Below are 185,383 nucleotides of genomic sequence, written 5' to 3'. Positions count from 1 at the left end.
CTGCCGTCGCATGACTTCACGGGGGGAAAGGGGCTGTTTACCCAAAAGTCGATTTACGCAACAGCGCCGCGCCACACTAATCCCGGTTCTGAAATCTTTTCGTCTAATAATTAGTATTATGTTTATTAAATAAGTATCCCTGACGGACACCCACCAAAGACCTGCACGATTCTACTCCGCTCTGGTCAAAATCCGCTAAAAACGCGATAGACCCCTCATGACGCTCCGACTGCCTGTAGATGACATCCTTTCCGATCTGAAGACCGCGCTCAGGGCTGCAGGTCGTGCTGTGCTGCAGGCGCCGCCCGGGGCTGGTAAGACCACGCGGGTGCCGCTTGCGCTGCTCGATCAGATTGCGGGCCGCATCATCATGCTGGAGCCGCGTCGGATCGCGGCCCGGGCTGCGGCGGAGCGGATGGCGGAAGCGACAGGCTCTGAGATTGGCGGACTGATCGGCTACCGCATTCGCGGCGAAGCGCGCGTCTCTGCGCAGACCCGCGTTGAGGTGGTGACAGAAGGCATCCTCACCCGGATGATCCAGTCCGATCCCGGTCTCAGCGGCATCGGCCTTGTCATCTTTGACGAATTTCACGAACGCTCTCTGACTGCCGATCTGGGCCTTGCTCTGGTGCTTGAGGTCTGTGAGGCGCTGCGCGACGACCTGCAGGTTCTCGTCATGTCGGCGACGCTGGAGGCTGCGCCGGTCGCAGCTTTGATGAATGACGCCCCGGTCATCACATCCGAGGGTCGGGCCTTTCCGGTGGAGACCCGCTGGCTGCCGCGGCCGCTGGCGACGGGCAGCCGCCTTGAGACGGAAACGGCTGCCCTTGTGCGCCAGGCCGCCGACGGGACCGAAGGTGGCATCCTTGTTTTCCTGCCCGGCGAAGGTGAAATTCGTCGCACGGCGGCCCTGCTCGCCGATAAGGTTCCGGGCTGTGTGGTGCAGCCGCTTTATGGCGCGATGGATTTCAAAGCCCAGCGGGAGGTGTTGCAGCCTCTCAGCACGGCACGAAAGCTGGTGCTGGCCACCTCAATCGCAGAGACTTCGCTGACCATTCCGGATATCCGCGTTGTGGTGGATGCCGGCCGGGCGCGGCGGGCGCGCTTTGATCCCGGCTCGGGCATGACGCGGCTGGTGACCACGAAGGTCAGCCGGGCTGAGGCCACGCAGCGACAGGGCCGCGCGGGGCGCGTGGCGCCAGGTGTCTGCTACCGCCTCTGGTCAAAGGCCGAAGAGGGCGCCCTGCCCGCCTTTCCGCCTGCGGAGATCGAAAGCGCGGATCTGTCCGGACTGGCGCTGGAACTGGCGCTCTGGGGCTCGGATGAGGGATTGAAATTTCTCACGCCACCGCCGCCGGCGGCGCTTCTGGCGGCCCGCGAGCTGCTGCGCGATCTTGGGGGTCTGGACGCAGAGTTCCGTATCACCGATCACGGGCGGCGCATGGCAGCCCTGCCGCTGCACCCGCGGCTGGCGCATATGCTGCTGAAGGCGGGTCGTCCGGCGGCGCTGACCGCCGCTCTGATGGCTGAGCGCGATCCGCTTATTGGTGCGCCGCCGGATCTGGCTTTGCGCCTGCTGGCTTTGCGCGATCCCGAGGGCTACCGCAGGCGCCATTCCTTCGCCATACATGGCGATACCGCCGCGCGCATCCGGGCTGAGGCCAAACGCCTCAGCCGCTTTGCTGAAGGCGATCAGGGTCTGACGGAGGCGCAGCAGGTGGCGCTTGCCTATCCTGACCGCATCGGCTTGCGCCGAAAGGGAGAGGCGCCCCGCTGGGTGCTCTCGGGTGGCAAAGGGGCTGCCATGGCGCCGGGCACGCCGCTGGCCGGGGCGCGGCTTCTGGTGGCCAGCGATCTGGACGGCGATGCCCGCGAGGCCATGCTGCGCCAGGCCATCGCGATTTCAGAGGCGGAACTGCGCGAGATCTATGGCGATCGTCTGCAGTGGCAGGACGTCTGCGACTGGTCCCGGCGTGAGGGGCGTATCCTTGCGCGCCGCCGCCAGAGCCTTGGGGCCCTCGTCCTCGAGGACCGCATCTGGGCGGACCCGCCGCCTGAAGCGATCGCCGCCGCAGCCCTTGAAGGGCTGCGCGATGAATTGCGTCAGGGCAACGGGCTGCCCTTCAGCGGGGCGGCACTGCGGCTGCGGCGTCGGGCACAGGCGGCGCTTGAGGCCGGTGAGGACATCCCGCCTGTTGATGACGACAGTCTGATGGCCTCTGCCGAGGAGTGGCTGTCCCCGGCGCTGACGCGCATTCGCACCCGCGAGGATCTGCGCGGGCTGAACCTCTCTGAGCCTTTACAGCTTTATCTGGGCTATCAGGCGGTGCAGCGGCTGGAGGCGCTTTATCCCTCGCATTTCACCACACCGCTCGGGCGCCGCATTGCGATTGATTATGACGGCGATCAGCCCGGCATTGAGCTGCGCATTCAGGAGCTTTTCGGCCAGACCACCCATCCGGTGACCGGACCCGCGCGCACGCCTTTGCGGCTCTCGCTGCTCTCACCGGGCGGCAAGCCGATCGCGGTAACCTCAGACCTGCCGGGGTTCTGGACCGGCAGCTATGCCGACGTGCGCAAGGATATGCGCGGACGCTACCCGCGTCACCCCTGGCCCGAGGATCCGCGGGCGGCGGATCCCACCCTGCGGGCCAAGCCGCGCGGCACCTGACCTGACGTTCTTCTTGTCTCAGCCCCCTGCCCTGATAGCCTTCCGGCTCAGATCAGCGCGGGGGAGCAGATGGCAGATCAGGTCCTAATCAGCATCGAAGAGGGCATTGCTGAGGTGCGGCTCAACCGCCCGGAAAAGCGCAACGCGCTGACGCTTGCGCTTTTTGACGCGCTGACGGCTGCGGCAGAGAGCCTCAAAGCGCGGCGTGACCTGCGCGCGGTGGTGCTCTCAGGCGAGGGCGCGGCCTTTTGTGCCGGGATCGATACATCTGAGTTCACCCGCATGGCCACAGAGGCGGAGGCCACCCGCGCGGAAATGCGCGCCGCAGCCCCCGGACAGCCGAACCGCTTTCAACGGCCCGTGACCGCCTGGGCTGACCTCGATGTGCCGGTGATTGCCGCGCTGCAGGGTGTCGCTTTTGGCGCCGGCTTTCAACTGGCGCTTGGCGCGGATTTCCGCATCGCCGCCCCCGGCACGCAGATGTCAGTGATGGAGGCCCGCTGGGGGCTGATCCCGGATATGGGCATCACCCAGAGCCTGCCGCGGCTGATGCGGGCCGATCTGGCGAAAGAGCTGATCCTGACGGCGCGTATTTTTGACGCCGCTGAGGCGCTGTCCCTGGGCCTCGTGACGCGGCTCTCAGATGATCCGCTGAAGGCTGCGCGTGAGATGGCGGCGCAGTTCCGCAGCATCTCTCCCGATGTGCTGAGGGCCGGAAAACGCCTTGTGGAGGAGGCCTGGACCGCGCCCCGGGGCCAGGGGCTGACCCTGGAGGCGGAGTATCAGGCGCAGATCATTGCAGGCCCCAATCAGATTGAGGCGGTCATGGCGGGCCTGCAAAAACGGAGCCCCCGCTTCCGCGACATCGGGTAACGGCAGGGCTTTCACGAAAGATGCCTCTTTCGCGAAAGCCGCATGGGGTTTATACGCCCCCGTCATGAGCCAGAACCCGCCAAACCTCCGCCCGGATATTGCCCCCAGCCCCCGTTTTCAGGAGCCGGTCCGTCCGGGTCAGCCGAAAATCGGTATGGTCAGCCTTGGCTGCCCCAAGGCGCTGGTGGACAGCGAACGCATTCTGACCCGGCTTCGTGCCGAGGGCTATGCCATCAGCCCCGATTATCGCGGCGCTGAAGCCGTGATCGTCAACACCTGCGGCTTCCTCGACAGCGCCAAGGCCGAAAGCCTGGAAGCCATCGGTGAGGCGCTTCGTGAAAACGGCAAGGTCATCGTGACCGGCTGCCTTGGTGCAGAGCCCGAATATATCACCGGGGTTCACCCCAAGGTCATGGCCGTCACCGGCCCGCAGCAATATGAGCAGGTGCTCGACGCGGTGCATAAAGCCTCGCCGCCCTCGCCCGATCCCTTTGTGGATCTGCTGCCTGCGACCGGCGTGAAGCTGACCCCGCGCCATTTCAGCTATCTGAAAATCTCAGAGGGCTGCAATCATAAGTGCAAATTCTGCATCATCCCGGATATGCGCGGCAAACTGGCCTCGCGTCCGGCCCATGCCGTGATGCGCGAAGCGGAAAAGCTGGTTGAGGCCGGTGTGCGTGAGCTTCTGGTCATCAGCCAGGACACGTCCGCCTATGGCCTTGATATCGGCTATAAGGAAGAGCGCGGCCACCGCGCCCATATCACCGATCTCGCCCGCGATCTCGGCTCGCTTGGGGCCTGGGTGCGACTGCACTACGTCTATCCCTATCCGCATGTGCGCAACCTCATTCCGCTGATGGCGGAAGGCCTGGTCCTGCCCTATCTGGATATTCCCTTCCAGCACGCGCATCCCGATGTCCTGAAGCGCATGGCGCGTCCTGCGGCAGCGGCAAAGACCCTTGATGAGATCGCCGCATGGCGTCGGGACTGCCCCGATATCACTCTGCGCTCGACCTTCATCGTCGGCTACCCCGGCGAGACTGAGGCTGAGTTCCAGACCCTGCTCGACTGGCTTGATGAGGCGCAGCTCGACCGCGTCGGCGCGTTTAAATACGAAAACGTCGCGGGCGCGCGCTCGAACGATCTGCCCGACCACGTGCCCGAAGAGGTCAAGGAAGAGCGTTACCACCGCTTTATGGAAAAGGCGCTGGCGATCTCGGCCGCCAAGCTCGAAGCCAAAGTCGGCACCACCCTTCAGGTGATCGTCGATGAGGTGGATGAAGCCGGGGCGACCTGCCGCACCAAAGGTGATGCACCGGAAATCGACGGCAACCTCTTTATCGACGAAGATTTCGAGGGGCTTTCGGCGGGCGATATCGTCACCGTTGAGGTGGATGAGGCCGGAGATTATGACCTATGGGGCAGCCTGGTGAAATAAGAGACAGAAAACCCCCGCAGATCTTATGACCTGCGGGGGTTTCTCATCTCTCACTCTTCGGCGGCTGGCAGAATAATCTCGAAGGAGCTGCCCTCTCCCTCGCGGCTCTCAACCTTCAGCCGGCCGCGGTGGCGGTTGAGGATATGCTTCACAATCGCCAGTCCGAGCCCCGTCCCCCCCTTTTCGCGTGAGCGGTGGTTGTCCACGCGGTAGAAGCGCTCGGTCAGGCGCGGCAGGTGGATCGCGGGAATCCCCTCGCCGAAATCGCGCACGGCGATGGAGACAGCCGGGCCGCGCAGCTGGGCATCGTGCTGCAGAAACTGCAGCCGCACCCGGATACGCCCGCCCGATCCGCCGTATTTGACGCCGTTTTCAATCAGATTGTGCAGCACCTGGGTCATCTGGTCAAAATCGGCGCGGATCTTCGGGACCGAAGGTGCAAAATCGCTCTCCAGCGTCACACCCGCCGCCTCGGCCATAGGGCGCAGCGTGTTCATGACCGAGACCACCAGGGTCCGGGGCTCAATCATGGCCGTCGGGCGCACGCGCTCCTCCGCCTCAACGCGGCTCAGCGACAGCAACTCCCCGACGAGCCGGTTCATCCGCAGGGCTTCGCGCTCCATGATCCCAAGAAACCGCTCCCGCGCGGCGGGGTCATCTTTCGCAGCGCCTCGCAACGTCTCCACAAAGCCCATCAGAGCGGTGAGCGGCGTGCGCAGTTCATGGCTGACGTTTGCGACGAAGTCGCGCCGCATATCGGCGGCATGTTCCACATCTGAGACATCCTGGAAAGCAAAGCTGACGCTGCCGTCGCTCAGGGCGGCGACGCGGCCCTGATAATGCCGCTCCCGTCCCGCGCCACTGTTGCGCCAGCTGAGCGCGCCGCCCGGCTCACCGCTCAGGGCTTTTTCAATGGCAGCGGCCGGCTCGGGATGACGCAGGACGATCAGATAATGCCGCCCCTCACAATCGCCGAAGACCGCGCGGGCAAGGCTGTTCACACGGGTGATCCGCTCATCCGCGCCGATCAGCAGCATGGGCATCGGCACCGCGTCAATCATCTCACCCGCGGATACGGGGGGCGCTAAAGTCTGAGGCTGCATCCCTGGCTCCTTTTGGGGCCTTATGGCCTGCAAGTATCACAGTTTTATGACAGAGTTGCCCGGCCGTGTCACATAGGGGAATGCGGTGCCGCAAGAGCCTGTTACATCCGCTCCAGGATCGCCGCAGCCGCGCGGACCGGGCTGAGGTGCCCTTTGGTGACCTGAGCCGCCTTTTCCCCCATCAGGGCGCGCAGCTGCGGATCTTCGGTCAGCCTCGCAAGAAGCGCCTGACGCACCTCATCCTCAAACCAGGCACGGGCCTGGGCGGCGCGGCGGGACTGGTGAAAGCCATTGGCCGCGCGCCAGTCCCAAAGGGTTTTCATCTCCTCCCAGGCGCGGGCAATGCCCTCTTCCGCAAGGGCGGAGACGGGCAGCACTTTGGGGAAATCCGCCGGGTCCTGGGCACGCTTGCGCAGGAGCCGCAAAGCGCCTGCGTAATCCGCCACAGTGCGCAGGGCTGCGGGCTTCAGATCGCCGTCGGCTTTGTTCACGAGGATGATATCCGCCATCTCCATGATGCCGCGTTTCACCCCCTGAAGCTCATCGCCCCCCGCAGGCGCCAGGAGCAGGATGAACAGATCGGTCATCCCTTCCACCATGGTCTCGGATTGCCCGACGCCCACGGTCTCCACAAGAACAACGTCATAGCCTGCCGCTTCACACAGCGTCACCGACTCGCGCGAGCGCCGCGCCACGCCGCCCAGATGGGCCTGGCTGGGCGAGGGCCGGATGAAGGCCAGCGGATCCCGGCTCAAAAGCTCCATCCGCGTCTTATCGCCAAGGATTGAGCCGCCCGATCGCGAAGAGCTGGGGTCCACTGCCAGCACGGCGACCCGTTTGCCCTGCCCGGTCAGATATTTTCCAAAGCTCTCAATGAAGGTCGATTTGCCGACCCCCGGCGTCCCGGACAGCCCGATCCGCATGGCTTCCCGCGGGGCGCTGTCGCGCAGAACTTCCAGCAGCTCTGCGGCAAGCGCCCTGTGATCCGAGCGTGAGCTTTCGACCAGAGTGATTGCCCGTGCCAGCGCCCGCCGCTCACCGCTGCGCAGTCTTTGCGCAAGATCCTGAATATCCATCGCCACTTCTTCCCCCCTCTGCCCTTGCACCCCGGCAGCTCTCACCGCATCTAAAGAGCCAGGCATGGCCTTGCGGCTATCTCGCCTGGGGAAGCCTTCTGTGTCCAGAGGGCGCAAGCCTGAAGGAGGCCCCTGATGACAGTGTTTTCACGGCTCAAGGCCCTGACCCTTTTTGCAGGGATCGCCCTGAGCGCGGTTCCGGCCGCCGCCGAAACACGCCAGGAAGCGCGCTTTGACCTTGAGATCCGGGGCATCCGCATGGGGCAACTGGTCTATTCGGCGGTGGAAAAAGACGGAAGTTATGCGATTTCGGGCACGGTTCAGACCACGGGTCTCGCCGGAATGCTGCGGAAAATGCGCTATGACGCCAAGGTGCAGGGCCGCATCACTTCACGCGGCTATGCGCCGGTCCGCTATGACCAGAGCGGCGGTGCGGGCAATCGCTACAGCGAGGAGACCGTCACCTGGAGCGGTGGCGTGCCGCGCATCACCCGCCGTGAGCCGCCGCGCTCTCCGGGCGGGAATGACGCCGATCCGGCCCGCCAGCGCGGGACCGTGGACACGCTGACTACGATCTATGCCACCCTGCGCGACGTTCCGCAGTCAGAGGCCTGCAAAAGCGGCCTCGTGATGTTTGACGGCCGCTACCGGATGGAGCTTCAACTCTCCCGTGCTCAGCCCGCCCGCGATGGCGGTGTGACCTGCAACGGCGCTTATATCCGGCGTGAGGGCTTCAGCGCGGCGGAAATGGCTGAGCGGGTTCAGTTTCCCTTTACCCTGCACTACCGCCCCGATGGCGCAGGCAATCTGCGGGTCGCCCAGGTGACCATGGAAAGCCTTTACGGCAATGCCCGCCTCGTGCGCCGCTGAGCGGCGACGGAACCGGAGCGCGGCACCGGCGTTGGTCCGGCATCATCGGGAAGGCATAAAAGAACGCAGCCCCTGGGGCTGCGTCTGAAGACAGAAAGGGGCCGGTCGCGCCGGCCCGTTCTGAAGAGATGCTTCAGTTGACCAGCGTGTCAGTCGAGGCAAAGAACATCGCCTGCGAGACAGCCGAGCGGACCTGCTCATCCGTATAGGGTTTGTTGATCAGGAAGGCCGGCTCCGGACGCTCACCGGTGAGGAGCCGTTCGGGGAAGGCGGTGATGAAGATCACCGGAAGGTCGGGGAAGTCCTTCAGGATGTCGTTCACGGCATCGACGCCCGAGGAATTGTCGGCCAGCTGGATATCCGCAAGGATCAGATCGGGCTTTTCGCGCTTGGCCAGCGCAACAGCCTCGGTCCGGGTCCGCGCGATACCCGTCACATCATGGCCCATCTCTTCGACGATGGCACTGAGATCCATTGCGATCACAGCTTCGTCCTCGATGATCATCACGTTTCCGGCGACGGAATCTGCCATTTCGGTAATTGCCTTCTCGATCAGTGCCGAAGCTTCGGCCTCATCCGCTCCGATGATGGCGGCCACTTCGGAGGTCGTGAACCCCTCGATGGTGCTGAGCAGCAGCGCCTCGCGGGAGTTGGGGGTGAGGCGCGCCATATGCGCCTGTGCGGCCGCGCCAAGCCGGCTGTCGCTGGCGTCAGAAACCGGTGCGCCGGTTCCGGCCCAGACAGTGTGCAGCACCGAGAAAAGCGCGACCTTATGATTGTCGTGGGAGGAAAGGATACCAGGGTCGGCCAGAATGGCTTCGAGCGTTGCAATGGCGTAATTGTCGCCGGTGGTCTGGTTACCGGTGAGAGCGCGGGCATAGCGCCGAAGGTAGGGCAAATGCCCCGCAATCGAGGCTGTCAGATCGACTTGGCCCTGAGCGGTCATAGAATTTCTCTCCCGTTTTGTTCAATTCTTCGGAACCAAACGCACGCTTAGGGTGTTTGGTTCCCGGAGCCATGGCAGGAAGAAACTTATGAAGTCTAAAAAAGCGGGGAATCCAGCCTCGCGGTCTGCGCTTAAGGCACAGATCGACGACAACCTCAGGAAAGTTTATGAAGCGGCGTTGAATGAAGAGGTGCCTGATCGGTTCAAAGACCTGCTTGAGAAACTGAAAGCGAAGGAAACACCCTGATGGCGGACCGCAAGCCCGCCCCCCCGGTGGACCCGCGTGAGCGGCTCGCTGAAACGCTGCCCAGCCTGCGGGCCTTTGCGATCAGTCTGTGCCGCAACGTTACTCAGGCTGATGACCTTGTCCAAGAAACTCTGCTGAAGGCATGGCGCAATATCGAGAAATTCGACCCCGCGACCAATCTTGAAGCCTGGCTCTTCACCATCCTGCGCAACACGTTTTATTCCTCACTTCGTAAGTCCCGCCGAGAAGTCAGCGATCCTGATGGCGCCCATGCCGGTTCGCTTTACGAAAAGCCTGCCCATGACGGCCGCCTGGCGATGAATGACTTTCAGCGCGCCTTCGATCAGCTTTCGCCCGAGCATCGGGAAGTGTTGATCCTTGTCGGGGCTTCGGGCTATTCCTGTGAAGAAGCCTCTGAGATGATGGGCGTCGCCGTCGGAACCGTCAAAAGCCGCGCCAGCCGCGCACGTAAAAAGCTGGCGGAACTGATGCAACTTGAAAAAGGCGAAGATCTTTTTGCCGGAACCGATGGTGCCATGGCTGCCGTGATCAGTAAATCCGCCGTGCAGGGATGATGCTCAGACGCCTTTTCTGGCCCTTTCGCACCGGGCTCGCCCGGCGATTGACCATTACGAATATTATGGCGCTGTTGCCGCTTCTGATGCTGGCAGCTTTGCTGACGCGGGAATTGTTTAAAGAATATGAGAGCAATCAGGCCCGCGCCGCGCTTGGCCTGACGGTGCGGGCGGCCGAGCCTGAGATCAATCTGATCAGGGCGGCGCGCACACTTTCTGCGACGCTGGCGGCCATCGCGCCGGATGTGCTGCGCAGTGACGAAGACTGCGCAAGGGTCATGGATCTGGCGGCCGCCTCTCACCCTGATTTTTCGCTCGTCGGCTATATTTCAGAAGACGGGATGATGCGCTGCGGCTCGGGCGGGCGGCAGTATGATTTTGCCGGAAGTGATCTTCTTGCGCGTATGACCGAAAGCGGGGGCACCAATATCGCGCTCGCGCGGGTGGGGCCGGTGTCGGGGGTTCCGATTTTGTCGGTGCCCTCTCCGGTCATCGGGACGGATGGCGACCGCGACGGGATGATCGTCGTCTCAATCCCGCAGCATGTGCTGCATATCAAGCGTGAGGACCTGGGCGACGATTCAGCCCCTGTTCCCGAGGCGCTTTTAACCTTCGACAATGAGGGGCAGCTTCTGACCACCTCGGTCGTGGTGTCGCGGGCGCTGGAACTCCTGCCCCAGGGGCGCGAGCTTCTGGATCTGACCCATATGGGCAATACCTCTTTCCTCGATACTGATTACACCGGAACCGACCGCAGCTATGCGGTTGTCCCCCTGACGCGGGAGCTTTTTCTGCTCGGCGTCTGGAACAGCGAAGCGCGCAGCGGCATTGCCGCGCTGCGGATCTCGCCCTTCCTGATCTTCGGCCTTGTTCTGATCTCCTGCTTTACGGCGGCAACGCTGGCAGCGGACCGCCTGGTGACGCGCCATGTCCGCAGTCTGGCCTCCGCGATGGAGGCTTTTGCCTCAGGCTCGCGGCAGTCCTATCGCAGTACGCTGCATGATCCGCCCGCCGAGATCGCGGTCCTTGCCGAAGCCTATGATATGATGACGGAGACCATTCAGCGCGAAGAAGCCGAGCTGGAAGATCTTCTGCGCGAGAAGGAATATCTGCTGCGCGAGGTCCACCACCGGACCGGGAACTCGATGCAGCTGATCGCCTCGATCCTGCGGATGCATATCCGTGAGACCGAAGATCCGGTGCAGAAGGGCGTTCTTGACCACCTTTACGGACGGGTGATGATCCTCTCGACCGTGCACCTTGGCCTTTACCGGACCTCAGGCGTCTCCAGCCTCGATATGCAGCGGCTCTTTAACGATGTGATCTCGCGGGTCGATCTGTTGCACAGCCGGCCCGAGCGCAGCCGCAGCGTTGTGGCAGAGGTTGAAAGCCTGAGCCTGCCGCCGCAGCAGGCGGTGCCCATGGCCCTGATGCTGTCAGAAGTGCTCCCCGCTTTCTACAGCGCCTATTCCGATGAGGATGCCGATCCCGTCGTCGTCCATCTGTCGATGAAATCCGACCATGATGCCATTTTCGCCATCGATGGCCCTGCAGGGGCCCTGCCGCGTCTGAACGGCACCGATGGCACGGTTCCTTCGCAGATTGGCGCGCGGCTTTTGCGCAATTTCGTGCGTCAACTTGATGGGGAAATGGATCTGATCACCCTCTCCCCCGAGCGGCTGCGATTTGAGATGCGCTTTGTCGCCAGGGCCCCGCAATCTCTCTCAGAAGCCGATCCTTCCTCTGGTGAAGCTGCCGTCTGATCGCGGTTCACACCCGCTCACAGAGCGGTGAGCCGGAGGAACGCGCCCTCGTTCTCAGGGGTTAACCTCCCGAAGCAACGGTAAGAAAGGGATGAGAAATGAACTGGGACCAGATTGAAGGTCGTTGGAAAGAGTTCAAAGGCAAAGCTCGGGAAACCTGGGGCGATCTGACCGACGACGAATATGATCGTGTTGCGGGCAAGCGTGACCAGATGGTCGGGCTGATGCAGAAGAAATACGGCGACTCGAAAGAGGCCGCGGAGAAACGTGTGGACGACTGGGCTTCGCGCCTCTGACAGGACGTCCCGTCCCAATGTGCCACCGCCCCGGATTTCCCGGGGCGGTTTTCATTTTATCAGCTGTATTTCCCGGCACGCAGCGCGGTCAGTCCTGAAAGGTTGATCGACGTGATATTCGTGCCCCCCCGCCAGAGACCAGCTGCACGATGGGGTTGGAGCTGCCCGACGAGGCAGTGCCGCTGCCCGCAAGCGCGGTGTAACGGCTGATCAGCTTTGACAATTCTGCGGGATCCTGCAGCTTCTCCAGGTCAAACCGCTTGGCAAGCGTGGCTGCCTGTTTGTCGACATCGCTGGTTTTCAGACTCTGCGGAAGTCCGAGGGCGGTGTAGAAAAAATCCTGTGCCTTGGTGTCGGCCAGAACGTTATACCAACTGGTAATGCCCGGTGCTTTGCGCTGCATATGCAGAACGACGCCCACCGGCTCATTCTGCTCAAGCTGCGATTCCATCAGCTTCTGAGTGACATAAGTATCGACAAGCGCCTTGCGCCAGTCGGGATCTTTGAACTTCGCCGGAGCGCTGCCGTCGCTTCCGAACTCAAGCGTATTGCGGATTTCCCGAAACCGCTTGTCCGTCAGCCGGTTCACCAGAGCGCCCTTCTCAGCAGGATCTGAGACCAGCACCTTTTTCATCATGGCCTTGCCGAACATCTGGTTCTCAAGCCCGTGCGCTTTCATCACAAAAGCATAGACCTGATAATCCTTGACCAGATCATCCACCGAGGTGATCGAGGCGATGCGCTCTTCAAAGGCCTTGATTTCGCGGGCATTCACCACGTCTTTGCGAATGGAGGCCTCAAAGCTTTCCCGCTTTGAGGTGACGAGTTTCAGCGCAAGTGCGGCCGGGAGAGAGCTGGTGTTGATCATAGCGACTGCTCCGGAGAAAACCGCGCGAAGAGGGTGTCTTCATGGCGGATGACAGGGGCCAGCGCCCGAAAGGCGCCATAGAAATTCTGCGACTGAAGGCAGGTTTCTGCCTCGCCGATAGGGGCGGAAAAGCGTGGCAGCGCGCGGGCCAGATCCTCAAGCCCGGCGGTGATCACCGGCAGGAGTTCGGCACGATGGGCCTGGCTGACCAGGGCGATCTGGATCTGATAGGCGACACGCCGCACGGGGGTCCGGGCGGTGGCTTCTTCCAGCATCTCATCGCCGCGCAGCACATCGGCACGGTTTTCAATCTCAAGCGTCTGACGGCGGGGGCCGTTTTTCAGAACGCAGCCATTGATGATGACCCGCTCACCCGGGCGCAGCGAGAGATGAAGCGGCATATCAGCCCTCTGCCCCGCTGATGCCGGCCAACCCGTCAATGAACGGACGGTTAATGCCAACCAGCGCAGCCACAGTGCCTGCCCCGCTCATCAGATCAGCGGTGATGCGATCAACAGTGTAGGAGATCGAAATGATCGCGGCCCTCAACTCGGGCGGCAAGGCATTCTCAGGCTGCGAGAGATCGCGCCGAAGCAGCGACCAGAGGCGGGTGTTATCAACCAACGCAAGTTGCAGACTGCCTTTCAGCGCGGACAGACGATCGGCTTTGCTTTCCGCACGATCGTAAGCCGCACCCCAGGTTTCAAGATCGGCGGTGATGCGGTTAAAGATACGCCGCTCGACCGAGCGCGGGCTTTCAAGATCGCGCTGCACGCGCTTATAGGCTGAGACGCTCACTGGCTCACTCCTTCACAAGTACAATTTATTCTATTCTTGTAATTCATGAAGGTCGAGACAAAAGAAGAAGGGCCCCGAAGGGCCCTTCCCGATAATCTGTCGCGCCGGATTAACGGAACAGCGAGACGAGGTTCTGCGGCGCCTGGTTGGCGATCGACAGAGCTTGGGTTGCCAGCTGCTGCTGAACCTGAAGCGCCTGCAGGCGGGCTGCTTCAGCTTCCATATCCGCATCAACCATGGCGCCAACGCCGGTGTCGATGGTGTCGGTGAGCTTCTTCAGGAACTCCTGCTGTTGCTCAACCGATTTCTCAGAAAGACCGAGCTGCGTCGAAGCATCGGTTGCAGCTTTCAGCTGTTTATTTGCAGTATCAAGAACCGTTCTGCGTGCCTCTTCCGGATCGGCACCGGTTGCCGAGATGTCGAGAGCTTCAAGCGCGGTCGCGATTGCGTCGAGGTTGACGCCGTTGACCCCCATGGTCGTCACATTGAACGTCTGACCAACACGGCTGACACCGGTTACTACGTTCGCGCCGTAGGTCGCCGGAACAGCGGGGGTAGGCGGAACTGTGGTGTTGTCAGCAGGGGTGCCCGGAGTGCCCACGCGACCGCCGTTGACCCAGCTTTCGCCGTTGAACGAAGATTGTTGAGCGACAGTCTTCAGTCGGCCAACCAGTTCGGTGAGCTCTTTCTGGATGTCTTCGTGGTTCATCGCGCCGGCTTGGCCGAATGCGACTTTCTCGGTAAATTCACCGATCAGCTCCACAAAGGTCTCCGCACCAAGACGGCCGGTTTTCAGGGAGTTAGCGGTCAGCGTCAGGCCTTCCTGAATCGCCGAATACATACCGCTGTCGCCTTTCATCGTCTCGGAGATCGAGTAATAGGCAGCGTTGTCTTTAGCCGACGAGATTTTCAGGCCGGTCGAGATGCGCTCCTGCGTGGTCGACAGGTTTTTGTTCACATCGCGCAGGGTCGACAGCGCGTTCATGGCCTGGGTGTTGGTATTGATCGAGGACATCAGATCATTCCTTTTTTGCTTCTGCAGTCATTCCGCCTTCTGGCAAAAGAGAGCCGTTGTGGCTTTCAAAAGGGGTTCATGGTATTCTTGGTTAATACCTGGTTAATACTTGTTGATCATGTGAAATATTCTTAAAAAATTTCTTCCGTACAGAAAAACACCTGCCGAAGGCAGGTGGGGAGGGGCTTTCAGAGGTTGGTGTCAATCTCCCGTTGCGTCGCGGATGCGCCTGGCGCGGTGGTCTGGCCGCTTTTATCGTACATGCCTTTGAGAGAGTGGCGGTCGCGCACGCGGGTGACCTCCAGACGGATAGCGCGGGCGGCGTCGGACATGGCGCTCAGAAGATCGGCGTTGCGGTTGATCTGGGTGGCAAGGGCCTGAATGCGGCTGCGAAGCGCTGCGGCAACCTCAGCGCTTTCATGCAGAAAGGGCTCAACCACCGGCTGGCGGGTTTCCAGCCGGGTCAGAAGCACCTGCTTTTGCGGATAAAGAGCCACCACCGCCGCCACATCGCCCTGCAAAAGCGCCTCATTCTCGCGTTCCAGAAGCGCAGTCAGTTCCGCCACCACCGCGGCGAAGCGGGAGATGTTTTCCTCATCATCACCGGTCAGCGGCGGGCGCTCTCCCAAAGCGGCGCGGGAGCGGCGTTCCTGAAAGCGGGCAGCGATCCGGCTGATCGCAGCCGCAGGCGTCAGTTTCATTTGCCGTAAGCCGCGATGGCGCGCTCAACGCTTTGGGCGATGCCGGTCTGGCCGGTGGCGGCGATCTCTTCTGCCATGGCCGCGGCGAAAAAACTGCGCCACTGATCGCCCGCTTTGCCCCCCATGGCCGTCTCACCGGCCGTGCGCAGCATTTCCGACACCATGGGGGTCAGCATGGCCGCTTCAAACCGGCGGGCGGTCTCGGCGGCAGTCTCATCGCGCTTTGGCGCTGCGGTGGTGAAATCCGGGGTCACGGCTGCCGGCGGGGTCAGACGCATCAGATGATCTCCAGATCAGCATGCAGGGCGCCTGCTTCTTTCAGCGCCTGCAAAATCGCAATGGTGTCGCGGGTGCCAATGCCGATGGCGTTGAGACCATCCACCAGATCCTGCAGCGAGACATCGCCCTGAAGGACCGCAAAGCCGCTGTCGCGGGGCACCAGATCGATTTCCGTGGTGGGCACCACGATGGTACCGCCGACCGAGACCGGCTCCGGCTGGCTGACCTCTGCGCCTTCGCGGACCATTACGGTCAGGCCGCCCTGGCTGATCGCCACTTCATCAATGCGCACATTTGCCCCGATGACGATGGTGCCGGTTTTGGCATCAATTACCACACGGGCCGCGCTGTCAGGGGTGACGGTCAGGTTCTCAATCCCGGCAAGCAGTTGCGGAATGTCAGACTTTCCCGCGCCCTGGATCTCAACGGTGCCCGGATCAAGCACTCTTGCGCGTGTATTGCCGGGGCTTTGGTTGATGGCTTCAGCCATACGGCTGGCCGTGGTGAAATCGGGGTTCCTGAGGGCGAGGCGCACCGAATCCAGTTCATTGAGGGCAAATTCAACCTCGCGCTCCACGATCGCACCATTGGCAATCCGCGCGACGGTCGGCACGCCGTCGGTCACCGAGGCCGCCTGCCCGCGCACGGAGAAGCCACTGACCGAGACCGGGCCCTGGCCCACCGCATAGATATTGCCGTCAGCCCCCGCGAGGGGCGTCACCAGCAGCGTGCCCCCGCGCAGCGAGGTGGCATCGCCCAGCGATGAAACCGTGACATCCAGCGTCGACCCGCGGCGGGCAAAAGCGCCAAGGTTGGCCGTGACCATCACCGCGGCGGTGTTCTTTGACTTGATCTGCTCATCCGAGAGATTGCCCACCCCCAGACGTCCCAGCATGCCTTCCATGGATTTGCGCGTGAAGGGGCTGTTCTTCAGGCTGTCACCGGTGCCGTTCAGGCCGACAACCAGACCGTAACCGATCAGCTGGTTCTCCCTGACCCCTTCAAAATGCGCGATATCTTTGATGCGCACCTGAGACGCGGCGGCCTGAGGCAGCAGCGCAGCGAGGCAGGCCGCAAAGAGCGGAAACGTCAGGCTGTGTCGGGTCAAAACTGGGTCACTCCGGCGCGGCATTAATCGGGATAGGCGGCTCAAGCAGAAACAAGTATAGTTATAATAATACATGTATTGATTGATGTAAATTCTTGTGGTGAAAGCGCAGCGGACGTTGCCCCTGAAAGGGGTTGCGTTGTGATCTAGGGAGCATGAATTGCGAGTCCTGTCTTTGAACCCCGCGGCTCTGCCCCTGACAACGGCACCCTGCCCGGCGGGACTTCTGATCGAGGCCATCAGCGAAAAAGCGCTTTTCGCCGGAGCCGCCGCGCTGCGGGAGAACCGGCTTTTGCCGGTCCTTCTGGTCAGCCGCCCTGCGGCTGGTGAGGAAGAGGCGCTGAAGGCGACGCTGCTGCGTCTGCGCGGGGCCGGATTTCAGGGGCCGGTGCTGGTCATCGGGGCCGCTGCGGACCAGACGGCTGTGCTGTTGAATGCGGGGGCGGATGATGTTCTGCTCTGGCCCGCCTCGGGTGCGGATCTGATGGCGCGTCTCAATGCGGTGCTGCGCCGGATCCATGGCCTCAGCAGTGCCGAAGTGCGGATCGGTGCGATGACCTTTCATCTCGATGGCCGCCATCCGGAGGTCGGCGGACAGCCTGTGCGCATCAGCCGGCGGGAATATGAAATTCTGCAGTTTCTGGTGTTGAATGCAGGCCGGGTCGTCTCAAAGGCGGCGATCTATGTTGCGCTCTACAGCCTAAGCGCTGATCCGCCCTTTGAGAAGATCATTGACGTCTATATCTGCCGCCTGCGGACCAAATTTGCCCGCGATCTGCCCGCCGGTGAGGTGCTGATCGAGACGGTGGCCGGACGTGGCTACCGTGTCCCGGCCCCACAGACGGGGCTGCAGGACGTGACCCTGGCTGAGGCCTGAAGGCCGCAGGACCAGGAGAGGCAAAGGCCCCCGTCAGGGGGGCCTTTTGTGTCAGAGGAAATTCAGCAGGGACAGCGACTGCAGCCGCACCGTCACTTTGTAGCTGGCCTCAAGCTGCGCGCTTAACTGCTCAAAGCGGGTGGCTGCTTCATAGCCGTCCACGCCCTCAATCTCGACCACGCGGTTGTTGTAGATCGTGCTGAGGTTTTTCTGGCGCAGGCTCGCACCTTCCACCAGGCTCTGCTGGTTGCCAAGACCGGCTTCGCGGTTCTGAATGCCGCTGACCCCGGCCGAAAGCGAGGACATTGCCTCCTCAATCCAGGCCGCGCGGTCGTCGGCAGAGGCCGCGCCGTCGTAACTGGCATTGGCGAACATGGTCAGACCTTTGAAGATCTGCCGGATGGCTTCATCATTGGCACTGACGCCATATTCCATGCGGCTGTATTCATCGATCTGGGCACTCTGCAGCCCTTCAGTGCTGCCGCCGTAGATCGTGCCGACATAGTCCGACCGGGTGATATCGCCGCCGCCAAGGGCGAACCACGCGTTCAGCCGGTCCATCTCGGCCTGCATCTGAGCGCCGGTGGCCCCGTCGGGCAGCACCGAAAGCTGCGTAAGCGTGCTGGTGTCTTTGACCGGAGCCGAGGCGGTCGACATGCCCGAGAAGAGGAACTCCCCCGCATAGGCCGTGTTCAGCTGCGTCGAGATGGCCGAGATCAGCGCCCCGGCTTCGCGAGCAACAGCGGCCGCACCCTCACCGCCCCCTGCCAGCGACAGCGCATTGGCGAGAAAGCCCTGGACCGACGTGCGGATCTGGCCAAGCTGTTCGCTCATCACCGAAATTTTGCCGGCGAGCAGCTGGTTGTTCACCGCAAAGCTGTCGATCCGCTCCATCCGGTTGCGCATGTCGAGCGATTGCGCCGCCCGAAAGCCGGTTTCGGCATAGACGTCCTGGCGCAGGCCCGTGGTCAGTTCCTGCTGTGCTTTTTGCAGCGCATGGTCGGTGCGGGTCACCGCGTCGCGCATCGCGAGCGAGCGTTGCAGCGTCGATAAAGTTGACAAAGCGGTCATATCAGGCGGCTCCCTCAGATGGCGTTAAAAAGGTCGTCCATCATGGACTGCAGTGAACTCAGCACCCGGCTGTTGGCCGCAAAGCTCTGCTCGAGCACCAGAAGGCTTTGCAGCTCATCATCAAGGTTCACGCCCTGAAGATTGCGCCGTGAAGCCGAAATGGTTGCCCCCGAAATCGCCGCCTGCCCCGCCACGGCCTCAGCGCTCACGCGGCGCTGCTGCTGGCCTGAGACCATCGAGGTGGCATAATCGCTCAGCGACTGGCGCTCGCCAAAGGCGGTGTTGCCTGCAACGCGTTCGTCAATCGCGGAGATCATCGCAAAAATCAGCGCCGGATCGCCCTGGCTGAGGCCCGGCTCGCTGCCAAGCCCCGAGGTCAGAAGGGCCGGATCGCCGCCCTTTGCGGGGCTGACGCGCGGGTTGATGGTCAGGCGCTGCGCAAGCCCGCCCGCCCCGCGTCCCTCACCGGCGCTGTCGACGAAGAGCCCGGGCTCTCCGGGCGCAAGGCTGTCGTCGATGGCGCGGAAGCGGTCCACCAGAAGCGTGGCAAAACCATCAAGCTCCTGCGAAAGCTGCGGGATGATCTTTCCCTGCAGTTCAAAAAGCCCCGCAAGGCTTCCCGCGCTGAAGCCGCGCACGCCCGGTGCCCCCGGGGTGATCTCGGCATTGCCGGCAAAAAGTTTCCCGGCGGTCGGATCGTAACTGATATGCGTCACACGACGCTGGGTCAGAAGCTCAGTCCCGCCGGTGGTGTAGAGGTTAACAGAGCCATCCGCGAAGCTGGTGACCTGGACATCCATAAAATCGGACAGTCCGTCGATCAGCCGGGCCGCTTCGTCCTTCAGATCCGCACCTTCAAGGCCCTCACCGCCAATCTGGCCCAGCCGGGCGTTGATCTGCCCCAGGCGCGTCAGGTTGTCGTTGACCGAAGCCACATCGTAGCGGATGTTCAGATCGACCTCACGACCAAGCTCGCTCAGCGTGACGGCGAGATCATTGATCTGACCCGAGAGCGCCTGAGCCGCCTCAACGGCGGCAAGCTGCGCGGCGGCTGCACCAGGGCTGGAGGCAAGCGTCAGCATCGAGGTGTAAAGACGGTTCAGCGCATTGACCGGAGAGGTCTGATCCTCCGGCTGGCCGAGATAATCGGTATAGGTCGAGAGCGCGCCCGCGATGGTCGAGGCCCGCGCCTGCTCAGCGCGGTTAGAGCGGTCAAGCCGGTCGAGAAGCGGATCAACCTCGCGGCTGACGCCTGCGACCAGGACGGCCCCGTTGCGCGTGGTCAGCTCGGCCGATTTGCGACTGTACCCTTCGGTCTGCGCGTTCGAGATATTGCGTGCGACCAGATCGCTTTGGATCGAGGTGGCGCGCAGGCCAGAGGCCGCGATGGAAAAGGCGCTGGAAATGCCCATGATATGCCCTCAGATCAGCGCTTCAGATTGGTCACTTCCTGCAGCATTTCATCTGCAGTGGTGATGATCTTGGCGTTGGAGGAATAGGCGCGCTGGACGCGGATCAGATCGGTCAGCTCATTGGTGACCTCAACGGTCGAGGCCTCAAGCGCGCCGGAGACGATCACACCGTTTTTGCCCGAGCCTGCCGCCTGCAGCGACAGATCGCCCGCTGCACGGCTGACGGTCCAGGCGTTGCCGTCGATCAGCGTCAGCCCGTCAGGGTTGGTGACCTGGGCAACCGGGATCTCATAAAGCGTTTTGCGGCGGCCGTCGTCAAAGACCCCGGTCAGATTGCCCTGCCCGTCGATCTCGGTCCGCGCCAGTGCGGTCTGGGCAGAACCGTCGACCTTGAACTTCTGCGGCGTGAAGTCACCCACAAACTGCTGAATGCCGTCATAGCTGCCCGGAACACCAAGGCTGAGCGTGATCGGCAGTTCATCGCCGCGGGCATCGACGCTCAGCGACAGCGTGCCGGTTGCGGCATCGAGGATGATCCCCGAAGCACCCGCAGGCTGCGGCGTCTTCAGCGCGTAAGAGGCCGGGGCGCCGGGGGTGGCCCCTGAGTTATGAAAGACAACCTCCACAGTGCCGTGAAGCCGTCCGGTGCTGTCGGTGAGCGTCAGATCCCAGGTGTTATCCACCGTGGTCGGCTGCCAGGAGAGCGTCATATTTTCGCTGTTGCCCAGCTGGGTGTAGAACTCCATGCTCGACAGGAAGGGTGCGCCGGGGATCGCCACGCCGCTTTCCTGGGCGGGAAGGTTGCCGCTGACGCTGGCCGCGGTGGTGGGCTCTGCAGGCAGCATCATCTCACCCAGACGGACACTCGAAAGGCTGCCAAAGCCGCCGCGATCCACGGCCCCGAGGGTGCCGGTATCAGCATCAATCTCGAAAGCCGCCAGATAATAGCCCGCCGAATTGACCAGATAGCCGTTTTCATCCTGACGGAAAGAGCCTGCGCGGGTCAGAAAATAATTCGACAAAAGCGGGTCATTCGGGGTCTTGGAGACCACGAAAAACCCGGTGCCCGAGACCGCAAGGTCCATTGCATTGGCCGTGCTGTTGATCGCGCCGCCGCCTGAGACTTCTGAGCCCACACGGGCCTGCACGCCCGAGACCGAGCCGATCCCCGGAGAGGTTGAAGTGACCAGATCGGCGAAGCTGCGCTTATAGCCAATGGTATTGGCGTTGGCGATGTTTTCCGAGACGCGGGCAACAGCCGTCGCATTTGCGACCAGGCCGCTGACGGCGGTTTTCATGGCAGCGGAGACGCTCATTGCACTCTTCCCTTCTTTCGCCCCGGCGCACCGGCCTTCGGCGGTCAAACTATGGTTACGGCACGCCCGGCGCATCAGATGCGTCAGGCGCAGGACGCGCCAGCAGCGCGCGGGTGGCGGCAGCAGTGGCTTCGCTGCGCGCCAGGAGTTGGTCTGCAATCCCGCGCGACAGGGGGCGCAGGTTCGGCAAAGGCTCTGTCAGCCCCTCATAGAGAGCGGGCGCAACGGCCGTGGCCTGACCGGCTGCGGTGGCCTGCAGTCCGGCCCAGGTCCTGGCGACGAAATCGCTGTCGGCCTGCTCCTGGGCGAGCAAAATGGCCTCAAGCGCCTCAGACGGCCTGTCCACCAGCGCCCCCGCCGCGCTCAGTGCGCGATGCGCCTCACGGGCCTCCGTATCGGCGCCAAGGGCGCGCGCGGCTGCGGCACGCACCAGCTGTGCCTGCGGATCGGTCTCAGCCACCACAAGCGACAGCGCCTGCGGGGCTGCCGCCTGCAGCGCGGCCCCGGCATAGCGCGGGGTGAGATCTTCAAACCGCGGCAGACCCTGACGCGCCAGCGCCACTTTGGCCCGATCCGCACGCCAGACTGCCAGAAGCGCCTCTGCTTCGGCGACGGGCAGCTCTGCCGCGATGCGGGGCTGCGGCTCAGGCGAGCCGTCGCGGGTCAGATCGGCTTGGAGCGCGGCATATTCCGCCGCCGCCGCCTCATGCAGCCCCGCCCGGCTCCAGGCGCGGGCCAGCGCCATCCGCGCAATCGGCCAGACCGGATCGAGGCGGTAGAAAGCCTCCACATTCCGCAGGCTGTGCAGATAGGTGTAGAGATCGATTTCTTCGGCATCCATCGCCACGGCAAAAGCCGCCAGCGCCAGGGCCCCGCGCTCATGCGCAAGAATGGCCTCCGGCGTGCCGGGATGATCGAGGCGGATCTTGCCCATAATGTCGAGCGCCATGGGGATGTCTCCCAGATCCTCGGCCACCTGCGCCAGCCGCGCGCGAAGCACCAGAGCCTCACGGCCATAGCGCCACTGGTTCACCCCTTCGCGCAGAATGTCGCGCAAAGCGGGAAGCAGCTTCGGATCTTTGCGTGCCAGTGCCAGATCGGCCAGCGCAATCCGCGCCCGCTGTGCGGAAATATCCCTGCCCTCTGCGGCCCGGGCAAAGTGATCAAAAGCCTCCTGGGGCATGTCATAGCCAAGCGCCAGCCGTCCCATCATCATGTGCCAGACGGGGGTGCCCTCAAGTCGGGTGCGCGCCTGAGCCCCGCGCAGGAGCGCTTCGGCCAGACGGTAATCACCGGCCTCAAGGATCGCATCGAAGAGCAGCGGGATCAGTCGGGTAATCACCGCGCGGGATTCGTCATTGAGCCCGGCGACCGCATCCTCAAGCGTGAAATCGCCCCGCGACAGCCCTGCCGTCTGACCGGCCGCTACCTGCCAGACGGCACCGCCAGGCCATTGCGGCAGATCGCGGGTGATGCCGCGCAGCGACAAAACCGAAGTGACCTGCTCAAGAGCGATGAGGCGGGCGTAAAGCTCAGGCTCTGATTTTGCGCCGAGGCTGCGGGCGCGGCCAAGCCAGTCCCGCGCCTCAACCAGCAGCATCACGCCAATGTGAAGCTGCGCCAGATCCAGCGCCGCAGTGATTTTCTGCAAGGGCTCAGTCGCCGCGCCCCAGCGGCGCTCAAGCAGGCGGCGGTCGGTGGCAAAGGTCTTTTCGTCGACGTTCCGGGTCGAAACCTGCGGCAGGCCCCGCGCCATCAGCGCCTCTTCTGCCGGGTCCGACGGCGGCGCTTTGGAGAGCACAAAGGCAGAGGCCGCTGGCACCGGCTCGCCTGCCCCCGTCAGCACCGAATTCTGCGGCATCACGAATGGCTTCGGCCCCTCCGGGGCCGCTGCAGGCGTGGCCGTCGTTGCCGGCAGAACCAGGGCCGAAGGCTCAGCACTCTGCGGCTCCGTCGCGGGAACGATCACCGGCGCAGCCTCTGCGAGGGCAAGGACAACCGGCGCATCGGCTGCAACCTCGGCCTGATCGGCGCTTACATCAGAGAGTTGCGGCTCAGTCGGCACGGCACGGGGCGATACCGGCGGCTCATGCTGCTCTGCGGAGGCGACCTCTGCGAGCGGCTCGTCGGCCACCTCAGCCACCTCTGCGGCAAAACCCTCTGCGCTGTCGGGCCTGCGGGCTGGCGGGGCGATGTCGCGCGTGCGCCAGCCGATGAACTCAGGCCGTGGTTGCGGGCGCGGCATCTCGGTCTGCATCTCGATCACCGCCGCCACATAGCCGTCGCGGGTCTGCGCAAAGGCAAAGGGCGGCAGCACAGCGGCGCTGCCCGCTGCGGCGGCCAGCACTGCAAGGCGCAAAGGTGAAGGCAGCCGGCCGTTCATCAGAATCCCGATCAGGTCTGTGCAGAGTTCAAAATTTATACTTGCAATACTTGTCACAATACTTGAGATCAACCTAAATCGCATGAATTGAGGCAAGAGATGGATACCACTGCATATCTGCCGCTCGCAGCCGCTGCGGGTTTGCAGCAGGCGCTTGATGTGACGTCAAACAATCTTGCGAATGGGGCAACGGCCGGGTTTCGCGCCTCGCGCCTTGTCTTTGAAGACCTTCTGACACCGGCGGATCCCGCACGCGGACCGATCGCCATGCCGCAACCGCGGATGAGCTATACCGACACCCGGGCCGGGACGCTGACCCCGACGGGCAATCCGCTGGATCTCGCGCTCGGCGGCGAGGGGCTTTTTGCCTTTGCCCTGCCCGACGGCGGGATCGGCTATGGCCGCGCGGCGCAGCTGACGCCGGATGCTGAGGGGCAACTCGTCACGGCCGCAGGTCATGCAATCCTCGACGACGGCGGTGCGCCGGTGGTTCTGGCGGAAGGCACTGGCCTGCCGGTGGTGGGACGGGACGGGACGGTTTCTGACGGCACGGGGGCGATGATCGCACGGATCGGCGTCTATGCCGCGCCCGATCTGGCCACCTGGCAGCGCAGCGGCGAGAGCCTCTTTCAGCCCCGCGACGGCGCGCCGGAGCCGGAGCTGATGGAAGCCCCCCAGGTGATCCAGGGCGCGGTTGAAGCCTCAAACGTCAATCCGATCACCGAGATGGTCCGCCTGATCAAAATTCAGCGTGCCTATGACCAGGCGATGTCGGTCGGGCGCAACCATGACGAGCTGCGCCGCACGGCGCTGAGCAAAATCGGCCAGCGGGCCTGAACCACGCAAAGGACACCGCCATGAAAGCGCTTGGAATTGCCGCCTCGGGGATGCTCGCTCAGCAGACCAATGTGGATGTCATCGCCAACAATATCGCGAACGCCAATACCACCGGCTTCAAGGCCGGGCGGGCGGCGTTCCAGGATCTGCTCTATCAGTCCGACAACCGCGCGGGCGCCCTGGTCGCGGATGACGGTGCGATCCGCCCGGTCGGCGTGGACATCGGTCTGGGCGTCGCAACAGCCGGGATCATGCGGCTGAACACGCAGGGCGGGATGACCGAGACCGGCAACCAGCTGGATCTGGCGATTCAGGGCCGGGGGTATTTTCAGATCACTCTGCCCGACGGCACCACCGCTTATACCCGCGCCGGTAATTTCACCCTTTCGCCCGAGGGGGAGATCGTGACCAATGACGGCTATCCGCTTGATCCGGGCTTCGCCGTTCCGGAGGAAGCCACCTCCGTTCAGATCAGCGCCGATGGCGTGGTGAGCGTCCTGGTGCCCGGCGAAATGCTGCCGCAGGAACTGGGCGAAATCACCCTCGCGGGCTTTATCAATGAGGCGGGTCTGCGCCCGATGGGCAACAACCTTCTGGCCGAAACCGCAGCCTCCGGCGCGCCGGTGCTGGCTCAGGCCGGGGATGAAGGCTTCGGCACGCTGCGCCAGTTCTACGTTGAGGCCTCGAACGTTGATGTGATCCGCCAGATCACGGATCTGATCTCGGCGCAGCGCGCCTATGAGATGAACTCGAAAGCCATCACCACGGCTGATCAGATGATGCAGACCGCCGTGCAGGTGCGCTGATCATGCGCCGCTGGCTTCTGGCACTGATCCTTGCGCTGCCGGGCGCTCCGCTTCATGCGGAGCTTTCGCCCGCGCCGCTTGAGATCCTGCTGGAGGCCGCGCTGACCGAGGCGGCGGGGCCTGCCCTGCCCGCCGGTGCCGCCATTGAGCTGATCCTGCCCGAAGGCGTGCCCGATCTGGCGCTGCGGGTCATTTCACTGCGCGAAGACCTCAGCAACGGGCGCTTCGCCGCCGTGGTTGAGCCGCAAAACGGGGCTCCGCTGACGCTGGCGGGACGGTTTCAGGCGATGGTGGATGTGCCCGTCCCCGCTCGCAGCCTTTCCCCGGGTGAGATGGCGCGGGCGGAAGATTTCACCCATCGCCGCCTGCCGCTTCACGCCCTCAGCGCCACGTCGGTTCTGGCCATGGAAGAAATTCGCGGCCGTGAAGTGCGCCGTCTTCTGCCCGAGGGCCGGCCGGTGCCCGCGAGTTCTCTGCGCGCGCCCCGGGTGATCCGGCGCGGCGACCGGCTCGAGCTGATCTATACCGCCCGCGGGCTGCGCGTCACGGCGGCGGCCCGGGCGCTTGAAGATGCGGCACTCGGCGCGACGCTGCGGGTGCAAAACCTCAGTTCTGGAAAAATCGTCACGGGTCAGGCCCTGACCGACGGACGGGTGGAGATTGACCGATGACCCTGACCCGCATTCCCTTCGCAGTCCTGGCAGGACTTTCCCTGCTCAGCGGCTGCGCACAGATTGCCGAGCAGCGCGACCCTAAGCTCAGCGATCTGACGCTGGATGTGCCGGAAACCCGCGCCGTTCGCGTGCCGATGCCGGAACCTGAGCCCTATGTGCCCCCGACCCGCGCGGACCGCGCCTCGCTTTGGGCGAAGGGCTCGAGCGGGTTTTTCGGGGACCACCGCGCAGCGCGTGTGGGTGACATTCTGACCGTGATGATCGAGATCGACGATGAGGCAGAGCTGCGCAATGCCTCGACCCGCTCGCGCTCCAACTCGACCGGGATCGATGCGCCGACCTTCCTTGGCTATGAAAGCAAACTCGACCGCGTGCTGCCCGGCCTGAAGGCTGAGGATCTGCCGAGCGGCGATCTGGTGGATCTGTCAAGCAGCGACAGCTTCCGCGGTCAGGGGTCGATCCGGCGCGGCGAAGAAATCAAACTGAAGGTGGCTGCCATGATCGTACAGCGGCTTTCCAACGGCAATCTGGTCATTGCCGGACGTCAGGAAGTGCGCGTGAATGCGGAACTGCGGGAGTTGCGCGTGGCCGGCATCATCCGTCCCGTCGACATCGAGATGAGCAATACCATTCCCTATGAAAAAATCGCAGAGGCCCGGATCGCCTATGGCGGCAAAGGCCAGCTGAGCCGGGTGCAGCAGCCGCGCTATGGTGCCGATGCGCTTGATGTGATCCTTCCCTACTGATGCCTGAGACGACTGCACCCGCCCCGGCCACCCGCACACGGATAGTGGTTCTGAGACGCCGCCCCGAAGAGGGGCGTCCGGCGCTGCGCACAGCGCTGATCGGCGCAGGCGTGCTGGCCCTTCTGCTGGTGGGCAGCCAGGCGGGTTACAGGGGGGCGGCCCTCTTTGCGCCGGAGCCTGTGGCCGTCAGCGAAAGCGGCACACTGATTGAGCGGGTGAACGGCGGGCTCTACACGCTGGAACTGGCCCGCCCTCAGGGTCAGGCCCGCTGGATGCTGGAATTTGACGCCGATATCGTCACGCGCGAAGGCCCCGGAAATCCCCTGGAAATCCGCGACGCGCTGGAGCGGCTGGTGATCGCCGCCTCCTCCATGCCGCTGGTTCAAAGCGCGCCCGATCCCGATGTGGCGATGCGCGCGGCGATCCTTGCGGTCGCGGCCTCGCATTATCCCTGGCTCGTGGATATTCACATGCGCCGCTCGGACTTCCGCGCGACGGGGAACAGGCTTCGGGAGATGGGTGCTGCCATGCGTGGCGGGTGAGCCGGGCCTTGGATCTCCGAGCCGGAAGCATGAAAAAAGCACCCGCAAAACTCCGGGTGCTCTTCGCATTGTGATTAATGGAAAGACTGTCTGAGGCGGGGACGGTTTTTTGCCCCGCCCTCAGATCAGATCCTTACCTCGCCCCGATGATGTCGCCGCTGCTGACGCGGGTGCCGTCTGCGAGTTGCAGCCAGGTGCTGCCGCCGTTGTAGTCAATCGCCACAACTTTTCCGGCGCTGTAGGTCTGATAGCTGCCCGCCTCGCCTGAGGCGGTAATGGCTGCGACCGAGATGCCATAGCGCCCGTTTTCCGCACGAAGGCCGCCCGAGGTCATCCCGTCCCAGCTCACCTCACGCCGCGCCCCGGCCTCACCGGCGGGCTGGTCAATCACCGCAACCAGAGCGCCCGAGGCATCGCGGATCTGCAGTTGCACGGTTTCGGCCGCGGTGCCGAGTTCATAGGCAAAGCGCGCGCCATTCTCGTCGAGCGAAAAGGTCTCCGAAGGCACCGTCACTTCGCGCCCGATCAGCGCCGTTTCCGAGAGTGCGGCATTGAGAGACAACTGACGGCGCAGAGCCTCCATCTGGGTGTTGACCTGAACCGACTGCTCGACCTGGGTCAGCTGCGCAAGCTGGCTGACGAATTGCGAGGATTCCATCGGCTCCAGTGGGTCCTGGTTGCTGACCTGCGCAACCAGCAGGTTTAGAAAGCTCTGATAATCCGACGCCAGGGTGTTGCGCGAGGCGTCCGAGAGACCGCTGCCGACGGCCGTATGTGCGATGGCTGAGAGGGACATGGGATCTTCCTCAGGTCAGAATGTTCAAACGACCGTCCGCGCTGAGCGGGGCGGCGGCAGAAGGATCGGCGAGCGTTGAGGGCGTCTCGGAGGGGACATCCCCACCCGCTTCGCCTTCGGTCTCCGGCCCCTCCCAGGCGGCAAATTCAGGCGTGCCCCCGCCCAGATCAAAGCCGCGCTCTTCGAGCCAGGCCCCAAGCTGTCCGGCTTCGGCGCGCAGCCCGTCGAGCACCATCGGGTTTTCAAGCCGCAACACCACCTGCATCCGGCCATCGACAAGCCGGGTCAGATCGATCTCGACCACGCCAAGCCCGCGCGGGCGCAGAAGAAACCGGCTGCGTCCCTCTTCCAGCTGCACCTCACTCAGGCGGTCAAGCAGATTGCGCTGCAGCGCCGAGGGCTCAGCACGCGGGGCGGGCGCGGTAACGGTTTTCTCAGGCGTCCGTTCAGGCTCGGGCATCTCGGCCGAGAAGGCCTGCTCCACCCCGGCATCGGGGGCTGGCGCACTGGTCTGCGGGCTGCGCTCCCCCGGCTCCGCCTGCCCGCCGGCGAGTGTGATCTTCGGAGATGAGAGGGGTTTGGCGGGTGCCTCAGGCTTCACCGTCACTTCGGGCATGTCTTCCGTCGCAGGGGCGACTTCAGGTTCGGGACGTCCGGCCGCCATCACGGCATCCGCAGCGGGGGGGCGCTCCAGGGCGTGCTCTTCAGTCATGACACTGTCCGCCGCCCTGTCAGTTGTTATTTCAGCGACCCTGTCCGAAAGCTGGGGCGCAGGCTCAGGGGCGGGGGGCATCAGGTCTGCCACCGCCTCAGCCATCGGCAAAGGCTGCTCAGTCGTGTCGATAACCGGCAGCGCGAGAGGTGTTCGGGGTGTTTCGGCGGCATCCAGGGGCACGACCGCCTCCTCCCCCTCTGTGAGGTCTTCGGCCGGAGCCAGCCCGAGCGCGGCACGAAGCGCCGCGCTGCCGGGCTGAACGGCAAGCGCCGCCTGCTGTAAAAGCGCCGCATCAATGAGCAGGCTGTCGACCGTCTCATCAGCAGGTTGCCGGGCCGAAGTCTCCCCCTCTGTTACCGAAAACAGAGAACGGCCCGGCGCTTTGGGCGTCGTCGCCGCAGCCTCTGCAGCCTTTGGGGCCGGGGTCTGCGGAGCACCTGCCAGCGCAGCAATATCAATCATCAGTTCAAGTCCCCCGGACCAAATCCGGCATGCAACAAAGCGTTGCGCATTTTGTGAAGGGCACGCCCTTCAATCTGACGGGCGCGGGCCGGGGCCATGCCAAGGCCCGTGGCGAGCCGGTCGAAGTCATCCTCACCGCGCAGGAGATGGCGCATCACCAGGTGACGCTCGGTCCGGCCTAAAGGGCGCAAAGCGCCCGCGAGGGCCTGGCGCAGACTGCGCCGCCGCTCCCGCCCGAGGGCGATGTCTTCGGCGGCAGGCGTCGAGAGATCCGGCATATTCTCATCGATCCCTGCCAGATTGAGCGCCGCCTCTGCCTGTGCGGCAACCGCCTCGCCGCGGCGGCCCGAAAGCGCATCGCGCAGCGCACGCTCGGGCTGGCTGACGGGGGTCTGAAGGCGGCAATGGGCCTGCAACATCGCCGCCCGCACGCCAATCGAGGCATAAGAGAAAAACCGCACGCTCCCCTGTGCCTGCCAGCGGCTGGCAGCCTCAATCAGCGCGATCTGGCCTTCGGCGAGAAGATCCTCCGTATGGGTCCGCGAGAGCCGCCGCGCCATGGCCCGCATCTGCGGCTGCGAGGCCGCAATCAGCGCGCCGAGCGCGCGCGTATCACCACAGCCCTGCCAGGCGCGAAGCAGAGCGCGCTCCTGGTCAAGGTCGGGGATGGGTTTTCGGAAACTGCGAGGCATCTGGGCATATCACCGGATCTGTCTGCCCTTCCTGACAGATCGGCATGAATAGTCAAATATAAATTTGACTATTCATCTTAGTGGCAATGATTTTCGTAGCTTCGAAGCTGACGATTGCCCGGAAAGGCTGCGATCAGCGCCTGACCGAAATCCTTCATGTCAGAGCCGGGCGTGAGCTTCTGCGCAAGATCGGGTTCGGCAGGGTATTCCACATAGTCCGGCTCAGCGAGGCGCAGATAATCCTGCAGCGTCGAGGCCCCCGGCTGCCAGCCCGAAATCCGCTCGATCGCTCTGCGGCACAGGCGATCCACACTGCCGCCATCCGTGCAAAGCGAGTCCCGCCACGAAAGCGTGAAGCTGCGCAGCGCCCAGTCAAACAAAGCCAGCTCATTACGGGCTTCGGATTCCACAATGACGGAGTAGAGGATTTCGGCCGCAAATGCGAAACTCTCTGAGACCCCCCCCCGCCACGCGGTGGTTGCAGATCACCACGCAGGCCCCCGGCGGAACGTCGATATCAAGCTCTTCGGCCACGACATCACCGACCGTCAGGTCCGGCGTTACGGCCCGCCGCTCATCACAGATCCGCAGCTTTGGAGCCGTGCTGGTCCGGTCTTCCAGGATGACAATGGCAAAAGGGAAAACGGACAGGAGTTGAGGGCAGCGGCAGGGGACAGACTGCGCCGGCTTGAGAGCGCCGCTCCAGAGTGCTTTGAGGATCATATACCTATGGTACCGGACATATAGTCGCAGCCACAGCTGCCAGTATTGCGATGTCTGCACCGCCTATACGCCATGAACCCGCAGCGCAAGCACATGCAGATGATGATTTAAAGGCAAATACAAATCCGGGCGCGCCCTGCGGAAAGAGAGCGCCGCTGATTCTGTCACTGGTTACCGCTGATCATTTGTCAGATTAGCAACTTTTTGTTAATTATGTGAATTTCCAGAGCCATTCCTCGAAAAGAGCAAGGGCGTAAAGCCGCTGATTGACCCGAAGCATGCGACATTTTAACCTGGGTAGGGATTATCATCTCTTGAATCACATACTATAGTCGGCCCATATAAATTTATTAATGTTACGGTCTGAAAGTGTTAAGACATGGATACGCCTGATAAGACCGCATTGGTGGCGCAAATTGTATCGGCTTTTGCTTCCCGACCAGATGCGACTGTGGAAGCTATTGTTGCTCTGACGACCCGTCTGACTCTGGAGCTTGCGGACGCTCCGCCAGACGCTCCGCCTCCGGCTGCTTTGCATGCCGCGGTGGCCAGCGGTCTGACCCCTGAGTCAGCGTTGCGTCGGGACAAGATCTTCTGCCTCTGCTGCGGTAAAGGATTTCAAATGCTCAAGCGCCACCTTGGCGCCGAGCACGGCATGACCGAAAGCGAATATCGCCAGAAGTTTGGTCTTGCCGATGACTATCCCCTTGTCGCTCCGGGTTATTCGGAGCGCAAAGCGAACTATGCGCGCTCAGTTGGATTCGGCAAATACAGCCGTCAGCCAAGTGACGCGGAATAACCTGAGGTTTATCAAGAATAGTCTTATCTGTTCTTGATAAACTTGCTATCCCTCCCGCAGAGATTACAGCTGCGGGAGAGACAGAGTGGCCAAGAAAGCCGCGCCGGTCATCGTGCGCCGCCAGAAAAGGCCCGGCCATGCGCCGCGCCATGGCGGTCACTGGAAGGTGGCCTATGCCGATTTTATGACGGCGATGATGGCCTTCTTTCTGCTGCTTTGGATCCTTGCGGTCACCGATGAGAATAAACTCAACGGCATCGCAGAATATTTCACGCCCACCGATAATGTTGCCGGTCAGCCAGGCGGTGAAGGGATCCTGCAGGGGTCTGCCGTTGCGAAGGATGAGAACGTCCTGAGCGCACCTGCAGCAGAGACCGATAAGACCCAGGCCGGTGCGCCCAACCCCTGGGCGGATCTGGCAGCCGAAAGCCGCCGCGACAACACCCCGGCGCCTCTGGGCGAAGCACTTGAGAATGCCGGGCGGCAGTTCCTTGAAAACATTCGCAACAGCTCCGCGCTTTCCAATCTGGCGGGCAATCTGCTCGTGCGTCAGATTGAGGGTCAGCTGGTCGTGGACATCCTCGACCTCGGCGATGCGCCGAAGTTCGGCGAGGGCAGCGGCGCGCCGACGGAGCAGATGACTGAGGTTCTGAAGGTCCTGGCCCCGACGGTCATTGCCCTGCCCCATCCGGTGCGTATCACCGGCCACAGCGCGCAAAGCGCTGACGGAGGCGCTGAAAGCACCGACCCCTGGGATCTCTCCGGGGCGCGGGCACAGGCCGTGCGACGGGCGCTGCGCGATCTTGGCATTCCCGAGGCACGGTTCACGCTGATTTCGGGGGCCGGGACTTCGCGCCCGCTCGATCCGCTGCAACCCGCTGATCCGCGCAACCGCCGGGTCACCCTGGAACTGGGATCGGCCCTCGACTGATAAAAAAGCCCCCGCAGAACGCGGGGGCTTTTCTCGTTATTGCGGGGCCGGAGCGAAGAGGTTCGAGCGAAGATCCTCAACCGGTGCCAGAGGCTGCGGCTCGGGGGCAGCAGGCTGCAGCGCCCAGACAACAGCCCCCGCCACCGCGAGGGTGGTCACCAGGGCCAGGAGGCCGCCCAATATCCAGACCCATGGCAGTTTCGACGCTTTTTTCGCTTCGGGCACAGAGGGTTGGGGCGCTGTTGCCACAGCAGAATAATCCGGCGCGACAAAGAGCATGCCTGAGCGGCGCAGCACCATCGCCGGCACCGGACGTCCGCCGGTTTTGCCCAGCATCAGCGCGCCGGAGGGAAGGCGCAGCACCGCAGGCAGCCGCCCGTTCACCAGAATCGGACCAAGCTGGATGGCAACGCGCAGACTGTCTTCGCGCACCAGCACCGAAACCTCGGCGGGAAGTTCGCGGGCATTGGCATTGGGCTGCAACACCAGATCGACCCCGGCAGCGCCCGCCGGGCGCAGAACCGCGCCTGCGATCATTTCACAGTCCGGATCAGCTTTGACGAAGGGCACATAGCCGACGGGCAGCTGATCGGTGATCACCGGCTGCGCTTTCGCCGCCAGTTCCGCCTTGCGGCGGTTTCCGTCGCTGAGCGCATCAAGGCTCAGCCCTTCTTCCGCGGCAAATTCGAAGTTGATCGCGAAATCATTGGCCTCTTCCAGCAGACGCGGAAGCCCCCGCATGGCGCTGTCGAGTTCGCCCAGGATGCGGGCGTCTTCTCCGGGCGGCAGCGTGACCGGCGTGCTGCCCTTCGCGGCCGGATAGAAAACGAAGCCCTGAAGGGCCGGCCCCGCCTCATTCACCAGGCGGCGACGCAGCACCTGCGGCTTCTCTGAGACGTGCCAGGGCACGAAAGCAAGCGTCTTGCCCTCTACGCGGCAAACCGCCAGCCCCACCGCCTCCGGCCAGTCCGGAATACGCACCGGCAACTCTCCAGGTCCGAAAAGTCTGACTATCGGTGCATGATGATCTGCCATGGAACCCACTCCGTCTGGAAAGCATGTATAATGTGCTCATATCCAATGCTTTCCAAAGAATAAATAACGATATACTTGTCATGGTCATGCATCAGCGAAACGGGAGCAGCGCATGACGGTGATAATCGGGACAATGCTGGTAATCGGGCTTGTCTTCGGGGGCTATATGCTGTCGGGCGGCAAGATGGATATCCTGCTGCATGCCCTCCCCTTTGAGGGTATGATGGTTGGCGGTGCGGCGCTTGGCGCCTTTGTGATCTCCAACTCCGTGCCGATGATGTTCGAATGCTGGCACGGCGTGATGCGTGCGCTGCGGGGGCCGCGCTGGACAAAGACGGATTATGCCGATCTTCTGAAGCTGCTCTATGAACTGACGCGGCTTTACCGCAACCGGGGTATCCTTGCGGTCGAACCCCATATTGAGCGCCCTGAGAGCAGCGATATCTTTGCACGCTATCCGCGTATCCTTGCGTTTCGCCCGGCCCGCGATCTGATCATCGACAGCTTCCGCATGATCTCCATGCAGTTCGACGACCCCTACCAGGTTGAAGATGTGCTCAATCGCCGCATCGAGATCTACGAGGCCGAAGTGGCGGCCCCGGCTTCGGCGCTGCTCTCAGGCTCGGACGGGCTTCCGGCAATCGGGATCGTGGCGGCGGTTCTCGGGGTCATTAAGACCATGGCCTCTGTGGATGAGCCGCCGGAGATCCTTGGCGCCATGATCGCCGGTGCGCTGGTCGGCACCTTCCTCGGGGTTTTCATGGCCTATTGCATGGTGCAGCCCGTCGCCTCGCGTCTGAACCAGATCGAAGAGCAGGATGCCCATCTGATGAAGGCGATCCGCGACATGATTGCCTGCACGGTCAAGGGAAATCCGCCCAATATCTGCTCCGAGGTCGCCCGCGGCAACCTTCCGAAATTTATTCAGCCCAGTTTTGAAGAGGTCGAACAGGCCCAGAGGTCGGTGGTATGATGAATCGTCGTCTGCAGGCGCTGCAACTGATGCAGCGGATTGAAAATCAGGACCTTGAGCGGCTGTCGCGCGATCTGAACGATGCGCAGGGCCGCCGCGCCCGGGCGGAGGGCGAGATTGCCGCCCTCGACACCCGCGCGGGCCTTGAGGCGCGCTCCGTCATGACGGAATCGCTGCCCTATATCGGACGCTTTCTGGCAGAGTTGCGCCGCGAGCAGGACCGCCAGCGCCAGGTGACCCGTGAAATGACGGGCCGGATCGACGCGCTGCGCGACACGGTCATGGCCAGTTTCACCCGTGGCAAAACCTATGAACGGCTTGGAGACGACATTCGCAGCGCTCAGCGCTGCGAGCGGCTGGCCCGGGAAGAGGCCGCGCTTTCAGATCTGACGACGGCCCGATTTGCGCGTCAGGCGGTCAGCTGAAGGCTTTGAGATCGATCTGATAGCCCGCCGCAGTCAGCAGCCCGTAAAGGGCTGCAAAGCCTTCGGCGGAGCTCAGCGCCTCATTTCGGCCCTGCATCAGGAAGGCTTCGGCCTCTGAGGCAAAAGCAATGGCGCTGTCGGTCTCGCGGTCGGTCCCGGGCCGGTAGGCCCCGATCCGCGCCAGATCTTCGACATCGGCATAGCGCGCCAGCGCCCGCCGCGCGATCCGCATGATCTCCTGCTCGATGGGCGTATGGCACTGCGGCAGCATCCGCGAGACCGATTTCAGGATATGCACCGCCGGATAGCGACCGCCCTCGGCAATGCGGCGGTCAAGGATAATATGGCCGTCAAGAATACCGCGCACCGCATCCGCGACCGGATCATTCATGTCATCACCATCGACGAGCACGGTATAGATCGCGCTGATGTCACCCTGCCCGGCCTGTCCGGGGCCGGATCGCTCCAGAAGTTTCGGCAGTTCTGCAAAGACCGTCGGCGTATAGCCACGAGAGGCCGGAGGCTCGCCGGCAGAGAGGCCGATTTCACGCTGGGCCATGGCAAAGCGCGTAACGCTGTCGAGCATCAGAAGCACCTGTTTGCCCTGGTCGCGGAAATGCTCAGCCACGGTGGTCGCCGTCCAGGCTGCCTGGCGGCGGGCCAGGGGCGGCAGATCCGAGGTGGCCACAATCAGACAGCTGCGCGCCATCCCCTCAGGGCCAAGGTCGCGTTCAATAAAGTCCTGAACCTCACGGCCACGCTCGCCCACCAGCCCCATGACAATCACTTCGGCATCCGTCTGACGCGCCAGCATGGCCATCAGCGTGGATTTACCCACGCCTGAGCCGGCAAAAATGCCGATCCGTTGCCCGCGGCAAAGTGGCGCAAAAATATCAAGGGCTTTGACGCCGGTTTCAAGTTTCGCCCCGGTGCGGCGTCGGCTGAAAGCCGCGGGCGCCGGGCTTCGGATGTCGCGCGGTGTCGCCCCGCCCGCCAGAGGCTGTCCGTCGAGGGCTGCTCCGAAAGGGTCAATCACCCGGCCCAGCCAGCTGTCGTCGGGATAGATCTGCTGCCCGCCCGCCATCAGTTCAACCCGGTCCCCGGCGGCGATGCCCTCCCAGGAGCCGAAGGGCAGAATCTGCACGCCTTCAGGCCGCAGGCCGACGACTTCACCGCGCACCCGTCCCGCAACCTCGACGTGATCACCGATTCTTGCGGCGTAGCGCAGCCCCTCTGCCCGAAGTTCCATGCCCGAGATCTGCAGCACCCTGCCGCTGATCCTGTCATCGGGACGCTGTCGCAGCAGCGTCTCAAGGCGGCTCAGGGATGTGCGCTCAGCGCGGGCGTCGAACGGCATGGGGTTCTCCGGGGGATCCTGCGCGGAAGATCCGGGGCCGGCAGGGCAGGATTAAACGCAGGGTTAACACTTGTGACTTCATGAATAGTGCGTATATAGATTCAAGGATTGCAAGGATAATCTACATGACCATCCGACCGGATACCGCTGTAAGCCCTTCTTTCTTCCGCCTCGCTTCAGAGCGGATGGACTGGCTTGCCGAGCGCCAGAAGGTGCTTGCAGCCAATATTGCCAATGCTGATACCCCCGGATACCGCGCCCGCGATCTGACCTCTTTTGAGGACTTCCTCGCCACCGGTGTGGCCGAGAGCCGTGAGGCCGCGAGTCCCTGGGATGTCTCGGCTGACGGCAATCGTGTCGTTCTGGAGGAACAATCCCTTCTGGCCTCTGAGACCGAGGAAAGCCACCGCCTTGCCGCGCGGCTTTACCGTCGGGGCCATGATCTGATTTCGCTGGCGGTGGGCAAATGAGCGATCCGCTTCGCGCCATCGGTGCCGCCGCCGCCTCCGGTCTTCGTGCGCAATCCGAGCGGCTGCGCATCACGGCTGAGAACATCGCCAATGCGCAAAGCACCTCAACCATCGCGGGGGGCGATCCCTATCGCCGCCGCGAGGTCAGCTTTGAACGGATGCTCGATCCCGCCACCGGTGCCGAGATGCTTGGACCGGGCCGTATTTCAGAAGATCCCTCGCCGTTCCCGCTGGTGCATGATCCGTCGCATCCGGCGGCGGACGCGGCGGGCATGGTCAAGCGCGCCAATGTCGAGCCGCTGATCGAAATGGCGAATATGCGCGAAGCTTCAAGAAGTTATGAGGCGAACCTTAACATGTATGACAGCGGGCGGCGGATGCGCAGCCAGCTCCTTGATCTGCTGAGCTGAGCCGATGGAGACCACTCTCACGCCGCTTGGGGCCTCGCGTGCCTATCAGTCTGCCCGCCGCCTGACGGTGGCCGAAGCGCCGGCCCTTCAGCTGACGCCCGAGGTCCCGCGCCCGAGTTTTGCCGATCTTCTCGGCGAAACCACCCGCGCCCAGGTTCAGACGATCCGCGCGGGCGAAGCCGCCGCCATCGCAGGCCTGCGCGGTCAGATGCCGGTTCAGAAAGTGGTCGAGGCCACCCTCGCCATGGAATCGGCGGTAAAAACCACCGTCGCACTGCGCGACCGCGTGGTCGAGGCCTATCAGGAAATCATGCGGATGAGCGTGTGATGGAGCAGGCCGATGTTCATCAGATGATCCAGCTGACGCTGCGGGCGATCCTGATCGCCTCCGCGCCTGTGTTGCTGGCCGCTCTGGTCGTCGGTCTTGCGATCGCGCTGTTTCAGGCCCTGACCCAGGTCCAGGAAATGACGCTGACTTTTGTTCCGAAGATCTTTGCGATTTTCATCGTTCTTGGTCTCGCGCTGCCCTTCATCTTTGTGACGCTGAAAACCGTCTCAGACCGGGCCTTTGACCTGATTGTCTCGGGGGCGCTGTGAGGCGTCATCTCCTCTCAGCGTCTGTGGCTTTGCTTTGTTTTTCCGGTCCTGCCCTGTCCTGGGGCTGGCTGAATGCTCCCGCAGAACCGCCGCCTTCCCCGGAAGCGCCGATGGACTACGCACCGCTTTCGGAGGGCGATCCCGGCGGGCTGTGCCTCGCAGCCATTCTTGAGGCGGAACAGACCTATCAGATCCCGAACAACCTCCTGCTGGCCCTTGGGTTGCAGGAGGCGGGCTATAAGGCGCCGGGCGGTCTGACCGTCTGGCCCTGGAGCGTGAATGCCGCAGGCGAGGGCCGCCGGTTTGAGACCCGCGAAGCCGCCATGGCTTTCGTGCGCCAGCGCCAGGACGAGGGGGTCCGCTCGATCGATGTGGGCTGTCTGCAGATCAATCTGCGCTGGCACCCCGAGGCCTTCCTGAGCCTGGCCGAGGGGTTTGATCCTGTTGTGAACGTCAGCTACGCCGCCCGTTTTCTGCGCAGCCTTTACGATGAGGCCGGTGACTGGCAGCTGGCCGCCGGGCGCTATCACTCTCATTCGCCTGCGCCGCAGCAGGTCTATCTGACCTCGCTGGCGCGCAACCAGGCCGTCGCGGGCGCAAGGCTCGCAGAGTTTCGCGCCAGAGCCTTCGCCGCCGCCGGAGAGATGCCTCAGACTTCGCCGCCTGGCCGCGCCCCGGCAAGCTGGCACACCGAAGGCGCCATCTGGGGGGCAGAGATCGCCGGAGAGGAAGGTTCGCGCCGCACGCTTTACTCGGCCCTCGATCTGGAGCCCGTCCTGCCCGCCTTTTTGCCGCCGGAGAGCTGAGCATGAAACGCCCCGCCCCCAAAACGCCCGGGCCCGCCCTGCCCGTCCTGAACTGGTTTAACGGTCTGGGCGACAACCGGGATATCGGTTTTGCCATCGGGGTTATGGCGATTCTCGGCGTGCTCTTTGTTCCGCTGCCACCGCTGCTGCTCGACTTCGGGCTTGCGCTGTCTTTTGCGGTATCGGTTCTGGTGCTGATGGTGGCTCTCTGGGTGCGCAAGCCGCTGGAGTTCAACTCTTTTCCGACCCTGCTGCTGGTTGTGACCATGATGCGGCTGGCGCTCTCAATCGCTTCATCGCGCCTCGTTCTCTCTCAGGGCCACACCGGCACCGATGCGGCAGGCGGCGTGATTGAGGGGATCGCCTATTTTGTCGTCGGCGGTGATTTTATCATCGGCACGGTGATCTTCGTCATTCTGGTGACCGTGAACTTCATCGTCATTACCAAAGGCTCGACCCGGATTGCTGAGGTCTCGGCCCGCTTCTCGCTCGATGCGATGCCGGGAAAGCAGATGGCCATCGACGCCGATCTGGGCGCAGGTGCCATTGATGAAGCCGAGGCCCGCCGCCGCCGCCGTGAGGTTGAGCAGGAGAGCGGTTTCTTCGGCGCCATGGATGGTGCGGCAAAATTCGTGCGCGGCGATGCCGTCGCCTCGATCATCATTACGGTGATCAATATCGTGGGCGGGCTGCTGATCGGCATGCTGCGCCACGATATGCCGGTCATGGCCGCCCTGCAGAACTACACCGTTCTGACCATCGGCGATGGTCTGGTCAGCCAGATCCCGGCGCTGATCGTCTCACTCGCAGCCGGCATGATCGTGACCAAAGGCGGCACCGAGGGCGCGGCCAACGAGGCGGTGATCAGCCAGCTCGGCGGCTCGCCGCGCGCGCTTTATATGGCGGCGGCAATTGTCTTTTGTCTGGGGCTTCTGCCGGGCTTTCCGCTCTTTATCTTCACCCTGCTTGCAGCGGGGCTTGCAGCCCTGGGCTGGGCGGTCAGCCGGGCGGCCGAAAAGGCCCGCGAAGACGCTGCCACCCGCGAGCTGGCTGAGGCCCGGGCTGGCAAAACCCCGCCCGAAGAGCCTGCGGATCTTTTGAAAATTGACACCCTGCGGCTGGAACTGGGCGCGGCCCTGATCCCGCTCATCGGCTCGCCGGATGCGGCATTGCCGGGCAAGGTGAAGTCTTTGCGCAACCTCTTTGCGTCAGACTACGGCTTTCTGCTGCCGCCGGTGCGGATCAAAGACAATGCCGCCCTGTCCGCCATGAGCTATGCCATCATCGTGCAGGGGGTCGAGGCCGCAAGGGGTGAGCTGCGCCCCGCGAGCCGTCTGGTGATCGATCCGGCCAATGAAGCCCAGGACATCGCCGGAGAGCGGGTCAAAGAGCCGACCTTTAATCTGAACGCCTTTTGGATCGACCCCTCACTGGTGCCGCGTGCGGAGGCCCGGGGTCTGACCGTGGTGGACGGCGAATCTGTCGTCATCACCCATATGACGGAAGTGATCCGCGAACATCTGCCCGAGATGCTGACCTATGGCGCCACGCAGGAGCTGATTAAAGGGCTCGATCGTGAATATCAAAAGCTGATCAACGACATCCCCAACCCCTCACCGGTTATTCTGACGCAGAATGTCCTGCAGAATCTGCTGGGTGAGCGGGTCTCGATCCGCAATCTGCCGCTGATCGCCGAGGCCCTGGCCGAAGCGGGCGCCGCCTCGAAAAACCTGACCTTCATTACCGAGCATGTCCGCAAAAGGCTCTCGTCGCAGATCTGCAAAACCCTGGAAGATGAGAACGGCTATGTCCGCATCGTCGCGCTCGGCGGTCAGTGGGAGGGGGAATTTGCCCAGTCGGCCCGTGTTCAGGGCGATGAGGTGAGTTTCCTGATGTCGCCCGCGCGGGTACAGGATTTTGTCACCGCCGCCCGGGCAGAACTGGCGAAATTTGCGCAAAATGACGAATGGCCTGCGCTGCTGGTCTCTCCCGAAGTGCGTCCCATCGTGCGCTCTATGATCGAGCGGGTCTCGCCCATGACCCAGGTGATCTCGCATAATGAGATCCACCGCAAAGCCCGCCTGCGCACTGTGGCCACGATCGGAGCCTGACGCGTGGATCCGATCAGCGCCTGGACGGCCGCACAGATCACCGGGGCGCTAGTGGTTTTTGCCCGTGTGGGCACCGCCCTGATGTTTCTGCCAGGCTTCGGGGATGTCCAGGTCCCTGGCCGTCTGCGACTGGCTTTGGGGGTGATCTTTTCGCTGGTCCTGCTGCCGGTTGTGCCGGTGGTCCTGCCCGATCGCCCGGTGCTTCTGACGGCACTGATCGCGCGGGAGGCGCTGATCGGGCTTTATATCGGCGCAGGCGCGCGGATCCTTTTTGCCGCGCTGCATTCGCTGGGCGCGATCATCTCCTTTGTGACCTCGCTTTCCAGCGCTCTGGCTGCGGGCAATACCCATTATGAGGGCGCCTCTGCGATCTCGCAGTTTCTGATGATCGCGGCGGGCGCGCTGATCTTTCTGACCGACAGCCATCATCTGATGCTGCGCGGGCTGATCTACAGCTATGAGCTGCTCTCGCCGGCCTGGCTGCCGCTCGGCGATCTGACGGGGCAGATTGTGCAGCTGGCCGTAAAAAGCCTGGGCACCGCCGTCCTTCTGGGCGCGCCCTTTTTTGTCTTTGGCGTGATCTACAACCTGGGCCTTGGCGTGGCGAACCGGGTGATGCCTGCGCTGCCCGTGTTTTTCGTCGCCGGACCCGCCACCATTTTCCTCGGCCTCTGGCTCTTGTGGATGAGCGCCGAGGCGATCCTGCGCCATTTTGCCGATCTTTATGCCGCTTTCTTCCTGACCCTTATGCCCTGAGGCCGCCATGAGTACCGAAGACCAGGAGTCCAAAACAGAAGAAGCCTCTGAACGAAAGATCAGTCAGGCGAAGCAAAAGGGCGATACCTGGTCCTCCAAAGAGGCGGGCCATCTGATGGCCTATCTCGGGCTTCTGGTGCTGTGCCTTCTGGTCATCCCGCTTTACGGACCCCCGCTGGTGCTCTCGCTGGCAGATATCTTTGCAGGGGCCCCCCGCGTGCAGCTGGACACGCCTGAGGATCTGCTGGAGGTGATGTCAGATTTTTCAGCCCTGATCGCGGGCTTTGTGCTGCCGGCTCTGGGCGTTCTCTTTGTTTTCGCGCTGGTCTCGATGCTGCTGAGCGGGCCGTTTCTGGTAAGCACCGCGCGTCTGAAACCAAAGCTGTCGAAATTCAATCCGGGCGCCGGGCTGAAGCGGATGTTCTCTGTGGAGAACCTGACCGAGTTCACCAAAAACATTCTGCGGGTGACGCTCCTGGGCGCAGCCTCATTCATGGCGCTGAAGACCGTGATCGACAGTCTTCTTCCGGGGGTCATTCTGTCCCCTCAGGGGGTGATCCCGCTTTTGGGTGAGACATCGGTGAAGCTGTTGATGACGGCAGCGCTGATCCTGATCCCCTTCGTTGCCTTCGATATCTTCTGGAAGCGGTTTCAGTGGATGAAAAAGCAGAAGATGTCCAAACAGGACCAGAAGGATGAGATGAAGGACACCGAAGGCGATCCCCACATCCGCGCCAAACGCCAGGAGCTGCGCCGCCGCGCCCTGCGCCGCCCTCATATGCAGACCGTGCCTGAGGCGACACTGGTCATCACAAACCCGACCCATTTCGCGGTCGCGCTGCGCTATGAACGCGGGGTGGATGCCGCTCCGGTCTGCATCGCGAAAGGCACGGATCTTCAGGCGCTGCGGATCCGGGATATCGCTCTCGATCATGATGTGGCTGTGATCGAAAGCCCGCCACTTGCGCGGGCGCTTTATGCCGGAACGGAGGAGGATGCTCTGATCCCGGAAGAACATTGGGCGGCCGTGGCGGAACTGGTGGGCTATGTGCTGGATCTGCGCCGGCGCATTCACCGGAAACTGCCTGAGGGCAGCCACCACGTCACCAGCTGAGCCAAACGAAAAACCCCCGCAGCCGGAAGCTGCGGGGGTTTCCTCAAAGCTCCCGAAGGAGATCTGATTATTCGTCGTCGCCGGCAGCGCCGCCGAGATCGTCAAACAGGTTCTGGATTTCCAGATCTGCAGCAGCTTCCGCTTCTGCAGCCAGTTCCTGAACCGATTTGCCCGAAGCCTGGAGTTCAGCTTCTTCAGCCGAACGGGCCACGTTCACCGAGATACGTGCCGAGACTTCCGGGTGCAGAACAACGGTCATGCCATGCAGACCGAGGGTCTTGATCGGAGCGTCCAGAACGATCTGGCCGCGTGCAACGGTGAAGCCTTCAGCGGTAGCCGCTTCAGCTGCGTCACGTGCGGTGACCGAACCGTAGAGCGAACCTGCGTCCGAAGCGGTACGTATGACCACGAAGACCTGACCGTCGAGCTTTTCAGCAACAGCGGCTGCTTCTGCTTTGGTCTCGAGGTTCTGGGCTTCGAGCTGCGCTTTGCGGGCTTCGAAGGATTTGATGTTCGCTTCCGACGCACGGAGGGCTTTGCCCTGCGGCAGCAGGAAGTTACGTGCGTAACCCTGCTTTACGTTGACGACATCGCCCATCTGGCCGAGTTTTGCGACGCGCTCAAGAAGGATAACTTGCATCGAAGTGTCTCCTTATTTCACAGCGTAGGGCAGCAGAGCAACGAAACGGGCGCGCTTGATAGCACGTGCCAGTTCGCGTTGTTTCTTTGCCGAAACAGCGGTGATGCGGGCCGGAACGATCTTGCCGCGCTCAGAGATGTAGCGCTGCAGGAGTTTCACGTCTTTGTAGTCGATCGCCGGAGCGTTCTCACCGGAGAACGGGCAGACTTTACGACGGCGGAAGAAGGGTTTGCTAGCCATTGGTCAGTGCTCCCCTATCAACGACGCTCGCGACGGTCGAAACCGCCACGGTCACCACGGTCGCCGCGCGGTGCGCCATCACGGTCGCCACGCTCGTCGCGTTTTTGCATTTGAACGGACGGGCCGTCTTCGTGCTTTTCAACTTTGATCGACAGAACGCGCATCATGTCGTCGTGAAGACGGGCCAGACGCTCCATCTCCTGAACAGCCGCTGCCGGAGCATCGGTGCGCAGGAAGGCGTAGTGGCCTTTGCGGTTTTTGTTGATCTTATAGGCCATCGTTTTGACGCCCCAGTATTCCGAAGCAACGACTTTGCCGCCGTTGTCCGAGATTACTGCGGTGAAATGCTCGATGAGGCCTTCGGCCTGCGCGGTGGAAAGATCCTGACGCGCAATGAGGACATGCTCGTAAAGCGGCATGTAAACTCCGATGTCAGAGCGCATTTCGTAGGACGGAGACTAACCTTCCGCACCCCGTCCATGAGGGTATGCGCCGGTGAAAAACAGACGCGGAAGGATGGGGCTTTATACACGGGCAGATCGCGGATGCAAGGGAAGATACGGGTTTGCCGTTGCGGGAGGCTGAGACACATCAATGTGTTCAACTGCGCACGTTAACTGTTCGTCAGATCGGAATTGGCATTATAAACGAGCCGGTACATGAACGTCCGGTATCGGGTTTGTCCCGACCCTCAGGAGTAAGCTATGATCCGTCTGACCCCTTTCGCACTGGCCGCTTCGCTGATGGCAGCTCCCGCTTTTGCAGCGCCGGTGGACTATGTATTTGATGCAAGCCACACCCAGATTCTCTATTCTTACAACCACATGGGCTTCTCGAACACCTATGGGATGTTCGGTGGCTTTGAAGGCAAAATCAGCTTCGACGCTGAAAACCCGGCCGCTTCGAAAGTTGAGACTGAATTTGCCATCACCTCGCTGGCAACCGGCTGGCCGGAGCGTGACAAGCACTTCCTGACCGCAGATTTCTTCAATGCTGAAGCAAATCCGGTGGCGAAATTTGTCTCCACTTCGATCGAAGTGACCGGCGAGAAGACCGCTAAGATCACCGGTGATCTGACCCTGAACGGCGTAACCAAACCGGTCGTTCTGGACACCGTGATGAACCAGTCGGCCGATCACCCGATGATGAAAAAGCCCGCTCTCGGCTTCTCGGCGACCGCAAGCTTCCTGCGCTCGGACTTCAACCTCGGCGCTTTTGCTCCGGTTGTGGGCGATGAAGTGAAAATCCTGATCGAGATCGAAGCCCTGAAGGCTGAGTGATTTCCCGGCCCTGCCCGGAAAAATCTGTCCAGAGAAAGCCGCCGGTCATCCGGCGGCTTTTTTCATGTCCTGGAGTCAGCCCTGACTGCGGGGATTGCACAAAGGCCCCGCCGCATCTTAGGATTGCATTGCGGGCGCGTCTGCCCGCCTCTTCAGCGGGTTACAGGCGTGGCAAAGCTTCCTTCCGATAAAAAGCCTAAGGGCCGCCGCGCCGGTCTGAAGCAGCTCGAAAAGCTTGAGCCGCATGTTTACGGCACCGACTGGCGCAAAAAGCAGGAATATACCCAATGGCGCTTTCGCTGGAACCTGCCGCTCTTTGGCGGACGGCTGCCGTCGCCGGCCTGGTTTGCAGCGCGGCTCTGTGAAATTTATCGGTTTTTCGTACCGCGGCTTCTTTTCGTCATCGTGGCGGTGATCGGCTGGTTTCTCTGGACCGGGCGGCCGGTGCCTCTCTGGCTCTGGATTTCGCTCGCGCCTGTGATCTTTGAACTGCCAGGGCTGGTCCGCGGTCTCGTTGAGTACTGGAAGGACATCACCAAACCTACGTTGGAACTTATCCTTCAGGTCCTCGCGACTCCGATTTATCTCTTTATCATGCTGATCACCTGGCTGCGGATGAAGTGACGCCCGCCACAGACGGACGCCCTGCCCTTTTTGCTGCGATATGACCCTGAGATGACCCGAAAAAAACACAGCATTTCCCGGGGTAGGGCCATGACGGCGCAGCGTCTGCTGGGGCCGCAGAAAACAGGTCCGTTTCAGGGGTTGCGCAGCCTTGCCGGACAGACGCTGCTGAAACTGCGCCTTGGTGTGCCGATTTTCCCGCGTGAGCTGAGGGAACACCGCGCCGTTCTGGCCGTTGGACGGTTTTCAGACGCTCTCACGGCTTTTTTGCGCGGGGCGGCCATTTTGCTGTTTCTGCCCGGCCTCGTGATCACCAGCTGGATCTTTATGACCCGGCTCTTCGGCGGAGAAGAGGTCTCTCTCCTCCTGTGGATCCTCGGTCTTGGCGCGAGCGGACTGCTGCTGGCGATGCTGTTGGCCATCGCCCTGGCGGGCGCCATTTTCGGGGTCATCATCCTGCTGCACAGGATGGCCTGACGCCGCCCCCGAGGGGACGGCCACTTTGGGTCAGTCTTTCCAGGTGCGGTCGAGCAGCGACACCCAGTTGTCGCAGGTCAGCTTTTTCATCAGCGCTGCGTTATAGCCGTGCTTCTCCATCGCCCCAGTCAGCCGCGGCAGACCCGCCACGTCCTTGATCGGGTCCGGAATCCCCGCACCGTCAAAGTCTGAGCCCAGCCCCACATGATCTTCGCCGAGATGGGTGATCAGATGGTCGAGATGGCGCAGCATGACATCAAGACTGATGTCCCCGCCCTGCAGCCCGTCCTCGCGCAGGAAGACGGTGGCGAAGTTCAGACCGACCATGCCTCTGCTCTCGCGGATCACCGCGAGCTGCCGGTCGGTCAGGTTGCGTGTCGATTGCGTAACGGCCCAGGCGTTGGAATGGGTTGCCACCAGCGGCGCATCCGAGAGCCGGGCCACATCATCAAAGCCCTTCTCGTTAAGATGGCTCAGATCGATCATAATCCCAAGGCTATTGCACTCTTTGACAAGGCGCTTTCCGGCATCGGTCAGGCCCGGCCCGGTGTCAGGATTGCCGGGGTAAGCAAAGGGCACGCCATGGCCAAAGATCGTCGGTCGCGACCAGACCGGACCCAGGCTGCGCAGGCCAAGCGCGTGGAAGCAGTGCAGCGCATCGAGGCTTTCATCAATCGCCTCAGCCCCTTCCATGTGCATGATCCCGGCGATGACACCCGAGGCCAAGCAGTCTTTCAACTCTGTCCGGCTGCGCACCACCTTGAAACGGCCCTCAGAGGCCCGCTCCATCCACAGAAGATGCCCCGCCATGGAAAGCGCCAGCGGCTGCGCCGCCTGGGCGCCGATCAGATCCGGCAGCGGCAGGCTATAGGGCGGGTTGGCCATAACGGCATCAAAATCCGGCGAGTCATGAGGCACCGGCGAGGGGATATAGATCGCAAAGAAACCGGCGACGAAGCCACCTTCAATCATCCGCGGAAGATCCAGATGCCCGCGGCCCTCTCCGGTCAGCCAGATCTCAGCGCGCCGCCCCGGTGCCTGGGCCAGACGCAGCAGCAGATCATTGTGGCCATCAAAAACGTTCCAGACCATTCAAGAAGCTCCCACTCTCAGTCGCGGGCAGTCTGTCGGGATGACGGGCGGGCTTCAAGGGCGAAACGACGGCTTTAATGCGCCTTGCTGCCAAAGAGCGGCTTCAGAAGCTTTTCAACCACAGGTATAAGGAGCAGACCGAGCACCAGACCAATCACCCCGTCCAGCGCTGCCACGATGAGCCAGCGCAGAAAGCTGCCCGGGGCCGAATAGCCGGCGGCAAAGCTCTCGATCGCCTCATAGGGCAGATGCCAGCCGAGTTGGTGCAGGCTGTGCGTAATGATCGAGCCCCCCACCCAGAGCATCGCAAACGTGCCGATGATCGACAGCGCGGTCATCACAACCGGCATCCCCTTCACCAGCATCCGCCCGAAGCTGCGGGTTGCAGCCAGCCGCCCGTGGGCCGCGATATAGACGCCGGCATCATCCATCTTCACGATCAGCGCCACTGCACCGTAAACCACCGCCGTCACCGCTAAGGCCACGACCGCAAGCGCAATGATTTCCATCCAGACCGGGAATTCCGGGATCTGCGCCAGTGAGATGGTCATGATCTCAGCCGAGAGGATGAAATCGGTTTTAATCGCCCCGGCGACACGCTCTTCTTCAAGGCGTTCCGGATCTTTGGCCTCATGGGCGGCGGCGGCATCGGTCTGATGCGGCATCACCCAGTGAACGACCTTCTCTGCCCCTTCAAAGCAGAGATAGGCACCGCCCATCAGCAAAAGCACCGTAATCGCGATGGGAAAAAAGTAATTCAGCAGCATCAGCGCAGGCAGCAGGAAGACCAGCTTATTGCGGATCGATCCCAGAGCGATGCGCCAGATCATCGGCAGTTCCCGCGCCGCCGGAATGCCTGCGACATATTTCGGAGTTACCGCCGCATCGTCGATGATGATCCCCGCAGCCTTGCTGCCCGCCTTACCGGCCGCTGCCGCAATATCGTCCACGGAGGCCGCTGCCACTTTGGCAATCGCCGCCACATCATCAAGAAGCGCCAGTAATCCGCTCATCGCCGCCATCCGCCCTGCTGTGATCCCGAAAGATATAACCCGGCTGAACGGGTCGCGCTCCACCGGGTTGAAAAAGTTTTGCCGCTCCGCCGAAGCCTCAGCCTCAACTGCCGTTTTTACCAAGCGCCTTATCGATCGCAGGACGCACCACGCGCTCATATTCCTGGCGCGTGATGGGTCCGGCGTGACGCAGAAGGATGCGGCCCTCGCCGTCGATCAGATAGGTCTCCGGAACGCCATAGACGCCCCAGTTGATCGCCATACGGCCCGCCGCATCCGCGCCCATGGTGGTATAGGGGCTGCCAAGCTCTTTCAGGAAGCTCTGCGCCTGATGAGGCTGATCTTTGTAATTCACACCGTGAATTTTGATCCCCTCATTCGCCATCTCGATGAGGAAAGGATGCTCCACCCGGCAAGGCGCGCACCAGCTCGCCCAGAAGTTCACGAGCTTCAGCCCCGGCTCACGCAGAGCCTCCGGCGTCAGCAGCGGTGCCCCTTCCATCTGCGCCAGTTCAAACCCCGGCACTTCGCGGCCGATCAGCGCCGAAGGCAGCGCATCCGGGTTCTCGCGGTACATTCCGGCTGCGAAAACCCCCACCAGCACGCCAAAAACAGCGGGCGGCAGAAACATCAGCCACTTCTTAGCCATTGGTTCGTCCCTGTCGTTTCTCAATCGCCTCAAGGCGCTGGCGCACTTTACGGCCACGCAGCACGGTTGCAACCACCAGGGCGATCAGAAGTCCGAGACCCGAGCCATAAGAGGCCAGAACGGCGAAGGCGTATTTGCCAAGATCAGGCATCATACCAGACGCTCCCGTGCTTCGAGGGCGCGGATGCGCCGCATACGGATCTCAGTGCGCGTCCGCGTGAGCACCAGGGCCACAAAGAGCAGCACAAAACCGGCGATGCAGACCAGCAGCGGATACCAGAACACATCCGAGACGTTTTCTTTCTTATCAAGGCTGAGCGACGCGCCCTGGTGCAGACCCTGGTTCCAGAAATTCACCGCATAGCGCGACAGAACCGCAAAGACTGAGCCGACAAGGCACAAAATGCCCGTCAGATCTGCGGCGGTGTCCGGGTCCTCAATGGCCTGCCAGAAGGCGATATAGCCTATGTAGAACAGAAACAGGATCAGAAAAGCCGTCAGCCGCGGGTCCCATTCCCACCAGGTGCCCCACATCGGCTGGCCCCAGAAAGCCCCGGTCGCCAGAGCGATCAGCGTGAAAACCATCCCAGCAGGCGCAGCCGCCCGCGCGGCCAGGGCCGAAACATGGTGCCGCCGGATCAGCCAGATCAGCGAGGCGACCAGCATCATCACCCAGGCATTGATTGCCATCATCGCGGCGGGCACATGCAGATAGATGATCCGGACCGTCGAGCCCTGTTTGTAGTCGTCGGGGGTAAAGAAAAAGCCCCAGATCAGACCCACAGTCAGACTTATGCCCGCGAGCGCCCAGATCAGCGGCAGAACCTTCGCGGAAGTCTCCATAAACTTCCGGGGGTTCGCGTAATCCCAAAGTGACATTCCCCCTCCTTCCCGCCGCAGGCCGCGGCGTCTTATGGGTTGCCCTCCACCCCTCAGCGCAGGTTGATGCGCAAAGCGGCAGCGGCGGCGAAAGGCAAAAGTGCCACCGAACCCAGTGAAATCCCTGCCAGCAGCGCCAGCGGTGTCGAAACATCCATCCCCAGAGCACCGCGGCGGATCACCTCGGCACCGAAGATAAGTGTCGGCATGTAAAGTGGCAGAACCAGCAGCGAGAGCAACAGCCCTCCGCGTCGCAGCCCCACCGTCAGCGAGGCGCCAAAGGCCCCCAGCACCGACAAAGCCGGCGTGCCCAACAGCAAAGACAGCATCAGCCAGCCCTGGGCCGCATCGGGCAGATGCAGCAGAATGCCAAGAAGCGGCGAGATCAGCACCAGCGGCAGCCCCGTGGTGAGCCAGTGCACCAGCGCCTTGATGAAGACCACCGCCTCCAGTGGCAGCGGCGCCGTGGCCAGCAGGTCCAGCGAGCCGTCTTCATAGTCCAGCGCGAAAATACGGTCGAGCGACAGCAGACAGGCGAGCAGAGCGCCAACCCACAGAATTCCCGGAGCGGCCGGACCCAGAACCTCACGGTCCGGACCCACACCCAGCGGCACAAGTACACAGATAATCAGAAAAAAGCCGAGACCGAGGCCAAAGCCACCACCCGCGCGAACCGAGATGCGAAGATCACGGATCAGCAATGCGAGCATGAGCGCTCCCGTAAAGAAAGATCAGGTTTGAACCGGCACAGGATCACAGAAAAGCCTCGTCGAAAGCGCCGCCCATGCCACCCTCAGAGGGTGGACGGGCCCGAAAGGGGCTAAGATCCAGCACTGTCGCTGTCTCAAGCCCCAGGTCGATATGTGTCGCTAACACAGCCGCACCGCCGCTGGCGAGGTGACGCTTTACCATTGCGGCAAAAAGCCCCACTGACGCCGCGTCGAGCGAAACCGTGGGCTCATCCAGCAGCCAGACCGCCCGCCCCGTCACCGCAAGCCGCGCCAGACCCAGGCGGCGCTTTTGCCCCGCAGACAGGTTCTGCGCCGGCCGATCGGTGAGCTTTTCGAGATCCATCGCGCTGAGCGCTGCCGCGATCGCCTCCTCTCCCTGCCCGAAAACAGAGGCCCAGAACCGCAGGTTCTCCAGCACGCTCAGCGTGGGCTTCACCCCGTCTGCATGGCTTGCATAGGCCAGGGTCTCGGGATCGGCGTCGATCTCTCCGGCCATGGCGGGCTGCAATCCGGCGATGGTGCGCAGAAGCGTGGTTTTGCCAAGACCGTTCGGTCCGCGCAGCACAAGCGCCTCTCCGGCGCCCAGCGTCAGGCTGACGCCTTCGAGCACCGCAATGCCGCCGCGGGCCACCGTGAAATTGCGAAGGCTGAGCATCCGCGCCTCAGACCGGCAAAAGCGCAGCCGCGATCCGGCGGCCTTCCGAGAGGCAGACGTTATAAGCCCGCGCCGCCGCAGAGGTGCTCATCGGCTCAAGACCGATACCTGCAGCCTCAAGGGCTTCACGCAGGGCTTTGGGGGGATGGGCCACATCGGCGCCGGCACCGTAGAAAATCACATCGACGCTGCCGTGCAGCGCCAGAAGCTCTGCCGGATCGGCGCTGCCGCTCCAGGGCTTCGTGCCCTCCGGGGTGACGAGAACCGCGCCCTGAAATACCTCACCGCCGACGCGGAAGAAGCCCGGACCATAGCCGTCGATGGGTTTCAGCGCCCCGAACTGCACTTCCGTGAGTTTCATCCGCCCGCCTTTTCAGTAAACCACAGCATCCAATCGGCTCCGGTGACGCCTGCACAGCCGCAGATCGCCTCAGCCCTGCCAGATTGGCAGCCCATAAAGCGCTGACGCTCCGATCACAAGCCACGATCCCACTTTATAGATCTTAACGCGTTCGGGCCGGAACAAAAATGAGCCAATCGCATTCCCAAGCCCGAAGGGGACGAGCAGGATGACTGCAAGGGCCACAAGCCCTGACCCGATCTGCCCCGTGAGGCCAAGCGAAATGCCCAGCAGCAGATCCACGCTGACCATGAAAATCGTCATCGTAGCCCGCATCACCTGAACCGGAAGCTGGCTGGAGAGATAAAACAGGATCACCGGCGGCCCCGGCAGTGCGGTCGCCCCGCCAAAGATACCGGCCAGAAAGCCCACGCCCATGGTCTCGGGAATGCCCCGCCGCCCGCGCCACTGCCAGCCGCAGATGAGGGCCGCAACGGTGCTCAGAGCCAGAAGGCTCACGCCCCAGCGAAAGACCAGCGGCTCGATCCAGAACAACAGCCACAGCCCGGCCAGCACTCCGGGGATCAGCGCGATTCCCAGCCATTTCAGATCCTGCCAGCGTGCAAGCCGCACAGCCCCCGGAATATTGGCGAGCGAGCCGATCAGATCCATGACCACCACCACTGCCACCGCCTGAGCAGGGGGCAGCACGGCTCCCGCGAAAGGCATAAAAACAAGGCCCGAGCCGAAGCCCGCAAAGCCCCGCGTCAGCCCGGCCATAAAGGCCGCCGCAATCAGCCAGGACAGACCCGGCGTCTCAGCGGCAAGCGCCAGATCAGAAAGGAAAATATCAAACATGGACCCGTCCCGTCGCCGCTGTCGCTCAAATCGATGAAGCGGGTGCGGCGGAAATGCAAGAGCGGCCGGACGGGGATATAAAAAAGCGCAGCGGCTGTGACCGCTGCGCCGGAGAGTTCACGCGCCAGGCGGATCAGGCCGCAGCCGCCTCAGTGCGGTTGATCACCTGAGCGATGGTCGCTTTGAGAACGCGGACTTTCACGCCTTCTGCGATTTCGACTTCGATCTCGCCGTCTTCTTTGACGCGGGTCACTTTGCCGATGATGCCGCCCTGGGTCAGAACGCTGTCGCCTTTGCGCAGCGCTTCAACCATAGCGCGGTGCTCTTTCATCTTCTTCTGCTGCGGACGGATCAGCAGGAAATACATGATCCCGAAGATCAGGATCAGCGGCAGGAAGCTGGTCACGGCGCTGGCTGCACCACCACCGGCGGCCTGAGCGAATGCGGGAGTTGCGAACATCTGTTCGGTCCTTTCTGCGGGCTGTGCGGCACCGCCTGAGGCGGGCCGCAGGCCCGATCGTAAATCTTACTCCGCCACAGCAGGACTGCAGCCGGAAAGCGTGCGAAACCCTAGCCGCAGAGCTAGGCGATGACAAGAAGCGCGCGCAGGGACTTAGCCCTTCTTCATCAGCGCGGAGAGGGCCAGACGATGGCTCTCCGGCAGCGGCTCGGGGCGGCGGGAAATCCGCCCTGCGCGGACATTGGTGAAGCTCAGATCCGCAAAGGCACTGTCATCGTCATTGCGGAAAAGTCCGATCTGCCAGCGCACGGAGGAGCCGCCGATGTGATCCACCCGCAGACCTGCCGTAACGCGGTCGGGAAATCCGGCCTCTGCGTGAAAGCGACAGCCGGTCTCGACCACCATATTCAGATGCTCTGAATGGTGCAGATCCAGCAGCCCTGCCCGCAAAAGCCATTGATTGACCGCCGTATCCGTCAGCCGGTAATGCACGGTATTGTTGAGATGGCCGTAGATGTCATTGTCATCCCAGCGAAGCGCCAGCGCCTCAAAAACCGGATAATCGGCCCGGCGTGAGGGGGGCAGACGGCTCATGCGCTGCGGCTCCAGCTTTGCCAGAGGTCTGCGCCGATCTGCTGCGAACGGCTCAGGTGAAAACGCGGCGCATCCGCGAGAGCACTCAGGCCGAGTTCGCCCAGGCCCGCGCGGCCATCCGCGCCCATCAGAAGACCGGCGCTGAATACCTCGAGCCGGTCCACCAGACCGGCCCGTATAAGCCCGGCAGCAAAGGCCCCGCCGCCTTCGCAAAAGACACGCGTCAGGCCCAGATCCCCCAGGGCGCGCATCAGCGCTGCGGGTGAAACGGCGCCATCTGATTGCTCTTTAATCTCAATCAGTTCTGCGCCGGAGTTCATCCAGTGGTCTCGCGCCTCCTGCGGGGCCTGCGGCCCGTGGATCAGCACGAACCGCCCCTGAGGGATCGATGCCTCCATCTGTCCGCCCCGCGGCAGATCGAGACGCCCCGACACCACAATCCGCACCGGCCGGTGGTCATATCCCGCAAGGCGAAGGGTCAGTTCAGGATCATCCGCCCGGGCGGTTCCGGCGCCGATCATCACCGCATCATGTTCCGCCCGCATCAGATGCACCCGCGCCCGCGCCTCAGGCCCGGTGATCCAGCGGCTTTCACCGCTTACGGTGGCAATACGCCCGTCGAGCGTCAGAGCCAGCTTCAGCCGAAGCATGGGCCGCCCAAGGGTGATCCGCGAGAGAAAGCCTTCCTGCAGCGCCGCCGCCTCTGCGGCCAGCACTCCGGTCGTCACAGAAATCCCGGCGCGGCGCAGAATGTCGTGTCCGCGCCCCGCCACCCGAGGATCCGGGTCCTGAAGGGCCGAGACGACCCGCGCCACGCCCGCCCGCACCAGGGCCTCTGCACAGGGGCCGGTTTTGCCGGTATGGGCACAGGGCTCGAGGGTGACATAGGCGGTCGCGCCGCGGGCGGCCTCGCCCGCCTGGGCCAGAGCCTGGGGTTCGGCATGAGGCCGACCGCCCGGCGCCGTGGTGCCGCGCCCCAGAACACGTCCGTCTTTAACGATGACGCAGCCCACGGCGGGGTTCGGCCAGGTCCGCCCCAGCCCCCGCCGCGCCATGGCCAGCGCATGCGCCATATGGCGCAGATCTTCTTCAACGCTCACGGTTCTGCCCGCTCACTCGTCGTCGCGGGGCTTTGGCCGCAGTTCTGCCACGAAGCGATCAAAGTCATCTGCTGCCTGGAAGTTCTTGTAAACGCTGGCGAACCGCACATAAGCCACGGTGTCGATCCGCGCCAGCGTCTCCATGACGATCTCACCGATGATATGCGAGGCAATATCGGTATCGCCAAGGCTTTCGAGCCGCCGCACGATGCCGGAAATCAGCTGATCGATCCGCTCGGGCTCGATCGGACGCTTCTGCATCGCAATGCGGATAGAGCGCTCCAGCTTGGAGCGGTCAAAGTCTTCGCGGCGGCCGGAAGTTTTCACCACCACCAGATCGCGCAGCTGCACCCGCTCATAAGTGGTGAAACGCCCGCCACAGGCCGGACAAAAGCGGCGACGGCGGATCGAGACGTGGTCTTCTGCAGGACGCGAGTCTTTCACCTGCGTATCGATATGGCCGCAGAACGGGCAACGCATGAGGGGTCCTTGCTCTCTTTGTGTCAGATCACAGCACTGACACCCAGCTTAGCGCGGGCGGGCAGAACTGCTACAACCCGCCATACCATCCCCTGGATATTGTTTCCACCTGTTGCGTATCCGTCTCATTCCGCCAGAGATTGCAGAACTTTCAACCGCCCCGGCGCGATCCGCGCAGGCTCAAGCGCGGTGAAGACGTGCAATGTGTTCAGGACCGGATCCGGCACCGCATGATCACTGACCCGCGCCCCGAGCGCGAGATAGCCGCGCAGCAGCGCCGGAAGAACGACCTGCCCTTTCGGGGCGACGTCCGGCAGAGAGACGGCCCCCGCCAGCGTCTGCCCCGGCCGCCACTCTGCCGGGGCAAGCGCGCTTTGCGCCAGATGCGCCAGGGCCGGAAGGTGCGGCGCGGGATCACAGCCCTCAAAGGAGGCGCAGCCGAAGAGAACCGCAGCGCCACTCTCCTGTGCGGCGAGGGTCACACCACCCAGGAGCTGCGGCAGTGCGAAGAGATCGCGGCTCTCAGGGCAAAGGCACAGCCGCCCCACTTCGAGGCTGGCCGGGAAATGGTTAAAAAACCGCGTCAGGTCATAAAATTGCGCGGAATAGCCTGCCTGACCCGCCGCCCCCCGCCAGAGCGAGAGGCGCAGCGTCCCGATCAGCCGCTCCCCGCGCCAGAGCATCAGATGGCGTGCCTGCGCATCCCAGGGGTCCGCCCCCGCAGATCTGCCAAAAGCCCTCTCACGCAGCGCGGAAACCGCCGCCAGATCCTCGCCACTTTCGGCATAGCGCAGAAGAGCCCGCGGTGATGCCATTGATCTTTCCCCGAAAAACAATCAGCCCCCCTTTTCCCGAAGGCGGCGCGGGGCCATCTTAGGGGCCAGACCCCGTCAGGAACAAGAGAGGCCGGACATGGACAAAGTGGAACGAAGCGAAGCCGAATGGCGCGAAATGCTTTCCGATCTCGCCTATCACGTCACCCGCGAGCATGGCACCGAGCGCCCCTTCACCCACGACAACTTCCCGGATGTGCCGGGAACCTATCGCTGCGTGGGCTGCGATGCGCCGCTCTTTGATCATCTGCAGAAGTTTGAAGCCCATTGCGGCTGGCCTGCCTTCTCTGCGCCGATCGAAGAAGAGATGATCGGCCACACCCTGGATGAGCGCTTTAATATGCGCCGCACGGAGGTGCATTGCGCGCGGTGTGACTCGCACCTTGGGCATGTTTTCCCCGACGGCCCGCCGCCCACCGGTCTGCGCTATTGCATCAACGGCGTTGCCTTGCGCTTTGAGCCGGAGGAGGCCTGACAGCCCCCTCCAGTCACTTTAAGATCACCCGGTAACAGGCTGATTACAGAGTGTAACTCAGAGCACCGCCATCGAGCAGGATGTTCTGGCCAATCATGAAGCCCACGTGTTGCGAGCAGAGGAAAGCGCAGGTTGCGCCGAACTCTGCCGCAGTGCCATAGCGGCGTGCCGGGATCCCGGCAGTGCGGCGTTCACGGATCTCTTCGACCGACAGCCCCTCGGCCTTTGAGGCCGCGCCGTCCAGGTGAACGGCCCGGTCGGTGGCATGGATGCCCGGCAGAAGGTTGTTGATGACCACGCCTTTCGGGGCAACCTGACGCGCAGTTCCGGCTACAAATCCGGTCAGCCCGGTGCGTGCAGCATTCGACAGACCCAGGGTTGCGATCGGCGATTTCACCGATTGCGAGGTAATATTCACCACCCGCCCCCAGCCACGCTCCATCATCCCCGGCAGGAGCGCCTGCATGAGTGCAATCGGCGTCAGCATATTGGCGTCAAGTGCGCGGATGAAATCCTCCCGCGACCAGTCGCTCCACATACCGGGGGGCGGACCGCCCGCATTGGTCACAAGAATATCGATCTGCCCGGCCGCCGCCAGAACCGCTGCGCGGCCCTCTTCGGTTGTGATATCGGCGGCAACGGCGGTCACCTCAACGCCAAACCGCGCGCGCAGATCGGCTGCGGTCACCTCAAGCGCCTCAGCGCCGCGTGCGTTCAGAACGATGTCCACGCCCGCTTCCGCAAGGGCTTCGGCGCAGCCGCGCCCCAGACCCTTCGAACCCGCGCAGACCAGTGCCCGCTTCCCCCTGATGCCCAAATCCATATTTGCTCCCTTCAGACTGCAACGCACGGCCCGTCTCATGCGTTTGTCACCACTGTGCCGCATTTCCGCCGCCAGAGTGAACGCATTCTCCACTATCCTGCGGAGATAATTTACCCTCACCGCGCCGTGACGGAGACTGACGTGACGTTGAACGCCGATCTGAACGCCTCTCTGACCGATGCTGCGCATATTGTGCATGTCTTTGCGGCAGATGATCTTTTTGTCTCAGCCGGAGCCAACCACGGCGATGGCCTCGGGGAGCGAGAGACGCTGTGCGCGGGCGATATTTATGAGCTTGATTCGTCCGCCAGGCTGCTGCCCCTTGCACTCGCGCGTCCCGGGGTCAGCCGCACGGCGGCGCGGGGGCAAAAGATCGCGGCAGGCTCTCCCATCGGCGCGCCGGGGGATCCGGTGGTGCTCTCGGGGCGGTTGGTCTTTATGGCGCCCGACGGCCAGAAGGCGGATCTGCTGCTCATACGCTGCCACAGCGGCGGGCTGAGCGGTCCGGCTGCGCTTTATGTGCTGCCGCTCTCCCCCCTTGTGCCGCGCACGGAATATATGCTGCTGACGGCTGAGCCCGCGCCGCAGGATCTGCGGCTGGCTGATCTGTTGTGCCTCTCATTCCACCGCGGCACCCGCGTGATGCGGGCGGACGGAACCTCTGTGCCGGTTGAAACGCTGCGCCCCGGCGAGCGGCTTTTGACCCGGGATCACGGCGCCCAGGTGCTGCGCTGGATCGGCACCACCACGCTGCGGGCGCGGGGCAGTTTTGCGCCGGTGGTTGTGCCTGCAGGCACCCTTGGCAATGAGGGCGAACTGGTCGTCGGTCCGCACCAGCGGCTGTTTCTTTATCAGCGCGACCGGCTGCCCGGACAACGGAAGTCAGAGCTTCTGGTCCAGGCCCGCCATCTGGTTGATGATGAAAAAGTCTATGTGCGCGAAGGGGGTTACGCGGAATACTTCAGCCTGGTTTTTGACCGGCATGAGATCATCTATGCCGAAGGGATCCCGGTTGAAAGCCTGATGGTCAATGACGCGACCCTTGCCGCCATGCCCGCGCCCCTGCGGGCGGAGGTGGAATCCCACCTTCCCGGCCTCGTCCAGGAGCCGCATTTTGGCGAAACGGCGGGCGAAGCGCTGATCCCCGCCCTGCAAAGCCGGTTGCGCCCGGCTCAGAGGCCGAGGCTGCGGGTGATCAGATCAAGGGCGTGATTGCAGGCCGCAGCCCGCACCCTGTCCCGCCCCAAAGCGCCGAACTCGACCGTCTCGGTATGCAGTCCGCGCTGATCGGCCAGGCCGAAGCAGACCCGGCCTTCCGGTTTGAACTCTGATCCGCCCGGCCCGGCAATCCCGGTCACGGAGACCGCGATCCTGGCCCCGGCACGCGCCCTTGCCCCGGCCGCCATCTCCAGCGCGACTTCCTCTGAGACCGCGCCATAGCGTGTCAGGGTCTCAGGACTGACGCCCAGAAGCTCGGTCTTTGCCGCATTGGAATAGGTGACAAAGCCCCGCTCAAAGACATCAGAGGCACCGGGAACCGATGTCAGGGCAGCGGACACCATGCCCCCGGTGCAGCTTTCGGCGGTGGTCAGATGCGCACCCTGATCGCGGGCGGCTTCGATCAAAGCGGCAAGGCGGATGTCATCCATGAAGGACCGGCTCCAGCACAGCGTGATAAAGGCCCGCAAGGATGACCGATGCGATCCCGGCGAACAAGCCCGCCCAGAGATCATCGAGCATGACCCCCGCCGCATCACCGCGCCGGTCGGCCCGCCCCACAAGCCAGGGCTTGGTGATGTCAAAAAGCCGGAAGAGCACGAAGGGCACCACAAAGGCCGGCCAGGCCTCCAGCATTGACACCCCATGACGCCAGAGCGGCAGGGCCGTAAAGCACATCGCCAGCCACTGGCCCGCAACCTCATCGATCACGATCTCAGAAGGATCTTTGTCGGCCTGGCCCGCCACGGCCCGTGGCACGGCCCAGAAGCCCAGCAAAGTCACAAGTCCCACGCCCAGCGGCAGCAGCAGCGGGTGCAGCCCCTCAACGATCAGCACCCCAAGCACCAGGGCTGCAAGCGAGCCCCAGGTGCCAGGTGCCGGGCGGATCAGCCCGGTATAGCCGAAGGTGGTGATAAAGCGGATCATGCCCGCACCAGAAGGGCCGTCGCCTGAGAGGCGATGCCCTCTTCGCGGCCCGTAAAGCCCAGCTTTTCGGTGGTGGTGGCTTTGACGCTGATCTGCGCCACATCCACACCCATGATCTCCGCCAGCGCCTGGCGCATGGCCAGCTGATGCGGGCCGATCTTCGGGCGCTCACACATCAAAGTCACATCGCAGTTCGCCAGCTTATAGCCGCGTGCTGCCACCCGCTCCATGGCGTGGCGCAGGAAGATATGGCTTTCAGCCCCCTTCCACTGCGGATCTGACGGCGGGAAATGGGTGCCGATATCGCCCTCCGCCAGGGCACCATAGATGGCATCGGTCAGCGCATGCATGCCCACATCCGCGTCCGAATGCCCCAGCAGCGCCTTGTCATGCGGCAGTTTCACCCCGCAGAGCCAGACGTGATCCCCTTCGGTGAAGGCATGCACGTCAAAGCCGTTGCCCATGCGGATATCCATATCGCGTCCTTTCAGAATGCGCCCTGCCCGGTCGAAATCTTCGGGCCAGGTCAGCTTCAGATTATCTTCATCCCCATCCACGATCGCAATGGCAAGACCTGCATCCCGGGCCACCTGCACATCATCGGTCGCACCGCCCGGATGGGCGGCATGGGCGGCAGAGATTGCGCGATAGTGAAAGGCCTGGGGGGTCTGCGCGCGGTAAAGGCCCTCGCGGCTCTGCGTTCCGCTGACCAGGCCGCCGTCCCCGCGCCAGAGGCTGTCGGTCACCGCAAGCGCCGGGGCCGCTCCGGCGTGGCTTTGCAAAGCCTGCCGCAGCCTTGCGATCATCCCGGCACCGGGGAAAGGTCGTGCACCGTCATGGATATAGACATGCTCGGGAGCCTCTGCCTCCAGCGCTTTCAGACCGGCCTGAACCGAATCGGCGCGGTCAGGTCCGGTGGTGGCCACCAGGGTGCAGCCGCCGGGAATATCGCTGCGGTTCAGATCTTCGGGGTGCAGCACCAGCACGATCCTGGTCAGACCTGCTGCTCTCAGAGCGTCGACCGCATGGGCCAGGACCGGACGTCCCGCCAGAGCGCGCCATTGCTTTGGCACACCGCCGCCCATGCGGCTGCCCCGTCCGGCTGCGACAATAATGGCGGCCTCACGCATCCTCGCGCTCCTGTCCTGCGGCTTTGCGCCTGTGCTATGCTCTCGCTCGCGCCCTGTCCACCTCAGGCGGCTGGCAGAGCGCAGCCGAATTTTCGCGCGTCGCTCATTTTTCGTGCATTTGCCCGCTTTTTGCGCCAAATCTGCAGGCACTTGCCTGTAAAGCATGAAAAATCCCCCCGCTCCGCATGGACGACCCGGTCGTGCCTGCATACCCACAACCCATTCGCACAAGGATCAGGCAGTTGACCCTTTCTCTGGCAGACCTTCCGCTCGACCCGCCGGTCTTCCTCGCACCGCTTGCGGGGATCACGGATTTGCCGTTCCGGCGGGTGGTTTCGGGTTTTGGGGCGGGTCTGGTCGTCTCGGAAATGATCGCGAGCCAGGACGTGGTCCAGGGCCGTCCCCTGGCCCGCGCCAAGGCGGAACTTGGCTTTGGCGAAGCGGCCACTTCGGTGCAGCTGGCGGGGCGTGAGGCACACTGGCTGGCAGAGGCTGCGAAATACTGCGAAGGCCAGGGCGCGAAGATCATTGATTTCAACATGGGCTGCCCCGCCAAGCGGGTGACGGCGGCGGGCGGCAACGGAGCCTGCGGCTCGGCGCTGATGCGCGAACCCGACCACGCCATTTCGCTGATTGAAGCGGTGATCAAAGCCGTCTCGGTTCCGGTGACGCTGAAAATGCGGCTCGGCTGGGATGACGAGAGCCATAACGCGGCGGAGATTGCCCGTCGTGCCGAAGTCGCCGGTGTACAGATGGTGGTGATCCATGGCCGCACCCGCTGCCAGTTTTACAAAGGTAAGGCCGATTGGGCGGCAATTGCGCGGGTGAAAGAGGCCGTCTCGCTGCCGGTGATTGCCAATGGTGACATCACCTCTCCGGCAAAGGCGGCCGAGGCGCTGCGCCTGTCGCGCGCGGATGGCGTCATGGTCGGGCGCGGCGCTCAGGGACGCCCCTGGGTGCTGGCGGAGATTGCCCATGAGCTTTTTGGCGCACCTGCCCCGCAGATCCCGACCGGCGCGGCGCTCGCGGATCTGGTGGTGACTCATTATGAGGCCATGCTGAGCTTTTATGGCACTGAGCTGGCGCTGAAAGTCGCGCGCAAGCATCTCGGCTGGTATCTCGACGCCGCCGGGGCAGATCCTGTGCTGCGCGCAAAGGCTCTGACGCTCAATGAGCCTTCTGCCGTTATTTCCACCCTGGTGTCGGCCCTGCGCGATGCGCCGCACCCTGCCCCCGAAAGATACGCTGCATGACCCTGCCCGCCCCCGGCATCATCTGGGCTTCGCTCCCGGTTCCGGCTCTGCTGATCGAGCCTGACAATACTATTCGCGAAGTAAATCCGGCGGCGGAACTGTTCATGAATATGTCGCTGCGCGCGCTGAAGGGTCAGCCGCTGCTCGACATCCTGTCAATCGATGCGCCGCTCGATGAGGGGCTGGCGCGGGTGCGCAAAAATCAATCGGCGCTTTTTATCAATGACGTCGATGTCACCTCGGGCGACCGCCCGCCCGTGCAGTGCACGCTGCATGTGGCCCCGGTCCAGGATGCGCCCGAGACCCTTCTGGTGATGATCTCGCCGCGTGAGCTGGCCGATCGCCTCGGGCGCGGCACCGGTTCGCGCTCGGCGGCAAAATCCGCGATCGGCATGGCGGAGATGCTGGCCCATGAGATCAAAAACCCGCTTGCAGGCATCTCGGGCGCGGCACAGCTTTTGTCGATGGGCCTCTCGCCCGAGGATCAGGAACTCACCGAGCTGATTGTCGAAGAGACCCGCCGCATCGTCAAACTGCTCGAGCAGGTGGAGCAGTTCGGCAATACCCGTCCGCCGGAGTTCACCCCGGTCAATCTCCATGATGTGCTCGACCGGGCACGGCGCTCGGCCATGGTGGGCTATGCCTCGCATATGACCTTCGTTGAGGACTTTGACCCTTCGCTTCCTGCGGCTCTGGTCGACCCCGATCAGCTTTTGCAGGTTTTCCTGAACCTTCTGAAAAACGCAACCGAAGCGGCCGGCCCTGGTGGCGGCACGATCCGGCTGCGCAGTTTTTACGATCATGGCCTGCGGCTGCGCCGTCCCGACGGGACATCTCGCGCGCTGCCGCTGAACATCGAGGTGATCGATGACGGCCCCGGCATCGCGCCGGATATGCTGGCCAATGTGTTTGAGCCCTTCATTTCAGGGCGAACCAATGGCACGGGGCTGGGCCTCGCGCTGGTGTCCAAAATTATCTCAGACCACGACGGCTGGATTGCGGTAGATTCGGTGCCTGGCCGCACCGTCTTTCGCATCTCGCTGCCGATGGTGCCCAAAGCTGAAAGGAAAAGCTGATGGATGGCACGGTTCTGGTCGCTGATGACGACCGCACGATCCGCACGGTTCTGACCCAGGCGCTGACGCGCGCGGGCTGCAAGGTGCATGCCACATCCTCGCTGATGACGCTGCAGCGCTGGGTGGAGGAGGGCAAAGGCGATCTGGTGATCACCGATGTCATCATGCCCGACGGCAACGGCATTGAGCAGCTGCCGCGCATCTCACAACTGCGCCCCGAGCTTCCGGTGATCGTGATCTCGGCGCAAAACACCATTATGACGGCGATTCAGGCCACCGAGGCCGATGCCTGGGATTATCTGCCCAAGCCCTTCGATCTGCCGGATCTGATGAAACGCGCCGCCAAAGCGCTGGAGACGCGGCGCAAGCCTGCTTCGCGCCCCGTTGTCACCTCGATCACCCAGCCGCCGCGCGAAGTCGTTGACGATCTGCCGCTGGTGGGCCGCACCACGGCGATGCAAAGCCTTTACCGTCTGGTGGCGCGGGTGATGAACACCGATCTGCCGGTTCTGATCACCGGCGAAAGCGGCACCGGCAAATCGCTGATCGCCAAAGCGATCCATGATTTCTCAGATCGCCGCGAGCAGCCTTTCGTGGTCGCCCAGGCCGCTGATCTGGCCACGCCTGAGGGCATCGCCTCGCTGAAAACCCGGGCGCGTTCGGGCACCCTGGTGCTCGATGAGGTGGCCGATTACGATGAGGAAACTCAGGCCAGCCTCGTGCGGATGATCGACGGCTTTGGCGAAAGCGCGCCGCGCCTGATGGCCACGAGCCAGGTCGATCTGACCCGCCGCATTGAGGATGGCCAGTTCCGCCAGGCGCTTTACTACCGTCTCGGTGGTGTCACCATTCCGGTCCCGCCGCTGCGGGAGCGGGTCGAAGACATCCTGCTGCTGGCCGAGCATTTCCTTGGCCGCGCCAGCCGTGATGGCGCGCCGCCGCGCAATCTTTCTCCGGAAGCCAAAGAGCTGATGCGCGCCTATTCCTGGCCCGGAAACGTCCGCCAGCTGGAAAACACCATCCGGCGTCTGTCGGTCACCGCTTCGGGCGACGATATCAGCCGCGCCGATGTGGAGCTGGTGCTGGGCAATCAGCCTGCCGCCGAGCCGGCCCGGGGTGGTCCGGAGGGCGAAAAGCTCTCTGCCTCAGTTGCACGGCACCTGCAGCGCTATTTTGATCTGCACGGCGGTGCCCTGCCCCCTCCCGGCGTTTATCAGCGTATTCTGCGCGAAATTGAGGCGCCGCTGCTCGAAATCGCGCTGGATGCGACCGGTGGCAACCAGGCGCGCTGCGCGGATCTCCTGGGGATCAACCGCAATACCCTTCGCAAGAAGATCACGGATCTTGATATCCGCGTGACACGCCGGCGGAAGTTGATGTAAAACAGCAACAGGGGCGTTGCGAAGCGGTCTTACCCCGCGCGTCGCCCCGAAGATGTTGAGGTTTGCGCATTAGCGCCCCCCGGATATGCCAGGTCTCGCCCGGCTGTCTGTGGCCGGGAGGAGAGGGGCACAGGTGCAGGTGACGGCACTGCCAGGGTTCTGGGACCGTGTTTACGGCCTTATGCGGTCGCGCTCCGTGCGCACCACCTTCCAGCTCGGACTGGTGGTGCTGGGGCCATTGCTGGCCGTATTGACCTTTCTGGTCCTTGGCCCTTTCGGAGAACGCTCGATCTCGCGCTGGCTCAGGGCGGTGCTGCTGGCGGATATGGTCTATATCCTGCTGCTGGCGGCCCTGGTTCTGAACACGGTTCTGCGGGTTCTGGCGGGGCGGCGGGCGCAGCAGTCCGGCTCGCGGCTGCATCTGCGGCTCTCAGGCATCTTCGCCTTTGTGGCGCTGGTGCCCACCATTCTCATCGCAATTTTTGCGGTTCTGACGATCAATATCGGCCTAGAGGGCTGGTTTTCAGACCGGGTCCGCTCGGTCATCGGGGCCTCACGCTCGGCGGCTGAAGCCTATGAGGCAGAGCAGCGCCGCGCCCTCGTCGATGACACCACATCGCTCTCCTCGCGCCTCGGCCATGCGCGCCAGACCGGGATCGTCACCAATGACGGCGATATGCGGCTCTTTCTGACCCAGGAGCAGGCCCAGCTTCAGCGCGGCCTGCGCGAGGCATTTGTGATTGACGGCACCGGCGAGATCCGCGCCCGGGGCGAGCGTTCCTATCTCTTTGATTTTGAAAAGCCCACGCCTGAGGAACTGGCCCGCGCCATCAACGGCGAGACGGTGCTGATCCAGGACTGGCCGAACAACGAATTTCGCGTGCTCATGCTGCTGCCCGATCTGCTCGACCGGCTGATCTATGTCAGCCGCACGGTTGACGGCACGCTGCTGCGGCTTTTGGACGACACCCAAGAGAGCGTGCGGCTTTACAACCAGCTTGAAGCCGAGCGCGGGCGGCAACTCTTTCAGTTTGGCCTTCTCTACATCGGTTTTGCACTCATCCTGATCCTTGCAGCGGTCTGGATGGGACTTTGGATCGCAGAGCGCCTTGCCCGCCCGGTCGGCGAACTGGCAGGGGCTGTGGCCCGCGTCGGGAAAGGGGACTTTGATGTCCGCGTCGCCCCCACTCATTCCGGCGATGAGATTGCGCTTCTGGGCCACAGCTTCAACCGCATGGCGCGGCAGCTGAAACACCAGCATGAAGCGCTCAACCGCAATCACGCCGTCACCGAGGCGCAGCGGCGGCTCTTTGATTCCGTGCTGGCCTCCGTCACTGCTGGGGTGATCGGGCTTGATGCCGAGGGCCAGGTGGTCTTCCTCAACCGATCGGCCCGCCGTCTGCTGGATCTGCAGCAGGAGGATCAGGGCGGCCCCCTGGCGCTTCTGGTGCCGGAATTTGCCACGCTTTATCAGCATGCCCGCGAGAATGAGACCACGGCTCAGGAAGAGATCCGCCTGACCCGCAAAAACCGGATGGAGAGCCTGCTGGTCCGCATCGCGCCGCGCTTTTCGGATGAGAATATCGCCGAAGGCTATGTGGTGGCCTTTGACGATGTGACCGATCTTGTGACCGCGCAGCGGATGGCGGCCTGGGGGGATGTGGCGCGCCGCATTGCCCATGAGATCAAGAACCCGCTCACCCCCATTCAACTTTCCGCTGAGCGGATCCGCCGTCGCTTTGGCCCGAAGCTGGATGAAGAAAACTACGAGGCGCTGGAAAATCTGGTCGATGTGATCGTGCGCCAGACCGGCGATCTGCGCCGCATCGTCGATGAATTCTCTAAATTCGCCCGGATGCCGGTTCCCGAAACCCGCGACGAGAACCTGGTGAAACTGGTGCGCGATGCGGTGCTTTTGCAGGATGCGGGCCAGCCCGATGTGCACTTTGAAACCCGCCTGCCCGAAGAGCCGCTGACCCTGCCGCTCGACAGCACCATGATCGGCCAGGCCCTGACCAATCTTTTGAAAAACGCAGGTGAGGCCATTGTCGCCTTCCGCGACAAGGATGCGCCGCAGTCACATACGCCGTTGATTTTGATTGAACTGACCACCGAAGGCCCCTCTGCGGTCCTGCGGATTTCCGACAATGGCAGCGGCCTTCCTGAAGACCGCTCCAGCCTTTTTGAACCCTATGTTACCACCCGCGCGAAGGGCACCGGCCTTGGCCTGCCGATCGTGCGCAAAATCATTGAAGAACATGGCGGTACGCTGATGCTGGAGGATGCGCCCCTCATCGGGGGCACCGACCGGCCCGGCGCCATGGCGGTCATCCGCCTGCCGCTCGCGGTGGCTGCGCCCCGGCGCAGCCGTCACACACAATAAGGGAGACCCGTGATGGCCGATATTCTGATCGTTGATGATGAACGCGACATTCGCGAACTGATTTCCGATATTCTGAAGGACGAAGGCTATCAGACCCGTCTTGCCGCCAATTCGGACGAATGTCTGGAGGCGATTAACAGAGCACCTCCGGCGCTGATGATCCTTGATATCTGGCTGAAAGACAGCCGGATGGACGGGATTGATATCCTTAAAACCGTGCGGCGCGACAATCCCGGGGTACCGGTGGTTATCATCTCGGGCCATGGCAATATCGAACTCGCTGTGGCGGCGATCAAACAGGGCGCTTACGACTTCATCGAAAAGCCCTTCAATATCGACCAGCTTCTGGTGGTGGTCGCCCGCGCGATGGAAACCAGCCGCCTGCGCCGCGAAAACGTCGAGCTGAAGCGCAAGGATGTCACCGCTGCGGATCTGGTGGGCCAGTCCGCCGCCTTCCGCAGCCTGAAAAGCCAGCTTGATAAGGTGACCAAATCCAACGGCCGCGTCATGCTGACCGGCCCCTCGGGGGCCGGAAAAGAGGTGGCGGCACGCTACATCCACTCAAACTCCGCCCGGGCTTCGGGGCCTTTCGTCTCGGTCTCGGCCGCGATGATTGAGCCGGAACGGATGGAGGAGGTGCTCTTTGGCCGTGAGACGCCGGGCCGCGGGGTGGAAAAGGGCCTGCTGGAACTCGCGCATGGTGGCGTGGTCTATCTCGATGAGGTGGCCGATATGCCCACCGTCACCCAAAGCAAGATCCTGCGTGTTCTGGTCGATCAGACCTTTACCCGGGTTGGCAGCGCGGACCGTGTGCGGGTCGATCTGCGGGTGATCTCCTCCACTTCGCGCGATCTGCGTCAGGAAATCGCGGCAGGCCGCTTCCGTCAGGAGCTTTATGACCGGTTGAACGTGGTGCCGGTCCATGTCCCCGGGCTGAGCGAGCGACGCGAGGATATCCCGCTTCTGGCGCAGCACTTCATCGAGACCCTGCACAAAACCCAGGGCCTGCCGCTGCGTGAGCTGTCCTCTGAGGCCGAGGCGCTTTTGCAGACCATGCCCTGGCCGGGCAATGTGCGTCAGCTGCGCAATCTGGTCGAGCGGGTGCTGATCCTTGGCGAGAGCAGCGATCCGATCACCCCGCGCGAGCTTCAGGGGGAGAGCGAAACCGGCAGCGAAGAAGGACGGCTGAGCCTTGGCGGCCAGATCGCCACCCTGCCGCTGCGCGAGGCCCGCGAAGTTTTTGAGCGGGAATATCTGCTGACCCAGATCCAGCGCTTTGGCGGAAATATCTCGCGCACCGCAAGTTTTGTGGGGATGGAGCGCTCCGCCCTGCACCGCAAGCTGAAATCGCTTGGGGTCGTCACCGGCAAGGGCGGCAAAGACGAGGAAGAGTGACCTCGCAGGCTCTGAGACATGGAAAAAGGCGGGCTGAAAGGCCCGCCTTTTTCGTAACAAACGCCGCTCCGCGGCTCCGGCGGAGGGAACTTATGTTCTGCTCAGCCCACGGAGAGCAGACCAATGGCGCGGTCCTGACTGAGCAGCCAGAGCAGGAAGCGAACGGCCTTGCCCCGTGGGCTGGACAGATCAGGATCGTCCATCAGCAGTTTGCGGGCATCGCGCTGTGCGGTTTCCATCAATCCCGCCATCCGCTCGGGATCGGCCAGGCGAAAGCGCGGCAGGCCGGATTGCGCGGTGCCGATCAGATCACCCGCCCCGCGCATGGCCAGATCTTCCTCGGAGATCTTAAAGCCATCCTCGGTATCGCGCATGATCGACAGCCGCCGCTTCCCCGTCTCCGACAGCGGCGCCTGATAGAGCAGCAGGCAGCTTGAGGCCTCGGCCCCCCGCCCGACGCGACCACGCAGCTGGTGAAGCTGTGCCAGCCCGAAAGTCTCGGCCCGCTCAATCACCATGATGGACGCGGCCGGCACGTTCACCCCCACCTCGATCACCGTGGTCGCCACCAGCACCCGGGCGCGGCCTTCGACGAAATCCGCCATGGCGGCATCTTTCTGCGCCGTGGGCATCTGGCCATGCACCAGCGTCACAACCCCCTCGCCAAGCGCGGCCCGAAGATGTTGATACCGGTCCTCAGAGGCGGTCAGATCGGTGAACTCAGATTCCTCCACCAGCGGGCAGACCCAATAGGCCTGTTTCCCCTCAGCCACCGCGCGTTTGAGATGCGCGACCACCTCTTCCAGCCGCTCATCGGCCACCAGCGAGGTGCGGATCGGCTTGCGGCCCGGCGGCTTTTCATCCAGCACGCTGACATCCATATCGCCGTATTGCGCCAGCGCCAGCGAGCGCGGGATCGGCGTGGCGGTCATCACCAGCACATCGACCGCACGCCCCTTGGCCCCCAGTTCCATCCTTTGCGCCACGCCAAAGCGGTGCTGCTCATCGATCACGGCCAGACGAAGGTCGTGGAATTCCACGTCTTTCTGAAAGACCGCATGGGTGCCGACAAGAATGCCGATCTCACCTGCAGCAAGGGCCGCAAGCCGCGCCGTGCGCTCGGCGCCCTTGTCACGCCCGGTCAGCACCTCAAGGCGCAGTCCCGCCAGATCCGCGAGCGGCTTTAAGCCCTCATAATGCTGCCGCGCAAGGATCTCGGTCGGGGCCATCAGCACACCCTGTCCGCCCGCCTCAACCGCCGCCAGAAGCGCCAGAAAGGCAACGAGGGTTTTGCCTGAGCCCACATCTCCCTGCAAAAGCCGGTTCATCCGCACCGGGGCTGCAAGATCCGCGCGGATCTCTGCGACAGCGCGGCTCTGCGCCCCCGTTGGCGCATAGGGCAGTCCCCCGAGCACCTTCTCCGCCAGCCGCCCGTGACCTTTCGTCGAAATCCCCGGCTTTTTGCGGGCCTTTTGCCGCGCCAGAGCCAGCGTCAGCTGATGGGCGAACAATTCATCATAGGCCAGCCTGCGCCGCGCGGGCGCATCCGGTGACACATCCTCTGCCCCCTGTGGGTGGTGCTGCGCCTCAAGCGCCGCGCGCCAGGAGGGCCAGCCCTCGCGGGCCATCAGCGGACCATCGGCCCATTCGGCTGCCTCCGGGGCGCGGCTCAGCGCATCAAGCGCCGCCTTGCGGATCTGCTTCTGGCTCAACCCCGCCGTGGCGGGATAGACCGGCTCAAACTCGGGCAGATCATGGGGGGCGGCGGGGTCCAGGACATGGTCAGGATGGACCATCTGGGCCACCCCGTCGAAAAGCTCCACCTTGCCCGACACTAGCCTGCGCTCGCCCGGAGGGAACTGTTTCAGCGCGTAATCCGCACGCGGCCCAAAAAAAACCAGCGGAAACTCCACCGCCGCATCGCGCACCATAACCCGCGCCGGCCCGCCTTTGCGCCGGGCCGGGAAGTGGGCGATGATCTCCACCTCAACCGTGGCCACCGCGGGCGGCACCAGATCGGCAATCGTGGCGCGGCGGCGGCGGTCGATCACCGAATGGGGCAGCAGATACAGAAGATCCCGCGGCAGGGTGACGGAAAGCGCATCGAAAAGCTTTGCCGTCTTCTCTCCCACCCCCGCCAGCGAGGTGAGATCGGCAAAGAGCGGAAAGAGCGCCTCCGGACGGCTCATCCGCCGATCATCTCCAGCCAGCTGTCTTCATCAAGCACGGTGACGCCAAGCTCCGCCGCTTTGGTGGCTTTGGACCCTGCCCCCGGCCCTGCGACCAGATAGTCGGTCTTCGCCGAGACCGAACCCGCCACCTTCGCGCCCAGGCTTTCGGCCCGCGCTTTGGCTTCGGCCCGGGTCATGCGTTCCAGCGTGCCGGTGAAAACCACGGTTTTTCCTGCGACGGGGCTGTGGCTGGCGCGTTCCTCCGGCGGCTCAATCGTCAGATGCGAGAGCAGCCGCTCAATCGAGGCGCGCTCTTCGGGCTGCGAGAGCGTGGTGACCAGCGAGGTGGCGAGCACCGCGCCGATCCCCTCAATGGCCATCAGATGCTCCCAGGCCTGACGGGCCTCCGGCGCGATTGCGGGCTCAGCCGCCCAGACCTTATCACGCACCGCCTTCACCGTGGCGCGGCGGCCTGACCCTTGGGCCTCGGCGCGCTCATGGGCCTCTGCCTCATCGGCCAACAGATGACGCTCGGCTGCCGGGCGGGCGGTGTCGACCGTCTCGGCCAGCGCGTCCCAGGTGCGGAAATGCCGGGCCAGATCGTTTGAGGCCACCTCCCCCAGATGCCGGATGCCAAGCGCAAAGAGGAAGCGCCCGAAGCCGATGGTTTTGCGTGCGCGGATCGCCGCAAAAAGCGCCTCAGAGCTTTTCTCACCAAAGCCGTCGCGGTTCTTCAGCCGCGTCAGCCCCTGGCCGTCCCGCGCCTCCAGCGTGAAAATATCGGCAGGCTCGCGGATTGAGAGTGTGGCATCCCCAAAGAACATCTCGATCTGTCTGGTGCCCAGACCCTCAATGTCAAAGGCCGCGCGGGAGACGAAATGCTTCAGCTTCTCCACCGCCTGGGCCGGACAGATCAGCCCGCCCGAGCAGCGGCGCACCGAATCCCCCGGCTCGCGGATCGCAGGGCTGCCGCATTGCGGGCAGGTCTCGGGGAAGACATAGGGCACGCTCTCCGCCGGGCGCTGCGCCAGATCCACATCGGCGATCTTCGGGATCACATCCCCCGCGCGGTAGATCTGCACGAGATCGCCCGGGCGGATGTCGCGGCCCTCACGGATCGGCGCCCCGCGGCTGTCGATTCCGGCGATGTAATCTTCATTGTGAAGCGTGGCATTGGAAACCACCACACCGCCCACCGTTACCGGCGTCAGCCGCGCCACCGGCGACAGCGCCCCGGTGCGGCCCACCTGAATGTCGATCCCCTCAAGCCGCGTCCAGGCCAATTCGGCGGGAAATTTATGCGCAATCGCCCAGCGGGGCGTTGTGGCGCGAAAGCCCAACCGCGCCTGCAGGCTCAGGTCATTGACCTTATAGACCACCCCGTCGATGTCATAGCCAAGCCCGGCCCGCTCAGTGCCGATGCGGCGGTAGTGATCGAGCATCTCTGCCGCCGAATGGCAAAGCCGCGTCAGCGGATTGGTCTGAAAGCCCAGTTCGGCCAGGCGGGCGATCGCCCCATATTGCGTATCGGAAAGCGGCTGCGACAGCGCCCCCCAGGCATAAGCAAAGAAACGCAAAGGCCGCGCAGCAGTGATCTTTGCATCAAGCTGACGCAGGCTTCCCGCTGCGGCGTTGCGCGGATTTGCAAAGGTTTTATCGCCCTTTGCCGCCTGGGCTTCATTCAGCGCAAGAAAGTCGGCGTGGCTCATATAGACCTCACCGCGCACTTCCAGCACATCGGGTGCGCCGCTCAGGCTCTGCGGAATATCCGCGATCTGACGCGCATTGGCGCTGACATTCTCACCGGTCTCTCCATCGCCCCGGGTTGCCGCATAAACCAGCTGCCCCCCCTCATAGCGCAGCGAGAGGCTGAGCCCGTCAATCTTCGGTTCTGCGGTGAACGACAGCCCGCCCGAGAGGCCAAGGAAGCGCGACACGCGCTCACTGAAGTCCTGAACATCGCCATCCTCAAAGGCGTTCTCCAGGCTCAGCATCGCAACTTCGTGGCGGATCTTGCCAAAGCCCTCTGCCAGCGGTCCGCCCACCTTCGCAGTGGGGCTCTCCGCGGACGCGAGGTCCGGAAAGGCCGCCTCCAGCTCCCGCAGGCGGCGTTTCAGCCCGTCATATTCCGCGTCCGTCATCTCCGGCGCATCATCGCGGTGATAGGCGACATCGGCCGCAGTGAGGCGCGCGGCCAGATCCTGCCACTCCGTCCTTGCGTCATCAGGGCCTTTCGGCAGGGTATCGGACATGTCACGCTCCGCAGTCACTTTGCACCAGTTTTAGGCCCGGCGCGCGTGAAAGAAAAGCACCACAGGCCCCCTCCCCCTGCCACCTCAGGAGACCAGGCTGCAGCGGCAGAGACCTGCGGCATTTTGCCATGGCCGCCCTCTCAGCGATCCGCTAAGACTGCATAAAAATTATGCAACTCAGATCGGGAGGCAGGGCATGCAGGAATGGCTGGTGCTGATTGGCGCAGGATTTGCGGCGGGTGTTCTCAACGCCGTCGCCGGAGGCGGGACCTTCCTCAGCTTTCCCGCCCTCGTCTGGGCCGGGGTCCCGCCGATCACCGCCAATGCCACCGCCACCCTCGCGGCCCTTCCGGGCTATCTGAGCAGCTCCTGGGGATTTCGCCACGACCTGCAATCCGGCGGCGCCCTGCCGCTCCGGCACCTCCTCATTCTCTCAGCCCTCGGCGGCGTGATCGGCGCGATCCTGCTGGTCATTACCCCGGCCAGTGTCTTCACCGGCATCGTTCCCTGGCTCTTGCTGGCAGCGACGCTGCTCTTTGCCTTCGGGCCGCAACTGATGGAGAGGCTGCGCCGGGCCGGTGCCGCTGAGGCGGGCTGGCTCACCTCCGCGCTCCTGCTGCTCGCGGTGGCGATCTACGGCGGCTATTTCAACGGCGGGCTGGGGATTGTGCTGCTCGCGGCCTTCACCCTCTTGGGCTTTCGCAATCTCCATGCCATGAACGGACTGAAAAGCGTGGTCTCCTCGGTGCTCTCCGTGGTCTCAACCGCAACCTTCATCCTGGCGGGGATCATCGACTGGCAGGCCGCGCTGCCCCTGGCTCTGGCCTCCGCGCTCGGCGGCTATCTCGGTGCACGCCTCAGCCGCCGCATCACAAACACCACCCTGCTGCGGGGCTTTGTGACCCTTGTAGGCGCGGTGATGACGGTGATCTTCTTCCTCAGACAGACGAATTTCGGCGCCTGAGCGCGCGCCCGTGCCGTCCCAAAAGTCAGAACCTCCCCGGCCTTCTGTGGCCCATTCGCGACACTTCGGCACGCCGGACAGTTCTGCAGCAGGCGCGGGGTGTCGAAGACTTGAAGAAAATGCAGATCCTTCTTAGATGCCCCGCACGGCCCGTATCAACCGGGTGTTTTGCAGAGATGAACGCATCATGAGCAGCAATCAGAGCCAATCGGGCAGCCGCCAGCCCGCCGCCCCCGCCCCGCAGCAACAGGGCTCGCAGACCGGCTCCGGCCAGCAGCAGCAGGGAAGCACCCGCTTCACCGACTGGGCCTCGATCTGAACGACTGACGCGCGCCGCTTCCGGCGCGCTTCGCATTTCAGGCCAAAGCTGCGCCCTCTTGCATGCCCCCTCAGCCAGCGGCACTCTGCGCCCATGAGCGGCACAGCGATCTCTTCGATTAAAAACCTCGGTCCCGCCTCTGAAGCGGCCTTTCTTCGCGCGGGCGTCCCCGACGCCGAAACTCTGCGGGAGATCGGCGCCGATGAGGGCTACCGGCGCCTGTTACAATCCGGACAGCGTCCGCATTTCATCAGCTATTACGTGCTTCACATGGCTCTCCAGGGCCGCCCCTGGAATGACTGCCGGGGCGCAGAGAAAGCGGCCCTGCGTCGCGCCTTCGACGCCCTCGTCGCCACCACAAAAGATCCCTCCGCCGAAGGCCTGCCCCGCGCGCTGGCCATGGCGCTCGACTTCTACGGCATCCGCGCCTGAGGAGCCGCGACAGCATCCCGCCCGCCCCGGCACAAACGCTTAACCGCCCATCCCCTGCTTTGGCTTTTCCAAATACTCCCGGGGGTGCGGGGGCAGGCAGCCCCCGCGAGGCTGCCCCAAAAAACCACCCCAAAGATCAGTCCATCCCCAAAGCCACACCAGAGCCCGGGCAGAGGCATCCGCCCCACCCGGCGGCCACACATAAGAAAAAGGCCGCCTCTCTAAGGCGGCCTTTCCCGATACTCAGCTCAAAGGCGGCAATCAGCCAACCAGTTCGAGGCCCGAGAAGAAGAAAGCAATTTCGCGCGCTGCAGCAGCTTCGGAATCCGAGCCGTGAACCGAGTTTTCGCCAACCGAGAGCGCGAACTCTTTACGGATGGTGCCCTCATCGGCGTTCGCCGGGTTGGTTGCGCCCATGACTTCACGGTTTTTCAGGATGGCGCCTTCGCCTTCCAGAACCTGAACGACGACCGGCTCAGAGACCATGAATTCGGTCAGTTCGCCGAAGAAGGGACGCTCTTTGTGCTCAGCGTAGAACTGACCGGCTTGTGCCAGGGTCAGCTGGATGCGCTTCTGAGCGACGATGCGCAGACCGGCTTCTTCGAATTTCGCGTTGATCTTGCCGGTCAGGTTGCGCTTGGTTGCGTCCGGCTTGATGATCGACAGGGTGCGTTCGATGGCCATGATGCCCTCTGAAATATCTGGAGAGAACCGCGCCCCATGCGCAGCTCCTTGCGCGGCCCTGCTAGCATGGCAAAGCCCGCTTGGAAAGAGAATGCCGCGCGAAATGCGAAGGCGGCCTCACAGAAACCGGGCCTGCGCACTGCATCAAACCCGAAGGCCCGCAAAGGCCCGGACGAACAAAAGGGCAGACAGATAAAAAAAGACCCGCCAGAGGCGGGTCGCTTAAAAAGTTCAATCTCAAAGTCCCTTACGGGCAGCGGCACTATGGGAAATTCACCGGCAAAAGCGCCCCCACCAGATGGGGGAGGCCCTCAGAAAACATGCTGCTTTGCCCGCGACAGCGAAAATCCGTGGCCTGCACTGTTGCGGCAGGTCATGCCACTGCGCTCAGAGGTGCACCAGACGCCGCCCAGATTGATGCTCTCGCCATAGTTCAGCACCCGCGCCCGGCGGTTGACGATGGTATCGCCGTGACAGGCCACCTCACCGCGCCCGCGGGCATCCACATAGAAGGCCTGCCCGTAATCGAGATCGCAGTCTTTGGGGCGCCTGCGATGGGTGAGAGTGCCCTCAATGATGTCGCAGCGGACATTCTGCGGCTCTTCATATTCCTGCATCACGCAGTGAATATTGCCCGAAGGCGCCTGAAAATTATGCTCACCGCTGCCGGCAAAGAGGGGCCCTGCCAGAAAGCCAAGGGTGATCGGGACCAGAGAAGCCGAAAGAAAACGCATGATCTGTGCCTGTCAAAAGGAATGCCTCAGAGAAGGTCTGCGAGATCCCATTGACAAGCCCCCCTCAGAGGGGCAGGCCATGAGCATGTTGCGCATTGATGACCTCACCTATTCCGTCGAAGGCCGCCCGCTCTTTGAAGGGGCCTCCGCCACCATTCCCACCGGCCATAAGGTCGGCCTTGTCGGCCGCAATGGTGCGGGCAAAACCACGCTCTTCCGGCTGATCCGGGGCGAGCTTGCGCTGGAAAGCGGCGCGATCAGCATCCCGGCCCGCGCCCGCATCGGCGGTGTGGCTCAGGAAGTCCCCTCAAGCTCGACCTCGCTGATCGACACGGTTCTGGCCGCCGATACCGAGCGTGCAGAGCTGATGGCCGAGGCTGAAACGGCGACCGATCCGGCGCGGATCGGTGAAATCCAGACCCGTCTGGCCGATATTGACGCCTGGTCGGCAGAAGGACGGGCCTCGGCCATTCTGCGGGGCCTCGGTTTTGACAATGACGCCCAGAAGCGGCCCTGCTCGGATTTCTCGGGCGGCTGGCGGATGCGGGTGGCGCTGGCGGGTGTGCTTTTTGCCCAGCCCGATTACCTGCTGCTCGACGAGCCGACCAACTACCTCGACCTCGAAGGTGCGCTCTGGCTGGAAAGCTATCTGCAGAAATACCCCCATACCGTGCTGATCATCAGCCACGACCGCGGCCTTCTGAACCGCGCGGTCACCGGGATCCTGCATCTCGACAGCAAAAAGCTGACCTATTGGCAGGGCAACTACGACCAGTTCGCCCGCCAGCGGGCCGAACGCATCGCCGTTCTGACCGCAGAGGCGCGCAAACAGGATGTGCGCCGGGCGCATCTGCAAAGCTTCGTCGACCGCTTCCGCGCCAAGGCCACCAAGGCCGCTCAGGCGCAAAGCCGTCTGAAGATGCTGGAAAAGATGACGCCGATCACGCCTCCTGAAGAGGCGAAAAAGCAGGTCTTCACCTTCCCTGAGCCGGAAGAACTCTCGCCGCCGATCCTCAACCTTGAGGGTGTCTCCGTCGGTTATGACGGCAGGGCGATCCTGAAGGGTCTGAGCCTGCGGATCGATCAGGATGACCGCATCGCGCTGCTGGGACGCAACGGCGAGGGGAAATCCACCCTCTCGAAACTGCTCGCCGGAAAACTTCCCGCGATGTCGGGCAACCTCACCCGCAGTTCAAAACTGCGGATCGGCTATTTTGCCCAGCATCAGGTGGATGAGCTTTATCTTGATGAGACGCCGCTTCAGCATATTCAGCGCCAGCGTCCTGAAGAGCATCAGTCGAAACTCCGTGCCCGTCTTGCAGGTTTCGGCCTGACCGCCGATCAGGCAGACACAGAGGTGAAGCGCCTCTCCGGCGGACAGAAAGCGCGGCTCTCACTGGTGCTGGCAACGCTCGATGCGCCGCATCTGCTGATCCTCGACGAGCCGACCAACCACCTTGATATCGAAAGCCGCGAGGCGCTTGTTGAGGCGCTGACCGCCTATACCGGTGCGGTGATCCTTGTCAGCCACGATATGCACCTGCTGGGTCTGGTCGCAGACCGGCTGTGGCTGGTGAAAGGCGGCAGCGTTACGCCCTATGGCAAAGACCTTGACGCCTACCGCGCCGAGCTTCTGGACCGCGAGAGCAGCCCTGCCCCGGCCCGGCCGGAAAAAGCAGCCCCCGCCCGGGTGAAGCCGTCACGCGAAGTCATTCTCGCCCTGCGTGCGGATCTGCGTAAAGCCGAAGAGCGGGTCGCGAAGCTTGAGGAGATGCGTACAAAAGTGGCTGACAAACTCGCCGATCCAGGCCTTTATGAAGAGGCCGGCATCCATGAGCTGGAAGGCTGGAACCGCAAATTCGCGGAAATCGAAGAAGCCATGATCCGCGCTGAGGGCCTTTGGCTGGAAGCCCAGGAGAAGCTCGACGAGGCCGAGAGCTGAGCGGGCCGCTGTAACAGGAACGACCGTCGGAGGACCCGTGATCGACGCCACCTTTCTTCTGACGGTTTTTACAACGCTGATTGTGATCCTTGATCCGATCGCGCTGGCGCCGCTCTTTATCCCGCTGACGGCGGGAATGAGTTCTGCGCGGCGCCGTCAGGTCGCCATCCGGGCCTGCCTGACGGCGGCAGGGATCCTGACGGTTTTCGCGCTGATCGGCGACGGGCTGTTGCGACTGACCGGCATTTCGCTGCCCGCCTTTCGGGTGGCCGGCGGCGTCCTTTTGTTCCTCACCGCCCTCGACATGCTTTTTGAGCGCCGGACCCAGAGGCGTGAGAACAAGGTCGATGAAAAGACCCATGAGGCCGATCATTCCGATCACGACGACCCTTCGGTCTTTCCCCTGGGGATCCCGCTGATCGCAGGCCCCGGGGCGATTGCCTCGATGATCCTTCTGATCTCGCAGGGCGGCGGCGACTGGGCCGCCTTCCTGGTGGTCGAAGGGGTCATGCTTGGGGTGATGTTTCTGTGCTTCCTCAGCCTCCTCGCTGCCGGTGCGGTTGAGCGGTTGCTGGGCCGCACCGGGACCCTGGTGGTGACCCGGCTTCTGGGGATGCTGCTGGCTGCGCTGGCCATTCAGTTCATCATTGATGGCATCAAAGGCTCGGGCCTTCTGGACTGAACCGGCGCAAGGGGGCCCTGCCCCCTGACCCCCGGAGTATTTTTGAAAACCCAAAGTCAAACACGCCGGGCCGCGCGGCCGCACTTGCCCTGAGAGGCCCGGGCCGCTAAGGGGGCGCTATCTGCAGCTTTACCCCCGAGAGGCCCGCGATGATCCCGCGTTATTCCCGCCCCGATATGGTTGCCATCTGGTCGCCCGAGACCAAATTCCGCATCTGGTACGAAATCGAAGCGCACGCCTGTGACGCCCAGGCCGAGCTGGGGGTGATCCCGAAAGAGAACGCTGAAGCCGTCTGGAAAGCGAAAGACGTCCAGTTTGATGTTGCGCGTATCGATGAAATCGAAGCTGTGACGAAACATGATGTCATCGCCTTTCTGACGCATCTGGCTGAACATGTGGGCTCCGATCAGGCGCGTTTCGTCCACCAGGGCATGACCTCATCGGACGTTCTTGATACCACGCTGAACATCCAGCTGGTGCGGGCTGCAGATCTTCTGCTTGCAGGCATGGACCGCGTTCTGACCGCGCTGAAAACCCGCGCCTTTGAGCATAAAGACACCGTCCGCATCGGTCGCAGCCACGGCATTCATGCCGAGCCGACCACCATGGGGCTGACCTTCGCGCGTTTCTATGCCGAGATGGCCCGCGGCCGCAGCCGCCTTGTTGCAGCACGCGAAGAGATCCGCACCGGCGCGATTTCAGGCGCGGTCGGCACTTTCGCCAATATTGACCCCTATGTTGAAGACTATGTCTGCAAGCAGCTGGGCCTTGAGCCTGAGCCGGTCTCGACCCAGGTGATCCCGCGTGACCGCCACGCGATGTTCTTCGCAACGCTCGGCGTCATCGCCTCGTCGATTGAAAATATCGCCATCGAAATCCGCCACATGCAGCGCACCGAAGTCCTCGAAGCCGAAGAGTTTTTCTCACCCGGCCAGAAAGGCTCTTCGGCCATGCCGCATAAGCGCAACCCGGTACTGACTGAAAACCTGACCGGCCTTGCGCGCCTCGTCCGTATGTCGGTCATTCCGGCGATGGAAAACGTCGCTCTCTGGCATGAGCGTGACATCTCGCACTCCTCGGTAGAGCGCGCAATCGGCCCCGACACCACCATCACCCTCGACTTCGCTCTGCACCGTCTTGCCGGCGTCGTGGAAAAGTTGGTGATCTACCCGGACAACATGCTGAAGAACATGAACAAGTTCAAAGGTCTTGTCATGTCGCAGCGCGTGCTCCTGGCCCTCACTCAGGCGGGCGTATCGCGCGAAGACAGCTACCGTCTGGTGCAGCGCAACGCGATGAAAGTCTGGGAACAGGGCGCTGACTTCAAGACGGAGCTGCTTGCAGACCCGGAGGTCACCGCAGCCCTCAGCCCGGCCGAAATCGAAGAAAAATTCGACCTCGGCTATCACACCAAACATGTCGACACGATCTTCCGCCGCGTCTTTGGCGCCTGATCAAAGAAAGGCCGCGCTCACCGCGCGGCCTTTTTCTCAACTTTGGCTTTTCTTAAATACTCATCTTCCCACCGCGACGGCGTGAAAAAGGTCCGCCGTAAAGGCTTATTCTTCCTCTGCCGCCAGACGCTCTTCCCAGCGTCCGCGATACCCGGTGGCCACCACGAATTTCTCCGAGCTGTCCGACCGGCTTGACGGCGGCTTCATGTGCTGCACCTTCTCGAAGTTGCGCTTCAGCGTCGCCTGAAGATCACCCTCTGCCCCGCCGGCAAGCACTTTGGCCACGAATGTTCCGCCGAGTTCCAGCACATCAAAGGCAAACTCTGCCGCGTGCTCACAAAGCGTGATGATGCGAAGGTGGTCGACCTGACGGTTGCCCGAGGCCGATGCCGCCATGTCCGACATCACCACATCGGCCTTGCCGCCAAGCCAGGTTTTGACCTGCTCATCAGCGCCGTCTTCAAGAAAATCAAGCTGATAGACCTGCGCCCCCGGGATCGGCTTCACTTCCTGAAGGTCCACCCCGAGAATCGTCCCCATCAGCTTGTGTTTCTGCTCGCCCAGCGAATTGACCCGCTGAACGGCGACCTGGCACCAGCCCCCCGGCGCACAGCCAAGGTCCACCACCCGCGCTCCCGGCTTCAGGAAGCCGAATTTATCGTCCAGTTCCATGATCTTATAGGCCGCGCGACCGCGATAGCCGTCACGCTTGGCGCGGATGACATAAGGGTCGTTCAACTGCCGCTCCAGCCAGAGCGTCGAGGAGAGCTTGCGTCCCTTTGCGGTTTTCACCCGAACCCGCAGATCGCGCTGGCCGCGCCCGGAGGATTTCTTCTCAGTCATCTTTACAATCCGTGTTCGAGAACGCCGTCAGCGCTCATCTGAGCAAATAGAAGTCCCTCGCGCAGGCCGCGATCGGCGACAGAGAGCCGGTCGGTCGGCCAGCAGCGCATGAGGGCCTGAAGGATCGCCGCACCCGACATGATCAACGCATGACGGTCGCGTCCGATCCGCGGATCCGTGCGCCGACCTTCCGGTCCCAGCGAGAGATAGTCTTTGATCACCGTGTCGATCTGCGCTGAGGTCATCAAAAGCCCGTCGACTTTGGTGCGGTCATATCGCCGCAGCCCCAGCCAGCTCGCAGCCACAGTGGTGATGGTGCCCGAGGTCCCGATGATCTGAAACCCCTCGCGTTTCTGCTGCGCCGAATAGGGCGAGAAACTCGCAAGCTGCTCTTCAAAAAACCAGCTCATCAGCGCAAACCGCGCAGAGTCGCTTTCCACATCACCAAACTGCTCGCGCAGCGTGGCCACCCCCAGCGGCACCGAAATCCAGTCCACGACCCGCGGCTCGGGCCGGGTGCCGGTGCGCTTGAAATTCATCGAAAAGCGCATCAGCGCCGCCGGACGTTCCGCCGGTTCCAGCTCTGTCAGATCAAGCCAGACCAGTTCGGTCGAGCCGCCGCCGATATCGACGACCAGCAGCTGCTCGGTCCGGGGCTGGACGAGCGGCGCACAGGAGACCACGGCAAGCCGCGCCTCCTCCTCTGCCGGGATCACCTCAAGCGACAGCCCCGTCTCGCGACGGATCGTGCGCATGAATTCACGCGAATTGCTGGCACGGCGACAGGCCTCGGTTGCGACCAGCCGCATGCGGCGCACGCCATGCGCTTCGAGCTTCTTCTGACAGATGCGCAGAGCCTGAACCGTCCGCCCCATCGAGGCACGGCTGAGCCGCCCGGAACTTTCGAGCCCCGCGCCGAGTTGGACCGTCTTGGAAAAACTGTCCACAACGCTGAACTGGTTGCCCTTGGGACGGGCAATCAGCATGCGACAACTGTTTGTGCCAAGATCAAGCGCCGCATAAAGCGGAGCCGGCTCGGCTTTCTTATGGGTGCCGGACGATTCGACCGGCCGGGCCCTGCCTTTCAGCACGACCTCTGCATTCGGGAACGCGTCCGCACCCTGGGGACGCTGGGGCGTCATTTCCGCCCTCCGATATCTGGTTGACACAAAAGTAGTCTCAGCGCCCGTCCTGCGCAAGGGCTGATCCGGGACGCGGTCGCCTGCGTCCGGATGAAACCTGCGGCGATGCGTTGCACCGGGCGTCAATTCGGGCTAATGCGCGGCCAACCCTGACGGAGGCTGCCATGAGCGCGACGAACACTGGTCTGACCTATGCCGATGCCGGCGTGGATATCGATGCAGGAAATGCTTTGGTGGAGCGGATCAAACCCGCCGCAAAGCGCACTTCGCGCTCGGGCGTGATGGGGGGGCTTGGCGGCTTCGGGGCGCTCTTTGACCTCAAGGGCGCGGGCTATAAAGACCCGATCCTGGTCGCTGCGACCGATGGCGTCGGCACCAAACTGCGCATCGCGATCGACACCGGTAATGTTGATACCATCGGCGTCGATCTGGTCGCCATGTGCGTCAACGATCTGGTCTGCCAGGGCGCAGAGCCGCTGTTCTTCCTTGATTACTTCGCCACCGGCAAGCTGGAGCTGGATCAGGCGACCCGCATCATCACCGGCATCGCTGCAGGCTGCGAAGCTTCGGGCTGCGCGCTGATCGGCGGTGAGACGGCGGAAATGCCGGGCATGTATCACAAGGGCGATTTTGACCTTGCAGGCTTTGCGGTCGGCGCGATGGAGCGCGGCTCGGACCTGCCGCGCGATGTCTCGGAAGGCGATGTGATCCTCGGCCTCGGCTCGAACGGCGTGCATTCGAACGGCTATAGCTTCGTGCGCAAAGTGGTTGAGCTTTCGGGTCTTGGCTGGGAGGCGACCTGCCCCTGGGATGAGACCCAGACCCTCGGCGCTGCCCTGCTCGCTCCGACCCGTCTTTACGTCAAACAGGCGCTCGCAGCGGTGCGTGCAGGCGGCGTGAAGGGTCTGGCGCATATCACCGGCGGCGGCATCACCGAAAACCCGCCGCGCGTCCTGCCTGAGGGGCTGGCCTGCGCGATCAATCTTGATGCCTGGACCCTGCCCCCGGTCTTCCGCTGGCTCGCAGAGACCGCGAAGATGACCGAGGCTGAGCTTCTGAAGACCTTTAACTGCGGCATCGGCATGATGCTGGTTGTGGCCCCCGAAAAAGCAGAGGCCATCGCAGCCCTGCTGGCAGAGGCCGGTGAGCAGGTCTTCACCCTTGGCACCATCGTGAAAGCGGACGAAAGCGGTCACGGCGTGGTCTATTCCGGCCGTCTTCTGTGAAAAAGCGCGTCGCTCTTCTGATCTCGGGGGGCGGATCCAATATGGTCCGCCTCATTGAGGATATGCAGGACGAAGACCACCCCTGCACAGCGGTTCTGGTCGCCTCAAATGATCCGAATGCAGCCGGTCTGGCGAAGGCGGCCGCTTTTGGCGTTCCGACCGCTGCGGTCGATCACAAACCCTTTGGCAAAAACCGCGCCGCCTTTGAGGCGGAACTGCTGAAGCATATTGAGGCCGCGAACCCCGATATCGTGGTGCTGGCCGGTTTTATGCGGGTGCTGACGGCGGATTTCGTGCAGCGCTTTGAAGGGCGGATGCTGAATATACACCCGTCTCTTCTGCCGAAATACCCCGGGCTTCACACCCATGCCCGCGCGATTGAGGCCGGTGACACCGAGGCGGGCTGCACCGTTCATGAGGTCACGGCGGTGCTCGATGACGGCCCCCTGCTGGGTCAGGCGCGGGTTCCGGTGGAACCGGGCGACACCGCGGAAACGCTGGCAGCACGCGTGCTCAGGGCCGAGCACAGGCTTTATCCGGCGGTGCTGCGGCGTTATGGCGCGGGCGATAAAAGCCGCATCGATCTGTGAAGAAAAAGGCCGGGCGATTGCCCGGCCTCTTTTATTTTTCCTCTTTGGCGGCACGGGCCTCGGAGGCCGCTTTCATCCGTGCCAGCATCTCATCGCGTGAGCTGCGGCCGCCGGGCGGGTTTTTCTTGCCGCTTGCGGTCTTATCGATAAAGCGGGCCTCTTTGCTGTGTTGAGCCGGGCCGCCCGATTTGCTGTAATCCATCGTCGCACACTCCTGCACAGGACCAAGGCATTCCTTTAGTCCCGCGCAGCCCCTGCCCGCAAGCCCGCTTCGCGGCAAATGCGCCGCATGGCTTTCGGAAATGAACGGATTTGCCGCGCCCGGTCTTTTCATTTTGCAGCCTCAGGCGTAAGGCGGGATCAGTTGTGGCGGGTTCCTGCCGCAGATTCCGGCACTCCTGAGCGGGATATCCCCGCAGCCAAGAGGACAGATGCAGATCATTACCACCACCCAGGCGCTCGCTGCTTTTTGCGAAAAAGCCAAAGCGCAGCCCTATGTGACCATCGACACCGAGTTTTTGCGAGAGCGCACTTATTGGGCAAAGCTCTGCCTGATCCAGGCAGCCCTGCCCGGAGCCGAGGGCGAGGCCGTGCTCATCGACCCCATCGAGGGGCCGGAGATGTCGCTGGAGCCCTTCTATGATCTGCTGCGTCACAAGGAGACGGTGAAGGTCTTTCACGCCGCCCGCCAGGATCTGGAAATCTTCTTCACGGAAGGCAAAGTCTTCCCCGATCCGCTCTTTGACACCCAGGTTGCGGCGATGGTCTGCGGCTTTGGTGAACAGGCGGGCTATGAGACGCTGGTCAAAAAGATCTGCAAGGCCGATCTGGACAAAACCTCACGCTTCACCGACTGGTCGCGCCGTCCGCTGACCCGCGCGCAGCAGGATTATGCTCTGGCGGATGTGACCCATCTGCGCTTCATCTACGAATATCTGGCCGCGCAGCTGGTCAAAACCAACCGCATGGCCTGGGTTCAGGAAGAGCTGTCAATCCTCACCGATCCGGCGACCTATACGGTCACCCCCGAAGATGCCTGGATGCGTGTGAAAACCCGCACCAGCTCGGGCCGATTCCTTGCGGTGGTGAAGGAGCTGGCGCGCTTCCGCGAGGCCTATGCCCAAAGCCGCAATATCCCCCGCTCGCGTATCTATAAAGATGACGCGCTGCTGGAGCTGGCCTCGACCCGTCCGACCACGCTCGAAGACCTGAACAAAGCGCGTCTTTTGCTGCGTGAGGGCCGCAAGGGTGAGATCGCCGACGGTATTCTGGCAGCGGTGAAGGCCGGGCTGGAAATGAAGCCCGAAGATATGCCCAAACCCGACAGCGCGCGGGAGCAGCAGCAGGTCAATCCGGCGCTGGCGGATCTGCTGCGCGTGCTGCTGAAGGCAAAATCTGAAGAAACCGGCGTGGCCCCGAAGCTGATCGCCTCGGCGGCGGATCTTGACGCGCTCGCCGCGGGCGATCGGGATGTCGAGGCCCTGAAGGGCTGGCGCGGAGAGGTCTTCGGCCAGGATGCCCAGCGGCTTTGCCGGGGCGAGATCGCCCTTTCGGCCATTGGTCAGACGGTGAAAGTTATCCGACTGTAATTCCTGCGTTTTACTGTCGCAGTTTCCCGCCGAAAGGGGCCGCTTTGCGGCCCCTTTTTCGTCAGCCGCTCAGGCGCGGCTGCCGTAAAGATCATGGGCGCGTTTTTCAAAGGCGCGCACAATCCGCTGCATGGCCTCATTAAAGACCATGCCGATCACGCCCTGCAGAATGGCGTTCTTAAACTCAAACTCGACAAAGAAATCGACCTCGCAGCCGCCGCCGGCAGCCTCGCGGAATTTCCAGGTCGAACGCATAAATTTAAAAGGTCCGTCAATATATTGCGTGTCAATCTGACGGTTCACAGGGTCCAGAATGACCCGGCTTCCGAATTTTTCGCGAAAAACTTTGAACGAGATGATCAGATCCGCTTCCATCACCTCACGCCCCTGATCGTCAGGGGTGCGCGAGCGGATTCGGGCGGCTGAATTCCAGGGCAGGAACTCAGGATAGCGGCCCACATCGGCGACCAGATCGTACATCTGCTCTGCCGAATAAGGCAGTTGGCGGGTTTCCTGGTGCCTGGTCATAGCTGTGCTGCCCGGTTGCTTAAAAGTCCGACCTGCTCTAGATGCGAACGACCGATGAAATCAAGGGGCGGTCATGTCTCAGAACCCATATGTGATTGATCAGATGATCTCGGCCAAGTCGATTGCGGCCAGGGTCGAGGAACTCGCGAGTGAGATTACCGCCTATTATCACGACACCGATAAGCTGGTGGTCGTTGGTCTGCTGCGCGGCTCGTTCATTTTCATCGCCGATCTGGTGCGTGAAATCAAACTGCCGGTCGAGGTGGATTTCCTTGAAGCCTCGTCTTACGGCGATGGCATGACCTCCTCGAAGGAAGTGCGGATTCTGAAAGACCTGCGCGGCGAGATCGCGGGGCGTGACGTGCTGGTGGTGGAAGACATCGTCGACACCGGCTTTACGCTGCACCACGTGAAGAACCTGCTGTTGTCGCGCCAGCCGCGCCGTCTGCAGATCTGTGCGCTGCTGGACAAGCCCTCGCGCCGTGAAGTGGATATGCGCGCCAACTGGACCGGATTTGAGATCCCCGATGAATTCGTCGTCGGCTACGGCATCGATTACGGTCAGCGCAACCGCAACCTGCCCTATATCGGCAAGGTGCGCTTCACCGAAGAGTGATCAAAGGGGCCTGCGGGCCCCTTTTCGCTTCCCCCTCGACCCGGGCAGTCTGCTTTGGCACAATAGAGTGAAACGGCCCGGAGACGTCATGGCAAAACTGATCCCCTCTCTCCTCGTCACTGCCCTTCTGGGTGGTGCGGTGTTCTGGGTCGTGACGGAGCCCTCTGAAGTTGAAGGATACCGCTTTAAAATCGCCGATGCTGATGCGACCCGGGGCGAGGCGGTCTTCCTGGCCGCCGGCTGCGGCTCGTGCCATGCCGCCCCCGGTGCCACGGGCGAAGACAAACTCGTCCTCTCCGGCGGGCAGCGGTTTGAAACGCCCTATGGCACCTTCATCGCTCCCAATATCTCTCCCCATCCGACTGAGGGGATCGGCTCCTGGGGGGTGACGGATCTGGCGAATGCAGTGATGAAGGGCGTCTCGCCTGAGGGAGAGCATTATTACCCCGCCTTTCCCTGGGACAGCTATGCCGGCATGACCCCGCGCGATCTGGTTGATCTTGACGCCTATCTGCGGACCCTGCCCGTCTCGGACAGGCCATCGCAGAAACATGAGTTGTTTTTGCCGCTGCATTTCCGCCGCGCCATTGGCCTTTGGAAATTCGCCTTCGCCCGCGAGGGTGCGCCGGTGCTGGCCGCTCAGGATTTCAACGTCTCAGAACTGCGCGGAAGATATCTGGTCGAAGTGCTGGGCCATTGCAGCGAGTGCCACACGCCGCGCAACGGGCTGACCGGCGCGCCGGATATGAGCCGTTATCTCCAGGGCGGGCCGGATATCTCCGGCAAAGGGCGCGTCCCCGACATCACCGGCCCCGGCCTTGGGTGGAGCGCGGCGGAGGTCGCAGGCTTCCTGTCCAGCGGCATGACTCCCGATTACGACAGCGTAGGAGGTCATATGGCGCTGGTCGTCGACAATTACGCGAAATTGCCGGAGGCGGATCGTAAGGCCGTGGCCGATTACCTGCAAAAAGTCCCCGGCCCGAAAGTTGCGACCCCGTGAAAGTGATCATCTGCGGCGCGGGCCAGGTCGGCTGGCAGATCGCGCGCCATCTCTCGGGTGAGGGCAATGACGTCACCCTGATCGACACCAATCCCGAACTGATCCGCCGCGCAGCGGAGGTGCTGGACGTCCAGGGCTTTACGGGCTTTGCCTCCCATCCCGATGTGCTGGCCCGGGCCGGGGCGCAGGACGTGGATATGATCATCGCCGCGACCCATTCGGATGAAGTGAATATGGTCGTCTGCCAAATGGCCCATTCGATGTTCCGGGTGCCGCGCAAAATCGCAAGGCTTCGCACCGCCGCCTATCTCGATGCGCTGAACTCCAACCTCTACCGCTCAGACCATCTGCCGATCGATGTCATCATCTCGCCGGAGGTTGAGGTGGCAGAGGCCGCGCTGCAGCGCATTGAGGCCCCGACAGCTTTTGATACGGAAGCCTTCCTCGACAACCGCGCCCGCCTGCTGGGGCTGGCGCTGGAAGAGGACTGCCCGGTTCTGAACACGCCGCTGCGGCATCTGTCGGATCTCTTTCCCAGTCTGCGCGCCGTGGTCGTGGGCATCCGCCGCGAGCAGCGCCTCTTCGCGCCCGAGGCGGGGGACCAGCTGCTTGCAGGCGACCGCATCTATGTCTTTTCCCATGCTGATGACGTCTCGCGGACGCTGGAGATTTTCGGCAAATCGCCGGGGCCGCGCAAAAGGGTGGTGATTGTCGGCGCGGGCAATGTGGGCCTCAGCGTCGCTAAGGCCCTGGAGGCCCGCCCCGACCGCATCCGCGTCCGCCTGATTGAGCGCAACCGCGCGCGGGCCGAGGTCGTCGCCGATGAGTTGAACCGCTCCATCGTGCTCAATGGGGACGGGCTGGACCGGGATCTGCTGGAAGAAGCCGATATCGACCGCGCCGATGCGGTGCTGGTGCTGACCGAAGACGACCGCACCAACCTGCTCGTCTCGGTCCGGGCGCGGCAGATGGGCTGCCGCATGTCCATCGCGCTGATCAACGATCCGACCATGGTGCCGCTGACGGAGGCGCTTGATGTCGATGCCTGGATCAACCCGCGCTCGACTACGGTGTCCTCGATCCTCAAACACATCCGCCACGGCCGGGTCCGCGCGATCTATTCGATCGAGGACGGGGCGGCTGAGGTGATTGAGGCGCAGGTCCTCTCGACCTCACTTCTTGCCGGAAAGCTGATCGGGGATATGCCCCTGCCCGAAGGCGTGATGATCGGCATGATCCGCAAAGGCGGCGAGGTGCTGCGCCCCCACCCCGATCTGCGGGTGTCAGAGGGGGATATGATCACCCTCTTCGTCATGGCCTCTGACATCCCCGAGGTGGAGCGTCTGCTTCAGGTCTCGGTCGATTACTTCTGAGCCATGCCCGCCCGCGCCCTGACCCCGTTGCGCCGCTATCCCCTGCCGCTGCCGGTGGTGATGCTGCTGGTCTCAGCGAGCCTGATGCTGGTGCCGGCGGTTCATGCCTCGGTCACCGGACTTCCTGCGGTGGCGCGGGCCTTTTTCTATTCGGCCACGGCCCTGCTGATCCTGGGGCTCTTTCTGGGCATCGCCACCTGGGGATTTCGCCCCCGCAGCCCGGCGCGCAGCCATCTGCGCAGCCTCGCCGGGGCCTGCCTTGCCCTGCCCCCGTTGCTGGCGCTGCCCATGGTTCAGGCGGTGCCGGATCTGACTTTCGGGCAGGCCTGGTTTGAGATGATCTCGGGCTTCACCACCACCGGGGCCACCATCATTCCGGCCCATGAGCTGCCGGGACCCGTGCATCTGTGGCGCGGCCTTGTGGGCTGGGCGGGCGGCTTTTTCGTGCTGGTCTCGGCTTCAGCCATCCTGGCACCGCTGAACATCGGCGGCTTTGAGCTTTATGCCCCCCGCGCCTTTGGCCGCCCCGCGGGTCTGAGCCGCAATTATGAGGGCACCGAAGCCGAGCCCGCGGACCGGCTTTTTGAACATGCTCTGGCGCTGCTGCCCGCCTGGCTCGGAATCACCGCCTGCCTCTGGGCGGCGCTTCTGATCGCGGGCGACACGGAACTGACGGCGCTGATGCATGCCATGGGGACGATCTCCACCTCCGGCATCACGCCGCTGGACCGCTTTTCGTCGGCCCCTTCAGGCTTTGCAGGGGAGGTGGTGATCTTTGCCGGGCTGACGCTGGCGCTGTCCCGGCGGTTTTTGCCGGGTGCGCCCCAGGCGCGGGTCGATTTTCCGCTGCGCCGTGATCCGGAGCTGCGCACCGCCCTGGTGATCCTGATCGCCGTTCCGGCCGCTCTGGCGTTTCGTCACGGGCTGAGCGAACTGACCGAGCATGACACCCTCAATCTGATGCGCAGCCTGAGCGCCCTTTGGGGGGCGGTCTTCACCACACTGTCTTTCATGACCACCACGGGCTTTGACAGCGCCGCCTGGCCGTTGACGCGGATCTGGTCGGGGATGGAGGAGCCGGGCCTGTTCCTTCTCGGGCTGGCCATGATCGGGGGGGGCGTGGCCACGACCACCGGGGGCGTGAAGCTTCTTCGGATCTATGCGCTCTGGAGCCTCGGCCGGCGCGAGCTTGAACGCCTCTCAGAACCCTCTTCGGTGGCGGGCGGCGGGGCCTTTGCCCGCCATATCCGCACGGAAGGCGCCTTTATCGCCTTTGTCTTTTTCATCCTTTTTGCCCTGACACTGGGGGCCATGAACCTCATTCTCGCCGCCATGGGCCTCGACTTTGAGGCGGCGATCCTGTTGTCCGCCTCTGCGCTCAGCGGGACCGGACCAATGGCCGATATCAGCCGGATTTCAGAGATCCGCTGGCAGGATCTTGAAAGCGGTCCGCGTGTTGTGCTTGCAGCGGGCATGATCCTTGGCCGCCTTGAAACCCTTGCATTGATTGCGTTTGCCATGCCCCAGGCCTGGCGGCGCTGAGACTTCTTTGATTTTGGGCTGGAAAGTCCGCCCGTTGCATACCATATTGGCTGTCAGCCGGGAGGAAACCCGCGGCAACGCCAAGAAGAACGCGAAAAAAAGGGCAGCAGCAAAATGGCTGGCGATAAGCAGAACCTGCAGGACGCATTCCTGAACCACGTCCGCAAAGCCAAAATTCCGGTTACGATTTTCCTGATCAATGGTGTGAAGCTGCAGGGCGTCATCACCTGGTTTGACAACTTCTGTGTGCTGCTGCGCCGCGATGGCCAGTCGCAGCTTGTCTATAAGCATGCGATTTCGACCATCATGCCCGGTCAGCCCATCAGCCTGTATGAAGGCGACGATTGAACTTCCAGATCGAACAGGGTGACCAGATCACCCGCGCCTGGGTGATCCACCCGGACCGCAAAAATGATCCCGGCCGGCGGCTGCCTGAGCACCGCCTGGCCGAAGCTGTATCGCTGGCCGCCGCCATGCCCGAGCTTGAGGTGGTCGGCTCTGAAGTCGTGCGCCTGAGCAAGGGCATCCCCGGCTTCCTCTTTGGTTCGGGCAAGATCGCAGAGATCAAACAGCGCCTCGAAGAGGCCGAAGTGGATCTGGTGCTGATCGACGGCCCCGTGACCCCGGTGCAGCAGCGCAACCTTGAAAAAGAATGGGGCGTCAAGCTTCTCGACCGCACCGGTCTGATCCTTGAGATCTTCGCCGATCGGGCGCGCACCCGCGAAGGTGTGCTTCAGGTTGAGCTTGCGGCGCTGAGCTATCAGCGCACGCGGCTTGTCCGCGCCTGGACCCACCTTGAGCGTCAGCGGGGCGGCTTTGGCTTCGTCGGCGGTCCTGGTGAGACGCAGATCGAAAGCGACCGCCGCGCTATTGACGAGCAGGTGATCCGCCTCAGGCGCCAGCTTGAGAAGGTGGTCAAGACTCGCGAGCTGCACCGCGCCGCCCGCCGCAAGGTGCCCTTCCCCATTGTGGCGCTGGCCGGCTATACCAACGCCGGAAAATCCACGCTTTTCAATCGCATGACCGGGGCGGATGTGCTGGCCAAAGACATGCTCTTTGCCACGCTCGACCCGACCATGCGCGGGGTTGTGCTGCCCTCGGGTCGGCGGATCATCCTCTCGGACACCGTGGGCTTTATCTCAGACCTGCCGCACCAGCTTGTGGCTGCTTTTCGCGCCACGCTGGAAGAGGTGCTGGAGGCTGATCTGGTGCTCCACGTCCGCGACATCTCGCACCCGGAGACCGCGGAACAGGCCGAAGACGTGCGCGAGATCCTGTCCTCGCTGGGCCTGCGCAAAGAGGTGCCGGTGCTTGAGGTCTGGAACAAGCTGGATCTTCTGGATCCGGTCAGCCGCGAAAGCACGCTTGCCAATGCCGCGATCCGTCCTGATGTGCTGACGCTCTCGGCCTGGACCGGTGTGGGGGTGGATCACCTTCTCGACGTGGTCAATGACCATCTCGGCGAAGAGCGCCACCACCGCAGCCTGAACCTCAGCTTTGCCGAGGGCCGCCGCCGCGCCTGGCTGCATGAGCGCGGCCTGGTCGAAGAAGAGGAACAAACGGAAGAGGGGTGGAAAATCACCGCCCTCTGGACCGCGAAACAGGAACAGCAGTTCCGCAATCTCTAAGCGAAAGGCCGGGGCGTTCCCCGGCCTTTTTCGTCAGATCTTCGTCAGGATGATCGCGCCTTTATCGGTCGCCACAACCGTATGCTCATATTGCACCGTGGGCGCCTGCGGAGAGGCATAAAGCGTCCAGCCGTCGCGGCCCTGCACTGCCTCGCGCCCGCCGCGCGAGAGGAAGGGCTCAACCGTCAGAACGAGGCCTTTGGCAATGACGCGGCGGTCATGTTTGTCAGGCCAGGTGGCAATCTCTTCGGGGTATTCATGCAGACCCCGCCCGATCCCATGGCTCGCCAGATTGCAGATCAGCGTATAGCCCTTTGATTTCGCAAAGCGCCCCACAGCGATCCCGATGGCATTGAGCGGCTGCCCGCCCCGGACCTGAGCAATGCCGAGATCCATGGCCTTTTTGCCGTCACGGCAAAGCTGCTCCAGCACCGGCCTGGCCTCGGGCAGGACAAAGCTGGCACCGGTATCGGCGAAAAACCCGTCCTTTGAGGCAGAGACATCCACATTCACCAGATCCCCGGCCTTCAGAACGCGCGGGCCAGGAATGCCATGGGCGGTCTCTTCATTGACGCTGATGCAGGTCGCACCGGGAAAATTATAGGTGCTTTCCGGGGCCGAAACCGCACCGGCTTTGTCCAGAAGCCCGCGCCCGATAGTGTCGAGTTCCAGAGTGGTCATCCCCGGCTCGGCGGCGCGGATCATGGCGTCGCGCACCTCTGCACAGATCCGCCCGATCCGGCGCAGGCCCTCAAGCTCTTCCTCAGTTTTCACGATCATGGGGGCCTCCGTCTGAAACTGGCACAGCTATAAGCCTCCCGAGAGCCTGCGCCATCAGAAAAAACGCCGCCGCCCCCCTCCTTGGGAGGGGGGCGGCGCTTCAGCGCGTTACTGTCGGCGCCGGGCCAGCCATCCGGCCCAGTCGCCCGGGTTGCCACGGAAGGCATTGATATCGACCTTGCCCGGGATGCCCTGAATAATCCCGGTGCCGGTGTGCTGCCAGAAGGTCCAGGCCTGACCGGGGTAAACCGAGGAAGGGTGATCCGCCACCGCGCGCAGCCAGAACTCAGCCCGCAGGCGGCCCAGGTCAGTGTCTTTGTAGAAATCCGGCGTGGTATAGACCAGCGGACGCTGGCCGTAATGGCGCTCAAGACGGTTGAGGAAAACCTCTGCCTCGCGGCGCACATGCGCCCCATCCGGACGCACCGGGCAGTTGCGAGAGCGCGGCCACTCAAGATCCAGCACCGGCGGCAGCGCGCCCGCTTCGCGCGGAACGTTGCGGATGAACCACTCGGCCTGCTCGGCCCCCGAGCGGCAGTGATACCAGAAGTGATAGGCCCCGCGGGGCACGCCTGCGCGGCGGGCATTTTCCCAATGGGTGCGGAACTCCGGGTCAATATGATCCCCGCCCTCGGTCGCTTTGATAAAGGCGAAAGACACCCCGGCAGCCTGGGCCACCGGCCAGTCAATGCCCTGATTCCAGCGCGATATATCAATGCCGTGGATCGGATAATGGCGCGGCGGGGTTGAGGGCCAGTCCACCGGCTTCACGTCGCCGAACTGCGGTGCATATTGCGAGACCGGAGCCTGCGGACGATAGGCCGGACCGCCGCCGCAGGCGGCCAGAAGACCCAGAGACAGCGCGATGACACTGCGGGACAGGTAAGACAACAAATTCAGAACTCCGGCTTGGATGTCTGAGAGTTTTGCCGCAGCTTCACGGAAGTGTCATCCCTTTGCGACAGCATTAAGCTTCACGAAAAAGTAAGCTTTCAGCCAAAGCGTGCAGGCGAGAGCGCCGCGACCAGATCCGCAGAAAGCTCCGGTGCCCGCCCGAGGATCAGATCCGCGCCCAGACGCGCCGCCCCGGGTGCGGTCTGAAAACCATAGCCACCCTGCCCGGCCTGCCAGAAAAAGCCCGGCTGAACGGGGTCTTCGCCGATCACCAGAACCCTGTCGGGCGCGAAAGTTCTCAAGCCGCCCCAGGTGGCAAGCGGCCGCGTGACCTCCGGTGTGACATGGGCCTGATACCGCTCAAGCCCCTCTGCCAGCGCCATATCGTCGGAAAAGGCATCATGCGGACCAACCGGCGTCTCTTCGGCAGGCGAGACAATCAGCGCACCGGCATCGGGCTTGGCATACCAGCTCTCACCGATGCCAAAAAAGATCGGCCAGCGGCGCAGATCCGCCCCGCCGGGGGCTGCAATCCGCGCAACCGACCGGCGGTAGGGTTGAAACTGCGGCCCGCTGACCCCGGCCATAGCCGCGATCTCATTGACCCAGGCCCCGGCAGCATTCACGAGGACCGGCGCCGCGAAAACCTCATCTCCGGCGGTGACCAGCCAGTTTCCTCCGTCACGCCGGATCGCCGTCACCCGCAGCCCCGTGCGCAAAGCGCCGCCGCCTGCGCGCAGCCGCTTCAGCGCATCCTGCATCAGCCGGTCGGTGTCGATATCCTGCGGCCGGTCACAAAAGGCTGCGAAAGCCACGCTGCGGCTGAGAATCGGAACGATCTCCCGCACCTCATCAAGGCTCAGTTCCTGCAGGTTCATGCCCGCAACATCGGCACGAAACCCCTCATCCTCGCCGGTCTGCCCCAGCAGCATCAGACCCCGGGGGCTGAGCCAGCCCCCGGCCTGATAGGCCGGCAAACTCGCCTCGGTCAAAGCCCGCACGGCGGGGGCGCCATAGGCCGGCTCATAAAGCGCCGCCGAGCGGCCCGAGGCGTGATAGCCGAAATGCGCCTCAGCCTCGAGCACCAGGACTTTCGCAGAGCCCGCCAGTTCCGCCGCAAGCGTCAGTCCGGCAACACCGCCGCCGATGATGACAATATCGGATGCTTCCAAAGGATCAGACCTCTTCGACTGCCAGAACGCCCTGAACGGATTTCAGCGCGGATTTCACCTGGGGCGTCACCGGCCAGGAGCCGGGGATCGCCAGTTCCACCTCTGCGCCCGAGGTCGGATCGATCACCGCAATGCTGATCTCTCCCTTCGCCTGGCGCCCGGCCTCTGCTTTGGCGCGGCTCAAAAGCGCAGCGACTGAGGCTGCCGCGGAAGGCTCGCTCAGGTGAATGCGCAATTCGCCGCCGCCAGCCCCCGCAGCCACGCTGTCGGCCAGTTCGACCCCGCGGGCGAGGAGCTTCAGGCTGTCTCCCTCAGCCGTGGCCTCCACGGTCATGACCACATTCATCCCCGGCTCAAGAAACTGCCGCGCGGCATCCAGAACGTCAGAGAAAACCGTCACTTCATAAAGACCCGTCGGGTCTGAGCAGCCGACGAAAGCAAAGCGGTTCCCGCGCGAGGATTTGCGCTCCTGCCGGTTCGAGACCGAACCCGCGAGCTTCGCCACCACCGGACCGGAAGCCGCTTTCTTCGCAAGCTCCGAGAGGGTCAGAACCCCCTTGCGCCGCAAAGCCCCCATCCAGTCATCCAGCGGATGGCCGGAGAGGTAAAAGCCGATGGCCTGATGCTCCTGCGCCAGTTTATCGACCGGAAGCCAGTCATTGCGCATCGCAATACGCGGCGGCGGGATGTCATCCCCCGCCTCGCCAAAGAGCGAGACCTGATTGGAGGCCCGAGCCTCGTGGATTGCCGCGGAATAGGCCACCAGGGCATCCAGCGCCTCAAAGACCCGCGCCCGGTTGGGCACCAGAAGATCGAAGGCCCCCGCCCGGGCGAGCATTTCCAGCGGGCGTTTTCCGACCTTTTTCAACTCAACCCGGCTGGCGAAATCAGCGAGATCGCGGAAGGGCTTATCCCCGCGGGCTGAGACGATGAGTTTCATCGCCTCCACACCGACGTTCTTCAGCGCGCCCAGAGCATAGACCACCTGGCCTTCGGAGACCGTAAACGTCGCATCCGAGCGGTTGATACAGGGCGGCACCACCGGAATGCCCATCCGGTCCACTTCACGCTTATAGACGCTCAGCTTATCGGTGAGATGGATATCGCAGTTCATCACCGCGGCCATAAATTCGACCGGGTGGTTCGCTTTCAGCCAGGCCGTCTGATAGGAGACCACCGCATAGGCGGCAGCGTGGGATTTGTTGAAGCCGTAGTTTGCGAATTTCTCAAGAAGATCAAAGACTTCCCCAGCTTTCTTCGCGTCGATATTATGGGTGGCTTTGGCGCCTTCAATGAATTTCGGCCGCTCTTTCGCCATCTCTTCGGGGATCTTTTTCCCCATGGCACGGCGCAGAAGGTCCGCGCCGCCCAGGCTGTAGCCGGCCATGACCTGGGCGATCTGCATCACCTGTTCCTGGTAGACGATGATGCCCTGTGTTTCTTTCAGGATCGGATCGATGGTCGGATGCAGCGATTCCAGCTCACGCAGCCCGTGTTTCACCTCACAATAAACCGGGATATTCTCCATCGGGCCGGGGCGATAGAGCGCCACCAGTGCGACGATATCCTCGATACAGGTGGGCTTCATGCGCCGGAGCGCATCCATCATGCCCGAGCTTTCCACCTGGAAGACAGCCACGGTTTTCGCCGCCGCATAAAGCTCATAACTTGCTTTATCATCGAGCGGTATAGCGTTGATTTCATTCACAGTTCCCGGCGGAGGATCATAGAGTTTCCGCCCGTCTGCGCTGATGTGAATGTCGCGCCCCTGACCCAGAACAAGGTCGATCGCGTTTTGAATCACCGTCAGGGTTTTGAGACCCAGGAAGTCGAATTTCACCAGACCCGCGGCCTCAACCCATTTCATATTGAACTGGGTTGCGGGCATCTCAGAACGCGGGTCACGGTAAAGCGGCACCAGCGCATCCAGCGGGCGGTCCCCGATCACCACCCCCGCCGCGTGGGTCGAGGCGTTTCTGAGGAGCCCCTCAAGTTGTTCGGCATAGGTCAGAAGGCGGTCCACGACCTCTTCATTCTTCGCCGCCTCCCGCAGGCGCGGCTCATCAGCCAGAGCCTTGGTGATCGAGACCGGCTTCACCCCTTCGACGGGGATCATTTTCGACAGCCGGTCCACCTGGCCGTAAGACATCTGCAGCACGCGGCCCACGTCACGCACTGCAGCTTTTGAGAGCAGCGCACCGAAGGTGATGATCTGCCCCACCTTATCCCGGCCATAACGGCCCTGGACATAGCGGATCACCTCCTCGCGGCGGTCCATGCAGAAGTCGATGTCGAAGTCCGGCATCGACACCCGTTCCGGATTCAGAAAGCGTTCAAAAAGAAGCGCATAGCGCAAGGGATCAAGGTCGGTGATGGTCAGAACGTAAGCGACCAGCGAGCCTGCACCGGACCCCCGGCCCGGACCGATCGGAATGCCCTGCGCTTTGCCCCATTTGATGAAATCCGCAACGATCAGGAAGTAGCCCGGAAAGCCCATCCGCTCGATGATCGACAGCTCAAACTCAAGCCGCTTCTCATATTCTTCCCGCGGCGCGGCCAGGGGAATGACGGCGAGACGTTTTTCCAGACCCTCCCAGGCCTGACGGCGCAGCTCCTCCACTTCATCGGCGGCAAAGACCGGCAGGATGGGTTTGCGCTTATAGGCAGCAAATGCACAGCGGCGGGCGATTTCGACCGTGTTTTCCAGCGCTTCCGGCAGATCCGCAAACAGCGCAGCCATTTCCTCGGGCGATTTCAGGCTGTGCGCAGGCGTCAGACGGCGGCGCGGCGCGGACTGGTCCACATAAGCGCCGTCGGCAATGCAAAGCAGCGCATCATGCGCCTCATACATCTTTGCATCCGGGAAATGGACGTCATTGGTCGCCACGATCGGCAGGTTTTTCGCATAGGCCATTTCAAGGAAGGGCCGCTCGGTCATCCGCTCTCCGGCGGTGAACTGGCCATCCTCGCCGGGGTGGCGCTGCAGCTCCACATAGAAGCGGTCGGGATAAATCGCCGCCAGCCGGTCGAGAAGCGCCTCTGCCCGCGCGGTTTGCCCGCCCTGCAACAGCCGCCCCACCGGGCCTTCCGCCCCCCCGCTCAGGCAGATCAGGCCCTCTGAGTATTGCGCCAGATCCTCCACCGTCACCTGCGGCACCTCAGCGGTTTCTCGCAGATAGAGGCAGGAGTTCAGCTTCATCAGATTTTCATAGCCGCGCTCATTCTGCGCCAGCAGCACCACCGGCGCCGGAGCCCGGGGTTTTTCCCCCTGGGGCGCCGGATCAAAGCGCAGCGAGAGCTGACAGCCCACGATCGGCTGCACCCCCGCGCCGAGGGCTGTGACGGAAAATTCCAGTGCAGCAAAGAGGTTATTGGTATCCGTCACCGCGATCGCGGGGATATTGGCACCGGCGCAAAGCTTGACCAGCTTTTTCAGCGGCACCGCCCCCTCAAGAAGCGAATATTCGGTATGGGTGCGGAGATGGATGAATCGTGGCTGGCTCATGGCGGCAGCATAGGCAATGGGCCGGGCGGGTGGAAGGCTTCCTTGACAGCGCAGGCAACGGGGCGCAGGCTGATCCGGTGACCTGAGGTCAGGGAGGACCCGATGACCTGAGCTTTGAGGTGGCCCTCGACTGCACCCCTTCGGCGGCCTTTCGCTGCTGGACCGAAGCCGCGCTTCTGAAACGCTTTTTCGCGCCTGAGCCTGGCCGCACGGAAGAGGCGGTGATTGAGCCGGTCCCGGGCGGGCGGTTCTACACGAAAATAGTCTTTGAGGATTATGGCGAGATGGCCGGAGAGGGCTGCATCCTGCATGTTGAGCCGGGCCGCCGCCTGGTCTTTACCGATGCGCTGTCGGCCGGGTGGCGCCCGAACGCGACCGGGTTTTTCACCGCCGATCTGCGGTTCATCCCCGGCGAAGCGGGGGGCTGCCTCTACCGTGTCACAGCGCGTCACGCCGACGCCGGGGCCGCGCAGCGCCATGCAGAGATGGGGTTCATCGGCGGCTGGACCCAGGTGGCGCGGCAGCTTGAACGGGTCGCGCAGTCACTAGAACCGTAAATTCGCGCAGATTTTGAGGCGCTCACCGCTTCTTCGGTGGACATAATGTCGCGGATCGGGTTTTCTGGCGACAGCCAGGGGCCCGTCCTTACGCCGCATCGGGACGCGCCGCCATACTGCATATAACTGGTAACGCGGCGGATCAGACGATGAGCGATGTAGCGTTTCTGCTGAATGGAACGCCGGTACGTGTGGAGGGCGTCTCTCCGACACGCACCCTGCTGGACTGGCTGCGCGAGGAGCGCGGGCTGACCGGCACCAAAGAAGGCTGCAATGAAGGGGACTGCGGGGCCTGCACGGTGGTCGTCTCAGATGAGGCGGGTGCGCGGGCGCTCAACGCCTGTATCCTGTTTCTGCCGCAGCTTCAGGGCAAATCCATCCGCACGGTCGAAGGTTTCGCCGATGAGGACGGGCGGCTCTCGCCGGTGCAGCAGGCTATGACGGAGTGCCACGGCAGCCAGTGCGGCTTTTGCACGCCGGGGATCGTGGCCAGCCTCACCGCCGCCGCCATTTCCGGCGCGCGCGATCATGACCGCACGCTTGCCGGAAATCTCTGCCGCTGCACAGGCTATGCGCCGATCATCCGCGCGGCTGAAGCATCCCAGGATGCACCCCTGCCCGTCTGGGTCAGCGCCGACCGCAGCAAAGCGTTGCCGCCGCTGCTGAACCCGCCGGGCGCGGCCTGGTTCGCCCCGCGCAGCGCCGATGAACTGGCTGCCTGGTATCTGGCCAACCCTGAGGCACGGCTTATTGCGGGGGCAACTGACGTTGGGCTCTGGGTCACCAAGGGGTTGAAAGACCTGGGCCCGGTGGCCTTCATTTCCGGTGTCAAAGACCTGCAGCGGGTGGAGGAGACCGGAGATCACTTCCGCATCGGGGCCATGGTCACCATCACCGACCTGCTGGCGGCCCTTTCGCCGCATTTCGCCTCTCTGGGGGCAATGCTGTCGCGCTATGCCTCGGTCCAGGTCCGGAATGCCGCGACCATCGGCGGCAATATCGGCAATGGCTCTCCCATCGGGGACAGCCCGCCCGCGCTGATTGCGCTTGGGGCAAAGCTGCATCTGCGCCGCGGAGAGGAGCGCCGCAGCCTCGCGCTTGAGGAGTATTTCATCGAATACGGCCGTCAGGACCGCCGCCCGGGTGAATTTATCGAATGGATCGAGATCCCGAAGCAGCCCGATACCCTGCGCGTTGCCAAACTTTCAAAGCGGTTTGACCAGGATATCTCTGCCGTCCTCGGAGCCTTTAATCTGACGACGGAAGCCGGTGTGATCGCTTCGGCCCGGATCGCCTTCGGCGGCATGGCCGGCACCCCGAAGCGGGCCCTTGCGACAGAGGAAGCGCTGATCGGCCAGCCCATGACGGCTGCGACCCTGACCCGCGCTCAGGCCGCGCTGGAGCGTGATTACACCCCGCTCTCGGATATGCGCGCCTCAGCCGCCTATCGGATGGAGGCTGCGAAGGGCATGCTGGCCCGGGTCTTTGCTGAACACCAGGGCGTCACCACCAATCTTCACGAGGTGCAGGCATGAGTGTCGGTCTTTCCGTTCAACATGATTCCGGCCTGCTGCATGTCTCGGGTCAGGCGCGCTATATCGATGATATTCCCCTGCCCGCCAATGCGCTGCATCTTGCCTTCGGTCTGTCCTCTGAGGCCCATGCTGAGATCCTGAGCATGGATCTGAGCGCCGTGCGCGCAGCCCCTGGCGTGGTGGCGGTGCTGACGGCGGCTGATCTGCCCCATGGGGCGGATTGCTCTCCCTCGGCCCATGATGAGCCGCTGCTGGCGGAGGGCCGGGTGCATTATGTTGGCCAGCCGGTCTTTCTGGTGCTGGCGGAGAGCCATCTTGCCGCCCGCAAAGCGGCACGTCTGGCAAAGATCACCTATGAGGCCCTGCCCGCGATCCTGACGGTTGAGCAGGCTCTGGCCGCCGACAGCCGCTTCGGCCCGCCCGTGGTCTGGGAGCGCGGCGAGACGGAGGCCGCTTTGCACGCCGCGCCGCGACGCCTCTCGGGCGTCATTGAGATGGGCGGACAGGAGCATTTCTATCTCGAATCTCAGGCCGCTGCCGTGCTGCCGGGTGAAGGGGGGGATCTGCATGTCTACAGCTCCACCCAGCATCCGACCGAGATTCAGCACAAAGTGGCAGAGGCCATCGGCCGCCCCATGCATGCCGTACGGGTCGAATGCCGCCGCATGGGCGGTGGTTTTGGCGGCAAGGAAAGCCAGGGCAATGCCCCGGCCATCGCCTGCGCCATCGGGGCTCTGCTGACGGGGCGGCCCTGCAAAATGCGCTATGACCGTGATGACGATATGGTCATCACCGGCAAGCGCCATGATTTCCGCATCAGCTATGATGTGGGCTATGATGATACGGGCCGTCTGCTGGCGGTCTTGTTTCAGCATTACACCCGCGCGGGCTGGGCCCAGGATCTGACCCATCCGGTGGCAGACCGCGCCATGCTGCATTCCGACAATGCCTATCTCATCCCCGCCATGCGGATTGAGAGCCACCGGTTGCGCACCAATACCCAAAGCGCCACCGCCTATCGCGGCTTTGGCGGCCCGCAGGGCATGCTGGGGATTGAGCGGGTGATGGATCATCTGGCCCATGAGCTTGGCCGCGATCCGCTGGAGGTGCGGCGGCTGAACTTCTATCCCGACAGCTCCACGGAGGGCAGCGCCCCCGCGCAGGTGGCGACCACCCACTACGGTCAGGAGGTCCGCGATATGGTGCTGGGCCGCCTGACCGAGCGCCTGGCAGAGAGTTCAGACTACCACGCGCGGCGGGACGCCATCGCAGCCTGGAACGCCGCCAATCCGGTGCTGAAGCGCGGGATTGCGCTGACGCCGGTGAAATTCGGCATTTCCTTCACGCTGACGCATCTCAATCAGGCGGGCGCGCTGGTCCATGTCTATGCCGATGGCTCAGTGCATCTGAACCACGGCGGCACCGAGATGGGCCAGGGGCTGTTCCGCAAGGTGAGCCAGGTGGCGGCCTCGGAGTTCGGCCTGCCGCTCGATCTGATTAAGATCACCGCGACGGATACGGCAAAGGTGCCGAATACCTCGGCCACCGCTGCCTCATCGGGGTCGGATCTGAACGGCATGGCGGTGCAGAATGCCTGTCAGACCATTCGCAGCCGCATGGCCGAACATCTGGGCGCCCTGCATGGCGTCAGCGCCGATGCGGTGCGCTTTGAGGCGGGTAAAGTCACCGCAGGCTCTGCGGAGATGACCTTCGGCGAAGCGGCAGCGGCCTGCTACGCAGCCCGTGTCTCGCTGTCATCAACCGGGTTTTACAAAACCCCCGATCTCTCCTGGGACCGCGCAAAGGGCCGCGGGCGGCCGTTTTATTACTTTGCCTATGGCGCGGCGGTCTCAGAGGTGGTGATAGACACGCTGACCGGCGAAAACCGCATTCTGCGCACCGATATTCTGCATGACGCCGGGGCCTCGCTGAACCCCGATCTGGACATCGGTCAAGTGGAGGGCGGATTTGTGCAGGGCGCGGGCTGGCTGACCACAGAAGAGCTGGTCTGGGACGACAAGGGCCGTCTGCGCACCCATGCGCCCTCGACCTATAAAATCCCGGCCTGTTCCGACCGGCCGCGGGTGTTCAATGTCACCCTCTGGGATGAGCCGAACCCCGAAGCCACGATCTACCGCTCAAAGGCAGTGGGAGAGCCGCCTTTCATGCATGGCAATTCCGTGCTGATGGCGCTGTCGCATGCCATCTCTTTCTGCGGCAGCGGCGCGGACTATGTGGCACTTGACGCGCCCGCCACGCCGGAGCGGGTTCTGATGGCCGTGCGCCGCCGGCAGGGTCATGGCAATGGCTGATCTGGCGCAACTGCGCGACGCTGTCGCCCGGCACCCGCTTGTGGCGCGGGTGGTGGTCGCAGGCTTTGACGGCTCCGCCCCGCGCGAGACCGGCACGGCCATGCTGGTCTGGCCCGGCGGCTCGCAGGGGACCGTCGGCGGCGGCGCGCTGGAATTTGAGGCCATGGCGCGGGCGCGGGCGATGATCGCGGCGGCGGACTTTAGCCCCCGCCTCACCCGCGAGCCGCTGGGGCCGAAACTGGGCCAGTGCTGCGGCGGCGCGGTGACCCTGCTTACGGAAGTCTTCACCCAAAGCACCCTGCCTTCTCCTCAGGCGGATCTCTGGCTGCGCCCTGTGACGGAAGCGGCCAGAGCCGCCGCCGAGATGCCCTTCACGCTGCGCCGGATCGTCGCACGAAACCGCAGCGGCGCTGAGGCGCGGCTGCGCCCCGGGCTTTATCAGGGCTGGATGGCCGAAGCGGTCACTCTGCCGCGACAGGCTTTGTGGATCTGGGGTGCCGGCCACGTCGGCCGTGCCATGGTTCAGGTTTTGCAGCCTCTGCCAGAGTATGAAATCACCTGGATCGACACGGATCGCAGCCGCTTTCCCGAAGAGATCCCCGAGGGCGTGACGGCGCGTTTTGATGCCGCCCCGCAAAGCTTTTGCACCGACGCCCCCGCCGGGGCTGCGCATCTGATTGTCACTTTCTCACATGCGCTTGATCTGGAACTTTGCCACCGGCTTCTGCTACGGGGGGAGTTCAGCTTTCTGGGACTGATCGGTTCGGCCACCAAAAGGGCGCGTTTCCGGTCCCGTCTTGCAGCTTTGGGACATGGTGAGGACGCGCTTGCGCGGCTGACCTGCCCGATCGGCGAGCGGAGTTTTGGCAAGCACCCTCAGGCCATCGCCATTGGCGTGGCACATCAATTGTTAAAACGGCATTCCGAGGCGGAGATCACGGATGACATCATCGACCGGCCCCCTGCTGAGCCTCAGCGGCCTGACGAAAGCCTATCCGGGGGTGGTCGCGAACAGCGACGTCTCCTTCAGCATCGGACCGGGGGAAATCCACGCGCTTCTCGGTGAGAACGGCGCGGGCAAATCCACCCTGGTGAAAATGATCTACGGCCTGGTGCAGCCCGACGCCGGTCAGATGATGCTGCGCGGCGCCCCCTATGCGCCCCACCGCCCCTCTGAGGCGCGGCGCAACGGCGTGGCCATGGTGTTCCAGCACTTCTCGCTTTTTGATGCGCTGAATGTGGCTGAGAACGTGGCGCTGGGGATGGAAAATCCGCCGCCCATGGGCGAGCTGGCCGGGCAGATCCGCAAGGTCTCGAATGCCTATGGCCTGCCGCTGGATCCCGCGCGTCTGGTCGGTGATCTGTCTGCCGGTGAGCGTCAGCGCGTCGAAATCGTGCGCTGCCTGCTGCAGGATCCGAAGCTTCTCATCATGGATGAGCCGACTTCGGTGCTGACGCCCCAGGAGGTCGAGATCCTGTTCCGCACGCTGCGCCAGCTTTCCGCTGAGGGGACGGCGATCCTTTACATCTCTCATAAGCTCGAAGAGATCCGCGCGCTGTGCGACACTGCCACCATCCTGCGCCGCGGCAAAGTCGTAGCCTCCTGCGATCCGCGGGAGAAATCGGCCCGCGAACTGGCGGAACTGATGGTGGGTCAGATCCTGACGCCCCCCGCCCGTGCCGAGCAGACGCCGGGCGAGATGCGCCTTGAGGTGACGGGGCTCTCGGTCGCCTCGCCCAATCCCTTCGGCACTTCGCTGAAAGACATCTCGCTGCAGCTTCGCGCGGGCGAAGTTCTGGGCATCGCGGGGGTGGCCGGTAACGGCCAGGATGAACTGCTGCTCGCACTCTCGGGTGAAATCACTACCCAGGCAGAGCGCGTCAAGATCAAAGGCCAGCCCGCCGGGCACCTTGGCCCCAATGAACGCCGCGCCCTGGGTCTGGTCTCGGCCCCCGAGGAACGCCTTGGCCATGCGGCCGCGCCGGATATGTCGCTGACGGAAAATGCCCTGCTCTCAGGCAATCTGCGTCAGGGGCTGTCCTCGGGCGGCTTTATCAACTGGCCGAAGGTCGAAGATTTCGCCGCGCAGATCATCAAAGCCTTTGACGTCCGCACCCCCGGCACCCATGTCGCGGCGCGCGCGCTTTCGGGCGGCAATCTGCAGAAATTCGTGCTGGGTCGTGAGATCCTGCAAAACCCCGATATCATCGTGGTGAACCAGCCGACCTGGGGCGTGGATGCGGCGGCGGCTGCCACCATCCGCCAGGCTCTGCTGGATCTCTCCGCCAAAGGGGCGGCGGTCATCGTCATCAGCCAGGACCTTGATGAGCTTCTGGAAGTGGCCGACAGCTTTGCCGCACTCAACGAAGGCCGCCTGAGCGCTCCGCGCCCGGCACGTGGCCTGACCGTGGATGAAATCGGTCTGATGATGGGCGGTGCCCATGGCCTGCCCGAGACCCCTGCCCTGGCCGCAAAACCTGAAGAGGCCCGCCTGTGATCCGTCTGGAAAAACGCCCCACGCCCTCGCGGACCTGGGTCGCCGTGACCCCCGTTCTCGCCGTTCTGCTGACCATGATTGCCGGGGGCCTGATGTTCTGGGCTCTGGGCAAAAACCCCTTTGAGGCGATCCGCACGATCTTCTGGGACCCGCTGTTCAATGAACAGTTCGCGGCCTATTCGCGCCCGCAGCTTCTGGTCAAGGCCGGTCCGCTGATCTTGATTGCCATTGGTCTCTCGCTGGGCTTCCGCGCGGGGATCTGGAACATCGGGGCTGAGGGTCAATATATCATGGGCGCCATCGCCGGTGCGGCGGTCGGGCTTTATTTCTACCCCGCGCTCGGCTGGCATATCTTCCCGCTGATGGTGGCTGCAGGTCTGGTCGGCGGCATGATCTGGGCGCTGATCCCGGGCCTTCTGAAGGTCTGGTTCGGCACCAATGAGATCCTCGTCTCGCTGCTGCTGGTCTATGTGGCAGAGTCGCTGCTGGCGGCCATGGCGATCGGCAAAATGAAAAACCCCGATGGCGGCGGCTTCCCCGGCTCGCGCAACTTCGCCAAATATGAGGCTTCGGCCAACCCGGAACTGATCGCAGGCACCGGCATGCACCTTGGCGTTGTGACGGCCTTCCTTGCCGTGATCGCGGCCTATGTGCTGCTGCAGCGCCATATGCTGGGCTATAACATCCGGCTGACCGGCCAGGCACCGCGGGCTGCGCGCTTCTCGGGCGTCTCGCCTGCGGCGCTGGTGCTGATCTGCATGGGCACTTCCGGTGCGCTGGCCGGTATGGCGGGGCTTTTTGAGGTCACGGGCCCCGGCGGTCAGATCAGCATCGACTTTGCCTCGGGCTATGGCTTTACAGCGGTCATCGTGGCGCTGCTCGGGCGGCTGAACCCGATCGGCATTCTGCTGGCGGGTCTGCTGCTGGCGCTGACCTATATCGGTGGCGAGCTGGCGCAGTTCATGCTGAGCCTGCCGAAAGCCTCTATTCAGGCCTTCCAGGGGATGCTGCTCTTCTTCCTGCTGGCGCTGGATCTTCTCTCCAACTACCGGATCCGTCTGGCCCGTCGTGAGGTTGCGCGATGAATCTCTCTGCAATTGATTTCTGGATCCTGACGGCCTCTCTGATCGTCGCCTCGACCCCCATTCTGCTGGCGGGTCTGGGCGAGCTGGTGGTTGAGCGCGCGGGCGTTCTGAACCTTGGTGTTGAGGGGATGATGATCACCGGGGCCATCGCGGGCTTTGCCACGGCGGTGCATTCCGGAAGCCCCGTCATGGGCTTTGTCGGCGGCGCGGCCGCCGGGGCCGCGATGAGCCTGATCTTTGCGGTGCTGACGCAATATCTGCTGGCCAACCAGATGGCCACCGGTCTGGCGCTGACGCTCTTTGGGCTGGGGTTCTCTGCCCTTGTCGGTCAGGGCTATGTCGGTGCGAAGCCGCCGATGATGGGCAAGCTCGACCTCGGTCCGATCTCGGATATTCCGGGGATCGGTGTGGCGCTCTTCCGTCATGACATCATGGTGTATCTGAGCTTTGCGGCCGTGATCGGCACCTGGTATTTCCTCAACCGCACCCGCGCGGGTCTCGTGCTGCGCGCTGTGGGTGAAAACCATGATGCGGCCCATGCGCTTGGCTATAAAGTCGTGCGCATCCGTATGCTGGCAATCATGTTCGGCGGGGCCATGGCAGGCCTTGGCGGGGCCTATCTCTCGCTCATCCGCGTGCCGCTCTGGACCGAGGGCATGACCTCGGGCGCGGGTTGGATTGCGGTGGCGCTGGTGGTCTTTGCCAGCTGGAAGCCGGGCCGGCTGTTGCTCGGTGCCTGGATTTTCGGCGGCATCACCGTTTTGCAGCTTAATCTTCAGGTCGCGGGCGTGCAGATCCCGACGGAATATCTTTCCATGTCGCCCTACTTGATTACGATCCTCGTTCTTGTGGTAATGTCAGCGATGGGAGGCCGCAAAGCGAAGGGTGCCCCAGGCGCTCTTGGCCGCAGCTTCCACGCAACACATTGACTTTAGGCTATATCCGGGCAATTGCCCGGGAAACCCGCAACCCGGAGTATACCTGATGATGCGCAGAACCCTTCTTGCCACCGCCGCCCTCGGCCTTGGCCTTGGCCTTGCTTTTGGCGGCACCGCCTCGGCTCAGGCGCTCGATAAAGCGAAAGCCTGCTTTATCTACGTCGGCCCGAAAAACGACGGTGGCTGGAGCCAGTATCACCACGAAGCCGTCGAAAAGATGCAGGCGCATTACGGCGACAAAGTCGAAGTGCAATATCAGGAATCGGTGCCGGAAGGTGCGGATGCTGAGCGCGTGATGAGCCAGATGGCGCTTTCGGGCTGCAACATCATCTTCGCTACCTCCTTCGGCTTCATGGATGCGACCAACAACGTTGCGGGCAAATTCCCGAATGTGAAGTTCGAGCATGCCACCGGCTACAAGCGCGAGCATCCGAACGTCTCGACCTATAACGCGCGCTTCTATGAAGGCCGCGCCGTCACCGCCACCATCGGCGGCCTGATGACGAAAACCAACAAGCTGGGCTACATCGGCTCCTACCCGATCCCGGAAGTCATCATGGGCATCAACGCGGTCTATCTGGCTGCGAAAAAGGTGAACCCGGATGTGGAACTGTCGGTCGTCTGGGCCTTCTCGTGGTTCGACCCGGCGAAAGAGGCTGACGCAGCAAAAGCGCTGATCGATCAGGGCGTGGACGTGATCTTCTCGCATACCGACTCGACCGCGCCGCTCATTGAAGCGCAGAAGGCCGGCAATGTGATCGGCTTCGGTCAGGCCTCGGATATGCCGGAATTCGGGCCGATGCCGCGCGTGTCCTCGATCATCGACGACTGGACCCCCTATTACATCGAGCGCGTTGGTGCGGTTCTTGAAGGCAAATGGGAGCAGTCGGACCGTTGGGACGGCATCGCTTCGGGCGAAGTGAAAATCGGCGAGTTCTCCTCGGCGGTTCCGGATGACGTGAAAGCGAAAGCCCAGGAAGTCATGGACGGCATCGTTGCCGGCACCCTGCACCCCTTCACCGGCCCGCTGAACAAGCAGGACGGCACCCCCTTCCTTAAAGAGGGCGAAGTCATCTCCGACGCCGATCTGGCCGGTATGATGTTCTACGTCGAAGGCATCAAAGGCGATATTCCGAAGTAAGCCCTTGGGCATACCGGATCTGACATCTGTTGAAAGGCTCCGCCCCTGTGGCGGGGCCTTTTGCTTTGGCGGCGGTGAGCCGCCCTTGGCGGGCCGCCCCCGAACTGGCCCGGATTTTTCTGTCGCCCGCAGCGTCAGAAGGAACACAATCTTACGCAACTGTGCGGGCGGTTAGCGGAAACATACTCTCCGGGTGCTGCGGCATGTTCCCGCAGGCTTGCAAGCGGCAGCATCTGGGCATATGCGGTTACCGACCACCCTCAACCGGAGAGGATACTATGGCCCGTTCCAAGATCGCGCTTATCGGCGCAGGCCAGATCGGCGGCACCCTTGCTCACCTCGCAGCTCTGAAAGAACTCGGCGACATCGTCCTGTTCGACATCTCGGAAGGCACGCCCCAGGGCAAAGCCCTCGATATCGCTGAATCGGGCCCCTCGGAAGGTTTTGACGCCATCCTGAAAGGCACCAACGACTACGCCGATATCGCCGGCGCTGACGTCTGCATCGTGACCGCAGGTGTGCCGCGCAAGCCGGGCATGTCGCGTGATGACCTGCTGGGCATCAACCTGAAAGTTATGAAATCGGTCGGCGAAGGCATTGCAAAACATGCTCCGAACGCTTTCGTGATCTGCATCACCAACCCGCTCGACGCAATGGTCTGGGCGCTGCAGAAGTTCTCGGGCCTGCCGGCTGAGAAAGTTGTCGGCATGGCCGGCGTTCTCGACTCGGCTCGTTTCCGTCACTTCCTGTCGGTCGAGTTCAACGTCTCGATGAAAGACGTCACCGCCTTCGTTCTGGGCGGCCACGGCGACACCATGGTCCCGCTGACCCGCTACTCGACCGTTGCCGGCATTCCGCTGCCGGATCTGGTCGAAATGGGCTGGACCACCCAGGAGAAACTGGACTCGATCGTTCAGCGTACCCGTGACGGCGGCGCAGAGATCGTGGGCCTGCTGAAGACCGGTTCGGCCTTCTACGCTCCGGCAACCTCGGCCATCGAGATGGCAGAAGCCTATCTGAAAGACCAGAAGCGTCTGCTGCCCTGCGCAGCCTATGTGGACGGCGCTTTCGGCCTGAACGGCATGTATGTCGGCGTTCCGACGATCATCGGTGCCGGCGGCATCGAGCGTATTGCTGCAATCAAGCTGACCGCAGAAGAGCAGGCGATGTTCGACAACTCCGTCGCCGCTGTGAACGGCCTGGTCGAAGCCTGCAAAGCGATCGATCCGTCGCTGGCATAATCTGCCACTGAGACGACAGAAAACGCGCCCTCCGGGGCGCGTTTTTTTATGCAAAGGCCGTCTTTCGGCCCGCCCCGCTCCCATCCCGATCGCGTCCTGGTTACTGTCAGGTGAACGCCCGTGATGCTGCCCTGCAGCAATTTCGCGACAGATTGACGCTGCGACGCAGTATGCCTGAAAATTTGTGATCACACGAATTTTTGTTGTGATCACATAGAGCTGAAATTCTGTGGGTAACGTTCAAATCCAACCAAATCCTGTTTGTTTGCAAAGCAGTCTGTGCCATGAAACGGCCAATTCCACCCAGGACAGGACTGTGACATGAACATTCACGAATACCAGGCCAAAGCGCTTCTGCGCACCTATGGCGTGCCGGTATCGGATGGCCGTATTGTGCTGAAAGCTGAAGATGCAAAGGCGCTTGCCGATGAGATGGGCGGCCCGCTCTGGGTGGTGAAGTCCCAGATCCACGCCGGTGGCCGTGGTAAGGGCAAATTCGTTGAGCCGGAAGCCGGCGAAAAAGGCGGCGTGCGCCTTGCCTTCTCGGCAGAGCAGGCAGCGGAATTTGCAGGCCAGATGCTGGGCAAGACCCTCGTGACCCACCAGACCGGCCCGGCCGGTAAGCAGGTCAATCGCATCTACCTCGAAGCCGGTTCGGACATTTCGCGCGAACTCTATCTCGCGCTGCTGGTCGACCGTCAGACCTCGCGCGTGTCCTTCGTCGTCTCGACGGAAGGCGGCATGGACATCGAGGAAGTCGCGGCCCACACCCCCGAGAAAATCGTTTCCTTCTCGGTGGATCCGGCGACCGGCATCCAGCCGTTTCACGGCCGCACCGTGGCGTTTGCGCTCGGCCTTGAAGGCAAAGCGATCAAGCAATGCGGCGATCTGGTCAACAAACTCTACAAGTTCTTCATCGAGAAGGACGCAGAGATGGTTGAGATCAACCCGCTGATCGTGACCACCGACGGCGATCTGAAAGCCCTGGACGCGAAAGTCGGCTTCGACAACAACGCCCTTTACCGTCAGCCCGATATCGCCGCCCTGCGCGACGAGACTGAGGAAGACAGCAAAGAGCTGGAAGCCTCGAAATACGACCTGAACTACATCGCGCTCGATGGTGAAATTGGCTGCATGGTGAACGGTGCAGGTCTGGCGATGGCCACCATGGACATCATCAAACTCTACGGCGCAGAACCGGCAAACTTCCTCGACGTTGGCGGCGGCGCCACCAAAGAGAAAGTGACTGAGGCCTTCAAGATCATCACCTCGGACCCGAACGTTAAAGGGATCCTCGTGAACATCTTCGGCGGCATCATGCGCTGCGACATCATCGCGGAAGGCATCCTGGCTGCGGTGAACGCCGTTGGCCTGCAGGTTCCGCTGGTCGTGCGCCTTGAAGGCACCAATGTCGAACTCGGCAAGAAAATCATCGCTGAGTCGGGTCTGAACGTGATTGCCGCCGACAACCTGTCGGACGCAGCGCAAAAAATCGTTAAAGCCGTCAAAGGCTGATCCGTCTTTCGTTGAAATTCAGGGCCCCGTCCCCGACGGGCGCCCCCCGATAAGGAGGCCAGCATGGCCGTTCTCGTTAACAAAGCTACGAAAGTTATCTGCCAGGGCCTGACCGGCTCGCAGGGCACGTTCCACACCGAGCAGGCAATTGCTTACGGCACCCAGATGGTTGGCGGTGTGACCCCCGGTAAGGGCGGCACCACCCATATCGGTCTGCCGGTATTCAACTCGGTCCACGAAGCCGTTGCAAAAACCGGTGCCGATGCCTCGGTGATCTATGTGCCGCCGCCCTTCGCAGCGGATTCGATCATGGAAGCGATCGACGCAGAAGTCCCGCTGATCGTCTGCATCACCGAGGGCATTCCGGTCCTCGACATGATGAAAGTGAAGCGCGCGCTGCTGAACTCGAAATCGCGCCTGATCGGCCCGAACTGCCCCGGCGTCATGACCCCGGGCGAGTGCAAAATCGGCATCATGCCGGGCTCGATCTTCTCGCGCGGCTCGGTCGGCGTTGTCTCGCGCTCGGGCACCCTGACCTATGAGGCTGTGAAACAGACCACCGATGTCGGCCTTGGCCAGTCCTCGGCTGTCGGCATCGGCGGCGACCCGATCAAAGGCACCGAACATATCGACGTGCTCGAGATGTTCCTTAACGATCCCGAAACCCAATCGATCATTATGATCGGCGAGATCGGTGGTTCGGCGGAAGAAGAAGCCGCAGAATACCTCAAGGAGCAGAAGAAAAAAGGCCGCTGGAAGCCGACCGCGGGCTTCATCGCCGGTCGTACCGCCCCTGCAGGCCGTCGCATGGGCCACGCCGGTGCGATCGTCTCGGGCGGCAAGGGTGACGCGGAATCGAAGATCGAAGCCATGAAATCGGCTGGCATCATCGTTGCAGACAGCCCGGCCGGTCTCGGCGAAGCCGTGCTGAAGGCGATCAAGGGCTGATCTGAGGCCCCTGGCGTCTTGCGGCGTCAGATTGTATACCATGGGATGCGGCGGCCCTGCTGCCGCATCTGAACCAGGAAAGTCTGCGAAACTGCCCGACCGTTGCCACCGCGAAAGCCGGCCGCCGGACGGACAAAGCGCGAAAGACCGCCCTGCCCGATCCATTCTCTGTTTTGCAGCTCACCGCAAAGCAGCCCGCCCGACCAGAGGGTCACGACGACCCCGCCCAAACTCGTTCCCGCGAGGTATCAGGATGAACGATCATTCCCCCAATCAGGCGATGCACGCCCAGTCATTCCTGGACGGTGCCAACGCCGATTATATCGACCAGATGGCGGCGCAATTCGCCCGCGACCCGGCCAGCGTAGATGCGTCATGGGCTGAGTTTTTCCGGGCGATCGGGGATACCCCGGTCGAAGCGGAACGCGCTGCCGCAGGCCCCAGCTGGGCCCGGAAAGACTGGCCGCCGCAGCCGATGGATGATCTGACGCTGGCGCTGACCGGCGAATGGCCGATGGTCCCGAAAGAGGCCAAAGGCGCAGGCAAAAAGATCGCTGAGAAAGCGGCCGAAAGCGGCGCGCAGGTCTCGGAAGCCGCGATCCAGCGCGCGGTGCTGGATTCGATCCGCGCCCTCATGCTGATCCGCGCCTACCGGATCCGGGGCCACCTGGCTGCGGACCTGGATCCGCTCAACCTGCGCGACGAGTCGCTCCATCCGGAGCTTGATCCCCGCTCCTATGGTTTCACCGAAGCCGATATGGACCGCCCGATCTTCCTCGACAACGTGCTCGGCCTGACCCATGCCTCGATGCGCACCATCGTAGATATCGTGCAGCGCACCTATTGCGGCACCTTTGCGCTGCAGTTCATGCATATCTCGGACCCCGAGCAGTCGGCATGGCTGAAAGAGCGTATTGAGGGCTACGGCAAAGAGATCACCTTCACCCAGCAGGGCCGCAAAGCGATCCTGAACAAACTGGTCGAGGCGGAGGGCTTTGAGAAGTTCTGCCACGTCAAGTTCATGGGCACCAAGCGCTTCGGTCTTGATGGCGGCGAAGCCCTGATCCCGGCGATGGAGCAGATCATCAAGCGCGGCGGTCAGCTGGGCCTGAAGGAAGTCATCATCGGCATGCCGCACCGCGGCCGTCTGAACGTGCTCGCGAACGTGATGGGCAAACCCTATCGCGCGATCTTCAACGAATTCCAGGGCGGCTCGTTCAAACCCGATGACGTTGACGGCTCGGGCGACGTGAAATACCACCTCGGCGCCTCGTCGGACCGTGAGTTTGACGGCAATGTCGTTCACCTCTCGCTGACCGCCAACCCCTCGCACCTTGAGGCGGTGAACCCGGTCGTTCTGGGTAAAGTCCGCGCCAAGCAGGACCAGCTGAACGACACCGAAGAGCGTATCGCCGTTCTGCCGGTTCTTCTGCACGGAGATGCCGCTTTCGCAGGTCAGGGTGTTGTGGCCGAAGGTCTGCAGCTTTCGGGCATCAAAGGTCACCGCACCGGCGGCTGCATCCATATCATCGTGAACAACCAGATCGGCTTCACGACCGCGCCGCACTTCTCGCGCACCTCGCCCTATCCGACCGATATCGCTCTGATGGTCGAAGCGCCGATCTTCCACGTGAACGGCGATGACCCGGAAGCGGTTGTGCATGCCGCCCGCGTGGCCATTGAGTTCCGCCAGAAGTTCCACAAAGACGTGGTTCTGGACATCTTCTGCTACCGTCGCTTTGGTCACAACGAAGGCGATGAGCCGATGTTCACCAACCCGGCGATGTATCAGAACATCAAAAAGCACAAAACCACCCTCCAGCTCTATACCGAGCGTCTGGTGGCAGACGGGCTGATCCCGGAAGGCGAAATCGAAGATATGAAGGCCGCCTTCCAGGCGCGTCTGAACGAAGATTTCGAGGCCGCAAAAGACTATAAGCCGAACAAAGCCGACTGGCTGGACGGTCGCTGGAAAAACCTCGGCCGCGAGAAAGCGGATTATGAGGCCGGTGCCACCGCCATCTCGCCGGAAACCATGGCGAACGTCGGTGCAGCCCTGACCCGCGTGCCGGAAGGCTTTGAGATCCACAAAACCGTCGGCCGTCAGCTCGAAGCCAAAAAGGCGATGTTCGCCACCGGCAAAGGCTTTGACTGGGCCACGGCTGAGGCGCTGGCTTTCGGCTCGCTGGTCACCGAAGGTCATCCGGTCCGTCTCTCGGGCCAGGACTGTACCCGCGGCACCTTCTCGCAGCGCCACTCGGCCTTTGTAAACCAGCAGACCGAAGAGCGTTACTACCCGCTCAACAATATCCGTGAGGGTCAGGCCCGCTATGAGGTCATCGACTCGATGCTCTCGGAATATGCGGTTCTTGGCTTTGAATACGGCTATTCGCTGGCGGAACCTGACGCGCTGACCATGTGGGAAGCCCAGTTTGGTGACTTCGCTAACGGCGCGCAGATCATGTTTGACCAGTTCATCAACTCGGCCGAAAGCAAATGGCTGCGGATGTCGGGTCTGGTCATGCTGCTGCCGCACGGCTTTGAGGGCCAGGGCCCCGAGCACTCCTCGGCGCGGCTTGAGCGTTTCCTGCAGCTTTCGGCTCAGGACAACTGGATCGTGGCGAACTGCTCGACCCCGGCGAACTACTTCCACATTCTGCGCCGTCAGATTCACCGCAGCTTCCGTAAGCCGCTGGTGCTGATGACGCCGAAGTCGCTGCTGCGTCACCCGCTCTGCGTCTCGACCGCAGAGGAATTCACCACCGGTTCGACCTTCCACCGCGTGCTGCCCGATGATGCAGAGCGGGGCACCGGCGTCTCGCAGCTGAAACTGCAGGCGGACAGCCAGATCAAACGCGTCGTGATCTGCTCGGGCAAGGTCTATTATGACCTGCTGGCAGAGCGTGACAAACGCGGTGCCGACAACGTCTATCTGCTCCGTCTCGAGCAGTTCTACCCCTTCCCGGCGATGTCGCTGGTCAAGGAGCTTGAGCGCTTCAAAGATGCTGAGATGGTCTGGTGCCAGGAAGAACCGAAAAACCAGGGCGGCTGGACCTTTGTTGAGCCGAACCTGGAATGGGTGCTGACCAAAATCGGCGCGCGCTTCTCGCGTGTGAGCTATGTGGGCCGCACGGCCTCGGCCTCGCCGGCAACCGGTCTCGCCTCGAAACATAAAGCTGAACAGGATGCGCTGGTGAACGAAGCGCTGACCATCGAAGGAAAATAAGGATGAGCATCGAAGTTCGCGTCCCCGCCCTCGGCGAAAGCGTCACCGAGGCCACCGTGGCCACCTGGTTCAAAAAACCGGGCGATGCTGTTGCGCAGGATGAGATCCTGTGTGAGCTGGAAACCGACAAAGTCTCGCTCGACGTGCCCGCACCCGCTGCGGGCATCCTTGCGGAAATCATCGCTCAGGACGGTGAGACCGTTGGCGCCAATGCGCTGCTGGCGATGATCTCGGCAGCCGGCGCAGCCGCCGCTCCGGCACCGAAGCTTGAGGCCGCTCCGGCGGCTGCCCCGGCAGCCCCCGCCGCCGGCAAAGACGTCGAAGATGCCCCTTCGGCGAAAGTTGCCATGGCCGCAGCGGGTCTCTCGCGCGATCAGGTTCAGGGCTCAGGCCGTGACGGCCGCGTCATGAAGGAAGATGTGGCCGCCGCTGTTGCCGCGATCAAAGCCGCGCCTGCTGCTGCTCCGGCTGCTGCCGCTGCTGCCCCGCGTGCGCCGGTCACTGCAGACGATTCCGCCCGCGAAGAGCGCGTCCGCATGACCAAGCTGCGCCAGACCATCGCGCGCCGTCTGAAAGAAGCCCAGAACACCGCCGCCATGCTGACCACCTACAACGAGGTGGATATGTCGGCGATCATGGAACTGCGCAACACCTACAAAGACCAGTTCGAGAAGAAGCACGGCGTGAAGATGGGCTTCATGTCCTTCTTCGTCAAAGCCTGTAACCACGCCCTCAAAGAGGTGCCGGAGGTGAACGCTGAGATCGACGGCACCGACATCATCTACAAAAACTACGTCCACATGGGCGTGGCTGTCGGCACCCCCAACGGTCTGGTGGTTCCGGTCGTGCGCGATGCGGACAAGATGTCCTTCGCTGAGATCGAGAAGAAGATCGCTGAACTCGGCCTGCGCGCCCGTGACGGCAAGCTGACCATGGCAGAGATGCAGGGCGGCTCCTTCACCATCTCGAACGGCGGTGTCTACGGCTCGCTGATGTCTTCGCCGATCCTGAACGCGCCGCAGTCGGGTATCCTTGGCATGCATAAGATTCAGGATCGTCCGGTCGTGGTGAATGGTCAGATCGTCATCCGCCCGATGATGTATCTGGCGCTCTCCTACGATCACCGTATCGTTGACGGCAAAGGCGCCGTGACCTTCCTCGTGCGCGTCAAAGAGGCGCTGGAAGATCCGCGCCGCCTGCTGATGGATCTCTGATCTTACTCGGGCAGGCCTTCGGGCCTGCCCGTTTCCTTAAGCGGAGAAGGCTCATGACCCCGGAACTGACGGTCCTTGCGCTTGGCGCCATCTTTCAGATGATCCAGATCGCCATCGCCGGCACGGTGATGAACAAAGATGTCGGCCGCGATTACAACACCGGCCCGCGCGACCGCGAGCCTGAATTTTCACCGCTGACCGGCCGGTTGCGCCGCGCGGTGAACAATATGTTCGAATCACTGGCACTCTTCACCATCGCTGTGGTCGTGGTCACCCTTTCGGGCCAAAGCTCGGGCGTGACGCAGGGCGCCGCCTGGATCTGGCTGGCGGCCCGCCTTCTCTACTTTCCGGCCTATGGCCTTGGTCTTTCGCCCTGGCGCTCGGTCGTCTGGGCCATTGGCACCATCGCCACCCTTGTCATCCTCGGGGTCTCTCTGTTCTGATCCCCCCGTCGTCTTTTGCGTCCCGGCCTCCTGCGGCCCGGGATGATCTACCAGGAGTATCTCATGGCCCAGTTCGATCTGATCGTCATCGGCGCCGGTCCCGGCGGTTATGTCTGCGCCATCCGTGCCGCCCAACTTGGTCTGAAAGTGGCCGTTGTTGAGGGGCGTGAGACCCTCGGCGGCACCTGCCTAAACGTTGGTTGCATCCCCTCCAAGGCGCTGCTGCATGCCACCCATTCGCTGCATGAGGCAGAGCATAACTTCGCCAAAATGGGTCTGAACGTGGCTGCGCCGACCGTCGACTGGGCGAAAATGCAGGCCTATAAAGCCGATGTCGTGGGCGGCAACACCAAGGGCATCGAGTTCCTCTTCAAAAAGAACAAGATCACCTGGCTGAAAGGCTGGGCTTCGATCCCGGCGCAGGGCCAGGTGAAGGTCGGCGACGACCTGCATGAGGCGAAGGCCATCGTGATCGCCACCGGATCGGAAGCCGCTTCGCTGCCGGGTGTCCCGGTGGATGAGAAGGTCATCGTCACCTCGACCGGCGCGCTGTCGCTGGATAACCCGCCGAAGTCGATGGTCGTGATCGGCGCTGGTGTCATCGGCCTGGAAATGGGCTCGGTCTATGCCCGCCTTGGTGCCGAAGTGACCGTGGTCGAATATCTCGACGCCATTACCCCCGGCATGGACGGCGAGATTGCGAAAAGCTTCCAGAAGCTCCTCACCCGCCAGGGCCTGAAGTTCGTTCTGGGTGCAGCCGTTCAGGGCGCTGAACTCACCGCTTCGGGCGCGAAGGTCAGCTACAAACTGCGCAAAGACGACAGCGAACATGCGATTGAGGCGGATGTCGTCCTCGTCGCCACCGGACGCCGCCCCTATACCGCAGGCCTCGGCCTTGAGGCGCTTGGCGTGGAAATGCTGCCGCGCGGTCAGGTCAAAACCGATGATCACTACCGCACCTCGCTGCCCGGCCTTTACGCCATCGGCGATGCGATCACCGGCCCGATGCTGGCGCATAAAGCTGAGGACGAAGGCATCGCAGTTGCAGAAATCATCGCCGGCAAGGTCGGCCATGTGAACTACGACGCGATCCCCGGCGTGGTCTATACCACCCCGGAACTCGCCTCGGTCGGCAAAACCGAAGAGCAGCTGAAAGAGGAAGGCCGTGCCTATAAGGTCGGCAAATTCTCCTTCATGGGCAACGCCCGCGCCAAAGCGGTCTTCCAGGGCGACGGCATGGTCAAGATGATCGTCGATGCCGCCACTGACCGCGTGCTCGGCTGCCACATCATCGGCCCGGCGGCGGGCGATATGATCCATGAGATCTGCGTCGCCATGGAATTCGGCGCCTCCGCCGAAGACGTGGCCCGCACCTGCCACGCCCACCCCACCTACTCTGAGGCCGTGCGCGAAGCGGCGCTGGCCTGCGGCGACGGCGCGATCCATTCGTAATCCCCTCCGGGGTTTGCTAAAGACACCCCGCCGGAGCCATCCGGTGGGGTTATCTTATGGAAGGACAGGACAATGCGGGCGCTTATTCAACGGGTCACAGAGGCCTCTGTCACGGTCGACGGACAAATCACCGGCGAAATTGGTCCCGGCCTTCTGGTCCTGATCTGCGCCATGGAGGGCGACACTGAAGCCACCAGCACCAAGATGGCCGCCAAAATCGCCAAACTGCGCATTTTCACCGATGAAAACGACAAGATGAACCTCTCCGTCCGGGACGTCAGCGGCAGCATCCTCGCCGTCAGCCAGTTCACCCTTGCAGGCGATGCCTCCCGCGGCAACCGCCCCAGCTTCGCCACCGCCGCCCGCCCCGAACAGGCAGAGCCGATGTATGAGCATTTCAAAGCCGCCCTGCGCTCTGAAGGGCTGAAAGTCGAGGCCGGGATCTTCGCCGCCGATATGAAGGTGCGCCTGCTCAATGACGGTCCTGTGACCATCTGGATCGACAGCGCTGACTGGTAAACGCGACAGGCGCCCCGTCACGTGCTAACATCAGCCATCCCAAAGCAGGAGGTGAAGATGTTTCGGCACATTCTGACGGCAACCGACGGCTCAGACTGGGCGGGCAAAGGCGTCACAAAAGCCATCGGCCTCGCCGCCGCCCTGAAGGCCAAACTCACCGTGGTCATGGCCTCGGAAAGCTACCCCGACTACCTCTATGCCGCCGATCTCAGCCCCTATGCCGGCACCGTCTTCACGCCTGAGCAGATGGAGACCAACCGCACTGCCATGCAGTCCCATGCCGATGAAGTTCTGGCCCTGGTCTCAGAGGAGGCGCGCAAACTGGGCGTTCATCCGCGCCTCCTCTATGTCCCGAATACCCATCCGGCGGTCGCCATCACGGAGAAAGCGGCGGAGGAGGGCTGCGATCTGATCGTCATCGGCTCGCGCGGGCGGCGTGGCATCACCAAACTCGTCCTCGGCAGCCAGGCCGCCGAGGTGCTCGCCGGCACTCAGCTCCCGGTCATGATCGTTAAATGAGCCCCTGCCCGGGTCGCGCGCCCCCGCGCGACCCTTTTGCGGCTTTCCAAAGCGCCGCTTTCAGGGCAAAACCCCGCCAAAGCTTGCGAACCATCAGGTGGGCCCATGACCTTCGACCGCTCCGTAAAGATCGCCCCGTCGATCCTTTCCGCCGACTTCGCCGATTTCGGCCGCGAAATCCAGGCCATTGAGGCCCAGGGCGCGGACTGGGTCCATGTGGACGTCATGGACGGCCATTTTGTCCCCAATCTCACTTTCGGCCCGCCGGCCGTTGCAGCCTTCCGCAAACACGTCAAAACGGTGATGGACGTGCATCTGATGATCGCCCCGGTCGATCCCTATATCGAGGCCTTCGCCACGGCCGGCGCCGATATCATCACCGCCCATGTCGAGGCCGGCCCCCATATCCACCGCACGCTCCAGGCGATCCGCGCCACCGGCAAAAAAGCCGGCGTGGCCCTCAACCCCGGAACCCCGGCTGAGGCGGTGAAACATCTGCTCGATCTCACCGATCTGGTCTGCGTCATGACGGTGAATCCGGGCTTTGGCGGCCAGAAATTCATCGATATGACCGGCAAAGTGGCCGAACTGCGCGCCATGATCGGCGACCGCCCCGTCCATATTGAGATCGACGGCGGCGTCGATCCGACCACGGCCCCCGCCCTCGTCAAAGCCGGCGCCGATGTACTTGTCGCAGGTTCCGCTGTCTTCAAAGGCGGCTCTGTTGACCAGCCGCAGGTCTACGGCGCCAATATGACCGCCATCCGCGAAGCGATCCGCGCCGCGGTCTGATCTCTTCGGCCTTTGGCTTTTTCAAAATACTCCGGGAGGTCCGGAGGGCAGCGCCCTCCGGCCTCACCGCGAAAAGCGCCCCTGCGGCTCTTAAAGCCTGCGCCCCTGCAAAAGCCGCGGCAGCTCCCCTGACAGCCCCGCAGCCTCGCGGATGAAGCTGCGCCGCGGCGCATCAAGCGCGGCCACCGCCCGCATCCCAAGCCCCCGCAGACCGCGTGCCAGCGGGCTGTGGTTGGAAAACAGCCGGTTCACCACATCCATCCCAAGCGCAAGCGAGGTCGCGTCAAACCGCCGCCAGGTCTGATAGCGCTCGAGAACATTTCCCGCAGCGAGATCCTCGCCCCGCGCCCGGGCGTCCGCCAGCACCTCTGCCAGCGCCGCCACGTCCCGCAGCCCGAGGTTCAACCCCTGACCGGCGATCGGGTGAATGCCATGGGCCGCATCTCCGGCCAAAGCCACCCGGGGCGCGATGTAACTCTCCGCCAGCGACAGGCTCAGCGGGTAGCTGAACCGGTCCCCGGTCAGCTGTGCCGGACCGGTGAGATGACCGATCTTCTCCATAAGCAGATCCAGATAATCACTGTCAGGCAGATCCCGGATGCGCGCCGCCGCCCGCTCCTCCTCAGACCAGACGATCGAGACACGATCCCTGCTCAGCGGCAAAATCGCGACCGGCCCGCCGGGCAAAAATACCTGATGCGCCACACCGCTATGGGGCGCGTCAAGCTGCAGGGCGTTCACGAGCGCGGTCTGCCCGTACCCCCAGCCCTGCCGCCGGATGCCCGCACGCCCCGCCACCCCCGAGCCGCGCCCGTCACAGCCGACCAGAAGCCGCGCGCTCAGTCCTTCGCCAGTTGACAGCGTGACGCTGATCGCCTCAGGTCCGGCCTCCTGCGCAACCACCGAGACCCCGCTCAACCGGCGGATCTTCGGCTCAGCCGCAATGGCTGCGACCAGCGCCTTATGCAGATAGCGGTCCTCCAGAAGAAACCCCATCGGGCCTTCATCCAGCTCACCCCGATCAAAACTCAGGAAAAACGGCACCGAAGCGCCCTGAGGCACCCCGTCTGAGGTGCGGATCGCCTCAATCGCCGTGGCCTCACGCGCCACCTCCGGCCAGACGCCGAGTGCGGCAAGCAGCCTTTGAGAGGCCAGCGCCAGGGCATAGGCGCGCCCGTCAAACCCCTCTGCGGCCCGCGCGCCATCAGGGCGCGCATCGACCAAAGTCACATGAAATCCGGCCTGAGCCAGCGCGAGTGCCAGCGCCGGTCCGTTCAGGCCACCGCCTGCGATGATGACATCCTGTTCCATGTCCCATCCTATGCTGCGATGGCGCTGCAAAGTCCATCACCCTTGCCGGAGCGGACCACCTTTATGACCGCAGTGATGGTCAACGAGCCGTGACTGAGGCCAGGATCAACCATCTGAGGCCGCTCCCTTTCATCTCCACCTGCCCTGGGCTCAGCGAAAAAACAAAGCCCCGCCGAAGCGGGGCTTATGATCTCAGTTGCTGCCGTCTTTATAGACGCCCTGCTCTTTCAAAGCGTCCATGACTTCTTTCGGCATATAGGTCTCATCGTGTTTGGCGAGGATCTCTGCCGCGATGAAGACCCCGTTGACCAGCTTACCGGTGCCGACCATGCCCTGACCTTCTGAGAAAAGATCGGGCAGCACCCCGGTGAATTCCACCGGCACACTCGCCCCGCCATCGGTCACGACAAAGCGCACCGTGGCACCGTCGCCGCGCTGAATGCTGCCCTCTTCGACCAGCCCGCCGATGCGGAAGGTCTCGGTCGCGGGCGGCGGCTCAGCCACCACCTGCGAGGGGGAGCGGAAGAAGTTGATCCCGTCCCGCATGGCATAGCCGATCAGCGCGGTCGACAGGACCAGCGCCACCACGGCAACGACGATAATCTGAATACGGCGGCGTTTCTTAAGCGTTTTCATATCTTACGGGAAGACCGGAGCCAGCATCAGGCCGGTGGTCTCTTCAATACCCAGCATCAGGTTGGCGTTCTGCAGCGCCTGACCCGACGAGCCTTTCGTCAGGTTATCGAGCACCGCCACGATGGTCGCACGGCCCGGCACACGGTCGCCGGTCACGCCAATATGGCAGAAGTTCGAGCCGCGCACATCCCGGGTTGACGGCAGTGCGCCAAAAGGAAGCACCTGGATAAAGGTCTCATCCTTATAGGCATCAGCCAGGGTCTGATGGATGACCGCCGGATCACCGTCAACATAAACGGTCATCAGAATGCCACGGTTAAAGGGCATCAGATGCGGCGTGAACTGCACATGGACCGGACGACCGGCAAGTTTCGAGAACTCCTGGTCAAATTCACCGAGGTGACGGTGCTTTCCGCCCGCCGAATAGCTGTGGGTGCCCTCTGAAAGCTCTGCATGCAGCAGGTTCTCTTTCAGCGAGCGGCCCGCGCCCGAGACACCGGCCTTCAGATCAAGCACGATGCGGTCAAGATCGATCACACCTGCCGAGATCAGCGGGCGAAGCGCATATTGCCCGGTCGCCGCATTGCAGCCCGTGCCTGCCACCAGACGCGCGTTGCGGATCTCTTCGCGGTAAAACTCGGTCAGGCCGTAAACGGCTTCGGGCTGCAGCTCCGGCGCGAAATGCGGCTGGCCGTACCATTTCTCATAATCCGCCACATCGCGCAGACGGAAGTCCGCCGACAGATCAACGATCTTCAGATCTTTCGGCAGGGCCGCTACGACCTTCTGGGTGGTGGCGTGCGGCAGCGCGCAGAAGGCCAGATCGACCTGCGAGAAATCGATCTCCTCGATCTTCACCAGCTTCGGCAGCGTCAGATGGCGCAGGAAGGGAAAGACCTCCGCCATATCCTGCCCGGCCTTACGATCGGCTGACAGCGCCACGATTTCCATCTCAGGATGGGTCGCGATCAGGCGGACAAGTTCGGCTCCGGTATAGCCCGAGGCTCCGAGGATGGCGATACGGTGGGTCATGGCGCAGCTCCCTGTTTTCGGGGGCGTTTTTCGCCCCAATCGGGGGGCCTTGCAAGCCTTAACTTCAAGGCTGCTGGGCCGCTCGCGCCATGGTGAGAGCGGCCCTGACCCAAGGGTTAAAGCGCGGGCGCTTCAACCCCGAGTTTTGCGCAAAGCTCGTTCAATCGCGCGAGGGTGATCGCATCCCAATTGGCGCGGCGCGAGGCGAAAAGCTCGGCCTGGGATTTCAGCACCAGACCATCCGAGAGGATCTTCAGATGGTTCGCCCTGAGCGTATCGCCCGAGGAGGTGATATCCGCCACCGCCTCTGCGGTCATATTGCGGATGGTGCCCTCCGTCGCGCCCTGGCTGTCGACGAGACGGTATTCCGCAACCCCTGCGCTTTGCAGGAACTCCCGCACCAAACGGTGGTATTTGGTCGCAATCCGCAGGCGGTGGCCATGGGCGGCCCGGAACTGCGCGGCGACCGCATCCAGATCATCGAGCGTGTCCACATCGATCCAGGCGTTCGGCACGGCGATGATGAGATCAGCAAAACCAAAGCCCAGAGGCGCGACTTCGGCGACCCGGGTGTCCCAGCCGGCGAGCTTTTCGCGGATGAGATCGGTCCCGGTCACGCCCAGGTGAATGCGCCCGGCCGAGAGTTCGCGCGGGATCTCACCGGCCGAGAGCAGCACCAGATGCACGCCGCCGATGCCGCTGACATGGCCGGAATACTCCCGGTCGTCACCCGAGCGCGCCATGGTCACGCCGCGCGCGCCAAACCACTCGAAAGTCTTTTCCATCAGCCGCCCCTTGGACGGCACCCCGATACGAAGGCTCATACCCGGGCCTCCTTCAGCTGCGCCAGCAGGCCGGGGCGGATGATGCCGCCGACCGCCGGAATTTCACGGCCCTGCCCCAGAACCCGGGTCAGCGCGTCATAGCGCCCGCCATTGGCGACCGGGGGCAGACCCTCCTGATCGGCCATGAAGGAAAAGACGAAGCCGTCGTAATATTCCATCGTGGTGCGGCCATGGCTGGCCTCAAAGCCCAGACGGTCGACATTGATGCCATGCTCGGACAGCGCCTCAAGCCGCGCCTCCATCAGCGCGATGGCCGGACGGATGGAGGAAAGCTCCGTCCCGATATCCTCAAGCCGCTTCAGCGCCTCAGGCGCGGCGCCTTCGACGCGCAGCAGATCATCGAGGAGATCCGCCTCACGGGTGGGGATATGGCGGGTGCCTGCATCTTCCAGAAGCGCCTGGGCGCGGGCCTCAACCTCAGCCGGGCTGCGCTGGCCGATGAAAGGGCCGGCCTCCTGCATCAGCGCCTCGGCAGAACCGGTGGCGAGTTTTTCCAGAAGCTTCACCCGCGCCGGAGCGACAGGCGCGGCACCCGAGAAGCGGTCAAGCAGCGCCCGGAAGCGTTTGGGACGCCAGACATGACGGCGCAGCGCCGCCTTGCGGGTTTCCGAGGTGGTAAGGCCATTGACCGCCGCCAGCAGCAGACCGATGTCGCCGATCACCGCACGCAGTTTCAGCGGCACCAGAAGCTGCGAGAACATCGCAAAAACTTCGGCATCCGACTCGGCGGGGTTCTCGCGGGCGAAAACCTCATAGCCGGTCTGCAGATATTCGCGTGCCCGCCCCTCATCGCGGTCCTGACGGCGGAAGACTTCACCCGAATAGCAATAACGCGCAGGCTCTGCCCCATGGGCCATGTGCATCTGCACCACCGGGACGGTGAAATCCGGGCGCAGCATCATCTCACCCAGAAGCGGGTCCTGGGTGACATAGGCGCGGCCGCGAATGTCTTCGCCGTAAAGATCAAGAAGCGTATCGGCGGGCAGCAGTGTATCTGCCTCAACCGGCAGAGCCCCCGCCGCCTCAAAGGCGGCTTTCAGACGGGCGGCTTCGCGGCGGGCGGCGGGGGAAATCGGCATGAGTTACCCTTCGGCCAGCATCTGACGCACGGTGTCGACCAGATCGCCACGGGCCACTTCACGCTGTGCGGGACGGTCTTTCCATTCCTCCAGCGTGGCGTTTTCAGCGATCTTCGCGCCCAGGATCAGGTCTTTCAGCACGACAACACCACGGGCAGCCTCATCGGAGCCCTGAATGACCGCGATGGGCGACTGGCGTTTGTCTGCATATTTCAGCTGGTTACCGAACTGCTTGGGATTGCCGAGATAGACTTCGGCGCGGATGCCCGCATTGCGCAGGTCCGCCGCCATGGCGAAATAATCCGACATGCGGTCGCGGTCCATCACGGTCACCACGACCGGACCTGCAGCCTCTGCTCCCATGCGGCCCTTGGCGCGCAGGGCGGCGAGCAGTCGGTCCACACCGATCGAGACGCCGGTTGCGGGCACCGCCTGACCGGTGAAGCGCTTCACCAGATCATCATAACGACCGCCGCCCGAGACCGAGCCGAACTGGCGCTTATTGCCCTTCTCATCGAGGATCTCGAAGGTGAGTTCCGCTTCAAAGACCGGGCCGGTGTAATAGCCAAGGCCGCGCACAACGCCGGGGTCGAGCTCAATGCGGTCAGCACCGAACCCTTGGGCGTCGAGCAGCGTGGCGATGGTTTCCAGCTCATTCACGCCTTCTGCGCCGAGCACCGAATTGCCCACCAGTTCGCGCAGACGCGCAACCGTGGCCGCACCGGTCGCGCGTTTGGCCGAGACAAAGCCCATGACCACTTCCGCCTGCTCTGCCGAGAGGCCCGCGCCTTTGGTGAAATCACCAGAGTCGTCTTTGCGGCCTTCGCCGAGCAGCAGACGCACACCCGCATCGCCCAGACGGTCGATCTTATCGATCGCGCGCAGCACGATGCCGCGTTCGTTTTCAAACTTCGACGGGTCCGAGGGGTCGAGAACCCCCGCGACTTCCATCACGCCGTTCAGCACTTTGCGGTTGTTGACCTTCACGACGTAATCGCCACGCGGAATGCCCACACGCTCCAGCGCATTGGCGAGCATGGCGCAGATTTCCGCATCTGCCGCGACCGAGGGCGCGCCCACGGTATCGGCATCGCACTGATAGAACTGACGGAAACGGCCGGGTCCCGGCTTTTCATTGCGCCAGACCGGCCCCATCGCATAGCGGCGATAGGGCGAGGCCAGATCGTTGCGGTATTGCGCCGCGACCCGCGCGAGCGGCGCGGTCAGGTCATAGCGCAGCGCCAGCCAGTCTTTTTCGTCTTCCTGCCAGGCGAACACACCCTCATTCGGGCGGTCGACATCGGGCAGGAATTTGCCAAGCGCTTCAACGGTTTCCACCGCAGAGGTCTCAAGGGCTTCGAAGCCGTGAAGATGATAGACCTCGGCAATGGCATCGAGCATGGCTTTGCGTTCGGTCACTTCCGCGCCGAAATAGTCGCGAAACCCTTTGGGGGTCTCAGCGCGCGGGCGGCGGGGGGCTTTTTCCCTGGTCATCTTCTGGCCTCATCTGCCTTCGTGTCTGGCAGAAAGGGCTTAGCGGATGCGGGCTTGCTGGGCAAGCGCAAGGGCTGAGGCCCGCTGTCTCAACCCCGTTCGCGGAAACTCTCGGCCTGAAGGCCATGTCTGGCCAGTTTGTCGTAAAAGGTTTTGCGCGGCAGATTGAGCTGCGCCATGGCCCGGGTGACATTGCCTTTCGTGGCCCTGAGCGCATCACGCAAAAGCCCCGCCTCATAGCGGGCCATCAGTCCGGCAAGGTCAGAAGGGCCGCCCGCGTCGCCCTGCTCATCTTCCGTCAGACCAAGGGCCTGGGCTTCAGCGAACTGGCGCAGCTCCCGTCCGTTGCCGGGCCAGTCGTGGCTGTCGAGCCGCGCCCGCACCAGGGGCGTGATCTCCGGCACGGCCAGATTATAACGCTGGCAGGCCTCAATCAGAAAGGCGCGGAAGAGAACCGGGATGTCTCCGCGCCGCTCCGCCAGCGGCGGGACATGCAGGGTGACGCCGGAGAGGCGGTAGTAAAGATCGGCGTGAAAGCTGCCCTGCCGCGCCAGTTCCCCCAGATCGGCAGAGGTCGAGGCCAGGACATGCAGATCGAGCGGCCGCGCACTGGTGGCCCCCGCCGCCCAGAACGACCGGGTTTCAATGGCATGCAGAAGCCTTGCCTGCAAAGGCGCGGTCAGCATCTCGACGCGGTCGAGATAAAGCGTGCCGCGGTGCGCCTTCTCAATCCGCCCCACAAGGCGGCTGTGACGCGGCGCATCAGGGTGGCCCGCTTCGGCGCCAAAGAACTCGCTGTCGAAGCGGCCCTCATTCAGGGTGTCGCAGGCCACATGCACGAAGGGCCGGTTTGCGCGGCTGCCAAGCCTGTGGATCGCATGGGCCAGCGCCTCCTTGCCCGCGCCCGTGGGGCCGGTGATGAGGGCATCAATCCCCGCCTCCCCGATCCGCGCCGCCGCATCGCGCAGGCGCGTGACCGCCGGGCTGACGCCCAGCAGATCGCCGCGCACCGGCAGCGGCTGCGCCCTCATCTGCCGCAGGCTGCGGTTCTCCAGCACCAGAGCGCGGGCCTGAGCCGCGCGGCGCAGGGCGGCGGTCAGCTGATCAAGCGAGACCGGCTTGGTCAGAAAATCCCAGGCCCCGGCCCGCATCGCCTCAACCGCCATGGGCACATCGCCGTGGCCGGTCAGCAGGATCACCGGCAGATCCTCGTCAATGGCCCGGATCTGGCGGTGAAATTCAAAACCGTCCATGCCGGGCATCCGCACATCCGAGAGGATCACGCCGGGATAGTCCGGGGTGATCCCTTCCAGGGCTTTGCGCGGGTCACTGAAACCTTCCGCGCGAAAGCCCGCGATCTTCAGGCTCTGAAGCTCGGCAGCCAGAAGATCTTCATCGTCGTCGACAAGGCGGACCAGGAATTTTTCACTCATGCGCGTTGCAGCCTTAAAATGAAATGCGCGCCCTGCCCGGGCTCGGGCGGGGCAAGGCTTAACTCGCCGCCCAGATCGCGCGCAATATCGCGGGCGATCACCAGCCCAAGCCCCAGGCCTTCGCTTTTCGAGGTAGCAAAGGGCATGAACAACTGGCCGACCATGGCAGGCTCTATGCCGGGGCCGTTGTCGCGCAGATCAAAAGTGACCGTTGTGGCATCCGCCGTCACCGTCAGGGTGATGACCGGATCGGCGGTATCATGCAGCGCCTCCTGGGCGTTCTGGATGAGATTCACCAGAACCTGCTCCAGCCGCACGGCCTCTGCCCGGACTTTCAGGTCAGGATCATCCCCGCGAATGACCAGTTGCGCCCCCCGCGCCCTGCGGCGCGAGGCGGTCAGCAGCACTGAGGCCTCAATCACCTCCCGCACCGGCACCGCCTTCAGCTCACCGGTGGCCTTGCGGGCAAAGCCGCGCAGCTGGGTGGTGATGCGGTCGATGCGTTCCGTCATGCCCGCGATCTGGCGCAGATTGGCGCGCGTCTCTTCCGGGTCATCATCGAGAAGCGCAACCCCGTTGTCGGCCAGAAGGCGAATGGTGGCCAGCGGCTGGTTCACCTCATGGGCAAGTCCGGCGGTGACCTGCCCGAGGGTGGCGAGTTTATTGGCCTGCACCAGTTCGCCCTGCATATGGGCCAGACGCTCCTCGGCATTGCGGCGCTCTTCGACCTCAGCTTTCAGAAGGCGGGTGCGGTCTTCCACCGCCTGCTCAAGGTCGCGCTGATACTGCAAAGCCGCCTCTTTGACGGCGCGGCGCGCCTCAATGATCCTCCTGCGCCTGCGCCCGAGCGCGAAGACCAGCGCAAGGACCGCCGACATCACCAGCCCCCCGCCGATGCCCGCGCGCCAGGAGGCCGCAGCCGAGGTATATAGCGTCAGCTGCCAGCCCGGCGCACCGGCCACCGCCTCATGCACCGCCAGCCGCCCCGCTGCCGCCGGAGGCTGGCTGAAGCGCAGCGAGGGGTCCGAGGCCAGCACAACCTGCCCCGTCGGATCGGTGACATGGCTCGGGGCCGCGCTGCGGGCCCAACCCGCCTCCATAGCCTCAAATTCCATTTTCACGACGATGATCCCGACAAGCTCACCCTCTGCCCGGATGTCATGGGAGAGATAGAGCCCGGGGCGGCCGCTGTTGCGGCCAAGCGCATATTCCAGCGCCCGCCCCTCGGTCACCGCTTTGCGGAAATACTCCCGAAAGGCGTAATTGCCGCCGACAAAACTGACCGGCTCCTGCCAGTTCGAGGCTGAGATCGTCAGCCCTTCGGTGTCGATCAGATAGATGATCGTGCTGCCGGTCTCTGCGCGCAGATACTCGAGCTTCCGCGAGACCTGCTCGGCCAGATCCGTATCACCGCTGACAAGCGCCGCCCGTGCCAGACCGTCATCGGCGAGGGTGCCCGCCACCGCACGCTGCACCGCGAGAATACTCTCAAGCGTCTGCACCCGCGATTGCGCGGTGATCTGCGCCTCATTCAACAGGGTCGCCCGCACGGTGCGGCGGCTGACCTCAAAGGCCGCGACCACCGCAAGACAGGCCCCCGTAAAGATCAGCGCCCGCGGCATCAGCCGCCTAAGAGGGGAAAATCTTCGGGGCATGCTGGGCCGCGACCTCGTCACAAAACTGTTTCAGATCCGAAACTAGCAGATCCGGCATGTGTGGAAAACCACACATCCTGGCAGCCAGACACGACAAAAATGCCCATGAAAATAAGGCGCTGGTGAAAATTCAGGCAAAACTGGGGCGTCCTCCCGGAATCACTATCCTGGCGCCAGTGACGTATTGGCGCCCGGAGGAGCCCCCCATGCAGTTCAATCCCCAAGCCGGAGCCGGGACACCGGCCCGCAAACCCTTTTACCGCGTTCTCTATATCCAGGTGATCATGGCGATCATCCTCGGCGCAGTGATCGGCCATTTCTGGCCGCAGCTTGGCGCCGACCTCAAACCGCTTGGCGATGCCTTCATCAAACTGGTGAAGATGATCATCGCGCCGGTGATCTTCATCACCATTGTGACCGGCCTTGCGGGCATGGGGGATCTGAAGGGCGTGGGCTCGGTCGCGGGCAAAGCCTTTGGCTATTTCTTTGTGTTCTCGACCCTGGCGCTGGTCGTCGGCCTGATCGTGGCCAATGTGGTGCAGCCGGGCACGGGCATGAACATTGATCCCGCCACTCTCGATCCGGCAGCGGTTCAGGGTTATGCGGCCAAAGCCCACGAATCCACCCTGACCGGTTTCATGATGGAGATCATCCCGACCACGCTGATTTCAGCCTTCACCGAGGGCAATATCCTGCAGGTCCTCTTTGTGGCGATCCTCTTTGGCGTGGGCGTCATTCTGGTGGGCGAGCCTGCAAAGCCGGTCATTCGCCTCTTTGAAGCCGCCGGTCAGATCATCTTCCGCGTGGTCGATATCCTGATGAAGCTGGCCCCCATCGGTGCCTTCGGAGCCTTTGCCTTCACCATCGGCAAATATGGCATCGGCTCGGTGATGAACCTCGCGGAACTGGTGCTGACCTTCTATATCACCTCTGCCATCTTCGTGCTGGTGATCCTTGGCGCGGTGGCCCGCGTCAATGGCTTCTCGATCCTTGCGCTGATCCGCTATCTCAAAGAAGAGATCCTGCTGGTGCTGGGCACTTCCTCCTCGGAATCGGCTCTGCCGCGCCTGATGGAGAAGATGGAGAAAGCAGGCTGTGCGCGGCCGGTGGTGGGGATGGTGGTTCCGACCGGTTATTCCTTCAACCTCGACGGCACCAATATCTATATGACGCTGGCGGCGCTGTTTATCGCTCAGGCCACCAATACCGATCTGACCCTTGGCCAGCAGCTCACCCTTCTGGCGGTGGCGATGCTCTCCTCTAAGGGGGCAGCGGGTGTGACCGGTGCGGGCTTCATTACCCTCGCTGCCACGCTTTCGGTGGTGCCGAGCGTGCCGCTCGCCGGTATGGCGCTGATCCTTGGTGTGGACCGCTTCATGTCCGAATGCCGCTCGATCACCAATTTCATCGGGAATGCCGTCGCCACCGTCGTCGTCAGCCGCTGGGAGAACGCCCTTGATAAAGAGCAGTTCGATGCCGTGATGAAGGGAAGCGCCGCTCCCGCTGTGGCGGCACCCGCGCTGAGCGGAGCGCCCGCCGGCCTGCGCCTTGGTGAAGCCTCCGCGGACTGAGATCTGAGAACTCCGGTCTGAGCAACGCCCCCGCAGATCCTGCGGGGGCGTTTTGCTATGGGTCTCCGCGCTCGTCTGAAGGAACGCGTGGGTCACAGCCGCAGAATATCTGGCGTGACCTGAGCGCATAAAAAGCCGCAGGCACCAGGTCCCTGCGGCTTCAGGTTCTCCGCCCCGCTGAGCGGTTCAGTTGATCTTCAGATTAAGAAGCCGCTGGTCCCCCGGCAGGCGGGAGCGCTCAAGAATAATCTTCGAGACCGCCTGAGCGCGGGTCATGTTCATCCGCGCAAGGATCGGACCGGAGTCGCGTTCCGGCATGGCTGCGATGACCAGAACAGTCACTTCCAGATCGGCGTTGGAGAGGATCGCTGCCGCCTCTGCGGGCTTCATGGCGCGGTACATCTGGACGAGGCGGGTGATATCTTCGCTGTGACGGGTCTCTGCCAGACCGAGAAGCTGATGGATCTCTTCCTTCAGCGCGGTCAGCTGACGCTCCTGCTCTGCCAGAGCGGCGGAGGCAAAATTTATCTCGGATTCGCGCAGATTCAGAGCCTCTGTGCGGTCTTTCAGCGCCTGTCGCTCTGCGGCAATGGCCGCCAGAAGCTCTCCGGCAAGACCCGGCTCCTGGGCAATGCGCGACTGCTGCGGATCGGCTTTTGGTGCCGGAGCGCCGTCGAGCGCCGACATGTTATTTTGCACAGCCCCATCCTGAACCACCACCGGAGCCGGGCTCTGCGCGCCGGTCGCTGCGGGCAAAAGCGCGGCCATGACGACTGCGGGGAACAAAACACGCTTCATCCGCGGGCCTTTCTTCGGGCTGTCTCAAAAAACGAACGCACCAGAGCGCTGCGGTCGTCCTGAGGCGCTTTCCTTACCGGCGGCTCATCCGGCAGCTGTCTTGCGGCCCGCTCCAACCGGTCCGCCTCACTGCGCAAAGCGTCGAGAGACTGCTCAGACTGATCGACCGCATCTGAGAAGGCCTGCAGAACCGGGGCGAGCTCCAGCAGCACCGCCTGCAGCCGCGCGATCCGCCGCCCCAGCACCAGGCCATAGCCAAGCGCTGCGAAGAGCAGCAGCAGGATCAGCCCGTCAATCGCCCAGGAGATCATCATCATCTCCCGGCGGCAGCGGCTCTCCGGCCTCGCGGGTGATCTTCACCGCCACCCGGCCGTTTTTGCGCCGTCCCGTTACCCCATGCAAAATCGCCCGATCCGAGCAGCGCAGCGTGGCCTCTGCCCCCAGCGTGATGCCAAGATCGATCGTTACGCCAGGCTTCCAGGCCAGAACCTCCGCCAGCGGCAGCGGCAGGCGGTGCAGCTCTGCCTCAACCTGCAGGGTCGCGGTGCCGATCTGCCCGGCGAAATGGTCGCGCCAGGAGGCATCGCCACCCAGGCGCTCGCCAAGGAACATCTTGCCCAGATGCGCGCGCGCCGGCTCCAGCGTGTCGAGCGGCAAAAGCATGCTCATCAACCCGGTCACCCCCCCGAGCGTCACCCGCATCTCAAAGACCGCGACCTGAGCGCCGGCCGCCAGAAGCGAGGCGATCTGCACCGGGCTTTCGATCGGCTCAAGCCGGAAGCTGACTTCGGTGATCCGGCTGAAATGATGTTCCGCCTCACGCGCAACCTGCGCCAGAAGGCGGGAGGCGAAGGCCTTTTCGATGGCCGTCGGTGCCCGCTGCGGCGGTGCGTCACGTCCGGCGGCGCCCCCCAGCATCACCGAGAGCACCGCATGCAGAAGCCGTGGATCCAGCGCAAAAAGAACCGGCCCGCCCCAGCTCGACTGGCCGATCACCGCACAGCTGTCGCGGTGCAGCGTTCCGAGCGCGCGGCCCCAGGCGTCATAATGCGGCGCCTCTGCCTCGGTCTCGCTCAGAAAGCCGTTCTGGCTTTTCAGCATCGGGCTGAGACCTGCGGCGATGCGCGCGCAGATCACATCAAGCATAGGCAGCGGCTCATGATTGGCCGAGGCGCGGGCGATGATCTCTTCTTCAAGCGGCCGCTTCGGGCTCAGGCCCATCGGCTCAAAGCCGCTGTCATCAGCAGGTTCCGACAAAGGCTCTTCCAGGCGGGTGTCGTCGGTCATTGCAGCACGAAGTCCTGAAGCAGAATGCTGATCGGCGCCTCAGAGGCGGTCACAAGGCGGGCGCGGCGCAGCAGTTCATGGCGCAGATCCGCCAGACCGGCGCTGCCGTAGGCGTCGTCTTCATGGAGCTGCGACAGATATTCGATGAAGCTGTCGCGCAGAGCGGGCTGAAGTTCCGCCATCTTCCGCCCTTCAGCCACCGCATCAAAGGCCGCGTCATAAAGGAGCGTCGGCTCGATCACGAGAAAGCGCGTGCGACGATCGCCGGTAAGCCCGCTGGCAGCGACATTCACCGTAATGCGACCGATCGGCAGAAGAACCTGGCCGTTGCCCGGACGCGCAGCGCTGATGGTCTGGCCCTCAGAGACTGTCGCAGGCTGCTGCATGCGCCAGATGCCCGCGCCGGCTGCAATCCCCACCACCAGAATGGCCAAAGCCCCCAGCAGCACCCACCGCATGCGGTTCCTGCCACCGGCGCCTTTGCCCTTCTGATCCGTTGCCGGCTGTCCGGTCGCCATGCACCACTCCTTTAACCGTCTATTTACTCTCGCTTAGATCAAGAATAACAAGAATAGCAAGCCGCAGTTTTAGACTATACATGACAAGTACCGCCGAGAGGAACTTATACATGACAGGGGGATATCGGGCATGAAGCAGATCCTTGCCAATCTCGCATCCCTCGGTCGCGGTCGTCTGATCGCGCTTGGCGCAACCGGGCTTGCCGTTATGGCGGCGGTGCTCTTCGGGCTGAGCGTTGTTCTGGCACCGGTCTATCGGCCGCTGGCGGGCGATCTGTCAGCCTCGGAAGGCGCAGCCATGGTCCGTGCGCTGGAACAGGCCGGATTTACCCCCCGCGTCTCGCCCGATGGCACGCTGGTGAGCCTGCCGGAAACCGATATTGCCCGCGCCCGCATGGCGCTGGCGGAGGCTGGTGTCGCGGCCCAGGGCGTGCCGGGCTGGGAACTTTTTGACAATCAAAGCGGCCTTGGCATGAACACCTTCCTGCAGCAGGTGAACCGCCTGCGCGCTCTGGAGGGTGAGCTGTCGCGCTCGGTCCAGACGCTGGATGTCGTCGAAGCGGCCCGCGTTCATCTGGTCCTGCCCGAGCGCGAAGCCTTTTCCGCCGAGCGCCCGGAGCCTTCGGCCGCCGTCATCATCCGCACCCGCCGTGGTGCGACACTTGAGCGCAAGCAGGCTCTGTCGGTCCGCAGCCTGGTGGCAGCCGCCCTGCCCGGCCTCTCGCCTGAACGGGTGACAGTGCTTTCAGCCTCCGGTGAGACGATCCTTGCGGCAGATGGCGAAGGCACCGATGGCAGCGCCGCGCTTCATGGCACCCGGATCGCCATGGAAGAGCGCCTTGTGCGCAATATCGAACAGATCCTCTCGGCCCGTGTCGGTGCCGGAAACGTCCGCGTGCGGGTGGCAGCCGAACTCGCCACCACCCGTGAAGTGATCCTGCGCGAGAGTTTTGATCCGGAAGGCCGTGTGGCCCGCCAGACCCGCTCAGTGAGCGAGAATGCCAAAAACAGCGAAAAATCGGCGCAAAGCCTTGATGTGCTGAACAATCTTCCCGGCGCTGCAGGCGGCGCGGACGGCGGGGCCGGACGCTCTGAAGACCGCAGCCGTGAAGAGGATGAGACCCGTTTTGAGATCGGCTCGACCCGGTCCGAGACCGTGATTGAGCCGGGCGGGTTGCGCCGTCTGTCGGTCGCCGTTCTGGTCAATGGCACCAGCGATGAAAACGGCTACCGCGACCGCACCCCTGAAGAGCTTGAGCGGCTGACGCAGCTTGTGCGCTCAACCATGGGCTTTGATGAAGATCGCGGCGACAGCCTGACGGTGGACAGCCTGCGCTTCATTGAAGACGGCGGCATTCTCCCCAATGCGCCTGAGGCCAGTGTCGCGGAATCGCTGCTGGGCCATATCCCGGCCATGATGCGCTGGATCGTGGCGCTGTTGATGGTGGCGATCCTGGTCTTCGGTCTGCGCCCGCTCATCAACCGCTTTACCGGACGCCCCGCGGCGGCAGCGGCTGAAGCGGACCCCGCCCCCCTTCCCGCCTCTGCGGCAACGGCGGCAACGACCGAGGCGGAAGCCGCATCGGCGGGTGAGAGCACCGGCGATGAAACCGGCTCGCCGGACAATCGCACCGATGAGGACACGCAGGAGAGTGACTTCGTCGCCATCTCTTCGGTGCGCGGCGGCGTCACCCGCCAGAAGATCGAGGAGCTTGGCCGTCTGGTCGAAAAAGACAGCGAAGCGGCACTTCGCCAGATTCGCATCTGGCTGAATCAGAAGCATTAAGGCCGCCATGTCCTTTCTGTTTGACCGTGATTTTGATGCCGAAGCCGCCGCAGGGCTGATCCCTGCGCCGCGCCCCGATGCAAAGCCCGCGCCCCTCAGCCTGACGGCCGAGGAACTTGCGGCGAAACTTCAGGCGGCGCGCGAGGAAGGCTATGCGCAGGGCCACGCCGAGGGCCTGGCCGAGGGGCAGCACCTGGCGCAGGAGGATGGCGCGGCCCGCGCGCGCGAAAGCCTTGCAGCCCTCGTGCCGCAGATCAGCGCGCTGGAGGGCGATCTCAGCCGTTACCGCGCGGCGCGGGAGCGCGATCTGATCCGGCTGACCCAGGCCCTGGCGGCCCGGCTTTTGCCCGAGATCGCTGCACGCTTTGCGCCGCGCCGCCTTGCGGCCTTCTGCCGCCGCGCCCTCCTGCTGGCCGAAGGCCCCGGCGGGCTGACGCTGGAGGTGCCGCCGGCCGCGCTTGAGCCTCTTCAGGCGGACTTCCGCGAGGCGCTCACCGGGACCGGCGCGGCCGTGCATCTCATCGCCGCGCCCGATCTGGCAGAGGGCGCAGCCCGCGCCCGCTGGAGCGGAGGCGAGGCCCATTTTCACCCCGAGGCGCTCATGAGTGAGATCCTCGCAACCCTGGATCTGCTGTCGCGGGATGCGGCGCAGGCCACGACGGAGGGATCAGATGACCACGGACAACCCTGAATTCATGGCCCAGCTTCTGGGTGCGGGTGAGAGCGGCAAAGCCGAAGACAGCAGCATCCGCGCCATGCTGAACGTCAATCTCGACGTCCAGATCGTGCTGGGCCGCTCGCGGATGCCGATCAATCAGCTTCTGGCGCTCTCACGCGGCTCGGTGATTGAGCTGGACAAAAAGATCGGCGAGCCGGTGGATGTGATGATCAACGACCGCCTGGTCGCCCGTGGCGATCTCGTGAAAGTCGGCGAAAACCGGATTGGCGTCACGCTGACCGAGATCGTCAAAGACTACCTCTCGCAGCTTTAACCCATGCAGATCCGCCGTCTTCTGCCGATCCTTGCAGCCGGGCTTTCGCTGATCGCGCCGGCTGCTGTTGCGCAGGACCTCTCGGGCCTGTTGCAGGGGCTGTCGGGCACCCTGGCTGAGCCGGGCACCGACACGGCACCGCTGTCGGGTCGGGTGATCCAGCTGATCGGGGTGATGACGGCGCTGTCACTGGCGCCGGGCATGCTGGTGGTGATGACCTCTTTCACCCGCTTTGTAATCGTCTTTTCCATGCTGCGCATGGCGCTCGGGCTGCAGCAGTCGCCGCCCAATATGGTCATCACGGCGCTGGCTTTTTTCATGACGCTTTTTGTGATGCAGCCGGTGTTTCAGACTGCCTGGGACGACGGCCTGGCCCCCATGATCGAAGGCACGCTGGATGAGGAAACCGCCTTTCCCCGCATCATTGCGCCTTTCCATAAGTTCATGGCCGCCAATACCCGCGAGAAAGACATTGATCTCTTCCTGAGCATCAATGCCACCCGCAGCGGCGAAGAGCGCCCGCAGGTCACGATCAGCGACGAGACCCCCTGGTCGGTTCTGGTTCCGGCCTTTATGATTTCCGAGCTGCGCCGCGCCTTTACCATCGGATTTCTGATCTTCCTGCCCTTTATCGCCATCGACCTTGTCGTCTCCTCGGTGCTGATGGGCGCGGGGATGATGATGCTGCCGCCGGTGATGATCTCGCTGCCGTTTAAGGTGATTTTCTTTGTGCTGATCGATGGCTGGTACATGCTGGCCGGCTCGCTCATGCAATCCTATGCAGGCTCCTGACGCATGAAATATACCCCCGAATATGTCTCGCTGCGTGGCGTCGAAAAAGCGGCTGTGCTGTTTCTCTGCGTTGGCGAAGAGCGCGGCTCTGAGCTGATGAGCCAGCTTGATGAGGCTGAGATCCAGCAGATCACCCAGGCCATGGCGCTTCTGGGGACCATTCCGGCTTCGGCCGTGGAAGAGGTGCTGGTAGAGTTTCAGGCCGGGATCGTGGGCGCAAGCGGCGTGGTCGGCTCGTTTGAAATCGCCGAGCGGATGCTTGCGGGCTTTTTGCCCAAGCAGAAGGTTGGCGAGATCATGGCCGAGATCCGCGGCCCGGCCTCGGGGCGCAATATCTGGGAGACCTTCGCCACCCTCAATGAGCAGATGATCCACACCTATCTCTCGGGTGAGACGGATCAGACCATCGCCGCCATCCTCAGCCGGGTGAAACCCGATGTCGCCGCCCGCGTTATGCCGCTTTTTGAGCGCGACCGGATGACCGGGATTGTGGGGCGGATGATCGCGCTGGAAACCCTGCCCCGCTTCTCGGTGGAAGTGCTGGAAGAAACGCTCGAAAAAGACTTCCTGCGCTCGGTCTCGCGCAGGACAGGGCCCGATCCGCACCAGCGGATTGCCGATATGTTCAACAAACTCGACAGCGGGCTTTTCGAGGAAATCTCGGGCACCCTGGCGGCAGAAAGCCCCCAGGCTTTCGCGGCGATCAAACAGAAGATGTTCACCTTCGACGATCTGGCCCGCCTCGATCAGAACTCTCTCTCACGGCTTATCCGCTCGGCCGAGGGACCGGTGGTGCCGCTGGCGCTGCGTGGCGCAAAGAAGGGCATTCGCGACCGGTTCATCGAGGCCCTGACCGTCCGCGCGCGCGAGATGCTGCTCGAAGAGATGGCCGCCCTTGGGCCGGTGCGTGCAAGGGATGCGCGTGACGCCCAGGATAAGCTGATTGATCTCGCCAATGATCTGGCGCGGCAGAACATCATCCGCCTGCCCAGCGAAGATGATCCGCTGCTGACCGAAGGCGAATTCTGACAAAAAGCCCCGGATCGCTCCGGGGCTTTTTCAGTCAGCGCTGCGCCGGCGCCCCATATTGATCGAGCACCAGAGGGGAGCGGGAGGGGGCGGGAAGGTCTGAGGACAGCAGGCTCGTCTGCGCCGGTGCCTGCGCATCCGGCGCGTCCTCCTCGCGCCTGGTCATCATGCGCTTGAGGGCAAAACCCGCAAGGCTGCCCCAAAGCCCGGTCCGGCTGACCGCGCCGAGCGCCACATCCTTTGCAAGCGAGGCGACCACGGGTGCGGCTTTGCCTGCGGCTGCCGTCACCGCACCACGCGGCAGCAGATAGGCCGCAGCAGCCCCCGCCACCAGAACGGCACCGCCCGCGAGCAGCGGGTGACGCCGCAGCGCGCCGGTCAGACCGCCGCCGCCCGCCTCAGCCTCAAGCTGCGCCAGATGGGCGGCATAATCCTCGCCGCGTTTTTTCAGGACATGGGCACGGGTCGCCGGATCAAGCTTTTCCAGCCCGCGTGCAAAGGCGATCTTCAGCCCGTTGGTCAGGGTCTCCAGCACCTCATCGCGGTGCGCGATCAGATCATCCGGATCACCACGGCCGCGCGCCAGAGCCCGCTCAATTTTATTGAGCTGGCGATCTGCCTCGCGGCGAAGGCTGTCGGCTTCACTCAGCCATTCGCCGCCCCTGTCGGTCAGCTCTGACGAGCTGCGCGGCAAAAGGGCGTTCAGAACGGCCGGCAGGGGCCCTTCCGGCACCGGCTCAGCGTTGTCGCCTTTCGACAACAGCCGCTTCACGCCCCAGAGTGCCACACCGGCAAGACCCGCGGCCCCGGCGGCCCCGGCGACCTGAGCGGTCTTCTCCTCACCAGGCGCATGGCCGGTCAGGGTCGCGGCGGCATCGCTCAGCTTTTGTGCGGCCGCCTGAGCGGTGCCCGCAACCGTGCCACCCGCAGAGCCGACTGCGCCAAGGAGCTTCGCGCCCCGGTCGATCCCGGCTCCGGCCATTTCGGCGCCCTTTTCAACCAGATGGACAGCCGGCTCGATGGTTCCGCGCAGCTCTGCCAGAGCCGCGCTGAGTTCGGCCTGCCGCTGGCGGGCTTCAAGTTCCAGGCGGGCTTTTTCAGACATCGCGCGGCCCCATTTCCCGGCGCAGCAGCGCCACATTGCTGTTCACCCGCTCGCCGATATGCCCGGACATGCGCTGCGAAGCATTGAAACGCCCCTTCGCCACCGAGACGAGGATCAGCGCCAGCAGCAGCAGACCGCCGCCCATCGCAAAGCGTGCCCACCCCGGCGAGAGGCCCGCCCAGATCAGCGCATCGACCCCGGCCATGGCCAGCATATTCAGCGCCACCATACTAATGACAGCGGCGACCAGCACTATGACCAGGCCCCGAACAACATCGCCCGCTGCCTGTTTTGCTTCGGCCTTCGCAAGGGCTGCCTCTGTCGAGAGCAGCCCCCCTGCCGCCGTCACCACACGAAAGAGCGCGACGAAGGGCCCGACCAGGCCCGACAGCCGCGGATCCCGGCCGGATTGGGTCACGAGCGCAGCCTCCGGATCAGATCATCGCTGCGCGACCGGGTGGCCGAGCTTTGCATCCAGCAGCCAAGCGCAAAACCGGCAACGGCGGCGCCAAGGATGAACATGCCGGGATTGCGGCGCGCGGATTCGCGCAGATCGCCCGCAACATCGCTCAGCCGGGTGTCGCGAAGCGCCTCAGCCGTGGCGGCGACGACATCGGTGACTTTGTCCTGAACCGCCTTCAGATCCGCATGATCGCGGGCAGACCGCAGCGTATCGGCAACCTTCTCACCGGTGGCGTTCAGCGCTTCGCGGGTGCCGGCGAGCACATCTTTGGCCATATCCGCACCCTGCCCGGCGGCGCTGCGCAGGCTGTCTGCGACCGAGCCTGCCGCGTCAGAGGCACGGCCTGCCAGATCTTCGGCCGCATCGGAGGCCTGATCCGCAAGCTCCGCCGCCTTGGCTTTACCGGCGGCGACCGCCTCTTTGCCTTCGGCCACGGCGTCTTTCGCCGCGCTGGTCACGCGCTCTTTGGCGTCCTGCGCGCCCTCGCGTACATCCTTCGCCGCGTCTTTCAGATCTGCCTTCAACTCGTCGCTCTTAGACATTCTTTACCTCTCCTGCCCGTCGCGGGCCTGCTGATCGTGCAATTCGGGACGCCCCCTCCCCGCGAAATGCGCCTGATATGCCGGCGCACGCTGCGGGGCTGCACAGTCTCAACCCCCGTCCGGAGAAAGAGGTTCCCGCCTTTCACGCCCCGGCTGCGCGGGCGGTGCGGCCGGGATGCGTCTTTGCGCAGAGCGAATTTGCAAAGGGCACTGCGAAACAAAAAAGGGTCCGCCCGAAGGCAGACCCGTCACTCGCACCATACTATCCCGACAGGCTTTGCCTGAGCGTGGAACAACGCCCTCAGGCGAGGGCCGGACGGCCGTTCACCTGAGAGTAAACCCAGAAACCGTTAAAAATGTGTAAAGACCTTTCCTTGCCCCACTCGCAGCCCCACTCGCAGGGCCCCACTCGCAGGACACGGGCAGAAGCACTCTTACCCCACTATCCGGGAAACATCCGGAGCACGCCAAACACCATCTCCGACCCGAAACAGAAGGTCGGACCGCCCGCTGCGGACGCAGATCCCGAACCACGAGGCAACGACGCCCGGAACCCTTGCCTGCAGAGGAAAACTCTTACATTCACAATGAGATAACGCAGCAAAGAGGCTGCGGGTTCCCGAAATCTGCGAAAGACAGATTTAGCTAACGCTCTGTAACGGAAAAGAAATTCTGATCGTCAGCCCGTGGGTGCGGAATTCCCCACCAAGGGTTCCGTTCAGCGTTCCCTGCACGCAGCTTTCCATCAGACGGGTGCCAAAACCCGGTTTGGCAGGCCGCGCAACCGGCGCTGTGGTCGCCTCATCCCAGACCAGATGCAGCATCTGACCGTCAAGATCCCAGCGGATGGCAATCTGCCCTCCAGGCATGGTGCCCGCGCCATATTTCAGCGCATTGGTGGCCATCTCATGGATGCAAAGCCCAAGGGCCTCGGTCTGCTCGCTCGTCAGGTGGATGTCCTCCCCCTCGATGGAGACATTCGAGGGGCTGTCGTCGTAAAGCTGGTTCAACTCTGCCGTCATCAGGGCGCGCAGCGAGGTGCCCGCAGGCACGGCGCGGGTCAGCAGATCCTGCGCCGCCGCCATGGCCTGCAGACGACCGTTAAAGGATTTCAGAAATTCACCGCGATCTTCAGAGCGGTTGGCAGTCTGACGCGCGATGGCCGAAACCCGCGCCAGAACATTCTTCAGCCGGTGCGACATCTCCCGGAGGTGAAGATCTTTCTGCGCCAGCATGCGGCGCTGCACCCGCCCCAGCTCGCGGGCGTTGCGCAGATAGGCCTGGAGCGAATGGGTCGCCGCCCCCGCCAGCATCGCCGAGATCAGCGCAAGCGCGCCCACCACAAAGGTCATCGGCAGGCTGGTCACCAGATTGGCCATCCGCGGATCGCGCAGGTTCAGCTGCCAGATGCGGCCCGCGGCCTCAAGACGGCGGGACGCGGCGCCGCGATGTTCCTGCGTCTCCTGATAGCCAGCCGTCTCATAAACCGCCGTCTGCGGCATTTCCACATCGGTGATGCGCATGGCATAACCTTCGTAGCGCCCTTCCAGCACCGTCGCCAGCAAGGCCTCAAGCCGCAGCGGCGCGTAGAGAAACCCCGGCAGATCAGCGTTTCTGTCGCTGTTGACGTAGAGATACATCAGTGCCCCTGCCCGTCGCGGATCGTCAAGCTGCTGAACCAGAGTGACCGGGCCCGTCAGCTGCGGCTGATCGCTCAGCATCGCGGCTTCCATGGCCGTGCGGCGCTGGTCCTCTGACATCATGTCAAAGCCAAGGGCCGCAAGGTTCGGCTCATCCGCAGGTTCAAGCAGCATGATCGCAGAATGGAGACGCCCCCCCGCAGGGGCGGGCCAGAGCCTGCGGGGCAGGCCGTAGTCCTGCGCAATGCGGTTTTCTACCGTCGCCACATCACCGGGCGAAAGCAGCGCGGCAAAGCCCAGGCCCTGCATGCCTTCCAGCATGCCCGCCTCCTGCAGGTGCAGGTGGAACCGCTGAAACCGCTCACGGGTAATGGCATTGCCGCTGCGGCTCTCCAGAAAGGCGCGCGAGACCTGCAGGACCACATTGATGCGGTCTATGCGGCTCGCGATGTGAAAGGCGATGTCGGAGAGCCGCCGCTCAGCGCTGTGGCGCAGACGGTCGGTTTCATAGCGATAGACCAGATTCGTGAGCGAGGCCGCAAGAAGCAGCCCCACCCCTACTGTCAAAAGGGGGATCTTATAAGCCCTCAGTCCACCCTCTGCCCGTTTGCTCACCGAGCCCGCCCTTTCGCCTGTCCGGCCACCCCCTGCCGGAGAGTTCCTCTGCCATCCCTGTCCGGATCCTGACATCAGAACAATACGGCGAATCCCGTAGAGCAACAGTTAAAACTGATTAACGCTCCGCCTCAGCCGACGGACGGGCCGTCAGATCGACCAGAACTTCAACAAGGTATCCGACACTGGCCTCGTCAGGATATTTCTCACCAATCCCAAAATTACGCCGGTCAATGGTGGTGCGCCCGGACATTTGTGTCACCTCCCCCCGGGGGGTGAGGGTGAAGGGCATATCAAGGGGCAGGCTGCGTCCGTTGAGGGTGAGTTCTCCCTGCGCGAGCCAGGCATCTCCCTGCGGGATCAGACGCGCGGTGTAGCGGCTTTCCGCAAAAGCTGCGGCGTTCAGAAAATCCGGGCCCGTGGCCTGGTCCGAAACCGCCCCGAGTTTCAGCGAGGCCAGCGCGATCCGCACATCCGCCTCATTGCCCTCCGTGGCTTCGGGATCAAAGCGGATCGCGGCATCCCAGGAGGCAAATTCCCCCTCAACGCGGGTGCCCATCTGAACCACGGCGATCTTCAGGCTGCCTTCCGTGACCTGCCAGAAGCCGGGAGCCGCTGTCGCAACCACCTGCGGGACCGCTTCGGCCACAGGCGTGGCCCCGCGCTCGCCCGAGGTCGTCCAGGCGACGGCCGCGGCCACGCCCCAGATTGCCACGGCCGCAACGGCTGCGCCCTGCGCTTTGGGGCCGTCCTGCCCGGCGGCGCGACCGGTCAGCATCCGCGCCAGCGTGCCGTCCCGGTCGATGACCGCATGTTTCAGCGCACCGGCGACATGCAGCCCGACAAAGCCCAGAAGCACCCAGGTGGCCGTCACATGGGCCAGACCCGCAGCCTCAGCCAGAGCCAGTGACTTCGGCACCATGGGCAGCGACTGGCCGAAGGGCCAGAGAATCGGGGCAAAGCCCTCCGACGCCGCGTGATGCACCCAGCCGGCCAGCGGCACCAGCAGGAGCGCTGCGTAAAGTCCGTAATGCACCACAGCCGCCAGCCAGTTGGCGGCCCGATGCTCCGGGTTAACCGCGACCGGATGCACCTGGGTCAGCGCCCAGAGAATGCGGATGAGGCCGACAAAAAAGGCCGCAATCCCGAGCGTTTTATGCAGCGAAAAGACCTGCGCTTTATAGGCCAGCGCCTCAGAGCTGTCGTAGGGCAGGCTTTCGGCATACCAGCCCATCGGAAAGGTGGTCAGAATCAGCAGGGCCGTGGCCCAGTGAAGCCCCCGGGCCAGGCTTCCGTAACTGCGCGGCGTATTCTTTAAAGACATTTCAATCCCCGTAACCTTTGCCCGACATCTGCCTCACCGCATCCCCTTTGGACGAGAGCCGCGATCGCACAGGATCTGTGCATCAGATCAGACTGCCTGGAAATAATGAAAAAAGGCAGCACCTCGGGGGTGCTGCCTTCAAAAATTTCACTCCGGCGCCCAAGGGCGCCGAAGGGATCAGGCTTTGCCCTTGTAGATGTCGACCAGCTTTTGCAGCATGGCCAGCGCATCTTCGCGCGAACGCTGGAAGGAGTTACGGCCGATGATCGAGCCGTTGCCGCCGCCTGCGAGAATCGCGCGGGCGTCGTCATAAACAGCGTCAGTGCCTTTTGCAGCGCCGCCCGAGAAGACGATCAGACGACGGCCGTTGAACGAGGACTGCACGCAGTGACGCACGCGGGCCTCAAGGGTCGCAATGTCGATCTGTTTCTCTTCATAGACCTTCTTCGCTTCCGGCAGCATCAGATGGTCGGTCGAGAGTTTGATCTTGATGATATGTGCGCCCAGCAGTGCCGCGATATGCGCCGCATAGGCCGCCACGTCGATCGCCAGTTCGCCGTCTTTGGTGACAGCTTCACCACGCGGGTAGGACCAGATCACAGTAGCCACGCCTTTGGCCGCAGCCTCTTTGCGCATCTCAACGATTTCTTCATACATATCGAGCTGGCAGTCCGAGCCCGGATAGATGGTGAAACCGATGGCCGAGCAGCCCAGACGCAGCGCGTCATCGACCGAAGCGGTGATCGCCTGGTTTTTACCGGCGGTGCCCGACATCAGCGAGTTGGCCGAGTTCACTTTCAGAATGGTCGGGATCTGACCTGCGAAAGTGTCTGCACCGGCTTCCAGCGGGCCGAGCGGCGCTGCATAGGCGTTGAGGCCTGCATCGATTGCCAGCTGGTAGTGATAATGGGGGTCGTAGCCGGCCGGGTTGGCGGCAAAGGAACGGGCCGGGCCATGCTCAAAGCCCTGGTCCACCGGCAGAATGATCATCTTACCGGTGCCTGCCAGCTTGCCGGTCATCAGCATGCGGCAGAGGTTGGCTTTCACGCCGGGGGTTTCGCCTTCGTAATTCGCAAGAATTTTCTGGACGGTTTTCGTCGCGCGCATGTCGGATCCCTGATCTTGGGGGGAGGATGAGGTCTGCGCTCCCTTTAGGGTGCACCGCTCCCTCTGTCTATGATGATTGCGTTAACATCTCTGTCACAGAGCGAAGCCCTGCTCAGGGCCAATGAAAACGGAAGCCGGTGCGGGCACGAAACAGCCCCGCAGCAGATTGCCGCCGCCGCGTGGAAAAGATGGTCGCATCAATAGGACAGCGGACTGCCCGCCCAGGGCATCTGCCCCCTGAAGAGGCGCAGATGGGTGCGACCGAAGATGAGACCATCCCGCAAACAGAACCGCTCGCAGCGCGCTGCCCCATGGCGTTTTACAGAGATGAGGTCTAGGTGAGAGTCAGTTCGTGTGATGTTCCGGAGCGCGTAATGAACAGGCCCCCAGCCCGTCCCTGGCAACTTGTCCTGATTGTCTGGGGCACCAAATACGGCGGCGGTGACCTCAGCCGCATCATTCTTGCGGCCCGCGCCCTCTCACCGAGCCTTGCACGGGTGGTGGTCATCACCGACCGCCCGCGCGACGGACTGCCGGAACCTGTTCTGCAACGCCCCTTCCCTGAGGGCTGGCTTTTGCCGCAGCTCCTGCGCTCCGGCTGCCAGGCCAAGCTTGCGATGTTTACCGAAGGTCTGATCCCGACGGATATGCCCGCGCTTTTCAGCGATCTCGACACGCTGTTTCTGAAAGATCCGGCGGCCTTGATCGATCTGATGGAAACGCCGCAGACGGTCGCGCTCTTTCGCAGCACGCCGCTGCGCTTTGGCTGGCCGGGGCGACTGGCCTTCCGGCTGACAAAGGGGCGGCGCTATGCGCGGGGCAATTCCTCGCTGGTGGTGTTTCACCCCGCAGAAACCGCTTATATCGCCGCGCGCTTTCAGGCGCTTTTGAAAGACTGGCCGGACTGCACCTTTCATCCGATGCGGGCGGATGAGCGCTTTATCAGCTGGGCCGCGCAGGATGTTATCCGTGAAATCCCCGGCCGTCTTGCGGTAAAGATGCCCACCGAGTTCATGCTGCCCTGGACCTGGGCGAGCCGCGCACTTGGCGCGCTGCCCTGGGTGCGGCGCAGACGCGCCGGGCTGACCGCGATCACCCTGCCCGGTGACGCAGTGAAACCCGAGGCCCTGCTGGCGGCCCCCGAAGGCGCATTGATCGTGGATCATAAGGGGCGGCGCATGATCTGGTCGGACGCGGCCCTGGGCCCCATCCGGCAGCTGATCCTGAAGGCCATCCGCGCCCTGCCCCCCGGGGTGCAGCGCTAAGTGATGCATTGCCGGGCGATAAGCCCGATTTTCCTCTCGCATCCGCGTCGTGGCTTTGCTAGAAGAGCGCGGAATGCGGGGCCGCCCCTTGGGACGGCCCTGCCTTTATGAACGATGCGGGTGTGGCGGAATTGGCAGACGCACCGGATTTAGGTTCCGGCGCCGCAAGGCGTGGGGGTTCAAGTCCCTCCACCCGCACCATATGGATATAGAAGGACGCACCATGCAGGTCACTGAGACCCTGAATGAAGGCCTGAAGCGCGGCTACACGATCACCGTGACCGCGGCTGAACTCGACGCGAAGGTCGAGGCGAAACTGCTCGAAGCCCAGCCCGACGTCGAGGTCAAAGGTTTCCGTAAGGGCAAAGTACCGATGGCGATTCTGCGCAAGCAGTTCGGCCAGCGTCTGCTTGGCGATGCGATGCAGGATGCCATCGACGCCGCCATGAACGAGCACTTCGAGAAATCGGGTGACCGTCCGGCTCTGCAGCCGAAAGTCGAGATGCAGAACGGCGAAACCTGGAAAGAAGGCGATGAGCTGGTTGTTTCGATGACCTATGAAGCTCTGCCGGAAATCCCGGAAGCAGATCTCTCGGGCGTTTCGCTGGAGCGTCTGGTTGTCAAAGCTGACGACGCAGCCATCGACGAGGCTCTCGCGAACCTCGCGAAATCGGCGAAAAACTTTGAAGACGCTGCTGAGGGCACCGCGGCCGCCAATGGCGATCAGGTTGTCATCGACTTCAAAGGCTCGATCGACGGCGTGGAATTCGAAGGCGGCGCCGGCGAAGACTACCCGCTGACCCTGGGTTCGGGCTCGTTCATTCCGGGCTTCGAAGAGCAGCTCGTCGGCGCAAAAGCCGGTGACGAAGTTGCCGTGAACGTTTCCTTCCCGGAAAACTACGGCGCACAGCACCTCGCTGGCAAAGCCGCTGTTTTCGCCTGCACCGTGAAGGCGGTGAAGACTGCGAAAGAAGCTGAGATCAACGACGAACTGGCCACCAAATTCGGTGCCGAGTCGCTCGAAGCGCTGAAAAAACAGGTCGCTGAGCGCCTGGAAGCTGAATACACCGGCGCGTCGCGCGCTGTGCTGAAGCGTGGCCTGCTCGACCAGCTCGACGCTCTGGTGAAATTCGACCTGCCGCCCTCGCTGGTGGAAGCCGAAGCCAACCAGATCGCTCACCAGCTCTGGCACGAAGAGAACCCGCACGTCCACGATCACAACCACGGTGCGATCGAAGTTTCGGACGAGCACAAAGCTCTCGCTGAGCGCCGCGTGCGTCTGGGCCTCCTGCTCGCTGAAATCGGCCGCAAAGCCGACGTTCAGGTCACCGATGCAGAGCTGACCCAGGCCGTTCTGAACCAGGCACGTCAGTACCCGGGCCAGGAGCGTCAGTTCTTCGAATTCATCCAGAAGAACCCGCAGGCTCAGCAGCAGCTGCGCGCACCGATCTTCGAGGACAAGGTCGTTGACCACATCCTCTCGGCTGCCAAAGTCGCTGACAAAGAAGTCTCGAAAGACGATCTGACCAAAGCTGTTGAAGCTCTGGACGAACTCTGATCCGCCTTTCCGGCAGATCCGGTTTAAGGGAAACGGCACCGCGATTGCGGTGCCGTTTTTCTTTCTGTCTCAGAAGGTTATCGCCGGTTCTTCAGGCAGGAATTTTGACAGTCAGCCCTGAATTTCCACAAGTTGCTCTTGCATCCCCCCGCCGCTGAGGCTAAACAGCCCTCAGTGCCGCCTTAGCTCAGTTGGTTAGAGCGCCGGATTGTGGATCCGGAGGTCCCCCGTTCGAGCCGGGGAGGCGGTACCAGAAGAAAACGGCCCGTTGCTTTCGCAGCGGGCCGTTTTCTTTTGCGTCTGCCACCGGCAGAAGGTCCATGGCCGGCGCGCCCTCCGGCTGCCCTGCCCGAAGCCGGCGTCGTCAGTTCAGCGCGGCAAACAGGGCAAAGGCGCTGACACCCAGACCGAGGCCGGAGGCCAGCCAGAACTCACGGCGATTGACGAGGGTGGTTCGTTCATAACACCACCCACATCTGGCTGAGCCGAAGCGCAGCTTGTGACCACAGGAACATTCAAAGAAACGGATCTCTGGCATAGTCCTCTCCGAAAATTCAGGTTCGGGGCTGAAAAGAAAAAGAAAGAAAATGATTTGTCTGTCCCCACGAAACCAAATCCCGCCCCTTAAAACAACGAAAAATTTATACCTAAGGTTGTGCATTGGTATAGATATTCGCGCATAACGCAAATGCCCGACAGGCGACTGACCTCCCTCCTCTTCAGGTAGCATCATGCGGTCCGGGATGGGTTAACGGACGGAATTTTTTCGCAAAATGGCTTTACCTGCAGCTTCGCTGGCGCTATCCAGTCCTCGTGCCCCTATAGCTCAGCAGGTAGAGCAACTGATTTGTAATCAGAAGGTCGGCGGTTCGATTCCGTCTGGGGGCACCAGCTTTCACCACATCGCCAGCCGCAGTCCCCGTTCCGCAGCGGCTCTTTGGCCGTTTGGAGCCGGCGCAGACCGCGCACCGGATCTCCTGATGTAATGCGCCCATGAAAAAGCCCCGCCGGTGAGGGCGGGGCTTTGCAGACCGGTCTTCAGAGAGCCTCAGACATCGACGTCTTCGGCATCGACGAAGCGGGCATTCTCCTGGATATACTGGAAGCGCAATTCCGGCTTTTTCCCCATCAGACGTTCGACCAGATCGCCGGTTTCGCCGGGGGCATCCTCATCGATGGTCACGCGGATCAGCTGGCGCGTGGCCGGGCTCATGGTGGTCTCTTTCAGGTCCTTGGCGTCCATTTCTCCAAGGCCCTTAAAGCGGCTCACTTCGATCTTACCCTTGCCGCCCAGGCCCTTTTTCAGCCATTCGTTCTTCTCGGCCTCATCGATGCAATAGACGCGGCGCGCGCCCTGGGTGAGCCGGAAAAGCGGCGGACAGGCCAGATAGAGGTGCCCCTTGTCGATCAGCGGGCGCATCTGGGTGAAGAAAAAGGTCATCAGCAGCGAGGCGATATGCGCGCCGTCGACATCCGCATCGGTCATGATGACGATCTTGTCGTAGCGCAGATCCTCAGCATTGAATTTCGACCCCATCTGCACGCCAAGCGCCTGACAAAGATCGCTGATTTCCTGGTTGGAGCCGAGCTTTGCGCCCGCCGCACCAAGGACGTTCAGGATCTTGCCACGGATGGGCATCACGGCCTGTTTGTGACGATCCCGCGCCATTTTGGCCGAGCCGCCCGCCGAGTCGCCCTCGACGATGAACAGCTCCGTGCCTTCGCGGTTGGTGGCCGAGCAGTCGACAAGTTTCCCCGGCAGGCGCAGACGTTTGGTGGCTGATTTGCGTTGCGTCTCTTTTTCCTGACGGCGGCGCAGGCGCTCTTCGGCGCGCAGGACCAGGAAGTCCATGATCGCGCCTGCCGATTTCGGATCGGCCGCCAGCCAGTTGTCGAAGTGATCGCGCACAGCGCCTTCGACCCATTTCGCCGCTTCTTCGGTCGACAGACGGTCCTTGGTCTGGCCCACGAAGCTCGGCTCACGGATAAAGATCGACAACAGCGCACAGCCGCCGGTCATCAGATCATCCCGGGTGATCAGCTCGGCTTTGCGGTTCTTGATCAGCTCGCCGTAGGCCCGCACGCCTTTGTAGATCGCTGCCCAGAAGCCCGATTCATGGGTGCCGCCATCAGGCGTCGGCACGGTATTGGTGTAGGAATGAATGAAGCCGTCGCGCATCGGCGTCCAGTTCACCGCCCATTCCACTGAGCCCGGCACGCCGTATTTCTCTTCAAAAGAGACTTTGCCGGCAAAGGGCTTCTCGGCATAGGTCATGGTATTGCCCATGCTCTCGACGAGATATTGCGCCAGACCGCCGGGATAATGGAACGTCGCCTCAAGCGGCGTCTCGCCGTCATTGACGGCCGTTTTCCAGCGGATCTCAACGCCTGAGAAAAGATAGGCTTTTGAGCGCACCATCTTGTAAAGCCGCGCAGGCTTCAGATGCTGGCTCCCGAAGATCTCAGGGTCCGCGTGGAAGGTGACCGCCGTGCCGCGGCGGTTCGGGGCGGAGCCCACTTTTGCCACCGGACCCTTCGGTTTACCGCGGCTGAATTCCTGGACGAAAAGCTCGCGGTTGCGCGCCACCTCCACCCGCATCAGATCCGACAATGCGTTAACGACCGATGAGCCCACGCCGTTCAGGCCGCCCGAAGTCGAATAGGCTTTGTTTGAGAATTTGCCGCCCGCGTGCAGGGTGCAGAGGATCACCTCCAGCGCGGATTTATCGGGGAATTTCGGATGGGGATCGACCGGGATGCCGCGCCCGTTGTCGCGCACGGTGACCGAGCCGTCCTCATGCAGCTCGACCTCAATGCGGGTGGCGTGACCGGCCACGGCCTCGTCCATCGAGTTGTCGAGGATTTCCGCCACCATATGGTGAAGCGCACGTTCATCGGTGCCACCGATATACATGCCCGGGCGCTTGCGGACCGCCTCAAGCCCCTCAAGCACCTCAATCGAAGAGGCGTCATAAGTCTCGGGCTGTTGGTTCAGAAGGTCGGACATAAATACCCTGCACGCTCGATTGGTTTCTTAAGGCCGCAATAGACCACTCTGCGCCGCCGCTCGCAAGGTCGCATCCCTGCGAAAGCCGTCCGCCCGCGCCGCGACCATGCAGCGCGGGCGGATCACCGCCTCCGGCTCAGGCGGGTTCGGCGGCGCGATCGGCCATCACTCTGGCGAAAGCCGGACGGTTTTGCGCACGCGCCAGCCAGGCGGAAAGGCGCGGATAGTCAGCCAGCAGATCCTTTGCCGGCTGTGCGTAGCGCACGCATTCTGCCAGCATGATGTCTGCAACCGTAAAGCGCGCGCCCAGCAGCCAGTCCCGCCCCTCAAGCCCCGCTTCAATCAGCGCGAAGGGGCGACGCAGCGCAGCGATATCCGCCTGAACGGCAGGCTGCTGCATCGCGGCCTCATAGCCATCTGCGGTGATGGCCTTTGTAATCCTGAGACCGGCATCCTCAACAGCGGTGCCGCCCACGAAGGCCCATTGGAGCGCCATCGCTTCTTCCTGCGGCGTCTGCGGGGCGAGATCGCCGCCATAGGCCCGCGCCAGATACCAGCTGATGGCCAGCGATTCAGTCATCACCAGATCCCCGTCGCGCAAAGCCGGAACCAGCCCCTGGGCGTTGACGGCGAGAAACTCCGGGGAGGCCGTGTTCAGCGGCGCATCGGCCGCCAGCGGGTCGGCCAGCCGATAAGCCTGCACGACAGGGATCTGCTCAAACGCCATCCCTGTTTCATAAAGAACCCAAAGCGGGCGCGTGGCCCGTGAACGCGCGACTCCGTACAGGCGGATCATATTTCGTCTCTCCCTCTCTTCGTGGTGATTAAAATTCAACTATAGGTAGAAATTCACGATCAATGCAGGATTGCCAGATGACGACTACAGCGGCACTCTGGGTTTGCCCCTTAGCAATATCAGGCGGATTTGGAGCATGAATGAAGCGGGAGGTCCAGCACAGGCAGCCTCTCTTGCGCAAGAGATCCTGCATGCCCTTTACGATCTGGCGGCACGCCCTGAGGGGCTGGCCTCTTTTCTGAGCCTTTGGGAGACCTGGGCCGCACCTCAGCGGCTTTTGCCCCCCGGGGCCCGCTCCTGGCCGGAGGCTCATTTCGCGCTCGCAGCCGAGCTTCTGGACCGCTGTTCAGTCGGGGGGGCGGACCAGTGCGTCCTTGATCTCTACCCCGCAGTTGCCGCCTTTTTGGCAGATGGCGGGCCGCAGATTGCAAAGGTCAATCCTGCGGCCATGGACACGCTCGCCCTTTATGACGGGGCCGGGATCTCCCGCCTGCCCCTCGATGGCGCAGATCTCAATAAGCTGCGGCAGATGACCCGTCTGGTCGCGGAAGGCCGCATGGAGGGGCCGATCACCCTTCGGCTTCGTCATCAGGGCAGCGGCGGGCTTTTGATCTGCCGCGTCTCGAAGTCCCCGGGCGCCGCCCTGTCGCCACTCGCGCTGATCGTGACGTCGGAACTGAACTGGACCGAGGGTCTGACCCGCAGCCTGCGCGCGGCCTTTGGCCTCTCGCCGGCTGAAGTGGATATCACCCGCGCCATCAGTCGCGGACAAAGCCTGACCGAGATCGCCGAACAGCGGGGCCGCTCTGCCGAGACGGTCCGCACCCAGCTGCGCACCATCCTGACCAAGACCGAAACCCATGGTCAAAGCGATCTGGTGCGGGTTGCGCTGACCCTTTTACAGGGCGCCTGCCTGCCCGAGGACCGCCTGGCGCAGCCGGAAAGCACGGCAGCGCTTCCCCGGCTCTCCACCTCTCTGCGGCTGAGCGCCGGACGGCGGATGGATTATCTGGAGTTCGGTGATCCCAAAGGCGTCGCGGTCCTTTATCTGCACTCGGACTGGGGGCTGACCCGGTTACCCGCGCGGGCAGAGGCAGCGGCGGCGGCGCGGGGGCTGCGAATCCTCGTGCCCCTGCGCGCTGGCTATGGCGCGAGCAGTCCACTGCCCGAGGGGGCAGATGCGGTCGAAGGGGTCAGCGCCGATCTTGCCGCCCTGCTCGACACGCTCGGCCTGACTGAGGTGATCGTGCTCAGCATGGGCGGCGATCTGCGCTTCGCGCTGCATCTGGCGCACCGCCGGCCGGATCTTGTGGCGGCTGTCCTCGGGGCTGCGCCGCTCCTTCCGCTTCATGACGCCCATGAGGCGGCCTCCCTGAGCGGCTGGCCGGGCTGGCTCAGATCGAACGCGCGCTTTACGCCGGGGCTGATGCCGCTCGTGGCCCGGGCGATGCTGTCCCGGGCGGCGCGGCGCAGCCTGCCACAGGCAGCCCTCTGCGCCCAGGGCCCTGACCGGATTGTGGCAACTGATCCTGAGATGCGCGCAGCGATGCAGGCCGGACTGGCGCAGAGCCTTCTGTACAATGAGCTCTGCGGGGCCGCGGCGCTGGCCCGGGGGCTTTGCGGCACCGAAAGCGACTGGGGCAGCCTTTTGTCACAAAGCCAGGTTCCGCTGACGCTTCTTCAGGGCAGCGAGGATCCCTTCGCCCCTCCCGGCGCCCTGACCCATCCGCTGCGCACAGGCAGAGAGGTGCGCGTGCAGCAGATCCCCCAGGCCGGCCATCTGCTGATGTTCACCCACTGGCAGGAAGTCTTCAGCGCGCTTGACGCCCTGCGCCATAAGATCACTCACCCGTGATGTCTGCGAGCCGCAGATCGGCATAAACAGGCGCAGATTTCTGCAAATACCGGCAAAAAATGGCCTGTATTACTCCGTATGGGGTATGTCCCCTGACCCCATCTGCGGCAAATTGAAGCAATAGAGCCAAGACCTTCGTCAGCGCTATTCATATGACTATTTTTCAAAAAACGGGGTGATGGAAGCTGTTTCCATCACCCTTTTTTCATCTCTGCCCCCGCGCCGCGCCAGCGCCCCGCGAGGCAGCAGTTTACCCCGAACCGGGTATATGCGCCGCGCTCACACAGGATAGGCTTATGCCGTTGGCAACCCTCGTATGGTAACCAGTGGCCCTGTTAAACAGGTCGGTGGCCCCTCCCCAGGGGGCCACCGACCTGTGCATCGGTCTTCCCACTTCCGCGACAGAGCGCTATCGCTGAGGCGAAATCAAAGGGGAGATCCGGATGAAAACCCTGGCAGAAATGGCCGTTGAGGTTCTGAACACCGCCGACGGACGCGGGAAGACCGCGCTTGGACGGCGCTATGCCGCAGAGTGGTTCGCCTCCCGCGCTGCCGGTCAGCCGCTGGAGATCGGCAGCGCCACGCCGCCCGACCGCCCTGCCCGCCCCGCGCTGCCGGAACTGCTGGCGCCGCGCGATATGCCGCGCCGCCGCACCGGGACGCTGGCCGGACGCCTCGCGCTTTTGCATGCGGTGGCCCATATTGAGCTGAACGCCGTCGATCTGCATTGGGACATCATCGCCCGCTTCACCCATATCCCGATGCCGCCGGGTTTTTACGATGACTGGGTGAAAGCGGCCGACGAAGAGTGCAAGCATTTCAACCTGCTCTGTGATTGCCTCGAGGCCCATGGCAGCCATTACGGCGCCCTGCCCGCCCATGCCGGCATGTGGCAGGCCGCAGCCGACACGCGGGATGATTTTCTGGGCCGCCTTGCCGTGGTGCCGATGGTGCTGGAAGCCCGCGGCCTTGATGTGACGCCCCAGATGCTCGAGGTTTTTCGCAAGGCGGGCGATGAGGGCGCGGCAGCGGCCCTTGAGGTCATCTATGCCGAAGAAGTCGGCCATGTGGCCTATGGCTCAAAGTGGTTTAACTTCATGTGCGGGCGCACGAATGAGGACCCGAAGGATGTCTTCCACGCCCTCGTGCGGCGCTATTTCCACGGCCAGCTGAAGCCCCCCTTCAATGAGGAAAAGCGCGCGGAAGCGGGCCTGCCCCCGGATTTCTACTGGCCCCTGGCGGATGAAGCAGGGCAACTTTAAGGCGAGGGAATCGGGGAGAGGACTTGAAACCGCACAGCGCCGTCTGGGGGTTTATCGTTCTGGCGGCACTGATGCTGGGTGTGCTGATCGGCGGCGTGTGGGAGGTGCCGCATAACGAGCGGCAACCCCATGGGGCGTTTGAATATTGGTTGAACAGGTATCAGACGCTAATTGCCGGGACTGTCGCTGGTGGCGGACTGATGATCGCTTACATGCAACTGCGCCAAGGCGAGGGCCAGCACCGTCGGAACCACTATCTGAGCTTTCGCAGAGAACTCGAGACGCTGCACGTTATTCTAAAGGAAATCCCTAAGTACACCAAACTCCGCAGTCATAGATATCATGAAGCCCTCCGGCCTCCGCCGTTGAACGCAGGCTTTGTCGGTTGTGTTGTAGCGCAATGCGTACCAGCAGTCAGCCAGCCAGTTTCCGAAATCGATGCAATTCTCAGGACCGCACATAGCCGTATTTCGCAGACGGACCAAAAGATGATGCTGGGTCCGCGCCGTGGCCTGGAGTGGAACGAGGCAATCGATATCGAATTTCTGGCGGCAAAAGCTTTGAACGCAGCCACACTCCGCATCGCGGAAATCGAAGCCCTGAACCCCGACCGCGCTCTCACAACCTGAACTTGCTTCGGCGGGTTCCTGCCTGAATCGGCAGCATCCTGCCCTCTGCCGGTCTCTGTGACCCTAAAGCGGTTGCACCAGGACGGAGGGCGCGGGTAAATCTTCGCCGGGGAGAGGTCATGCCGCAGGCGGCAGGCCGGGACGGAACCGGGCGCGGCACCAGCGCCTGTCAGACGGAGACTGCCGGCCAATGCCGCAACGCCTTTTGCAACGGGTGAACCATGCCCTCGAGCAGCGGTTCCCTGAACAACGGCTTTTCCTGAAGTCGGACCGCGACACGCGGTTCATTCGGTTTCGCCCGCTGACCCAGGCCGCCATCCTGGCGGTCTCGGTGGCTGCCGTGGGCTGGATGATCACCGCCACCTCCATCGTAATGATTGACCACCTGAGCGCCGGAAATGCCCGCGAGCAGGTTGAACGCTCGGTCGCAGATCTGGAGCGTCGTCTCGACAGCCTGTCGCGGGAACGCGATGAGCGCGCGCTTGAAGCGATCCGGGCGCAGGAACGATTCAACCAGGCGCTCTCCAAAGTCTCTGAGATGCAAAGCCTGCTGCTGGCCAGCGAGGACCGCCGCAAAGAGGTCGAGACCGGTCTTGATGTCGTGCAGCACACTCTGCGCCGCACCCTGCGCGAGCGCGATGAGGCGCGGGCGGAAGTGGCCGCGCTGCAGACCGATCTGGTGGCCCAGGGCGGCGACGGCATTTCGCCCGAAGACCGCGCCCGCGAAAGCGAGGCCACGCTTGATATGCTGGCCTCGACCCTTTCGTCGACCGCCCTGCAGCGCGATCTGATGGTCACCACGGCCGAAGAAGCGCGCGCCGATGTGCGCACTGTTGCCGAGGAAAAGAAAAAGCTCGAGCAGCGCAACGATCAGATTTTCCGCCGCCTCGAAGAGGCCGTCACCGTCTCGATGGAGCCTCTGAACCGGATGTTCCGCAACGCGGGGTTGAAACCGGATGATGTGCTGCGCTCGATCCGCTCCGGCTATTCGGGACAGGGCGGCCCTTTAGGGGCACTCCGGATCTCGACGCGCGGCCATGAGATCTCGGAGGATGAAGACCGGGCCAATGCCATCCTCGAAGGCCTGGACCGCATGGCGCTTTATAAAATCGCCGCCTCCAAACTGCCCTTCGCCATGCCGGTGCGCGGCAATTTCCGCTTCACCTCGCCTTTCGGCTATCGCCGGGATCCCAAAGGTGCGGGACGCCGGATGCACTCGGGCACCGATTTCGCCGGGCCGCGCGGCACGCCGATCAGTGCCGCAGGTGACGGCACGGTTATCAAGGCCGGCTGGCAGGGCGGCTATGGAAATACGGTGGTGATCCGCCACGCCTTTGGCGTCGAAACTCTCTATGCGCATCTGTCCCAAATCCGGGTCAAAACCGGACAAACAGTCTCGCGCGGGGACAGAATCGGTGATATGGGCAGTACTGGGCGGTCTACCGGCAACCATTTGCATTACGAAGTGCATGTGAACGGACGACCCACAAATCCGATGACTTACATCAAGGCAGCGAGTGATGTTTTCTAAATCCAGGATTAATGAGCCCGGCCCCAAGTCGACCGAGCCTGAGAAGAAATCGACCGATATGGCTGCCAGCGGCGCTCCCCAGACGACCTATCCCGGCGGCGCTCCGCGCTCCAAGCCGGCAGCATCGATCCTGTCCGCCGATCTGACGGTGGTGGGCAATCTGAAAACCACCGGCGACATTCAGGTCGAGGGCGTGGTTGAGGGCGATATCCGCGCCCATCTGCTGACCGTGGGCGAAAGCGCCACGATCCGCGGCGAGATCGTGGCAGATGACATCGTCATCAACGGCCGCGTTATTGGCCGCGTGCGCGGTCTGAAAGTGCGCCTGACCTCGACCGCGCGTGTTGAGGGGGACATCGTCCACAAAACCATCGCCATCGAAAGCGGCGCGCATTTTGAGGGTTCGGTCCAGCGTCAGGACGATCCGCTTCAAACCGGTGCCAGCGGTTCGGGCTTCGTGCCCGGCTGATCCGGCAGCTTTGCGTTTCAAAGGCCCCCTGCCCATGGCACGGGGGCTTTTCTTTGCCTGCCGCCGGAACACCGCGATCAGGTCACGGTGCAAAAAACCCCGCCGTTCCCGGCGGGGCTTTTGCTCTCAACGCGCCTGAGAGGCCCGGTCAGATCAATCTTCGCCCTGCGCCTCTGCGCGGGTCTTGCCGACCACGTCCTGAGCCAGCGTGGCCGCCATGAACTGATCGAGATCGCCGTCCAGCACCCCTTGGGTGTCCGAGGTTTCCACCCCGGTGCGCAGATCTTTCACCATCTGATAGGGCTGCAGAACATAGGAGCGGATCTGGTTGCCCCAGCCGGCATCGCCCTTAGAGGCGTGCTGGGCGTTGACGGCGGCGTTCCGGCGATCGAGCTCCATCTGGTAAAGACGGGCCTTCAGCGCGTTCATCGCCGCTTCACGGTTCTGGTGCTGCGACTTCATCGAAGAGGTTACGACGATATTGGTCGGCAAGTGGGTAATCCGCACTGCCGAGTCGGTGGTGTTCACGTGCTGACCACCCGCGCCCGAGGAGCGGTAGGTGTCGATACGGATCTCATTGTCGGGGATCACGATCTCGATGTTGTCGTCGACGACCGGGTAAACCCAGACCGAGGAGAAGGAGGTGTGACGACGCGCTGCCGAATCGAACGGCGAGATGCGGACCAGACGGTGCACGCCCGATTCCGACTTCAGCCAGCCATAGGCATTGTGACCCGAAATCTTATAAGCGACCGAACGGATGCCCGCTTCATCGCCCGCAGTTTCCGACTGAAGCTCGACCGTATATCCCTTTTTCTCCGCCCAGCGGACATACATCCGGGCAAGGATCGAGGCCCAGTCACAGCTCTCCGTCCCACCTGCCCCGGCGTTGATCTCGAGGAAGGTGTCGTTGCTGTCGGCTTCGCCGTCGAGAAGCGCTTCAAGCTCTTTCTCAGCAGCATCCGCGACGAGGTCTTTCAGCGCGGCTTCCGCCTCACGGATGATCTCTTCATCATCTTCCATCTCGCCAAGCTCGATCAGCTCGACATTGTCTTTCAGCCCGGCCTCGATGCGCTTGTAGGTGGCCACGGCATCGATCAGCGCCTGACGCTCGCGCATCAGTTTCTGGGCCTTGGCGGGATCGTTCCACAGATCCGGAGCTTCGATCAGAGCGTCGAATTCCTCCAGACGATGCGGAGCAGTTTCCCAGTCCATCCGCTGCGCAAGAAGCTTCAGCGATTTCTCGATGGCAGAGACATGGTTCTGAGTTTCGGCGCGCACAGGGGTTCTTCCACAACGAAAAGGTCAGGCCCCGAAATACACCATCGGAGCCTGAGAGCAAGCGTTTCAGATGCCGCAAGCCAGGCCTCTGCCCGGGCTGCGGCACCAGGTTTAATAAAGGCCGCCCGAGGAAACGGTTCCGAAATCAGCCTTTTTCGGGATCGCCCTCGTCTCACCGGTGGCGGTCGTCATGGTGGTCGTGTCGCTGCCATCGCTTTCACCATAGGCGAAAAGCGGCAGGTTCGAGCCCATGGCGAAACCGCCGTCGACGAAAGAGCCAAAGCCGTAAAGGTCTTCCTGACCTTCGCGGAAGTATTCCGAGATCACATTCTCGCCGCTGGCGCTGTCATCAAGGCGCATGCCGGTGTGGCGGTCGATTTTGACCCAATAGCCCCCCGGCGGTACTTTGAATTTGCCGCTGCCGTATTTCTTCACCGCTTCGCGCATGAAGGCCTGGAAAACCGGACCACACATGCCGCCGCCCGAGGCCGAGCCAAGGCTGCGCGGGGTGTCATAGCCGATGTAGCAGCCCGCCGCGATATTTGAGGTATAGCCGACGAACCAGACGTCTTTCGCGTCATTGGTCGTACCGGTTTTACCCGCCACGGGCGCGCCGACGGAAATGCCCCGCCCGGTGCCGCGCAGCACCACGCCCTCCATCATCGAGGTCAGCTGATAGGCGGTGATCGGGTCCATGACCCGCTCACGCCGGGTGTCAATCTTCGGCACCTCACCGCGCCCGAGCGTCGCCACCGAGCAGTTCTCGCATTTGCGCTGATCGTGGCGATAGATCGTGCGGCCCCAGCGGTCCTGCACGCGGTCCACAAGCGTCGGCTCCACCCGCTCGCCACCATTGGCGAACATGGCATAGGCGGCGACCATCTTGGCCAGCGTGGTCTCTTCCGAGCCGAGCGAGTTCGACAGGAAGTGACCCATGTTCTTATAAACGCCAAAGCGTTCGGCATATTCGGCCACGACATCCATGCCGATTTCCTGCGCGATCCGCACAGTCATCAGGTTGCGCGACTGCTCAATCCCGGTCCGCACCGGGGTCGGGCCATAGAAGCGGTTGGAGGCGTTCTTCGGCTTCCAGATCCCCTGGGGCGTATTCACCTCAATCGGCGCGTCAACGACGATGGTCGCGGGGCTGAAGCCATTGTCGAGGGCGGCGGCGTAAACGAAGGGCTTGAAGCTCGAGCCCGGCTGACGCTGGGCCTGGGTGGCGCGGTTAAAGACGGTATCCTGGTAGGAGAAGCCGCCCTGCATGGAAATCACGCGGCCGTTGTTGACGTCCATGGCCATGAAAGCGCCCTGGATCTCGGGCACCTGACGCAGCGACCAGCGCTGGAAGGCCCCGTCTTTGGTGACCGCGCGCACCAGAACCACATCCCCGACCTCAAGCAGATCGGCAGGCACTTTGGCCTTCGGTCCCAGACGGCCGTTCTCAAGGCGCTTGCGCGCCCAGGTGACATCGGCGGCCGGGATCTCATGATCCGCGCCCTCCTGCCCCTCAATGCCGATCCGGGCGGTGTTGCGGGTCAGTTCCAGCACGACGGCGGGGAACCAGCCTTCGACATCACGCGGCAGTTCCAGCCGCGCGAGCGCATCGCGCCAGCCGGCTTCTGAGGCAAGTGCCGCAGGCTCAAGCGACTTGCGGGTGCCGCGCCAGATGCCCAGACCCCGGTCATATTTCTCAAGCCCGTCGCGCAGAGCTTTCGCCGCGATCTGCTGCAACTCCGGATCGACGGTGGCACGGATAGTCAGACCACCCCCGAAAAACTCTTTCTCGCCAAAGCTCGACGACAGCTGACGGCGGATTTCATCGGTGAAGTAATCACGCGGCGGCAGCGCCTGACGGAAAGAGACATAATCCCCGCCCTGAACGGTCCGCAGCGGGGCCAGAACGGCCTGATCGTGCTGAACGCGCGTGATATAGCCGTCTTCCATCATCCGGCGCAGCACATAGGCGCGCCGCTCCAGCAGCTTTTCACGGCCACGGACGGGGTGGAAGTTCGACGGCTGCGTCGGCAGCGAGGCCAGAACCGCGGCCTCTTCAATCGCAAGGGCGTGAAGCGGCTTATTGAAATAGGTCTGCGCGGCAGCCGCCACGCCATAAGAGTTCTGTCCGAGGAAGATCTCATTGAGATAAAGTTCAAGGATCTTGTCTTTCGACAGCGTCTCTTCAATGCGGGTTGCAAGGATCAGTTCTTTGATCTTGCGCTCGCCGGTCTTCTCGCCGCCGAGAAGGAAGTTCTTCATCACCTGCTGGGTGATGGTCGATGCACCGCGCACCCGCTGACCACGGCTGACCACCGCTTCCACGAAAGCGGCTGCCATGCCTTTGGCATCATAGCCTTTGTGGGTGTAGAAGTTCTGATCTTCTGCCGCGATAAAGGCCTGTTTCACGATGGCCGGCACATCCTCAATGGGGACGTAAAGGCGGCGCTCATGCGCAAATTCATCAATGATCTGCCCCTCAGTCGAATAGATCCGGCTGATGGTGGCAGGGGTATATTGCGCCAGCGATTCATGGCTGGGCAGATCGCGGGAATAAAACCAAAGGACACCCCCCACGGCGAGCACACCGATCAGAGCGCCCAGCGTCAGGAATGTGAAAATCGCCCCGAAGAACGAGGTAATGAATCTGATCACGCCGCCGAGTCCTTTGTGGTCCGAGTCTCCCCTTTACACGCCCCTCCGCCCCTGGTCAAAGCAAGCCCGCATCAATCCGCAGTGACAGGCGGCGCTCAGCCTTTCCGGGCTAAAACAGGCTCAGCTGATCGCCGGGTCGTGAGGGCAGGCGAAACCCCTCAAGGCTCAGCGGGATCGGGCTCCGGTCATAGCCCAGCCGGGTTAAGGCAACATTGATCCGCGCCTTCAGCAGATCCGCCCAAAGCCCCTGCCCGCGCATCCTGCGGCCGAAGTCGGGGTCGTAATCACGCCCGCCGTGCATCTCCCGCACCCGGTTCATCACATGCGCCGCACGGTCAGGGTAGTGATGGCTCAGCCAGGCCTGAAAGAGCCCCGAGACCTCTCGCGGCAGACGCAGCGGAATGCAGGTCGCGCGCCGCGCCCCGGCCTCATAGGCCGCCTCTAAGATCGCCTCCGCCTCATGATCGCTCAGCCCCGGCACCAGTGGCGAGATCATCACCCGCACCGGGATCCCGGCATCGGCCAGCCTGCGGATGGTCTGCAGCCGCCGCGCGGGAGAGGGGCAGCGCGGCTCCATCCGCCGCGCGAGATCGGGGTCGAGCGTGGTCAGCGAGACGCCCACCCCCGCCTGCACCCGCGCGGCCATGACCGAGAGCAGATCAATATCGCGCTCAACCAAGGTTCCTTTGGTCGTAACGGCCACGGGATGATGATGATCGCAGAGCACCTGCAAAATCTGCCGCATCAACCCGTAGCGTGCCTCGACAGGCTGATAGGGATCGGTATTCGTGCCCAAAGCGATGACGCCCGGCTGATAGGATTTCGCCCGCAGTTCCCGCGCCAGCACATCGGCAATGCCTGGCCGCGCGATCAGCCGGGTCTCAAAATCAAGCCCCGGGGAAAGCCCCAGAAAGGCATGGCTGGGCCGGGCAAAACAATAGACGCAGCCATGCTCGCACCCCCGATAGGGATTGACCGAGCGGTCAAAGGGCAGATCGGGCGAGCGGTTATAGGTAAGGGCTGAGCGAGGCACCTCCTCCCGCACCTCGGTGCGCAGCAGGCGCTCTTCCTCTGTCAGATCCCAGCCATCGTCAAAACGCTCGCGCGTTTCACGCTCAAAGCGCCCCGCGGCGTTGGACGCAGTTCCGCGCGCACGCAGTCGCAGATGAGATGGCAGGGTCGGATCCGGTTCAGACATGGAACATGTCTGGAACATTTCACGAACGTGATCAAGTCACAGCCCCGTCAGGGCGTCAGGATCAGCCTGTCGCGGGCAATCTCAACCTTTGAGAAGCGGTTAAGGAAATCCATGCCCAGAAGCGACACCCCCAAAGGCCCGTCCCCGACCGAGGCCTGAAGATCCCCCATCGGCTGCCCCTCAAGGGTGACGTTGCGCAGGGTCACCTGAGCGGTGCGGATAGTGCCATTGGCGGTGCGCGCCTGACCCAGATAAGCCAGTTTCGTGCGGTCAATGTTCAGCCGATCGGTGTCACGATCTGAGAGCACGATGCTGCTGGCGCCGGTATCCACCATAAAGCGCAAAGGCACGCCATCCACCGCGAGGGCCAGATAATAATGCCCGTCCCCGCTGCGCTTCAGCTCCAGCCGGGGCAGACCTGCATCGCTGACCAGGGTCTGCTGGCTGCCGAACCCCATGTCTTTGTAAAGGCCGTAACCGGCGGCCATCGCGCCGAAGATCATCAGCCAGGCCAGCGCCTGGCGGGTGAACTGACCAAAACGGCCGCGCGATTCAACCAGCGCCCATCCGCCCAGGGCGCCAAGCAGAAGCACCAGATAAATCAAGCGTCCCAGATCGTCTTCAAACATCGGCCTTCCCTCAGCACAAGGGCCGGCCCTTTCCGGGCCGGCCCTCAGCCGTTACGCGTCCATAGCACCTGCGTCAGGCGGGCTTGAGCCCTCCGGAGCCGCCGTCTCTGCCGTGGCCTCCGCGCCGATCACGTCCTCTTCCGCCGCCTCTGCAATCCGCGCGACCGAAACGATCTCTTCTTCCGAGCCGGACAGGTTCAGAACCCGGACCCCACCGCCCGAACGGGCCATGAAACGGATGCCTTCAACCGGAATACGGATCGACTGCCCCGACGAAGTCACCAGCATGACCTGATCCGAGCGCTCCACCGGGAAGACGGCAACCAGCGGGCCGCCACGCATCGCCGCATCGGTGGCGCGCACGCCCATACCGCCGCGACCGCGCACCGGATAATCATAGCTCGACGTCAGCTTGCCCAGACCCTTCGAGGTCACGGTCAGCAGCAGATCTTCCAGCGCCGACATCTCGGCATAGCGCTCGGTGCTGAGCGAACCGGCTTCAACGCCATCTTCGTCATCCGCGACCTCAGCCTGATCTTCCTCAACCTGGCCCTCCATCGCGCGTTTCATGCGGATATAGGCAACGCGCTCTTCCGGCGTGGCTTCGGTATGGCGGATCACGGCCATCGAGACGACCTCATCGCCTTCGGCCAGTTTCACACCGCGCACCCCGGTCGAATCGCGGCCCTTAAAGACGCGCACATCGGTGGTCGGGAAGCGGATCGCGCGGCCCATACGGGTCACCAGCAGAACGTCATCGTTCTCATCGGCGATGCGGGCGTTCACGAGGGTCACGCCCTCGGGCAGCTTCATCGCGATTTTGCCGTTGCGCATGATATTGGTGAAATCCGACAGCGCGTTGCGGCGCACATCGCCTTCCGAGGTCGCGAAGACGACCTGAAGGTTATCCCACTCCAACTCAGGCGCATCGACCGGCATCAGCGCTGCGACCGAGACACCCGGCTCGATCGGCAGGATGTTGACGATGGCTTTGCCCTTGGCGGTGCGGCCCGCCAGCGGCAGACGCCAGGTCTTCAGCTGATAGACCATGCCGGTGGTGGTGAAGAAGAGAAGCGCCGTGTGGGTATTGGCCACAAAGAGCGTGGTCACCACATCGTCTTCCTTCGTCGCCATCGACGACAGACCCTTGCCGCCGCGACGCTGGGCGCGGAATTCGGCCAGCGGCGTGCGCTTGATATAGCCGCCCGAGGTGATGGTCACGACCATATCCTCGCGCTCGATCAGATCCTCGTCTTCCATGTCGCCGCCCCATTCGGCGATCTCGGTGCGACGCGGCACGGCGAAAAGCTCTTTCACTTCGCGCAGCTCATCCGAGATGATGCCGAGGATGCGCTCACGCGAACCAAGGATCGTCAGGAATTCTTTGATCTTTGCGGCCAGCTCTTCAAGCTCGCCGGTGACTTCCGACACACCCAGCTGCGTCAGACGCTGCAGGCGCAGATCGAGGATCGCGCGGGCCTGAGTTTCCGACAGGTTATAGGTGCCGTCGTCATTCATCTTATGCGACGGATCATCGACAAGGCGGATATAGACCTCAATCTCAGCCGCCGGCCAGCGCCGGGTCATCAGCTTTTCACGCGCCTCTGCCGCATCAGACGAGGCACGGATGGTCCGCACCACCTCATCGACGTTGGAGACGGCGACAGCCAGACCGCAAAGAATATGGCTGCGGTCACGGGCTTTGTTCAGCTCAAAGGCGGTGCGGCGCACCACGACTTCTTCGCGGAAATGCAGGAAATGCGTCAGGAAATCGCGCAGCGCGAGCGTTTCCGGGCGGCCGCCGTTCAGCGCCAGCATATTCGCGCCGAAGCTCACCTGCATCGGCGTAAAACGGAAGAGCTGGTTCAGAACCACATCCGGCGTTGCGTCGCGCTTGAGTTCAATCACTACACGCACGCCGATCCGGTCGGATTCGTCGGCCACACCGGAGATGCCCTCGAGGCGCTTGTCGCGCACCAGTTCGGCGATCTTCTCAATCATGGTGGCTTTGTTCACCTGATAGGGAATTTCGTCGACCACGATGGCGTAGCGGTCTTTGCGGATCTCTTCGATATGGGTCCTGGCGCGGATGATGATCGAGCCGCGGCCTTCCAGATAGGCTTTGCGCGCCCCGGCCCGGCCAAGGATCAGACCACCCGTCGGGAAGTCCGGTGCCGGGATGATCTCCATCAGACGCTCAGTCGAGAGGTCGGGGTTTTCGATCAGCGCCAGCGTGCCGTCGATCACTTCGCCCAGGTTATGCGGCGGGATACGGGTCGCCATACCGACCGCGATCCCCTCTGCCCCGTTGACGAGCATGTTCGGGTAGCGGGCGGGCAGAACCACCGGCTCCTGGTCTTTGCCGTCGTAGTTGTCCTGGAAATCGACGGTATCTTTGTCGATATCAGCCAGCAGGAAGTTTGCGGTCTTGGCCATCCGCACTTCCGTGTAACGGAAGGCTGCGGCCGGATCGCCGTCCATCGAGCCGAAGTTGCCCTGACCGTCGAGCAGAACGAGGCTCATCGAGAAGGGCTGCGCCATCCGCACCAGCGCGTCATAGATCGCCGAGTCGCCATGCGGGTGATATTTCCCCATGGTATCGGCCACCGGGCGCGAGGACTTCCGATAGGGTTTATCGAAAGTATTGCCCACCTCATTCATCGCATAAAGGATGCGGCGGTGGACCGGCTTCAGCCCGTCGCGCAGATCCGGGATCGCGCGCGAGACGATGACCGACATCGCATAGTCGAGATAGGCCGTTTTCATCTCTGCCGAGATATCGACCTGAGGACCGGAATGGACCGGACGTTCAGGCAGTTCGGCGGAGGTATCGGTGTCTTCCGGAAGGTCGCTCACGTTTGCTCGATCTCTGGATTTGGGGTGCGGGCACCCTGGATATCATTGCCCCGGACTATAGCCACCTGCTGCCGCAGGAGCAAGCGAAGCGTCGCCCTGTAGGGGTCCACAGGACACAAAAGGCGGCCCCTCAGCGGGCCGCCTTTGCGATTTAATGCAAATGACCCCTCGGGATCACGGAATAATGCGGGTGTATTTGATCCCGGCGAGGGTTGCACCGGCGATCAGACCGGACTGCCCGAAGACCAGGGCCACGACCGGCGCGTTTTCAGTGCTTTCCTTGCCGATCGATCCGCCCTGATCGGGCAGCGCGTAACGGGCATCCGCACCCACCGCCCAGCCGTGGTTCTGGCGGAATTCTCCAAGCGCCTGCTCGGTCATAAAGAAAAGCGCATGGGCGTATTGCTGTGCGCCGATCTGAAAACCGACGGTGGCGCGGGTAGCTGAGTAGTAATCAACGGTAATATCGTTGATGCGCAAAGCGCCCTGCCCGAAGCCTGCGCCAAAGCCGAAACCGGCCTCGGTGATCAGCGGCATATAAAGGATGCCCACGGCTTTCATCGCCAGATCGCGGGTGCCGGGATAGCGGTTGTAAAGGTAGTCGCGGGTCGCATCGACCCGTGCATCAATCGTAGCGCCCCCGGTCGAGCCGATGCCATTGGCACAGGCTGCGAGACCAAAACTCGCCCCGAGCCCCATAAGAAGCCCGCGCCGCTGCAGAAGGGTGGTGGCTGTCATCTGTCTGCTCCGCCTTTGTGCGGGGTTGTTCCCGCTTATTGCCTGACACACTAGGCAGAAATTTCCGTTCTGTCACCCCGCAGGGCGACAGAACGGCGAAGTGGCGCTGATCAGCCCTTCAGATATTTTGCAACATCTACCGCGAAATAGGTGAGAATCCCGTCGCAGCCCGCGCGCTTGAAGCACAAAAGGCTCTCGAGCATGGATTTCTCCCCATCGATCCAGCCATTCTGCGCAGCGCCCTTCAGCATCGCATATTCACCCGAGACCTGGTAGGCGAAGGTCGGCACCTGCAGCTCGCGCTTCACGCGGGTGCAGATATCGAGATAGGGCATGCCCGGTTTCACCATGACCATATCCGCGCCCTCAGCCAGGTCGCGGGCAACGAGGCGCAGCGCCTCATCGGAATTGCCGGGGTTCATCTGATAGGTCTTTTTATCGCCGACCAGACGGCCCGAAGCGCCAACCGCATCGCGGAAAGGGCCATAGAAGCAGGAGGCATATTTCGCCGAATAGGACATGATGGTCACATCCTGATGGCCATTCTCCTCCAGCGCCGCGCGCATGGCACCAATGCGACCGTCCATCATATCCGACGGCCCCAGAATATCGGCCCCCGCTTCGGCCTGAGCCAGCGCCATTTTGACCAGCGCCTCAACGGTTTCATCATTGACGATGACGCCGTCGACCACAAAGCCGTCATGGCCATTGGCATTATAGGGATCGAGCGCAATATCCGTCATCACCGCCAGCGAGGGCAGCTCCTTTTTCAGCATGCGGATCGCGCGGTTGGTCAGGTTCTCGGGGCTCCAGGCCTCGGCACAATCCTCAGTGCGCAGCGACTGGTCGGTATAGGGGAAAAGACAGATCACCTGAACGCCGGCCTCATGGGCCTCGGTGGCGCGCACCAGCAAACGGTCCAACGTCAGACGCGAGACACCAGGCATCGAAGCGATGGGCTCTTCGGTGTTGTGGCCTTCACGGATGAACACCGGCCAGATCAGATCCGCCGCAGACAGACGGTGCTCCTGCACCAGATCGCGAAGTGCCGGCGTGCGGCGCAGGCGGCGAAAGCGGGTGGCAGGGTAATCTGCGAAGGTCATAGCGGGCTTCCCATCAACAAAGATGCCCTGTCCTGCCATGATCTGCCCCCCCGCTCAAGCCTGAAGACCCGCACGGCGCAGCCTGCCCGAACTCTCTGGGCAAACCGCCCCTGCAGCGCTAGACAGATGCAGAGCCTTTCAGACGGAGCCTGACCCCGGGTGGACATCCTGCGCCTGCTGCCACAGATCATCGACTTCTACAGCTTCTCCAACCTCTGGTTCTGGATAGCCCTGGCGGTCATGTGGTCGCGGGCCAGCCATTTCGTGCTGGGTGTGCCCTGGGATCTGGTGGCACGGGCGCGCAGAAGCCAGGACCCGCAGGTCATCCGCGATGTCTGCACCCTGGCCGCCATCCATGCCCGCCGCATCGGCCATATCACCCGGACCGGTGGCACGCTTCTGACCGGCGCCGTCTTCTGCGCCCTGAGCCTGCTGGTGGTGCTGGGCTTTCATTACGGGCTGCATCTCGCGCAGGCTCTGGCGCTTTTGCTGGTGCCCGCCATGCTGATTGCGGCCCTTTCCCGCCGCGCCTGCCTGCGCATCGAACAGCAGCCCGGCCCTGAAGAGACCTTCGCCCTGATCGCGCGGCACCGCTTCTTCGTGCAGCTGATCGGGATGATTGCGATCTTTGTGACTTCCATGTGGGGGATGTATCAAAATCTCTCCGCCTCGTTTTTGGGAAACTGACCCATGCCTCTTTTGCTGACGGGCGGTGCGCCCGAGGGTTTTGACGCCACCCGCGTTCTTCTTGAAGCTGACCGTGCCAATGGACCGGTGCTGCATATTGCGCGCGACGACAAACGCGCGGCTGCGATGATTGAGGCGCTTTCGGTGCTCGATCCCGCCCGGGTAGTGCTTCATTTCCCGGCCTGGGACTGCCTGCCCTATGACCGGATCTCGCCCAACCCCGAGCTTTCGGCCATGCGGATGTCGGTGCTCGCGGCGCTGAGCCATGGCCTGCCGGTGCCACCCATCGTGGTCACCACCCTTTCGGCCGCCATGCAACGCGTGCCCACCCGCGAGACCGTGCTGCGCGCAAGCTTTATCGCCCAGGTCGGTGACCGCGTGGACGAGGCGGCCCTGCGGGCCTTCCTTGTGCGTGCGGGCTTTTCGCATTCCCCCACGGTGACGGAGCCCGGCGACTGCGCCATCCGCGGTGGCATCGTGGATATCTGGCCCCCCGGCCATGAGGGCCCGGTGCGGCTTGATTTCTTCGGCGATCAGCTCGACAGCATCCGCCGCTTTGACGCCGAGACCCAACGCTCGGGCGAGCGGCTGACCTCCGTGGATCTCTCGCCGGTCTCTGAGATCATCCTGGATGAGGCGGCCATCGCGCGGTTCCGCCAGAATTACCGGGTGGAGTTCGGCACCGGGGGTCAGGACGACCCGCTCTATGAGGCGGTGAGTGCGGGGCGCAAGTACGCCGGCATGGAGCATTGGATGGGCTTTTTCCATGAAAGCCTCGCCACGCTCTTTGATTTCCTGCCGGGTGCCACCGTCACCATGGACGACCAGCTTGACGCCGTGCGCGACGCCCGCTGGCATCAGATCTCTGAGCAATATGACGCCCGCCGCGAAGCGCTGAGCAATAAGGCACGGCTCGACAGCCCCTATAAGCCCGCGCCTCCCGGACTTCTCTATCTCGACGAAGAGGCCTGGCTCGCAGCCATTGCGGACCGCCGCGTGGTGCGCTTCCACGGCGCGCCGCAGCCGCCCGGGCCCGGTGTGATCGATGCCGGTGCCCGCAGAGGCAAAAACTTCGCCATTGAGCGTCAGACCGAGGGGCTGAACCTCTTTGGGGCCCTCGCCGATCATATCCGGGCGCGTCGCCAGCACGGCCATGTGGTGCTGACCCATCACTCAGAGGGTTCGCGGGAGCGGATGGCCGGGCTTCTGGCCGATCAGGGGCTGACCGGCGCGGAAGCGGTGGCCGATCTGCGCGCGCTGCCCGAGTATAAAAAGGGCAAGGGCCAGCTTTTCCTGGTGATCTGGGGCCTGGAAGAGGGCTTTGAGGCCCCGGGCCTGACAGTCATTTCCGAGCAGGACATCTTAGGCGACCGGATGATCGGCCGCCCGCGCCGCAAGAAGAAGGCCGAAAACTTCCTGCAAAGCACCACATCGCTCACCCCGGGCGATCTGGTGGTGCATATTGAGCATGGCATCGGGCGCTTTAAGGGGCTTGAGACCATCAATGCCCTCGGCGCGCCGCATGACTGTCTGGCGCTGGAATACGCAGGTGGTGACCGACTTTATCTGCCGGTCGAAAACATCGAGCTGCTCTCACGCTATGGCCATGAGGAGGGGCTTCTCGACAAGCTCGGCGGCGGTGCCTGGCAGGCCCGCAAGGCGAAACTGAAAGAGCGGATCCGCGAAATCGCCGACCGCCTGATGCGGGTCGCGGCAGAGCGCACCCTGCGCGCCGCCCCGATCCTCACCCCGCCGGAGGGGCTTTGGGATGCCTTCTGCGCAAGGTTCCCCTATGTGGAGACCGACGATCAGCTCGCCTCCATCGCCGCCGTTCTGGAAGATCTCGGCCAGGGCAGCCCGATGGACCGCCTGGTCGTAGGCGACGTGGGCTTTGGTAAAACCGAAGTGGCGATGCGCGCCGCCTTTGTCGCGGCGATGTCCGGGATGCAGGTCGCCGTGGTCGCCCCGACCACCCTGCTCGCGCGGCAGCACTTCCGCAGTTTTGAGGCCCGTTTCAAAGGTTTCCCGCTGAATGTTAAACCACTCTCGCGCTTCGTGACGGCCAAAGAGGCCGCGAAAACCCGTGAAGGTCTGGCCGATGGCTCGGTGGATATCGTCGTCGGCACCCATGCGGTCCTGGCCCAGGCGGTGAAGTTCAAAAACCTTGGCCTGCTCATCATCGACGAAGAGCAGCACTTCGGCGTGACACATAAAGAGCGGCTGAAGGAACTGCGCTCTGACATCCACGTGCTGACGCTGACCGCAACGCCGATCCCGCGCACGCTGCAACTTTCGCTATCGGGCGTGCGCGATCTCTCGGTCATCGCGACGCCCCCGGTCGATCGCCTGGCGATCCGCACCTATGTCTCGGAATTTGACGGCGTCACGATCCGCGAAGCGCTTTTGCGCGAGAAATACCGCGGCGGGCAAAGCTTCTTCGTGGTGCCGCGCATCTCGGATCTGCCGGATATGGAAGAGTTCCTGCGCGATCAGGTCCCGGAGGTGAGCTTCATCGTCGCCAATGGCCAACTTGCGGCGGGTGAGCTCGACCAGCGGATGAACGATTTTTACGACGGCAAGGCCGATGTGCTGCTGGCCACCACAATCGTGGAATCCGGCCTCGACATCCCCACCGCGAATACGATGATCATCCACCGCGCTGATATGTTCGGCCTGAGCCAGCTTTACCAGATCCGTGGCCGGGTGGGCCGTTCGAAAACCCGCGCTTATTGCTACCTGACCACCAAACCCCGCAGCCCGCTGACACCCCAGGCGGAACGGCGGCTGAAACTCCTGGCCAGTTTCGACAGTCTGGGTGCGGGCTTTAACCTCGCCTCCCATGACCTTGACCAGCGCGGTGCGGGCAACCTCCTGGGCGAGGAGCAGTCGGGTCACATTAAAGAAGTGGGCTTTGAGCTTTACCAGCACATGCTGGAAGAGACGATCGCCAAGATCCGCTCGGGCGAGATTGAGGGGCCGCAGTCGCTCGACAGCGACTGGGCACCGCAGATTAACCTTGGCGTGCCGGTGCTGATCCCCGAAGCCTATATCCCCGATCTCGACGTGCGTCTCGGGCTCTACCGCCGCCTGTCGGGGCTCTCGGGCAAGGTTGAGCTTGAAGGCTTTGCGGCTGAATTGATCGACCGCTTCGGCCCGGTGCCGAAAGAGGTGAACACGCTGCTGCTGGTCATGCGGATCAAAGCGATGTGCAAACGCGCCGGGATCGGACGGCTGGACGCCGGGCCCAAAGGGGCCACGGTGCAGTTCCACGCCGATAAATTCCCCAATCCGGGCGGTCTGGTCGAATATCTGCAGGCCGATCCGCATAATGTGAAGCTGAAAGACAACAAGCTGATCATCGCCCGCGACTGGCCCAATGACGCCGAGAAGATCAAAGGCAGCTTCGCCATTGCCCGCGATCTGGCGGAGAAGGCCAAGCCCTCCTCCGCCGCGCCGAAAGCGCCGCCAAAAGCCGTGCCGCCGCCGATCCACAAACCCGCGCCGCCCCCGAAAGCACCGGCCACCCCGCTGCGCCGCGTTCCGGTTGAGCGTCGGCCCCTGCCGCGCGGCAAGGGTCCGAAACGGTGGGAGTGAGCCCGGTTCCGGTCCTTCAGGACCGACTGGTCCACATGCCCTGGATGGATCCGGTCAGCGCGAAGCTGCCGGGCATCCGTCCGCTTGCGCCTGAGGACTGGATCTTTCAGGACGAAGCCTTCGCGGGACAGATGCGGCTGCGCGATGGGCTGATTGAGCGGCAGCGCTCCACTGTGCATGCACTGCTGCCAGAGGCCTTTGACGCGACGCAGGAACTGCTGTCAGAGACGCTCAGCCTTTTGATGAAGAACGGCTCATATCTATTTGAAAAAGATGCGGTAACCCGACCAGACAACTGCCGGATTCCGATTAAATTTGACGAACCTCTGATCACGCTTGGCAGGCTTGTCCAGGAGGATTTTGTCATCCATCTGCCCGAGGGGCGCGAGCATGTGATGAAAGCGGCGATCCTGTGCTTTCCCGCCAGCTGGACGCTGAGCGAAAAGATCGGCAGGCCGCTGAGCGGGATCCACCGCCCGGTGCCGGAGTATGACGAAAATCTCGCAGCGCGGGTGCAGCGTCTCTTTGATGCCATTCGGCCCGGCCAGCCGCTCTGGCGCTCGAATGCTCTGCTTTATGAAGGCCCGGCGCTGTTTCAGCCGCGCCGCGAGGGTGAGATGCGCCCCAAACCCGCCAGCAGGCCCTATCTGCGCTCAGAGCGGCAGGCCCTGCTGCGCCTGCCGAAGTCGCGCGCCGTGGTGTTTTCGATCCACACCACCGTGGTGCATGTCGATCAGGTCGCGCCCGAGGCCTTGAAGGCGTTTCGGGCGCTGCACCCTTAGTCTTTCAGGAAACGCCCGGATTCCTTCAGCGCATAGCTCTTCAGCGCAGCGCCATGAGCGTCGATAAAGGCGCGGGCGCGGGCCTCGTCGTGGCGCGAAAGATCCGCAATCCAACCCGAAACAGCTTTCTGAATGAACCAGTTGCGGTCCGAAATTAAAGTTCCGGCCCAAAGCAGCGCGCGGTCACGGATCGCCAGATCCGCTTCCTTCGGGTTGTTCATCTTCGCCCAAGGGCTCAGCATCAGCAGAACCGAGCGCCGCGCCCAGCGGTTCTCAGCGGTGACGAAGGGCTCCAGCGCCTCCACACGCGAAGGATCTGCCAGCAGCCGCTTCGCCCCGGCCACCGCCAGCTGATCGGAGAGCGCGGCCCCTTCAACACCGGGCAGCCAGGCAAGAATCAGCGCGAAAGCCTCTTCATCGGAGGGACGGATGCGCGCCTGCTCAAGCAGTTTTGCCGCCGCCATCATCGCGTCGTGAACACCGCTCTGCCAAAGGCCATCGGCCAGCGCCAGACGCTCTTCCAGGCTCAGGCTTTGCCGCCATTCGCGGGCCAGCCCGTCGATCACAGCCGGTGCGATGCCCAGATAGGGGCGGTCCACCTTGTGCCAGGCGGCAGCTTCGGCGGCTTTTTGCACATCACCAAGGGTTTTCAGATGCTCAAGCGCGTCTTCAGCCAGCATATCACTCTCCGTGTCCGGTTCAGGCCGGGATACCGGCAGAAACCGCTTCGGTAAAGCCGCAGAGCCCGGGTCACAAGCGCGAAATCCGCCCGCGTCGCTATGGCGCGGCGGCCACAAGCGGAACCATCGGTTCAGAAACTGCTTTTCAAACGGGTTCGGCAGGGGTACGCCCTGCGCCAGGCGCAGCCCGCGCGACAGCTAAAGCGACAGGACTTTCCATGCGCTCAGTCATTTTTGACCTCGACGGTACGCTGGCGGATACGGCAGCGGATCTGCTCGCTGCGGCCAATCACGCCTTTGAGAAGGCCGGGCATGGCCGTCCGCTGACCGCAAAAGATGCGCCCGTTGCGGGATTCGGCAGCCGGGCCATGCTGCGTCGCGGGTCTGAGATCATGAACCTCGGTTGGGGGGAGAGTGATCTCGATCGCTGGCAGCCGGTGCTGCTGGGGGCCTATGAGGCCGATATCTGCCGCGAAACCCGCTTCTTCCCGGAGGCGGTTGAAACCATCGAAGCGCTGAAGCGCGATGGCTGGCGGGTTGGCATTTGCACCAACAAACCCGTTGATCTGGCAGAGAAACTTCTGCGCGCGCTTGGCACTCTGGATCTGTTCGACGCTCTGGTCGGCGCGGGCAGCCTGCCTGTGCGCAAGCCCGACCCCGCGCCTTTGTGGCATGCGATTGAGCTTGCCGGCGGGCGTCGCGAGCGTTCGGTGCTGGTGGGCGACACCATTACCGATCGCAAGACCGCTGAGAATGCCGGGGTCCCGGTGATCCTTGTCACCCTCGGGCCGGAGGGGGATCTGGTGCGCGGGATGAACCCCGACGGCGTCGTCTCAGCCTACCCTGACCTGCCTGCCCTTCTGTCGCAGCTTTGTCCCGCGGCCTGAGCAGATGAAGACCCCCATCGCCCCCGCCTTCGGTTTCGTGCTGATCACGGTTCTGATCGATATGATCGGCTTTGGGATTATTATCCCTGTCCTGCCCGCGCTGGTGGAAGAGGTGGGCCGCCTTGGCCTTGAGGATGCCGCGGTGATCGCGGGGTGGATGTATTTCGTCTATTCCATGGCGCAGTTTCTCTTCGCGCCGATCATGGGCAATCTGTCGGATCGCTACGGCCGCCGCCCCATGCTGCTGCTGGCGATTTTCGGTCTGGGGATGGATTATCTGCTCTCTGCAGTTGCGCCGACGCTGTTCTGGCTCTTTGTCGGGCGGCTTCTGGCGGGGATCTGCGGGTCAAGCTGGGTTATTGCCAATGCCTATATTGCTGATGTGACCACGCCCGCGAACCGCGCGAAGGCCTATGGCCTGATGGGCGCGGCATTCGGCACGGGTTTTGTGATCGGCCCGGCCATCGGCGGGCTGCTCGGCGAACTCGGCCCCAGGGTGCCCTTCTGGGTCGCCGCGGCGATTTCTTTTGCCAACTGCGCCTATGGCTGGTTTGTGCTGCCCGAAACCCTGCCCAAACGCAAACGCCGCCGCTTTGAGTGGAAGCGGGCCAATCCCTTCGGTGCCTTCCGCGTCTTCACCACCTATCCCGGCGTGATCCCGATCTGTGCGGTGCTGGTGACCTTTTATTTCGGCTCTGCCGTTTACCCGGCCATCTGGCCCTTCTGGGGCATGGCGAAATTCGGCTGGACTGAGGCCACGATCGGTCTGACGCTGGCGATCTTCGGTCTGATCCTTGCGGGCTTCCAGGGCGGTCTGACCGGCATTTCCGTGCGCCGCCTGGGAGAGCATCGGGTGGCGATGATCGGGCTGATCTGCGGGATCGTCGCGGCAGCCTGCTATGGCATCACCGGCACGATGTGGGGTGTGGTGCTGCTGATGTTCGTCCACGGGCCGGAGGGCTTTGTGCAGCCCATGCTGATGGCGCGGATGACGCGGATGGTGCCGGATAACGCCCAAGGGGAGTTGCAGGGCGGCATCGCCGCGCTGACCAATCTGGCGATGCTGGCAGGCACGGTGACTTTCACGCAGATGTTCAGCTATTTCATGTCTCCGGCGGCCCCGATCCGCACGCCGGATGCCGGATTTTTCCTCTCCTCCGCCGTGCTGGCGCTGGCGCTGGTGATCTATCTGGTCGCCGTCAAAGACCCGGGCCGCGAGCGGCGTTAATCGCAGGCGCTGCGGCCCGCCACTTCATAGGTGGTTTTCCCGACCCCTTTGGGCGGCACAGCCCGCAGCGCCACCTGCATCCGGCACTCCTGGCTTTCCACCTGCCACAGATCGGCGCCGTCTTTATTGGTGCCAATGTTTTCGATCCCGCGCAGCGGCATCTGGCGGTGCTGATCGGCAATCGCGGCGTCAGCCAGGATCACGGCGATCTTTTCGGCGCTGTCATACCAGCCCGAGAGGGCAGCAGCCGCGGGCGAGGCGCTGAGCCCTGCCGCCAAAGTCAGACCCCAAAACGCCTTCATGCCATCCTCCTCAGGATTTGCGGTTGTCCGCCTCTTTGCGCCACTGGCCTGAGGCTTCAGACCAGAATTCCGCCTCTGCCCCCGCGCCGGTCAGCGCACGCCACTGGCTGCGCGCGACCTGCAGGGCCAGCTCATCATTGCCGTCAAAGACGATCCAGACGCGTTCCAGTTCCGCAATCTCGCCGGGCGTGACCTCCGCCCCCTCCAGCGCGATGAGGGCCTGAGCGCCATTGGGCCGCTCCGCCCCCAGCGTCAGCAGCACGGGCTGCGCCGCATCATGCGGCCCGCCCGCGACGCCATGAGGCAGAAATCCATCCGCAGGATCGCGCCAGAGCGCCTCATCCAGACGGTCGAGGGCGCCGATATCGCGCCCCCGGATCACCACGCGCCAGCCCTGGGCCAGCGCGCGGGTGGTGTTGATGCGCACCAGCTCTTCCACGGGGGTGTGTGAGAGCCGGAAAAACAGCGCATAGCCCAAGGCTCAGCCCTCACGGGCGGCGATCAGCCGGTTGATCGCGCGAACGCCCCAGCCCGTCGCGCCCTTGCCCGAGTAATCGGTGCCGGTCTTGGTCAGCGTGGTACCGGCGATATCGAGGTGGATCCAGGGCATCTCCGGCTCAATGAAGCGCTGCAGGAAGCAGGCTGCAAGGCCTGCGCCGCCGTAGCGCGAGCCGGTGGAGTTGCGGATATCCGCCAGATCGGACTTCAGCGTGGCGTCAAGCTTTTCATCCAGCGGCAGACGCCATGCCGGCTCCTGCTCGGCCTTTGCGGCCGCCATGAACTCATCACAGAAGGCATCGTTGTTGGAGAAGACGCCGGTGTTGTCCATGCCAAGCGCCACCATGACCGCCCCGGTCAGGGTCGCCAGATCAATGATGGCCGAGGGCTTAAACCGCTGCTGGGTGTACCAGAGCACATCGGCCAGCACGAGGCGGCCTTCAGCGTCGGTATTGGTCACCTCAATTGTGGTGCCCTTCATCGAGGTGACAATGTCACCCGGACGCTGCGCACGACCCGAGGGCATGTTTTCGACAAGCCCCACAATGCCCACGACATGCGAGGGAGATTTACGCAAAGCCAGCGCCCGCATCACGCCCGAGACGACGGCCGCGCCGCCCATATCCATGGTCATCTCTTCCATGCCCGCGCCGGGCTTCAGAGAAATGCCGCCCGAATCAAAGCAGACGCCCTTGCCGACCAGCGCCAGCGGTGCACCTTCGCCCTTGCCCTTCCAGGTCATAATCACGACCTTAGAGGGGCTTTCAGAACCCATGCCCACCGCCAGCAGCGTGTGCATGCCAAGGGCGCGCAGCTCCTCCTCTTCCAGGATCTCGACCTCAAGGCCCAGCTCCTGCATCGCGGCCAGACGGGCGGCGAAATCATTGGTGGTCAGGATATTGGCAGGCTCGGACACCAGGTCGCGGGTGAAGAAGACCCCTTCAGTCACCGCAGCAAAGGGCGCCGCCTGGGCCGCCACTGCCTCAGGCTCGGTGACGAGCACGCGCACCGCGCCCGCCTCTGCGGCCTCCGTCGATTTGCGCTCGGTGAATTTATAGGCCCGCAGCGCCAGCCCGAAAGAGACCTCTGCCGCGCGCTGCACCCCGACCGCGATCACGGTCGTCGGGCGCTGATCCAGCGCGGCCCCGATGGTCGCACCGGCCCGGCGCGCGGTGGCGACATCGGCCTTTGGCTCAAGCTTCACCAGCTGCAGCACATCGCAGGCCAGCCCGGCCGGAAAGCGGATCTCCAGCGCCTCGCCGCCTTTGAGTTTTGCATAGGCCTCAGAGCTGACAGCGCGCTCAAGCTGGCCCTTCATCAGGCGGGCAAGCTTTTTCGCAGCCGTGCCTTTGATTTCCGTGCCGCAAAGCAGGACGAGACGCCCGGTAACACCGGCAAGGGTCTCAGGGTCAAAGGCATCAAACTGAATGGCAACTGGTGTGGTCATATCACGCTCCGGATCGGTTCGGGGCGGAGCCTAACGCCGCGCCCAAAGCTTGACCAGAGCCTGCGGGACGCCCCCCCTGCGACCCCTTGCCGATGCGGTGATTCAGATGGAAAAACCGGTTTCCCCCGAGGGGGTTCCGGTCTAGAAAAGCGAGACCTATGCCCTTCACCAGGATGCCTGCTTTGTCCCGATTCGACAGATATCTGCTGTCACAGTTTCTGATGCTGTTCGGGTTCTTCGCGCTGATCCTGGTGGCGGTCTATTGGGTCAACCGTGCGGTGTCGCTTTTTGACCGGCTGATCGGAGACGGGCAGTCTGCGCTGGTCTTTCTGGAAATGACCGTGCTGACGCTGCCCAATGTGATCCGTATGGTTCTGCCGGTCGCAGCCTTTGCGGCCTCGGCCTATGTCACGAACCGCCTCAGCCGCGAGTCGGAGCTGGTGGTGATGCAGGCCACCGGGTTTTCCTCCTTCCGTCTGGCGCGTCCGGTGCTTTATTTCGGGCTGATCGTGGCGATGATCATGATGGTCCTTGTCAATGTCCTGGTGCCCGCCAGCCGGCAGGCCCTGAGCGAGCGTCAGGCAGCGATCACCGAGAACGTCACCTCGCGTATGCTGCGGCCCGGGGTGTTTCAGTTCCCGGTTGAGGGGATCACCCTCTACATCCGCGACATCACCGAGACCGGGGAATTGCGCGACATTTATCTCGCCGATGCCCGCAACCCTGAGGCGCGGACCTCCTACACCTCAAAGCGCGGCTATCTGTCGAAAAATGTCTCCGGGCCGAAGCTGGTTCTGGTCGATGGCATGGCGCAGACGCTGAGCCACCAGGGGATGCGCCTTGCGGTGACACATTTCGCCGATTTCACCTATGATCTCGACAGCCTCTTCGGGCCGGGCGGCGGCGCGCGGCGCGATGACGGCACCCTCTCTACCTGGGAACTTCTGACCGCCGATCAGGCCCTTGCGAGTGAGACCGGTCGCAGCCTCTCGCTGCTGATCTGGGAAGGTCATAACCGTCTGGCGCAGCCCTTCCTTGCGACGGCGGCTGCACTCATCGGTTTTTCGGCCCTGCTGATCGGGGCCTTCTCGCGCTTTGGCCTCTGGCGGCAGCTTCTGGGCGGCTCTGTCGGCCTGGTCCTGGTGCAGATGATCGCCAATGGTGCGGAATCCATCGGCATCCGTGATGCGCGCCTCTGGCCGCTGGTCTGGGCTGCGCCGCTGACGGGTCTTGCACTCTCTGCTGTTCTGCTCTGGTGGTCGCAGCGCGAGACACGCCCGCGGAGGGCCGCGGCATGACGCTGAGCCTTTATCTGCTTCGGCGGTTTTTCCTGTCCTTTTTGCTGGTGACCGCGGTCTTTGCGGGCATCCTGCTGCTGATCGATATGGTTGAGCAGATCCGCAAGCTCGCCGATACGGAAGCTGCGGGCATCTGGTCTGCGGCAGAGGTCGCAGCGCTGAATCTGTCGGGCGGGCTTTACCGCATTCTGCCGCTGGTGGCGCTCTTTGGCGCGATCTCGATGTTTCTGAGCCTTGCACGCAGTTCTGAACTGGTGGTCATCCGTGCCGCAGGCCGCTCTGCCCTTCGGGCTGTGGCGGCACCGGTTTTCGGGGCTCTGGTGCTGGGGGTGATCTGCGTCACCCTTTTTAACCCGATGGTGGCCTCCACGGCGCGGGTGGCAGATGAGCTGATCACCCGGCTCTCGGGCGGCAATCCTTCGGTGCTTTCGGTAAGCCGCGAAGGGCTCTGGCTGCGCCAGGGCAATGCGGAGGGTCAGATCGTGATCCGCGCCGACCGCGCCAACCATGACGGCACGCATCTTTACGGCGTTTCTTTCCTGGCCTTCGATATCGAGGGGCTGCCCGTCAGCCGCATTGAAGCCCGTGAGGCAGAACTGCGCCGCGGCTCCTGGCTGCTGCGCGATCTGAAAGAATGGCATTTCAGCGAGGCCAATCCTGAAAAAAACGCCCGCATTCGCGCTGAGGCAGAGCTTGCCACCGACCTGGACGCGGCCAAAATCCGCGAGAGCTTCAGCACCCCAGATGCGATTGCCATCTGGGACCTGCCCGGTTTCATCGAGGGCCTGGAGCGGGCCGGATTTTCGGCGCGCAAGCATCAGGTCTGGCTGCAGCGCGAACTGGCTTTGCCCCTGACGCTTGCGGCCATGGTCCTGATTGCTGCGGGCTTTACCATGCACCACACCCGGGGCGGGCGCACCGGGGTGCGGGTCCTGCTGGCGGTTCTGGCGGGCTTTGCACTGTTCTTTTTGCGCAACTTCGCGCAGGTTTTGGGTGAGAATGGCCAGATCCCCGTTGATCTTGCCGCCTGGGCACCGCCCACTGTGGCTGTTCTCGCAGCACTTGGTTTACTGTTGCACCTGGAGGATGGCTGATGCGGCCGGCTTTGCGCAGACTTATCCTTTCGAGCGCGCTGGTTGCAGCGACCGCCTTTGCCGCCGTGGCTCAGGACAGCGCGCCTGCAACGCTTGTCGCCGACCAGGTCAGCCTGAACGGCACCAGCCAGCTTGTGGCGCGCGGCGGCGTTGAGGTGATCCATGAGGGCGCCGTGCTGCGGGCCTCAGAGGTGCGCTACGACCGCGCCACCGGCGGTCTTGAAATCCAGGGGCCGATCACTCTGACCGAGCCGGGCGGCACCGTGGTTCTGGCCAACGCGGCTGAGCTTTCAGCCGATCTGCGCAACGGCCTTTTGCAATCGGCCCGCGTGGTGATGGACCGTCAGCTGCAGCTGGCCGCCAGTGAAATGCAGCGCGTGGAAGGCCGCCACACGGTTCTCAGCCGCGCCGTTGCCTCCTCCTGTCAGATCTGCGCCGATGATCCGACGCCGCTTTGGGAAATCCGCGCCCAGCGGATCATTCACGACGAGCTTGAGCGGCAGATCTATTTCGACAATGCCCAGCTGCGCATGTTCGGCGTGCCGGTGGCCTGGCTGCCGCACTTCCGCATGCCGGACCCCACGCTCGACCGCGCCCGCGGCGTGCTGGCGCCCCGGCTGATCTCAACCTCGCGGCTCGGGTTCGGCCTTGAGGTGCCCTACTTCATCCCGCTCGGCCCCTCACGGGATCTGACGCTGCTGCCGCTTCTGGCCACGAAAGACGTCCAGTCGATGGGCCTGCGCTACCGGCAGGCGTTCAACACCGGAAACATCGAAATCAGCGGTGCGCTGAGCCGGGACCAGTCGATGTCTCAGGGCCGCGGCTGGCTGGGTGTGACCGGCAGTTTCGCGCTGCCGCGCGGCTTTGGCCTTTATTTCACCAGTCGTATGGTCACCGATGACGCCTATCTGCGTGACTATGACCTCTCTGAGGATGACCGCCTCGATTCGCTGGTGCAGGTCAATCGGATCCGCCGGGATGAGCTGATCGAAGCGCGGCTGCGCCACAGCCATTCGATCCGCGACGGCGAAAGCAATTCCCGCCTGCCCCAGCTGATCGCGGATCTTGAGTGGATGCGCCGCTTTGATGCGCCGGGCATTGGTGGCAGGCTGACATTCGGTATCAATATCCATGGCCACCGCCGCAGTTCCGACGAAGATATCTTCGGCCTCGATATGTCCCAGGCGCGGTTTACGGCGCTCTGGCGGCGCGACTGGCTGCTCGGGCGCGGCATTCTCGCGGCGGCAGAGATTGGCACCGCAGTCGACCTGAACCGCATCGGACAGGACAGCCGCTACAACAGCCGCGTCTATACCTCGACGCCGATGCTGCGCACGGAACTGCGCTGGCCCTGGGCCCGAATGGGCGCGACCGGCATCTCGGATGTGATCGAGCCGGTGGTGGAATTTGTCTGGTCGCGGCAGAACAATGCCGATCAAATTCCCAATTCCGACAGTGGCCTGGTCGAATTTGATGAGGGCAATCTGTTCGGCTTCAGCCGCTTTCCGGGCTATGACCGCCGCGAGGGCGGACGGCGCATCAATGCCGGCCTCTCCTGGACCCGGATTTACCCCGGCGGCACCAGCCTGATCGCCAGCGCAGGCCGGGTGTTCCGCTTCAGCGATTACAATCAGTTCTCGCCCGTCAGCGGGTTGAACGGCAGGCGGTCGAGCTGGGTCAGTGCGCTCCATCTGCAGACCGCGGGCGGCATGCGCTTTCAGGGCCGCGCGACCTTTGACGACAGCTTTGATCTCTCGCGCGGAGAACTGCGCATGGGGATCAGCCGTGAGCGCTATGGCCTCGATGCTGCCTGGATCTGGGCGGATGCCGATCCGTCTGAGAACCGCCCTGTCGACACCTCTGAGTGGTCGGTTGATGGCCGCGTCAAGCTGGCCTCAAACTGGACTGCCATGGCGTCAGGCCGCTATGACTTTGGCGTCAATGAGCCGACCCGCGCGGGTCTGGGCCTTGAATATCTGAATGAATGCCTGAAAGTTCAGATGGCGCTGACCCGGAAATTCTCGGGCACCGCCGCGATCCGCCCTTCGACGAACTTCAGCCTCTCGATGGATCTTCTGGGCTTTGGCGGACGGCCCTCGGGATCGGCGGCTGCGCGCAGCTGCAGCTTCTAGGGGCTGGTATTTGCAGCGCGTATGACGCACATAAGTGACAGAACAGACGGAACGGGACAGATCCTGATGCGCCAGACCTTCACCGCAGCGACCGCCCTTTTGGCCCTGGCCCTTGTCAGCGCACCGCTGCAACCGGCTGCTGCGCAGTCCTCGCCCTTTGCCCCCCGCCTGCTGGTCGATGATAAGGTTATTACCTATTACGAATTTGATCAGCGCATGCGCTTCATGCGTCTGCTGAACGCCCCCGGCGATCCGGCCCAGGAGGCGGAGAAATCGCTGATTGAAGACCGCCTGCGTCTGATCGCAGCGGACCGCATGAAGCTGCGCATTCCGGCAAAGCAGATCGATGAGGGCATGGCGGAATTTGCCGCCCGTTTTGAGCTTCCGGTTGAGCAGTTCGTCGCCATTCTGGGGGCGAACGGAGTGGCCCGCGAAACCTTCCGCGACTTTGTGCATGCCGGCATGGCCTGGCGTGAAGTTGTCGGCGCAAAATTCGGCCCCTCGGCCATGGCCTCGATCTATGAATCCGATGTCGATCTGGCGCTCTCGACGCTGGCGCTGCGCGGCACCACGCGGGTGCTTTTGTCCGAAATCATCCTACCCGCCGACAAACGCGTCAAAGCGCAGGAACTTTCCGCCGGGTTGAAGGGCGAAGCCGCTTTCGCCGCCGCCGCACGCAGCCAGTCACTGGGTGAGACCGCTCAGGACGGCGGGCGCACCGACTGGCGCGATGTCGGCACCATGCCGCAGCAGGTGCTCGGCGCGCTGAACGGGCTGCAGCCGGGACAGGTCTCGCCGCCGGTGCGTCTCTCGGACGGGCGCTATGGGATTTATCTGCTGCGCAATATTGAGCAGAAAGACAGCGTGACCCCGGCGGCGACCGGCGTGGATTACGCCATTCTTCGCCTGCCCGGTGCCGGAACTCCGGCAACTGAGGCCACGCTGGCCAGTCTGCAGGCGCGCGTGATGACCTGCACCGATCTCAACGCTTTCGGCGGTGAGCTGACCCGTCAGACGGTGGCGAAATCCGCGCTGCCGCGCGATGTGGCGGGCCGCCTTGCCGGTCTCGATGAAAATGAGATGAGCTTTTATAAGCAGGGCAATATTCAGGTCGTGCTGATGCATTGCTCGAGCCGGGTGAAAAGCGCAGGCGAGCCTGATCGCAACACCGTGCGCACCCGTCTGGCAGAGCGCCGTATTGGTGGCCAGGCCGATCTTTATCTGCAGGAACTGCGCTCCAACGCGCATATCCGTCGTCCCTGAGCCATGGCTGCCCCCCTTGCCCCGATCGCGCTGACCTGCGGTGAACCCGCAGGCATCGGCACCGAACTTGCCATCCGCGCCCGCGCGCTTCTGGGGGCGGAACTGCCTTTCGCCTGGATCGGCGATCCGCGCCATCTGCCGCCCGGCACCCGCTGGCAGGCGCTCGACAGCATGGCAGAGGCGCATGATGTGCCGCCCCATACTCTGCCGGTGCTGCCCCATGAATTTCTGGGCGATGCGGTCGCCGGACAGCCCGATCCGCGCAATGCTGCGGGCGTGATTTCGGTAATCGAGCGGGCGGTGCGGCTGGCCGAAAGCGGCGCCGCCTCTGCGGTCTGCACCTTACCGATCCACAAAAAGGCACTGAAAGACGGTGCGGGTTTTGCCTATCCCGGCCATACCGAATTTCTGGCAGCCCTTGGCGGCGATGCCGATGTGGTGATGTGCCTGGCCTCTGATACTTTGAAGGTGGTGCCCGCCACGATCCATATCGCGCTCTCTGAGGTGCCGCAGGCGCTGACGCCGGAGCTGCTGGAGACAACGATCCGCATCACCCATGCGGCGATGATCCGTGATTTCGGCATTGCCTCGCCGCGGATTGCGGTGGCCGGACTGAACCCCCATGCGGGGGAAGGTGGCGCCATGGGCAGGGAGGAGCTGTCCTGGATGAACGCCCTGATTGCGCGGCTTCGGGCGGAGGGGCTGGAGCTCAAGGGCCCGCTGCCTGCGGATACGATGTTTCATGCCCGCGCGCGGGCGGGTTATGATGTGGCGGTCTGCGCCTATCACGATCAGGCGCTGATCCCCATCAAGACCCTGGCCTTTGATGAGGGCGTCAATGTGACGCTGGGCCTTCCCTTCATCCGCACCTCACCGGACCATGGGACGGCGTTTGACATTGCCGGTAAAGGCATTGCAGAACCAGGCTCCCTGATCGCGGCGCTGCGCATGGCCTGGAAGATGGCCGGTGCCGCCCGGCGGGGCTGAGGAAAGGATATCCGATGGCGGCTCTCGATGGCCTGCCCCCGCTGCGCGAGGTGATTGCCACGCATGAGTTGGTGGCGAAGAAACAACTGGGGCAGAACTTCCTGCTCGATCTGAACCTGACGTCAAAAATCGCCCGCGCGGCCGGCGATCTGACCGGCTGCGACGTGCTGGAGGTGGGCCCCGGCCCCGGTGGTCTGACCCGCGGTCTGCTGGCTGAAGGCGCGCGCAAAGTGCTGGCCGTGGAGAAAGACCCGCGCTGTATCCCGGCGCTGGAAGAGATCGCTGCGCATTACCCGGGCCGGCTGGAGTTCATCCTTGGCGATGCGCTTGAGGTCAATGTACTGGAGCATCTTGAGGCACCGGTGCGGATCTGCGCCAACCTGCCTTATAACGTCGGCACTGAGCTTCTGGTGCGCTGGCTGACACCGAAGGTCTGGCCTGCCTTCTGGCAGAGCCTGACGCTGATGTTCCAGCGCGAGGTCGCCGAGCGGATTGTCGCAAAGCCCGGCTCGAACCACTACGGGCGGCTGGCGATTCTGGCACAGTGGCGCACCGATGCCCGCATCGTGCTGTCGCTGCCGCCGGAGGCCTTTTCGCCGCCCCCCAAGGTGCATTCGGCTGTGGTCCATCTGACCGCCCTGCCCGAGCCGCGCTTCCCGGCCGATCCGAAAGTTCTGGAACGGGTGACGGCTGTGGCCTTTAACCAGCGCCGCAAGATGCTGCGCTCTGCGCTGAAGAGCCTTGGGCCGGATATTGAAGACCGGCTGCGCGCGGCCGGGATAGAGCCGACCAGACGCGCCGAAGAAATCCCGCTTGAGGGCTTTTGTGCCCTCGCCCGTGAGATGGCAAAGTAAAAGAAACCCCCGCTGCGGCGGGGTTTTTCTTTCGGCGTGGTCACGACCTGGGTGTCTTTCAGGGGCGGCACTGCGCGCCGCGGCCTCCGGCGGGAGTATTTTGAACAAGCCAAAGCCCCGAAGGGGGGGAGGCGCGGGGGGGGGGGGTATTAGCAACTGTGTTTATCGGGTTAGATGAGGCAGGGTCAGTTCTCCGCAGAAAATCACACCATAATCCTCGCGGCAACGGTCATGTTTTGGTTATGAGATGCTGTAACGGGACCTGCGTCGATACTCCCCGTTGGCGCTGTACGATCGAGG

General features: G+C 63.1%; 178 protein-coding genes and 3 tRNA genes. 96 read left to right on the top strand and 85 right to left on the bottom strand.

The annotated features are described in order from the left end of the window. The first annotated feature begins 217 nt into the window (after positions 1 to 217). The 3 genes from hrpB (at position 218) to rimO (ending at position 4,982) form a co-directional block, all read left to right on the top strand. Positions 218 to 2,671 carry an ATP-dependent helicase HrpB gene (gene hrpB / locus EP867_RS06300; protein ID WP_128487350.1) on the top strand — a complete coding sequence of 818 codons (2,454 nt, stop codon included), beginning with the start codon at positions 218 to 220 and terminating at the stop codon, positions 2,669 to 2,671. A 69-nt stretch (positions 2,672 to 2,740) separates the two neighbouring features. Then, a complete protein-coding gene (locus tag EP867_RS06295; protein WP_128487349.1) occupies positions 2,741 to 3,544 on the top strand; it encodes a crotonase/enoyl-CoA hydratase family protein in 804 nt (267 codons plus the stop codon). 64 nt (positions 3,545 to 3,608) lie between these two features. After that, positions 3,609 to 4,982, top strand: a complete 1,374-nt coding sequence (gene rimO / locus EP867_RS06290) for a 30S ribosomal protein S12 methylthiotransferase RimO (protein ID WP_128487348.1) — start codon at positions 3,609 to 3,611, stop codon at positions 4,980 to 4,982. Between the two features lie 50 nt (positions 4,983 to 5,032). Here rimO and EP867_RS06285 read toward each other — a convergent pair whose 3' ends face one another. Then, positions 5,033 to 6,043: an ATP-binding protein gene (locus EP867_RS06285; protein WP_241656835.1), complete on the bottom strand. Its 1,011-nt coding sequence runs from the start codon at positions 6,041 to 6,043 to the stop codon at positions 5,033 to 5,035. A gap of 143 nt (positions 6,044 to 6,186) precedes the next feature. After that, the gene (meaB, locus tag EP867_RS06280) at positions 6,187 to 7,161 is read right to left on the bottom strand and encodes a methylmalonyl Co-A mutase-associated GTPase MeaB (RefSeq protein ID WP_128487360.1); all 975 of its coding nucleotides are present in this window, start codon (positions 7,159 to 7,161) and stop codon (positions 6,187 to 6,189) included. Between the two features lie 135 nt (positions 7,162 to 7,296). On the opposite strand from meaB, the gene EP867_RS06275 reads away from it, so the two are divergent. Then, on the top strand, positions 7,297 to 8,031 hold the full coding sequence (locus EP867_RS06275; RefSeq protein ID WP_128487346.1) for a DUF3108 domain-containing protein: 735 nt from the start codon (positions 7,297 to 7,299) through the stop codon (positions 8,029 to 8,031). Positions 8,032 to 8,164: 133 nt separating this feature from the next. On the opposite strand, the gene EP867_RS06270 is transcribed toward EP867_RS06275, so the two are convergent. Then, a complete protein-coding gene (locus tag EP867_RS06270) occupies positions 8,165 to 8,977 on the bottom strand; it encodes a response regulator (RefSeq protein WP_128487345.1) in 813 nt (270 codons plus the stop codon). A gap of 88 nt (positions 8,978 to 9,065) precedes the next feature. Between EP867_RS06270 and EP867_RS06265 the strand changes: the two genes are divergently transcribed. The 4 genes from EP867_RS06265 (at position 9,066) to EP867_RS06250 (ending at position 11,858) form a co-directional block, all read left to right on the top strand. Continuing rightward, a complete protein-coding gene (locus tag EP867_RS06265; protein ID WP_128487344.1) occupies positions 9,066 to 9,224 on the top strand; it encodes a NepR family anti-sigma factor in 159 nt (52 codons plus the stop codon). After that, on the top strand, positions 9,224 to 9,799 hold the full coding sequence (locus EP867_RS06260; protein ID WP_128487343.1) for an RNA polymerase sigma factor: 576 nt from the start codon (positions 9,224 to 9,226) through the stop codon (positions 9,797 to 9,799). Before EP867_RS06265 ends, EP867_RS06260 begins: the two co-directional genes overlap by 1 nt. Further along, positions 9,799 to 11,562 carry a sensor histidine kinase gene (locus tag EP867_RS06255; RefSeq protein ID WP_164888777.1) on the top strand — a complete coding sequence of 588 codons (1,764 nt, stop codon included), beginning with the start codon at positions 9,799 to 9,801 and terminating at the stop codon, positions 11,560 to 11,562. Before EP867_RS06260 ends, EP867_RS06255 begins: the two co-directional genes overlap by 1 nt. 98 nt (positions 11,563 to 11,660) lie before the next feature. Then, positions 11,661 to 11,858, top strand: coding sequence for a CsbD family protein (locus EP867_RS06250; RefSeq protein ID WP_128487341.1), 198 nt, complete (start codon positions 11,661 to 11,663; stop codon positions 11,856 to 11,858). Positions 11,859 to 11,946: 88 nt separating this feature from the next. Here EP867_RS06250 and EP867_RS06245 read toward each other — a convergent pair whose 3' ends face one another. From EP867_RS06245 to EP867_RS06215, 7 genes are all read right to left on the bottom strand, one after another. Next, positions 11,947 to 12,726, bottom strand: coding sequence for a DUF1217 domain-containing protein (locus tag EP867_RS06245; RefSeq protein ID WP_128487340.1), 780 nt, complete (start codon positions 12,724 to 12,726; stop codon positions 11,947 to 11,949). Beyond that, positions 12,723 to 13,127, bottom strand: a complete 405-nt coding sequence (locus tag EP867_RS06240) for a flagellar biosynthesis repressor FlbT (protein WP_128487339.1) — start codon at positions 13,125 to 13,127, stop codon at positions 12,723 to 12,725. The genes EP867_RS06245 and EP867_RS06240 overlap by 4 nt, the downstream gene beginning before the upstream one ends. Before the next feature lies 1 nt (position 13,128). Next, positions 13,129 to 13,524, bottom strand: a complete 396-nt coding sequence (locus EP867_RS06235) for a flagellar biosynthesis regulator FlaF (protein WP_128487338.1) — start codon at positions 13,522 to 13,524, stop codon at positions 13,129 to 13,131. A gap of 109 nt (positions 13,525 to 13,633) precedes the next feature. Continuing rightward, on the bottom strand, positions 13,634 to 14,539 hold the full coding sequence (locus tag EP867_RS06230) for a flagellin N-terminal helical domain-containing protein (protein ID WP_128487337.1): 906 nt from the start codon (positions 14,537 to 14,539) through the stop codon (positions 13,634 to 13,636). Positions 14,540 to 14,727: 188 nt separating this feature from the next. Beyond that, the gene (locus EP867_RS06225) at positions 14,728 to 15,240 is read right to left on the bottom strand and encodes a hypothetical protein (protein ID WP_128487336.1); all 513 of its coding nucleotides are present in this window, start codon (positions 15,238 to 15,240) and stop codon (positions 14,728 to 14,730) included. After that, positions 15,237 to 15,518: a rod-binding protein gene (locus tag EP867_RS06220; RefSeq protein WP_128487335.1), complete on the bottom strand. Its 282-nt coding sequence runs from the start codon at positions 15,516 to 15,518 to the stop codon at positions 15,237 to 15,239. The genes EP867_RS06225 and EP867_RS06220 overlap by 4 nt, the downstream gene beginning before the upstream one ends. Further along, positions 15,518 to 16,627, bottom strand: coding sequence for a flagellar basal body P-ring protein FlgI (locus EP867_RS06215; RefSeq protein ID WP_241656834.1), 1,110 nt, complete (start codon positions 16,625 to 16,627; stop codon positions 15,518 to 15,520). Before EP867_RS06215 ends, EP867_RS06220 begins: the two co-directional genes overlap by 1 nt. 160 nt (positions 16,628 to 16,787) lie before the next feature. Here EP867_RS06215 and EP867_RS06210 point away from each other — a divergent pair, with 160 nt between their 5' ends. Then, positions 16,788 to 17,504 (top strand): response regulator transcription factor, encoded by a 717-nt coding sequence (locus EP867_RS06210; RefSeq protein WP_128487333.1) that lies wholly within the window; start codon positions 16,788 to 16,790, stop codon positions 17,502 to 17,504. Between the two features lie 51 nt (positions 17,505 to 17,555). Here EP867_RS06210 and EP867_RS06205 read toward each other — a convergent pair whose 3' ends face one another. From EP867_RS06205 to EP867_RS06190, 4 genes are read right to left on the bottom strand one after another with little or no spacing between them, the layout of a single operon-like run. Continuing rightward, a complete protein-coding gene (locus EP867_RS06205; protein ID WP_128487332.1) occupies positions 17,556 to 18,575 on the bottom strand; it encodes a flagellin N-terminal helical domain-containing protein in 1,020 nt (339 codons plus the stop codon). A gap of 14 nt (positions 18,576 to 18,589) precedes the next feature. Then, complete coding sequence (flgK, locus tag EP867_RS06200; protein ID WP_128487331.1) at positions 18,590 to 19,987, bottom strand: flagellar hook-associated protein FlgK; 1,398 nt, start codon at positions 19,985 to 19,987, stop codon at positions 18,590 to 18,592. Positions 19,988 to 20,001: 14 nt separating this feature from the next. Continuing rightward, on the bottom strand, positions 20,002 to 21,303 hold the full coding sequence (locus EP867_RS06195) for a flagellar hook protein FlgE (protein ID WP_128487330.1): 1,302 nt from the start codon (positions 21,301 to 21,303) through the stop codon (positions 20,002 to 20,004). Positions 21,304 to 21,358: 55 nt separating this feature from the next. Next, positions 21,359 to 23,686: a hypothetical protein gene (locus EP867_RS06190; protein ID WP_128487329.1), complete on the bottom strand. Its 2,328-nt coding sequence runs from the start codon at positions 23,684 to 23,686 to the stop codon at positions 21,359 to 21,361. Between the two features lie 99 nt (positions 23,687 to 23,785). Between EP867_RS06190 and EP867_RS06185 the strand changes: the two genes are divergently transcribed. The 5 genes from EP867_RS06185 to EP867_RS06165 are packed head-to-tail and all read left to right on the top strand — an operon-like array spanning position 23,786 to position 27,291. Beyond that, positions 23,786 to 24,523, top strand: a complete 738-nt coding sequence (locus EP867_RS06185; RefSeq protein ID WP_128487328.1) for a flagellar hook basal-body protein — start codon at positions 23,786 to 23,788, stop codon at positions 24,521 to 24,523. A gap of 20 nt (positions 24,524 to 24,543) precedes the next feature. Further along, entirely contained in the window at positions 24,544 to 25,329 is a 786-nt protein-coding gene (flgG, locus tag EP867_RS06180; protein WP_128487327.1) for a flagellar basal-body rod protein FlgG, read from the top strand. A 2-nt stretch (positions 25,330 to 25,331) separates the two neighbouring features. Then, positions 25,332 to 26,000: a flagellar basal body P-ring formation chaperone FlgA gene (gene flgA / locus EP867_RS06175; protein WP_128487326.1), complete on the top strand. Its 669-nt coding sequence runs from the start codon at positions 25,332 to 25,334 to the stop codon at positions 25,998 to 26,000. After that, the gene (flgH, locus tag EP867_RS06170; protein ID WP_128487325.1) at positions 25,997 to 26,749 is read left to right on the top strand and encodes a flagellar basal body L-ring protein FlgH; all 753 of its coding nucleotides are present in this window, start codon (positions 25,997 to 25,999) and stop codon (positions 26,747 to 26,749) included. Before flgA ends, flgH begins: the two co-directional genes overlap by 4 nt. Beyond that, positions 26,749 to 27,291, top strand: coding sequence for a hypothetical protein (locus tag EP867_RS06165; protein WP_128487324.1), 543 nt, complete (start codon positions 26,749 to 26,751; stop codon positions 27,289 to 27,291). The genes flgH and EP867_RS06165 overlap by 1 nt, the downstream gene beginning before the upstream one ends. Positions 27,292 to 27,424: 133 nt before the next feature. Here EP867_RS06165 and EP867_RS06160 read toward each other — a convergent pair whose 3' ends face one another. The 4 genes from EP867_RS06160 to EP867_RS06145 form a co-directional block, all read right to left on the bottom strand. Further along, positions 27,425 to 28,087, bottom strand: coding sequence for a flagellar hook assembly protein FlgD (locus EP867_RS06160; RefSeq protein ID WP_128487323.1), 663 nt, complete (start codon positions 28,085 to 28,087; stop codon positions 27,425 to 27,427). A 10-nt stretch (positions 28,088 to 28,097) separates the two neighbouring features. Continuing rightward, positions 28,098 to 29,264, bottom strand: a complete 1,167-nt coding sequence (locus EP867_RS06155) for a flagellar hook-length control protein FliK (RefSeq protein ID WP_128487322.1) — start codon at positions 29,262 to 29,264, stop codon at positions 28,098 to 28,100. After that, entirely contained in the window at positions 29,264 to 29,956 is a 693-nt protein-coding gene (locus EP867_RS06150; protein ID WP_128487321.1) for a hypothetical protein, read from the bottom strand. Before EP867_RS06150 ends, EP867_RS06155 begins: the two co-directional genes overlap by 1 nt. 77 nt (positions 29,957 to 30,033) lie before the next feature. Then, positions 30,034 to 30,336 carry a hypothetical protein gene (locus tag EP867_RS06145; RefSeq protein ID WP_128487320.1) on the bottom strand — a complete coding sequence of 101 codons (303 nt, stop codon included), beginning with the start codon at positions 30,334 to 30,336 and terminating at the stop codon, positions 30,034 to 30,036. 722 nt (positions 30,337 to 31,058) lie between these two features. Here EP867_RS06145 and EP867_RS06140 point away from each other — a divergent pair. After that, the gene (locus tag EP867_RS06140; RefSeq protein ID WP_128487319.1) at positions 31,059 to 31,478 is read left to right on the top strand and encodes a MucR family transcriptional regulator; all 420 of its coding nucleotides are present in this window, start codon (positions 31,059 to 31,061) and stop codon (positions 31,476 to 31,478) included. Positions 31,479 to 31,563: 85 nt separating this feature from the next. Continuing rightward, on the top strand, positions 31,564 to 32,409 hold the full coding sequence (locus EP867_RS06135; protein WP_128487318.1) for a flagellar motor protein MotB: 846 nt from the start codon (positions 31,564 to 31,566) through the stop codon (positions 32,407 to 32,409). Between the two features lie 36 nt (positions 32,410 to 32,445). Here the strand turns inward: EP867_RS06135 and EP867_RS06130 are convergent, their stop codons facing one another. After that, entirely contained in the window at positions 32,446 to 33,444 is a 999-nt protein-coding gene (locus tag EP867_RS06130; RefSeq protein ID WP_128487317.1) for a hypothetical protein, read from the bottom strand. Positions 33,445 to 33,556: 112 nt separating this feature from the next. Here EP867_RS06130 and motA point away from each other — a divergent pair, with 112 nt between their 5' ends. Together motA and EP867_RS06120 are read left to right on the top strand one after the other, a co-directional pair. Then, a complete protein-coding gene (gene motA, locus EP867_RS06125; RefSeq protein WP_128487316.1) occupies positions 33,557 to 34,417 on the top strand; it encodes a flagellar motor stator protein MotA in 861 nt (286 codons plus the stop codon). Beyond that, complete coding sequence (locus tag EP867_RS06120; protein ID WP_128487315.1) at positions 34,414 to 34,842, top strand: hypothetical protein; 429 nt, start codon at positions 34,414 to 34,416, stop codon at positions 34,840 to 34,842. Before motA ends, EP867_RS06120 begins: the two co-directional genes overlap by 4 nt. Here EP867_RS06120 and EP867_RS06115 read toward each other — a convergent pair. Further along, entirely contained in the window at positions 34,835 to 36,199 is a 1,365-nt protein-coding gene (locus EP867_RS06115; protein ID WP_128487314.1) for a FliI/YscN family ATPase, read from the bottom strand. The two genes, EP867_RS06120 and EP867_RS06115, sit on opposite strands and share 8 nt — an antisense overlap. Before the next feature lie 125 nt (positions 36,200 to 36,324). Between EP867_RS06115 and EP867_RS06110 the strand changes: the two genes are divergently transcribed. The 8 genes from EP867_RS06110 to EP867_RS06075 all read left to right on the top strand — a co-directional run bounded on the left by EP867_RS06110 (position 36,325) and on the right by EP867_RS06075 (position 42,463). Further along, complete coding sequence (locus EP867_RS06110; protein ID WP_128487313.1) at positions 36,325 to 36,669, top strand: flagellar basal body rod protein FlgB; 345 nt, start codon at positions 36,325 to 36,327, stop codon at positions 36,667 to 36,669. Further along, positions 36,666 to 37,079 carry a flagellar basal body rod protein FlgC gene (gene flgC, locus EP867_RS06105; RefSeq protein ID WP_128487312.1) on the top strand — a complete coding sequence of 138 codons (414 nt, stop codon included), beginning with the start codon at positions 36,666 to 36,668 and terminating at the stop codon, positions 37,077 to 37,079. The genes EP867_RS06110 and flgC overlap by 4 nt, the downstream gene beginning before the upstream one ends. A 4-nt stretch (positions 37,080 to 37,083) precedes the next feature. Beyond that, positions 37,084 to 37,407, top strand: coding sequence for a flagellar hook-basal body complex protein FliE (locus tag EP867_RS06100; RefSeq protein ID WP_128487311.1), 324 nt, complete (start codon positions 37,084 to 37,086; stop codon positions 37,405 to 37,407). Then, complete coding sequence (locus EP867_RS06095; protein ID WP_128487310.1) at positions 37,407 to 37,676, top strand: flagellar biosynthetic protein FliQ; 270 nt, start codon at positions 37,407 to 37,409, stop codon at positions 37,674 to 37,676. The genes EP867_RS06100 and EP867_RS06095 overlap by 1 nt, the downstream gene beginning before the upstream one ends. 110 nt (positions 37,677 to 37,786) lie before the next feature. Continuing rightward, on the top strand, positions 37,787 to 38,482 hold the full coding sequence (locus EP867_RS06090; RefSeq protein WP_241656833.1) for a transglycosylase SLT domain-containing protein: 696 nt from the start codon (positions 37,787 to 37,789) through the stop codon (positions 38,480 to 38,482). A 2-nt stretch (positions 38,483 to 38,484) separates the two neighbouring features. Next, positions 38,485 to 40,593, top strand: coding sequence for a flagellar biosynthesis protein FlhA (flhA, locus tag EP867_RS06085; protein ID WP_128487308.1), 2,109 nt, complete (start codon positions 38,485 to 38,487; stop codon positions 40,591 to 40,593). Between the two features lie 3 nt (positions 40,594 to 40,596). After that, the gene (locus EP867_RS06080) at positions 40,597 to 41,349 is read left to right on the top strand and encodes a flagellar biosynthetic protein FliR (RefSeq protein WP_128487307.1); all 753 of its coding nucleotides are present in this window, start codon (positions 40,597 to 40,599) and stop codon (positions 41,347 to 41,349) included. A 7-nt stretch (positions 41,350 to 41,356) separates the two neighbouring features. After that, positions 41,357 to 42,463, top strand: a complete 1,107-nt coding sequence (locus tag EP867_RS06075) for an EscU/YscU/HrcU family type III secretion system export apparatus switch protein (RefSeq protein ID WP_128487306.1) — start codon at positions 41,357 to 41,359, stop codon at positions 42,461 to 42,463. 67 nt (positions 42,464 to 42,530) lie between these two features. Here the strand turns inward: EP867_RS06075 and rplI are convergent, their stop codons facing one another. The 3 genes from rplI to rpsF are packed head-to-tail and all read right to left on the bottom strand — an operon-like array spanning position 42,531 to position 43,762. Further along, positions 42,531 to 43,103: a 50S ribosomal protein L9 gene (gene rplI / locus EP867_RS06070; RefSeq protein WP_128487305.1), complete on the bottom strand. Its 573-nt coding sequence runs from the start codon at positions 43,101 to 43,103 to the stop codon at positions 42,531 to 42,533. A gap of 12 nt (positions 43,104 to 43,115) precedes the next feature. Continuing rightward, entirely contained in the window at positions 43,116 to 43,343 is a 228-nt protein-coding gene (rpsR, locus tag EP867_RS06065) for a 30S ribosomal protein S18 (protein ID WP_124964431.1), read from the bottom strand. A gap of 17 nt (positions 43,344 to 43,360) precedes the next feature. After that, the gene (gene rpsF / locus EP867_RS06060; protein WP_128487304.1) at positions 43,361 to 43,762 is read right to left on the bottom strand and encodes a 30S ribosomal protein S6; all 402 of its coding nucleotides are present in this window, start codon (positions 43,760 to 43,762) and stop codon (positions 43,361 to 43,363) included. Between the two features lie 285 nt (positions 43,763 to 44,047). Between rpsF and EP867_RS06055 the strand changes: the two genes are divergently transcribed. The 3 genes from EP867_RS06055 to EP867_RS06045 all read left to right on the top strand — a co-directional run bounded on the left by EP867_RS06055 (position 44,048) and on the right by EP867_RS06045 (position 45,724). Further along, entirely contained in the window at positions 44,048 to 44,623 is a 576-nt protein-coding gene (locus EP867_RS06055) for a YceI family protein (RefSeq protein ID WP_128487303.1), read from the top strand. Positions 44,624 to 44,791: 168 nt separating this feature from the next. Continuing rightward, positions 44,792 to 45,247, top strand: coding sequence for a hypothetical protein (locus EP867_RS06050; protein ID WP_128487302.1), 456 nt, complete (start codon positions 44,792 to 44,794; stop codon positions 45,245 to 45,247). A gap of 90 nt (positions 45,248 to 45,337) precedes the next feature. Then, entirely contained in the window at positions 45,338 to 45,724 is a 387-nt protein-coding gene (locus tag EP867_RS06045) for a hypothetical protein (protein WP_128487301.1), read from the top strand. A gap of 30 nt (positions 45,725 to 45,754) precedes the next feature. Here the strand turns inward: EP867_RS06045 and EP867_RS06040 are convergent, their stop codons facing one another. From EP867_RS06040 to EP867_RS05975, 14 genes are all read right to left on the bottom strand, one after another. Continuing rightward, positions 45,755 to 46,816 (bottom strand): dipeptidase, encoded by a 1,062-nt coding sequence (locus EP867_RS06040; RefSeq protein ID WP_128487300.1) that lies wholly within the window; start codon positions 46,814 to 46,816, stop codon positions 45,755 to 45,757. Between the two features lie 74 nt (positions 46,817 to 46,890). After that, positions 46,891 to 47,829: a DUF808 domain-containing protein gene (locus EP867_RS06035; protein WP_128487299.1), complete on the bottom strand. Its 939-nt coding sequence runs from the start codon at positions 47,827 to 47,829 to the stop codon at positions 46,891 to 46,893. Positions 47,830 to 47,932: 103 nt separating this feature from the next. Then, complete coding sequence (locus EP867_RS06030; RefSeq protein ID WP_128487298.1) at positions 47,933 to 48,478, bottom strand: DsbE family thiol:disulfide interchange protein; 546 nt, start codon at positions 48,476 to 48,478, stop codon at positions 47,933 to 47,935. Next, on the bottom strand, positions 48,471 to 48,632 hold the full coding sequence (gene ccmD / locus EP867_RS06025) for a heme exporter protein CcmD (protein ID WP_174722306.1): 162 nt from the start codon (positions 48,630 to 48,632) through the stop codon (positions 48,471 to 48,473). The genes EP867_RS06030 and ccmD overlap by 8 nt, the downstream gene beginning before the upstream one ends. Further along, positions 48,629 to 49,357, bottom strand: a complete 729-nt coding sequence (locus EP867_RS06020) for a heme ABC transporter permease (RefSeq protein WP_128487297.1) — start codon at positions 49,355 to 49,357, stop codon at positions 48,629 to 48,631. Before EP867_RS06020 ends, ccmD begins: the two co-directional genes overlap by 4 nt. 53 nt (positions 49,358 to 49,410) lie before the next feature. After that, the gene (ccmB, locus tag EP867_RS06015) at positions 49,411 to 50,067 is read right to left on the bottom strand and encodes a heme exporter protein CcmB (protein ID WP_128487296.1); all 657 of its coding nucleotides are present in this window, start codon (positions 50,065 to 50,067) and stop codon (positions 49,411 to 49,413) included. A 43-nt stretch (positions 50,068 to 50,110) separates the two neighbouring features. After that, complete coding sequence (gene ccmA, locus EP867_RS06010; protein ID WP_128487295.1) at positions 50,111 to 50,743, bottom strand: heme ABC exporter ATP-binding protein CcmA; 633 nt, start codon at positions 50,741 to 50,743, stop codon at positions 50,111 to 50,113. 7 nt (positions 50,744 to 50,750) lie between these two features. Next, complete coding sequence (locus EP867_RS06005) at positions 50,751 to 51,104, bottom strand: Mth938-like domain-containing protein (protein ID WP_128487294.1); 354 nt, start codon at positions 51,102 to 51,104, stop codon at positions 50,751 to 50,753. Between the two features lie 69 nt (positions 51,105 to 51,173). Beyond that, positions 51,174 to 51,941 carry a sulfite exporter TauE/SafE family protein gene (locus EP867_RS06000; protein WP_128487293.1) on the bottom strand — a complete coding sequence of 256 codons (768 nt, stop codon included), beginning with the start codon at positions 51,939 to 51,941 and terminating at the stop codon, positions 51,174 to 51,176. 133 nt (positions 51,942 to 52,074) lie between these two features. Continuing rightward, positions 52,075 to 52,401 carry a preprotein translocase subunit YajC gene (gene yajC, locus EP867_RS05995; RefSeq protein ID WP_128487292.1) on the bottom strand — a complete coding sequence of 109 codons (327 nt, stop codon included), beginning with the start codon at positions 52,399 to 52,401 and terminating at the stop codon, positions 52,075 to 52,077. Between the two features lie 153 nt (positions 52,402 to 52,554). Beyond that, positions 52,555 to 52,995, bottom strand: coding sequence for an acyl-CoA thioesterase (locus EP867_RS05990; protein WP_128487291.1), 441 nt, complete (start codon positions 52,993 to 52,995; stop codon positions 52,555 to 52,557). Continuing rightward, positions 52,992 to 54,095 (bottom strand): bifunctional diaminohydroxyphosphoribosylaminopyrimidine deaminase/5-amino-6-(5-phosphoribosylamino)uracil reductase RibD, encoded by a 1,104-nt coding sequence (gene ribD, locus EP867_RS05985; RefSeq protein WP_241656832.1) that lies wholly within the window; start codon positions 54,093 to 54,095, stop codon positions 52,992 to 52,994. The genes EP867_RS05990 and ribD overlap by 4 nt, the downstream gene beginning before the upstream one ends. Positions 54,096 to 54,107: 12 nt before the next feature. Further along, complete coding sequence (nrdR, locus tag EP867_RS05980) at positions 54,108 to 54,575, bottom strand: transcriptional regulator NrdR (protein WP_128487290.1); 468 nt, start codon at positions 54,573 to 54,575, stop codon at positions 54,108 to 54,110. A gap of 125 nt (positions 54,576 to 54,700) precedes the next feature. Continuing rightward, positions 54,701 to 55,390, bottom strand: a complete 690-nt coding sequence (locus tag EP867_RS05975) for a GNAT family N-acetyltransferase (protein ID WP_128487289.1) — start codon at positions 55,388 to 55,390, stop codon at positions 54,701 to 54,703. A 97-nt stretch (positions 55,391 to 55,487) separates the two neighbouring features. Between EP867_RS05975 and msrB the strand changes: the two genes are divergently transcribed. Next, the gene (gene msrB / locus EP867_RS05970; protein ID WP_128487288.1) at positions 55,488 to 55,883 is read left to right on the top strand and encodes a peptide-methionine (R)-S-oxide reductase MsrB; all 396 of its coding nucleotides are present in this window, start codon (positions 55,488 to 55,490) and stop codon (positions 55,881 to 55,883) included. A gap of 43 nt (positions 55,884 to 55,926) precedes the next feature. Here the strand turns inward: msrB and EP867_RS05965 are convergent, their stop codons facing one another. Then, positions 55,927 to 56,706, bottom strand: a complete 780-nt coding sequence (locus EP867_RS05965) for an SDR family oxidoreductase (protein WP_128487287.1) — start codon at positions 56,704 to 56,706, stop codon at positions 55,927 to 55,929. 141 nt (positions 56,707 to 56,847) lie between these two features. On the opposite strand from EP867_RS05965, the gene EP867_RS05960 reads away from it, so the two are divergent. Next, positions 56,848 to 57,918, top strand: coding sequence for a Hint domain-containing protein (locus EP867_RS05960; RefSeq protein WP_241656831.1), 1,071 nt, complete (start codon positions 56,848 to 56,850; stop codon positions 57,916 to 57,918). On the opposite strand, the gene EP867_RS05955 is transcribed toward EP867_RS05960, so the two are convergent. From EP867_RS05955 to EP867_RS05945, 3 genes are read right to left on the bottom strand one after another with little or no spacing between them, the layout of a single operon-like run. After that, positions 57,879 to 58,346, bottom strand: a complete 468-nt coding sequence (locus EP867_RS05955; protein WP_164888779.1) for a CinA family protein — start codon at positions 58,344 to 58,346, stop codon at positions 57,879 to 57,881. The two genes, EP867_RS05960 and EP867_RS05955, sit on opposite strands and share 40 nt — an antisense overlap. 1 nt (position 58,347) lies before the next feature. Then, positions 58,348 to 58,851: a phosphatidylglycerophosphatase A family protein gene (locus tag EP867_RS05950; protein WP_128487285.1), complete on the bottom strand. Its 504-nt coding sequence runs from the start codon at positions 58,849 to 58,851 to the stop codon at positions 58,348 to 58,350. Continuing rightward, positions 58,848 to 59,981, bottom strand: coding sequence for a bifunctional 2-C-methyl-D-erythritol 4-phosphate cytidylyltransferase/2-C-methyl-D-erythritol 2,4-cyclodiphosphate synthase (locus EP867_RS05945; RefSeq protein ID WP_128487284.1), 1,134 nt, complete (start codon positions 59,979 to 59,981; stop codon positions 58,848 to 58,850). Before EP867_RS05945 ends, EP867_RS05950 begins: the two co-directional genes overlap by 4 nt. Positions 59,982 to 60,223: 242 nt before the next feature. Between EP867_RS05945 and dusB the strand changes: the two genes are divergently transcribed. The 5 genes from dusB to ntrX all read left to right on the top strand — a co-directional run bounded on the left by dusB (position 60,224) and on the right by ntrX (position 67,470). Further along, positions 60,224 to 61,234 (top strand): tRNA dihydrouridine synthase DusB, encoded by a 1,011-nt coding sequence (gene dusB / locus EP867_RS05940; protein ID WP_241656830.1) that lies wholly within the window; start codon positions 60,224 to 60,226, stop codon positions 61,232 to 61,234. Further along, on the top strand, positions 61,231 to 62,310 hold the full coding sequence (locus EP867_RS05935; protein ID WP_128487282.1) for a two-component system sensor histidine kinase NtrB: 1,080 nt from the start codon (positions 61,231 to 61,233) through the stop codon (positions 62,308 to 62,310). The genes dusB and EP867_RS05935 overlap by 4 nt, the downstream gene beginning before the upstream one ends. Further along, positions 62,310 to 63,692 (top strand): response regulator, encoded by a 1,383-nt coding sequence (locus tag EP867_RS05930; protein WP_128487281.1) that lies wholly within the window; start codon positions 62,310 to 62,312, stop codon positions 63,690 to 63,692. The genes EP867_RS05935 and EP867_RS05930 overlap by 1 nt, the downstream gene beginning before the upstream one ends. Positions 63,693 to 63,873: 181 nt before the next feature. Further along, positions 63,874 to 66,075: a sensor histidine kinase NtrY-like gene (locus EP867_RS05925; RefSeq protein ID WP_128487356.1), complete on the top strand. Its 2,202-nt coding sequence runs from the start codon at positions 63,874 to 63,876 to the stop codon at positions 66,073 to 66,075. A gap of 12 nt (positions 66,076 to 66,087) precedes the next feature. Next, positions 66,088 to 67,470: a nitrogen assimilation response regulator NtrX gene (gene ntrX, locus EP867_RS05920; protein WP_128487280.1), complete on the top strand. Its 1,383-nt coding sequence runs from the start codon at positions 66,088 to 66,090 to the stop codon at positions 67,468 to 67,470. Positions 67,471 to 67,571: 101 nt separating this feature from the next. Here ntrX and recG read toward each other — a convergent pair whose 3' ends face one another. Together recG and ligA are read right to left on the bottom strand one after the other, a co-directional pair. Then, complete coding sequence (gene recG / locus EP867_RS05915) at positions 67,572 to 69,659, bottom strand: ATP-dependent DNA helicase RecG (protein ID WP_128487279.1); 2,088 nt, start codon at positions 69,657 to 69,659, stop codon at positions 67,572 to 67,574. Continuing rightward, positions 69,656 to 71,893 carry an NAD-dependent DNA ligase LigA gene (gene ligA / locus EP867_RS05910; protein WP_128487278.1) on the bottom strand — a complete coding sequence of 746 codons (2,238 nt, stop codon included), beginning with the start codon at positions 71,891 to 71,893 and terminating at the stop codon, positions 69,656 to 69,658. The genes recG and ligA overlap by 4 nt, the downstream gene beginning before the upstream one ends. A 196-nt stretch (positions 71,894 to 72,089) precedes the next feature. Here ligA and EP867_RS05905 point away from each other — a divergent pair, with 196 nt between their 5' ends. From EP867_RS05905 to EP867_RS05900, 3 genes are all read left to right on the top strand, one after another. Then, entirely contained in the window at positions 72,090 to 72,857 is a 768-nt protein-coding gene (locus EP867_RS05905) for a sulfite exporter TauE/SafE family protein (RefSeq protein ID WP_128487277.1), read from the top strand. A 187-nt stretch (positions 72,858 to 73,044) separates the two neighbouring features. Next, entirely contained in the window at positions 73,045 to 73,176 is a 132-nt protein-coding gene (locus EP867_RS20430) for a hypothetical protein (RefSeq protein WP_277749355.1), read from the top strand. 93 nt (positions 73,177 to 73,269) lie between these two features. After that, entirely contained in the window at positions 73,270 to 73,608 is a 339-nt protein-coding gene (locus tag EP867_RS05900; RefSeq protein WP_128487276.1) for a TfoX/Sxy family protein, read from the top strand. 261 nt (positions 73,609 to 73,869) lie between these two features. Here EP867_RS05900 and ndk read toward each other — a convergent pair whose 3' ends face one another. Both ndk and EP867_RS05890 read right to left on the bottom strand, forming a co-directional pair. Further along, positions 73,870 to 74,292: a nucleoside-diphosphate kinase gene (gene ndk, locus EP867_RS05895; RefSeq protein WP_128487275.1), complete on the bottom strand. Its 423-nt coding sequence runs from the start codon at positions 74,290 to 74,292 to the stop codon at positions 73,870 to 73,872. Positions 74,293 to 74,603: 311 nt separating this feature from the next. Then, positions 74,604 to 75,026 carry a DUF6636 domain-containing protein gene (locus EP867_RS05890; RefSeq protein ID WP_128487274.1) on the bottom strand — a complete coding sequence of 141 codons (423 nt, stop codon included), beginning with the start codon at positions 75,024 to 75,026 and terminating at the stop codon, positions 74,604 to 74,606. Positions 75,027 to 75,111: 85 nt separating this feature from the next. Here EP867_RS05890 and EP867_RS05885 point away from each other — a divergent pair, with 85 nt between their 5' ends. The 3 genes from EP867_RS05885 (at position 75,112) to purB (ending at position 79,104) form a co-directional block, all read left to right on the top strand. Further along, positions 75,112 to 76,968 carry an ABC-F family ATP-binding cassette domain-containing protein gene (locus EP867_RS05885; protein ID WP_128487355.1) on the top strand — a complete coding sequence of 619 codons (1,857 nt, stop codon included), beginning with the start codon at positions 75,112 to 75,114 and terminating at the stop codon, positions 76,966 to 76,968. Between the two features lie 37 nt (positions 76,969 to 77,005). Further along, positions 77,006 to 77,650 (top strand): MarC family protein, encoded by a 645-nt coding sequence (locus EP867_RS05880; protein ID WP_128487273.1) that lies wholly within the window; start codon positions 77,006 to 77,008, stop codon positions 77,648 to 77,650. A 149-nt stretch (positions 77,651 to 77,799) separates the two neighbouring features. Continuing rightward, positions 77,800 to 79,104 carry an adenylosuccinate lyase gene (purB, locus tag EP867_RS05875; RefSeq protein ID WP_128487272.1) on the top strand — a complete coding sequence of 435 codons (1,305 nt, stop codon included), beginning with the start codon at positions 77,800 to 77,802 and terminating at the stop codon, positions 79,102 to 79,104. 105 nt (positions 79,105 to 79,209) lie between these two features. On the opposite strand, the gene EP867_RS05870 is transcribed toward purB, so the two are convergent. After that, positions 79,210 to 79,947: an RlmE family RNA methyltransferase gene (locus EP867_RS05870; RefSeq protein WP_128487271.1), complete on the bottom strand. Its 738-nt coding sequence runs from the start codon at positions 79,945 to 79,947 to the stop codon at positions 79,210 to 79,212. 2 nt (positions 79,948 to 79,949) lie between these two features. Then, complete coding sequence (locus EP867_RS05865; protein WP_128487270.1) at positions 79,950 to 81,089, bottom strand: Ppx/GppA phosphatase family protein; 1,140 nt, start codon at positions 81,087 to 81,089, stop codon at positions 79,950 to 79,952. Between the two features lie 164 nt (positions 81,090 to 81,253). Here EP867_RS05865 and purM point away from each other — a divergent pair, with 164 nt between their 5' ends. Beyond that, positions 81,254 to 82,315 carry a phosphoribosylformylglycinamidine cyclo-ligase gene (purM, locus tag EP867_RS05860; protein WP_128487269.1) on the top strand — a complete coding sequence of 354 codons (1,062 nt, stop codon included), beginning with the start codon at positions 81,254 to 81,256 and terminating at the stop codon, positions 82,313 to 82,315. Then, entirely contained in the window at positions 82,312 to 82,905 is a 594-nt protein-coding gene (gene purN, locus EP867_RS05855) for a phosphoribosylglycinamide formyltransferase (RefSeq protein WP_128487268.1), read from the top strand. The genes purM and purN overlap by 4 nt, the downstream gene beginning before the upstream one ends. A 31-nt stretch (positions 82,906 to 82,936) precedes the next feature. On the opposite strand, the gene EP867_RS19780 is transcribed toward purN, so the two are convergent. Then, a complete protein-coding gene (locus EP867_RS19780; protein ID WP_164888776.1) occupies positions 82,937 to 83,107 on the bottom strand; it encodes a hypothetical protein in 171 nt (56 codons plus the stop codon). Positions 83,108 to 83,336: 229 nt separating this feature from the next. Here EP867_RS19780 and rnd point away from each other — a divergent pair, with 229 nt between their 5' ends. Next, entirely contained in the window at positions 83,337 to 84,494 is a 1,158-nt protein-coding gene (gene rnd / locus EP867_RS05850; protein WP_128487267.1) for a ribonuclease D, read from the top strand. 69 nt (positions 84,495 to 84,563) lie between these two features. On the opposite strand, the gene EP867_RS05845 is transcribed toward rnd, so the two are convergent. Beyond that, positions 84,564 to 85,022, bottom strand: coding sequence for a type II toxin-antitoxin system RatA family toxin (locus EP867_RS05845; RefSeq protein ID WP_128487266.1), 459 nt, complete (start codon positions 85,020 to 85,022; stop codon positions 84,564 to 84,566). A 73-nt stretch (positions 85,023 to 85,095) separates the two neighbouring features. Between EP867_RS05845 and hpt the strand changes: the two genes are divergently transcribed. The 6 genes from hpt (at position 85,096) to hflX (ending at position 91,181) form a co-directional block, all read left to right on the top strand. Next, positions 85,096 to 85,638 (top strand): hypoxanthine phosphoribosyltransferase, encoded by a 543-nt coding sequence (gene hpt / locus EP867_RS05840; RefSeq protein WP_128487265.1) that lies wholly within the window; start codon positions 85,096 to 85,098, stop codon positions 85,636 to 85,638. An 88-nt stretch (positions 85,639 to 85,726) separates the two neighbouring features. Further along, complete coding sequence (locus tag EP867_RS05835; RefSeq protein WP_128487264.1) at positions 85,727 to 86,638, top strand: c-type cytochrome; 912 nt, start codon at positions 85,727 to 85,729, stop codon at positions 86,636 to 86,638. Continuing rightward, positions 86,635 to 88,011, top strand: a complete 1,377-nt coding sequence (gene trkA, locus EP867_RS05830; RefSeq protein ID WP_128487263.1) for a Trk system potassium transporter TrkA — start codon at positions 86,635 to 86,637, stop codon at positions 88,009 to 88,011. The genes EP867_RS05835 and trkA overlap by 4 nt, the downstream gene beginning before the upstream one ends. A 3-nt stretch (positions 88,012 to 88,014) precedes the next feature. Continuing rightward, positions 88,015 to 89,553, top strand: a complete 1,539-nt coding sequence (locus EP867_RS05825; protein WP_241656827.1) for a potassium transporter TrkG — start codon at positions 88,015 to 88,017, stop codon at positions 89,551 to 89,553. A 114-nt stretch (positions 89,554 to 89,667) separates the two neighbouring features. Beyond that, on the top strand, positions 89,668 to 89,901 hold the full coding sequence (hfq, locus tag EP867_RS05820; protein WP_028028559.1) for an RNA chaperone Hfq: 234 nt from the start codon (positions 89,668 to 89,670) through the stop codon (positions 89,899 to 89,901). Further along, positions 89,898 to 91,181: a GTPase HflX gene (hflX, locus tag EP867_RS05815; protein WP_241656826.1), complete on the top strand. Its 1,284-nt coding sequence runs from the start codon at positions 89,898 to 89,900 to the stop codon at positions 91,179 to 91,181. The genes hfq and hflX overlap by 4 nt, the downstream gene beginning before the upstream one ends. A 33-nt stretch (positions 91,182 to 91,214) precedes the next feature. Here hflX and map read toward each other — a convergent pair whose 3' ends face one another. From map to dnaE, 4 genes are all read right to left on the bottom strand, one after another. Next, entirely contained in the window at positions 91,215 to 91,961 is a 747-nt protein-coding gene (map, locus tag EP867_RS05810; protein ID WP_128487262.1) for a type I methionyl aminopeptidase, read from the bottom strand. A gap of 108 nt (positions 91,962 to 92,069) precedes the next feature. After that, a complete protein-coding gene (locus EP867_RS05805; RefSeq protein ID WP_322098999.1) occupies positions 92,070 to 92,852 on the bottom strand; it encodes a glycoside hydrolase family 25 protein in 783 nt (260 codons plus the stop codon). Positions 92,853 to 92,953: 101 nt separating this feature from the next. Further along, the gene (locus EP867_RS05800) at positions 92,954 to 94,027 is read right to left on the bottom strand and encodes an NAD(P)/FAD-dependent oxidoreductase (protein WP_128487261.1); all 1,074 of its coding nucleotides are present in this window, start codon (positions 94,025 to 94,027) and stop codon (positions 92,954 to 92,956) included. 4 nt (positions 94,028 to 94,031) lie between these two features. Further along, entirely contained in the window at positions 94,032 to 97,532 is a 3,501-nt protein-coding gene (gene dnaE / locus EP867_RS05795) for a DNA polymerase III subunit alpha (RefSeq protein WP_128487260.1), read from the bottom strand. A 119-nt stretch (positions 97,533 to 97,651) separates the two neighbouring features. On the opposite strand from dnaE, the gene EP867_RS05790 reads away from it, so the two are divergent. The 18 genes from EP867_RS05790 (at position 97,652) to rpe (ending at position 119,467) form a co-directional block, all read left to right on the top strand. Further along, the gene (locus EP867_RS05790; RefSeq protein WP_241656825.1) at positions 97,652 to 98,089 is read left to right on the top strand and encodes an SRPBCC domain-containing protein; all 438 of its coding nucleotides are present in this window, start codon (positions 97,652 to 97,654) and stop codon (positions 98,087 to 98,089) included. 149 nt (positions 98,090 to 98,238) lie between these two features. Further along, a complete protein-coding gene (gene xdhA, locus EP867_RS05785) occupies positions 98,239 to 99,624 on the top strand; it encodes a xanthine dehydrogenase small subunit (protein WP_128487258.1) in 1,386 nt (461 codons plus the stop codon). Next, complete coding sequence (gene xdhB / locus EP867_RS05780) at positions 99,621 to 101,936, top strand: xanthine dehydrogenase molybdopterin binding subunit (RefSeq protein ID WP_128487257.1); 2,316 nt, start codon at positions 99,621 to 99,623, stop codon at positions 101,934 to 101,936. The genes xdhA and xdhB overlap by 4 nt, the downstream gene beginning before the upstream one ends. Continuing rightward, positions 101,929 to 103,002 (top strand): xanthine dehydrogenase accessory protein XdhC, encoded by a 1,074-nt coding sequence (xdhC, locus tag EP867_RS20190; RefSeq protein ID WP_380050111.1) that lies wholly within the window; start codon positions 101,929 to 101,931, stop codon positions 103,000 to 103,002. Before xdhB ends, xdhC begins: the two co-directional genes overlap by 8 nt. Further along, positions 102,899 to 104,434 carry an ABC transporter ATP-binding protein gene (locus tag EP867_RS05770; protein ID WP_241656838.1) on the top strand — a complete coding sequence of 512 codons (1,536 nt, stop codon included), beginning with the start codon at positions 102,899 to 102,901 and terminating at the stop codon, positions 104,432 to 104,434. Before xdhC ends, EP867_RS05770 begins: the two co-directional genes overlap by 104 nt. Next, positions 104,431 to 105,519, top strand: coding sequence for an ABC transporter permease (locus EP867_RS05765; protein ID WP_128487254.1), 1,089 nt, complete (start codon positions 104,431 to 104,433; stop codon positions 105,517 to 105,519). The genes EP867_RS05770 and EP867_RS05765 overlap by 4 nt, the downstream gene beginning before the upstream one ends. Then, a complete protein-coding gene (locus EP867_RS05760; protein ID WP_128487253.1) occupies positions 105,516 to 106,448 on the top strand; it encodes an ABC transporter permease in 933 nt (310 codons plus the stop codon). Before EP867_RS05765 ends, EP867_RS05760 begins: the two co-directional genes overlap by 4 nt. 55 nt (positions 106,449 to 106,503) lie before the next feature. Beyond that, positions 106,504 to 107,598, top strand: coding sequence for a BMP family ABC transporter substrate-binding protein (locus EP867_RS05755; RefSeq protein WP_128487252.1), 1,095 nt, complete (start codon positions 106,504 to 106,506; stop codon positions 107,596 to 107,598). Between the two features lie 278 nt (positions 107,599 to 107,876). Further along, positions 107,877 to 108,839: a malate dehydrogenase gene (gene mdh / locus EP867_RS05750; protein ID WP_128487251.1), complete on the top strand. Its 963-nt coding sequence runs from the start codon at positions 107,877 to 107,879 to the stop codon at positions 108,837 to 108,839. Positions 108,840 to 109,160: 321 nt separating this feature from the next. Then, entirely contained in the window at positions 109,161 to 110,354 is a 1,194-nt protein-coding gene (gene sucC / locus EP867_RS05745) for an ADP-forming succinate--CoA ligase subunit beta (protein ID WP_128487250.1), read from the top strand. A gap of 63 nt (positions 110,355 to 110,417) precedes the next feature. Beyond that, positions 110,418 to 111,302 carry a succinate--CoA ligase subunit alpha gene (sucD, locus tag EP867_RS05740; RefSeq protein ID WP_128487249.1) on the top strand — a complete coding sequence of 295 codons (885 nt, stop codon included), beginning with the start codon at positions 110,418 to 110,420 and terminating at the stop codon, positions 111,300 to 111,302. A 253-nt stretch (positions 111,303 to 111,555) separates the two neighbouring features. Next, positions 111,556 to 114,528, top strand: coding sequence for a 2-oxoglutarate dehydrogenase E1 component (locus tag EP867_RS05735; RefSeq protein WP_128487248.1), 2,973 nt, complete (start codon positions 111,556 to 111,558; stop codon positions 114,526 to 114,528). A gap of 2 nt (positions 114,529 to 114,530) precedes the next feature. Further along, positions 114,531 to 115,742, top strand: coding sequence for a 2-oxoglutarate dehydrogenase complex dihydrolipoyllysine-residue succinyltransferase (gene odhB / locus EP867_RS05730; RefSeq protein ID WP_241656824.1), 1,212 nt, complete (start codon positions 114,531 to 114,533; stop codon positions 115,740 to 115,742). 53 nt (positions 115,743 to 115,795) lie between these two features. Further along, positions 115,796 to 116,185, top strand: a complete 390-nt coding sequence (locus EP867_RS05725) for an MAPEG family protein (RefSeq protein WP_128487247.1) — start codon at positions 115,796 to 115,798, stop codon at positions 116,183 to 116,185. A 63-nt stretch (positions 116,186 to 116,248) separates the two neighbouring features. Beyond that, positions 116,249 to 117,637, top strand: coding sequence for a dihydrolipoyl dehydrogenase (gene lpdA / locus EP867_RS05720; RefSeq protein ID WP_128487246.1), 1,389 nt, complete (start codon positions 116,249 to 116,251; stop codon positions 117,635 to 117,637). A gap of 72 nt (positions 117,638 to 117,709) precedes the next feature. After that, positions 117,710 to 118,156: a D-aminoacyl-tRNA deacylase gene (gene dtd, locus EP867_RS05715; RefSeq protein WP_128487245.1), complete on the top strand. Its 447-nt coding sequence runs from the start codon at positions 117,710 to 117,712 to the stop codon at positions 118,154 to 118,156. Positions 118,157 to 118,213: 57 nt separating this feature from the next. Next, positions 118,214 to 118,675, top strand: coding sequence for a universal stress protein (locus EP867_RS05710; protein ID WP_128487244.1), 462 nt, complete (start codon positions 118,214 to 118,216; stop codon positions 118,673 to 118,675). A gap of 105 nt (positions 118,676 to 118,780) precedes the next feature. Then, the gene (gene rpe, locus EP867_RS05705; protein ID WP_128487243.1) at positions 118,781 to 119,467 is read left to right on the top strand and encodes a ribulose-phosphate 3-epimerase; all 687 of its coding nucleotides are present in this window, start codon (positions 118,781 to 118,783) and stop codon (positions 119,465 to 119,467) included. Positions 119,468 to 119,557: 90 nt separating this feature from the next. On the opposite strand, the gene EP867_RS05700 is transcribed toward rpe, so the two are convergent. From EP867_RS05700 to EP867_RS05665, 8 genes are all read right to left on the bottom strand, one after another. Then, entirely contained in the window at positions 119,558 to 120,778 is a 1,221-nt protein-coding gene (locus EP867_RS05700) for an FAD-dependent monooxygenase (RefSeq protein WP_128487242.1), read from the bottom strand. 192 nt (positions 120,779 to 120,970) lie between these two features. After that, positions 120,971 to 121,414: a cytochrome c maturation protein CcmE gene (gene ccmE, locus EP867_RS05695; protein WP_128487241.1), complete on the bottom strand. Its 444-nt coding sequence runs from the start codon at positions 121,412 to 121,414 to the stop codon at positions 120,971 to 120,973. A gap of 3 nt (positions 121,415 to 121,417) precedes the next feature. Beyond that, positions 121,418 to 122,446, bottom strand: a complete 1,029-nt coding sequence (argC, locus tag EP867_RS05690; RefSeq protein WP_128487240.1) for an N-acetyl-gamma-glutamyl-phosphate reductase — start codon at positions 122,444 to 122,446, stop codon at positions 121,418 to 121,420. 116 nt (positions 122,447 to 122,562) lie between these two features. Next, the gene (hisG, locus tag EP867_RS05685; RefSeq protein ID WP_128487239.1) at positions 122,563 to 123,270 is read right to left on the bottom strand and encodes an ATP phosphoribosyltransferase; all 708 of its coding nucleotides are present in this window, start codon (positions 123,268 to 123,270) and stop codon (positions 122,563 to 122,565) included. Continuing rightward, positions 123,267 to 124,370, bottom strand: coding sequence for an ATP phosphoribosyltransferase regulatory subunit (locus EP867_RS05680; protein ID WP_128487238.1), 1,104 nt, complete (start codon positions 124,368 to 124,370; stop codon positions 123,267 to 123,269). The genes hisG and EP867_RS05680 overlap by 4 nt, the downstream gene beginning before the upstream one ends. A 3-nt stretch (positions 124,371 to 124,373) precedes the next feature. After that, a complete protein-coding gene (hisS, locus tag EP867_RS05675) occupies positions 124,374 to 125,864 on the bottom strand; it encodes a histidine--tRNA ligase (protein ID WP_128487237.1) in 1,491 nt (496 codons plus the stop codon). A gap of 89 nt (positions 125,865 to 125,953) precedes the next feature. After that, positions 125,954 to 127,297 (bottom strand): sigma-54-dependent transcriptional regulator, encoded by a 1,344-nt coding sequence (locus tag EP867_RS05670; protein WP_128487236.1) that lies wholly within the window; start codon positions 127,295 to 127,297, stop codon positions 125,954 to 125,956. After that, the gene (locus EP867_RS05665; protein ID WP_128487235.1) at positions 127,294 to 128,919 is read right to left on the bottom strand and encodes a sensor histidine kinase; all 1,626 of its coding nucleotides are present in this window, start codon (positions 128,917 to 128,919) and stop codon (positions 127,294 to 127,296) included. The genes EP867_RS05670 and EP867_RS05665 overlap by 4 nt, the downstream gene beginning before the upstream one ends. Positions 128,920 to 129,158: 239 nt before the next feature. Here EP867_RS05665 and EP867_RS05660 point away from each other — a divergent pair, with 239 nt between their 5' ends. After that, the gene (locus tag EP867_RS05660; protein ID WP_128487234.1) at positions 129,159 to 130,523 is read left to right on the top strand and encodes a dicarboxylate/amino acid:cation symporter; all 1,365 of its coding nucleotides are present in this window, start codon (positions 129,159 to 129,161) and stop codon (positions 130,521 to 130,523) included. Between the two features lie 186 nt (positions 130,524 to 130,709). Here EP867_RS05660 and EP867_RS05655 read toward each other — a convergent pair whose 3' ends face one another. From EP867_RS05655 to EP867_RS05640, 4 genes are read right to left on the bottom strand one after another with little or no spacing between them, the layout of a single operon-like run. Then, positions 130,710 to 131,321, bottom strand: coding sequence for a MotE family protein (locus tag EP867_RS05655; RefSeq protein ID WP_128487233.1), 612 nt, complete (start codon positions 131,319 to 131,321; stop codon positions 130,710 to 130,712). Then, positions 131,318 to 131,632, bottom strand: a complete 315-nt coding sequence (locus EP867_RS05650; protein WP_194085560.1) for a hypothetical protein — start codon at positions 131,630 to 131,632, stop codon at positions 131,318 to 131,320. Before EP867_RS05650 ends, EP867_RS05655 begins: the two co-directional genes overlap by 4 nt. Further along, complete coding sequence (locus tag EP867_RS05645; RefSeq protein ID WP_128487231.1) at positions 131,613 to 132,608, bottom strand: flagellar motor switch protein FliM; 996 nt, start codon at positions 132,606 to 132,608, stop codon at positions 131,613 to 131,615. The genes EP867_RS05650 and EP867_RS05645 overlap by 20 nt, the downstream gene beginning before the upstream one ends. Next, positions 132,605 to 133,126 carry a flagellar basal body-associated FliL family protein gene (locus EP867_RS05640; protein WP_128487230.1) on the bottom strand — a complete coding sequence of 174 codons (522 nt, stop codon included), beginning with the start codon at positions 133,124 to 133,126 and terminating at the stop codon, positions 132,605 to 132,607. The genes EP867_RS05645 and EP867_RS05640 overlap by 4 nt, the downstream gene beginning before the upstream one ends. Before the next feature lie 130 nt (positions 133,127 to 133,256). Between EP867_RS05640 and fliF the strand changes: the two genes are divergently transcribed. The 5 genes from fliF to EP867_RS05615 are packed head-to-tail and all read left to right on the top strand — an operon-like array spanning position 133,257 to position 137,725. Next, positions 133,257 to 134,912 carry a flagellar basal-body MS-ring/collar protein FliF gene (gene fliF / locus EP867_RS05635; RefSeq protein ID WP_128487229.1) on the top strand — a complete coding sequence of 552 codons (1,656 nt, stop codon included), beginning with the start codon at positions 133,257 to 133,259 and terminating at the stop codon, positions 134,910 to 134,912. 7 nt (positions 134,913 to 134,919) lie between these two features. Next, positions 134,920 to 135,603, top strand: a complete 684-nt coding sequence (locus EP867_RS05630; protein ID WP_128487228.1) for a FliH/SctL family protein — start codon at positions 134,920 to 134,922, stop codon at positions 135,601 to 135,603. 4 nt (positions 135,604 to 135,607) lie between these two features. Continuing rightward, positions 135,608 to 135,904: a flagellar motor switch protein FliN gene (gene fliN, locus EP867_RS05625; RefSeq protein ID WP_241656837.1), complete on the top strand. Its 297-nt coding sequence runs from the start codon at positions 135,608 to 135,610 to the stop codon at positions 135,902 to 135,904. Between the two features lie 3 nt (positions 135,905 to 135,907). Then, on the top strand, positions 135,908 to 136,696 hold the full coding sequence (gene fliP / locus EP867_RS05620) for a flagellar type III secretion system pore protein FliP (RefSeq protein ID WP_128487226.1): 789 nt from the start codon (positions 135,908 to 135,910) through the stop codon (positions 136,694 to 136,696). Between the two features lie 3 nt (positions 136,697 to 136,699). Then, on the top strand, positions 136,700 to 137,725 hold the full coding sequence (locus tag EP867_RS05615; protein ID WP_128487225.1) for a flagellar motor switch protein FliG: 1,026 nt from the start codon (positions 136,700 to 136,702) through the stop codon (positions 137,723 to 137,725). Between the two features lie 34 nt (positions 137,726 to 137,759). Here the strand turns inward: EP867_RS05615 and EP867_RS05610 are convergent, their stop codons facing one another. The 6 genes from EP867_RS05610 to EP867_RS05585 all read right to left on the bottom strand — a co-directional run bounded on the left by EP867_RS05610 (position 137,760) and on the right by EP867_RS05585 (position 144,521). Next, positions 137,760 to 138,830, bottom strand: a complete 1,071-nt coding sequence (locus EP867_RS05610; protein ID WP_128487224.1) for a hypothetical protein — start codon at positions 138,828 to 138,830, stop codon at positions 137,760 to 137,762. Beyond that, the gene (locus EP867_RS05605; protein ID WP_128487223.1) at positions 138,823 to 139,248 is read right to left on the bottom strand and encodes a phage holin family protein; all 426 of its coding nucleotides are present in this window, start codon (positions 139,246 to 139,248) and stop codon (positions 138,823 to 138,825) included. The genes EP867_RS05610 and EP867_RS05605 overlap by 8 nt, the downstream gene beginning before the upstream one ends. Continuing rightward, positions 139,245 to 139,835: a hypothetical protein gene (locus EP867_RS05600; RefSeq protein ID WP_128487222.1), complete on the bottom strand. Its 591-nt coding sequence runs from the start codon at positions 139,833 to 139,835 to the stop codon at positions 139,245 to 139,247. Before EP867_RS05600 ends, EP867_RS05605 begins: the two co-directional genes overlap by 4 nt. Positions 139,836 to 140,476: 641 nt before the next feature. Next, complete coding sequence (locus tag EP867_RS05595; protein ID WP_164888775.1) at positions 140,477 to 142,042, bottom strand: CHASE domain-containing protein; 1,566 nt, start codon at positions 142,040 to 142,042, stop codon at positions 140,477 to 140,479. A 166-nt stretch (positions 142,043 to 142,208) separates the two neighbouring features. After that, positions 142,209 to 143,414 carry a cytochrome b/b6 domain-containing protein gene (locus EP867_RS05590; protein WP_128487220.1) on the bottom strand — a complete coding sequence of 402 codons (1,206 nt, stop codon included), beginning with the start codon at positions 143,412 to 143,414 and terminating at the stop codon, positions 142,209 to 142,211. 177 nt (positions 143,415 to 143,591) lie between these two features. Continuing rightward, on the bottom strand, positions 143,592 to 144,521 hold the full coding sequence (locus EP867_RS05585) for a class I fructose-bisphosphate aldolase (RefSeq protein WP_128487219.1): 930 nt from the start codon (positions 144,519 to 144,521) through the stop codon (positions 143,592 to 143,594). Positions 144,522 to 144,895: 374 nt separating this feature from the next. Between EP867_RS05585 and EP867_RS05580 the strand changes: the two genes are divergently transcribed. The 4 genes from EP867_RS05580 (at position 144,896) to EP867_RS05565 (ending at position 147,597) form a co-directional block, all read left to right on the top strand. Further along, positions 144,896 to 145,786, top strand: a complete 891-nt coding sequence (locus tag EP867_RS05580; RefSeq protein WP_128487218.1) for a hypothetical protein — start codon at positions 144,896 to 144,898, stop codon at positions 145,784 to 145,786. Between the two features lie 116 nt (positions 145,787 to 145,902). Continuing rightward, positions 145,903 to 145,987, top strand: a tRNA-Leu gene (locus EP867_RS05575). Between the two features lie 22 nt (positions 145,988 to 146,009). Then, positions 146,010 to 147,344 carry a trigger factor gene (gene tig / locus EP867_RS05570; RefSeq protein ID WP_128487217.1) on the top strand — a complete coding sequence of 445 codons (1,335 nt, stop codon included), beginning with the start codon at positions 146,010 to 146,012 and terminating at the stop codon, positions 147,342 to 147,344. Between the two features lie 176 nt (positions 147,345 to 147,520). Continuing rightward, positions 147,521 to 147,597, top strand: a tRNA-His gene (locus EP867_RS05565). A 111-nt stretch (positions 147,598 to 147,708) separates the two neighbouring features. Here EP867_RS05565 and EP867_RS19775 read toward each other — a convergent pair. Beyond that, positions 147,709 to 147,882, bottom strand: coding sequence for a hypothetical protein (locus EP867_RS19775; RefSeq protein WP_164888774.1), 174 nt, complete (start codon positions 147,880 to 147,882; stop codon positions 147,709 to 147,711). A 277-nt stretch (positions 147,883 to 148,159) separates the two neighbouring features. Here EP867_RS19775 and EP867_RS05560 point away from each other — a divergent pair. After that, positions 148,160 to 148,235 (top strand) — tRNA-Thr (locus tag EP867_RS05560). A gap of 157 nt (positions 148,236 to 148,392) precedes the next feature. Here EP867_RS05560 and parE read toward each other — a convergent pair. Together parE and EP867_RS05550 are read right to left on the bottom strand one after the other, a co-directional pair. Next, positions 148,393 to 150,351 carry a DNA topoisomerase IV subunit B gene (parE, locus tag EP867_RS05555; protein WP_128487216.1) on the bottom strand — a complete coding sequence of 653 codons (1,959 nt, stop codon included), beginning with the start codon at positions 150,349 to 150,351 and terminating at the stop codon, positions 148,393 to 148,395. 136 nt (positions 150,352 to 150,487) lie between these two features. After that, positions 150,488 to 151,147: a glutathione S-transferase family protein gene (locus EP867_RS05550; RefSeq protein WP_128487215.1), complete on the bottom strand. Its 660-nt coding sequence runs from the start codon at positions 151,145 to 151,147 to the stop codon at positions 150,488 to 150,490. Between the two features lie 136 nt (positions 151,148 to 151,283). On the opposite strand from EP867_RS05550, the gene EP867_RS05545 reads away from it, so the two are divergent. The 5 genes from EP867_RS05545 (at position 151,284) to EP867_RS05525 (ending at position 156,893) form a co-directional block, all read left to right on the top strand. Continuing rightward, positions 151,284 to 153,002 (top strand): alpha/beta fold hydrolase, encoded by a 1,719-nt coding sequence (locus EP867_RS05545; protein WP_128487214.1) that lies wholly within the window; start codon positions 151,284 to 151,286, stop codon positions 153,000 to 153,002. 443 nt (positions 153,003 to 153,445) lie between these two features. Next, a complete protein-coding gene (locus EP867_RS05540) occupies positions 153,446 to 154,264 on the top strand; it encodes a ferritin-like domain-containing protein (protein WP_128487213.1) in 819 nt (272 codons plus the stop codon). A 23-nt stretch (positions 154,265 to 154,287) separates the two neighbouring features. Beyond that, on the top strand, positions 154,288 to 154,893 hold the full coding sequence (locus EP867_RS05535) for a hypothetical protein (RefSeq protein ID WP_128487212.1): 606 nt from the start codon (positions 154,288 to 154,290) through the stop codon (positions 154,891 to 154,893). Positions 154,894 to 155,083: 190 nt separating this feature from the next. Then, a complete protein-coding gene (locus EP867_RS05530) occupies positions 155,084 to 156,424 on the top strand; it encodes a M23 family metallopeptidase (protein WP_128487211.1) in 1,341 nt (446 codons plus the stop codon). Then, the gene (locus EP867_RS05525; RefSeq protein WP_128487210.1) at positions 156,414 to 156,893 is read left to right on the top strand and encodes a bactofilin family protein; all 480 of its coding nucleotides are present in this window, start codon (positions 156,414 to 156,416) and stop codon (positions 156,891 to 156,893) included. The genes EP867_RS05530 and EP867_RS05525 overlap by 11 nt, the downstream gene beginning before the upstream one ends. A 153-nt stretch (positions 156,894 to 157,046) precedes the next feature. Here EP867_RS05525 and prfB read toward each other — a convergent pair whose 3' ends face one another. From prfB to hemB, 7 genes are all read right to left on the bottom strand, one after another. Continuing rightward, a complete protein-coding gene (gene prfB, locus EP867_RS05520) occupies positions 157,047 to 158,174 on the bottom strand; it encodes a peptide chain release factor 2 (RefSeq protein ID WP_128487209.1) in 1,128 nt (375 codons plus the stop codon). A gap of 111 nt (positions 158,175 to 158,285) precedes the next feature. Further along, on the bottom strand, positions 158,286 to 160,826 hold the full coding sequence (locus tag EP867_RS05515; protein WP_128487208.1) for a penicillin-binding protein 1A: 2,541 nt from the start codon (positions 160,824 to 160,826) through the stop codon (positions 158,286 to 158,288). 109 nt (positions 160,827 to 160,935) lie between these two features. Next, positions 160,936 to 162,024, bottom strand: coding sequence for a PA0069 family radical SAM protein (locus tag EP867_RS05510; RefSeq protein ID WP_128487207.1), 1,089 nt, complete (start codon positions 162,022 to 162,024; stop codon positions 160,936 to 160,938). Positions 162,025 to 162,071: 47 nt separating this feature from the next. Beyond that, on the bottom strand, positions 162,072 to 162,653 hold the full coding sequence (locus tag EP867_RS05505) for a retropepsin-like aspartic protease family protein (RefSeq protein ID WP_128487206.1): 582 nt from the start codon (positions 162,651 to 162,653) through the stop codon (positions 162,072 to 162,074). Positions 162,654 to 162,704: 51 nt separating this feature from the next. Beyond that, the gene (gene gyrA, locus EP867_RS05500) at positions 162,705 to 165,509 is read right to left on the bottom strand and encodes a DNA gyrase subunit A (protein ID WP_128487205.1); all 2,805 of its coding nucleotides are present in this window, start codon (positions 165,507 to 165,509) and stop codon (positions 162,705 to 162,707) included. A gap of 174 nt (positions 165,510 to 165,683) precedes the next feature. Then, a complete protein-coding gene (locus tag EP867_RS05495; protein ID WP_241656836.1) occupies positions 165,684 to 166,208 on the bottom strand; it encodes a lipid-binding SYLF domain-containing protein in 525 nt (174 codons plus the stop codon). Positions 166,209 to 166,357: 149 nt separating this feature from the next. Then, a complete protein-coding gene (gene hemB, locus EP867_RS05490) occupies positions 166,358 to 167,350 on the bottom strand; it encodes a porphobilinogen synthase (protein WP_128487203.1) in 993 nt (330 codons plus the stop codon). Between the two features lie 159 nt (positions 167,351 to 167,509). Between hemB and EP867_RS05485 the strand changes: the two genes are divergently transcribed. The 3 genes from EP867_RS05485 to EP867_RS05475 are packed head-to-tail and all read left to right on the top strand — an operon-like array spanning position 167,510 to position 172,413. Continuing rightward, on the top strand, positions 167,510 to 168,037 hold the full coding sequence (locus EP867_RS05485) for a component of SufBCD complex (protein WP_128487202.1): 528 nt from the start codon (positions 167,510 to 167,512) through the stop codon (positions 168,035 to 168,037). Positions 168,038 to 168,040: 3 nt separating this feature from the next. Next, entirely contained in the window at positions 168,041 to 171,631 is a 3,591-nt protein-coding gene (gene mfd / locus EP867_RS05480) for a transcription-repair coupling factor (protein WP_128487201.1), read from the top strand. After that, positions 171,628 to 172,413: a heme-dependent oxidative N-demethylase family protein gene (locus EP867_RS05475; protein ID WP_241656823.1), complete on the top strand. Its 786-nt coding sequence runs from the start codon at positions 171,628 to 171,630 to the stop codon at positions 172,411 to 172,413. Before mfd ends, EP867_RS05475 begins: the two co-directional genes overlap by 4 nt. Here EP867_RS05475 and EP867_RS05470 read toward each other — a convergent pair. Then, positions 172,410 to 173,093 carry a DNA alkylation repair protein gene (locus tag EP867_RS05470; protein WP_128487200.1) on the bottom strand — a complete coding sequence of 228 codons (684 nt, stop codon included), beginning with the start codon at positions 173,091 to 173,093 and terminating at the stop codon, positions 172,410 to 172,412. The genes EP867_RS05475 and EP867_RS05470 overlap by 4 nt on opposite strands. Positions 173,094 to 173,311: 218 nt before the next feature. On the opposite strand from EP867_RS05470, the gene EP867_RS05465 reads away from it, so the two are divergent. Further along, positions 173,312 to 173,980, top strand: coding sequence for an HAD-IA family hydrolase (locus EP867_RS05465; protein WP_128487199.1), 669 nt, complete (start codon positions 173,312 to 173,314; stop codon positions 173,978 to 173,980). Between the two features lie 4 nt (positions 173,981 to 173,984). Then, complete coding sequence (locus EP867_RS05460; protein WP_128487198.1) at positions 173,985 to 175,208, top strand: TCR/Tet family MFS transporter; 1,224 nt, start codon at positions 173,985 to 173,987, stop codon at positions 175,206 to 175,208. On the opposite strand, the gene EP867_RS05455 is transcribed toward EP867_RS05460, so the two are convergent. Genes EP867_RS05455 through EP867_RS05445 form a run of 3 tightly spaced genes read right to left on the bottom strand, consistent with a single transcriptional unit; the run spans position 175,205 to position 177,455 of the window. Continuing rightward, entirely contained in the window at positions 175,205 to 175,510 is a 306-nt protein-coding gene (locus tag EP867_RS05455) for a hypothetical protein (protein ID WP_128487197.1), read from the bottom strand. The genes EP867_RS05460 and EP867_RS05455 overlap by 4 nt on opposite strands. Before the next feature lie 10 nt (positions 175,511 to 175,520). Then, on the bottom strand, positions 175,521 to 175,976 hold the full coding sequence (locus EP867_RS05450; RefSeq protein ID WP_164888778.1) for a DNA polymerase III subunit chi: 456 nt from the start codon (positions 175,974 to 175,976) through the stop codon (positions 175,521 to 175,523). A 15-nt stretch (positions 175,977 to 175,991) separates the two neighbouring features. Continuing rightward, positions 175,992 to 177,455, bottom strand: coding sequence for a leucyl aminopeptidase (locus EP867_RS05445; protein WP_128487195.1), 1,464 nt, complete (start codon positions 177,453 to 177,455; stop codon positions 175,992 to 175,994). A 182-nt stretch (positions 177,456 to 177,637) separates the two neighbouring features. Here EP867_RS05445 and lptF point away from each other — a divergent pair, with 182 nt between their 5' ends. The 6 genes from lptF to rsmA all read left to right on the top strand — a co-directional run bounded on the left by lptF (position 177,638) and on the right by rsmA (position 185,083). Then, positions 177,638 to 178,753, top strand: a complete 1,116-nt coding sequence (gene lptF, locus EP867_RS05440) for an LPS export ABC transporter permease LptF (protein WP_128487194.1) — start codon at positions 177,638 to 177,640, stop codon at positions 178,751 to 178,753. After that, positions 178,750 to 179,847 carry an LPS export ABC transporter permease LptG gene (gene lptG, locus EP867_RS05435; RefSeq protein ID WP_128487193.1) on the top strand — a complete coding sequence of 366 codons (1,098 nt, stop codon included), beginning with the start codon at positions 178,750 to 178,752 and terminating at the stop codon, positions 179,845 to 179,847. The genes lptF and lptG overlap by 4 nt, the downstream gene beginning before the upstream one ends. A gap of 11 nt (positions 179,848 to 179,858) precedes the next feature. Further along, complete coding sequence (locus EP867_RS05430; RefSeq protein ID WP_164888773.1) at positions 179,859 to 181,979, top strand: LPS-assembly protein LptD; 2,121 nt, start codon at positions 179,859 to 179,861, stop codon at positions 181,977 to 181,979. 66 nt (positions 181,980 to 182,045) lie between these two features. After that, entirely contained in the window at positions 182,046 to 183,242 is a 1,197-nt protein-coding gene (locus EP867_RS05425; RefSeq protein ID WP_164888772.1) for a peptidylprolyl isomerase, read from the top strand. 3 nt (positions 183,243 to 183,245) lie between these two features. Beyond that, positions 183,246 to 184,229 (top strand): 4-hydroxythreonine-4-phosphate dehydrogenase PdxA, encoded by a 984-nt coding sequence (gene pdxA / locus EP867_RS05420; protein WP_128487190.1) that lies wholly within the window; start codon positions 183,246 to 183,248, stop codon positions 184,227 to 184,229. Positions 184,230 to 184,243: 14 nt separating this feature from the next. Further along, on the top strand, positions 184,244 to 185,083 hold the full coding sequence (gene rsmA, locus EP867_RS05415) for a 16S rRNA (adenine(1518)-N(6)/adenine(1519)-N(6))-dimethyltransferase RsmA (RefSeq protein WP_128487189.1): 840 nt from the start codon (positions 184,244 to 184,246) through the stop codon (positions 185,081 to 185,083). Positions 185,084 to 185,383 lie beyond the last annotated feature (300 nt).

It is taken from the genome of Falsigemmobacter intermedius (assembly GCF_004054105.1).
Lineage (GTDB): Bacteria > Pseudomonadota > Alphaproteobacteria > Rhodobacterales > Rhodobacteraceae > Wagnerdoeblera > Wagnerdoeblera intermedia.
This window is presented reverse-complemented; position numbering and strand designations above follow the sequence as displayed.

Coding starts and splice junctions, on each gene's coding strand:
- hisG (WP_128487239.1), bottom strand. CDS start 123,270: ATGAGCCTTCGTATCGGGGTGCCGTCCAAGGGGCGGCTGATGGAAAAG.
- EP867_RS05935 (WP_128487282.1), top strand. CDS start 61,231: ATGACCCTGCCCGCCCCCGGCATCATCTGGGCTTCGCTCCCGGTTCCG.
- EP867_RS05885 (WP_128487355.1), top strand. CDS start 75,112: ATGTTGCGCATTGATGACCTCACCTATTCCGTCGAAGGCCGCCCGCTC.
- EP867_RS05460 (WP_128487198.1), top strand. CDS start 173,985: ATGAAGACCCCCATCGCCCCCGCCTTCGGTTTCGTGCTGATCACGGTT.
- EP867_RS05615 (WP_128487225.1), top strand. CDS start 136,700: ATGAAATATACCCCCGAATATGTCTCGCTGCGTGGCGTCGAAAAAGCG.
- EP867_RS05925 (WP_128487356.1), top strand. CDS start 63,874: ATGCGGTCGCGCTCCGTGCGCACCACCTTCCAGCTCGGACTGGTGGTG.
- EP867_RS05890 (WP_128487274.1), bottom strand. CDS start 75,026: ATGCGTTTTCTTTCGGCTTCTCTGGTCCCGATCACCCTTGGCTTTCTG.
- EP867_RS06285 (WP_241656835.1), bottom strand. CDS start 6,043: ATGATTGACGCGGTGCCGATGCCCATGCTGCTGATCGGCGCGGATGAG.
- mfd (WP_128487201.1), top strand. CDS start 168,041: ATGCCTCTTTTGCTGACGGGCGGTGCGCCCGAGGGTTTTGACGCCACC.
- EP867_RS05630 (WP_128487228.1), top strand. CDS start 134,920: ATGTCCTTTCTGTTTGACCGTGATTTTGATGCCGAAGCCGCCGCAGGG.
- flgG (WP_128487327.1), top strand. CDS start 24,544: ATGAAAGCGCTTGGAATTGCCGCCTCGGGGATGCTCGCTCAGCAGACC.
- ccmE (WP_128487241.1), bottom strand. CDS start 121,414: ATGAAAACGCTTAAGAAACGCCGCCGTATTCAGATTATCGTCGTTGCC.
- EP867_RS06130 (WP_128487317.1), bottom strand. CDS start 33,444: ATGGCAGATCATCATGCACCGATAGTCAGACTTTTCGGACCTGGAGAG.
- EP867_RS05530 (WP_128487211.1), top strand. CDS start 155,084: ATGCCGCAACGCCTTTTGCAACGGGTGAACCATGCCCTCGAGCAGCGG.
- EP867_RS05525 (WP_128487210.1), top strand. CDS start 156,414: ATGTTTTCTAAATCCAGGATTAATGAGCCCGGCCCCAAGTCGACCGAG.
- EP867_RS05930 (WP_128487281.1), top strand. CDS start 62,310: ATGGATGGCACGGTTCTGGTCGCTGATGACGACCGCACGATCCGCACG.
- EP867_RS06005 (WP_128487294.1), bottom strand. CDS start 51,104: ATGAAACTCACGGAAGTGCAGTTCGGGGCGCTGAAACCCATCGACGGC.
- EP867_RS06260 (WP_128487343.1), top strand. CDS start 9,224: ATGGCGGACCGCAAGCCCGCCCCCCCGGTGGACCCGCGTGAGCGGCTC.
- EP867_RS06185 (WP_128487328.1), top strand. CDS start 23,786: ATGGATACCACTGCATATCTGCCGCTCGCAGCCGCTGCGGGTTTGCAG.
- EP867_RS05445 (WP_128487195.1), bottom strand. CDS start 177,455: ATGACCACACCAGTTGCCATTCAGTTTGATGCCTTTGACCCTGAGACC.
- flhA (WP_128487308.1), top strand. CDS start 38,485: ATGAAACGCCCCGCCCCCAAAACGCCCGGGCCCGCCCTGCCCGTCCTG.
- EP867_RS05950 (WP_128487285.1), bottom strand. CDS start 58,851: ATGATCCGCTTTATCACCACCTTCGGCTATACCGGGCTGATCCGCCCG.
- EP867_RS06205 (WP_128487332.1), bottom strand. CDS start 18,575: ATGACCGCTTTGTCAACTTTATCGACGCTGCAACGCTCGCTCGCGATG.
- map (WP_128487262.1), bottom strand. CDS start 91,961: ATGATCGTGAAAACTGAGGAAGAGCTTGAGGGCCTGCGCCGGATCGGG.
- parE (WP_128487216.1), bottom strand. CDS start 150,351: ATGTCCGACCTTCTGAACCAACAGCCCGAGACTTATGACGCCTCTTCG.
- EP867_RS05700 (WP_128487242.1), bottom strand. CDS start 120,778: ATGGAACAGGATGTCATCATCGCAGGCGGTGGCCTGAACGGACCGGCG.
- ligA (WP_128487278.1), bottom strand. CDS start 71,893: ATGTCCGATACCCTGCCGAAAGGCCCTGATGACGCAAGGACGGAGTGG.
- EP867_RS05510 (WP_128487207.1), bottom strand. CDS start 162,024: ATGTCTGAACCGGATCCGACCCTGCCATCTCATCTGCGACTGCGTGCG.
- EP867_RS05655 (WP_128487233.1), bottom strand. CDS start 131,321: ATGAAGCGTGTTTTGTTCCCCGCAGTCGTCATGGCCGCGCTTTTGCCC.
- EP867_RS06020 (WP_128487297.1), bottom strand. CDS start 49,357: ATGTCACTTTGGGATTACGCGAACCCCCGGAAGTTTATGGAGACTTCC.
- EP867_RS06095 (WP_128487310.1), top strand. CDS start 37,407: ATGGAGCAGGCCGATGTTCATCAGATGATCCAGCTGACGCTGCGGGCG.
- EP867_RS05495 (WP_241656836.1), bottom strand. CDS start 166,208: ATGGGGCTCGGGGCGAGTTTTGGTCTCGCAGCCTGTGCCAATGGCATC.
- EP867_RS06220 (WP_128487335.1), bottom strand. CDS start 15,518: ATGCGTCTGACCCCGCCGGCAGCCGTGACCCCGGATTTCACCACCGCA.
- hpt (WP_128487265.1), top strand. CDS start 85,096: ATGTCTCAGAACCCATATGTGATTGATCAGATGATCTCGGCCAAGTCG.
- ndk (WP_128487275.1), bottom strand. CDS start 74,292: ATGGCCATCGAACGCACCCTGTCGATCATCAAGCCGGACGCAACCAAG.
- EP867_RS05845 (WP_128487266.1), bottom strand. CDS start 85,022: ATGACCAGGCACCAGGAAACCCGCCAACTGCCTTATTCGGCAGAGCAG.
- flgC (WP_128487312.1), top strand. CDS start 36,666: ATGAGCGATCCGCTTCGCGCCATCGGTGCCGCCGCCGCCTCCGGTCTT.
- EP867_RS06270 (WP_128487345.1), bottom strand. CDS start 8,977: ATGACCGCTCAGGGCCAAGTCGATCTGACAGCCTCGATTGCGGGGCAT.
- EP867_RS19780 (WP_164888776.1), bottom strand. CDS start 83,107: ATGGATTACAGCAAATCGGGCGGCCCGGCTCAACACAGCAAAGAGGCC.
- EP867_RS06160 (WP_128487323.1), bottom strand. CDS start 28,087: ATGTCCCTCTCAGCCATCGCACATACGGCCGTCGGCAGCGGTCTCTCG.
- EP867_RS06110 (WP_128487313.1), top strand. CDS start 36,325: ATGACCATCCGACCGGATACCGCTGTAAGCCCTTCTTTCTTCCGCCTC.
- argC (WP_128487240.1), bottom strand. CDS start 122,446: ATGACCCACCGTATCGCCATCCTCGGAGCCTCGGGCTATACCGGAGCC.
- EP867_RS05470 (WP_128487200.1), bottom strand. CDS start 173,093: ATGCTGGCTGAAGACGCGCTTGAGCATCTGAAAACCCTTGGTGATGTG.
- EP867_RS06045 (WP_128487301.1), top strand. CDS start 45,338: ATGACGGCGCAGCGTCTGCTGGGGCCGCAGAAAACAGGTCCGTTTCAG.
- EP867_RS05680 (WP_128487238.1), bottom strand. CDS start 124,370: ATGCCGATTTCCCCCGCCGCCCGCCGCGAAGCCGCCCGTCTGAAAGCC.
- EP867_RS06030 (WP_128487298.1), bottom strand. CDS start 48,478: ATGGCTAAGAAGTGGCTGATGTTTCTGCCGCCCGCTGTTTTTGGCGTG.
- EP867_RS06055 (WP_128487303.1), top strand. CDS start 44,048: ATGATCCGTCTGACCCCTTTCGCACTGGCCGCTTCGCTGATGGCAGCT.
- EP867_RS06240 (WP_128487339.1), bottom strand. CDS start 13,127: ATGCCGCTTCATCTCTCGCTGCGCCCGGGTGAGCGGGTCATCATCAAT.
- EP867_RS06075 (WP_128487306.1), top strand. CDS start 41,357: ATGAGTACCGAAGACCAGGAGTCCAAAACAGAAGAAGCCTCTGAACGA.
- EP867_RS05990 (WP_128487291.1), bottom strand. CDS start 52,995: ATGAGCCGTCTGCCCCCCTCACGCCGGGCCGATTATCCGGTTTTTGAG.
- EP867_RS06040 (WP_128487300.1), bottom strand. CDS start 46,816: ATGGTCTGGAACGTTTTTGATGGCCACAATGATCTGCTGCTGCGTCTG.
- xdhA (WP_128487258.1), top strand. CDS start 98,239: ATGAGCGATGTAGCGTTTCTGCTGAATGGAACGCCGGTACGTGTGGAG.
- rpsR (WP_124964431.1), bottom strand. CDS start 43,343: ATGGCTAGCAAACCCTTCTTCCGCCGTCGTAAAGTCTGCCCGTTCTCC.
- motA (WP_128487316.1), top strand. CDS start 33,557: ATGACGGTGATAATCGGGACAATGCTGGTAATCGGGCTTGTCTTCGGG.
- EP867_RS06155 (WP_128487322.1), bottom strand. CDS start 29,264: ATGATTGATATTGCTGCGCTGGCAGGTGCTCCGCAGACCCCGGCCCCA.
- EP867_RS05640 (WP_128487230.1), bottom strand. CDS start 133,126: ATGGCGACCGGACAGCCGGCAACGGATCAGAAGGGCAAAGGCGCCGGT.
- rsmA (WP_128487189.1), top strand. CDS start 184,244: ATGGCGGCTCTCGATGGCCTGCCCCCGCTGCGCGAGGTGATTGCCACG.
- EP867_RS05945 (WP_128487284.1), bottom strand. CDS start 59,981: ATGCGTGAGGCCGCCATTATTGTCGCAGCCGGACGGGGCAGCCGCATG.
- EP867_RS05670 (WP_128487236.1), bottom strand. CDS start 127,297: ATGAGTGAAAAATTCCTGGTCCGCCTTGTCGACGACGATGAAGATCTT.
- EP867_RS05545 (WP_128487214.1), top strand. CDS start 151,284: ATGAATGAAGCGGGAGGTCCAGCACAGGCAGCCTCTCTTGCGCAAGAG.
- EP867_RS05600 (WP_128487222.1), bottom strand. CDS start 139,835: ATGTCTAAGAGCGACGAGTTGAAGGCAGATCTGAAAGACGCGGCGAAG.
- sucD (WP_128487249.1), top strand. CDS start 110,418: ATGGCCGTTCTCGTTAACAAAGCTACGAAAGTTATCTGCCAGGGCCTG.
- EP867_RS05905 (WP_128487277.1), top strand. CDS start 72,090: ATGCAGGAATGGCTGGTGCTGATTGGCGCAGGATTTGCGGCGGGTGTT.
- EP867_RS05665 (WP_128487235.1), bottom strand. CDS start 128,919: ATGCCGCGGGCGCTGATCTTTACGGGGGCCTGTCTTGCGGTGGTCGCG.
- EP867_RS06165 (WP_128487324.1), top strand. CDS start 26,749: ATGCCTGAGACGACTGCACCCGCCCCGGCCACCCGCACACGGATAGTG.
- ccmB (WP_128487296.1), bottom strand. CDS start 50,067: ATGCTCGCATTGCTGATCCGTGATCTTCGCATCTCGGTTCGCGCGGGT.
- EP867_RS05650 (WP_194085560.1), bottom strand. CDS start 131,632: ATGATCTCCTGGGCGATTGACGGGCTGATCCTGCTGCTGCTCTTCGCA.
- EP867_RS06120 (WP_128487315.1), top strand. CDS start 34,414: ATGATGAATCGTCGTCTGCAGGCGCTGCAACTGATGCAGCGGATTGAA.
- tig (WP_128487217.1), top strand. CDS start 146,010: ATGCAGGTCACTGAGACCCTGAATGAAGGCCTGAAGCGCGGCTACACG.
- EP867_RS06115 (WP_128487314.1), bottom strand. CDS start 36,199: ATGCCGTTCGACGCCCGCGCTGAGCGCACATCCCTGAGCCGCCTTGAG.
- purB (WP_128487272.1), top strand. CDS start 77,800: ATGATCCCGCGTTATTCCCGCCCCGATATGGTTGCCATCTGGTCGCCC.
- EP867_RS05660 (WP_128487234.1), top strand. CDS start 129,159: ATGCAGTTCAATCCCCAAGCCGGAGCCGGGACACCGGCCCGCAAACCC.
- EP867_RS06250 (WP_128487341.1), top strand. CDS start 11,661: ATGAACTGGGACCAGATTGAAGGTCGTTGGAAAGAGTTCAAAGGCAAA.
- EP867_RS06295 (WP_128487349.1), top strand. CDS start 2,741: ATGGCAGATCAGGTCCTAATCAGCATCGAAGAGGGCATTGCTGAGGTG.
- flgA (WP_128487326.1), top strand. CDS start 25,332: ATGCGCCGCTGGCTTCTGGCACTGATCCTTGCGCTGCCGGGCGCTCCG.
- rimO (WP_128487348.1), top strand. CDS start 3,609: ATGAGCCAGAACCCGCCAAACCTCCGCCCGGATATTGCCCCCAGCCCC.
- pdxA (WP_128487190.1), top strand. CDS start 183,246: ATGGCTGCCCCCCTTGCCCCGATCGCGCTGACCTGCGGTGAACCCGCA.
- sucC (WP_128487250.1), top strand. CDS start 109,161: ATGAACATTCACGAATACCAGGCCAAAGCGCTTCTGCGCACCTATGGC.
- purM (WP_128487269.1), top strand. CDS start 81,254: ATGAGCGCGACGAACACTGGTCTGACCTATGCCGATGCCGGCGTGGAT.
- EP867_RS06275 (WP_128487346.1), top strand. CDS start 7,297: ATGACAGTGTTTTCACGGCTCAAGGCCCTGACCCTTTTTGCAGGGATC.
- rpe (WP_128487243.1), top strand. CDS start 118,781: ATGACCTTCGACCGCTCCGTAAAGATCGCCCCGTCGATCCTTTCCGCC.
- dnaE (WP_128487260.1), bottom strand. CDS start 97,532: ATGAGCCAGCCACGATTCATCCATCTCCGCACCCATACCGAATATTCG.
- EP867_RS05965 (WP_128487287.1), bottom strand. CDS start 56,706: ATGGATTTGGGCATCAGGGGGAAGCGGGCACTGGTCTGCGCGGGTTCG.
- hrpB (WP_128487350.1), top strand. CDS start 218: ATGACGCTCCGACTGCCTGTAGATGACATCCTTTCCGATCTGAAGACC.
- EP867_RS05835 (WP_128487264.1), top strand. CDS start 85,727: ATGGCAAAACTGATCCCCTCTCTCCTCGTCACTGCCCTTCTGGGTGGT.
- xdhB (WP_128487257.1), top strand. CDS start 99,621: ATGAGTGTCGGTCTTTCCGTTCAACATGATTCCGGCCTGCTGCATGTC.
- EP867_RS05585 (WP_128487219.1), bottom strand. CDS start 144,521: ATGCGCGCGACGAAAACCGTCCAGAAAATTCTTGCGAATTACGAAGGC.
- fliN (WP_241656837.1), top strand. CDS start 135,608: ATGGCCCAGCTTCTGGGTGCGGGTGAGAGCGGCAAAGCCGAAGACAGC.
- yajC (WP_128487292.1), bottom strand. CDS start 52,401: ATGTTCGCAACTCCCGCATTCGCTCAGGCCGCCGGTGGTGGTGCAGCC.
- EP867_RS19775 (WP_164888774.1), bottom strand. CDS start 147,882: ATGCCAGAGATCCGTTTCTTTGAATGTTCCTGTGGTCACAAGCTGCGC.
- ccmA (WP_128487295.1), bottom strand. CDS start 50,743: ATGCTCAGCCTTCGCAATTTCACGGTGGCCCGCGGCGGCATTGCGGTG.
- dtd (WP_128487245.1), top strand. CDS start 117,710: ATGCGGGCGCTTATTCAACGGGTCACAGAGGCCTCTGTCACGGTCGAC.
- EP867_RS20430 (WP_277749355.1), top strand. CDS start 73,045: ATGAGCAGCAATCAGAGCCAATCGGGCAGCCGCCAGCCCGCCGCCCCC.
- flgK (WP_128487331.1), bottom strand. CDS start 19,987: ATGGGCATTTCCAGCGCCTTTTCCATCGCGGCCTCTGGCCTGCGCGCC.
- EP867_RS05900 (WP_128487276.1), top strand. CDS start 73,270: ATGAGCGGCACAGCGATCTCTTCGATTAAAAACCTCGGTCCCGCCTCT.
- EP867_RS05735 (WP_128487248.1), top strand. CDS start 111,556: ATGAACGATCATTCCCCCAATCAGGCGATGCACGCCCAGTCATTCCTG.
- lpdA (WP_128487246.1), top strand. CDS start 116,249: ATGGCCCAGTTCGATCTGATCGTCATCGGCGCCGGTCCCGGCGGTTAT.
- EP867_RS05580 (WP_128487218.1), top strand. CDS start 144,896: ATGAACAGGCCCCCAGCCCGTCCCTGGCAACTTGTCCTGATTGTCTGG.
- hisS (WP_128487237.1), bottom strand. CDS start 125,864: ATGACCAGGGAAAAAGCCCCCCGCCGCCCGCGCGCTGAGACCCCCAAA.
- EP867_RS06000 (WP_128487293.1), bottom strand. CDS start 51,941: ATGTTTGATATTTTCCTTTCTGATCTGGCGCTTGCCGCTGAGACGCCG.
- EP867_RS05505 (WP_128487206.1), bottom strand. CDS start 162,653: ATGTTTGAAGACGATCTGGGACGCTTGATTTATCTGGTGCTTCTGCTT.
- EP867_RS05550 (WP_128487215.1), bottom strand. CDS start 151,147: ATGATCCGCCTGTACGGAGTCGCGCGTTCACGGGCCACGCGCCCGCTT.
- EP867_RS05755 (WP_128487252.1), top strand. CDS start 106,504: ATGATGCGCAGAACCCTTCTTGCCACCGCCGCCCTCGGCCTTGGCCTT.
- hemB (WP_128487203.1), bottom strand. CDS start 167,350: ATGACCTTCGCAGATTACCCTGCCACCCGCTTTCGCCGCCTGCGCCGC.
- rnd (WP_128487267.1), top strand. CDS start 83,337: ATGCAGATCATTACCACCACCCAGGCGCTCGCTGCTTTTTGCGAAAAA.
- EP867_RS05760 (WP_128487253.1), top strand. CDS start 105,516: ATGAATCTCTCTGCAATTGATTTCTGGATCCTGACGGCCTCTCTGATC.
- EP867_RS06265 (WP_128487344.1), top strand. CDS start 9,066: ATGAAGTCTAAAAAAGCGGGGAATCCAGCCTCGCGGTCTGCGCTTAAG.
- EP867_RS05865 (WP_128487270.1), bottom strand. CDS start 81,089: ATGACGCCCCAGCGTCCCCAGGGTGCGGACGCGTTCCCGAATGCAGAG.
- ccmD (WP_174722306.1), bottom strand. CDS start 48,632: ATGATGCCTGATCTTGGCAAATACGCCTTCGCCGTTCTGGCCTCTTAT.
- EP867_RS06245 (WP_128487340.1), bottom strand. CDS start 12,726: ATGATCAACACCAGCTCTCTCCCGGCCGCACTTGCGCTGAAACTCGTC.
- EP867_RS05975 (WP_128487289.1), bottom strand. CDS start 55,390: ATGGCATCACCGCGGGCTCTTCTGCGCTATGCCGAAAGTGGCGAGGAT.
- EP867_RS06100 (WP_128487311.1), top strand. CDS start 37,084: ATGGAGACCACTCTCACGCCGCTTGGGGCCTCGCGTGCCTATCAGTCT.
- EP867_RS06230 (WP_128487337.1), bottom strand. CDS start 14,539: ATGTCCTCGATCAATACCAACACCCAGGCCATGAACGCGCTGTCGACC.
- EP867_RS06225 (WP_128487336.1), bottom strand. CDS start 15,240: ATGAAACTGACGCCTGCGGCTGCGATCAGCCGGATCGCTGCCCGCTTT.
- EP867_RS06255 (WP_164888777.1), top strand. CDS start 9,799: ATGCTCAGACGCCTTTTCTGGCCCTTTCGCACCGGGCTCGCCCGGCGA.
- EP867_RS05590 (WP_128487220.1), bottom strand. CDS start 143,414: ATGTCTTTAAAGAATACGCCGCGCAGTTACGGAAGCCTGGCCCGGGGG.
- msrB (WP_128487288.1), top strand. CDS start 55,488: ATGGACAAAGTGGAACGAAGCGAAGCCGAATGGCGCGAAATGCTTTCC.
- EP867_RS06090 (WP_241656833.1), top strand. CDS start 37,787: ATGGACTACGCACCGCTTTCGGAGGGCGATCCCGGCGGGCTGTGCCTC.
- EP867_RS06140 (WP_128487319.1), top strand. CDS start 31,059: ATGGATACGCCTGATAAGACCGCATTGGTGGCGCAAATTGTATCGGCT.
- EP867_RS05825 (WP_241656827.1), top strand. CDS start 88,015: ATGCCCGCCCGCGCCCTGACCCCGTTGCGCCGCTATCCCCTGCCGCTG.
- EP867_RS05425 (WP_164888772.1), top strand. CDS start 182,046: ATGCGCCAGACCTTCACCGCAGCGACCGCCCTTTTGGCCCTGGCCCTT.
- fliP (WP_128487226.1), top strand. CDS start 135,908: ATGCAGATCCGCCGTCTTCTGCCGATCCTTGCAGCCGGGCTTTCGCTG.
- xdhC (WP_380050111.1), top strand. CDS start 101,929: ATGGCTGATCTGGCGCAACTGCGCGACGCTGTCGCCCGGCACCCGCTT.
- EP867_RS05725 (WP_128487247.1), top strand. CDS start 115,796: ATGACCCCGGAACTGACGGTCCTTGCGCTTGGCGCCATCTTTCAGATG.
- EP867_RS06150 (WP_128487321.1), bottom strand. CDS start 29,956: ATGCCTCGCAGTTTCCGAAAACCCATCCCCGACCTTGACCAGGAGCGC.
- EP867_RS05465 (WP_128487199.1), top strand. CDS start 173,312: ATGCGCTCAGTCATTTTTGACCTCGACGGTACGCTGGCGGATACGGCA.
- mdh (WP_128487251.1), top strand. CDS start 107,877: ATGGCCCGTTCCAAGATCGCGCTTATCGGCGCAGGCCAGATCGGCGGC.
- EP867_RS06190 (WP_128487329.1), bottom strand. CDS start 23,686: ATGAACGGCCGGCTGCCTTCACCTTTGCGCCTTGCAGTGCTGGCCGCC.
- recG (WP_128487279.1), bottom strand. CDS start 69,659: ATGAGCCGTCCGGAGGCGCTCTTTCCGCTCTTTGCCGATCTCACCTCG.
- rpsF (WP_128487304.1), bottom strand. CDS start 43,762: ATGCCGCTTTACGAGCATGTCCTCATTGCGCGTCAGGATCTTTCCACC.
- odhB (WP_241656824.1), top strand. CDS start 114,531: ATGAGCATCGAAGTTCGCGTCCCCGCCCTCGGCGAAAGCGTCACCGAG.
- EP867_RS06195 (WP_128487330.1), bottom strand. CDS start 21,303: ATGAGCGTCTCCGCTGCCATGAAAACCGCCGTCAGCGGCCTGGTCGCA.
- EP867_RS05710 (WP_128487244.1), top strand. CDS start 118,214: ATGTTTCGGCACATTCTGACGGCAACCGACGGCTCAGACTGGGCGGGC.
- fliF (WP_128487229.1), top strand. CDS start 133,257: ATGAAGCAGATCCTTGCCAATCTCGCATCCCTCGGTCGCGGTCGTCTG.
- nrdR (WP_128487290.1), bottom strand. CDS start 54,575: ATGCGTTGCCCGTTCTGCGGCCATATCGATACGCAGGTGAAAGACTCG.
- meaB (WP_128487360.1), bottom strand. CDS start 7,161: ATGGATATTCAGGATCTTGCGCAAAGACTGCGCAGCGGTGAGCGGCGG.
- rplI (WP_128487305.1), bottom strand. CDS start 43,103: ATGCAAGTTATCCTTCTTGAGCGCGTCGCAAAACTCGGCCAGATGGGC.
- EP867_RS05870 (WP_128487271.1), bottom strand. CDS start 79,947: ATGACTGAGAAGAAATCCTCCGGGCGCGGCCAGCGCGATCTGCGGGTT.
- ntrX (WP_128487280.1), top strand. CDS start 66,088: ATGGCCGATATTCTGATCGTTGATGATGAACGCGACATTCGCGAACTG.
- flgH (WP_128487325.1), top strand. CDS start 25,997: ATGACCCTGACCCGCATTCCCTTCGCAGTCCTGGCAGGACTTTCCCTG.
- EP867_RS05540 (WP_128487213.1), top strand. CDS start 153,446: ATGAAAACCCTGGCAGAAATGGCCGTTGAGGTTCTGAACACCGCCGAC.
- hfq (WP_028028559.1), top strand. CDS start 89,668: ATGGCTGGCGATAAGCAGAACCTGCAGGACGCATTCCTGAACCACGTC.
- EP867_RS05610 (WP_128487224.1), bottom strand. CDS start 138,830: ATGTCTGAAAAAGCCCGCCTGGAACTTGAAGCCCGCCAGCGGCAGGCC.
- EP867_RS06035 (WP_128487299.1), bottom strand. CDS start 47,829: ATGAGCGGATTACTGGCGCTTCTTGATGATGTGGCGGCGATTGCCAAA.
- EP867_RS05455 (WP_128487197.1), bottom strand. CDS start 175,510: ATGAAGGCGTTTTGGGGTCTGACTTTGGCGGCAGGGCTCAGCGCCTCG.
- EP867_RS05645 (WP_128487231.1), bottom strand. CDS start 132,608: ATGACCGACGACACCCGCCTGGAAGAGCCTTTGTCGGAACCTGCTGAT.
- lptG (WP_128487193.1), top strand. CDS start 178,750: ATGACGCTGAGCCTTTATCTGCTTCGGCGGTTTTTCCTGTCCTTTTTG.